This is a genomic window from Halomonas sp. KO116 (assembly GCF_000734975.2).
GTDB classification, from domain to species: domain Bacteria; phylum Pseudomonadota; class Gammaproteobacteria; order Pseudomonadales; family Halomonadaceae; genus Vreelandella; species Vreelandella glaciei.
The window spans coordinates 2,933,603-3,164,288 of record NZ_CP011052.1 but is presented as its reverse complement, the minus strand read 5'-3'; the positions used below and the strand labels follow the sequence as shown (position 1 = coordinate 3,164,288).

The window sequence follows — 230,686 nt, the reverse complement described above, 5'->3', positions numbered from 1 at the left end:
GGTATTTACCACTTGGCACCTGCTGGAGCTACCAGTTGGTATGGTTTTGCAAGCGAAATTTTTCAGCAGGCAATGCAAGCGGGTGTGCCGCTTGTCATAAAACCTGAAAACACCCAGGGTATACTCACTGCGGAATACCCAACGCCTGCAAAACGCCCATTGAATTCACGCATGTCACTCGTTAAGCTAGAAGCTGAATTAGATTTAATATTGCCATCTTGGGAAAGTCAGTTGGCACTAACTTTGCAGGAATATTTGGATTAATGAAAAATTTGGCGGATAGGTATTTGGATAGTTGTGTATTTATATTGACAAACCACTTCATTGGTAATTATTAGCCTGCTAGTAAAATGATTAAACGGTAGCGACGTATATAGGAACTATATTAGGCTTTAAGCGTCAATTCAGTGCTGGTCTATGAGAAAATTAGCAGGCTAAAGGGCAATGAAAAGTACTGTGCAGATAATACGAGAGAAAAGTACGCAGAAAAAGGTACGAAGAAAAACGGACTAAGGAAAAAGTGCGAAGAAAAAAGTACTAAGGGAAAAGTACAGGGGAGATAGTACGTAAAATTATTGAACGGCGACTGTAATATTAAAATTAGAAAATCGATTTTTTCTCATTATGGCGTAGTTCAGTCGTTATCCTATCAAGCTTATTGAAAAACTTATTAAGGGGGTAAATGTGAGTAATATACCTAAACGGAAGGGCATTATTCTCGCAGGCGGTTCAGGTACACGTCTTCACCCGATCACCCGAGGAGTGTCTAAACAACTACTCCCGGTTTACGACAAACCGATGATTTATTACCCGGTTTCAGTGCTGATGCTGGCCGGTATTCGCGAAATACTGATCATTTCAACCCCAGAAGACCTTCCCCAATATAAGCAATTGCTTGGCGACGGCGCATCCTTTGGTATTAGGTTTGAATACGCAGAGCAACCCAGCCCCGACGGCCTCGCACAAGCCTTTGTTATTGGAGAAGAATTTATTGGGGATAGCCCCGTTTGTCTTGTATTAGGCGATAATATTTTCCATGGTCAGCACTTTTCAGAACAGCTAAAGCGGGCGGATACCCAGCCAAGTGGCGCCACTGTGTTTGGCTACCTGGTGAAAGACCCAGAACGGTTTGGGGTCGTTGAATTCAGTGAAGATGGCAAAGCAATTTCCATTGAAGAAAAGCCCAAAGTGCCTAAATCAGCACATGCCGTCACCGGCCTCTATTTCTACGATAATGATGTAGTGGAGATCGCTAAAAACGTTCAACCCTCAGAGCGGGGCGAGCTGGAAATTACCAGTGTTAATAACACTTATCTTGAGCGTGGCGACCTGCGCGTTGAGCGCTTAGGTCGTGGGTTTGCCTGGCTAGATACCGGCACCCACGACAGTCTTCTAGAAGCCAGCCAATACGTGCAAACGATTGAACACCGTCAAGGCTTAAAGGTGGCTTGTCTTGAAGAAGTTGCATGGCAGCAAGGTTGGATCAGCGATGAGCAACTCTCTGAACTCGCCAAACCACTTGCAAAAACACAGTATGGTCAATACCTACAACGCTTAATCAAACAAGCGACTTAATCAAACAAGTGTATTAAATAAGTAGGTGACTTAAATAAAAAGTGTTAGGCACAGGTTCTCAGTGAACGATGCTTTTAGACTTTTTTAAAGGCTGCTTCAGTGAGTGCCTAGTGTAGTAAGCATAACGCTAGCCACTGGCCCTATCACTGGCACTTTTCCATAGATGCCGATGGCAATAAAGGAACTATCCATGCATTACGAAAAGCTTGCTATTCCTGATGTAGTACTGCTTACCCCCAAGGTCTTTGGCGACGAGCGCGGTTTCTTCATGGAAACATTCCGCCAGAACGAATTTGAGCAGCACTGCGGGGATTATCAGTTTGTACAAGACAACCACAGTAGGTCTTCCCAAGGAACACTCCGCGGCTTGCATTATCAGTTGCAAACCCCGCAGGGAAAATTGGTGCGCGTTAGCCGTGGCGAGGTGTTCGATGTGGCGGTAGACCTTCGCCAATCAAGCCCCACCTTTGGTCAGTGGGTGGGTGCGATATTGACCGAAGACAATAAGCGCCTGCTCTGGGTGCCGCCAGGGTTTGCCCACGGTTTTTACGTTATGAGTGAAGACGCGGAATTTCAGTACAAATGCACCGACTACTATGCTCCAGGTGATGAACACTGCATTCGTTGGGATGACAGTTCGTTAGCGATTGACTGGGGAATTATTGACAGCGTTGAGCTGAAGGTTTCTGAAAAGGATGCTCAAGGCATACCCTTTGATGCCGCACCTAAGTTCAATTAATATTGTCGGGAGGATTGGGGGAGGTGATAAAATTATGGCCAGTGTGCTACTGCTTGGGTCAACAGGGTTTATAGGATCAAGTATTGGGAACGAGCTTGATAAGCAAGGTATTGAATGGGTTGGGGTGGCGCGAAATATCCGCGGCGGCGACAAGCCAACCATTGCATTAACTGATGCACCATCAGTGACAAAGGTATTGCGTTCAAAGCCTATTATTATTAATGCGTTAGGGGGGCTGAAGCCCAGAAACTTCAATGAAAATTTCACGGCAGCCATGAACGAATTCTGGGCTAGCCTCGAACGTTTTATACGCTATCTTCAGAACCATCCGCCTGCAGGGCTGTTGCATATTTCTTCAGCGGGGACGGTGTACGGTGAAGCAGCCGAGCGGCCCAGCTGTGAGACCGACCCCGTTCGGCCCCGTTCGTGGTATGGCCGTATGAAGGTGATGGAAGAGTCGATGTATCGCAGCTATGCACAGGATTACAATGTGCCTTTCGCCTGCGCCAGAGTGTCCAACCCTTATGGTAACCCTACCGCTTCGAACCATGGGCTGATTGATGTATTAATAACGCAGCTAAGTAAGAATGAGCCTTTTGTAGCCGCCTTCCCACAAAAAGCGATGCGGGACTTTATCTATGCCCCCTGCATGGCCAAAATACTGGTGCGTATGGCGCTGGAAGGGCATACCGGTATTTACAATGTAGGTAATGGAACGCCAACATCACTGCAGTGGATTATTGATTATGCCCAAGAACTAAAACCCTCCGCGGTGGTTGTAGAGCGAACGGCGAGCCCCTCCGATATCGTCAATAGCTCTATTTCAACTGAAAAGCTTGAGGCCGCATTGGGCAAACCTGAATGGGCCATGACCATAGAGCGCTATATGCAAAAGAGGCTTGGCTAATCAATGAAATCGCTTTTTAGAAAGGCCTTGCGACCTCAACAACGTACGGAGCCAAAGTTCAAACCCTTATTGGAGAGATCCAAGGTAGATTGGCAGCGCTATGCCACTACATTGCCCCCCGGTATTGAAGACCCGATCGCCTTTTTTCTTGAACATTTTTATGAATACCCGGTAGTGGAGCCGGAATGGTTTGATTCCGCTTACTACCTGGAAACAAACCCCGATGTAGAGATGGATGGCGCCAACCCGTTGGTGCACTACCTGCTATACGGCAAAAAAGAAGGACGGCCCGCTTGGCCAAGCCCTACGGTGGAACCGGTAGCGCCTGCCAAAGCTGAGCCATCCCCAAAACCAGAAGCAGCGGTGCCCCCCAAACCGGTGGCTACACCAGCTCAGGTACAACCTGCCAAACCTGCCCAGGCCCAGCAAGAACAACCTCAGCAGGAACCACACAAACCAGAGCCAGAACCACCCAAGCCCGCTGAGCCACCAGCGGAGCCAGCACCAGCACCACCGCCTGTGGATGCCGCAAGCGGCTTTAACAGCGTGTTAAAAAACCGACTACGGGAACTGCTGACCAGCGAAAAGGTACCCGCTGCAGCGGCCAAAGGAGAGAGGTTAGGGCCGTGGCTGGATGAGTTAATCCAGATATCCGAACACGGCAACGCGAAAATTGAAGGTTTTTTTGATCAAAAGTTCTACGAATCAATTTACCCCGATATTCGTAACGCGCCCATTAATGCGTTCCACCACTTTATAATGCACGGCTTTAAAGAGGGCCGAGCAGGCTGTCTGGATATCCCGGAACTATTGACACAAGGTGGAGTAGCAAAACAGGAAGGATTAGAAACGCTTCTGGTCGTAAGCCATGAAGCATCCGCCACCGGGGCACCTATCGTAGCGCTCGAAGTGGCGCGTAGGTTTGCAGGGCGTTTCAATGTTATTACCGCCGTGCTACGGGGGGGCGAATTAAGAGAGCGGTTCATAGAAATAGGAACGCTCCATCTGGACGCACCCGCGCATAACGGTATTGCCGCGTTAGAGCTTTCGCTCAAATACTTGATGGATCACCATGACCTTAAAACGGTACTGCTGAACTCAGTCGAGTCAATCAATATGGCCGATGCGGCGGCCAACTTAGGCTTACCAACGCTGAGTTTGCTGCATGAGTTTGCGGAGTATACCCGCCCCGTGGGTAAAATTGGCCGCATGTTGCTGACCTCTGATGTGATTATTTACCCGGCAGAAAGTCTAGCGCGTTCTGGAATACATGAACTTAACACCAAAGCCGGTATCAAGCATGAACTGAACAATATCCGTATTCAGCCGCAAGGGTATCTTGGCTTTCAAGCCCACGTGGATAAAGACTGGTCATTAAGAAAATTACTGGGGCTGGATGAAAAGGCCATCATTATTGCCGGAGCGGGGCATGTGCAACCGCGCAAAGGCGTCGATTGGTTCCTGGAAACCTGCTACCACCTCTACTGCACCCTGCAAATGAAGGGTGACCACCGGGCCGAGCATCTTCAATTTGTATGGCTGGGTAATGGCTATAGTGAAGATGATGTGTTGGTCAGCGTATGGTTGGATGCCTTTATACAAAGGGTAGGCATCAGTGAGCGTGTCCACTTCCCCGGCGCGGTACATGATGTGGCCGCAGCGTTAAGAGATGTCGACATTTACTTGCTTACGTCTCGGCTTGACCCATTCCCCAACGTGGCGATTGATGCGCTGAATGCGGATTGTGGGCTAGGCGTGTTTGAAGAAGCCAGCGGTGTTGCTGACTTTGTAAAAGAACATGCTGCCCGGGCGGTTATTGGTAAGTACGGCAACCCGCATCATCTTGCGCAGCTGTTGTCTGAAAACCTAGACACACTGATGACCCGCGATGGTAAAAACATCGAGCTCTGCCATCAGCAGCTCGATTTTGACCGCTATATTGATGCATTGCAGGAAGCCTTAGTTGAGGCCAATCAGCGCAGCAGCGAAGTGCGCAAGGTGGCCGAATCAGAACGCTTTAAGCTGAAATTTGACCCCACTTTTTACGGTTTAAACTTCTCAACCGGTGGGGACAAGGCGACGCATTTCCTGAGCCTGCTGCGCAAAGGGGTCGCACTATCCAAGCCGTTCCCCGGCTGTGATATACAGCGTGCGTTAGATGCCTACCATCAGCAGCCTGGTCGCTTTGAAGCGCTGGTAGAAAGCGTAATGGGTAGCGAAGACCCTGCGATGCCCGTTCACCGGGTAACAGGTGCCGGTACTGACGATGCCCCGGATACGATTGCCTTACAGTTTCATGTCTACTTTGCCGATCTAATACCGGACTACTGCGCGTATTTTAAAAATCTGGCAGACCAAAATGTAGATTTGTTTGTGAGCCATATACCCGATCTGACACCTGAGCAGCTTGAGCTATTACAGAGTTCTATTACAGGCACGGTGTATACCCAAAAAGTAGATAACTGCGGTCGAGATGTTTATCCCTTCCACCGGCTGTTCGTGGAAAAAATTTACGGTCATTACGAGGTGGTTGGCCACTTTCATACCAAAAAATCGACTGACAATGCGGACGGCATAGGGGATAGATGGCGGCGCTACCTGCTGACCAATTTAATGGGGTCGCGTTCGGCCGCGAACGAGATAATGGGGCAGTTTGCAGATAAGCGCGTGGGGTTGGTATTTGCAGAAGACAGTCACATGGTCGATGAAGCCGATAACGGCAAGTGGATAGAAGAGCTGTTGGAGCCCTTGGGCTACTCGCGCTGGCCCGCTTACCGGTGCTTTCCTTTGGGCACTATGTTTTGGGCGCGGGCAGAAGCCCTAAGAGACCTAACGCGCTGGGATCCAGAGACCTTTAAACTGCCAGAGCCCGTACCTTACGATGGCTCAGTACTCCACGCCTTTGAACGAGTGATACCGCAGTTGGTTCAGGAAACAGGGTATCGCGCTCAACGTGTTTACACATCTAATACGCATTGGTGATATTTATGAAAAGAAAATTAATTATTCATATTGGAATGGGGAAAACTGGTAGCTCTTCTATTCAAAGTACACTACGAAGAGCTCAAAATACTTTAAATAGTAGGGGAGTCTGTTATCTTGGATTGATGCTTGAACATGCGCCCAGCGAAAATCCATTTTCTTGGCAGGTTGACTCGGGATGGGGGGCTTTTTTAGGGCTTGATACGAAGCAAGCCAATGAACAGTTACTAAGTGTATTCGTAGAAACTGACAAAAAGCTGCCCTCTGAGATACATACCTTAGTTTGGTCCAATGAGGCATTGTTCGATGGTGCTAGCCTAGTACAGTCCGCCGTTGAAGCGGCAAGTGAAATTTTTGATATTGAAATCGTGGGTTATATTCGTCGACCAGACTCATGGGTTACTTCTGCGTATTTGCAGTGGGGGATTAAGCACAAAAGCTATGCTGGACCTTTAAAACCGTTTAGGAATTGGTCGGGCGGAATGGGCTATAGCGTCATACCCAAAATTAAGAGTTGGGAATCAATAGGTAACAGCATAAAATTTTTTAACTTTGATGCCATTGGTGATATTGCCCAGCATTTTAATACGGCTCTATTGCCGGAAGCGACCGACGGTATTAACCCCTTACGGGCTAATGAGACCCCCCCCTCAGTGGCAATGGCCCTTTTTGCATACTATAACTCATTATCAGAGGGGCAGGTATTGCCCTCCGAGCTGGAACCTTTGCTTAGTAAAAGTGGTATTTATGGCAATAAGCAAAAGGCAAAAGCTTATAACAATATGCTACCCAATGAGGTGGATGTTAATGACTATCTTCAGAAAAACAGTGAAGAAATTATCCAGCTAAATAGTTATTTTGAAGCACATGATGAGCCTATTTTTGATCTTACTGAACCGAAGGTAAAAGATTACTCAACCAACCAGCACGAGATTAATCGTGCCCTACTGCAAATGATTAAGTATCTATCGGTAGAAGTGGAGACCCTCAACAAAAAAATAGCTACCCAGGTGACTGGTAATGATTGAAGAAGCCATTGTGCATGTGGGGATGCCTAAAACAGGCTCGTCTTCTATTCAAGACACATTAAGCCGACTCCCAATGCAGGGGGTCGAATATTTGTCGCTTAACTCGCCTAATCATTCTGGCTTCTTGATGACAGTCCTTTCTGATAACCCTCACGATTATCATAGCCATGCGAGCAATGGGCTTAGTTATAAAGAAGTTCAGGAGCTGAAAAAAAACTATACTCAAAAATTACATTATGCTCTTGAAAATGTGGATAAGCCTAAAATATTAATCTCGGCAGAAGATTTGTCTCGGCCCGATGGAAGTATTAGTGAGCTTAAGTACTTTCAACAGATACTTCTAGGTTACTGCAAGCGTGTTCGAGTTATCGGCTATGTGCGCCCGCCTATTGGTTATATGCAATCAGCTTTTCAGCAGCGATTAAAAGGAGGGATAAATTTTAATTTAAATTTGACGTCAGTTTATCCCAATTATTATAAGCGTTTTTCAAAGATAGATACTGTTTTTGGCAGAGAGAATGTTGAACTTGTACCATTTAGGAGTGATTCCCTTTACGAAGGTGATGCTGTACTCGACTTTGCACACCGCATTGACGTTGATTTAGCGCCTGATCAAATTGTTCGTACTAATGAATCTCTCTCGCTAGAGGCGACATCTCTGCTATATGTTTTAAGGCGTTTAAATAAGTCGGCTCCATATAAAAAATTTAACAGAGATAACGGCCAATTTATAGCAATGCTGAATAATTTTGGTAGTCAAAAACTGGTATTTTCGGCATCTGCAGTAGCATCATTTCTTGAAGCTAATCGCCAGGATTTAGATTGGATTTCTGGACGACTGGGGAGTTCGATACTTGATAAACCTGTTGTTGCATCCCAAGTAATTGAAAGCGAAAATGATTTACTAAATGTCGCCTATGCCAATCGATTGGCTATATGGCAATTGTTTGAGCAAACAGTACCCTTAACCCAAGATAGCCAGGGGATAGCACAACTAATAGATCAGTTGCAAATCTTGCGCGCGAAGAATATTTTACCGTTAAAGTCTCCTGAGCATACGCTATTTAATTCCAATCAACTCGAGTCAATTGCATCCTCATATAATGAGCCTGCAGTAATTTTAAATACGCTGGCTTATGCATTAGCGATAAGTGGTCAACATGTAACGTCTCAGTGTGTACGCGACGCTAGTAAGCGTGCAGCTAAACTTGTTAATAAAACTCGTCATAGTAAAACTTCACAACAACTGGTTCAAGGGAGTAACTAAATATGTCAAAACTGATACTGCATATAGGTATGCCCAAGACCGGTACTTCATCAATCCAGGAGACGCTTTTTTCCCAGGAACAATTGGGTGAATTCTCATATGCAAAGTTAGGTGTGGTTAATCATGGTGGGATAATAACTTCTTTTTTTTCAGAAGACCCGTATGCGTGGCGGGGGCACAGAGTAGCTGGGCGCAGTCCAGAAGAAGTAGCTCGTTTCAATCGGCAAATTTCAGTTAAATTAAATGAAATATGCTTAGCACAGGGGCAGCAAATTATATCTGGAGAGGATATTTGGCATATGGTGGAGTCAGCACTTGTCAAATTAAGGGATTATTTTGCTTCTCAGTTTGATTGTATTAAAGTAATTGGTTATGTAAGACCGCCTGCTTCGTTTATTGGTTCTGCGTTCCAACAGTTGGTTAAAAATCACGATTTGGCACGGCTAACGCCAAGTGCTTATTATCCACACTATCGAAACAAGTTTGAAAAGTTTGACCGTGTGTTTGGTCGTGACAATGTTACCTTGCGCGTTTTTGCTCCCGAGCAGTTGGAAGGTGGGGATGCAGTAGTCGATTTTTGCCAACTCCTAGGAGAGCCTATACCGTCAGAGAAAATTCAGCGGGTTAATGAATCACTCTCTCTAGAAGCCACTGCGGTATTGTTTGCCTACCGTCGTGAAGGCCCACAGTATGCAGCCTACCCTGGTAAAGCTCGGGATAACAATGCCTTGGTGGCCAGTTTGGCAGATTTTGGTTCCCGAAAACTTCGCTTTGCTGGCGCATTGATAGATCCAGTGTTAGAAAAGCATCGTGACGATATAGCATGGATGGAACAGCGTCTTGGTTTGCCTATTACCGACCAAGGCTCAATGGATTCTGAGGCGATTACCAGTGAAGCTCAGCTATTGAAGATTGCGGTTGAACAGTTCGATGCACTTAAAAATTATGTTAAACAACAAAAAGAGAAAGCAGATCCAACTCCACAACAGCTTGCCCACTGGATAGAAAAGCTTCGCACTGCCATTGCCGGTCGAAATTCTAATGGGCTCGTTCCTGTTTATGGCAGTCAATGTTTTTTTACGGAGAAGCAGATAGCCTTACTTGAGGATGAAAAGCTTCCACCAGTTGTTGCCCTACGCGAATTGGCGTTAGCGTTTGAACGCCATGGAAGAATAGAAGAAGCAATTAAAGTTATTGAAGCGGCGATAACTTTGAGACCAGATGTCGAGGGGTTGTATAAACTGAAAGACCGGCTAGTCGCACGGCGATAACCAGCTGGGAAGAATACCAAGAGCCGTAGTGCTTTGAGACACCAGCTCGGTTGCTTTATTTTAGTGTTACTTGGATATCTATACAAATGATTGATGAAATTATTATACATATGGGAATGCATAAAACAGGTTCCTCCTCAATCCAAGATACTTTTAGTAAGATTTCTATGGCTAATGTCGAATATCTGTCATTAGGTACTGCTAATCATTCGGGTTTTTTTTCGACTGTTCTCTTAAAAGAACCAGAAAATTACCATACACATCGTAGAAATGGATTAAACAAAAAGCAAGTGCGTGAACTACAGCAGTCATACCTGGAAAAGCTTCATAAAGTGCTCGAGGGGGTGAGGAAAAGTAAAGCATTAATTTCAGCGGAGGATTTGTCCAGTTCTAGTAATCAATACAGTGAAATTGAATATTTAAAGAAATTACTTTCACCTTATTGTAGGCGGATACGGATAATTGGTTATGTCCGTCCACCTGCTAGCTATATGCAGTCTGCTTTCCAGCAGCGAATGAAAGGTGGTGGTCAAAATGTTTTTGATTTAGAAAAAGTTTATCCTTATTATCAACTATCTTTCGAAAAAATGGATGCTATTTTTGGTAAAGAAAACGTTGAGTTAATAGCATTTAATCGCGATTCGTTGCACAACGGAGATGTTGTTCAAGATTTTGCACGCCGCATTGGTGTAACTATAGACGCAAGGCAGATCGTGCGCACTAATGAATCGCTTTCGCTAGAAGCAACCGCACTACTTTTTGCCTTTAGGTGCTTTGGAGGTAAGCCTAAAGGGTATAAGGGGTACAATCGTGATAATAATCTTTTGATTGCAAAGCTGAATGAAGTAGGCAACCAAAAATTACTTTTTTCAGAATTAGCGTTAGCCCCCGTTTTTGAGGCTAACCATCAAGATATTGAATGGATTTCGCAAAGGCTAGGTAGTTCTATTCTTGAAGAGCCAAGCATCACTCACCAGGCCATTGACTGTGAAAAAAGCTTACTCAGCTCAGCTTACGTAAGTCGCTTAGCTATTTGGCATTTGCTTGAGCAAGTAGCGCCTTTGAGAAAAGATATCACAGGCTTGGCTCAGCTTATAGATCAACTGCGCACACTGCATGCTCAAGATATTTCACCTTTAGAACTCGCTGAGAATACTCTCTTTACACCCGAAAAATTAACTAATATTAAAAGTTCAAAAAGTGAGCCAGTAACCTTGTTGAACCTACTAGCTGATGCTCTGGAAAAAAATGGTCATCAATCGGCTGCTCGGGGGGTACGGGGTGCAAGTCAGCGTGCCTTTCATTTAATTAATAGAGGGTCTAATAAATAGAGAATAGTTCTAGGTATTACCTGTTTAAACAGGTTTGTATATTGAATATTATTTATGTGGAGCCCTATAAAATCATTCTAATTTAAAATTACACAGTATTGGTTATCCTATTTTAATAGGACGTGTTCCTGGGTTTCTGAGTTTTTTTTGTGACATCAGTCAGTAAGATGTATGTTTCAAATATTGTGATCTGAACTGATTTTGAGTTTCTTATGCAATATAAGTGCCACATTTAACTTTCTGACTGTTTTTTGTCCAAATTTTGATATTAAATAGTGTTTGACAGTGTTTGTTACGGGCAATATATTGTCAATGAGGTTCCAATAAATAGGTTGTTTAAATGCACTTTAGAGTCCGTCGGCATGTCGTGCAATTGATTCGCATGACTTACGACCCTTCCATCAAGCGTGGTAGGGCGGAAGTGGTGGGTAGCGTCAAGCTAATAAACCCGGTGTTGAGTGATGACTTGCGAGCGCATCTAAGCAGCAACGAGTTGTCTGAGTTCGATGTGTGGTTAACGACTCATCATCGGGCCAACTGGCTTAAGCAAGAATTGGCGGCGCTAACGCTTGCTGAACAAATGGCCCAAGCGCAGCTGTGGTTTGAGCAGCAAGAAGAAGGTCAAGAGTCGGCTCAGCTCGTGGCGGATAGTTTGCTGCGCAGCTGGCACCCCTTGCGCAAAGTGCTTAAACAGCGAGGTTTACTGGAGTGACTCAAATGTTTAACTTCTTAAAAGGGAATAAACAAATGGCAACTGCAACGAAAATTGAAGCTTCTGATATCGTTAAAGTAGATTCGGAAGTGCTTATTGAGCGTATGGTCGCTATAAGTCCGAATATAGTCGGCAAGCTACCTGATAGGCGTATGCAAGCTATTGTAAGAACCGCTATGAGGGCGTTAGCTGAAGAAGTGCACGCACATGATGCTGGCGGCCTACAAGTGGCTGGCTTAGGGCGAATCAATATCCGTCAGGTTGAGACCGAAAAAAATGGCACCCCAAATACAGTGAAACGTATCATTTTGAAGCCAGCTAAGCCAAAAGCGTAAATAATTCGCTAGGTGATCTCTCGATAGTTAGCTATATGGTTTTTTTCTAAATAAGCGAAGTGGTTCAAGGGTCCTTGTCCAGCTTCGCTTTCTTATGAACTGTGAGTTTTTACAATGCTTCTATTTAGCAAGTATTATGGGTTGTGTTTGGCATACTGGTGAATCATTCGTGGAGTTTTGTTTTTTTCGTATTGACAGCATGTTAGCTTTTCTTTTTTTTTAAAACCACTTAGCCACCATGTATTGCTAGAGTATTGTCAAATAATGTGTCATTTCAAGCGTCTGAGATGAGAAAATAAAGATAGTCCAACTGTGTTGTGAAAATGATATTTTCTTAATTAAGTGTTTGAAAATTGACTGGTAGTGATAATTTTATAGGCTGGTTATAATCAGGACGTTTATGCCCCCGATTTTTTTTGTTCATATCCCCAAAACAGCTGGCACCAGTTTTCGAAAGGCTGCGGAAGAGTTTTATAGTGCATCGCACGTTGTCTATGACTATTCCCCTGCCTCTGAAGAGACATCGCCGCTTATCCTTGAGTGGGTCTACGAAAAGGGTGATTGGCTGAGCTGCTACCATGCGTTGGAACAGGCGAATATCGCCTTTTTAAGCGGCCACGTGCACGCCAGGAAATACATTCATCTGTTTGGAATTAGCCAAACAGTGACGTTCCTGCGTGAGCCGGTGCAACGCCTTGTGTCTGAATATAATCACTTTGTACGCCACCATGGCTACCAGGGTGATTTAGCTTCGTTTTACCGTAAGCCGCAATTTATTAACCGCCAAACCAAAATGCTCCAAAGAGTGCCTTTGGAGGGCATCGGCTTCTTAGGGTTAACAGAAGAGTACGAAGCTAGTTTGGCCATGCTTAACCAGCTCTATGGGGTGAACATACCTTCGGTTGCTATGAATATGGGCCGTAAAGATACGCATCAAGGCTATGAACTGCCGGAGGCTCAGCTTGAAGAGATACGTTCACTTAATCAAGATGATATCAATTTCTACCATAAAGCTGTTAAGCTTTTTAGCCAACGGCAAAGCCTGTTTAAAGCAGATAAGCCTTACGTGCACGGTAAAATGCAGCCGCTTTCCGGTAAAGTGTTGAGCGGTTGGGCATGGTATGCCGATAATGACACTGCTGTGAAGGTGAACATCGTTGTTGATAGCCAGCTAATTGATACGGTGGAGGCGAAGGAACTGTTGCCTGCACAATTAAGTTTGGCACCGCCACGGCATGGCTACGTGGGTTTCCAGTACAATTTTGCTAAGCCTCCGGCTAAGGGGACTAAAATTCAAGCCGTCGCGTCGGAAACAGGGCAGGTGCTTGGGCAAAAACGCGTATAATTGTTTATGAAATTTCGTTCCAAATGTAAGTAAATTTAATGCTTTTTGTAAGTCAATGGTACGCAATGTATGGAAGCTTATGCGCCAGTTTAATATGACGAGTACTCTGTGAATTTTTTTGTCTGTACACCCCGTTACAAGCCCAGCAGCCAATTACGGCGGCTAAGTAAGGATGTTAAATATCAGTGGCTATCGACCGGGGTTGATCCGCAATTCAAGTTATTAAATAAACCGCTGTTACCGGGTTGGCACATGCTTGAAATAGCCATGGTGCACGACCAACCCAGTGCTGCCGTAAAACTGTATGTGGACCGTGGTGACGGCTTTCATGAAGACAACTGTGTTTACCTGCCGCTAAAAACCGGAGTGGTCACCAAGCGCCTGTTTTGGATGTCTACCAAAGTGCGCGGCCTGCGACTAGACCCCCTTGAAAGTGAAGGCCGCTTTGCTATTAAACACCTGCGTTTTTCCTGGCTAACACCGTGGTTTGCCCACGACCGTTTAGCCCAGCGGTTAGTCAATATGCACTTCAAGTGGCGCGATATGCCGCCCAAAAAGGTGATTGGGGAGCTTAAGCGCAAAGCGGCTGCTTCCCATCGTCACTGGCGTCATGTTGCTCTTGAGACCTACGAAGCGACTTTTGAGCGTTTTTCTGCGCAACGCAGTTATGCCGATTGGCTAGATCAGCAACCCGCGCTAACCTCGGAAGTAGTGAGTGAACGGTTGGCGCAATTGTCGTTCACGCCCTTAGTGTCCATCCTGGTACCGGTTTATAACCCTTCACTTGAGCACTTACAAAGCTGCTTGGATTCCGTGCTAGCGCAGCACTACCCGCATTGGCAGCTGTGTATTGCGGATGATGCATCGACAAACCCTGGTGTGGCCGCTTTATTAGCGGAGTATGTTGAGAAAGATCGACGCGTTAACGTCGTTAGCCGTAAAACCAACGGGCACATTTGTGCGGCCAGCAACAGTGCCCTGGCGCTGGCAAACGGCGAGTATGTAGCGTTATTAGATCATGATGACTGCCTGACCCAAGACGCGTTACTGGCCATGGTGACGGCCATCAATGAGTATCCCACCGCGCGCTTTTTATATAGTGATGAGGATAAAATCGATGAGGACGGCTATCGTTTTGATCCTCATTTCAAACCAGGCTGGAACCCTGATTTATTATTGGCTCAAAACTATATCTCTCACTTGGGGGTATATGAAACGGCGCTTGTGCGCGAGGTGGGTGGTTTCCGGGAAGGGGTTGAGGGCAGTCAGGACCACGACCTTGTGTTACGCATTAGCGCCGGCTTGCAAGCTGATCAGATCCTCCATGTTCCCCAGGTGCTTTATCACTGGCGTTCGGTGGTGGGCTCTACCGCCAAAGAGAGTTCAGCTAAAAGCTATACCACTGAGGCGGGGCTTAAAGCGGTATCCGACTATGTGGCGGCGCATCATAGCGGCGCCGAGGTAATCCCAGGCGATTATGCCAATACCTATCGGGTTCGCTGGCCGCTTCCTTCGCCACTGCCATTGGTTAGTTTGATGATCCCTACGCGTGACCGGGTTGAGATCCTCAAGCCGTGCGTTGAGGCTATTCTGTCGCGAAGTGATTACCACCATTTTGAGCTGCTGATTCTGGATAACCGCAGCACCTGCCCCCATACCCTTGCTTACATGCAAGAAGTGCAGGCACGAGACCCCCGTGTGCGCGTACTGCGTTGGGAGCACGCGTTTAACTATTCGGCGATTAACAACTTTGGCGCGCAGCACGCCAATGGTGAGATTATCGGCTTGGTCAATAATGATATTGAGCCGATTAATGAGAGCTGGCTTACCGAAATGGTGCGCCAAGTGTCCCGGCCTGAGATCGGCTGTGTGGGGGCCAAACTCTATTACCCGAACGATACTATTCAGCATGCCGGGGTCATCCTGGGGATTGGAGGTGTCGCTGGGCACGCCCATAAGTATTTTACGCGCAGTGCTCACGGTTATTTCACCCGGTTGCATGTTGCTCATAATCTTTCGGCGGTGACGGGGGCCTGTTTGCTGGTTCGCCGCGCTGTGTTTGATGAGGTTGGTGGGTTTAATGCTACGCATCTTAGCGTGGCGTTTAATGATGTGGATTTTTGTCTTAAGGTTAGAGAAGCTGGTTACCGTAATTTATGGACACCTTATGCGGAGCTTTATCATCATGAATCGATATCTCGCGGGGCTGATGACAATGCTAAAAAGCGTGCTCGCGCGGCCGCCGAGGTGGCCTTTATGCGCAAAACCTGGGGAGAACAGTTAGATAACGACCCTGCATATAACCCTAATTTAACGCTTATACATGAAGATTTTTCACTGCGTTAAACGTTTTTTGTGTCACGGTAGTGATATCGACATTATTGAGCGTTTTTATAGGGAATAGGGATGCTCATATTGCTTGAGTGTAAAAAGGATAAATAAAGGGCCAGTGTATTGATTGAATATGATCAAGAACAGCAGGGAACGCAGCAGGGCCGATGGATTATGCTGGTGGACCGTGTTCGTCCAACAGAGGATATTTATTTTTTAGGCTCGGTAGCGCCGGTACTGAGAAATCAGGGGATGTATGTCAAAGAAATTGATACGCGGCGAAACTGGTGCCCTTGGTGGCGCTCAGCTGAGTTGCCCAGCTTGTTTGAAGGCGCCAACGTGCTTATATGCCGTTCTCTGCCCCGCGCTTGGTTACACTGGTTGTTTCAGCATAAGGCTATCATCGGGCGGATTATTTATTTAATCGACGATAATATAGAAGCGGCCAGTAATGATACCACCTTGCCGATCGCTTATCGTCGGCGCATGAGGCGTGTGGCCAAGCTACAGCCTTCGATGATCGCACTCGCCGATGAGGTTGTGACGCCCAGTCAGCAGTTAGCGGAAACGTTAAGACTCAAGCATGCTCATGTCTCTGTTTTACCTCCGCCGTTGCTTGCCCCTCTGCCACCTTTGCTCCATTTTAAGGAGCCGCCTAACGAAACCAGGCCCTGGCAAGTGGGCTTTCATGGTACTCGCTCACACGTGGCTGATTTAGCGCAAATTGCTCCCGCCATTATCCAACTGCATGACCAGCGAGAGGATGTCATGTTCGAGGTGATGTTGGGTGAGCACACGCCCGAAGCGCTCAAACTATTGCACCGCTGTGTTACGCCAGCCCCACTGCCGTGGAAAGCCTTTCATGAATATCAGCGTCAGCGGCGAATACATATAGGCTTGGCACCGCTGCTACCCACTGCGTTTAACCGCGGGAAATCTTATATTAAGTTTTTGGATATTGCGGCGATGGGAGGGGTGGGCATTTTTAGCAATCGTTACCCTTACGATGAAATCATAGAGCACGGCGTAGATGGCCTATTAGCGGATGACGATCCCGCCGACTGGCTACACTGTATGCAGGTGTTGCTTGATGACCCAGAGGCGACCTTAGCCATGGCAAGGGCGGCGGCTAAAAAAGCCGCTGCCATCGGTCACCATCAGCATGCACTCTCCTTCTGGCTAGCACGTAGTACCGCCATTTCTCACTCACCGAGTACGGGTTCCTAAGTATAACCACGTTTCTCTAGAGCTTATCCTCGAAGTTGCCTACAATGATGTGCGCGATCTGCGCACAATTTCGAGGCATTCTTAGTATTTGTTGCGTTTATTAGGGTGCTGGCTGAACAATCTGGGTAACATGTGTTCTCAGTGGTGATAACGCTGCTGTGAATACTGGTTTACAGGTGTGCAATTTGAATACAGTTAGGCCCAGAGGGTTTTATGGTTGAGTTGCAACGTAACAGCTGTTTCGATGCAGCAATTATTATACCGCTGCGCGCTAAAGCGGTTCGGCAGCCTGAAATGGTGCGTTTAATTCAGCTAGTGGAAACGCTGCCTGAGGGCTATGAGGTGATCATCGTCGATGATGGCAGCCCTCAGGCTGTTAAGCAGTGGCTCACCCATTTGGTCGAGGAGTGGCAGCACCATTCGGGTGGCCATACTCGCCGCTTTAAGCTTGTTTCCCTTGCTACCCGCTTTCGCCGCTTTTCGCTTGCCCGCGCACGCAATGCGGGGGCACGGGCAGCGGCAGCGCCCGTCGTGTTGTTTCATGATGTGGATTTTCTGGCGGCACCTTCTGTCTATCAACGTCTTCTGCGGCATATTAAAACGCAGCAGTTGGCCGCTAAGCCTGAAAACTTTTTTTGTGTACCCGTGGCCTTTCTTACGGAAGCTGCAACGGTGCATTTTATGCAGGCATTTAAACGCCATCAGGAAGCGTGGTGTTTCCGTGATCGGCGTCAGTTACCTTTGGAAAGTTTGCAGTTCCTGGTTCAGGGCAGTTCATGCATTGTCATGAACCGCAAAGACTTGCTGAGTATCGGTGGCCACGATGAGGGGTTCAAAGGCCACGGCGCAGAAGATTTCGAGCTACTTCACCGGCTAGCATGCCGCTTTCCCATCGCTGAAAAGCCACCAGAATATGAGCGCAATATGGGCAGCGGTACTGTCACAGAGTACCGTGGTTTTCGTGCCTACTTCGCGTTATATGGCGAGCAGTGCCGCCAAGCAGGATGTACGCTAGTACACCTATGGCACCCCAAGCGTAAAGGGTTTGGTTACTATCGTCATAAGCAAAACTTTAAACGCTTACAGCAGGTGATGACCAATCAATTACCTGTTGAACGCCGGCCTCCTACTATTTCGCCCGCCGTTCTGTTGGATGAAGCGACTCATGGTTGATGTTTCGCTTACCTATTTAGTCCTAGCACACAACAGCACCGAACGGGTGGCGCGCTTGGTTGATCAGCTGTTGGCGCAGGATCTTAGTGGGCGGGTGATTATTCACTTTGATAAAAAATCGGGTGAGGCGCCCTATCAGTGGCTATGTGAACGGTACCATTCGCAAGCGCGCTGCTATGTTTTACCGCAGCGGGCGTACTGTGGTTGGGGGCAATGGAGCCTGGTAGATGCCACGTTGCGAATGCTCCGCCATGCCCAGTCAACCGGTAAAACCGATTATTATTACCTGATGAGTGAGTACTGTTACCCCACGCAGTCGCTCAGTGCCCTGAAAAGCTATTTGGTAGCAAATAAGGGTACGAATTTTATTGAATGCGAAGATAGCCGCTGGATAAAAGGGGGGATCCGAGAGGATCGCTACTTGTATCGCCACTTTCTCAATAAGCGGAATTACCCACGTCTACATCGTTGGACATATAAAGTGCAAAAATGGCTGGGGCTGAAGCGAAAAGTGCCTCAAGACCTAACTATCCGTTTTGGCAGCCAGTGGTGGTGCCTAACACAGGAAGCTGTAGCGTATGTACTGGAGCAAGAGCCCATCTATCGCTCTTTCTTTAAATGGGTATGGATACCTGATGAATGTTTTTTTAACTCGCTTTGTCGGCAGTCTCATCTAAAAATAGCTCATGAGCTAACGTATTATTCTTTTAATTTGCAGGGTACGCCTGACATTATGAGTCATAGGGAAGTTTGCCATCTTGGCAAACAGTACTATTTCGCAAGGAAAGTTACATGACATTAAAGGATGCTTTGCAGTGGCAAGATGGGTTCTTGGAGGGCTATTTTTCGACGAATAAGACATATTGCCGGTATTCTTTTTTTGATATCAATAAACCCGTTGTGATTACTTTTTCTATGATGGGAAAGTATGTAGAGAGTGAAAATATTAACGCATTGCATGATATTTGGGGGCATGGTTTTGTTGCTAAAAAAGAAATAAATGTTATTTCTTTTTGTTGCATCGATAAAGCGTCTTGGTATCTTGATAGCGAGCTTGCTGACCTACTTGGTAAGCTGAAGAAATTGCTTAATTCATTTCCCGAGCGGTTAGGGTACGGCGGCAGTATGGGTGGGTTCGGGATTTTAGCCTATTACGAAATATTGAATTTAGATCGTGTTTTAGTAATGAACCCGATCACTACACTTGATAAAGATTTGGTTGATTTTGAAACTAGATTTAAAGTTCATAGTAGCAGGTTAGACTGGAAGTTTAATTATAGTGATCGCGCAAGTTGCCAGATGAATGGTTACATTGTGTATGATCCTTTATTTGAACTAGATAAACTTCATGCAAAACGGCTTAAGGGTTTGCAAGAGTTAAAGCTTCCAGGTGTGGGCCACTTTATGCCTGTGCATTTGGCTAAGCTAGGCATTCTAAGGTGGCTTTTCGAAAGCTTTTATTTTAATTTATCTTTAAAAGAAGACTTTTATAAAAAAGCGAGAAAAAGAAGGCAGTATCCGCAATATTATTCATGGCTTAAAAGTCAGGAAAATAAGTATTTAACGCCTAGAAGAAATAAAATAATAAACTTACATCAGCAAATTTTGAAATTGAAACTAGGTTCAGTAGAAACTGTCCCAAGGGGAGCCGTGAATAAAGTTAGGGATTATGCGATTTCACTTGAAGATGTTGATATTGATATAAGTTTACAGGTGATGAAATTAGCGAAAGATTTGCGACCCCATGGTCAGTATATTAGTAAAAAAATTAGAGATTATGAAGTTCGCTGTAAAACATAATTATTTGCATAGGGTTTATCTGTATGAGCACGCCTAGTTTTATTTGTATTGGTGCACAAAAAGCTGGCACGACATGGTTGGATCAGCAACTTCGCTATCATCCTGAAATATGGATGCCGCCAATGAAAGAAATTCATTATTTTGATTATGTTCATAGACCTGAGTTTCGACAATGGATTGGATGGCATTTAAAATCCACGATGCGGCGTGAGCTTTTAAAAATTACTAGCGATAAATCTGCTATTGATTGGCAAAGAGTGAGGTATCTCGCCAGCATTATGACCGATAGCAAAAAATTTACCGATGAGTGGTATGCGAATATCTTTTCTGTAGCGCCGCCGGGTACTGTTACAGGTGAAATCACACCGGAATATTCAACGTTAGATGAACAGGCAATCGCTCATATGAGACGATTATGTAATGATCCTGTTTTTATTTACATAATCCGAGATCCTGTGAAGAGAGCTTGGTCGCAGCTGAAAATGAATATGGTGAGAAACGGCGACTTCAACAAAGCGGTGGCTAAAAAAAATAAGATCGTAGATATAGATTTATTTCACCATAATATTAAACATTATTCTATTGTTGATAGGGCAGATTATGAAAGCTATATTCCAAAATGGGATGAACTAAAAGATAAAGTCTTGTATGTGCCTTTTCAGGAAATTAGTACTGATCCAAATGGCCTGCTGAAAAAAGTCGCAAAGTTCATCGGTGTTTCAGATGTTGAATGTTTTACTGAAGCTGATAAGCAAGTACATAAAGGTAGTGGGCTGAAAATGCCAAAGGAAGTTGCCAGTCACTTAAGTGACATAATGATGACACAGTATGATTATCTTGAAAAAAGGTTTGGTAAAGATTTTTCAAGCAATACTTAATTGAGAAAATATATAAGGTTTACGTATGAGTAAAGTTGTTCTTATTGGTGGTGCCGGTGCGCCCAATTACGGTGACGAGTTGATTGTTAAAGGTTGGATAGACTTTTTCAAAGAGCAACTGCCTGGGTCAACGGTTACGTTATATGAAAATATAGCGGATAAAGAAAAGAAACTACACGGTGAAACAAGAAATATTAAATTTAAAGATGACTTGGTTAAAGTGGCCAAAAGCTTCTCTGAAATAGGTTTTTGGGAACAGGTGCTTCGGGGCTACCATTTTATCGATAATGGTGGCGTCGAGAAGTATCACCAATTTGATCTTAAACCGTTTTTTGAAGCTGACATAGTTCACCTTCACGGTGGGGGGTATTTGAATAATTATGATCCTGAGAAGGGCTTTTACATCGGCTTTCTTGCTTCTTTAAAAGAAAAATACGGAAAAAAAATAGTCGCTACAGGGATCGGTTTTGGCCCTGCACCAGAGCCAAAGAAAGAACAGCTAGAGCTGCTAAATAACATCTTTGCACATTATCATGCTTTCGAACTACGCGATGTTGACAATTTTAGATGGCTTAAGAGTAAATTTACTAACGGTCATTTTGTTAATGGTTTGGATGATTGCTATTTGTATGCCATTACCGATATTGTCAAAAAGGATAATTCAAAAAAGAGGCTCTATCTTTCTTTTCTTGCGTATAATTTGAATAAAGTTACTTCAGAGTATTGGGATAATTTGCAGGCATTTTCTGCTACGTTTGATGAGGTTTTGTTTTTCGAAAGCTACCCTTGGCAGGATAATGAGGTTTTTGACATTGTTAAAAAGAAAATTCCAGCCGCCCAAAAGCTAGTAATTAAAGATTCGCTCTATAAAAAAATTAACGTCGGTCCTGATGATTTCGCTATATGTGCTCGCTTCCATGTGCACTTTATACTGGCTAGAGCGGGTGTTAATGGTATCTACTCAAAAGATAGCAAGTATTATAACGTGAAGCATCAGTCGATTGTTGACCGTGGATCTGACATGAAGTTTACTGATTTTGCTCAGTTTTCGCCCCCTGTTGTGACTGAAAAGGAAGCATATATTGCTCAGCAAGACGTATGCTTGCATGAGCAGAAATTAGGTTTCTGCCAATCACTTTATTTGCCATAAATTTTAGTAACTGTCGGGGCGATCATGTTTAAGATTTTTAAAAAGCAATGGAGTTGGTTAAGTGAAATTTACCCCTATGCTCGTGCAGCCTATTCCTGCGGAAAAAGTCTGACACGAGTTAAAAAAGGGAGTGCTAGTTATTCCACAAAAAGTATTCTTCTATTCTCAACAATGAAAAATGAAGGGCACCGGCTTGTCTTCTTTTTAGATTATTACCGTCGTCTTGGCGTTGATCATTTTTTTATTGCCGATAATGGTTCTACTGACAATACCGCTGCGCTATTGGCTGAACAGCCGGATGTTACCCACTATTATACTGAGGGCAGCTATAAAGACTCCAATTTTGGAATGCACTGGCTTAATAATTTGCTTTTCCGTTATGGCCGTGGGCACTGGTGCTTTACTTGTGATCCTGATGAATTTTTTGTTTATCCGCATATGGAAACGCGCGATCTGCGAGATCTTACTCAGTATTTGGAGGCTATAAAACAGGACTCATTTTTTACTATCATGCTTGACATGTACAGCGATAAAGCTGTTGCTGATACTTTCTATGAAGAAGGGACAGACCCACTAAACGCCTGCCCTTATTTCGATGGTTATGGCTATTCAAAACAGTACAATGGAAATTATCGAAATTTGTATGTGCAGGGTGGCGTTAGGCGTCGAGTGTTTTCTAAACAACAACCAGCTAGTTCGCCAGCATTGAATAAAGTACCTCTTGTTAAATGGAAATGGAACTATGTTTATATTTCCTCTATGCACATGATGTTGCCACGTCGCTTAAATCGCTGCATAGATGAACGTATGGTAACGGGGGCGCTGCTGCATTTTAAATTTATTAGTCAGTTAAATGATAAAGTAAAGCAGGAAATGATTGCTAAGCAGCATTATAACGATTCTGCTGAGTATAAGCAGTATGGCGCTGTGATTGATCAGAAAGATATACTCTATGATCAGAATGTATCGGTACCTTTTAAAGGATGGAAAGATCTGGCTAAACGCGGGCTAATAAATTTAGGAGGTTGGTAATAGTGAAAGTGTCATTCGTTTTGCTCGCACACGAGAAGCCAGAACAGCTTAAAGATTTATTAGGGTCGCTACTTAGCGCTGGTAGTAACGTGTTTGTGCACCATGATGCCTCTAGTGGGGGCGATTTATCTGCTGCTGTGGCAGATTGGGGCTACGATCAACTGCCCGGCAATATTTATTTTGCTGAGCGTGTAAAAGTGGTGTGGGGTGAGTGGTCTATTGTGCAGGCTACCCTTAATTGTATGGCTGCCATTCAACAGCACGATGTGGACAGCGATTATTTTATGCTGATTTCTGGCTCGTGTATGCCGGTTAAACCGATACAGTTACTTGAACACTATTTAGCGGAAAGTGGCCAGGATCACATTGAAGCTGTCAATGCGGAAAAAAATAAATGGGTGACCGCAGGGCTTCAGAAACAGCGTTGGTCGAAGTACCATTTTTTTAACTGGCGTTACCAAACATTTTGGTTTGATTGGTCGCTTAAGTTACAGCGCAAGCTGAAAATAAAGCGTGCGATACCGCTGAATCATACGGCTCATATGGGATCGCAGTGGTGGTGCTTACGGCGAAGTACTGTATTTAGCATTCTTGATCTTTATCGCAGTCATCCGGCATTGAAGAAATTTTATCGGCGCACTTGGGTGCCCGATGAGCTTTTTTTTCAAACCATGGTGGCTAATCTCATACCCAATGAGCAAATTAGTGATGAATTAATCACTCGCTATAAGTTTAATAACTGGGGGATTCCAAGGGTTTATTATGATGATGACTATCCCGAGTTATTAGGCGAAAATCGCTTTTTCGTTCGTAAGGTCAGTTATCGCGCTCACCAGCTTCGTGATCGCTTAGCTAGGATTGCGCCACTTGACATTAGTGAGTTCGCTAATTTGCTTGAAGGTGCTGAAGCCGAACGTCTCTACTTGGAAGAGCGCTCTGCAATGTTGAGGGGGATAGAGCAGCATCGTTGGCATAGTCTTGATTCTAGCTATGAAAACCCCTATGACTATGTAAAATCTATTCCTAACCCGATGTTGATATTAATCGGATCTGAGCCCGAAACCAAATACCAAGCTTTGCTAGAATTAAATAAACTCCAGCACACCGTGGTATATGGAGACTTATTTGATAATACGGAGGTCGGTGCTGGTTATAGTCATCGGCATGGTTTGATAGCTGAGCCCGATGCGGTAACGTTAATGCAGCATCAGTGGCACCAGCAGTTAGGGGATATTGCTTTTCAGAATCCTGGTAAAACAATTATTTTTTCCCTTGGCGATAATGCTTTAAGGTATTTGGAAATACTGCGCTGGAACAGTGACTGTCATGTAATAATGATAGACCGAAGTCGTGTTGCACCAATTAATAAAGCGCTTATGGAAGATCTTTATTTAAAAAGTAAAGTTCTTCATCTTTTGCAAAATAGAAACTGTGAATTGAGTCGTTTGTCACTACCATTAGTGGGAGAGCTGGTTGCTTCCCTTGATGGTAAATACACGACTTCTCGTTCCTTCAATAGCTTTCTGCGCTTTTATCAAGCCAAAGTCCGTTGGCCAGCGTTGCTTTCAGCTGAGCATAATCATTGGGATTTTTTAAAGTCTATTTACTCAAAAATAGTGGTGTTTGTCTATGATGAAGAACATGCCTTAGAGGGCGTTCAAGCATTTTTAAAGGATAAGCTTGGTTCAGAGCTTTACCATGACCCATTCTCAGTTGCCTCCCAAGACGATAACTCTTTAGATTGGCACTATTACCTTGCTGATTTATCCCACTTGAATGCTAAAGTGAATCAAGGCGTGTTGGCATTCGCTTTAAATGTTTCTTCCATTGGCTACCTTGATACCTTGCGTTGGAAACGGAATCTAATGGTGGTGGCTTTAGAGGATGAAAAAGTACAGGATAAAAGTGCCAGTCAGCTGACGTTTACCCTCCGTGGTGCCCAGCAGGTTTATCAACGGGCCGCTAGTGGCCATGCGTTCCGGCGCTTGGATGTGTTAATGCGTGATAGGCGCTGCAGTTATGCGGCAGTCCCTCCCTTTGAGCAGCGTTGGATTGAGGAGGAACTGTATAGCTTCTTACAATTTTCACCCTTAAAAGTTAATGCTCCGTTAGCTGGTGAGTCGATTAAGTTCTCTGCTTCTTAATATTTATTAGATGTTTTATTTTTTATACTGAAATTAATAGGTGAATCGTGAATTTATTAATTGTTGGAGGCGCTGGCTATATTGGTTCACATATGGTGAAGCAACTTAGCTTAGAGGGGCATAATGTTGTTGTACTGGATAACTTAACCAGTGGTTTCCGTGAATTGGCGTGTTACGGCGAGTTGGTGGTCGGTGATTTAGCCGATATTGTCTTGCTGGAAAATTTATTTAATCAATATGAGTTTGATGGTGTCATGCATTTTGCTGCCTGCAGTTTGGTGGGAGAGTCTGTGCAGCACCCAAGTAAATATTATCGCAATAATGTGGCTAATACGCTAAATTTGCTTGATGTCATGGTGCGACACGATGTGAAGCAGTTCATTTTTTCGTCGACAGCGGCTACTTTTGGTGAGCCTCATTATCTGCCGATTGATGAAGCTCATCCACAGCAGCCGATTAATCCATATGGTATGTCTAAGCTGATGGTTGAACGCATCTTAAGCGACTATGCCGCTGCCTACGGACTTAATTCCGTGTCGTTACGCTATTTCAATGCTTGTGGTGGGGACCCAGGTGGTGAGATTGGTGAATGTCATGATCCTGAAACACATTTAATTCCTATTATTCTACAAGCGGCTTCAGGTCGGCGTGAGGCTGTTACCGTTTTTGGCCGTGATTATGCGACAGAGGATGGTACCTGTGTCCGCGATTATATCCATATTGAAGATTTATGCTCTGCTCATGCTCTTGCCTTAAAGGCACTGTTGAATAAACAGATTATAGGGGCGAATGCTTATAATTTGGGCAATGGAGCGGGATTTTCTGTGCAGCAGGTAATCGATGCGGTTAGGCGTGTGGTGGCAGACGATGGCCGGGATATCGTGGTGCTTGAGGGGGAGCGGCGCTCAGGAGACCCGGCAACACTGGTCGCAGATTCAGCCCTTGTGCGAAAGGTACTTGGTTGGTATCCCAACTTCTCGGCGTTGGACACTATTATCCAACATGCATGGGCATGGGAGAAAAAATTGGCTAAATTAGACTAGGAAAGCGATAGTTTTGACAATATCTTTAAGCGAAAAGGGCGGGTGTGATGAGCGATATAGTTGAGGCATTTTTTAGTGAGCAGCCGGATGTAAGCGTTATAAAGGAACGCGTCGCGTTCGGTACGTCTGGTCATCGAGGGCGTGCGACAGAGCGAACGTTTAATGCGGGACATATTATCGCCATTACTCAAGCTGTGGTCGACTATCGCCGAGAAGTGGATTATCAGGGGCCCCTTTTTTTGGCCTTTGATACGCATGCGCTTTCCAGACCCGCGTGGCAGTGCGCATTACAGGTGTTAGCTGCGAATAAAGTGCCTGTAATGATTGAAAAAAATCATGGCTATACCGCTACTCCGTTAGTGAGCCGAGCGATTTTGCAGCATAACGCTATGCTAGGCGCCTCCTTGTCAGACGGTTTGATCATCACGCCTTCCCATAACCCGCCAGAAGATGGCGGGATTAAATATAATCCTCACCATGGCGGCCCTGCTGATACAGGCGCGACGGAATGGATTGAACAACGTGCGAATGCCTATCTATTGCGCCGGTTAAGCGATATCTCCCCTGTGCCCGTTGAAAATATGCTCGACTACGCACAGGAGTATGACTTTACCTCACATTATGTCGCTCAATTAGGGTCTGTCGTCGATATAACTGCGATTAAAAAAGCTAACCTGACTCTGGGTGTGGATCCTATGGGGGGGACTGCTTTGCCTGTTTGGCAGGCGATCGCCGAACATTATGGTCTGAACTTAGAAGTGGTTAATACCACTTTGGACGTCAATTTTGCATTTATGCCGCCAGATCATGACGGTAAAATTCGAATGGATTGCTCTAGCGCGGCGGCAATGGCCAACCTGCTCGAAATTAAAGACCGTTTCGATATCGCCTTTGGTAATGATCCTGATGCTGATCGGCATGGCATTGTTGATGCTAATGGTTTGATGAACCCTAACCATTTTTTGGCGGTGTGTGTGGATTACCTGATGGGGCATCGACCTGAATGGGCGGAGTCGCTAAAAGTAGGTAAAACATTAGTCTCTTCTTCAATGATTGACCGAGTGGTCGCCTCTCATGGGCGGGAACTTTATGAGGTACCCGTGGGCTTTAAGTGGTTTGTTGATGGGCTGCACGAAGGGTGGTTAGCGTTTGGTGGGGAGGAGAGCGCAGGGGCTAGCTTGCTTACTCGTGATGGTAAACCTTGGTCGACAGACAAAGATGGTATCGCGTTGTGCTTGTTAGCGGCAGAGATCACTGCGGTAACGGGGAAAACGCCTAGTGAGTATTACCGTTCGCTGACTGAGCGTTTCGGCGAGCCTTTCTATAAGCGAGTAGATACTGCTTGTACGCCTGAGGAAAAAGCAGCGTTCAAGCAGTTAAGTGCTGAAAGTGTCACAGAGACGATGCTAGCGGGTGATCCTATTACGGCGGTGTTGGTAAAAGCGCCTGGCAATGATGCCTCCATTGGTGGTCTTAAAGTAACGACCGATAATGGTTGGTTTGCCGCCCGGCCTAGCGGTACCGAATCGCTTTATAAAATATATGCGGAAAGCTTCAAAGGCCCTCAGCATTTAGATGAGCTGATTGAAAGTGCTGCCCGGCTACTTTCCGGTGTTTTGAGAGGATAAAAGTCTTATTAGTCTTCGATTATGGCAGGAGCTTAAAATTTATTTGGGCTTCTGCCTTTTTTGTCATCACGTTGTAAAACATAAGATTAAATGTTGAGAGGGTGGAAATGGCTCATCGCTTGCTTCATAAAATGAGTAGTTATCTGTTTATTTAGTCTATTAAGGAAGACACCATGGATGCCCCACTATCAGCGGTAAACCAACGTCTTTACACGCCTGCCAATGAACTAGCAGTTCACGCCATGAGGCTGCAGGCTCAGTCTCTACGCGACCTCATTGGCAATGGCCCAACGGCGAAGCAACGTGCTAAAGCACTGGCGTTTACCTTTGGCTCGCTTCATGTTGACTTCAGCAAGCAACGGCTTACCCAAAAAACAATAGCACTATTGATTGAATGGGCGCGCAGTTGCGGTATTGAAGCCAGGCGTCAAGCATTCTTCGCTGGGGAGATGGTTAACCCTTCCGAGCAGCGTGCCGCTTTGCACATGGCCGCAAGGTGGCCTGAAACGGCGACCCCTCCAGCAGGAATGGAGTACGCTGCTGCTTTTTGCCAGCAGCAGCGGGCGCGTATGGCTAAAATGGTTAAGCGTGTTCATGCAGGCGAATGGTTTGGGGCCACCGGTCAAACAATCACCAATATAGTGCATATTGGTGTTGGAGGCTCTGATTTGGGGCCAAAACTGATCAGTGAGTCATTAGCCGATCTTCCTAGTAGTACGAAGGTGGGCGTGCATTATGTTTCAACGATGGATGGGTCGCAGATTCTGCCTTTAATGGAGCGTTTGAATCCAGCGACTACCCTTATCGTGCTTGCTTCAAAGTCGTTCACTACGGCCGATACACACTTTAATGCGCGTACCGTGTTGGCTTGGCTAAGCAGTGCACTTGAGGTAGACGAGGCTACTATCTGTCGCTACCAGTTGATCGGTGTTTCTTCCAAGCCTGAAAAGATGACCACCTTTGGTATTCCTGAGTCTCATCAGTTGGTATTTAAGGAGTGGATAGGAGGGCGCTTTTCACTTTGGTCGCCTATTGGTATTAGTGTCGCTATGCAGCTGGGTACGGAATGTTTTGATGCATTATTAGATGGCGCTCATGCAATGGATCGCCACTTTATAGACACGCCATTGGCCACTAATTTACCTGCTTTGTTGGCATTAGTCGGCGCTTGGAATTGTCAGTTCCTTAATATTCCTACTCATGTGGTCTTACCCTACGATGGTCGTCTAAAAAGCCTGTCTGCTTATTTACAGCAACTAGAAATGGAGTCTAACGGGAAAAAGATTGGCTTAGATGGTCGTTCCGTTAATCATGCTACATGCCCCATTATGTGGGGGGACGTTGGGCCCAATGCGCAGCATGCTTTTTATCAACTGTTGCATCAGGGGGGGCATACGGTGAGCGCAGACTTTGTCGCTGTGGCTACGCGTGAAGTGAATGCGCCTGATAAAGTACAAGAGTCGTTAGCCTCTCAAGAGCAGCTAACACTAGCAAATTGCTTGGCACAAGCACAGCTTTTTGCGTTAGGGGATGAGGCTATTCCCGTCGCGCTCAAGGGACAAATTGCGCAAGGTTATCGTGGTAATCACCCTAATTCCTTCCTACTATTGAAGCAGCTAGATCCTTGGTCAATTGGTGCACTATTAGCGCTCTATGAGCATAAGGTGTTTGTTCAATCAGTTTTATGGAACTTGAATCCTTTTGACCAACCTGGTGTAGAGCTCGGTAAACAGTTAGCGACCAGTCTTTATCAAACGCTTGCTGATAAATCTGTTGAGCAGGAGAATGTAGAAGATCCCAGCACTACTCAACTTTTGTCTAAATTGAATGATTGGAAAAAAGCAGGGTAGCTTAAAATGTATTTTGAAAAGGAAGCCATTCGTGATGCAGGTACGCAAAGCAATTATACCCGTAGCCGGGTTTGGTACTCGTTTGTTGCCGATTAGTAAGGCCATTCCGAAAGAGATGGTACCCGTTGTTGATCGGCCATTGATACAACATGTAGTAGAGGAGGCGTTGGCAGCGGGTATCAATGAAATTATTTTGGTGACTCGAGCAGGAAAATCGGCCATTGAAGATCATTTTGATGCGCATTTTGAGCTTGAGCACTCGCTGGCCAGCAAGGGCAAGGATGCCCAGTTGCAAATCCTTTCGTCTATTTCCCCTAAAAAATTAAAGGTAACCAGTGTTCGCCAGCCGAGCGCAAAAGGCTTAGGTCATGCGATTTTTTGTGCCGCTTACCTGCTGGATAAGGGATGAGCCGTTTGCGGTTATTTTGCCGGACGTACTGGTGAAGCCTCAAATTTCCTGTAGTACATGCGATTTAGGCAGCATGGTTGAACGTTGGAATGCTAAGCAGGTGGCGCAAATTATGGTGGAAGCTGTTCCCCATGAGGAGGTGTATCGTTACGGTATTGTAGACTGTGATGAGCCAGCCCCTGGTGAGAGTGCTGCTATGCGTGGTGTGGTAGAAAAGCCAAAGCCTGAAGATGCTCCCTCGCGTCTTTCGGTGATAGGCCGTTACGTATTGCCTTATCGCATTATGCAGCTGTTGGATGGCTTACCTCCAGGTGCTGGAGGCGAAGTCCAGCTTACTGATGCTATCGATAGCTTAATGCAAGAAGGTGGATCCGTGGAGGCCTTTCGGATGTTGGGTCGTACTTTTGACTGCGGGCACATTGATGGGTGGCTAAAAGCCAATACCATGCTGGCGCGAGAAGCTGGCTATAAGGTTTAAGCGTTTTACTTACTAAAATGGGAACACGAGTGGCGTGATGATCAACACGGCAGCAGAGTAGGTGATACTGACAGGCAGCCCAATTTTGAGGAAGTCAGCCACTTGATAGCGTCCTGGTGAGTACACCATCAGGTGAGTTTGATAGCCAAAGGGAATCAAAAAGCACGCGCTGGCGCCATAGGCTACCGCCATTACAAAGGGGAGTGGGTCCGCTCCAAACGCTTGGGCAGTGCTCCAGGCGATGGGGAAGGCCAGGGCGGCAGCGGCGTTGTTTGTGACTGTTTCTGTCAACAGCAGCGTTAATAAATAGCACCCTATAAAAGCGGCGTAGATACCATAGCCACTGAATAAAGCCTGCATTCCGGTCACTAGCAGGCCTGCGGCGCCGGAATTTTCAAGTGCTTGGGCAATCGCTAATGCTGAGCCAATGATTAGCCATAACTCAAACGGGAAACGGCGGCGTAGTTCCGCGAAACTGATGACTTTCATGACGAGTAGCCCGCCTAAAAGCATCAACAGCCCATGAAATAAGGGCAGTAAATTGGCGGTGGCAAAGATGATAACCGCAGCGAATCCGCCTACCGTGAATAAGCTCTCTTTGTTGCTCAGCCGCGGCCGTGTGAAGCTGCCACTGAGCAAGTGGAAGTTGCGGTCTAGATTGCGGTGCTGCCGAAAATCAGCACTTACGGCCAGTAGTAAGCAGTCACCAACGCGGAGCGGGATTTTCCCTAGTTGCCCTTCCAGGCGTTTTTCCCCTCGTCGTATGCCCACCACGCCTGCACTGAACATGCTGCGGAAATCCACATCCTGCAGTGTTTTTCCGGGAAGCTCTGATTCATGAGAAATAACGACTTCCACGAGGTTTGTCGCGAGTAGGTTGTCAGCTTGATGTCCGAATAGCTGTAACCCTGGAAAGCGCTGTAAGGCCTGTACCTTGCCTGTTTCACCGGTGAAGACCAGCATGTCATTAGCCTGCAGCAGCTCGTCTGGAGCGACGGGGCTTATAAGCCTTCCTTGGCGTTCAATTTCTAGTAAATAGAGTCCCTCTAAACTGCGTAGACCGTTATCTTCAATGCTTTTACCGATCATCGGTGAGCTGGGATCAAGGTCAGCGGCTAAGAAGTAGGCAAGCTTCTCATTGGTATCTTCCAACCGGTGGTGTGGTAATGAATTGGCGCGCCACATCAGCACACATAGAGAAATTAAAGCAACGGGTATGCCGACTAGGCTAAATTGAAACATGCTCAACTCAGTACCGCTGGCACTAACATTGAAAGAGTTAACCACTAAGTTAGTGGAGGTGCCTACTAACGTTGTGATGCCGCCTAATATCGAAGCATAGGAGAGTGGAATTAACAGCCGCGAAGGTGCGATGCGTTGTTGGCGTGAAACCGCGCCTAAAAAAGCAGCCACCACGGCGGTGTTATTCAAAAACGCAGAGAGGATGGCGGTACTTCCCATCAGTCGCGCGGTGGCGAGACGAGGGTGGCCGCTCAATAAGTGCCGAGAAAGCCAGTCCAGTAAAGGTGAGCGCTCTAGTGCAAGCGAAACGAGCAGCAGCAGCAGTAATGTTGCAAGCGCCGGATTGGAAAACTGCATGAGTAGCGTGTTGGTATCTACAAAGCCTAGCACTAGAAAAATACCTGCTAGCGTAACAAAGGCAATGGCCGGTTTTACCTTGCCACTAATGAGTAACGCAAGTAAGGCAATAATCGATACGAGTACAGTCCAGGGGGTCATGGTGGGTCCTTATGAACCAGTAAAGACGTTGTGTACTTGATGGATTTTACGCAGGCTTATATGATGGTGTCTAATGATTGATAAAAATAGTATTTTATTTTGCCTTTAATTTGTTTTAAAACAAAAGGTTATGATAAATTTTGAATGCAAAATATTTATCGCCTGGATCGTTGAATGAGCGCCGAAAACAAGCGGTTCGGTTGCGTTTAGATGGGCATACTGTCTTGAAAGTTACTCAACAAACAGGGCTTTCTGCGCCCACTGTGTCTGCTGCGTGGAAAGCTTTTCGTGAGGGCGGGTGGGCGGCAGTGCCAGTCAAAACACGCGGGAGGTTGAAGGGGCAGGCGAATGTACTCGATGCTTCTTTTCAGAAGGTGCTTTGGCAGGTACTTAACCAAGCACCTCCTGATGACGCGCCTGCCTGGAGCAGTGCCGGGTTGGCTGATTGGTTAAAAGAAAATCACAATCTTGAGCTGACACAGCGTGCGATAGAGCACTGGTGGGAAAGCGAAGGACTAAAACATGAGCCTTGGCCGTTGGTGCGTTTTGCAAAGCAACGTTCACAGCAGGGGCGGTGGTATCGTCAGTCCGTAGAGCCGCTATTTTCTAAGACCAAAGAGGCTACCCAGCGTTGGCAAGTTGGTGTACGGCGAATCGCACATCCCTCTCGGTCAGTATATCAATTTTATTTGCATGGAGTTCGTGGTCGGTTACTGATGCGTTGTTTTGAACGACCGCCGGTAGCAGCCGACTATGTGTCTTTATTTAAAGCGTTGAGCCGGCAGGGTCCCGGGGTGGTGGTGTTTCATGGGGCGTTGCTTGAGGTAAGTCCTGAAGTTAAACAATGGCTAGCAGAGCAGCCTGCGTTTTGGCTAGTACCAGTGCCGAGAAACTTGGCAATAACAGCTTAAACACTCAGCACTTTTACCATGGGTTTTTAAGACAGTGCCGCTATGGCTTCTTGAGAACAAATTTTTAAACAACATTGGGACAGATGATGACATCACTTACCCATCTACAGCGTCTGGAAGCAGAAAGCATTCAGATTATGCGCGAAGTGGTTGCCGAGACTGAAAACCCGGTAATGCTTTATTCCGTTGGGAAAGATTCAGCGGTTATGCTGCACTTAGCGCGTAAAGCGTTCGCTCCTGCTCCGCCACCGTTTCCGCTCCTGCATGTAGATACGCGCTGGAAGTTCCGTGCTATGTACGAATTCCGTGACCAAATGGCGGAAGATATTGGCATGGATCTGCTGGTGCATATCAACCCGGAAGGTATCGAAAAAGATATTAATCCGTTTACCCACGGCTCGGCTATTCACACTGATGTGATGAAAACTGAAGGCTTGAAGCAGGCGTTGGATAAATACGGATTCGACGCGGCCTTTGGTGGTGCTCGTCGCGATGAAGAGAAGTCGCGTGCCAAAGAGCGCATTTTTTCATTTCGCACAGCTCAGCACCGTTGGGATCCGAAGAACCAACGCCCAGAGTTGTGGAAGCTTTACAACACACGTAAACATGCCAAAGAATCGATTCGCGTTTTTCCGATCTCCAACTGGACCGAGCTGGATATTTGGCAGTACATTTACCTCCAGAACATTCCTATTGTGCCGCTTTACTATTCAGCCGAGCGTCCAGTAGTAGAGCGTGATGGTGCGCTCATTATGGTGGATGACGAGCGTATGCCGTTAGAGCCTGGTGAAGTGCCTATGATGCGTAAAGTACGTTTCCGTACCTTGGGTTGCTATCCGCTGACGGGGGCTATCGAATCCGAAGCTGATACCTTGCCGGCAATTATTCAAGAAATGCTGTTGACCAAGACGTCGGAACGTCAGGGCCGGGTAATTGATAACGATAGCGCGGCATCCATGGAGAAGAAAAAGCAAGAGGGGTATTTTTAATGTCTCACTCATCTGACCTAATTGCCGACGATATTGAAGGTTACCTGAAAGCTCATGAGCATAAAGGGCTGCTACGCTTTATTACCTGTGGAAGCGTAGATGATGGTAAAAGCACGCTTATTGGTCGCTTATTGTTTGAGTCAAAGTTGCTATTCGAAGACCAGTTAGCGGCGATTGAAGCAGATTCCAAGAAATACGGCACTCAGGGCGGCGATATGGATTTCGCGCTGCTCGTAGATGGCTTGGCTGCTGAGCGTGAACAGGGTATCACCATTGATGTGGCGTACCGTTTTTTCTCTACTGAGAAGCGGAAGTTCATCGTAGCGGATACCCCAGGGCACGAGCAATACACCCGTAATATGGTGACGGGAGCTTCGACGGCGGACGCGGCTATTTTGATGGTCGATGCGCGCTACGGTATTTTGACGCAAACTCGTCGACATAGCTTTTTGATGTCAGTGATGGGTATGCGTCACGTGGTTGTTGCCATCAATAAGATGGACTTAGTGGACTACTCAAAAGCCCGCTTTGATGAGATCAAAGAGGAGTACATTGCGTTTGCTAAGCAGCTTGGTCTAGAAAATATCACTTTCATACCAATGTCGGCTTTAAAGGGTGATAACGTTATTGAGCAGAGCGCGAAGATGCCTTGGTATCACGGCACCACGCTCATGGGCTATCTGGAAACGGTTGAGCTAGATGCTGAACACCTTCAGCGTTCCCCTTTCCGTATGCCTGTACAGTGGGTTAACCGTCCTAACCTCGACTTCCGCGGTTTTAGTGGCATGGTTGCTAGCGGAGTGATTCGCCCCGGCGATGAGATTCGTGTTCAGCCATCGGGTAAAAGCAGTACCGTAGCAAGTATCTACACGATAGATGGTGATTTGGACGAGGCGGTCGCAGGGCAGTCAGTGACACTGTTATTGGAAGATGAGATTGATATCTCCCGTGGCGATGTTATTTCAGGCGTGGATCACCCCGCTCATACTGCTGACCAGTTTGAAGCGACTCTAGTGTGGATGCATGAGTCACCGCTTTTAGCAGGTCGTCCTTATTTAATGAAGCTGGGGACTCAGACGGTGTCGGCTACCGTTACTGATATTAAGTATCAGATTAACGTCAATACCCTTGAACACATGGCGAGTAAGCAGCTTGATTTAAATGGTATCGGCATATGTACACTGAGCCTGAATCGTGCGGTAGCTTTTGATGCCTATAAAGATAATCAGGATACCGGTGGTTTTATCCTGATTGACCGGATGACCCACAACACTGTGGGTGCTGGTATGCTGCATTTTGCTTTGCGCCGCAGCCAAAATATTCATATGCAGCATGTGGATATTGATAAAGAAGCGCGCGCGTTAGCGAAGGGCCAGAAACCGGCCGTACTATGGTTTACCGGGCTATCAGGGGCAGGTAAATCTACCATTGCTAACCTTGTAGAGAAGAAGCTGTTTGCAAACGGACAGCATACTTATCTACTGGATGGGGATAACGTACGTCATGGTTTAAACCGTGACTTGGGCTTCACCGATGCTGATCGTGTTGAGAACGTGCGCCGCGTTGCTGAAACCACTAAGTTGTTGGTTGATGCTGGGTTAATCGTGATGTCCGCGTTTATTTCACCTTTCCGCAGTGAGCGCCAAATGGCGCGTGACTTGCTGGACGAAGGTGAGTTTATCGAAATTTATGTTGATGCTCCTCTTGGGGTTGTTGAAGCGCGCGATCCTAAAGGCCTTTATAAAAAGGCGCGACGTGGTGAGCTTAAGAACTTCACGGGTATCGACTCTGTATATGAAACGCCTGAAGCCCCCGATGTTCACCTTAAAACATCAGAAATGAGTGCTGAAGAAGCAGCCGACACGGTGATTGATGCGCTGCGTCAACGGGGCTTGATTAGTTAAATAAACGCACGCGATTTGTTGTCATATATTGGCTGCCAAGTGTCGGAGAACCATCCTTCACTTGGTGGCCTTTTTATAAGGGATTGAGGACATGATTGATCAAACTTTGCTAAACGATGTTGAGCAGATTGCCCGTAATGCGGGTAGTGCGATTATGAAGGTCTACGCTCGTGAGTTTAGCGTGGAAGAGAAGGAGGATAAAAGCCCGTTAACTGAAGCCGATAAAGCTGCTCATAAAATTATTATGCGCGGACTTGAATCTCTATCGCTTCAACTTCCTATCCTTTCAGAAGAGGACGCAGAAGCTTTTACTGGCGTGGATAGCGATGGCCGTTATTGGTTGGTTGATCCACTGGATGGCACTAAAGAGTTCATTAAGCGTAACGGTGAATTTACCGTTAATATTGCGCTGATTGAGAACGGGAAGCCAGTGTTAGGTGTTGTTACAGCGCCTGCGCTAGATGTAGCGTATGTAGCGGCAGAAGGAATAGGAGCATTCAAAATCGATGCTGATGGCCAGCGAGAAGCCATTCAAGTAGCAGGTCAGCCTGACCCACAAACTATCTGGCGTGTAGTGGGAAGTCGCTCACATCCAAGCCCAGACTTAGCCGAGTGGTTGGAGCAGCTAGGAGAGCATGAGATGTTGCCGATGGGTAGTTCTCTCAAGCTGTGTTTGATCGCTGAAGGCAAAGCCGACGTCTATCCACGTTTAGGACCTACTTGTCTTTGGGATACAGGTGCTGCACACGCTGTGGTGATTCAGGCGGGTGGGCGTGTAGAAACGTTGGAGAGCGTGCCACTAAGTTATGCGACTCCAAGTGAAAAGCTCAACCCCTATTTTATTGTATGGGGGCACTAAACTAACTTGGCAGCGGGCGCTTGCTCTGAAGGGCCTTTACTTTTTACTTATACTTTTAATTGGTAGAACAAGGTGTTGAGTGCGGTTAAGTAGGTTGAGCAAGACAATGGCTCGCTCTTCACCTTTGCAGCGTGTGAATACCGCCTCTATATCTTTGAAGGGACCTTCATTGATGGTGATTTCCTCACCGGCCCTAAAATAGGTGTGAATGCCTTCTATATGGTGTGGCTGAGAACGCAGTGTTTCGACGAGCTGTGAAGGAATCGTAGCAGGTCTGTCGCCAAAGGTGAGTAGGCGCAGGACTCCTCGGGTGGAACGAATAGGCCGCCAATTGCTGACCACTTGATCTAAACAGATAAATAGGTAGTAGGGAAATAGGGGCTGGGTCACCTCTTTGAGCCTGCCCTGGTGTTTGCGTTGAATAGTTAGAACCGGGTGGAAAACCTCATAACCTTGATTGGTGAGATGTTCGGCGGCGCGAAATGATTCGCCTCCTTTGCATTGTATAACATACCAGCAAGCTATAGCGCCTTGCTGGTTGCTGACAGCGTCCATACATCTCCTTAGGGCTAGCCAAATTTAATATAGTTAAAGAGATTACGGTAACACTGCGGTTAATGCATCTAGCGTTTGGTCAATGTGTGCTTGGGTGTGGCCACATGAAAGGAAGAAGCGCAGCCGCGCGCTTTTTTCAGGCACTGCCGGATGCAGGATCGGTTGCACGTTGATCTGCTGTTCCAATAGCCCGTGGGAGACCCTTGCTGCTGCCGCAGAGCTGCCAATAATCACCGGCACGACGGCAGCCCCGATGCTTTGGCCAGTATCCAAGCCGCGGGCGGTGGCCTGCTCGAGGAAGTAGCGCGAAATAGCGTGCAGATGCTGAACACGCTCGGGCTCTTGCTGCATGAGTTGCAGCGCCGCCAGCGAAGGGGCTGCCACTTGCGCGGGCATGCCTACGCTGTAGAGAAAACCGGGCGCCAGATAGCGCAAGGTCTCCACCAGTGGCTTGCTGCCGGCGATATAGCCGCCGCAACCTGCCAAGGCCTTGCTCATGGTACCCATCCAGATGTCCACATCGCGCGGGTCGATATTGAAATACTCGCGCAGCCCTAGGCCGGTGTCGCCCATGACCCCAAAGGAGTGGGCTTCGTCGACCATTAGCCAGGCTTGATAGCGTTGCTTCAATTCGATAAAGCGCGGCAGCTCCGGGATGTCGCCATCCATGCTGTAAAGCCCTTCGATTACCACCAGCACGCGTTCAAACTGATGCCGATGACGGGCCAGCAGGGCTTCCAGGGCGGCCGGGTCGTTATGGCTAAACGACATGCGCTTGGCGCCAGAAAGCTGTGCGCCGACGAGGGAGCTGTTATGGATATACTCGTCGTGGAGCACTAAATCTTTAGGCCCCAGCAGGTAACCTAGCGTGGAGACGTTAGTGGCGTGACCGCTCACAAACACCACCGCATCTTCAACGCCGTAGGCCGTAGCGAGGGCCTGTTCCAGCTCTTGGTGGATAGGCCGTTCGCCGGATACCACGCGACTGGCGGAGACTGAGGTGCCGTAGCGGGCCACGGCATCGCAGGCGGCCTGATTGATACGCGGGTCGCCTGAGAAGCCGAGGTAGTTATAGCTGGCAAAGTTGATGCAGGTCTGCCCATTAATCACGCTGGTCGCCCCAGCGGTGCCTTCGTGTACCTTGAAGAACGGGTCGACCAAGCCGAGCTGATCGGCGGCCTGACGCATCATGGCAATTTGCTGATAGCCGGGTTGTGCATCAAAGCGCGTAAAGCGCTCAGGCACTGAGCGCTGCTCAGCCCCTTGCCCATTGGATGACACCGTGGTGCTGCTGGCAGCACGCGGCGCGGTGCGTTTGCGTGCTTGTTCCAGAAGCTGCTGTTTCAGTTCAGAGCGCTTGGCGGTCATAGTGTCTCAGTTGCAGATAATGAAGAAGCAGACGCAGTGTTTAATCCTTCGGTGCCGTGCTGGGCTGCCAGTGCGGCTATCGCATTTTGCGGAGGTTCTTCAACATCGTCGTGCTGATGCATTTTCTGAATAAGCACGCCCGCGAGTTTGTCGAGCGTCGATGCTTCGCTGAGCACCATGACTGACACCTGAACGCCCAAGCGGTTCTCGATGGCGGTCATTAGCTCGACGCCCATTAGGGAGTCAAATCCCATGTCGTAGACCGAACGGTGGATATCGAGCTTCTCTTCATCAATTAGTAAAATGCTGGCCAGTTCGGCGCGTAGTAAGTCGGTGATCGTACTGTGTAGCTCCTCTGGCGAGAGGTTGGCCAGCAGGGCGCTGATGTCGTCGTCGGCATCGACGCTGCTAACATCGTCGCTGGCACGGGCAATTTCATTAAAGCGGGGCGCTTCAGCGGTGGGTAGGAAGCGAGCAAGCGCCCCCCACTCCAGCTCCAGAACGCCCAGGCTTGGCCCTGGGGTCAGCAGCATTTGCTCGAGCACATTCAGCGCGTCATCCGAACGTAGTGCCGAGCCGCCCAGACGCTCTTGCAGCGCATCCCGGGTGCGGGTGTTGCGAGCCAGGAAACCGACATCTTCAATGGCGCCCCAGCGTACGCAGGTCGCCGGTAAGCCAGCGGCGCGGCGGTTAGCGGCAAAGGCTTCTAGCCAGTGATTGGCGGCGACGTAGTTAGCCTGACCGGGGTTACCGAACAGCGTGGTGGCCGACGAGTAGAGCACGAAAAAGTCCAGCGCCGTTTCACGGGTTAGCGCATCAAGGTGGCGGGCACCGTCGATTTTGGGCGCCAACACTTTCTGAATACGTGCGGCATCCAGGTTGCGGATTAGACCATCGTCGATCACCGTGGCGGCGTGCACTATGCCGCGTAGCGGTGCGAGTTCAGTCTTGGCACGCTTCAGTACCGCGGTTAGAGCCGCGCGGTCGGTAATATCGCAGGCCGCAGCCACTACCTTGACGCCCTGCTGCTCGAAGGCCGCCATGGCTGCTTGGGCTTCTTCGCTGGCAGGGCCGCTGCGGCTAAGCAGAATCAGCTGCCGCGCACCTTTCTCTACTAACCATTGAGCGGTTCTTAACCCGAAGCCACCCAGGCCGCCGGTCACCAAGTAGCTGGCATCCGCTGAAAGCTGTATCGCTGCCGTGCCCAATACGTCGTTCTGGGGTGGCGCGATGGGCTGTTCATAGGTCACCACGACCTTGCCGATTTGACGCGCTTGCTGCATATAGCGGAAGGCGTCGATCACTTGCGTGTGGCTGAACGAGGTAAACGGCAGCGGGCTCAAGGTGCCGTCGTTAAACAGCGCCATCATTTCGCCAAACAGGCGTTGGGTGAGCGCGGGCTGCACCTTCATTAGCTGATCGGAGTCGATACCGAAGTAGCTGAGGTTATTGCGGAACGGGCGCAGGCCAATATGGGTGTTTTCGTAGAAATCGCGTTTGCCCAGCTCCAGGAAGCGGCCGAACGGGCGCAAGGCGCGCAGGTTCTGGTTGATCGCTTCTCCGGCGAGCGAGTTAAGCACCACATCCACGCCTTCGCCCTGGGTGTCTTCCAGGATCTCTTCGGCAAAGGTGAGCGAGCGCGAGTCATAGAGCCGATCGATGCCCATCAGACGCAGGAAGTCGCGCTTCTCTTCGGAGCCCACCGTGGCGTAAATTTCCGCGCCTAGCCACTGGGCGATTTGCAGCGCGGCGATACCTACGCCACCCGCGGCGCCGTGAATCAAGACTTTTTCGCCGGGTTCTAAGCGCGCCAAGTGCTTAAGCGCGTAGTAGACCGTGAAGAAGGTGGTTGGGATCGTGGCGGCCGCGGCAAAGCTGATGCCTTCCGGCAGCGGGGCAACGGCGTGCTGGCTGGCGATCACCTTATCGCTAAAGCTGGCAGGGCCGAAGCCGACTACCGCCTGGCCAGGCGTCACGTGGGTGACGTTGCTACCCACGGATTCGACCACGCCCGCAAATTCGAGGCCCAGGGTCGGCCCCGCGAAGCCGTTCTCAATCGCTTCATCGGAGAGCAGGCCCAGGGTGTACATCACATCGCGGAAGTTAAGCCCGGTGGCTTTAACGCTGATGGCCACTTCGTCAGCATTGGCTGGCGGTAGCGGGCGAGGGCGCCACGTTAACTGGCGCAGTTGCCCAGGCATGGTAAAGCCTAGCGTCATCGCTTGCTGTGGCTGTTGGGCCCGCTCGTTAGTCGGGGCTACCGCCGCCGGGCGCGGCGCGGGTAGTGTGCGCAGCCGAGTGGCAAAGCGGTGGCCCTGATGATCGATCAGCGCTTCGTTTTCGCTATCCGGCTGAGCCAGCAGCGTGGCCCAGGCGTTTAGCGCTGGCTCGCTGATCGTTGCCGGTACATCCAGCAGATAAACGTTATGCCCCACGGCTTCGTTGGCCAGCGAGCGGCCAAAGCCCCAGAGCGCGGCATCACCGGGCGCTTCGTTCGCGCTAGTGGCGGGCGATGCCTGCCAGAGCGCACTAAGGCCGCGGGTCACCAGCCATAAGGAGGCGGCCAGCGACTGCTGCTCTAACGCCAGCGTCCACTTAAGGGCGTGATCACAGCGGGCGGTTTGCGCTTCAGTGCTGCTAGCCCCCAGGCCACGCAGGTCAATGACATTGAGCGTTTGCTCTGAGTGATTAGCCAGCGCCGGTTGCATTAATGCCTGAGCCAGCAGCTCAGCGGGTTCGCTCTGGCTAATGCTGAGCAGCGCGGAAGCGTCTTGCGATTGCAGTGCCTCGACGAGATTGGCCGCCAGCGCTTCATTGTTTTGATCGGCGACCACTAAGTGACGCCGTTGAGTCACGGTGGACTCATCTTCGTCCGCGGCTAACGGATAGTGGGCGTGGAGCAGATAAGCACCGTTCTCGCTCTCTTCCAGCGCCATGGGCGTGGAAACCACAAAGCCTTGATCGTTTAGCCAGCCGATCAGCGTCGCTTGCTCCAGCGCGGTTTGATCGATGCCGGGTGTGGCCAGCAGGTCATCCAGCCAGCGGCTCGGGGCGATACCAATCAGCATGACCTGGGCGCCTGGCGCTAGCTGCGCGGGCAGTGCTTCTATCAATTGGCGCGTGGCGGCGGGATGGGTGATATCCACGCTGACAAACGCTACTTGGGCTTTTTCAACGCCCGTGGGGGCGGTTAACGCTGCAGTATCGTTTTGGTCAAGGTGCTGCATATCCATCAGCGGGAAGCGTTCTTGCAACTGCTCCACCTGATGACGCGTGCTATCGAGGGTGGTGATCACGCGGTAATGGGTAAGGTCGTGGTAAAGCGCTTGGGCGCTGCGTTCCAGTAAGCGTTCGCCCAACGCAGGCGCACTGGGGCCCGCTTCAAGGAATTGCAAGCGCTGCCCACCGGGGAGCTCTGTTATCAGCGCATCTATTAACTCGCCTAGCTCGCCTGCCAACGCCTGCCAGCCACTTTCGCCCACCAGGACGCGGTTCAAGCGCGCAAGGTGTTCCTGGCTAATGCCCAGCGTTTCAAGATCGCTGCTGCCGCTGCGCAGCGCTTGTTGGTGAAGCCCTAAACGGCCCACCAGATGGATAGGCGCAAAGTAATCGGGGTAGTCCTGCACCAGCAGTTGCCAGATAACGTCAGGCGAGTGCTGTGCGCCTTCTGAATCAGTATCGGTTTCTGCGTCCGGACGCTGCTGAGCAAAGGCTTCACTGAGGCTGTCCAGCAGCGGGGCGACTTCGTTGCCATAGCGATGGCCGGTGCCCTTACCGTAAATAGTGGCAATATCGGCTAGGCGGGCCAGCGCCTCGGCGGGCAGTGCCAGTGGTTCTGAACGCAGTGGTGCCGGGGTCAGTTCCACATCCAAGTAGCTGAAATGCTGATGATGCGCGCGGTTAAGACGAATCGCTTTGAAGCGGGTTTTACTCAATACCGCAACCGCATTGCCGGCGGCGTCATACAGCTCGAAATCGGCGGTAAAGGAGTGCGGTGCGCGCTTACCCATCACCGCGCGGGCGATCACCGGCGCGCCCGCCTGAGTGTTCACCTGAATGCGTCCTACACGCACTGGCACAAAGGCCAACTGGGCGGCAAACTCGCTGTGCTGGGCCAACAGCGGGATAAACATCTGGAAGGCGCTATCCAGAATGCCGGGATGTACGTGCAGCGTGCTGAGTTGCGCCTGTACATCATCCGACAGGGCAATCTCACCAATCACCGCATCGCCTTCGATCCAGCCTTTGGAAATGGCCTGGAAGGCGGGGCCGTAGTGCAGGCCGATACGCTCGGCCATCTGCAGGTGCTCTTCGAGCGTGTAGTCCGGTGCGCGGGAAGGTAGCGCTGGGGCCTTACGGTTAAGCAGGAACCCCCGGCTTTCGCGCATGGTGCGGGCCACGGCGTTCAACTGCCACTCACTGCCGCTGGCGGGCTCGCGGGAGTGGATCTCCAGGCGGCCATCTTCCGGCAGGTAGGTTAACCGCATGGCACGGCCATGGGGGCCGTCCAACAGCAGCGGGGCGCGAATTTCCAGCTCTTCGATATCCAGCAGGGGGCTGTCTTTTAGCTGTAGCGCCGCGGCCAGGGTCAGTTCCACAAAACCGGCACCGGGGAAGACGGCGCCTTCACCCACCACGTGATCCGCCAGCCAGGGCTGGCGCTGGGTATCGAGCTGACTTTCCCAGGTGTGTTCGTGCTGCGCCAGCGGGTAGCCCAGCAGCGGGTGCTGGTAGTAGCGCATAAGCAGCCCTTGACCGTCGTTAGTGCCTTGTACCCAGTGATGACTACGCTGCCAGGCATAGCGTGGTAGTGGCACGCGTTGTCCTACTACTGGCAGGTGGCGGCTAGCCAAATCAAGACCGCTAAGCAGCAGTTGGCCTAAGCAGCGTTGCAAGCCTTCAAAGCCCGGTTTATGGCGTTCAATGGTGCCGAATACCAGACCGGGGCGCTCCAGCTGGCGCAGTGACTCATTGAGGTAGCGGCGCAGAATGGGGTGAGCGCCAATCTCTACAAAGACGTTATGACCTTGCTCCATCAAGGCGCTGGCGGCAGCGTCAAACAGCACCGGCTCACGAATGTTTTTCCACCAGTAGGTGGCGTCCAACTCAAGCCCGTCGCTTAGTTCGCCGGTCACGGTGGAGTAGTAGGGGATCTGCGTCGTGCGTGGCGTGATATCTGCCAGCGCGTTGATCACGCCTGCTTTAATACTGTTCATTGCTGGACTGTGGAAGGCGTAATCCAGCGGTAGGCGCTTGGCAAAAATGTCTTGCCCACTTAGCGCGGCTTCCAAGGCACTCAGTTGCCGGCTATCGCCCGCCAGGGTAATGCCTTTAGGGCTGTTGATGCCGGCCAGGCAAACCTTGCTGTATTCGGGGTTTTCGAGCCACTCGGCGATGTCGTCGGCGCTCATGGCCACGGCGGTCATTTCGCCTTGGCCGCGGGTTTTGCCCTGATAGTCGCTGCGGTAGAAAATCACTTTCACCGCATCTTCCAGGCTTAGCGCACCGCTGGCCCAGGCGGCGGCCACTTCACCTACGCTATGGCCGAACACCGCAATGGGGGCAATGCCTTGCTCACGCAACCACTCGGTCAGCGCTACTTGCAGGGCAAACAGCGCGGGCTGGGCAATTTCGGTCAGCGCAAAGCGATTATCGTCGTCTTGCCCATTACGGCCTTCCAGCTCGGCGCGCAGCGAGAAATCACCGTGCTGCTGAAAGAGGGTGTCGACGTGGTCAATCGCGGCGGCGAAAGTCGGGGACTCGCTGAGCAGGTCGCGGCCCATGGTTTCCCACTGGCAGCCGTTGCCATCGTATACAAATACCGGCCCGACCGCGTTAGGCAGGCGCTCGAGGGTGGCGATGTCGTTATTTTCACCGCCAGCAAATTCGCTGAGCAGCGTGGCCGCTTCGTCCGCGGTTTGGGCAAACAGCAGCGCGCCATGGCGATGGCGTTCGCGGTGGTGGAACAGCGTATAGGCGATGTCGTATAGGCTGATCTCACTACTTTTGTGTGAGGCGTTCTCACGCAAATAGTGGGCGAGCGTTTCGGCACTTTGGGTAAGCGCTTCAGCGCTGCGGGCACTAAGACGAATCGGCAGCGTCGAACCAGGTGCCTGCGGCTCGGGTTTGCTCCGCTCGGGCGGGCTTTCCAGAATCACGTGGGCGTTGGCCCCGCCGAAACCAAAAGAGTTAATGCCGATAACGAGGCGGCCCTCTTTTTTCAGCGGCTGGCCTTTGGTGACGACTGATAAATTCAACTCATCAAACTTGATGCGCGGATTAAGCTTACGAATGCCAATGGTGGCAGGCACTTCGCGGTGCTGAATGCTGTAGAGCGCCTTGGCGAGACCCGCTACGCCGGAAGCCGTTTCCAGGTGGCCCAGGTTACTTTTCACCGAGCCGATCAGCAGCGGTGTTTTACGGTGCTGGCCGAGCGCTTCGCCAATCGCACGGGTCTCTATGGGATCGCCCACGGCGGTGCCGGTACCGTGAGCTTCCAGGTAGTCGATCTCGTCCGGCGAGATGCCCGCCTGCTGGTAGGCGCGTTTCATCAGGTCAATCTGAGCGCTGGGGTTAGGTACCGTCAGGCCGGATTTATGGCCATCCGTATTGACCGCCGAGCCTGCCACGACGGCAATAATGTTGTCGCCGTCGGCGACCGCCTGGTCGTAATCCTTGAGCAGGAAAATGCCAGCCCCTTCCGATCGCACATAGCCGTCACCCGCTTCGTCAAATACCTGGCAGCGGCCGGTGGGCGAGAGCATGCTGGCTTTGGAGAAGATGATAAAACCGTAGGGGTGCAGGTGAAGGCTGATGCCGCCCGCCAGCGCCATGTTGGTTTCCCCACTGCGAATCGATTGGCAGGCTTGGTGAAAGGCCACCATGGAAGACGAGCAGGCGGTATCCAGCGACATGCTGGGGCCATGCAGGTCAAACACGTAAGACAAGCGATTCGAGGCGATGCTGGAGGTATTGCCGGTGGCCGTGGAAGCGTCAATGGCCGACATGTCGTCCGCTAAGCGGTACGAGTAGTCGAGACTGGCGACACCTAAAAATACCCCACACTGGCTGCCGCGCAGGGAGCTGGGCAGAATGCTGGCGTCTTCCATGGCTTCCCAGGCGAGCTCTAATAGCATGCGCTGCTGGGGGTCCATGTTGGCCGCTTCACGGGGTGAAATACCAAAAAACTCAGCGTCGAACCCGCTGATATCGCCCAGGCTACCGGCGGCAAAGGTCACGCTGGTGCCGGGATGGCGTTTATCCGGGTGCAAATAGGCCTCGTGGCTCCAGCGATCGGCGGCCACTTCGGTCACTAAATATTTTTCGGCTTGCAGGTCCTGCCAGAACGTTTCAGGGGTGGTGCCGGGGAAACGATGGGCGGCGCCGATGATGGCAACGCGTTTAGTCATTCTTGCTCCTGAGGTTCTGGTTCTGCCTTGATCACATCGCTATTCATAGCATGTCCAAACACCTGTTTGAACAGTTGGACACCAAGCTCGTTTGCGGCTAGCTCAAATGGCTCTCTCGCTGCTGCCAGACTGGCCGTTGCCATCTGTTCAGTTGACCATATCATGTAGGGGGTGCGGCTATCAGGGGGCGTAAAGTGTGTGTACGCCTCCGGTAGAATCGGCACATGATCCCCATACCATCCTAGCAGCCCCGGTCGCTTTGCCGTATTTAGCGAATTTTTAACGCTGGCCAACATCTTGTCGGATTCACTTAAATGGTGCAAATAGACCGCGAGGTCACGCAGATGACCGGGCAGTGGCCAGGGCGCATTGGGCAGCGTGTTAGCTAACGTCGTCTGGTTGGGTGCTTCCAAATGTAGCGGACCGTGATTTTCCATGGTGATGACAAAGATAAATAGCGGCCTATTATCGTCATCTTCAAGCAGGCGTCCAATCTTTCGTGCAACTGCTAAGTCGCTAATGTAATGGCCGCTTTTATCGCAGCTCTCGAAAGCATTGATATCTATAAAGTGATCAAAGCCTAATAGGGGGATTACCTTGTGACGAAAATAGAAGCTCGCCAGGTATGGGTGCACACACACGGTGCGGTAACCCGCCGCTTTCAGCGCACTCGCCAAGCTGGGACGTGGATGGCGTGAAAGGGTGCGATAGGGATTGAATTGGCGTGCGCCCCACTGGTCGGGGGGGATGCCGGTTAATACCGCGCACTCGGTACGCACGGTATTGGCGCCCCACGCGGGCACATTCAGTGCGCCGTGTTGTAGGGCTTTGGTGCGGGTATTGTCATAATGGCGAAGCAGATTGGCATCGACCTCCTCACACCAAGGGCGCGGGTCGAAAAACGATTCACTCTGTACCAGTACTATGTTTGGCAATGTCTGGTTTGGCAGTGTTTGGTTAGGCAGAATTTGCTCATCTTTAGATGCTTTAGCCACCTCGGTTAAGTGATAAAAAGGCGACTGTTCTGGTGTTGGAATAGGTGAGCGCATCAGCGCCATACCGTATGCCCATAGGCTGGCAAACAGTCCTAGACGCTGCAGGTCTTGAGTGGGTTGCAGGGTAATGGCGGGCAGCTTGGGTGTGCTGAAAGAGAGCACCAGTACGCCGATGGCGATGACCTCAAACGCGCTGATTAAAAAGCGGCTAGCGCCCTCGCTAGTGACTAGCGACGTTTCCCAGTAGAAAAATGCTCCAATGGCAACGGCCGCCGCGCTGCTGGCAGCAATCGCCAAGCCAACTCCGAAAAAAGGCACGTATAAGCGCGGATGCAGAAGGGCGTCCCAGAAGTATTCAAAGTCGTGGCAAATAAACGGTTCGTTGAGGGTGTTCGACTTGGTGTTGCTCGACTGTACGACGACGAGCTGTAGCGAGAGGAATACCATGACCGCGAACCAGGGACGCTGCAGCAGCAACACTAATAGACCGAACAGCAGCACCCATGAGCCCGCATGCACGCCATTAGCCGCCACGCCGCGCTGCCAGAAGGGGCGCGGCCGCGGTTTGAGCAGGGCTTCGAATCCACCGCTTAGTAACAGGCCGATTAGCAGTGGCCACATCAGCGCGCTAATCATGGGGCGTGCCTGCTGAGTGATTAAAGCCCAGGCGTTTAATTAGCCACTGCGAAACGGCGGCGGGCAGCACCGCTAACCACCAGGTGCCGAAATTAAGCGGGAAGGGGAAGCTTACCCGTGCGCGGTTAGCGGTAATGCCGCGCTTGATGACGTTGGCGGCGCGCTCGGGCGGCCACTCCCACGGTTTGGGGCCGGGCATGGCGTCGCACATGGGCGAGGTCACATAGCCGGGCATCACGACAGTCACTCCAATGCCATGGGGGGCGAGCAGCCCGCGCAGCCCTTCGCCGTAGGCTTTAATGCCTGCCTTGCTGGCGCTGTAGCTGGGCGTGGTGGGCAGGCCGTGCCACGCGGCAAGCGAGCTGATCAACACCAGTTGGCCGCTGCCGCGAGCCTGCATGGCGGGCACTAGGTGTTGCACCATGGCGATGGGCGTTTTCAGGTTAATATCCAGCAGCGACTGCACGTCTGCCCAGGGCTCTAAAATAGCGGGGGCTTGGGGGTGGGTGTTTTTGCCCGCATTGGCAATCACGATATCCGGTACCTGCCCGGCGCAAAGGTCGTCTAGCCAGCTTTTTAAAGCGTGGTCATCGGTTAGTGTAATGGTCGAGAGTGTGACTTGGGCACCTTGCTGGCGACAGATCGAAGCCAGCGCTTCAAGCGTTTCTAATTGCCGGCCGTGCAGTACGAGATGGGTGCTGGGGGCGGCATAGGCGCGGGCTAGCGCCCCGCCAATCGCACCCGTAGCGCCAGTGATCAGCACGCAGCGTGAGCGTTGAGATTGGCTCACAGCCTCTTTCACACCAACATTCACAACAACTTCTCCAGCGGCGAGGGGCAGGCTTCGAGTATGCGGGCGGCGTTATCTACCGCTAAATCAATACCGGGTTGGCAGTAGTAACCGCCATTGACCTGCACAGTGTGCATCACCGTTTTTCGAAAATAGCCAAATAGCTCTCTGTCAGGCGGCTGCGGCTGCTGCCAAAAATCCGCTAAGTCACCTTGGTAGGTTAACCCATCCAGATTATAGATGGGATCGCTAAGCGCAAAGGTTGGACAATTCTTTTCCAGCGATACGATGCCCACGGTGCTGTTAACGGTTACATTGCCTCTAGCATGTTTGAGCAGGGCGTTGAGATCCCCAGACTCTAAATAGACGATACGCCCTTGCAGGCCGTGGCATTCAGAAAGCTGTTGAATGATTTTGGGGTAGTTGACCAGCCCCATATCCAGTGGGTGGTTCTTAATACATAGCTGTGAATCGCTGGGCGCGTGTTTAGCAAACGATGCCATCACATCGTCCATCACTTGTTGCATATTGGCGTAGGGTGAGTGATCGCGAATTTGCGCATCGCTATTTAACTGTAGCGGCAGTATAAAATAGGGGCGGCCACTTTCTATCAATACCTTGATGCGTTCGGCATCGCGTTTTTTCCAAACGGCTTTTAACTGGGCGAAGCGCTTCAGGTAGCCCGCGTACTCAACAGGGGCCGTGATCGGCGCGTGATTGCGGTAGCGCGGTGCAATAAGTGGATTGGCCAAACCAGCCAAGTGGTAGCCAACATCATGCACCGCACGGATTTTGAAAGAAGACCGAAAGTGCACGGGTGCCGATGGCTTGGGCAGCGCTTTGCCGGTTTCATAAAACCAGCTTGGGTCACGGGGCAGCAGCGAGTGGCCGTTAACGCCTTCGCGCTCCAGGGTGATCCAGAACGGGCGAAAGTAGCCTTCTTCAAATACATGGGTGCGTACGCCTGCGGCGGCGGCATTATCGACGGCGGGGCGGTGAATGGGGCGGCGGTCACCGAACACGACTTGGTCGGTAATTGCGTACTGCTGCCACAGATGTTGGATATAGCCGGGTAGTTCGGCCAGTGGGCCGCGAAACAAGTGGCTTTCGCCATGGGTGCGCTGCCAGTAGGCGATATCGCCAGCATTGAAGTTGACCTTAACGACACGGTGCCCATCGTTGACCAAACGCTTGGCCAAGCGCTGGTAAAACGGTGAGCAAACGCCCTGCAAAAATAAGAATGCACGCTTCTGATGCTTCAACTCAATGCCTTCCGATCAACAAATTACGATAACAGCGGTAGAGATGCTGTTTCCATGTAAGGGTGTTTTTTTGTGTTCTTGCCTGTTCCAACAGGCTGACGACGGTTTCAGCATTGCATAGCTGGCGGGTCGTTGGGTCTACATAGCCGGGGTAAAGAATCAACGTGCCAGCCACCAGCGCATCCAACGAGAGTGAGCGCATGCGGCGTGGGCAGCTAAGCGCATCCTGGGTTAGCCCCCAGCCCGCATAAAATGGCAGGCCGTAGGTGGTGACTTCCCGCTTGCGTAGCAGTGCTTCAAAGCCGGTTAAAGAGCTCATCGTATGAACCGCATCGACGCGCTCTAGCAGGGTTGCAATGTCAATATCACTGGCGTCTAGATCATACAGGCGTTTTGCGTTGGTATCGAGTGCTCCAATACGTGCACCGCTTACTACATCCGGGTGGGCTTTGTAGACAATAAAGGCATCTGGATGCGCGCTCCGGACGGCACTAAGCAGCCCGCTATTGGTATTGATGTGCGGGGAGCCGGTAGCAATCGAGGCGTCGCTTTCTACTTGGCCGGGCACCAGTATGGTGTGGCGCCCTTTGGGCAGCCTAATAGTAGCCTGACCACCTACGTTGTACTTTGAGAGCTTGAGCGCCACTAGCCGTTTACGCAAATATTGGGCACGCAGCAGCAGGTCGTTGCTAAAGTGAGCATGATTAAGCTGGGTTTCTAAATCACTGGGCTGACTGGGGTCGTAATAGATGCCTTGGGAATCAATCACCAGCGACAATGGCTGGGTGAGGTCGACCCCGAGTCCCACCGAGCGGATGAAGCCATCTTCCATGCGCCATAGTTTGGCCATGTGTTGGGAGTGCTGATGTTTAAAATCAGCATCAATGCGGCTTGACCATACCAGCAGATGCTCTTCGGGCTGTTCGCTGGCGGGTAATTTAGCATGATAATTTACTTGAGCGGCGGGGCCTAAAAAATCGCCGATAAAGCGCCGTTTCCATGAGGAAAACCCGCATGCCCGCCAGTTTCCCCGGTAGCGCTCCTGCTGGCGCCTTTGGTCGGCGATCAAGGCGATGGTCTCTTCTAGCGTGACAGATTGTCGAGTGTAAGGATTAACGTAGCGACAATAGCGTAAATAAGCAGCGGCAAACACTTCAACTAATGGGCGTTTAATGCGGCGACGGTGGCAGGCCACTTGATCATGGGTGAGGCCCCAGCCTGAATAAAACGGAATGCCAAAGCAGTGTACCTGCTTACCAGCAAGCAACGCTTCAAAGCCCAGTTGGCTGGTCACGACGTAAACGTGATCAACTTGGTCAAACAGTGTCCAGGGATTAAGGTCTTCACTGATTACCCGGCAGCGGGGGTGGTCAGCGGCATTAAGCAGATGGCCCTGTTTTTTGCCCGCGATAACATCGGGGTGGATCTTGACCAAAATGTCGCTTTCGGGATGCGCTTCTAACGCGGCTTCCAGCATTTTCTGAAAACTTTCCGCTTGGGCGCCGCCGTAATAAATAGAAGCATCTCCAGCGGTTTGGTCAACCACTAATACGCGGGCTCGGCTCGAGACCTGAAGCGGCTGGTCGGGGGCATGGTTATATTTGGAGAGACGATAGCGGGTGATCAGCGCCATGCAGCGTTCTGCTTGGACTAACTCTTCATCGTTGAAGCTGGCTGTGTTGAGCCAGTTTTCCAAATCAGAAGGGCGTGACGCATCGTAATAAATGCCGGTTTCATCGACGACCAAGCTGTGCGGTTGAAAGCCGTCTACACCCAAACCTAGCGAGCGTATAAAGCCATCCTCTAGCGCGATATAAGGTAACTGATGTCGTTTTGCATACTGTCTGGCACGAAGGCTGGTGGGCTTTAACCCCCAACCAATGACAGCATTCGGCTTCGGCTTCAATGGGTTGAGGTGGACAAAACGATCAAATTCGGGCAGCAGCGTGGTCAGGGCGACCAGTTTGCGAATACCCGAGGATGTATAACCGGCTGTTCGTTTTGCCATCAGTAAGGCCGCAGTAATGTAGCAGGATGAAGGATAGGTGGGCGAACATACGTGAATTGGCTAGGGTTATCAATTCACAACTCCCTGAAAAGCCATGGAAGGAAGTGGCAATAGGGCGGGCTGAGCCGCGAACCTATATTGTATTTATAATATTTTATAGTTTTTCCATGAAAGGCTACTAAATTGTTTACCAGTCAATAAAAAAAGTACCCAGGAGGCGGGCCCATCTCGATAAGCTTGCCTGTGCGCACTCTCCAGCTCGGGCATTAACAAAAGCTATGTATGGTTGATGTACATCAACGATCACATAGGTAATACTTTCTATAAGTTGGTTGTTGAAAGTATTTAGACAATACTTGCCTGCCCATCTCAATAAATGAGTTTTAATGCATATCAAGTTCGCTAGGTGCGTGCAATTGTTTCTATGAAAGTCATACTCCTCCCTCGCTCATTAAGAGGCAGGCTACTGCTGGGGCTAGCGCTTACTTGGGCTTTAGTCGTGACATTGGTATTGGGCATGTCGTGGCAGCTTGGTAAAGCGATGGTGCATCAGACGAATATGACCCATCTGCGTTATGAGGCCTCTCTTCTTGCTAGCGAAGTTACCCAGCAAGTTGAGTTGCGTATTCATGCACTTGAAAGGCTCGATGCCATTCTTGGTGACAATAATGATGCTGAGGCACTACTCAAGGCCTTGCGTGATAATGATGCTTTAATGACATGGTTTGAGACGCTTATAGTCGTCGATTCTAGTGGACACGTGTTAGTTGACTGGCCGGAGGTAGAAGGTCGTGCTGGCCTTGAAACCGCGCATCTTGAGTACTTCGAGGTGCTGCGAGGCACTCGAAAAAATTATGTTAGTGAACCATTTGTAGGGCGGGTGACTGGTATGCCAATGGTGCTCATTGGTGTGCCACGAACTGATGTATACGGTCAGTTTGCCGGGTTTGTGGGTGGCGTGGTGGCCCTAAACTCTAGCGGTTTATTCGAACGTATTGCAAAGATACGCTTGGGGGAGAATGGCTACGCGAGTGTTGCAACGGCGTCTGGCAAAATCTTATATCACCCAGATAGTGCGTTAGTTAACTTAGATGTGCCGAACAAGGCGTTAAATCCTTGGTTAGACTTGGCGTTAGATGGCTGGGAAGGAGATGGCTTCGGTGAGCTTTTAGACGGCCAAACCGCACTACAATCCTATGCACAAGTGTGGCCTGCAGGTTGGATTATTGGGCTGTATTTGCCGGTTGATCAAGCACAGTTGCCACTGGCAGGCTTTATTCAGCAGCTATGGTGGCTTTGGATCGCATTGATTTTGCTGATGTTCCCTTTAATATGGTGGATGTTAGGCCATCTCCTTTCTCCTCTTAAGCATTTAGAAACCCAAATTGGAGAAGTCGGGATAGGGCATCGTGAAAGCGTCAGTCTTGCCACCAACATGCTCGAGTTACAGCAAGTGGCATATACCTTTAACCGGGTCGATAATGAGCGCCAGCTATTGATGAGTAATCTTCAGGAGCGGGAAGCTTTTCTTGATTCTGTTTTAAACACGGTGCCCCAAGGAATGTTTGTTGCTGACATTAATGGCGATATTACCTATATGAATCCAGCACTTTTGAAATTGTTGGGGTTTTCTTCTTATCTACCTTTAGAAGCATGGTTTGAACAGATTCAATTAGAAGATCGCGACGGGGCTAGAGACCTCTGGCGTCATAGTTTACGCACGGGGAGTGATTTTGTGCGTCAGTTACGCTTTTTACGCAGCGATCAAGAGCTGCTGTGGCTGGATATTCATGCTCGTGTGGTCATGCTTTCCCAGGATGGTCATACACTTGGGTTGGTAGGAGTCGTTAAAGACATCACAGAACGCCGGGAGCAGGAGGCTATTCAGCGTTGGGAAGCGGAACATGACCCGCTAACTGGCTTGTTAAATCGTCGAGGTTTTGAGCGCCGCCTTGAAGAAGCCTTTGCCGATTTCCAAAAAACCAGCACGCCTTCGGCTCTTTTGCTGTTCGATTTAGATCACTTTAAGCCCATCAACGATGAAGGTGGGCATGCCTTGGGAGATGAAATGTTGCGTCGTATTGCTCAGGTAGTCGCCCGGGAAGTGCGTCGTAGTGACCATGCCGCTAGGCAGGGCGGTGATGAATTTGGCGTGCTGTTGCCCAGCTGTACTTTACTCCAGGCGCAAAAAATAGCTGAATCATTGCGCAAAGCGGTAGGTGAAATCTCGGTTGAACATGAAGGTAAAGAGTACGTCGTCACTTTAAGCATCGGCGTTACCACTTTTGATGAAGACGACACCAATGTGATGGATATCTTAGCGCGGGCCGATGCCGGCAGCTATGCAGCCAAACGCCAAGGGCGAGATGGGGTAGTGGTCAATCCGCCCCAAAGTCATGATGATGTCATGGAACTTTTCGATCGGTTTTAATAGTTATCGCTATGCACCAAGCCGTTTTGATGCCTGTGGTGTGCTTAACAAGTCGACAAAACTTGCCCAGCAGTAGAATATAAGCAAGTGCTGAATTTGTTATTATAAGCCAGTTTTTTAAAATCAAGGCTGATCGAGATACTGTTGTGAACCTAATTGAACTGTTTGCTCGCACGCTGGATATTACGCTGCCTGTTTTTGCGATGGTGTTTATAGGCCTGGGCCTTAAGCGCTTGAAATGGATCGATAGCGCTTTTGTCTCGACCGCTTCCGCACTGGTATTTAAAGCAACGCTCCCCACGCTGATCTTCCTTAGTTTAATCAAAGCCGATCTAAGCGTTGCGCTAGACGTATCGCTGATGGTGTTTTTTGCCGTGGCTACGTTGGGGCAGTTTTTATTGAGCTGGGTATGGGCGCGATACCGTGTCGTGCATCAGGATCGCGGCATTTACGTTCAAGGAGCGTTTCGCGGCAACTGCGGGATAGTGGGGCTGGCGTTGGCCGCGGGAATGTACGGGAACTACGGGCTTTCTGCGGGTAGCCTGCTGCTGGGTGTGGTGATTGTGACGTATAACGCGCTTTCGGTTGTCGTGTTGGCCTTCTACCAACCGGGCCAGTCCACCGATTGGCGCAGCCTGCTTAAGCATGTCGCCAAAAATCCGCTGATTATTTCTGTGTTTGCGGCGTTACCCTTTACGGCACTGTCGATCCCGCTACCCAGTTGGGTGATTACCTCTGGGGACTATTTTGCCTCGTTAACACTGCCGCTGGCGTTGATTTGTATTGGGGCGACGCTCTCCGTGTCGAGCATGCGCGACAGCAGTCAGGTGGCTCTCGGCGCTAGCTTGATGAAAATGGTGACGCTCCCGATACTTTCTACTGTGGCGGCTTGGCTAATGGGGTTTTCAGGCGAACAGCTGGGCTTGCTGTTCCTGTTCTTCGCCAGCCCCACTGCCGCGGCGAGCTTTGTAATGGTGAAAGCGATAGGCGGCAATGTGGCCCTGGCAGCCAATATCATCGCCATCACCACGCTAATGGCGAGCATTACTGTCACGCTAGGCATCTTCGCGCTGCGTTTGCTGGGCTGGATATAGCCATTCGGTTGGCCCTACCTAAGTCGACGCGTTATACTACGCGCCCGCAAGTTAAGACCACGTTTGTCCCTGTAGCTCAGTAGGATAGAGCAGCCGCCTCCTAAGCGGCAGGTCGCAGGTTCGACTCCTGCCAGGGACGCCAATTAAATCCATGGCTTAATGACGTAATTCTCTAGTGCGTTCCCCACTCAAGCCTTTAGTTCCCCCCCTAGTGGTTCCCCTAGTGTTCACAAGCACTGCATTGAAGCGGCTCTTTTCGCTTGCGCCCCAAGTTACGTGAGGATGGGCTTATGGCCCTGGACACGTGGATGATAGATGCCACTTCAGTGCGAGCCACACGCGCTGCCGCTGAAGGCGGCAAAAAAGGGGCTCGAAAGAACCGCTAGACCTCGCCCTTGGCCGTTGCCGCTTCGGTTTAACTCCCAATTCATTTGGTGTGTGATCGTCATACTTGGTCACTGCCATTAACCCTGCCCGCCAGCCAACAAGTAGCTTTTCGGCACTTCGCTTTCACGTTGAAGAGAATCTCTCTGCCACATAGTGTCAGGCGTCCTCACAGACGTAGTCGCTATAGAGTGGCTGATAAAGAAGGTGACAGCGGTGAGCTGCGCCATGACTGTGATAGGCACGACATGCGGTAGGACGCTGCTTTTGCTGGCTTAAAGAGTGACGCCGCATCGCCACACTCGACCATTAGTCAGCGCCTCACCATGCACTTATTGCTTGAATCCAGGCTTATAGCCGCTCCGAATTTCCGGAAGGATTGCTGATTCATCAATCTACCGCTTGATTCGGAACGAAAAGCTTAAAAAAACCAGTTTGGTCATTTCTCTACGGTGGTCATGTTGTGTGCAAACGAAGCGCGGCAGTAAGCTCCAATCCAAGCTTGCCTTGCAGGCTAAAAAAACAATTACTAAAAACGCTAGGAGAAACGCAATGTTCAAGAAAACCACTCTTGCCGCCTCTGTCATCATGATGTCCATCACAACAGCGCAGGCTGAAGGCCCTTACCGCATCGGCATTACTCAAAACAACGTGGGTGTGGATAGCTATCAAACGACCTATGAAAGTGCGTTTGAAGCTGCTGCTGAAGAGGCAGGCAACGTTGATATTGTGGTGTTAGATGCCGGCGGTGATGTCGCTCGTCAGATTGGTCAAATGCAGGATCTTATCCAGCAGCAAGTCGATGCCATTATCATTTGGCCAACCAATGGGCAGGCCGTAATTCCTGCTATTCGTCAGGCTCATCAGGCGGGCATTCCTGTCGTCGTGACTAATTCCAAAATTGCTGAAGCGGGTCTTGAATTCATCGCTGCCTTTTCAGGCCCAGATAATGTTCAGCAAGGCATTGCCTCTGCGGAAATGATGTGTGATGCCCTCGGGGGCGAAGGGCAGATCGTGCAGATTGCTGGCCAGCCGGGCTACACCACCGCCATGGAGCGAGCGACCGGTTTCGAGGTGCGTCTTGCTGAAGCTTGCCCTGGTGTAGAGCTGCTGGAGACGCAGCCCGGTAACTGGAACCGTGAGCGGGCTCAGCGGGTGATGGAAGATTTCCTGACTAAATATGACCGTATTGACGGCGTTTATTCCGGCGATGACAACATGGGGGTCGGCGCATTGAATGCGGCGAAAGGCGCTGATCGTGCCGATGAGATTATCTTCATTGGTGCCACGAATTTCGCCGTTGGTTACGACGCGATTGAGCGTGGCGAGTATTACGGTTCTATCTATCAGTCTCCCGTAGATGATGCGGAAGCCGCCCTACAAACGGCTTTGGATGTGTTAGCCGGAGAAGAAGTGCCGAAGATGAACTTCTTTGAGACACCCAAGATCACTGCTGAAAACCTGAGCGAGTTCGATCGTCCCGTTTTCTGAAGCGAGGCATGCTGCTGCCCAGAGCGCTGCGTTTAGTGCGTCGTCTCTGGGAGCCAGCATGCACCTGAAAGTAGGGTTTCTGCACTGGATTTCACGGTAAGCGTCTATGGATGATGTCGTTGTCCATTGCGCTAACCGGGTGTTCCGGGGTGTTTTTATACAGGTGATTAGCATGGCTTTCGCAGAACAATCAAAATCCAATCTGCCGGCAGGAAAACTTAGCAAAGCAAGCGTCATGAGTTTTCTATCGGCCCAGGGAATTCTCATCTTTTTCCTGGTTGGCATGTTCGTTTTTTCTTTCTTTTCTGAGCAGTTTCTTTCCCAGTCAAACATCATGACCGTGGTTCGCCAAGCCTCGATTATTGGCATTATCGCCGTAGGTGTCACGGTGGTGATTATTGGCGGTAATCTGGATCTTTCCGTGGGGTCGATGCTGTCGTTTTCGACGGTGTTGGTGGTAGACCTACACGATAAGCTTGGCCCCACCACGGCCATTCTGATGATGTTTGCATTAACGCTGATGCTGGGTGCCGTCAATGGCATTCTGATCGGTTTTTTGCGCCTTAACTCCCTGATTGTCACGCTGGCGATGTTGTCTGCCATCCAAGGCTTCGTGCTGATCTACAGCGGTGGCCAGAACGTTGATATCGCGAATCAGGACGGCACGTGGTTTGCGTTCTTTGGGCGTGGCTATATGGCGGGGATTGCTGTCCCTATCTTGCTGTTTGGTTTGCTGGCCATTCTGGTTCAAGTGGTGATGAGCTACACAGGCTACGGACGTCGCATCTTTGCTGTCGGTGGCAATCCCATGGCTGCCGTTTATTCGGGCATTCGCAAGAACTGGTGCGTGTTCAGCACCTATCTAATCTCAGCGTTCTGTGTGGCGTGTGCGGCACTTGTTCTTGGCTCGCGGGTAATGGGCTCACAGAACAATGTTGGCCAAGGTTATGAGCTGCTGGTGCTGGCCGGGATCATCCTGGGTGGTACTAGCCTGCTGGGGGGCGCTGGCAGCATCTGGAAAACCGTGATTGGCGTGCTGATCCTGGGCTTTATTCAGAATGGCCTGCTGTTGATGGGCTACCCCTATTACATCCAGTGGATCGTGACCTGGGTCATCATCATCCTGGCCGTATGGCTGGACCTCGCCAACAAGCGCAAGCGCTTGCTAACGACCCACTCATAACGCGGAGGAGTAACACATGACAAGTTTAAAAGGGTTCTTCCGTGGTAGAACGGCTATCCAACCGATCTGGGTGTTTGTTATCGCCATCTTTATTTTCTTTAGCTTCATGTCGGAGTACTTCCTGTCGTTTGGCAATCTCGCCAATATTCTGGTGCAAACCTCCACCATTGGCCTGATTGCCCTTGGCATGACGCTTGTCATGATCAACGGCAATATTGATTTGTCGGTCGGTGCGACCTTGGGGCTAGCGGCTTCATTGGCAGTCGGGTTGCAAGAGACGAGCATGACACTGGCGATTCTTGCGGCACTCGGTTCAGGTGTGTTGCTGGGCGCGATTAACGGCCTGATTGTTTGGAAGACGGGCGTTAATGCGTTCATCGTGACGCTAGGTGCCATGTTGGGTGTAAGGGGGTTAATCTTTCTATACACCGGTGAACAGTCGTTTTATGCGATGAATTTCGCCTTCTCTGACTTTGGTGCCAGCACCATCGGACCTTTTCCAGTATTAGCTATTATCTTCCTGATTTGCACATTGATCATGCACCTAGTGCTGACCCGAACCGGCCATGGGCGCAACACCTATGCGGTGGGCGGCAACCCTGAAGCATCGATTGATGCAGGCATTCGGTTAGGGCGCCATATGATGATTAATTTCATTATTGTGGGCTTCTTTGCTGCACTGGCAGGGGTGCTGTTAGCTAGCCAGATGGGGGCTGCGACACCCAATCTGGGTCGTGACTATGAGCTCTGGGTGATTACCGCAGTGGTATTAGGCGGTACCAAGTTAACCGGTGGTTACGGCAGCATCGTCGGCACCCTAGGCGGTGTGCTGGCCATCGGTATTCTGCGCAACGGCATGAACATGATGCAGGTGCCCGCGTTTTATGTGCTGGTCATTCTCGGCGCTATCCTCATCTCGGTGCTGATTATCGACAAGAAGCTTAATGCACCCTCGGCTAAGGAGGTGCGGATATGAGCCCTTCACAACACGACTTTTCATCTAACAAACGACAGCCGATTAACGCTGAACCGATACTGCGGCTTGAAGGTATCACCAAGCGTTTTCCTGGGGTGGTTGCCCTAAATAGTGTGGATTTTGACGTGCGGCCTGGGGAAGTGCATGCCCTGCTTGGCGAAAATGGGGCAGGCAAGTCGACACTAATGAAAGTGCTAGCGGGTAAGCACCAAGCGAATGAAGGAAAGATCATTCTTGCTGGTCAGGAAATGGCCTTTGAAAACCCCAAGCATGCCAAGCGGGCAGGCGTCGTGCTGATTCATCAAGAGCAGTCGCTGGTACCCGAAATGACGGTGGCCGAAAACATCTTTCTCGGCAGCCTGCCAAGAAAGCCGTTCAATCGCGTTGACTGGCGCAAGCTGCGCGAGGATACCAATAAGATTCTTGAGACGCTTAAGTGTGGTTTTCAACACGATGACTTAGTGGGATCGCTGTCGATTGCTAAGAAACAGATGGTCGAAATTGGCCGAGCGTTGGCGTTTACCCCGCGCGTAGTGGTGTTCGATGAACCGACGGCATCGCTCACTGACCATGAAAAACCAGTGCTCTATGACGTGATCAATTCGCTGTGCGAGCAAGGCGTGGGGATTGTTTATATCTCCCACCGCATGGATGAAATTTTTCACTTATCACACCGTATTTCCGTACTGCGGGATGGTGAATACACCGGAACCGTCAATACAGCGGATACCAACGAGGACGAGATCACTCGAATGATGATCGGCCGCAGTTTGGAGCTCGATCATGCCAGCAAACCGAGTAACTTTGGCGACAATTTGTTGGAAGTGCGCAACCTCTCGGTGAAGCGCGTATTCGAGAACGTCAGCTTTAATGTTCGCAAGGGTGAAATTGTGGGCATGTACGGCCTGGTAGGCGCGGGCCGCTCTGAGGTCGCAGAAACCATCTTCGGACTGCGCACGCCTTCCACTGGCGAGGTGGTGTTAGACGGCAAGGTGTTGTCCTTCCGTAACTCCCATGACGCCGTGGTTCATGGCGTTGCTTTGGTGCCTGAAGACCGCAAGGATCAGGGACTGATTCTGGGAATGAACTGCCGAGACAACATGACTCTGGCAAGCCTTTCTAGCGTGTCGTCACTGGGCTTTATGGCGAGTGCCAAAGAGCGTGAGGTGTACGACAAATACCATCAGGCGATGAAAATCAAAACCCCCAGCTGGCGCCAAAAAGTGGGCAACCTGAGCGGTGGTAACCAGCAGAAGATCGTCATCGGCAAATGGCTGCATACCCACCCCAAGCTATTGATTCTTGATGAGCCAACCCGAGGCATTGATGTGGGATCCAAGTCGGAAATCCACACCCTGGTTAAAGACCTGGCCAAATCTGGCTATGCGGTGCTGGTGATCTCTTCCGAGATGCCCGAGGTGCTTGGCCTGAGTAACCGCATTATCGCTATGTACGACGGTCGCGTTACCGCTGAGTTTGATGGTGACAACGTCAGCGAGGACGAGCTGGTTCAGGCAATTACCGGAATGGGCAAGCAGGCGCAGGCGAGCTAGCTCGCCGTTTTGCGACTGATGTGCTCTGCCAAGAGCACATACAGACCACTTCAAACGTATAAGGAATGTTTTATGCAACCCTTTGTTTATGATGGCCTGCCATCCCGCGTGGTGTTTGGCCGAGGAACCTTGTCGCGTCTAAGTGAAGAGCTTGACCATCTAGGCTGTTCACGCGCCCTGGTGTTGGCCACGCCTCAACAGCACGAGCAGGCAAGCCGCGTACTAGCGCAGTTGGGTGAGAAGGGCATAGGCGTTTACGCGGACGCCGCCATGCACACGCCAGTCGACGTGACCGACAATGCCTTGCAGGTAGTGAAAGAGCTGAACGTGGATTGCACTATTGCCATTGGCGGTGGCTCGACGATTGGTTTGGGCAAGGCGATCGCGCTGCGCACCGGCTTGCCGCAGATCGCCATTCCTACCACCTATGCAGGCTCAGAAATGACCCCGATCCTGGGGGAGACCCGCGACGGTATCAAGACGACGCAGCGCACTTTAGATGTACTGCCGGAAACCGTCATCTATGACGTGGATCTCACCTTGACGCTACCCGCTGAGATGTCCGGAACCAGCGGCATTAACGCGATAGCTCATGCGGTAGAGGCGCTATATGCCCGTGACTGCAACCCAGTAATCGCGCTAATGGCAGAGGAGGGGATCGCGGCGCTGGCGAGAAGCCTGCCCGTGATTGCTAACGACCCCAGCAATGTAGAAGCGCGCTCTGATGCGCTGTATGGCGCTTGGTTGTGCGGAACGTGCCTTGGCTCGGTGGGGATGTCGTTGCACCATAAGCTGTGCCATACCTTGGGCGGCTCTTTTAACTTACCCCATGCGGAGACGCACACCATTGTGCTGCCCCATGCACTGGCTTATAACGCCCCTGCCGTGCCTGACGCAATGGCTCGCATTGGCCGTGCGCTGGGCTGTTCGGACGCCGCCGCTGGGCTTTATGACTTAGGCCGTGCAGTTGGCGCACCCAGTGGGCTTGCTGAACTTGGCTTTACCCCCGCCGATGTTGAGCGCGCCACAGAGATCGCTACTCAGAACCCCTATTGGAATCCGCGCGAAATAGAAGCCACGGGCATTCAGCAGTTACTCAGCGATGCCCAGGCGGGCCGTCGCCCTCACGCTCAACCTGGGGGTGCGCAATGAAAGTGCTCTTCATTAACGCTACCGTGATTACCATGGACTCGCAGTTGGGCGAGTTAAGCAACGGCCAGGTGCTGGTTGAAGATGATCGCCTTGCCGCCGTGGGCCATGGCCTGGTCGATGACCCCAAGGCGCAGGGCGCAGAGGTTATTGACTGTGCTGGCGGTATTCTCATCCCTGGGTTGGTGAATGCGCATATGCATACCTGGCAGACCGGGCTGCGTGGCGTTGCCGCCAACTGGACGCTGCTTGAGTATTTTCGCCACGTCCACCGCGGTCTGGCGGCGCTATTCACGCCCAATGACATTTATATTGCGACCCGTATGGGCGCGATTAATCAGCTTAACTGTGGCACCACCACATTAGGTGACTGGTGTCATAACAACCCTAGCCCAGACCACACAGACGCTGCCGTGAGTGGGCTAAAAGAGTCCGGAATACGGGCGCTGTTTATGCACGGCTCACCGAAACCGGACCCACAGCCTGGCCAGCCGCATTTTAGTGAGATCCCCCACCCACGCCATGAAATAAAACGGCTGTTAAAGGGTGAGCTGGCGAATCCAAAGGGGCTTGTCACTTTAGGCATGGCCATCCTTGGCCCTCACTATTCAACCCTTGACGTTACCTTGAAAGACTTTGCCCTGGCGAAAGAGTTTGGCCTTGTGGCTTCGATGCATCAGGGCGGGGGCGCGGCGGTAGCGCCGGGCGCCTGGGATGAAGTTGAAAGCCGTGGTTTGCTGGGGCCCGATATCAACATTGTGCATGGCCAAAGCCTGGATGACGGCCAGATGTCACGGTTCTGCGCCAGTGGTGTGACGTTCTCGATTGCACCGGAAAACGAGATGACCCAAGGCCACGGCTTTCCAGTCACTGGGCTGGTACGCCAGCACGGCGGGGTGGTGTCTCTGGGGGTTGATCTTGAGTCTGTACTTTCGGGTGACATGTTCAGTGTTGCCCGTGCCGCACTGGGGATGCAGCGTTCCCTGGATAACGATGCTTCACGTCGGGAGCAAGGCAAGATACCGGACACCTCGACTATTACTACCCGAGAAGCGCTTGGCTGGATCACGCTGGATGGGGCGAAAGCTCTTGGACTCGATGCCCGCATTGGCAGCCTTACGCCAGGCAAGCAGGCCGACTTGGTGCTGATCGACAGCAACAAGCTCAATATGCAGCCGGTCAATGACCCAGTTTCTACGGTGGTGATGCAGACAAGCCTAGCTAACATCGACAGCGTCATGGTGGCCGGGCAGTTCAAAAAGCGCAGCGGCCGCCTGTTGATTAATACCGAGCAAGGTATCGCTGAGCTTGCTAAGTCTGGCCACCGTATTCACGCCGAACTGCTGGCGCGTGAAGCCCACTCGACACAGGAGGCAAACCAATGACAACCGTTTCCACCACGCGCCCTTCGCCACCTAAGGTGGCTTGGGTGGGCTTGGGTAAGCTGGGCTTGCCCATGGCCGCCAGAATTATCCAGGCAGGAACCGCGGTACAAGGATTTGACCTTTCCAGCGAGCGCCTCGCGTTGGCCGCAGCGTTAGGAGTCACGCCCCATCAGCAGCTTGCCAGTGCGGTGGCTGATTGTGATCTGGTGTTTGTCTCGATTCCCGACGACCGCGCTTTAATCGCGCTTTGCCTTGAAGCGGGCGAGCTGGTTCGTCATATGATGCCCGGGAGTATCTTGGTCGAGACCAGTACGGTGAGTGTTGAAGCGTCTGCCCGCGTGGCCGAAGCGGCCAAGGCTCATGGCATCTCGTATTTGCGTAGCCCCGTGTCGGGGAACCCCGTGGCGGCTGAGGCAGGCACGCTGTCGGCGATGGTATCTGGCCCCCGCGATGCACTGGCATCCGCCAAACCCGTGTTTGAAGCCTTTACCAAAGCACAATATTGGCTGGGCGATGAAGAGCAGGCTCGGGTCGCCAAGCTGGCGATTAACCTGATGATTGCCGTCAGTGCCGGAATGATGAGTGAAGCGCTGACCCTGGCGCGCAAAGGCAACATTGAATGGGACGCCATGTTGACGCTTATTTCCGACAGCGCGGTGGGTTCACCGATGGTGAAGTACAAGGTGCCGCCACTTTCCCAGCGCGATTTCACCTCGACATTTTCCGCTGCCCAAATGGCCAAAGATCTCGATCTGATACTTGATTGCGCCCACACCTCCGGGGTCACAACGCCACTGGCCGCCCAAATGCGCGAAGCCTATACCGCGCTTATCGCCACCGGCCATGGCGATGATGACTATATCGCTACCGTACACCACACCGAGCGACTTTCGGGGCTCGGTGAGCCGACACCCGCACCGCATAGGGGGCAATAAGATGCGCAACCTGACGACCGACAATATCACCGCGGCGGTAATTGAAGAGTTCTCTAGCTGTGAAGACGCACGGCTAAAGACGCTGCTTAATGGTTTGGTCAAACACCTGCACGCTTATCTGCGTGAAGTACAACCCACAGAGCAAGAGTGGACCCAGGCGATTGAGTTTCTGACCCGCACGGGGCAAATGTGCGATGACGAACGCCAAGAGTTCATTCTGCTTTCTGACACCCTTGGTGTGACCATGTTGGTGGACGCCATCAACCACTCAAACAGTGACCCGAACATTACCGAAAGTACCGTATTGGGGCCTTTTTATGTGGCGGACCCTCCCCAAGCGAATCAGGGTGATGCCATTAATTGGGGGGTTGAAGGCGAGCCGCTATTCGTTGAAGGCCGCGTGCACGATGCCCAGGGTAAGCCATTGGCAAATGTCACTATTGATGTATGGCAGTCGGACAGTGAAGGTTTTTACGACGTGCAAAAGCCTGAGCTTGAAAGCGCTTCATTGCGTGCTCGCTTCCATACCGATAGCCAAGGCGGTTACGCCTTCTGGACCGTCACCCCTTCGCCTTATCCGATCCCAACAGACGGGCCAGTCGGCAAAATGCTCGACATTACCGGGCGGCATCCTTATCGCCCGGCGCATGTGCATTTCATGCTGATGGCGCCGGGGTACGAAACCTTGGTCACCCAAATCTTCGCCGAAGACGACCCCTACCTTGATTCGGATGCGGTATTTGGTGTGAAGGATTCACTGGTGAAGACGTTTGCTCAGCAGCCAGCAGGGCAAGCGCCCGATGGTCGGCAGATAGAAACGCCTTACCGCTATTTTCATTACGACTTCGGCTTAAAGACGGCCTGAGCGTCTCAACCTGAACGTCCGGCTCGAACTGAGCTGGTTAAACCTAAAGAGGAAACGACATGACAACGATCGATCAAACCGCTATCGCAACGCTATTTACTGAAGCACGTACCCACAACGTTTGGCAGGATCGTGACGTTAGCGAGGAAACGCTGCGCGAGCTGTATAATCTAATGCATTTCGGCCCCACCTCGATGAATTGCCAGCCAGCGCGGATTCTGTTCCTGACCACAGATGAGGCCAAAGAGCGCCTGAAACCCGCTCTGATGCCAGGCAATCAGGAAAAAACCATGAAGGCACCGGTGGTCGCCGTGCTTGGTTTCGACACAGAGTTCTATGAGCATCTGCCGCGCATGTTCGCCCATAACAAAGACGCAAAATCGCTGTTCGAAGGCAAACCGGACTTTATTCATTCCACGGCATTCCGTAATAGCTCCATTCAAGGCGGCTATCTCATTTTAGCGGCTCGCGCGCTAGGGTTGGACGCTGGCCCTATGTCTGGCTTCAACAACGCGGCCGTGGATGAAGAGTTCTTCCCAGATGGCAAAGTGAAGAGCAATTTTCTGTGTAACTTAGGCTATGGCGATACGAGCGCGTTGTTCCCTCGTGGCGACCGCTTCTCCTTTGATGAAGTGTGCAAAGTGATGTAACAAACTTTATGGCTAACGCTTGCTGGTATGCCTAAACGTAAGGGGGCCGTGACTGTCATGGCCCCCTTTTTCGCTTGCATCGCAGCAAGGGGAGCCTCGGCGCAAAACTAGTGAGGCGTTGAGATGGTTGTTGACTGGGTGTTCGTGGCGTTAATGGTAGTGGCTGTGCTGCTGACTGGTATTTCCAAGTCAGGATTTGCCGGTGGGGTAGGGGTGGTGGCCGTGCCGTTAATCTCGTTAAAGGCAAGCCCGACGTTTGCTGTCGCGGTGATGCTGCCGCTACTGATTGTAATGGATGTGTTTAGTCTCAAGGCGTGGTGGCACCAGCGGGTTGGCCGTCTATTGTGGCTTATGTTTCCGCCCGCGGTGCTAGGGGTGGTGGTGGGTTACTTCACCTATGGCTGGTTTGATGAGGCGCTGCTGACATTGCTGTTGGGGGTGTTTTCGGTACTGTTTGGCCTGTGGGGGTTATTCAAACCGCTACGTGGCAAATTAATGCCTGGCTGGGTAGGGCGCCTATGTGGTGGCATTGCAGGATTTACCAGTTTTATTGCCCATGCGGGCGGGCCACCGCTGAATTTTTACCTGCTGCAATGCCAGCTGAGCAAACAGCAATTCCTGGGGACGGCAGTGGTTTTTCTGGCCATTACTAACCTGGTGAAGCTGGTTCCCTACACCCTGCTGGGCTTGGTTAACCTTGATAACCTGACCATAGCGCTGTTGCTGATGCCTGTTGCATGGCTGGGGGTTCGGTTGGGGCTGGTTATTCAAAAACGCATCAATGGCGAGCTGTTTTTCCGGGTGATTCTTTGCCTGCTTATTCTGCTGGGTATCCGCTTAATCATGGACGGTATAGGCTGACACTTAATGGTAAACTTTTTTTATAGCTGTTCTTTAATAGCAAGCAGCCCCATCGCGAAAAGTGTTTACCATCACGTTGGCGGCCTGGTGGTTTGGTGATGTGTTGGAGTTGTCATGAGAGAAGGTCGTGTTGAGATAAACGAAACAAACCCAGAAGGGCCTTACGATAAGTTATCGCAAATGCCCTCCTCCAAAATCTCGAATACAGAGCTCGCACGATTTATCGACTTCATTGAAAAATTTGAAGATGAAACTGAAAGTTCGCTCTCTATGGCGCTTGGCTATCGTGAGATGCGTATGCTGCTGCACGTCATGCGTAACCACCTTGCGGGTAGGTTAACTACCCCCACGTCTCTTGCCGATGCGTCTGGCCTCACCTACGGTACGGCAAAACGCGGCATCGAGAGTATCATGCAGCGCGGTTTGCTTATCTCACGGCCACGAACTAAGTCGGGTAAGACGGTTTCGTTGCATCCTTCCCCTCAAATGATCCAGGAGTGGGAAAGCTACGCCGAGCGTATTAAAGGGCTCCTTGGGCCGTTGTTCGGTATAGACCCAACATCAGATTCAGCCAGCAAGATCTTTCTGGGTATGTCGTCCTCTGAGCGGGTGATATCGACCCCGGCAGTGCTCTCTGCGCGGCTTGAACTTAAGGGGGGATTACGCGTGTTAGCGCATGCTGACCCAACGTTCATGGCGATGCACAATCTTAAACGTCAGTTGGAGTCGATCTTTGGGTTGGAAATACGTAACAAGGCAAGGTCAATCGATAATCTGTTAGATGAGATTCTAGACAATGCTCGTTTAGCCAAGTCGCGCTATGACGTAGTGGCCTGTGACTTACCCTGGTTTGGTGAGTTAGCGGCGGATGGTGTTCTGATGCCACTTGATGCATTAATTAAACGCGATGATTATGATCTCTCTGATTTTCATCCAATGGCTATACAGAGCTCAGGGTATGCGGGCAGTCAGTACGGTATACCCGTTCAAACAACACCAGAATTGCTCTGCTATCGTCAGGATGTTTTCGAGGCGTTGCAGTTGACGCCTCCAACCACAACAGAAGCGCTTGTCAAAGTCGCTAGACAGCTACATGAGCCTGCCAAAGGACGTTACGGCATCGCTTGGAATGCAGCGAGAGGCACGCCACTCGGGCATACCTTTAGTTTTCTTATGGCGAAGTTCGGTCAGCCGCTCCTTAATCTATCGAGTTGTCAAGGAGGTTATGACTTTCAGCAAGCCAGAGGCGAGCAGCTACGTCCTATGTTTCAATCAGATGCCGCTTATAGGGCCTGCGAATATATGCTGGATATACTGAAATATTCACCGCCTAATATCCTCAGTATGTCTTGGTACGAGCGTGCGCAGTCGTATGCATCGGGTGAAACCAGTATGGCCTACTGCTACACGCTACTCGCCCCGTTGTTTGAGTTGAATCGGCACTCACCTGCTTATGGCAATACTCGCTATCTTCCCCATCCTGTTGGAAATCATGGCCGTGCCATAACCCCAATAGGAGGTTATGCCCTCGCCATTCCGGCTAACTTAGCACCAGAGCGGGTTGAGGCAGTGTGGACGGCTTTACGGCATCTGACATCTGCAAACATGTCCAAACTCTACATTATGAATGGCAGCCTAGTGACGCCCCGTTTCAGTGTTAGCCAAGATCCTGAAGTCTCTGCATTGTCACCCCTCATAAAAATTGTCGACGATATGGCACAAAAGGATATTTTACAGGCTTGGCCACGCCCACCCGTGCCGGGAATTACCGACCTTATTAGTATTGCAGGCAATGAGATATTCGAGGTGCTAGATGGTAGGCGTTCGATTAAGAAAGCCTTGTCGATCGCCCAGGAACGGGCGGACAAAGTGATGCGAGCCAAGGGGCATTATTGAGTGAGGCGCGAATAGTAAGGAGTGTGGCATAACCCCATGCCTGAGAGGCAGGCATGGGGACGGGGAGTGCCGGTTACTGCATGATCATGCCGCCATCGATCATCAGCAGCTGGCCCGTCATATAATCGGATTCTGCGCTGGCCAAGAAAGACGCGGTGCCGACCACATCTTCAGGGTAGGAGTAACGCTTCATAAGTATCATCTTCTCCGCCAGCTCATCCATCGACTGCCCCTGCTTATCGAACTTGCCGATGCTGACCAAGTCTTTGTCGAGCTGCTCCCAAAGCTCTGTGCGTACGACGCCAGGACCATAGCCATTAACGGTAATGTTGTGATCCACCAAGGCCTTAGCGCCACCATTAATCATGGCGAGCACAGCGTGCTTGCTACACGAATAAGGCACCACATCATCAAAAGCCTGACGCGATAGAATTGAGCCCACGTTAATGATTTTGTAAGGCCCGTTATCTTTGCCTTGATTGATCATCTGCTTAGCGGCTTCCTGCATGCCGAGTAGGCACCCTAACGCGTTAACATCCATGATCTGATGCCAGTTTTCCTCGGTAATATCCAGGAACATTAATGGCTTGTTAATACCCGCATTATTGACCATCACGTTCAAGCTACCAAAGGCATCAACCGTTGCTTTAACCGCGGCCTGCACTTCGGCACGGTCGGTAACGTTGAGTTTGACCGCAATGGCGTCGCCGCCGTTTGCTTTGATGCGCGCAGCGACTTCCTCGCACCCTTCAATATTGATATCTGCTACGCACACCTTGGCGCCTTGAGCCGCATAGTGTTCGGCAACGGCGGCGCCCATGCCACGTGCGGCGCCTGTAATTAAGCAGTTTTTACCTTTGAGTCGAGTGTTGTCCATGAGGTCACCTTAGAAATCTTATTGTGGGTCTCTCTCCGCCACCAAGATAAATAGTCTTTGTTGTTGGACGTAGGGAGTCTGCGTTAACAAGGGCATCCGTCGTTTATCCTGCTTTGCTAATGACAGATTTATAACCTTGTGATGGCATATTCTCGGTATGTCACACAGGCAATGACAGGTTGGTCAGTCGTTAATATGACCAGATTGGACGTTTCTACGGGCACTGCGTTATGAGAGGGGATATAGCTAGTGTTTAATATCAGCTTTATCGCTTTAGTTTAAATAACAGCGTTTTATTATTTTCAGGTTCTCGCCCAGTGAAAGTTCCTGAAAGTGGGTTTGATGCTAAAAACTTCAAGCCTATTTATTCGCAATAAGAACAAAGAGAGTGTTTATGTCTCAGCCCTGTATTATTTGTGTCGCTATCACCGGCAGCCTGCCGCGCAAAGAGAACAATCCTGCCGTGCCGATTACGAATGATGCAACCTGCCGGTAACATGGCAGGGCATTGTCGTCAATATTGACTCATCTTTGTAACATTACAAGGACGTTCTGGTACTATTTTATAGACTGCTCTTAGAGGTTATCTGAAGACATAAATTTGGTCCGACGTCTCCCCCCTGATTGAGTAATGATGCTCTCTTCGATTGACCCCACGCGGCTGACTATTGCCAAGGAAGTTATCCATGTTTTTCCCAAAACGCGTTGCCTTCACGTCGCTCATTGCTATGTTTGCGCTGCTGCCGCCCGCGCTGCTGGCTCAGGATGCCCATATTGGCAGCGTGCGTACCGAGTTCAAGCTGCTGGGCCCGAACAACACCATTGAAGTGGAGCGCTTCGATGACCCGGACGTTCAGGGTATCTCCTGTTATCTCTCCTACTCACAGATTGGCGGGATCTCTGGGGCGGTGGGGCTTGCTGAGGAGGCCAGTGAGGCGAGCGTGGCCTGTCGGCAGACAGGCGAGATCATCTTCGACCTTGCTGAAGTAGAGGAGCAAGAAGTGATTTTTACTCAGCGTCGCTCTGCGCTTTTCAAAAATATGCGCGTCGTTCGCATGCATGATGCTGAAACCCAGACCTTTGTGTATCTGACTTACAGTACCAAGCTGGTAGATGGCTCGCCTAAAAATGCGATTACCGCCGTCAACTATGGTGCGATAGGAGGCAACCAGTAAGTGATTCGTGGGCGCCTAGCGAGGATTGCCGAGCGTTTGTGTCCAGTAGGTTGAGTAGCGCGCCTCTGAATCCTCGGCTTTTGCCATGCCCATCTCGGTAAAGGCGTCATTCATGATGTTGCGGCAGTGGCCGGGGCTGTCTAGCCAGCCTTCCACCACGGCGGAAACAGAGGTGTGGCCAGCGGCGATATTCTCACCCACGGCTTGCCACACGTAATCCTGATTACCCACACGCTGCTCAATACCTGCACCATTAGGGCCAGTGTGGCTAAAGTAGTCGTTCTCGGCCATGTCTTCAGAGTGGCTCTTGGCTGCTGCTTCCAGCTTGCAGCTCCATGCTAACGACTCTGCGGCCTCAAACCGTTGGTCGCCGCATTGTCGAGCCTGACTACGCGCTTCGTTAACCAGCGACAGCATTGCCTGCTGCTGATCGCTGAGTTCGCATTTGCCCTGAAGAGTAGCATTATCACTTTGGGACTCGTCACTGGCCCAAGAGCTGCCTGAACCCATGAGTATGACGACCATGAGGCTGGAAAGCGCCCCGAGAGCGGGGCGCTTGGGAAGGAAGTTACCCACCAAACTTTTCATTCTCGCCTAGGTTCGGAGTGGCGTCCTTTTTGAGGTTTGCTTTGGCGATTTCATAAAGCTGGAAAGTCTTACTCTCTTTGGCTTTCCAGTGCTCACCCATCTGCACTTTAATTTCTAGCAGCGCGACGTCTGGATCGTCTTTACCTTCCGGGAACCAGGCGGCGATGAAAGGGTTCCAGTATTTTTCGATCAGTTCGCGGTTGTCGGTCAGGTTGGCTTTGCCCGATAGCGATACGTAGAGACCCTCTTCCTGGTCGGAGAAGCTCAGGCACACGTCGTGATCGCTTTCGGTCTCAAACACCTTTTCGGCACTGCGGCGGGTAAAGAACCACAGGGTGCCATCGTATTCGTCTTGCACTAAGTGCATTGGCCGGGCGCGGGGAGTGCCGTGATCTAACGTCACGAGCATACCGACTTTGATATCTTTGATCATCTTCCAGATCTTCTGCTTATGTTCCGGGCTGGACATAGCGTCACTCTCCTTATGAATTGGCCTTATGAATTGGGTACCAAAAATAGCCATAGACAATGCTTGTACAGCGTTAATGGCTAGCTACAGCTTAGCTACCATTTTCGTCATCAGCAAATGCACTTTTGAATAAACCTGTATCTTGCCAGGTAACGTCCAACTTGATGTGTCCTCGGTTACTGGGCAGGATCAAAATGACGCAATACGCTGCTGAATACTGTCGAAACGCCTTTTTGAAATTACTTTAATAAGCTTAGGTATTGTGATGCGTCTTAGTTACCAGGGCCCGCTGCCTGAAATGGTGGGATTTTTACTACTGCCGCAATATTCGATGATGGCTTTCTTTGCGGCGGTAGAGCCGCTGAGAATTGCCAATCGCATTGCCCATCGCCCGCTGTTCGACTGGACGTTGATAAGCGCTGATGGCGGGCCGGTGACGGCGTCTAACGGCATGACCCTGATGGCGGATCAAGCAACGGCGGATGTGCATCACTTGCCTTCGCTGGCGGTATGCAGTGGGTTTACGCCGGAAGCCCACCTCACTCGGCCATTAATGGCCTGGCTTCATCAGTTGGATCAGGCGGGCTGCTGCTTGGGCGGTATTGATACCGGGGCATTTTTGCTCGCGGCCACTGGGTTGCTAAAACACGAGCGGGTGGCGCTGCACTGGGAGAGTCTGCCCGCCTTTCGTGAGCGCTTTCCGGGCATTGAGACCACGGATGAGCTGTATGAGCTGGGGGAGCGGCGCTTCTCCTGCGCGGGCGGGGCGGCAGCCATGGATATGGCGTTGGAGGTGATTGCGCGGCGGCATGGCGCGAAGCTGGCCATCGATGTGTCTGAGCAGCTCATCCATGACCGAATCCGTACTCGCAGCGATCAGCAGCGCATGGCGCTGGTGAAACGCCTAGGCACCCATAATCGGCGAGTGGTCGAAGCGGTGGCCCTGATGGAGCAGAACCTTGAAGAGCCGCTTGCCCTTGAAGAGGTCGCGAGCCGGGTAGAGGTATCGGTTCGCCAACTTCAGCGCTTATTCGAGCAGGAGCTTAACGAGACCCCGCGGCAGTGGTACTTGCAGCTTCGCATCAAGCGCGCCCGGCGGCTGTTAGCGGAGACCGATTTAGCAGTGTTGGCGGTGGGGTTGGCCTGCGGCTTTAGCTCGTCTTCCAGCTTTGCGCGTGCTTTTCGTGCGCATTACGGCTATTCGCCGCGACAGGTGCGGGAGAAAAGTGTTTAAGGTTCGGTAGTGTCGTGAAGTGTCGTGTAGTGGCTGGTAAGCGTCGCTTATCGCCTAGTAGTGGGGAGGCAGCCGCGCATACTAACTAAACCCAACTAATAAGAGGTTTAGCCATATGATGTCTATCACTCCTAGCGCTACCACCACCAAGTCACTATCGCTAAAAGCGGGCTTTTTATTCGCTGCCTTTGCTGCCACGCCCGCCATGGCAGAGCTTGATGAGCTACGTTTTGGCGTGCCGCCATGGCCTGGGGTCACGGTAAAATCAGAAATCGCTGCCCAATTGCTGGAGACCATGGGCTACGAAACCCGCCAGCAAGATTTAGCAGTCAGCGTTATTTTGGAAGGCTTGTCGCGTAATGACCTGGAAATCTATCTAGGTGGCTGGTACCCGGTACAGACTGATATGGTCGAGCCGCTGGTAGCGGATGGCAAAGTCGAGAAGGTGGTTTCCAATATCAGCGGGGCCAATTCTGGGCTGGTGGTTCCCCAGTATGTTTACGATGCCGGCGTGACCACGGTCGCTGAATTGGCTGAGCACCATGATCGCTTTGATGGCGAAATCCAGGGCATTGAAGCGGGTACTGGCATTAACGATGCGATTCTCAATGCCATCGATAACGACCTTGCAGGTCTAGGCGATTGGGAACTGCGCGAAAGCTCGACCTCAGCAATGCTGGCCCAGGCTGAGCAAAAAATGGCCGACGAAGAGTGGGTGACATTCGTCGGCTGGGAGCCTCACTGGATGAACGTGAGCTTCGATTTAGCCTATTTAGCCGACAGCGATGATGCGGGCGTGGCGACCATTGAAAGCACGGTGTGGACCATTACCCCCGCCAGTCTCGCCGAAGAGGCCCCGCAGGTTCACCGCTTCCTATCGCAATACGTGATCGATATCGAAGACCAGAACGAGTGGGTGCACGAGTACAGCTACGAAGAGCGCCCGGCAGATGAAGTGGCGAACGAGTGGATTGGCAACAACCTGGATACCGTTGCCGAATGGTTAGACGGCGTTGAAACCCGCGATGGCGAATCCGCTATTGAGCAAGTGCGGGCCCAGTTTGATTCTTAATAGCTCGACTCTTAATAGCTTGATTCTTAATAGCTCGACTCTTAAAGCATGACCCTTACGAACTGAACTGCTTAACAGCGCCTTATTGATTAAGGCGCTGTTTTAATGTGTGGCAAAAGTCTTGCCAGGCGGCACTCATGTCGGGTAGCTGGGCGTGGGCGTGAAGCGCGCCATGGACCATCTGCGGCGCGCAGCGATAGCCAATGGATGCCCCCGTTTTTTGCCATTGCGCCACCGTCGTTTCGACAGGCCTTGTTAACGAGTCGTGCTCCACGGTAAGCACTTCGATGCTGCTAGCAGGAGCGCTTTGATCCCTCTGGGTGGCGATAATCTCAGGGCACTGTTCACGAATACTGAGCACGTCGCTGCGTGACAGCAGTGGTGCATCCTCCCCAAGGCATTCAGGCGATAGCTCGCCGACCGGTGGGTAGATCAAGCCAAGCGGCGGTGCGTCACTATGCTGATGGGCAAGGTCGATAGCCAATCGCCCGCCCGCGCTATCACCCACCAGCGCGACCGGATGAACCGCTGCTAGTACTGCTTGGCAGTCTGCCAACATGGTGGGGTAATCTACCTCTGGTGCCAGCCGATAGTTAACGCTTACCACTTCACGCTCGAGCAGTTGGGCCAAGCTGGCGGCGGGGCCGTGGTGGCTCTCCACTGAGCCGATCGTAAAACCGCCGCCATGGATAAACAGCACGCAGCCTGGCATTCGCCGCTGGGGGATAAAGCGGCGCAGGCTAATACCATCATAAACGCTATTGTCGATCCGCATTCCCGCCGGGTCGGGTGGGGTGAAGGTGCGGCAAAGCTTATCGTAGGCGCGCCGCGCTTGAGGCAGGGGAAGCTCCTCCATCACGGCCAGCCCTGCGCTAAAGCGCTGAATAAAGGCGTCTACGTTCATCTTTGAAGTCACCCTTAGCGTCGAATACCGATGGTGCGGCCAGCAAGCTCCGGCCAGGCATCGCCATTTGCCTTTGGCAGCGCAGCTACGCGATTCGCGACCGCTTCGGGAAACGGGCTTGGTCGTCCTGACGCTTGTTTCATGCCCATCAACATCTGTTCGCTGGTCGCCAGCAGGTTGCCTTCGTCATCGAACATGGCGAAAAACACGTGCAGACGTTTGACATCGCTATCGAGCAGCGTGAGATCAATAGTGAGCGGCTGGCCTTGGTGCGCCTCGCGGCGATAGCAGAGGTGGGTTTCCAGCGTGTAGATCGTGAAGCCATAGTGCTCACGGCCCGCTTCGTCTAAGCCTATCTGGTCAATCAGCGCTTCGCAGGCCTGAGAAAAGACGCGGGCGTACTCCGCGTCGTTCATGTGGCCGTTGTAGTCGACCCACTCGGGGGCGACGTGGGTTTCATGGATGATCATCAAATGCGTCCCTTTAAACCTTCGGCTTCCGGCCAGTATTTCTGCACTACTTCCAGCAGCTCGACTAAAAAGTCATCCCGGCGCCGGTCCAGCGTGGCCACTGAACGCCCCGCGGCCTGATGCTCACAGCCTTCGACCACTTTGTCGATGAGCTCGTCGGTGAGTTCTGGCGCTTCCAGCTTGGTCCAGGGTAGTTTTAACGCGGGGCCAAACTGCTCCAGCATATGGCGCATGCCAGGCTCGCCGCCCGCCAAGTGGAAGGTTAAAAAGGTGCCCATCAAAGGCCAGCGTAGCCCACAGCCGTAAACCACCGCCGCGTCGATCTCTTCGGTGGTGGCCACGCCATCGTTGACCAAGTGCAAGGCTTCCCGCCACAGCGCTTCCATCAAGCGGTCGGCGATATGGCCCTCTATTTCACGGCGCACCACTAGCGGCCGCATGGCGAGCGACTGATATAAACCTTGAGCGCTGGCAATCTGTGCGGGCTGGGTGGCCTCACCGCCAACAAGCTCCACCAGTGGCAGTAAATACACCGGGTTGAAGGGGTGAGCGACGATCACGCGCCCAGGTGCTTGTTGGCACTGCTGTTGAAGATCGGTGGGCTTAAAGCCGGAAGTCGACGAGCCAATAATGACGTCCGGTGCGGCAGCGGCATCGATAGCGGCTAAAATTTCTTGCTTTAGCGGTAGACGCTCGGGGACATTCTCCTGAATCAGGTCAGCGCCGTTCACGGCCTCTTCAATCGTGGTCGCAAAGGTTAACCAATCAGGGCTAGCATCGGGCGCTAAACCGAGTTGGGTTAACGAGGGCCAGGCATTGTCGATAAACGATTGCGTGCGCGCTGGCGCGTTGGGATCCGGGTCGAAGGCGACGACGTCCCACCCCTGGGCGAGGGCGCGGGCAATCCAACCGTTGCCAATCACGCCAGTACCAATCACGGCTAAGCGGCTCATACAACATCTCCTGACGGGTTGCGTAACTTCAAATGGGCGCGGGTTTCTGCCGGTGTCATTACTCGGGCGCCTAGGTTTTCAATAATGGTTGACGCTTTCTCGACCAGTTGGCCGTTGTTAGCCAGCACGCCTTTCTCTAAAAACAGGTTATCTTCCAACCCGACCCGAGCGTGGCCACCCAGCAGCACGGCTTGGGCAACCATGGGCATTTGATGGCGACCAATACCAAACGCGGCCCAGTTAGCGTTGGTGGGTAATTTGTTGCGCATGGCCAGCATGGTTTCGGTGTCCGCTTCGGCGCCCCAGGGAATACCCAGGCAGAGCTGATAAAGCGGGTCGCCGTCGATCAGCCCCTCTTGCTGAAGCTGGCGGGCAAACCAGACGTGGCCCAGATCAAAGCACTCCAGTTCCGGCTTAACGCCTGCGGCTTGAACGAGGCGGGCATGTTCGCGCAGCCAGTCCGCAGGGTTGACGTAGACCATGTCGCCAAAATTGAGGCTGCCGCAGTCCAGCGTGCACAGCTCGGGGAGTAGTTCGCCGACTGGGGCGTGACGCTCGACGGGCGTTTGAATATCGGTGCCGGGGCCGCCTCGAGTTGGGTCTGTGGCATCGGGTATCCAATCGCCGCCGCCGCCAGCAGTGATGTTCATCACGATATCCACATCCGCTTCACGAACGCGCTCCATTACTTCGCGGAACTGCTCAGAAGAGTGGCTGATGCCACCGGTCTCCGGATCGCGAACGTGAATGTGCGCGATGCTGGCTCCGGCGCGAGCAGCTTCAATGCAGGAGGCCGCGATGGCCTTGGGTGTCACGGGGACGTTGGGGTTTTTGGCTGTGGTATCCCCTGCGCCGGTAACGGCACAGGTGAGAATGACATTGCGGTTCATGGCGTGCTCTCTAATCAGCAGTTTATTCGCTGACTAGTGTGTCGCGCTGAGCCATAAAGAGTTGTCGAAAAGCGACATTCAATATACGTGACAGGCATTTTTCGCCGTGCGCTTATTACTTGTCGTTACCTGCCGTGATGCTGCGTGTAGGAAAATTTTAGACAAGAAATTGTTGACAAAGAGTATTGACCGCCCTGATTGGCGACCTAAACTCAATAAGCGCGTGCAATGTAAATAAAAATTACAAACAACGTCTGGAAGGAGTGCCTGCCATGTCCCATAAACTCGTTATGCGGCCGCTATGTGCGGCCATCGCTTCTGCGGTGATCATAGGCTTACCCGCCGTTGCTACTGCCAATGAGCCTGAACTCAGCCAGTCTGAGGTGTTATCCGGTCTTGAGAACCCTTGGGATATGGCCTTTCTGCCTGATGGAACGATGTTTTACACCGAACGCTGTCTTGGGCTTTCGGTACGGCTTCCCGATGGTGAAGTAGAGCACCTACTGGGGATGGAAGGTACGGATGACTATGCCACCACCGCCGATGATCTTGTCTGTGAAGGACAGGCGGGGATGAATGGTGTGGCGATCGATCCTGATTTTGAAGAAAATCGCACGGTCTACGTCTACTCAGCCTCCAACATGTCCGAGCCACGCACTAACCGTGTACTGCGCATGACGGTAAATAGCGATTTTAATGACGTGTCGGATCGCACTGATATTGTCGAGGACATTCCCTACAAGCCCGCTGCCACCGACCATCCGTTCGGCGACGCGGGGGCTCATAACGGTGGCCGTATTCGCTTCAGCCCAGAGGATGGCTACCTCTATGTAACCACGGGCGACAACCATAATAGTGAGATTCCGCAGTCACCAGAGCTGCTTGGTGGCAAGGTGCTGCGTATTGACCGGGATGGCGAGGCTGCCGAGGGTAACAAACCGCCTGAGGGCTTTGATCCTCGCATCTATACCTACGGTCACCGCAACGTACAGGGCATCACTTTCCACCCTACGACTGGCCAACCCATCGTGACGGAGCACGGCCCCTGGCATTCGGATGAGATCAATGCACTGGTCAATGGTGGCAACAGTGGCTGGGATCCGAAACCCAACATGGCGGGCCGTGGTGATTGCCCGGACGATTACTGTGGTTATGAGCCCAATCAGACCGAGGGGATGGATCCAAAAGAGCGGGCGGCCTATATGCCGGTGACCGACACCGAAACCTACCCGGACGCTATGCAGCCTGCCTGGAAAAACGATGGGCTTTCTCAGGGAATCTCGTCTGCCGAGTTTCTAGTCGGCGAGCAGTGGGGCGATTGGGACGGCCGTCTGGTTGTTGGTTTTATGGGCATCGGTTTCGGCGGTACGCCGGTGGGGCAGCGCATTAACCTGATTGATATCGTCGAAGATGGTCTTTCGGTCAATGACGTTGCCGAAATGCCGGTACCCATGGGAGCTGCTCGCTTCCGTTCATTGGTACTGGGCCCGGAGGGTGATTTTTATACGGCGGTTGATGAAGGCAGCATTTACCGCATCACTCCAGAATAAGCTATTGGCAGCCGCGCTGGCGTATGTCAGTGCGGCTGCGCGCTCACCCAAACCAACTCATGCTTTTTGATCAAGACCACTCTACTGGGAAAAGGTCACTATGAAGGTATCGCTGTTTTTCATTATTACGATGGCGCTGGCGATGGGGTCGACAACGGGTCAGGCGGCAGATAAGTCCGCTGGAGAAGCGCTATTTGCTGACGCATGTGCCCAATGTCACGGCCCAAAAGGGAAGGGAATGGCGAGCTTTCCGTCACTTAGCGGACGGGACGCGGAGTACATTACCTCCCGCCTTGAAACATACCGGGCTGGTGAGAAGGTGGGTTCAAACTCCTTTCTGATGATCCCCAACGCCACCGGTTTATCGGATGATGATATTGCTAATCTAGCTGCTTTTATCACAGAGAGTGCCGAGTGACATGGCTGTTTAAAAGAGCTCCATAAATTACGCCACTTGCTTATTAATACCCCGTCATTTCCAGATATCCCTCGCCAAGCGGCTCGCCGCTGGCGCGGTCGCTGATCTGCACTTCGCCCTCCCAGTACGGCACGCTGGTGGTCATCCAGCGGTTGGCGTAGGGCGCTTCGATGTTGATATCGACACCTGCTGATGGCACTTCCAGCCGCCAGCGGGTGGGGATTTCGCGCCCGGCGACAGCCGACGTTGCCAGCGGGGTCATAATGATGTCGGTGTTTGCCAAAGGAGTGGGTTCACCTTGCGGGGTAATCCAGGTGCCCGAGCGATAATCAGCGCCTTGCTCTTGATCAGTGTCGTCACCACCGCCACGTAGCTGAAACGCCATTAGCTTGTGACCGTCGTTAAAATGCAACGATAGCCAATCCCAGCCTGACTGACGGGCATCGAGTAGCTGGCTGCTCCATTCGCGATCGAGCCAGCCCCGCCCGCTGACGGCTGTGGTCTCGCCGTTAAGGGTAACGTTGCCGTCTATCTGCCAGAAGGGCTGGCTGTAGTACATAGAGCCCTGGCCATTGGCGGCTTTCTGGCTGAACCCTTTTTTTCCATGCAAAACCAGCGGCCCTTGGGCGGTAAGCGTTAACGAATAGCCAAAGCGCGACTCGCCTTCGCCGCTATAGGCGGTGAGCGTTAGAGAGCTAAAAGCGCCGCTGGCGGCTTCTTCGCTCGCTTTAAGCTGCCAATCATCTAACCAGGCATGAAAGGGGCTGGAGATGACGCCTGCTTGACTATCCTGGGGGACGCTCAGGTCGGCCTGAGAATGGCTGCGCCCGAAACGCTCGGCAACTTCGTGCTGTTCGCCTTGGGAGATCGCCATATGGGCCATCCAGAGTTGGTCAGCCGCCCAGGGTGTGGGAGCAGGACGCTCGCTGGGCGGCATTAACGCCTGACGAAAAAGTGTCCACTGCAGGCCGAGTGGCTCTCCGGTAGTGTCTTCAAGATTGGCGGTTAAGTACCACCACTCGATACGGTAATCCGGGTGGGCGGCGTGATCCGTTGGGAACGTAAGTAACTGGTTTTGATCGGCATTTTGAAAGCCATCAGCCTCCTGGCCCAGCCCGGCAAAGCCGGTGTTAGCAGACGACGTTGGTTCTTCTGAACTGCAGCCGTAAAGCATCAGCGTCGCGGTGAACGCCAGTAGAAGACGGAAGTTTTGCAGTCGACTTAAGCTCATTGATTTAGGCTCACTGATTGGCCTCTTCTGCTAGTAACGTGCGCGGTGAGGCTCGCCAAAAGCGCAGCGCAGGCAGTGCTGCAGATAACAGCGCCACGGCAACCGCGGTCGCCAGGGTGACAGCCATTTCCCAAGGGAATAAATAGAGCGGTAGGCGCCAACCAAAGGCGGCCACATTAATGATCGCCACCAAGCCCCAGGTGATCGCGATACCCAGTGGCAGTGCCAGCAGGCCGGTGACTAATGCCGCCCCCCCCAGCTGTACCAAGCTGAGCTGGGCCAGCTGTGCTCTGGGAACTCCTATTGCCCAGAGCGGTGCTAGCTGTTGGCGTCGGCTGCGGGCCTGGGCAAGCAGGCTGGCTAGCAGCGCCAGGGCTGCTACCGCTAAGGTCAGTACATTTAGGGCACGGGTAATGGTAAAGGTGCGCTCGAAAATGTCAGTGGCAACACGCTTGATCTCGCGTTGATCGCTGAGTGCATCACTGCCCAGGCCAAAGCGTTCGTTAAGTGCTTCACGCAGGGCATCCACATCGGCGTTGGGATGCAGCACCACGCCCATCGAGCTAGGCGGAGCATCAAAGCGCGCGGCAAGCTGGGGCGATGCCATAAGAATCTGTCCGCTGGGATTGCCGTAATCAGGGTAAGTCGCGGCAATGGTCAGCGTTTCAGAGACGCCCGGCGCGCGAAGGTTTAGCTGGTCGCCGGGGGAAAGGTTCTCTGCGGTGGCGAGTTGTTCGTTAACAAAAGCCGCGCCATGGTCAAAGGCTGCCCAGGCAGCTTCGCGATCTTGTTGGGTAGCCAAGAGCGGCCAGTGAGGTGTCAAAGATGCGCCTGGCGTAATGCCATAAAGCTCGATAGGGGTGCCTAAAGCGCGACTGCCGTCGGACGTAATGATGGACTCAAGAACGGCCTCGCTCCGCCGAGTGAGCAGGCGTTCTGATACGTCAGGGCGGTCAGCCAGCCAAGCATCAATGTCCGCATATTGCTCGGCAGGAGCATTCAAATAGAGGGGGGCGACCAAGCGCTGATCCAGCCACTCTAAAAAGGTGAGGCGAAAACCACCGACCATACTGCCGACCCCTAGATTGGTCGCCAGGGCGATGAGTAGGGCCATCATGGCAAGCGAGATCTTGGGTAGCTGGAGCTGCATATCCGCCAGTGCCCAATGAATTAACGGGCGTCGTCGGGCGAAATGTGCCAGCACTTTCAAAGTAAGCGCTAACAGGGGCGGTAGCCACAGTGCGCTGGCCAGTAGTAACGCGGCAACCAGCGCAAAGCCTGCCACTAAGCCATCACCTGGGGGCTGAAAGCGAAGCCAACCATACAGTGCTAGCGCAACGCCCACCGCGAAAGCGCCGCCGGTACTCATCAACATTAACTGCCGACGGTAACCACTGCGCCAAGCCTGCAGCTGGCCTAATTCCAGCGTGTTTAAGCGGGCAGCGCGCCACAGCACGCCGCCGCCGGCCAGCAGTAGCCCACCAAGGCTAACCGCTAGCCCGCCGACCCAGTAATGCCAGGGTAAGTTGAGCTCTCTGCCAACACCTGCGCCATACAGTGAGCCTAGGGTGGCCGCGACATCGGGCAGTAATAGGCGAGCCAGCCATACACCGCTGGCGATACCAGCAGCGGCACCTATCAGGCCGAGCAGGAGTAGTTCTAGGCTGAGCGCTAGAACCAAACTACGCCCTGAGACCCCGAGTACGCGTAGGGTGCGCAGCATACCCAGGCGTTGCTCTAAGGCCAGGCCTAGCGCTGCCTGCACGATAAATAGCCCTACGACCCAAGCGAGTAGCCCCAACGCCGTAAGATTTAAGTGAAAACTTTCGGTAAGTTGACCGGGGGTGGCGATGCGTGTGGCACGGGTGAGCGTTAATCCGGTGGGAGCTTCGTTTAGCGTTCCCCGTGCAGCCACGAGGCGTGTTATTTCTTCACCGCTTTCAAGCAGTTGCGCTGCGGCGGCGATATCCATGACTAGCGTGTCCGGGGGTAGCGCTGGCGCTAATGCAAGGGGCGGGAGTGATTTGCCGTTCGCAAGGGTCGTGGTGGTCGTTAAGACATCGGGGGCTGCACGTGTTTGCCACGGCGGGGTCAGGAAGTCCGTTAACGATCTTGAGGTGTCTGCTTGGGCCAGCGGGTTATCACTGGCAAGGGTCAGCGGATCAATGCCGATCAATGTTAGCCGGGTGCCATCTTGAGTGACAATTTCACCCTCCAGCATGGGCGAAACGGGCAAGCCAGCTTGGCGTAGGGCATGATACTCCGCGCGGGTGATGGGAGCGCCATCGCGTCGCTCAAGCTGATCTAACTGAATATCAAACATGGCATCGGCGCGGGCGTAGCTATCGCGAGCCGTGGCGTTGATGGCTTGAATGCCACTCCACAGAGCGCTAGCTACCCACAGGCCGAGCAACAGCATGGCTAATTGACCAGGATGACGTCGATAGTGGGCAAGTAGCGTTGCCACCACCGTGGGCAGCGATTTGATCATATCGCGGTGTTAATTAGTTGGCCGTGGCGCAAGCGCAGGCAGCGATCTAGCGGCGCGGCAACCTTGGGGCTATGGGTGACAACGAGTAGGGCGCACTGGGTTTCATGCACTAGGCTCAGCAGCAGTTCCAGCACTTCACCCGCGGTGGTTTCATCCAAATTGCCCGTGGGCTCATCGGCGAGTAACAGCGCAGGGCGCGGGGCTAGCGCGCGGCCAATGGCTAAACGTTGCTGCTGCCCGCCAGAAAGCTGCTCCGGGTAACGCTTTTCAAGTCCCTCAAGCCCTAGTCGCGCGATTAAGTAGGCTGTCCATTCGGTATCGTCACGGCTAGCCAAGCGCGCCTGTAGGCGGAGGTTATCGATGACCCTTAGACTGGGGACTAAGTGAAATTGTTGAAATACTAAACCCAATTGCTCGCGGCGTAGCTTGGCACGGGCGGGTTCAGCTAACGTCGCTACGTTTTGTCCTGAGAGATTGATACTGCCCTGATCGGGCAGGTCGAGCCCAGCGGCGAGATGAAGTAACGTTGATTTACCGCTTCCCGATTCGCCCATTAATGCAAGACTTTGTCCCGGTGCTAAGCGAAGAGAGACATCATTGAGTACTTTTAGCGCGCCTTGAGGCGTCGTATAGGTTTTATGGACCTGATGAAGTTCCAGCATGGGCTGCTCTTTTTGCTGAGGTAGGTCACTAATCGCAAACGGGCACTAATCGCAAACGCAGCAGACTAGTCATCAATAGGCGTAATCGGTGCGCCGCGCTAGCGATACATTGCTATGTCGCCGCGCCTTGCTCGCTTGATGAAAGACATGCATAGCAGTCTTTTGACTATAAAAAGGTGCCACACAAAGCTTGTTACCTAGGCAGTCGCGAGCTAAAGCTACCTCCTCCCGTTGCAGTTAGCAGGTCTAAGCGACACGGGTTTGCTCTGCTGCTTTCGATTCCGCCTTGGGGAAGCGTCGCCAGTGGCGGGGGTGAGCGAATAAGCGTTGCCCGCGGCGTAGCGCCAAGTGCTCAAAGTCAGTGTGGCGCACGGTAGCAAGCCAAGGCTGGGCGAGCCAATCAGCCTCTAGCTCCACGCGCACTTCGGCGCCCACCGGCGAGATCGCCGTGATGGTGACCGGTAGATGGCTCTCTGAGGTAGGTTGCTCGGTTAACCGCACTTCATGGGGGCGGAGCAGCAGCTCTTCATGGCCATCGGGTAGATCAATGTGCCAATAGGCGTCGCCGCAGGTGAGTACGCCGTTGGTCACTTTGCCTTCCAAATGGTTCACATCACCTAAAAACTCAAACACAAAGCGATTTTTCGGCGTGCGGTAGAGCTCATCGGGCGTATCAACCTGTTCGATGCGGCCATTGCTCATCACCACTACGCGGTCAGATAACTCCAGCGCTTCTTCCTGATCGTGGGTGACAAAAACGCTGGTGAAATTGAGTTCATCGTGAAGATGACGCAGCCAGCGACGTAGCTCCTGGCGCACTTTGGCATCCAGTGCGCCAAACGGCTCATCCAGCAGCAATACTTCAGGCTCCACGGCCAGGGCGCGGGCTAGCGATACCCGCTGCTGCTGGCCGCCCGAAAGTTGGGCAGGGTAGCGATTGGCAAGGTGCTCCAGCTTGACCATTTCAAGCAGTCTAAACACCCGGGCACGAATTTCTCCACTGCTCGGGCGGCGTTTACGCGACAGTACGGTCAGGCCAAAGGCCACATTGTCGTAGACGCTCATATGGCGAAACAGCGCGTAGTGCTGGAAAACAAAACCAATCCGCCGGTCGCGTACATGCACGTTGCTCACGTCGCGGTCGCCAAACAGAATCTTACTTGGCTGGGCGGTGCGGTCGGCATTTTCCAAGCCGGCGATAATCCGCAGCAGCGTGGTCTTGCCCGAGCCCGAAGGGCCAAGTAAGCCTACCAATTCCCCTTCGTGAATATCCAGGTTGATCGGCTCTAACGCTTGGGTATTGCCGAAGTGCTTAGCGATGTTGTGTAGGTGAATGCTCATGCAAATGCCTCCCGGCGCGCAGCGCGCCATTCCAGCCCGGCCTTGGCGGCGAGCGTCAGTAGGGCAATAAAGGCGAGTAGGGCCGCGCAGGCAAACGCCCCCACGGCGTTATAATCCTGATACAGCTGCTCAAGATGCAGGGGTAGCGTATTGGTTTTACCGCGAATAGCGCCGGAGACCACCGAGACAGCCCCAAACTCCCCCACTGCGCGGGCGTTAGTCAGAATAACGCCATAAAGCAGCGCCCAGCGGATGTTAGGCAGCGTAACGCGACGGAAGGTCGTCCAGCCGGAAGCACCCAGCGTCACGGCCGCCTCCTCTTCACGGGAGCCTTGGGCCTGCATCAACGGGATCAGTTCCCGGGCCACAAAAGGACAGGTAACAAAAATGGTCACCATGAGGATGCCCGGCCAAGAAAACATCAGCTGAATATCATAGCCGTCCAGCCAAGTACCGATCCAGCCGTTGCGGCCATACAGCAACAAGTAAATCAGACCCGCCACCACAGGCGATACCGCAAAGGGAATATCGATCAGGGTTTGCAGAATGCGCCGCCCAGGAAAGCTGAAACGCGTGACCAGCCACGCCAGCGCTACACCAAACACCAAGCACACCGGGATAGTGAGTAGCGCAATCATCAGTGTTAAGCCAATCGCATGCAGCGTGAAGGTATTACTAACATTGGCCCAGAAGACCATGACACCCTCAGAAAACGCCTGAGCAAAAATGGCCACCAACGGCAACAGCAAAAACAGCGCTGACAGTACCAGGGCGGCTCCTATCAGCAGGCGCCGGATTAGCGGCGCATCACCAATTCGACGCATTACCCCTTACCTCCATGCAGGCGGCGCACAAAGCGGCCCTGCCAAACATTAATCGCCAGTAGCAGCGTCAGTGATACGAACAGTACGACCGAAGCGATCGCCGATGCGCCCGCATAGTCGTACTCTTGCAGCTTGACGAAGATCATCAGCGCGGTGATCTCTGTTTCATAAGGCATATTGCCAGCAATAAAAATGATCGCCCCGAACTCGCCTAACGAGCGCACAAACGCCAGCCCGGTTCCAGTCACCAAGGCAGGCCAGATATGCGGCAAGATCACGCGGCGAAAGGCGACCCCGTCAGTGGCACCCAATGACATAGCGGCTTCATCGACCTCAGCGGGCAAGTCTTCCAGTACCGGCTGCACCGTGCGCACTACAAAAGGAATGCTGGTAAACGCCATGGCCAGGGCTATACCCACCCAGGTGTAAGCGACTTGAAACCCTAGCGGCTCCAATAAACCACCCATCCAGCCACTGCTGGCGTACAGCGTTGCGAGCGTAATGCCCGCCACCGCGGTGGGCAGCGCGAAGGGGAGGTCCATTAAAGCATCGAGTAAGCGCTTGCCAGGGAAGTCATAGCGAACTAGCACCCACGCCAGTAATAAACCAAATATGGCGTTGATAATCGCTGCAACGGCTGCCGCGCCAATGGTGACCATATAGCTGGCGACCACGCGCCCTTCGGTAATGATCGCCCAGTATTCGGCGAGGCTAAGCCCTGCTAACTGGCCAAACAGGCCGGTAATCGGCAGCAGCAGTACCAGCGAGATAAACAGTACGCTGATACCCATAGAAAGGCCAAAACCCGGCAGCACGCGTGTGCTGCCGGTTCGCCAGGTGGCAAGTTGACTCATAGTTCAGGCTGGCTCATGAGTGAATATTAGCGGCGCTGTAGCTGATCAAGAAGGGCGCCACCCTCAAAGTGGGTTTCCATCGCCTCGTCCCAGCTACCAAATACTTCATCTACCTCAAGTAGTTCGGTTTCCGGGAACTGGTCGGCGAACTCTTCAACCACGGTCTCGTTATGCACCCGGTAGTTGAAGCCTGCCAGCAGGCGCTGAGTCTCTTCCGTGTAGAGGTACTCAAGATAGCTTTGGGCCAGATCGCTGTTACCGTTGCGCTCAGCGTTTTCGCCGACCACTGCAACAGGGAACTCGGCCAGGATGCTAACGGGTGGCACGATGACTTCATAGTCGTCGCTGCCGTACTCCTTGCGAATGTTGTTGACTTCAGACTCGAAACTAATCAGCACATCGCCAATTTCACGCTCGATAAAGCTGGTGGTGGCACCACGACCGCCGGTATCAAACACCGCTACATTGGCTAAGAAGGTACGCATGAACTCTTCGATTTGCTCTTCATCGCCATCGAACTCGTTCTCGGCAAAGCCCCAGGCGGCTAAGTAAGTATAGCGACCGTTACCCGAGGTTTTCGGGTTGGGGAAGACCATCTGCACATCTTCTTTGACTAAATCGTCCCAGCTCTCAATACCTTTAGGGTTGCCCTTACGCACTAGGAAAGCGGTGGTGGAGTAGTAGGGCGACGCATTATTTTCAAAGGCATCTTGCCAATCTTCGGCTACCAGCCCTGCATCGGCGAGTACCTGTACGTCGGTTACCTGGTTAAAGGTCACCACATCGGCACGTAGGCCCTGAAGGATGGCTCGCGCTTGGGCTGAAGAACCGCCGTGAGACTGGCTAATGGCAATCTCCTCACCATGCTCTTCCTGCCACCAGGCTTGAAACTCTGGGTTGATCGCGGCAAACAGCTCACGAGCGATATCGTAAGACGAGTTCAGTAGCTCCCGCTCTTGGGCGGCGGCGGTTCCACTTACCGTAACGCCTAATGCAATGGCAATCAGGCTGCGGCGGAAAATTGTTGGCAGTGCCATAGAGAAACTCCTTAAAAACAGTCGGCGCTTAATGTCGCAATATTGGCAAGATTAAATCTATCAATGTGGAATTACAATCATGTTTTATATTCTATTTAAGAATATATGTGTGATGAGTTGCGGAGACGCTGATACGTGGTTCTGCTAAGCGGCTCTGATAAGATAGCGGCCTGACTTTGCTCTCTTGCCTGCATACTCGCGGGTATATCGAGTGACTCCCCTTCGTCTACTGATTGATAAGCAGGAATGGAATATGACCGCTGCGCAGGATTTCTTGATTGCCCCCTCTATTTTATCGGCTGACTTTGCCAAGCTGGGTGAGGAGGTGGATAACGTGCTGGCTGCAGGCGCGGATGTGGTGCACTTCGACGTCATGGATAATCACTATGTGCCCAATCTGACCATTGGCCCCATGGTGTGCAAAGCACTGCGTAAGCACGGGGTGACGGCGCCGATTGATGTGCATTTGATGGTTAAACCGGTAGACCGCATGATCAGCGAGTTTATTGAAGCGGGCGCCAGCTATATCACCTTTCATCCCGAAGCGTCTGAGCACGTTGACCGCTCGCTGCAGCTAATTCGTGATGGCGGCTGTAAAGCAGGTCTGGTATTTAATCCAGCAACCCCGCTCTCCTATCTCGACTATGTGATGGATAAGATCGATATGGTGCTGCTGATGAGCGTTAACCCAGGTTTTGGTGGGCAATCCTTTATCCCCGGTACGCTCGATAAGCTGCGCGAAGCGCGGGCGCGTATTGATGCGTCAGAATTTGATATGCGCCTGGAAATCGACGGTGGGGTGAAAGTGGATAATATCGCTGAGATCGCCGCAGCGGGCGCCGATACTTTTGTGGCGGGTTCCGCCATATTCAGCGCCCACCAAGCCAGCGACCCGCACGGCTATGACACGGTGATCAAGCAGCTGCGGGCGGCGCTGGCTAGGTAATAAGCAAGTGTCGTTTAGTGCAGTTTCATGCGCGGCTTTAAATAGCGATTAAGCTTATCGACCAGCCACGCTAACCCCGTCTTCGGCGCCCCATGAATAGAGAGTTGGTGCATGCGGTAGAGCGACGCATAGGCTTGGCGAGCCAGCCAGCCCTCTAAAAACAGGCCGCGGGAGGCGGAGCTGCGCATTAAATTGCCAACTGCATCGTAGCGGGCCAGCGATACTAGCGAGCCGTGGTCACGGTAGCGAAAATCGGCGAGCGGTTTGCCTTCCAGTTGATTGACCAGGTTTTTGGCGAGCAGCTTAGCCTGCTGGTGAGCCGCCTGGGCGCGAGGCGGAACGGCGCTATCTTCCCCCATCGGGCAGCTGGCGCAGTCGCCTAGGGCAAAAATCTTCTCATCATCGACGCTCTGCAGAGTGCGTTTTACTTCGATTTGGTTTTTCTTATTCGTCGTTAGGCCTAGCTCAGTCAAAAACGGTGGCGCCTTGATACCCGCTGCCCACACGTTGATATCGGTCTTGATCACTTCATCATCACCAGTGATTAACTGATGTGCCTGTGCTTCTTTAATCGCGGTGTCGGTGTGGATGGTTACGCCCATGCTCTCAAGCTCTGTTTTAACCGTTTGGCTAACCCGCTCGGAAAGCCCCGGTAGCAAGCGCGGTGCCGCTTCCAGTAGGTGCACGCTGATTTGCTGGTTATCTAATGCCGTCACTCCATAAGCATTGAGCATGCGCGAAGCGTCAAACAGTTCGGCCGCAAGCTCTACCCCCGTCGCGCCGCCGCCCACAATCCCAATGGTCAACTGAGTATGCTGGCGTAGATTGGGATCGGTATAGCGCAGAAAGGTGTTGATCATATCGCGCTGGAACGCCTTAGCCTGCTGGGGCGAATCAATAAAGTGGCAGTGCTCAGCCACGCCGGGCGTGCCGAAATCGTTGGAAATGCTGCCTATTGCCATGACCAGATAGTCATAGGCAAGCTCGCGGGCGGGCAGCACTTCTTGCCCATCTTCGTCATAGATCGGCGATAGTTGCAGCGTCTGCTGCTCGCGATTTATGCCGGTTAGCGAGCCGCGCTGATAACGGTAGAAGTGAGCCGAGGAGTGCCCGCGGAGATCCACCTCGTCCATGCTGGAGTTCAGTACGCCGGTAGCCAGTTCGTGGAGCAACGGTTTCCACACGTGGGTGGTATTGCGATCCAGCAGCACAATTTCTGCACGTTTTCGCTTGCCTAAGGTGCGGCCTAGTCGTGTAGCGAGGGCTAAACCCCCTGCGCCGGCACCGACAATCACGATTCTGGGAGTGGGCATATCACTACCTCTTTAACTAAATTAGCCCCAGCATAGAAGGTTCTTACGCTTCTGACTAATGCGAACGTTTGCTCTAAACAGGTAAGATGGTTGTCTAATCAAGATGAGGCAGAGAGCATTGAAGGTGCATCCAACACAATATTCAGAGTTACACACAATACTACAGGGTAAACGGCTAGTTGCGTTTGACTTGGATGGCACGCTGATTGATTCAGTGCCCGACCTTTCCGCCGCAGTGGGGAAGATGTTAAACGACCTTGACCTGCCAGAGCCGGGCGAAGCAAAAGTCCGAGACTGGGTTGGCAATGGGGCGCCGGTATTAGTGGAAAGGGCGCTGGCCTGGGCGTTGCAGGAAACCCCTGAGCCAACGCCCTGTTCCGAACGACAACAGCGCGCCTATGATGCGTTTATGGCCCACTACGGCGCTGCACCCAATACCCTGACAACGCTCTACCCTGGGGTAAAGCAAGCACTACGGGCGCTGCATCAGCAGGGTATGACGCTGGTGCTGATCACCAATAAGCCAGAGCGCTTTATTGAGCCGCTGCTAAAGCACTTTGAGCTGCGGGACTTTTTTACCCTATGGGTCGGCGGAGATTCGCTAGCCGAAAAGAAGCCCCACCCTTTGCCGCTGCTGCACGCTGCGCAACACTGCCAAATACCGCCAGCGGAGTGTGTGATGGTCGGCGATTCACGTCACGATATTGCTGCCGGTAAGGCGGCGGGCTTTACCACCCTGGCGCTACCTTACGGTTATAATCACGGTGAGCCGATTGAAAACAGTCACCCCGATTTAGTGCTCGGCTCGTTAACCGAATTGTTAATAACCACTCCCAGATAAGCCAGGCGATGGTTGAATCGGCAAGGGCCTGGTTACTCAGCTGTAGCGCCCCCTAGAGCGGTGTGCATGACCTCTGCATTATGGTGCAGCATATCTGCGTAGTTGGCCGCCGGGCCGTCTGCACCGCTCAGCGAGTCGACATATAGCGGGCCTGCCAGGGGAAGCGATGCTTCCCGTGACAGGGCGTCCATATGAATGCTGGGCGTGGTGCTTTCAAAAAACAGCGCTGGAGGGCGAGGGCGATTATTAGCAAGATATTCGCTCATCTTGGCCATGGCCTCGGCGCTGCCTTGGGTTTCGTGATTAACGCCCCACACCCCCTGGGCTTCAAAGGCGTAGGCTCGGGCGAAATAGCCAAAACCTGCTTCGCTGGTCAGTAACGTGCGGTTAGTTTGTGGAATCCCCTCGAGGCGCTCTTTCACCGCTAGATTAAGATTATCCAGCGCCTGGCGTGCCTCTTCAGCCCGGCTATAAAACTCGTCGGCCTGGTCGGGAAGATGCTTGGCCAGGGTCTCGGCAATGACATCAATGTAGGCCGCAGCTCCCTCTGGATCCATCCACATGTGTGGGTCTGGCTCGCCCTGATGCGCGCCAGTCGAGATCATCAGCGGTGTGTAGTCGGCCTTTCTGGCCACTTCCACGAGCGTTAGCTCATCGTCAGACATCGCTTCAATATGGCGTATCCACGGTTCTAGCCCAAGTCCGTTATAAAACACGATATGGGTCTCTTCGAGTGCCAGGACGTTGGGCGGGGTTAGCTCCCAGCGGTGAACATCTTCTCCTCGTGGAACGATGACGTTGACGCTTACCGTATCGCCTGCCACGCGTTTGACCAATTCCTCCATGACTGAAAAAGAGGCAATAACGCGTAATGTTGTGTTGGCATAGGCTGGCGCAGTGCTTATCAGCGCGACGAATAAGAGCGTACACACCCAGGTAACCCACTTTGACATCCCACGCTCCTAACTGGCTAAAAAAACTATCGAAAAAAGACGGCAGATAATAAAGACTGCGGTGGCCCGTTGCCAGTTCCAATGCAACGACAGGCCGCAGAAGGTATTACCCAAGGGAGGATTACCTACAGGGAAAAGTGCCACTATGCTTAACAGTTTTACACTCCTAAGCATAGCGTGCCTAATGACTGAGCGAACGGTTTCTTCTGTCGCTGTTGGTGAGCCCCTTTTATGGGGCGGTGCGCAAGCTCGCTGGGAGAACTTCTTACCATTCCTACCCGGCGCGGCACTTAACCCCTGCAACGCAGCGCCCGGTTGCGGTATCATCAAGTCATTAGCGGTTTCATCTGTGATCTGAATGACGCAACGGAGTAAGTGGGGCAATGGCGCAAGCTCAGTGGGTGCAGAAGCTGTCAGCGCAGAATCAGCCAGCACGTAAAGTGGTCATGATCGATAATTATGACAGTTTCACGTTCAACATCGTCCAGTACCTGGGTGAGCTGGGCGCGGAAGTGATCACTCACCTCAATGACGACATCACCATTGAGCAAATCGAAGCGCTGGTGCCGACGCATTTGGTGGTATCACCAGGGCCATGCACGCCCAACGAGGCGGGAATCTCCATGGCCGCCATCAAACACTTTGCAGGCAAGCTACCTATTTTAGGTGTCTGCCTGGGCCATCAGGCCATTGGGCAGGTATTTGGTGGCAAAGTCGTGCGCGCCCCACAGGTCATGCACGGCAAAACCTCTGCTGTGCTGCACGCTAACCACGGCGTATTTGAAGGGCTGGATAACCCGGTTGAGGTTACCCGCTATCACTCTCTGGTCGTCGATAAAGCGAGCCTGCCTGACTGTTTGGAAGTCACTGCCTGGACAGGTGATGACGACGTGACCCCCGGTTTAGTCATGGGGTTTCGTCACCGCGAGCTGGATATTGAAGGGGTGCAGTTTCACCCTGAGTCGATTCTTACCCGCCAAGGCCATGAGCTGTTGGCCAACTTTTTAAAACGCGGCTAATGGCCGGTTTCACACGCTTTTAGGGGCCCCTCTGCTCATGCAAATGCGAGATGCGATTAATGCGGTGATGCGCCGCGAAGACCTCTCTTTCGATGCCATGCACGCCTTGATGCGCCAGATCATGACCGGCGATGCTTCTGACGCGCAAATTGGCGGCCTGCTGGTCGGTTTAGCCATGAAGGGCGAAAGTGCCGTTGAAATTAGCGCCGCCGCGCAGGTAATGCGCGAGCTAATGAAGCGCGTTGAACTGAATGCCGAAAACATCGTGGATATCGTCGGCACCGGTGGTGATGGCGCCAACCTGTTTAACGTTTCCACCGCTGCCAGTTTTGTCGCCGCGGCCGCTGGTGCCCATGTCGCTAAACACGGTAATCGTAGCGTTTCGTCGTCGTCGGGCAGCGCGGATCTGTTCGATGTGGCGGGTATCTACCTGGATCTCAAACCTGACCAGGTAGCGCGCTGTATTGAGCAGGTGGGCGTAGGCTTTATGTTTGCACCCAACCACCATCCGGCCATGCGCTATGCCATTGGCCCGCGCCGGGAAATGGGCGTACGCACGCTGTTTAATATTTTGGGCCCGCTGACCAATCCTGCTGGCGCCCCCAATCAAGTACTGGGTGTTTACGCTGCTGAATTAGTGCCGCTGATGGCAGAAGTGCTTAAAACCTTGGGCAGCCGCCACGTGATGGTGGTGCATTCAGATGACGGACTGGATGAAATCTCCCTCGCCAGCCCCACCTTAGTGGCCGAGCTAAAAGACGGTGAAATCACCCAGTACACCATTACGCCTGAGGAGCTGGGTATCGAGCGCCAGAGCCTGGCAACGCTGAAGGCCAATAGTGCGGAAGATAGCCTGCGCTTGGTCAAAGCCGCGCTTTCTGGTGAAGGCGCCGCTGCGGATATGGTTGCGCTAAACGCCGGGGCCGCGCTCTACTGTTCAGGCGTCGCGGATACCTTAAAAGAGGGGGTGATGGTGGCTCAGGATGCGCAAGCCTCCAAACTGCCGCTTGAGAAGCTTAAAGAGCTTTCGCACTTCACCAGCGTTTTTAAGCAGTAGGTTCTTAAACAAGATAAGTTTTAAAAAAAGAGATCACCATGACTCAACAGGCAACGCCGACTATTTTAACGCGCATTCTGGCTCGCAAAGATCAAGAAGTGGCTGAGCGTCGCCAAGCGGTCTCGGAATCCGATCTGCTCGCCCTCGGGGAGCAGCAGAGTGCCCCGCGCGGCTTTATTGAGGCGCTTAATACACGCATCGCGGCGGGTGATCCGGCGATTATCGCCGAGGTCAAAAAAGCCTCGCCCTCAAAAGGGGTGATTCGTGAAGAGTTTCACCCCTCGGATATTGCTAAAAGCTATGCGCAAGGGGGCGCTGCCTGTCTCTCCGTGCTTACCGACGCCGACTTTTTCCAAGGCCACGAAGACTATCTCATTGCCGCTCGGGATGTCTGCACGCTGCCGGTGATTCGCAAAGACTTTATCACCCATGGCTATCAGGTCTCGGAAGCCCGCTCGATAGGGGCGGATTGTATTTTATTGATAGTGGCCGCCCTGGACGACGCACAGCTGCGTGACCTGAATCAGCAAGCCATTGCACTTGGCATGGACGTGCTGGTCGAAGTCCACGATGCCGATGAGCTTGAGCGTGCCCTGGCGCTGGATCTAAAGCTGGTGGGCATCAACAACCGCAACCTGCATACCTTTGAAACCAGCCTGAATACGACCCTGGATCTACTGCCGCGCATTCCTGAAGGCGTCACGGTGATTACCGAATCGGGTATTCATACCCGCGATGACGTTGAGCTGATGCGTGACCACAACGTTAACGGGTTCCTGGTTGGCGAAGCCTTTATGCGCGAAAGTGATCCGGGTTTGGCACTTAAGCGTTTGTTTTTCTAAATCACCCGCCTTTAGCTCGCCGCCCGTTTGGTTTTCCAACTGAGCACGGCAACGGTAAGGGCTGGCAAGAAGGTAACGGTGACCATTGCCGTACCGAGCAGCCCAAATAGCACAATGGCACCGACGCCGCGGTAAAGCTCGGTGCCTTCCCCGGGTAGAAACACCAGCGGCGAAAGCCCGCACAGGGTGGTGAGCGTCGTCATGGCAATCGGCCGTAAGCGACTCTCTACCGCCTGCTGAACGGCTTCCCTCACCCCCATGCTTGCCGTGCGCAGATTCTCCCTCGCCTGATGAACCACCAGTATCGGGTTGTTGACCACCGTCCCCATCAGAATCAAAAAGCCCAGCATGGTGATCATATCAAACGGCTGACTAATGGCATTCAAGCCAATTTTCGGCAGTTGAGCGCCCACCGTATTCATCAGCCATAGCCCCACGATCCCTCCTGCTGCGCCTAACGGAATAGTGGCGAGGATCAGCAGCGGGTAACCCCAGTGGGCAAAAATCGCCACCAGCAGCAGATACACAATCGCCAACGCGATTAACGCATTGCCGGTAAGTGCCCGGCGGGTGGCGTCCAACTGATCGCCCGCGCCGGTCACGCTGACATTAATGTTGGTGGGTATGACGCCCTCATCGCGCAGTGGGTCAATCACCTCATCCTGCATTTGCTCGATACCGGCTTCCAGTGCCACGCTGCGGGATGGAATAACGTCCAGCGTGACGCTGCGGCGACCATCCACCCGCCGCAGCGTAGCCGTTCCCACGGTTTCGCGAATTTCGGCAAGGGTGTTGAGCGGAACGCTCACCCCAGAAGGGGTATAAATAGGCAGGGTGGCAAGGGCATCCAGGTCGATATCGCCGGCCTCGGGGCCATAGCCGTAAAGGTCAATTTTCTCGTCGTCGAGATAAAAGTCATCCAGGTAGGCGCCGTTGGTGAGCACCGCGACGGTAGTGCCCAGGGCGTTGGTATCAAGGCCGACTTCTGCGGCGCGCTCCCAATTGGGGTACACCTCAATCAGCGGCTGGCCAAGATCCAGAGCGGAGGGGCGCGACTGAATGCGCGGGTTGTCGAACACTGTCTGGGCGCGCTGATAAATCGCATTGGCGGTGGTGTAGAGTTCGTTTAGATCGTTGCCGGCAATATCCAGCGTGATACTGCGGGTTCCGCCGTCATTGCTGGAGATAATCGAGCCGCGGGCGGCAAAGGCGCGCATGTCTGGGTATTTCTCGAAGCGCTGAGTGAGGGCGTCCATCAAAGCTTCAATATGGGTGGGGTCGATGGTTTCCGCAATGATCCGCAGGCTCTGCGCTTCGGCTTGAATACCCATGGTGCGAATCGGCGGGATGTCGGTATCGCCGCGCACGAAGCGCTCAGGCTCAGCGCCCACATGGGGCTCCAGCTCCTGTTGCAGGGTTTGGGCAATGGCATCCATGGTGGCCAGGTTGTAACTCGCCGGGGCGTTCATGCTGGCAAAGGTTTTGGCTTCTTCGCCTTCGGGCAGGTACTCCGCCGGGGGTGTCAGCCAGACAAAAATGCCGATACCTCCCACGATGCCCAGCACGATAGCGAGAAAGCGCCGGGAAGACGTACGGATCATGCCATCAACCACCCACAGGCAGCCGCGTACCCAGCGTGGTGATGTGGTTGAGGCACTCTCCTTGCCACGAAAATCGATATGCGCGCCCAGGGTGGGAATGACGGTAATGGCGACCACCATGGAGACAATAATCGACGTCGAGATGGCCACTGCAATATCGGAGTAGAGCTGCCCGGCTTCCTGCTGAATAAAGAAGATCGGCACAAAGACTAAAATAGTGGTCAGCGTCGAAGCGAGCACCGCAGGCCATACTTGCTTAACCCCCTCAAGCGCCGCTTCAAAGCGCGCCAGACCACGGCGGCGCTGGGTCTCAATGCTCTCCAGCACCACGATGGTGTTATCGATGGTCATGCCGATGGCGAAAGCAACGCCTGCCAGCGAAATAACGTTGAGCGTGCGGCCCGCCAGCAGCAGGCCTAGAAAGGCAGCAATGGTGCAAATGGGAATGCCGATGACCCCGGCCAGGGTAGCGCGGGCAGAGCGCAGGAAAGCGTACATCACCAGGGTGGCAAACAGCGCCCCCAGGCCCAGGTTGACCCAAACATTGGCAATCGATGACTCCACGTAGCGCACGTCGTCGCTGGAGAGCGTCATGCGCATGCCCTGCTCGGCTAGTAGACCTTCATTAAGCGCCGCGACTTCGTCGAGCATGGCGCGCTTGATATCAATCACATTGGCGCCCGGTTCCCGTCGCACCTGCACGCTCAGTACCGGCTGACCATCCGAGCTGTAAGCGCGAGAGGTGAGTTCGGCATAGGATTGGCGCACTTCGGCCACATCGCTCAACCGGGTAACCGCGTCACCGTCGCGGATGAGGATCAGCGCTTCAAGGCTCTCCACATCCTCAAAACGGCCCACGGTACGCAGCAGGTAGCGGCGTTTACCGCTCTCGAGGTTACCGCCGGAGACATCCTGGTTGCGGGCCTGAAGGGCGGCCTGAATATCAGCGATACTCAGTTCACGGGCGACCAGCGCTTCGGGGTCGATCAGTAGCTGCATTTGCCGCTCTGCACCACCGGAAACCGTGACTTCCGATACGCCGGCAACGCTCTCCAGGCGCGGGCGGACATTATCTTCCAGGTAGTCGCGCATGGCAGGCATGTCGAGCTGGCGGGGGTTACCCTCACGGGGGCCAACGTTAAAGTACATAAAGGCGTTGGCGGAGAAGGAGTTGGCGACGATGCGCGGCTGGTCGACGTTGTTGGGGTAGGAGGGCACCTGACTTAGCGCGTTGTTAACCCGAATCAAGGTTTCGGTGAGATCGACGCCAAACGGGAACTCCAGCTCGATTTCGGCGCTGCCGCTGCTGGCGGTGGACTCCATGCGCTGCAGGTTGGGCACATTACGCAGGAACTCCTCCTGCTCAATCAAGATATCCTTTTCGATATCCTGCGGCGTCGCTCCAGGCCACTGAGTCTCGATGCCCACCACGCGGGTTTCCAGGTCGGGAATCATCTGTACCGGAATACGCCAGATGGCGGCGATACCCAGAATCAACAGGATCAGCGTAATAACGCTAACCAAGATGCCGTGACGAATAATGGCGGCAAACATACGCGGGTATCGCTCCTTTAGTCGTCGCTCAGGGACACTTCTTGCCCCTCTTCAAGCCGCTCATTACCGACGACGATCACGCGGTCTCCCGCTGATAGGCCATCATTGACGGCGACCTCTCCCTGGTAGCTACTGCCGATCTCAACCCGCTGTTCGAAAGCCTGCCAAGTATCATCGCTCTGGCGGGCTAGCCAAACGCTGACGCTGCCATCCGGGCGGCGAATGAGGGCATCCCGCGGCACGCTGGGTCCGCTTTCGCCGTTAAGCTGCAAACGGCCTTCCACCGCCATGCCCGGTAGCATTTCAAGGGGTGTTTCAGGTGCCGCTCGCAGCAGAAACTGCCTTGAGCTGGCATCGAGGGGAATACGCGCGAGGGTACGCGCCGGGTGCCATTGATCGCTGCCTTCTAAGCGTACCTCTAATTGAGAGCCCTCAAAGCGCTGGTAGGCAGAGAGCGGCACCGAGAAATCCAAGCGTAGAGACGCTAAATCGACCAAGGTAAGCAGGTTGTCACCGGGGTTGACCCACTCACCGATATTGCTCTCCCGGTGAGTGACCATGCCGTCAAAAGGGGCGCGTATTTGATGACGCTCCAACTGCAACTGGGCCAGCTCGTAGTCGGCTCGGCGCGCTTCAAGGGTGGCCTGGGCCGCCGCCAAAGCGCCTTCACGCTGACGGCGCTGGCTGGCGGCAAAGTTTTGCGCCGAAAGCTGGTTGGCTTCGCTCACTAAGCGTTGCGCTTCGTCGCGTTCGGCTTCGGCCTGGGCCAGATCCGCGCGGGCACGCTGGCTTTCCAGGCTAATATCGCGGGTATCCAGTGAGAGCAGCGGCTGGCCTTGAGTGACTGTGTCGCCCATCTCAACCGTTAGCTCACTGACCTGACCCGTTTCAGCGCTTGATAGCTGTGAGGTGCGTGGGGCGCTAACGCTGCCGGTCAACGGCAACATCTCTATCCGAGGAGAGTCCGCCACTACCTGCGTCTCAACACGGTTTTCCTGAGCGACCGCCATGGCCGCCAGGCTCAGTGTTAAAACAGCGCCTGCGCCTAGGCGAGTCAGGGAAGAAAATAGAGACAACAAGGCAGCTCCTGAAAAATAGGAAACCTCTGATTAACTATTGCGCTTGCCCATACGGCGTTAAAAATCACCTCAAAATGCTCATTTACAATTCGTAAACTCCGCTTTTTCGTTGATTTTTGCCTTGTCTGGCCTGCGCTCATTACGTTAATAAGAGGCTCCCTGCAGTCAATGAACAGCGTGACAGCTTTTTACACTGCACGCCGTTAGCTCCCTCAACGTTATACAAGGTTTAGTGTTTGTACAAATTTCAGCTGCGCTTTAGGGCAATGAGTAGCGCTTGCAAAGGGTGTTGCAGTACTTGATTCGAGTAGCGCTTCACCTGGCTGCGGCAGGAGTATCCAGTAGCCAGTAGCTTGCCTGCGTTTTCTTTGGCCTCCACCTGGGGCTGCCACGACTGGGCGTAGATAATTTTGGACGTAGCGGCATTGCGGGTTTCGTGGCCGTAGGTGCCCGACATGCCGCAGCAGCCGGTGGCCATCAACTCTAGCTCTAACCCAAAGGCCGCAAATACCTGGTGCCATGCTTTGGGGCTGCCTGGCGCGTTGGTTTTCTCGGTGCAGTGGGAGAGCAGCTTAAAGCCTGGGTCGGTTAGCTTAAGCGGGGTGGGCACCAGCGTATTGATGCGGGTTGCCAGCCACTCTTGCAGCATCAGCACCTCTGGCACGGCTTCATTACCTAGCGCTTTGACGTACTCCTGGCGATAGGTGAGAGTCATCGCCGGGTCGATGCCCACCAGGGGGATATCAAAGCGGGCCAGGGTGCGTAGCCGTTCGGCCTGCTTGGCGGCGGTGCGCTCGAAGGCGCCCAGAAAGCCCTGCACCTGGAGCGGTTTTCCGTTCGCCGAATAGGGCATCACGAACACGCGTAGATTGAGGCGCGAGAGTAGCTCTACCACGTCCATGACCAGCTTGGCTTCAAAGTGGGTGGTGAAGGCGTCTTGCACAATAATCACGCTGTTGGCGCGCTGCTGCTCGGTTAACAGGGCCAGCGAGAGCGGCGTTGCCTCGGCAACGCCCCAGGCCTTCAACTGCTTTTTTACACTGGCCCGTGAAAGCGCCGGAGAATCGCTCATGCCCAGCGTGCGGCGCATCAGTTGCTCTACCCAACGTTGGCCAATCACGGCGTTATACAGCGGCGCGGCTTTGGCCAGGGTGGGCAGCATAAACTCGGTGCCGCCAATCACGTAGTCACGAATCGGGCGCAGGTAGCGGCCGTGGTAGACCTCTAAAAACTGTGAACGAAACTGGGGGACGTTGACCTTAACCGGGCACTGCCCCGCGCAAGACTTACACGCCAGACACCCCGCCATGGCGTCATAAACTTCGTGGGAGTAGTCGTGGTGCTGCTTGCGGCTGAGCGTGTTCGCCACCCGCAGCGGAAAGCGTTTAATAAAGCCCCAGCCGCCTTCGGCTTTCTTCTTGCGCGACTCCTCAACGACATCAATCCCTGCCTGGGTCTGCAGGCGCAGCCATTCGCGGATCAGGCTGGCGCGGCCTTTGGGCGAGTGGCGACGATCCCGCGTTGCCTTCCACGAAGGGCACATGGGGTCGTCAAGGTCGTAGTTGTAGCAGGCGCCGTTACCGTTGCAGTACACTGCGGCGTCGTAGGCCTGCCAGGCACGCTCATCGATGGTGCGATCAAACTGGCCGCGCATGGGCACGCCATCGACCGTCAACAGATCGGGGTCGCTATCCTTGGCGATTAGCTCGCCGCTTTCGGCGGGCGAAGCGATCTTGCCAGGGTTGAGCTGGTTATAGGGGTCGAAGGCGGCTTTTACCCGCTGTAGGCTGGGATAGAGTTCACCAAAGAACTTAGGCGAATATTCGGAGCGCACGCCCTTACCGTGTTCGCCCCACAACAGGCCGTCATATTTCTGGGTCAGCGCCGCCACTTCATCGGACACCGCGCGAATCAGTTTTTCCTGTTCGGGATCCTTCATATCGATGGCGGGGCGCACGTGCAGTACACCAGCGTCTACATGGCCAAACATCCCGTAGGAGAGTCCTCGGGCGTCCAGCGCGGCGCGGAATTCGGCGATAAAATCGGCCAGATGCTCCGGCGGTACGGCGGTATCTTCCACAAACGGAATCGGCCGCTTCTCGCCCTGCACATTGCCGAGCAAACCCACCGAGCGTTTGCGCATGGCGTAAACTTTCTGGATCTGCCCACGCCCCTCGGCCAAGGTGTAGCCTAGGCGCTCTACGGTGGCGTCTTGGCTTAGGTGGTTGGTAAAGGCGCGCACCCGCTCGGCGAGGGCGCTCTCATCGTCGTCATTAAATTCGATCAGGTTAATGCCGCGAATCGGCGTCCTACCGGTTGCCGGGAAGAACTCTGCCACGCTGTCCCAGACGAAATCTTCCATCGCCAGTTGCAGCACGGTGTCGTCGATGGTCTCAATCGAGGTAGGCTGCGCGCTGGCAGTCATTAATGCTTTGGCATCCCGCAACGCATCCATAAAACTGGTATAGCGAACGTTGACCAGGGTGGAGTGTTTGGGGATCGGCAATACATTGAGGACGGCTTCGTTTAAAAAGCCCAGCGAGCCTTCCGAGCCGCACAGCAGGCTGTTGAGGTTGAGCTGCCCCTCGTCGTCGCGCAGGTGGGCCAAGTCGTAGCCGGTCAAGCAGCGGTTGAGCGGCGGGAATTTGGCTGCAATCAAGTCGCGCTGTTGGTCGATAATGTCGGCGGCGGTGGTATGCACGCGGCCCAGAATACCTTCCTGCTGGCGCTCAGCCTGCTCTTCGTCCGATGATAAAGCGCGGCTGTGCAGGTGCTTTCCACCGATCAGAATAGTATCGAGTTCCAACACATGGTCGCGGGTTTTACCGTATTCGCAGCTGCCCTGGCCGCTGGCGTCGGTGGAGATCATGCCGCCGATGGTGGCGCGGTTGGAGGTCGAAAGCTCCGGGGCGAAAAACAGTCCATGCGGTTTGAGCGCCGTGTTTAATTGATCCTTCACCACGCCCGCCTGAACGCGCACCCGCCGTGCTTCCACATCGATCTCTAGGATCTGATTCATATGCCGGGAGACATCCACCACGATGCCGTCGGTGAGCGACTGACCGTTGGTGCCGGTGCCGCCGCCTCTGGGTGTTAATACAATGCTGCGGTGAGTGGTTTGCGCGGCCAACCGGGTGAGGCGCTCTAGGTCTTCGGCATGCTTGGGGTAGACCGCCGCCTGGGGCAGGCGCTGGTAAATCGAGTTATCCGTCGCCAGCACCGTGCGGTTGGCATAGTCGGGGGCAATTTCGCCTTCAAAGCCACGTGTTTTAAGGGCTTGAAGAAAACGTACATACGAATTTCCCAAGCGTTCGAACGGGGCGGTACGGGTATCCAAGGATGCAATCATAGTTGAGCAAGCCGTCAGTGCCGGGGGCGCAAAAAAAGAAGACGGCTACTTTACCGCAGCGGCTGCCCGGCTGCATCTTACGGTAGCGCATTGCTCTGTAGCTTACCCCACACCTTACTCCACACCCAGGGCCTCTTTTACCAGCGCTAATGAGGCGTCCGACATGGGTAACGTTAGGGCCAGATCGTGGGCGCGGGGCGACATTTTGCGCCAGGTCATTTGCACAATACGCACCATATGGTCGTGCTCGATCTTGCGCGAAAAGTCGGCAAAGTAGTTCTCTAGAAATACCAGGCAGGCGCAATCTTCCAGCGCTTGCACATCGGGGTCTCGGCCCAGGCCTTTCTTGCCAATAATCGCTGCGGCGCGCTCGGCTTCTTTGTCACTGTAGCCTGCGTCGCGCATTAGCTGGGCGGTGGTATCGCCTGCGCGCTTGCCCTGGTCGCGCCGCCAGGTTAAGTAGCCTACGCGCCCTTCGGGGTACTCCTCACGCGGCACTAACCAGCGCTGTAAGTGCTGTGCGCGTACGGCTAAGCGCAGCACCTCATCGGGCGCGTCATGCACGCGGTCTAGCCAGTCGCTCATGCGCTGGGCATAGGCCAGTTCCTGAGGCATGGATGTGCCATCGGCAAGCGTCGTGGAGCGCGGGTCCTCGGCATGCAGGGCATTGATGGCGATGAGCGTTTGATCAAAGGCAGTAGTCATAGTGGCATTGCTCGGCTTCGAGTGATTAAGGACTAGGTTGCCGAGAAACTGCGTGAATCACAACTTTAGTATGGAAGGGGGAGCATGTGGCGCCTGTAGGCAATACAAATCTGGAAATTACATAACTAGAGACCTATTTCGGCAGGTCGTTTGAGCGATGGACTGGCATGTCGTCACTGCGTAGTGCTTTTACCTCTGCAAGAGTTAGGCCTGACGCAGTGGCAATTTGGTCATCAGTTAGCACATTCATCTCAATTAGTTTTTGGGCGACGTTCTCGCGGCCTTTTTCGATTCCGCGCAGCTCTGCGTCGTTGATAAACGAGACCTCATCACGTAGAGCGCGTTCACGGACAAAAGCGAGGCGGCGGGTTTCTTCATCGGCACTGAGCTGTTTGATACGGTTCATTGCCTTTTTAACAGGTTCGTGGGCAATATTAGCCATGGTCAATTCCTCCTGCCAGTGTTTGAAAAATGTTATCCATGCGGTGAGTGGGTCGGATGGAAGCCCTAGGCGATCGGCCTTACTAAGTTCGATCAAGTTCATCTGAAGAATGTTCCCGAGTGAAACATTGGGTTGGTATTCATCGCGCATTTCAAATCGCCATATGGCCTGTTGGAGTTGTTCCTCGGTGTCTGTGAACAGGTCAAAATCTAATAAATGCAGGCCTACCGAAGCCCGTAGTTCTCGATAATCCTCACCCATGTGGAGTTGAGAGCCAAGCATGCGGGTAAGATAAAACAATCCACGTTTGTGCCATGCGCCATAACGACGTACCTGTATCTCCACATTATAGCAGTGCCCCTCACCATCACGCGCTAGCACATCAAGAATGATATATTTGCCTGTTAGCTCGCTCGGCTCAATATTCGGGTTTAGAATCTCTACTGAGGCTATATCGGGCAGGTCTGGACGGAGATCGTTAATCAAATTGACAAGTAGCTCAGGTGCCTCGGCGAAAAGTCGTTTAAACACATAGTCGTTAGTGGGATCGAGTAGTTCAGCCATAAATTCACCTTAGTTGTTTGATAAAATTTGATTAGCACGCGTTATGCGATGCCACGAGAGTCTTTAGCCTAGCTAAAGTAGACCATTTTTCTATCCGCACGCCCCGAGCGGGGCGCGACTATAGCTCCTCAACGTTTTTGAAGCCGACTGTGAAGCTGCGGGCTGCATCATTAGTTTCAAGCAGGGCGGGTTGGGTCGCGGTACAGAGCACAATGCTGGCGTGATAATTCAGCGCGAGTTCATCCAGTGCGGCAACGCTTGGGCGCAGCAAGGGTAGTGGCATTGTCTGTGCTTCATCGAGAATCACCACGCTACGGGCAATATTATGTAATTTGCGGCAGCGTGATGTTTTAGCGGCAAATAGGCTTTCCAGGAACTGCACGGATGTTGTAACGACAATCGGTGCGTCCCAGTTCTCACTGTCGCGTCTGAATTTATCAAGACTATCCTTGTCGCCTTTTGACGCTTTTTCAGCATCGAAGGTGCTGTGGTGTTCGAGCACTGCTTCAGCGCCATATTGGCTCAGCGCCTTCCGAAACACGGCAGCGTTCTGTTCTACGATACTGGTGAAGGGGATAACATAAATAACGCGATCCATGCCATGGGTGATGGCGTGATCCAGGGCGAAGGCGAGGGAAGCGAGGGTTTTGCCACCGCCAGTGGGTACCGTGAGGCTGAAACAGCCGGGTCTCAGTCCCGCTTTGTTACGTACCTCACGCAGGATATGCTTACGTAATTGGTTAATGCCTTTTTCGGTGTCGAAGGTTTCCAAGTGTTGATTGAGCACATCTCGAAGCAGCGTTAGCGAAGCGCCGCCACCGCGTTGCCGTGCTAAGCCGTTTTCATGTTGGGCGTAGAAGGTTTCGGTATCGATATAGTCTGCATCAACTAAACATGAAAAAAGCATTCTGGTGAGAAACGCGAGTTGAAAGAAACCCCGTTCTGAACGTTGGGTAAACGTGCCAGGAGGACGTAGCTCCTGTGGAAGCGTAAGCGCATCTTGCCAAGCGTTATCTATTGCAGGAATATCCGCTTTAAGGCGTTCACTAAGCGGGGAGCGTTCGCCTGAATCACGGCCATTGGCAAGCCCTGCATGATGGCCCGCAACACACTAGGCCAGCAAGTCGCCGATTCCTCCTTTGAAGCGTTGTTTAGCGACAATAGCGCCTGCAGTGGAATGATCAACACGTTCTGGAGAGCCTTCCAGTCGCCGCTGAAAAGGCGCGCTGTATTTGCCTAAATCATGCAAAAGACCCGCTGTATATCCTGCATCTGCCATACCAAAGCGTTCAGCGCGTGTTGCCGCCATTTCGGCGACACACTGTAAGTGATCATCTAGGGTTTGCCAGGCTTGCTTGTCTGTTTCTGGGAGTGAGTGAGCGTAAAAGTGCGACGATTTAGGTGGCATTTGCATGGCTCAACATGATTAATTATTTAGTCACCTTAGCCTTAAAGTATCCCCTTTTTCTATAGCTAAATGTTTACACTGTATAAGCTATTGCTTAGCCCCTGAGGCCACCCATAGCCCCCCGCCACGCTTTTGCCTACAATAGCTCTTTTTATGCACGCGCATCAGCGCGTTGCTCTTATTGTTTTCAGGCCAAGGGACAGGATTCATGCTCGATCCGAAACTGCTGCGCGGTGATCTTGACACGGTTGCTCAACAACTGGCCCGCCGGGGCTTTGTGCTTGATAAAGCGGGACTACAGGCGCTGGAGTCGCGTCGTCGCGAGCTGCAAACGCAAACCGAGCAGCTGCAAAACGAGCGCAATATGCGCTCCAAGGCGATTGGTAAAGCCAAGGCCAACGGTGAAGATATTCAACCGCTGCTGGATGAAGTCAGCGATTTAGGCGATCACCTGGATAAAGCCAAGCGCGAGCTGGCCGACGTCCAGGAAGAGTGGGACGACGCTATCAGCGGTATTCCCAACTTACCCCACGAAAGCGTGCCGGAAGGTAAAAGCGAAGCTGATAACGTTGAGCTGCACCGCTGGGGCACGCCGCGGGCGTTTGATTTCGAGGTGCTGGATCACGTTGATCTAGGTAAAAAGTCGGGTTATCTCGATTTTGAGCTGGCGGCTAAAATCACCGGTGCCCGCTTTGCGGTCATGCGCGGGCCGATTGCGCGCCTGCACCGGGCATTGGCGCAGTTTATGCTGGATACCCAAACCGAACAGCACGGCTACGAAGAGTGCTACGTGCCGTATATGGTCAACCGTGATTCGCTGATGGGCACCGGCCAGCTGCCGAAGTTTGGCGAAGATCTGTTCAAGCTGGACGATGAGCGAGAATACCACCTGATACCCACTTCGGAAGTGCCGCTGACCAACTTTGTGCGCGATGAAATCGTTGAGTTGTCGGCATTGCCAATGAAGCTTACCGCGCATACGCCGTGTTTCCGCTCTGAAGCGGGCTCACACGGGCGCGATACTCGCGGCATGATCCGCCAGCATCAGTTCGATAAAGTCGAGATGGTGCAGATTGTGGAGCCGGAGAAAAGCTACGCAGCATTGGAAGAGATGCGCGGTCACGCCGAGGCGATTCTGCAGGCGTTGGAGTTGCCTTATCGCGTGGTAACGCTGTGTACCGGGGATATGGGCTTTGGGGCGACTAAAACCTACGATTTAGAAGTGTGGTTACCCAGCCAGGAGACGTACCGGGAGATCTCGTCGGTTTCTAACTGCGAGGATTTCCAGGCCCGGCGTATGCAGGCGCGGTATCGCCATCCAGATGCCAAAAAGCCGCAGTTGCTGCATACGCTGAATGGTTCAGGGCTGGCGGTAGGTCGTTGCCTGCTGGCGGTACTTGAAAACCACCAGCAGGCGGATGGCTCGGTAACTATTCCTGAGCCGCTACGTCGCTATCTGGGCGGCGTGGAGCGTCTGGCCCTTTAAGCGCCCACTCAACGCTAACCCCGGCATCAATACGAATGGTGCCGGGGCTGTAATCATTGGCGGCACCCGATTGGTTGGCAGCAGAATCGCTTTCTGCCCGCATTGTCATCATGCGTGGTTGGAAAATAGGCGATTGGGTCTCTTCAATGCGCTGCACATGGCCAAGTTCGGCATCTAAGCTGTCGGCCATCAAATTGGCCTTGTGCTGCGCTTTCTCTAGCGCTTTTACCAATGCTTCATCGGTGGCGGCATCACGGTCCTGTAGATCGAATTGCACGCCGTCCAGCGAGTTAACACCTGCGGCAATCAGTGCGTCTAACACTTCGCTTAACTGCTTAAGATCGGTAAGTTCGACGGTGATTGGGCGCTCCAGTCGCGTGCGCTGGAGTGTTTCATGCTCGCCGTCTTCGTTGCGCGGTCCTTGAATATGCTCAGGATAAACATTGAGCGAGCCAGCGTTAATGGCGGTGCGCTCAAGGCCCGTAGCTTCCATTTTTTCGATTAATTCGCTGGCGCGGATCTCTAAACGCTCGCGCGCATCACTAAGTGCGCTACTATCGCTCTCTTCCAAGGTGGAAAGGGCGGGAGTGTTTTCCCATAGCCGCGCATTTAGGGTGGCTTTGTCGGGTTCTACCTCAACCCACGACTGCGCTTGAACATGCAGGCTGGGTTGGGGCGGGGTTGATGGTGAAGCGTGAGCAAAAGGAACGCTAAGGAGTGTCAATAGAGCACCACCTAGTAGGCCATTACGTAAACGTTTAGAGCCTGGTGTTTGAAGGTTTGCCGGTATTGCTTTCATAAATGTTTTCCTTAGAGAACAGGCAGTCGCGCCGCCAAGTTAAACCCTGATTTTAAAAGCTGTTTTAATAAGTTAGGGCAGACTCAGCTTGGAAGCAAAGTGAGAGAGAAAGTTCAGTGCGGAAGAGTGGACGCAAAACAGTTACTTATTAATTGCATGGTTTGTGCAATATACCGAATGCAGCCATTATATATGGATAACAAGCTAGGGATGGACTATGTCGAACTTGTCGGACGAGGATTACCGCAGTATTCCACTCAATGCCACCTTGGCGCTCGCTGCGTTGGTAGTGATTATCGCTGGAATGAAAGCAGGCGCTGATTTATTAGTGCCACTTCTGCTGGCGATATTTATCGCTGTCGTGTGCACCTCACCGGTACAGTGGCTGCATCGCTGTGGTTTAAGCATGCGGATGTCGGCATTTCTGACCTTGATGGTATTACTGGCGTTTATATCGCTGATTGGCCTGCTGGTCGTTAATAGCTTTAGTACCTTTGTAACAGCGTTGCCGGAGATAGAGTCGCGGCTTTATGAGCAGTATTGGAACTTGCTTAATGCGCTCTCGTCACGGGGACTAGCCATCAATCCCGACCAGATCAACTCGCTGTTCGAAGGGGAAGATGAAGGCTCCTGGATGCCGGCGTTATTGGGTCAGCTCGGCAACCTCTTCATGCAAAGCATTATTGTTGGGCTGCTGGTCATCTTTATGCTGTTTGAAACGCTTAATGTACGCGACAAAGTCTCGCGTGCATTGGAGAATCCGGCCCCCAGCCTGAAACGCTTTAGTGAGTTCAGCTTAACGCTGAAGCGCTATCTAGCTGTAAAAACCATGATTAGCCTAGCTACCGGGGCGCTGGTATGGCTCTCTTGCATGATCGTAGGCGTGGATTTTCCGCTATTGTGGGGCGTGTTGGCCTTCGCACTCAACTTCATCCCTAATATTGGCTCCGCGTTGGCCGCGATACCTCCCGTGCTGTTACTGCTGGTCGCTCAAGATGGCGGTGCTTTTCAGGCGCTGCTACTTGCCTCCGCTTATTTAGTCATCAACTTTGTGCTCGGCAACCTGATTGAGCCGCGGGTAATGGGGCAGGCGCTGGGACTTTCCACTTTCGTAGCGTTTTTATCGCTGGTGGTTTGGGGGTGGATATTTGGTGCGGCGGGGATGCTGCTTTCTGTGGTGCTGACGATGACGCTGAAGATTGCCCTCGATAGTCATCCACAAACACGTTGGATCGCACGACTGTTAGGGCCTGGGAAGCGTCGCGTTAAAGATGGCCGGGCGAGTGATGCAAGTTTGCCGCCGTGGAAGCGCAGAAGCTAGGGTAGGGAGTACTGGCTAATGCTACCGCCGACAGAGTCGGCGGCTGTTAGAAGTGCTACACATTCATCAGGCGTTTTGTTCGATGAACTGCGTCAGTTGCGACTTAGATTGCGCGCCGACCAGTGAGGCGACTTTGGTGCCAGCTTTAAACAGCATCACGGTAGGTACACCGCGTACGCCTTGCTCGGCAGCAATTTCAGGTGCATCGTCAACATTGACACTAACGACTTTCAGGCTGTCCTGACGCTCTGCAGCTACTTCATCAACGACCGGGGCCATGACTTTGCATGGGCCACACCAGGGCGCCCAGAATTTCATTAGCACAGGCTGTTCAGCGTTGAGGACTTCTTGCTCAAAATTGGCGTTGGTGACATCAACATTATTAGCCATTTGCTTCTCCCGTTTGCGTTGCTCTTACTGTTTCGTTGCCTCAAATGGAGCAACGGTCATTACGCGATCAATTGGCGCTCGTTCACCGCGCCTCATCTCTATCACGATAAGCGTGGGCAGATGTTAGCGGGCGCGGAGGTTGCTGGCAAATTTCCCGTGTGGTGATTTATCTGAATAGCAGAAATTAATGGATGCTGGTAGGAAGATTTTTTTATAATATAAAAGTATTATTCATTTGTTTTTTATTCTATCTGGTGCTGTAAAGTGCGGCACCAGCGCCGCTTTCCATCAAACGCATCGTAGTAGCTGCGCAAGGATGTGTTTCAGGCGCGTCCTACATTGATCTGTTTAGAGAATAAATAAGGTGAGGATATGAAGCTACAACAGCTACGCTATATCTGGGAAGTCAATCGACATAACCTAAACGTCTCAGCCACAGCGCAAAGTCTATTTACCTCACAGCCAGGGATCTCCAAACAGATACGGTTGTTGGAAGATGAGCTTGGCGTCGAAATTTTTGCCCGCAGCGGGAAGCACCTGACGCGGGTTACGCCGGCCGGGCAGTCGATTATTGACCTGGCCGGGCAGGTTCTGCGCCTCACCGAAAACATCAAGCAGGTGGCCCAGGAGCATAGCGACGAGCGCCGCGGTAGCCTAGCCATTGCGACGACTCATACTCAAGCTCGCTACGCGCTGCCGCCCATTATCAGCGAATTTACTCTGAAATACCCTGATGTGGCGCTGCATATGCAGCAGGGTACGCCTAAGCAGATCGCGCAGATGGTCAGTGAAGGTCAGGCAGATTTCGCTATTGCGACCGAATCGCTAGAACTATTTACCGATTTAGTGCTGTTGCCGTGCTATCGCTGGAACCGCTGCGTATTGGTGCCTAAGGGGCATCCTTTGGCAACCCATAACGGCCCGCTGACCCTAGAGGCGCTCGCTGAACATCCGTTGGTGACCTATGTGTTTGGATTTACCGGCCGCTCGCAGTTAGACGATGCCTTTAAAGCCAAGGGCCTAACGCCCAATGTAGTGCTAACCGCCGCTGATGCTGACGTGATCAAAACCTACGTGCGGTTGGGCATGGGGGTTGGCATTGTGGCGCATATGGCCGTGGATGAAGCGCTTGATGATGATTTGGTAGCGCTCGATGCTAGCCACTTATTTGCTAGCTCCACGACCAAGATTGGTATTCGTCGTGGCACTTTTATGCGCGGCTATATGTATGATTTTTTAGAGCGTTTTGCGCCTCATTTAACCCGCGACCGGGTAGAGGAAGCGCTAATGGCAGGCCCGCGTCATGAACAGTCTCTATTCGATGATTTAGACCTGCCTGAGTATTAATCTGCTGTGTGAATCAGTGCTGTAAATGCAGCCCGCATTCGCGCTTCTCTTCCACTTTGGTGGGGTCAAAGTAGTCGAAGTTGTTGGGTAGGTTATGCGCCTGTAGGTACTGATACATATCTTTAGCGCTCCACTGTAGCAGCGGGGCCACTTTTAACAGGCCGTTGCTGTTGCGGCTAACCGCCTGCATTTTGGCGCGTTCGGGGGTGTCTTCAGCGCGTAGTGCGGTGAACCATACGTCGGGCTGCATTTCACGCAACGCACGCTCGAAGGGTTCGAGTTTAACTTCCTGAGTAAAGGCTGCATGGCGCGGGTCGTCAATGCCCGGCATGGGGCCGTCCAGCGCTTCGCGGTGGGCGCGGGTACGACGGGGCACAAAGCTGACGATATTGAGGTTGAGCTGTTTTATCACCTCGTCGGCGAATTGATAGGTCGCCTCGGTGTTGTAACCGCTGTCCATCCATACAATGGGTATATCCGGGCGTACCTGGCTTACCATGTGCAGAAGCACCGCCTCAAAAGGGCGAAAGTTGGTGGTGCAAATAGGCCGTGCGCCTTGCGCCAGCGCCCACTCAATCAAGCCTTGAGGGTTTTTGTTACCGTTGTTTGCAAATTCTTTATTGATCGCTTCAAGCTCTGAGGACATGCTGCCACCTGTTCGAGTGTAGATATGGTGACTAGGTTATCAAACCCGACCCCTGACTCCCCAATACCGTTTAGTTAGGCTTTTATATTCCTTTTTGATATAGAAATTTAAATTCTTATTCCAGCGCGCCAATCAGATGGCGAATCTTATCCAGTGTTTCGGTGTGCTCTTCGTCCGCTTGAGAGTCTGCCACTAAGCCTCCGCCTCCCCATACGTGCAATCTTCCCGCCTCGGCAACCACTGTCCGAATAGCGATGGAGGTATCCATACTGCCGCGTACATCGACATAGCCTAAGCTGCCGCAATAGACGCTGCGCTGGCAGGGCTCTAATTCATCAATGATCTGCATGGCGCGAATCTTGGGTGCGCCGGTAATTGAGCCGCCGGGAAAAGCTGCCTTAAGCAGTGCCAGCGGGGTGTCGTTATCGGCCAGTTCCCCCTGTACGACGCTAACTAAATGGTGAACGTTAGGATAGCTCTCTAAGTGGCACAACTGCGGCACGCGAATGGAGCCGGGCTGACACACACGACCCAGGTCGTTGCGCATCAGGTCAACGATCATCACATTTTCAGCGCGATCTTTAGTGCTGCTCATTAGCTCTTCAGCCAGCGACTGATCCTCTTCAGGCGTCGCGCCTCGCGGGCGGGTACCTTTAATCGGCCGTGTTTCGACCTCGCCATTGCGGCACTGAATAAACCGCTCGGGCGAAAGTGACAGTACGGCCTTATCGCCCCAGGCCATAAAACCTGAATAGGGCGTGGGGGTCGCTTTGCGTAACTGCAGGTAGGCCTGCCACTCATCCCCCTGGTAATCGGCATAAAAACGCTGAGCCAGATTGATTTGATAGCAGTCACCCGCTCGAATATAGCTCTGCACGGCGTTAAAGCGTGCGACGTATTGGGCGTGGCTAAGTTCTGCTTTAAAGCTATTGGTTAATGTAAACGCACTAGTTGGCCCTGGCGACTGGGTAAGCCAGCTCTCCACCTGCTCCCGGCGCTGCGGGGTGGCGATTAACCACGCCTGTTGGGCCATGTGATCCAGTGTGATACACCAATCGTAAAGCCCTAAGCGGGCTTGCGGTAACGTTACTGGGCTTGCCTGAGCGCTCGGTATCGATAAGGTTTTTCGCCCTAAATCGTAGCCCCAGTAGCCTATTAACCCACCTAAAAAAGGGAGTTCACTGGTTTCATTAGGAATATCCAGTTGATCCAGTAGCCACTGCTGCAGGGCAAACGCATCACTAGCTATGTGCGCCGGTAGGCTAAGCTGATCTGACGCAATACTCGCTTCGCCATGGTGAGCAACTTCCAGCGTAGCAAGCGGGTCGCTGCTGATAATATCAAAGCGACCGGTGGCGATAGGGCGGCCACTATCGAGCAGCACCGCGCCGGGCCTGGCACGTAGGCAGGCGAATATTCCCAATGGATCGGGTGAATAGGGCAGGGCAGTTATCGTCAACGCCTGGTTCATTAAGCAAACGCCTGGCCGGTAAAAGGGCTGCATATGTTAGAGGTCGTTGAAGATCGGCACCAGTGGCACGATTGACGCATTTCTCACGCTCGAAGCGGGATTGTTGACACTTTTTTTGCAGCTAGACTTTTTGTCTACAACGAAAGATGCATAGAGTCGCTTTATAAGCAAGTTGACGGCTGTGGCTCGCGAGGCTAAAGTTTCGCTATGTTCCTAATTGTCGACAATTCGCTATGAGCTTACCCGTTTCTTCTTCTTATTCCGACACCTCGCTGCATGAAATGGCTGTACCCGAAGTACGCACGCTCGCCGAGCGGGTATTTCATCAGTTGCAGGATGCCATCGTACGCGGAGAGCTTGCTCCCGGCAGTAAGATCACCGAGCCGGGACTGTCTAAAACCTACGGTATTTCACGCGGGCCGCTGCGCGAGGCGATGCGCCGCCTGGAAGCACACCGCTTAATCGAGCGGGTTCCCCATGTGGGCGCTCGGGTGGTTAAGCTCTCGATGAAAGAGCTTTTAGAGCTGTTTGACCTGCGTGAAGCCCTGGAAAGTATGGCGGCGCGCTTAGCGGCGGAGCATATGTCGCCGGAAGAGGTCCAGGGCTTGCGGGATGTTCTGGCGCTACATGAAGGCCAGGCCGACCTGAAACGCGGCGAAGCTTACTACCAGCGCGAAGGTGATCTCGATTTTCACTACTGCATCGTTCAGGGCAGTCATAACAAAATGCTAATGAACCTGCTCTGCGACGATCTCTATTACCTTGTGCGTCTTTATCGCACCCAGTTCAGTGCCAGTGGCACGCGACCACAGCGCGCCTTTGTGGAGCACCATCGCATTGTCGATGCCATTGAGGCCGGCGATGCCGAGCTGGCCGAGCTGCTCATGCGCCGCCACGTCAGCGCCTCCCGCGCCAATGTGGCGGATCGCTATGCAGCTACTCTCGAACAGTCAGCATCTAAATCGTAACGCTCTCAATCACACAGCTAAAACATAACTAAAAATTAACAACAGGAGAAGCTCCTCATGTCCCAGATGACTCCCGGCGCCCGCTTTCGGGCCGCGCTAGAAGCGAATCGTCCGCTGCCGATACTCGGCACCATCAATGCCTATACAGCGCTGATGGCAGAAAAAGTCGGTCACCAGGCTATTTACCTTTCCGGTGGCGGTGTCGCCAATGCATCGTTCGGCTTGCCGGATCTGGGCATGACGACCATGAATGATGTGGTGGAAGATGCCCACCGCATTTGCGGCGCCACCGAGCTGCCGCTGCTGGTGGATATCGATACCGGTTGGGGTGGTGCCTTTAATATCGCCCGCACCGTGAAAGAGATGCAGCGGGCTGGCGTCGCCGCGGTGCATATGGAAGACCAAGTCGCGCAAAAACGCTGCGGCCATCGCCCCAATAAGGCAATTGTCTCCCAGCAGGAGATGGTCGACCGTATCAAAGCCGCCGCCGATGCCAAGATTGACCCCGACTTCTATTTGATTGCCCGCACCGATGCATTTCAAAAAGAGGGCCTTGATGCGGCCATTGAGCGGGCCAACGCCTGCGTGGAAGCCGGGGCAGATGCCATCTTCGCCGAAGCCGTTCACACGCTGGATGATTACAAAGCCTTTTGCGAAAGGGTCAACGCGCCCATTTTGGCCAATATTACCGAGTTCGGCGCTACACCGCTATTTACTCAAACGGAGCTTGGCGACGTTGGCTGCCGCATGGTGCTTTACCCGCTCTCGGCCTTCCGCGCTATGAACGCCGCGGCACTGCAGGTCTATCAAAGCATCCTCGACAACGGCCACCAAAAAGACGTTGTACCGCTGATGCAAACCCGCGACGAGCTCTACGACTTCCTGAACTACCACGACTTTGAGCAGAAGCTGGACGCGCTGTTTGCCGAGAAAGGCGATGACCAGTAAACCAAGCGCCAGCTTAATGAACGACCATATTTGAAAAACACAATTTAAAATAAAGCAGAGTTAGGAGACACACCATGGCTGATAAACCCGTAACAGGTGCAGGACTACGTGGCCAGAGCGCCGGATCCACCGCGCTGTGTACGGTAGGCAAAACAGGTTCAGGCCTGACCTACCGTGGCTTCGATATCAAAGAGCTCGCCGAAAAAGCCAAATTCGAAGAGGTCGCTTACCTGCTGTTAAAAGGCAAGCTGCCCAACCAGGGCGAATTAGATCACTACATCAGCAAGCTCAAAAGCCTGCGCGGTTTGCCCGATGCGCTGAAAACGGTGCTTGAGCAGATTCCCAAAGATGCCCATCCGATGGATGTCATGCGCACCGGCACCTCAATGTTGGGCAATCTGGAAACCGAGGAAAATTTTGATCAACAACAAGACGTTGCGGATCGGCTGCTGGCGGTGCTGCCGTCGATTATTTGCTACTGGTACCGCTTTTCCCACGACGGCGTACGCATCGACACCGAAACGGATGATGACTCAGTAGGCGGGCATTTCCTTAATATGCTGCGCGGCGAGCCCGCCTCTGAACTGCATGCGCGGGTTATGAACGTATCGCTGATTCTTTACGCCGAGCATGAGTTCAACGCCTCTACCTTTACCGCAAGGGTGTGTGCCTCCACGCTTTCCGATATGCACTCCTGCGTGACCGGTGCGATTGGGTCGCTGCGCGGCCCACTGCATGGCGGTGCCAACGAAGCGGCCATGGCGATGATCGAGGATTGGCAGTCGCCGGAAGAAGCAGAAAGCAAAATCCTGGGCATGCTGGAGCGTAAGGATAAAATCATGGGCTTTGGGCATGCGATTTATCGCGAGTCCGACCCGCGCAACGCGATTATCAAGCATTGGTCTAAGAAGCTCTCTGACGATGTGGGCGATAAGGTGCTTTACCCGGTTTCTGAACGGGTCGAAGCGGTTATGTGGCGTGAGAAGAAGCTGTTCTGTAACGCAGACTTTTTCCACGCCAGCGCTTATCACTTTATGGATATACCTACCAAGCTGTTTACGCCGATTTTTGTTATGTCACGGCTGACCGGCTGGGCGGCGCACGTATTTGAGCAGCGCGCCAATAACCGCATTATTCGCCCTAGCGCCGATTACACTGGCCCTGAGAAGAGCGAGTGGGTGCCGATAGAAGCGCGAGACTGAACCGCTTGCTGCCCGGTGACTTGGACACCGGGCTTTTTTCAGCCCCTTCTTGTGAGTCTGTCTGCTATGAATACCCAATACCGTAAACCCCTGCCTGGCACAGCGCTTGAGTTTTTTGATGCTCGCGAGGCGGTGGAAGATATCCAGCCCGGTGCCTATGCGAAGCTGCCCTATACCTCGCGTGTGCTGGCTGAGCAGTTGGTGCGCCGCTGCGATCCTGACCTGCTCACTGATGCGCTGAAACAGCTGATCGAGCGCAGGAGCGACCTGGATTTTCCTTGGTACCCGGCACGTGTCGTCTGTCACGATATCCTCGGCCAGACCGCACTGGTTGATTTGGCCGGACTGCGCGACGCTATTGCCGAGAAGGGCGGCGACCCCGCCAAGGTTAATCCTGTCGTGCCCACCCAGCTAATCGTCGATCACTCATTGGCGGTAGAGCACGCAGGATCGGAAGAGGGTGCCTTCGAAAAAAACCGTGCCATTGAAGATCGTCGTAACGATGACCGCTTCCATTTTATCAACTGGACTAAAACGGCCTTTGAGAACGTCGATGTAATCCCCCCCGGCAACGGCATCATGCACCAGATCAATCTGGAGAAGATGTCGCCGGTGGTACAGAACCGCGACGGCATTGCCTACCCGGATACCTGTGTAGGCACCGATAGCCATACGCCCATGGTGGATGCACTCGGCGTGATTTCAGTAGGCGTGGGGGGCCTGGAGGCCGAAAGCGTCATGCTAGGCCGCGCTTCCATGATGCGCCTGCCGGATATCGTCGGCGTGGAGCTGACCGGCAAGCTACAGCCAGGGATTACCGGTACCGATATGGTGCTGGCGATTACCGAGTTCCTGCGTAAAGAGCGGGTAGTGGGCGCTTACCTGGAGTTTTATGGCGAAGGTGCCGACGCGCTCACCGTGGGTGATCGCGCCACTATCTCCAATATGACGCCCGAGTACGGCGCGACTGCGGCGATGTTCTACATCGATGGCCAAACCATCGATTACCTGAAAATTACCGGCCGTGAAGATGAGCAGGTGGCGCTGGTGGAAACCTACGCCAAGCACACCGGCCTGTGGGCAGATAGCTTGACCGAGGTTGAGTATGAGCGAGTACTGACCTTTGACCTCTCATCGGTGACGCGCACCTTGGCCGGGCCTTCCAATCCCCATGCCCATTTGCCTACTTCAGAGCTCGCCCAACGTGGTATTGCTGTTGGGCTTGAGGCGGCACAGGCGGAAGAGAAAGCGGGCAAAATGCCCGACGGCGCGGTTATCATCGCCGCCATTACCAGCTGCACCAATACCTCTAACCCACGAAATATGGTCGCCGCCGGGCTTATCGCCCGTAACGCCAACCGGTTGGGTTTGCTGCGTAAGCCCTGGGTGAAGTCGTCGCTGGCGCCGGGCTCGAAAACCGTCAAGATGTACCTGGAAGAAGCTGGGTTGATGAGCGAGCTGGAAAACCTCGGCTTTGGGGTTGTGGCCTACGCCTGTACCACCTGTAACGGTATGTCCGGGGCGCTGGATCCAAAAATCCAGCAGGAGATTATTGAGCGTGATCTCTATGCGACCGCCGTGCTTTCCGGCAACCGTAACTTCGACGGCCGTATCCACCCCCATGCCCAACAGGCCTTTTTGGCGTCTCCGCCCCTGGTGGTCGCCTACGCCATTGCGGGTACGATTCGCTTTGATATCGAAAAAGACGTCCTGGGCGTGGATCAGGCGGGAAATCCCGTCACTTTGAAGGATATCTGGCCAGCGGATGAAGAGATCGATGCGATTGTTAAATCGTCGGTGAAGCCGGAGCAGTTCCGCCAGACCTATATTCCCATGTTCGATCTGGACAAGAGTGCCCGCGCTCAGGTCAGCCCGCTATATGACTGGCGGCCCCAGAGCACCTATATTCGTCGCCCGCCTTACTGGGAGGGCAATATGGCTAAAGTGCGCACTCTGAAAGGTATGCGGCCGCTGGCGATACTGCCGGACAATATCACCACCGATCACTTGTCGCCCTCCAACGCGATTCAGTTGAACAGCGCGGCAGGGGAGTACTTGGCCAAAATGGGCCTGCCGGAGGAAGACTTCAACTCCTACGCCACCCACCGCGGTGACCACCTGACTGCCCAGCGTGCTACCTTCGCCAACCCGAAGTTGTTCAACGAGATGGTGCGCGATGCCGACGGCAACGTTAAACAGGGCTCGCTCGCGCGGGTAGAGCCGGAAGGCCAAGTCACCCGCATGTGGGAGGCGATTGAAACCTACATGGCCCGCAAGCAGCCGCTGATCATTATTGCCGGGGCGGATTACGGTCAGGGCTCCTCACGGGACTGGGCGGCTAAAGGCGTGGCGCTGGCGGGCGTGGAAGCGATCGCCGCCGAAGGCTTTGAGCGTATTCACCGCACCAACCTGATCGGGATGGGGGTGATGCCGCTGGAGTTTGAGCCCGGGACTACGCGTATGACACTGGGCCTGGACGGCACTGAAACCTTTGATGTCGAAGGCGCCGTTTCGCCAGGGGCGATGCTCACCCTGGTGATCCACCGCCAAAACGGTGAAAGTGAGCGGGTTGCGGTGAAGTGTCGCCTGGATACCGCCGAGGAGGTGTCGATTTACACTGCTGGTGGTGTACTGCAGCGTTTTGCCCAGGACTTTCTTGAGTCCACGGCGGCTTAATTGAAACGGCCTAGCTGACCAAGTGAACCCGGTGCCTTTAGCTTTTCAGATAAAGCTTGGAGCACCGGGTTATTTTTAGGAGTGGTAATGATGAGCGAGTCAGTTCAAAACAACCGTGTGCCGCAGATAAAAATTCCAGCCACCTATATGCGCGGCGGCACCAGTAAGGGCGTGTTTTTTAAACTAAGCGACCTACCCGAAGCGGCCCAGCAGCCAGGCGTGGCGCGGGATCAGTTGCTACTGCGTGTCATCGGTAGCCCTGACCCTTACGAAAAGCAGATTGATGGTATGGGGGGCGCCACTTCAAGTACCAGCAAGACGGTGATTCTGTCTGAAAGTGAATCGGCAGAACACGATGTGGATTACCTGTTCGGTCAGGTCTCCATCGACAAGCCCTATGTGGATTGGAGCGGTAACTGCGGCAACCTCTCCGCGGCGGTCGGCCCTTTTGCGATTAGCAATGGTCTTGTTGACCCTGCACGTATTCCTGAAAACGGGGTGGCCGAGGTACGCATTTGGCAGGTGAATATACAGAAAACCATCGTCTCACGGGTGCCTATCGTCAATGGCGAAGTGCAGGAAACTGGCGATTTTGAGCTGGATGGCGTGACCTTTCCTGCTGCCGAGATTCCGGTGGCCTTTATGGATCCGGCCGATGGCGAGGGAGCCATTTTTCCCACCGGTAATCTCATTGATCAGCTTGATGTGCCAGGCGTGGGGATATTGAAAGCAACCTTGATTAATGCCGGTATTCCCACCGTGTTTATTAACGCTACCGACATTGGCTATACCGGCGCCGAGCTGCAGGACGCCATCAATGGCGACAGCCGGGCGCTTGAGATGTTTGAAACCATTCGTGCCCATGGCGCGGTGCTTATGGGGCTGATCAGTGATGTCAGCGAGGCGGGTAAACGACAGCACACTCCCAAAGTCGCTTTCGTAGCGCCGCCAGCGGATTACGTATCATCGAGCGGTAAAAACGTACAGGCGTCTGATATCGATCTGCTGGTGCGAGCGCTCTCTATGGGCAAATTGCACCACGCCATGATGGGCACCGCCGCCGTCGCCATTGCTGCCGCAGCAGCCATTGAGGGCACAGTAGTGAATCTGGCCGCCGGTGGTAGTAAGCGAAACGAGGTCACCTTCGGGCACCCCTCCGGCAGCCTGCGGGTGGGCGCTGAAGCAAGCTTGGTAGACGGGCGGTGGCATATCGAGCAGGCGGTGATGAGTCGCAGCGCCCGGGTGTTGATGGAAGGATTGGTGAGAATTCCTGGTGACAGCTTTTAGGAAGCCTTCCTTGGGCCATACTAAGTGGGTGATCCAACAGTAGGAGAGAGGGCTATGTCTACCAGACCATCTGACACATCCGAGGCCAACGAGCGGCCCGATTACGATCCCGAGCTGCAGGCTATTGCCGATTATGTCCTGAACTATCAGGTGGAATCTCAAGAGGCACTGGAAACTGCGCGTTATTGCCTGATGGATACACTTGGCTGTGGGCTGCTAGCACTACGCTTTCCGGAGTGTACCAAGCACCTTGGGCCGATAGTAGAAGGCACGGTGGTGCCGTTTGGAGCGCGGGTGCCGGGTACCTCGCTGCGTCTTGATCCAGTCAAAGCGGCGTGGGATATAGGCTGTGTCATCCGCTGGCTGGATTATAACGACACCTGGCTTGCCGCCGAGTGGGGCCACCCCTCCGATAATCTTGGTGGGATACTCGCCGTTGCCGACCATCTTTCCCAGCAACGGGTCGCTCAAGGCGAAGCGCCCCTGGTGATGCGGGATGTGCTCAACGCCATGATTATGGCCCATGAGATTCAGGGCGTGCTGGCGCTGGAGAATAGCTTCAATCGCGTTGGCCTCGATCACGTGGTGCTGGTGAAAGTTGCCTCTACCGCCGTGGCCGCTAAGCTGTTGGGCGCCAATCGCGAGCAGTTGCTTTCGGCGCTCTCCCACGCCTGGGTGGATGGCCAGAGCCTGCGCACCTATCGTCATGCGCCCAATGCGGGTTCCCGGAAAAGCTGGGCCGCGGGGGACGCCACCTCTCGGGGCGTGCGCTTAGCGGATATCGCCCTGCGCGGTGAAATGGGTATTCCCAGCGCGCTGTCGGCGCCCCAATGGGGCTTCTACGATGTGCTGTTTAGCCACGCCAATAAAGATTTGAGCCTGAAGCCAGAAGCAGAGCGCCGCTTGCGCTTTCAGCGTGAGTTTGGCAGCTACGTGATGGAGAACATACTGTTTAAGATCTCCTTCCCGGCTGAATTTCACGCCCAGACCGCCTGCGAAGCCGCCGTGACCCTCCACCCACAGGTGAAGGATCGCTTAGCCGAGATCGATAAGATCGTACTCACCACCCACGATTCGGCTATTCGGATTATTTCCAAAACCGGCGCACTCGCTAATCCTGCCGATCGCGACCACTGCCTGCAATACATGACCGCGGTGCCGCTTATCTTTGGTGCGCTTACCGCTGAGCACTATGAAGATAGCTTTCACGTGGAGCATCCGCTGATAGATGAACTGCGTAATAAGATGGTGGTAGAAGAAAACGCCGAGTATTCGGCGGCGTACCATGATCCTGAGCAGCGCTCCATTGCAAATGCAGTGCAGGTGTTTTTTAGCGATGGAAGTGCGACCGATAAAGTCGTCGTGGAGTATCCGGTAGGCCATCGACGTCGTCGGGAAGAGGGGATGCCACTATTGGTTGAAAAGTTTGAGCGCAATCTGGCAACCCGCTTTCCGACAACTCGTTGCCAAACAATTGCCGAACTATGCAGCCAGCAGTCAACGCTTGAAGCGTTGCCAGTACACAAATTTATGGATATGTGGATGATTTAAAGCCCACTTTCCACAATGCCTGGTGCTTATACACACCGGGCATTGTGGCGGTTACCGAAAGAACTGTTTTCCAATGAGGCTATTCAAAGATCACTTGATCGCGCATGCGGTCAACGGTGGCAGGCCCAATGCCATTGACGCGCTCAAGTTCTTCAGCGCTTTCAAAGGCGCCATTGGTTTCGCGCTCTTCAATGATCGCGTCGGCTCGGCTGGGGCCAATCCCCGGTAGTTCGGCTAGCAGTTCAGCGTCGGCAGTATTGACGTTAATCGGGGCTACTTCTTGGGCCAGTACGCCACCGGAAAATCCTAAGCTAATGCTGAACAGTAGTGCGGCCAATATCCCTTTAAATGTCATGTTCATCTGCAATGATCCTTTTAATAACGTTAGGTTGCTTGGATTGCATAGGCGGTGTTGCGTAGCGGTTTTTACATGTGCCCAAGTTAATAATGAGCAAGATAAACGCCAATGCCTTACTAACTTAGCTTTATTGAAAACGTGTTTCTGTAAGAGATCTATGACAGCAGTTGTAAGTTTTTAACGACGGAGATATGGCAAATGGCTTACATGCAGCTTGCATGCGGGGGGCGCGAGGAGTAGGGAGAGGCTGATATAATGACCAAAACGTATTTGGAGCAACGTTGTGGCCACCGATTCCCCGATTATTATTGCCCTTGATTACCCGTCGTTAGACGCCGCGCTGTGCATGGCTGATCAGTTGGATCCCGCCCGATGCCGTGTGAAAGTAGGTAAAGAGCTGTTTACCCGCAGCGGCCCGGCGGTACTTGAGGCACTGCATGGGCGTGGGTTTGAAGTATTTCTGGATCTTAAATTTCACGATATTCCCAATACCGTAGCCAGCGCAGTGCAGGCGGCGGCGGAGCAGGGTGTGTGGATGGTCAACGTACATGCCAGCGGCGGGCGCCGGATGATGGAGGCAGCTGTGCAACGTTTGGATCAACACGCGCTAACGACTCACTTAATCGCCGTTACCGTATTGACCAGTATGCAGGCCGAGGACTTGGCAGAGTTAGGTATCAGGGCCCCACTGGCCGAGCACGTAGAGCACTTAGCGCTGCTGGCGAAGCAGAGTGGTTTGCAAGGGGTGGTCTGCTCGGCCCAGGAGTCTGCGCGGATCAAAATGCTTTGCGGTGAGTCGTTCTTAAAAGTGACCCCCGGTATTCGGCCAAGCTTTGCAGTCGCTAATGACCAGCAGCGTACGATGAGCCCCAGCGAGGCGATTGCGGCGGGAAGTAGCCACCTGGTCATCGGTCGCCCTGTTACTCAGGCTGTCGACCCCATGGTAGCGCTTGAGGCGATTGAGGCGGAATTAGAGGCTCGCTGATACCTGTGCTTGGCGAGCACTATTCGCCCTCAACGCCAATGACCGGCTTAATTGTGCCCCAGAAGCGACAACTGGGGCACTGCCACTGTAACGCGTCGCTGGCAAAGCCGCAGCGCTGGCAGCGATGACGCGTGCGGTTAAGCAGCAGCGCATCGGTATGATGTTTTAGTAGCAGTAGGCGCGTATCCGGGGAAGGTTTTCCACTCAGGCGCTGGCTTTCAATATACAGATCAATCAAATAATCCAGCCCGCCTAAACTCGGCACGGCGCGCAATCGCTCGCCAATCAACTCAATTGCTTTGTCGACCCCTTCACGCTGATGCACGAGCTGCCCTAGCGCAATAATCGTACTGGTGTAAGGCGCTTGCTCAAGTAGCCGGTAAAGATGAGCCTCAAAGCCAGCTTCGTCATTATTGCGCAGATAGGCGTGCTTGAGGGCGGGCAGCATGGTGGGGATATGCGCTATCTCTTGCCCTGGGATGTTATCTAATCGCTCAATCGCGCGGTCATAGTGCCCGTTGTCCATCTCTAATTCGGCCAGTAGCAGGGTGGCGCGAACGCAGTTTTCATCCAGTTGCAGGGCTTTTTTGAGGTGCTTTTTCGCCAGTGGTCGACTGGCTTGGCTAATTTCCTCTAACGCCAGCTCGCATAGCCAGTGGGCCGCAGGACGACGCATCTTAGGATACTGTTTAAGCAGCGGCTGAATGACGTCGAGGGCTTGCTGCCACGCTTTTTCGCGCTCTAATAAATCAATGAGCAGCTGTTTCGCCGCATAGCGGTGATCATCATCACCGCTGTGCTCCAGCAGCGTATTGAGTAGCCGCTGTGCGCGGTCATGAACACCAAGCGCCATAAAATCCCGGGCAAGCTCAAGCTGGATTTGTTCGTTGGTGTGCTGGGAAAGGGCGGGGCGTGCTAGCAGGTTTTGGTGAATGCTCACCGCTTTATCAGCCTCGCCGCGGGCGCGAAACAGTTTGCCGAGGGCGATATGGGTGTGAACCGTCTCGCTGTTGACCGCAAGCACGTTAATAAAGGTATTGATCGCTTCGTCGGGCTGCTCGTTAAGCAGGTAGTTAAGCCCGACAAAGTAATCCCGGGAGAGCGCCTGCGACGAGGTCGCGGGCGGTTGGGAACGATGTCGGCGGCGTCCAGCTTGGTGATAACCTAACCCGTAACCAATGGCAATGGCTACCAATAGTACGCTTAGCAGCGCGACATCCAGCATTTATGCCAGTTCCTTAAACTCCCGGGTGCGCAGGTTATCGAGCTCTTTACGCTGTTGCTTATTGTGTCGCTCACTGCGGGCCAGGATTGCCTTTAATCGTACGTAGACGCCTAGCATGGCGAGCATGCCCAGCAGGACACCAAACACCAGTGTTGCCAATAACCAAACAGAGAGTGATACGGCTGGCAGCTCCAGCCAAATAAGGTTCAAGGCAATCGTTTGCTGATTGTTAACGGCAAACAAAATACCTACCAGCACTACAATCAGCAAAATAACGGCCAGAATAAGCCCTTTGATCCAACGCATGTGAGTTTCCTAGTCTGTGACGTTCACGGTAGCGCTATTGTGTACGACTCGAGCGGCGACGTCATCCTGCAGAAGGTCGGATAACGCAATAGCCGCCCTTAATAGCCGAGTGCGCGACTAGCGTCTACCTGCTCGCGTAGCTCCTTGCCAGGCTTGAAGTGCGGCACATACTTGCCTTCCAGATCAACTGCATCGCCTGTTTTTGGATTGCGCCCTACCCGCGGCTCCCGGTAGTGCAGTGAAAAACTGCCGAATCCACGGATCTCAACGCGACCACCGCTAGAAAGAGAATCCGTCATATCGTCCAGGATAATACGCACCGCCGTTTCAACATCTTTGGCGGACAACTCCGGCTGACGCATCGCAATTTGTTCGATTAATTCAGATTTAGTCATCGGTTAGCTCCCTGCGAACATTGAAGGCCGTAACGCGCTTTCGACCTCACTAATATCGAATTCAGCATACTGCTCAATTCAACATAAAACAATTCAGATAAAACAAGGTTCTAGACTCATTAACAGCATAGGCGAAGGTGCGCGCTGGCGCGACCCTGTAGCTTAGGTATACTGGCCTTTCATTTTTGTAATTGGAGCGGCTGACGTTGAACGATGACAATTCCCCTGCAGCCATTTTGCGTAAGCGGCTTTACTGGCACTCCCGGCGCGGTATGTGGGAGCTTGATCTACTGCTAATTCCGTTTCTTGAGCAGCGTTTTGATCAAATTAGTGAAGCAGATCAACTGGCTTACCAGCAGTTAATCGAAGGTGAAGACCAGGATCTGTTTGTCTGGCTGATGCATCGTGAGTGGCCTGAAGAGCCCAGCCAACGGCGTATCGTACAAATGATTGTTGAGCATGCTGAAACCACCGATAATTCTGCCTATCGTACCCTCTAGATTTTGGCTGCTAGCCCAATGTGGGTTGTTTGTCGGGGTAGTGGCGCTAAGCTATTGGGTCGTGGGGACACCCGCAACTGTTGCGATAGTTGTGTTAGGCGGTGGCGTTGTTTGGCGCGGCTATCTTCATCAACCCAAAGGCGTGCTCTCGCTGACCTCGACGGCGTCACAAGTTCAAGGCCGTTGGTTGCGCGAACCACAGTCAACAGAGGCCGCACTCATGCAAGGCGAAGTGCTTGGCGAAGCACATCAGGTGCGCTGTGATTATTTAGGGCCCTGGTTAGTAGGGCTTTATGTGGGTAAGCAGCGGGTTTGGCTCTGCCCTGATAGTGCGCCCCAAGAAAGTCTGCGTGAAGTAAGGCAGTTGTTCCATCGTCCGGGCCACTAACGGTTTTTTTCTAACGCGTCTGTTAAATCGTTTATCGATAGCGCAGAGGCAATGGCTTGAGGTCGTTGGTGGGGCCAGTCGGTGGAGTAATGTAGCCCGCGTGACTCATGGCGCTGCTGAGCGGCGATAACTGTCAATAGTGCTAACTGTAAGGTCTGGTGTAAGCGCTTCCCTTCCGGGGCTTTTAGAGCGCCCTGAATCTCTTCCACGCTATTTAGCAGTGTCTTCAAGTGCTCCAGAGCAGTGCTTAGCCCGGTGGTGCTGCGCACAATGGAGACATGCTGACTCATAGTGGTGCGCATCTGTTGGCGTATATCGCTAAGTACTGCTTTAGGGAAGGTGGCGGCTGCAGCTGGGGTCGGAGGCTGAAATTCGCTACTGCTGGTCGTTAGGCCGTTTTGTTCCGCATCGGCTAACAGCGCCTGTGCACAGCTGCGGGCAAATACCAAACACTCTAATAGCGAGTTGCTGGCCATACGGTTGGCGCCATGCAGGCCCGTGCAGGCCGTTTCGCCAATGGCATATAGGTTGGCAACGTTGGTGGCGCCTTGCAGGTTGGTGGCGACACCGCCGCAGCTATAGTGGGCGGCAGGCACTACGGGAATAGCCTGCTGAGTGATATCAATACCCCGGGAGGCGCAGTGCGCCTGAATAGTGGGGAAGTGATGGTGAATTGCCTTTTCACCTAAATGACGAATATCCAACCATACGTGGCCCAGAGAGCTGCGCTGTATTTCAGCATCAATGGCGCGGGCGACGACATCTCTCGGGGCTAGCTCGGCGCGCTTATCTAGCGCCAGCATAAAACGCTCTCCCGCCTCATTGAGCAAATGTCCGCCTTCACCACGAACCGCCTCACTGATCAAAAACGCCGGGCCTTCAGGGTCAAATAGGCAGGTGGGGTGAAACTGTTGAAACTCTAGATTCATTAACCGAGCACCCAGCTCTGCGGCCATCATCATGCCTTCGCCGCTGCTAGGGGCAGGCGTGGTGGTGTGACGGTAAAGGCCGCTTGCGCCGCCAGTGGCCAATACGGTATGGCGCGCAGTAAGGGAGTGCCACTGTTGGTTAGTATCGTTGCCATAGGCGCCGTGGCAGGTACCGTGGACATCCTGTAGCAAGCCAACCACGGTTAGATCGTTGCGCTGGGTGATGTTGGGGTGCTGGGCAACGCTGTCTAATAGTGTGTCCACTACAGCACGACCGGTGGCGTCATCCGCGTGGATAATTCGCCGTGCGTTATGGCCGCCTTCACGGGTGAGGTGATACGGATAGCGTGCGGCAGGGTCGGTTTCTGGCGTAAAGGGGACGCCCTGATCAATTAACCACTGAATAGCCGCTGGACCGTGGGTGACAGTAAAGCGTACTGCCTCGACATCACAGAGACCGTCGCCAGCTATCAGGGTATCGTTAATATGGGCTTCTAGGTCGTCGTCGGGCGAAAGAACGGCGGCAATGCCCCCTTGCGCCCATCGGCTGGCGCCTTGGTCGTCTTGCGCAGGACGAACCAGCGTCACTGACCGCTGATCAGCCACTTCCAAGGCAAGGGTTAGCCCAGCGACGCCGCCGCCAATGATAAGTACATCGGATGTTGGCGTGCTCATAGCGCCCGCTCCCCCTTGATACTGACCGAAATATTACCAACCCTAAACGTCGCTAGCTTCGCCGAGCGCAAAAAAGTTAGAAGGCAGGCATCATAGCGTGGCACTTGGCGTTTAGCGATGTTTTGAGGTAAGAAATGAGTGGTGTGCGGGCTGTCAATGCGCAATGTTCGGGCACGCAAAAGAGCACAGCAAAGGGCAGCGTAAAGATAACTAATCTAGGAAGTTAAGCGTTTAAAGGGGATGAGGCTGGAGAGGTAGAGAAGCAATAGGTAATGGTGCCCGGAGCCGGACTTGAACCGGCACGGGGTTGCCCCCGAGAGATTTTAAGTCTCTTGCGTCTACCGATTTCGCCATCCGGGCAAAACATCGTAATGCTGTTTTAAGAAGAGATCTTTAAAACATCACTACTACACAAAGATGGAGGCTGGAGTCGGAATCGAACCGGCGTACACGGAGTTGCAGTCCGCTGCATAACCACTCTGCCATCCAGCCTCAAGAGTCGTTGGAGCGGGAAAGGAGATCCGACCGGGCTGACGTTCCAGCTCACGACCTTTTCATGCTTTACCACGCTATCCAAGTTGGAGCGGGAAAGGAGATTTGAACTCCCGACCCTCGCCTTGGCAAGGCGATGCTCTACCACTGAGCTATTCCCGCTCGACTCGAGGGCGAATTATACGGATCACCGTCAGCTTGTCAATCAATGAATTGGCGCGTGTTCCTTATTTACTTATCAGCAGCTTACATTGAGCGGCTAAGATGTGGCCAGGCGGCTTTCAAGTACTGGATCATAGACCATAACGTGAGAATAGCAGCGGCATAGAGCACCATAATCCCTAACAGCGCAAATTCGTGCGCTGGTGGAAGCGCCAGCAAGATTAGCAGTGACACCATTTGTAGTGTTGTTTTCAATTTGCCTACCCAAGACACGGCCACCATGCCACGCTTACCCATTTCGGCCATCCATTCACGCAGCGCCGAAATGACAATTTCACGACCAATAATCACCAGTGCAGGGAGCGTGAGTACCAGAGTGTCATAGCGCTCTATTAATAGCGCCAGGGCCACGACGACCATAAGTTTGTCGGCCACCGGATCTAGAAAAGCGCCAAATGGCGTTGACTGATTCCAGCGCCGCGCTAAATAGCCGTCCAGCCAGTCGGTGACGGAGGCTAACGCAAATAGGCCAGCCGCTATAGGCATGCTCCAACTGAAGGGCAGATAAAACAGCACCACTAGCAGCGGAATAAAGGCGATTCTCGCCAGTGTCAGTATGTTGGGTATATTCATCGCAGGGTGCGATCCTTGCCGGAAAATCAGAGGATTCGAAGTGTCTGGCGCTTATTCTATCCCCCTTGGCCGATAGCATCTATGCCAAGAGGCGGTTTATCCATTGAGCGCGCGGTAAATGCACTCAGCTAGCGAGGCATTAATACCTGGAACGCGGGCGAGTTCATCGCGGCTAGCCTTTTGTACACCCTGCAGACCGCCAAAGAAGCGCAGCAGCTCACGCCTGCGCTTGGGGCCGATGCCAGGAATATCCTGAAGTGTCGAGGTGCGTCTCGCTTTATCGCGTTGGGCGCGGTGGCCAGCAATGGCAAAACGGTGTGACTCATCGCGAATGTGTTGGATTAAATGCAGGGCTGGTGAGGCCGGATCCAAATCAAGCGGATTGTCTGCTGTTTCCAAAAACAGGCTTTCAAGCCCCGCTTTACGCGTGGTGCCTTTGGCGACGCCCAAGAGAATAATATTGGTGATCTCAAGCGCTTTAAACACCTCACGTGCCATGTTGAGCTGCCCTTTGCCACCGTCAACGATCAATATGTCGGGGGCCACCGCTTCGCCACTTTTCACCCGCTTAAGGCGCCGTGTGAGCGCTTGCTGCATGGCGGCGTAGTCATCACCTGCGGCCACCCCTTCAATGCGGAAATGGCGGTAGTCGCTTTTACGTGGGCCTTGATGATCAAACACCACGCAAGAAGCAACCGTCGCTTCCCCATGACTGTGACTAATATCAAAACACTCTAGGCGTTGAGGCGTTTCTTCCAAGCCAAGTGCTTTCTGTAGTGCGGTAAAGCGCTGAGTCAGCTGCGTTTGATTGGCAAGCTGCGACGCCAATTGCTGTTCCGCGTTGGTAATCGCAAGCTGTTGCCACTGGGCGCGGTGGCCGCGGACTTGGCTGGTGACGCGGATGCGCTTACCCGCCTGCTGCGTCAACGCTTCGGCAATCAGCTCACTATCGTCGAGTGGGTGGCTGGTAATGACTTCGCTAGGAACGTTATGCGGTTGACCAAAATAATATTGGCTGACGACTTCAGTGAGCAGCGTTTCTAGTGGCAGATCCAGATCGTTTTTTGGCGTATGATGTCGTGCCCCCAGGAGGCGTCCGTCGCGAACGCTGAGAACAGAAACGCCAAGCGCGCCGGGTCGCTGTGCCAGGGCGAAAATATCGGCATCACCACCGCCTGTATCGACAAACTGACGCTGTTGAAGCTGGCGTAGCTGCTGAACTTGATCGCGAAGACGAGCGGCTTCCTCAAAGTTAAGCGCTTGGCTGGCCCTCTCCATTGCCTCCATCAATTCTTGGGTGACATTTTCACTTTTGCCTTCCAAGCACATCACCGCATGTTCAACATCGCGCTGGTAATCCTCGGCGGAAATATAGTCGACGCAAGGAGCACTACAGCGCTGAATTTGATACTGCAAGCAGGGGCGCGAACGGTGCGCAAACACGCTGTCTTCGCAGTTTCGGATATGAAATATTTTTTGCATCAGCGCTAGGCTTTCTCGTACAGCACCACTGCTGGGGTAAGGGCCTAAATAGCGACCGTCGTCGCTACGTTGACGAGCGCGTTTATACTCAAGTGCCGGGTAAGGGTGGCGGTCGGTGACAAAGACAAAGGGGTAGGACTTATCATCGCGCAACAAAATGTTGTAGGGCGGACGCAATTGCTTGATTAGCGTCTGTTCGAGCAACAGGGCTTCAGTTTCAGTTCGCGTCACGGTGACCTGGACGTCGGCGATACGTCCGACCATGGCCTGGGTTTTAGTATTCAGCTGGCCACGAAAATAGCTGGCAAGGCGCGCTTTTAAGCGCTTGGCTTTGCCCACATAGAGCGTGTTGCTTTGTTCATCAAGCATGCGATAAACACCAGGAGAGGTACTTACCGAGCTTAAGAACTGTTTTGCATCAAAGGTCATATCAGCCTGTCGGTACCCGATAACAGCAGAGGAAATTGAGTTATATCTGGGCGACGTCAAACCCCTCGACTAACCCGTGGCGGAGCGCTAAATGAGTGAGCTCAACGTCAGTAGCAATCTTTAGTTTATCAAACAGTCGATAGCGATAGGTATTTACTGTTTTAGGGCTTAAGTGCAGGCGATCTGAGATGTCTTGCACGCGTTGGCAGTTAACAATCATTAGGGCAATCTGTAGCTCACGGTGGGAGAGGTGGCTAAACGGATTATCCTCATTGGTAAAGTGTGAAAGGGCTAAGCGTTGCGCAATTTCCTGGCTGACATAACGCCTACCATGAAATACTTGGCGTATGGCGTCGGTCATCTCTATTGTGTCCGCGCCTTTGCTTAAAAATCCTGAGGCACCGGCTTCCAGCATGCGACGCAGTACGCTGTCTTCCATGTGCGCGGTCAGGATCAATACCTTGACGTCCTTCATCGAGCGGTGAATGCGGCGCGTGGCTTCCAGCCCGCCGATGCCCGGCATGCGGATATCCATTAGCACAATGTCGGGCTTCAAATGGCGACACTGTGTCACTGCACTTTCACCGTCGTCGACCTCGCCCACAATTTTCATGTCACACTCTTCGTTTAGCAGGTGCGCAATGCTGGTTCTTACTAAATGATGATCATCGGCGATAAGTACACTGATCAATGGACAGGCTCCTGCATGGAAACATCGTGGGCTCAGGCGTTGGTCTTGTACACTATTTTATATTGCTGACTGCATATCTTGCTAACTACATGTAGAGTGCCACAGCTGGCGACAAAGGAGAATTAGACAACGCTGATGGTTCAAAACTTGACCGAGGTAAATGTTCATCGTAGTATCCGCCTCGCTGTCGAAAAGAGCAGCATGTGGGGCCTTAGCTCAGCTGGGAGAGCGCAACACTGGCAGTGTTGAGGTCAGCGGTTCGATCCCGCTAGGCTCCACCAAGATTATAGAAAAAGCCTCGTTGATTAAACGAGGCTTTTTTCGTCTTCCGTAAAGATTACTCAGCAACCTTGCCCAGTAGCAAAAATTCGATCAGCGCTTTTTGTGCATGTAGACGGTTACCGGCTTCCTGCCAAACAACGGCGCGGCGGTCATCAAGCAGCGTCTGGCTGATTTCTTCGCCGCGATGTGCTGGTAGGCAGTGCAGGAACAGTACCTCTTGATTCGCCTGATCAAGCATCGCTTCGGTTACCTGGAAACCAGCGAAATCCGCCTCTCGTTTGGCCTGTTCTTCTTCCTGGCCCATGGAGGCCCAGACATCGGTGGTGATCAGGTCGGCATCTTTGACCGCTGCCTGCGGGTCATGCAGCAATGTTATCTGGTCACCAGCGGCCGCCATGATGTCGGCGCGTGGCTCGTAGCCTTTCGGGCAGCATATGCGCAAATGAAAACCGAACTGACGGGCCGCATTGATCCAGGAGTGGCACATGTTATTGCCATCACCAATCCATACTGCCGTGTGGCCCTTTACGCTGCCGCGTAGCTCGGTCCAGGTCATTATGTCGGCGAGCAACTGGCAGGGGTGATAGTCATCACTCAGGGCGTTAATAACCGGCACGCTGCTGGCGTTGGCGTAGGTCTCCAGGCCTGCGTGGGAAAAGGTGCGGATCATTACCGCATCGACCATTTCCGACAGTACGCGAGCGGTATCTTCAATCGGCTCGCCGCGGCCTAGTTGGGTGTCGCGAGGGGAGAGAAATAGCGCGTGACCACCAAACTGTGCCATACCCGTTTCGAATGAAACTCGCGTACGTGTTGACGATTTTTCAAAGATCATCGCCAGGGTGCGGTTGGGTAAGGGTGTATAAACAGGGCCTTGGGCTTTAAGGTTGGTCTTGATGGTAATGGCGCGCTGGATCAAATAATCCAGCTCATCCGGGGTCAAATCCAACAACGTCAGGAAATGGCGTGTCGCCATAAGAGCTTCTCTCCGCGCAAAAACACTATCCTAGCTATGCAGCAGGGGATGCGCAACGCGAACGGCATGCGTAGAATGCCAATGACATGTTAAAGCTGAGCGCTCTACTCAGGTACTATTCTTAAGCACTAGTCTCAAGTACTAATTACCAGGGCTGGTACAAGGGCTAGGTTCAAGAACTAGGTTCTAGGGTCTGGTTCGAGGGTTAAGCCAAGTAGATGAGTGAGAGGGCATCGGTCATCAATAAGCGAGGAAATAGTATGAGCACCACTGCCGAAAACATTCAGCGTCAAATTAGCGAAAACCCGATTCTGATTTACATGAAAGGATCGCCCCAGTTGCCCCAGTGCGGCTTTTCCGCCCAGACCGTTCAAGCGTTGATGAGCTGCGGTGAGCGCTTTGCGTTCGTTAATATCCTGGATAATCCGGATATTCGCGCTGAACTGCCCAAAATTGCTAACTGGCCGACATTCCCTCAAGTATGGGTGGAAGGCGAACTAGTGGGTGGCTGTGACATCGTGATTGAGATGCATCAGAACGGCGAACTGGAAAAACTAGTAAAAGCAGCTGCCGAGCGCGCTGGCGCTGCTGAGGGTGGTGACAACGCTTAAGTGTTGTTGAGCACTCCGCCCTAAGCGGTTGGCGGGCTATGGTGCAACCGCTAGAATGACACATTGTTATGCACCGTGGCACTTACCTTGCGCTGTCTTCAGCGCGAGGTAAGTTAGCCCGCTGAAGGAAGTACAGCTTCATGAGCTATCAGGTTCTGGCCCGCAAGTGGCGACCCCGCACATTCCACGAACTCGTTGGTCAGACCCATGTTCAACGCGCCTTGGTAAATGCCCTTGACCAGGGGCGTTTGCATCATGCGTATCTCTTTACAGGTACCCGTGGGGTGGGTAAAACCACCTTGGCGCGCATACTCGCTAAATGTTTGAATTGCACGGCCAACGGGCGCGGCGATGAGGGCATTACCTCTACCCCCTGTGGGCAGTGCGATAGCTGCCAAGCCATTGATGAAGGACGCTTTGTTGATCTGATTGAGGTCGATGCAGCTTCTAGAACCAAGGTGGAAGATACCCGCGAGCTACTCGATAACGTTCAGTACGCGCCGACCCAAGGGCGCTACAAGGTGTACCTGATTGATGAGGTGCACATGCTCTCCACCAGCAGCTTTAATGCGCTGCTGAAAACGCTGGAAGAGCCGCCTCCTCACGTTAAATTCCTACTAGCGACCACCGATCCGCAAAAGTTGCCGCCGACGGTGCTTTCGCGCTGCCTGCAATTTACCCTCAAGCATATGCCGCCTGAGCGCGTCGTAGAGCATCTCACTTACGTACTAGGGGAAGAGGGTGTTGCATTTGATGAGAGCGCGTTGTGGCTGCTGGGTAAAGCGGCCGAAGGTTCAATGCGCGATGCCATGAGCCTGACCGACCAAGCTATCGCGTTTGGTCAGGGGGCGGTTCGCCATGCGGATGTGGCTGCCATGCTGGGCACCTTGGATCATCGTCATATTCTTGGCCTGGCAGAAGCCCTGGCCGATGTGGATGTGCAGCGCTTACTGGCCGAAGTGGCTGAGTTGGCAGAACAAGGCCCCGACTTTGCTGCGGTGCTGGATGAACTTTCCAGCCTTCTGCACCGCTTAGCGGTGGCGCAAATGGTGCCGGACGCTGTCGATAACAGCCACGGTGACCGCGATGTTATCCTGCAGCTAGCGAGCCGCTTTACCGCTGAGGACATTCAGCTCTATTACCAAATCGGTATTCAGGGCCGTGGGGATATGGTGCACGCGCCGGATCTGCGCAGCGCCTTGGAGATGACGCTGCTGCGCATGCTGGCGTTTCGTCCTCAAGGCGTGCCTAAACCGCCACGTACGCCGCTGCCCCTGCGCCGCGAGCCTACAGGTAAGGCAGCGTCAGAAATGAATGCTCACGTTCCCGCGCCGGCCACGGTTTCATCAGCGCCGGCGCCCACCCCAGAAACGACAACAACGCCTGACGTTCAGTCCATTTCAGAAGAGCAGCCCACGCCAGAAGCGCAGTCAGAACCCCAAGCCGAGCCCCAGACCCCACCTGCCGCTAAAGAGGGGGCGCCGTTGCAAGAGCTCCCTCCTTGGGTTGTCGAGAATGAAACACCATCGTTAGAGGTTAGCGCGCCTCAGCAAGGCCCAGAGCCAGCGGCTATGGTTGAGCCAGTGCCTGTCGCGGAATCAACAGCAGCGCCGGAACCGGTTTCGTCGCCAGCGCCTGAGTTGGCAACTGATCCTGCTCCTGCGCAGGAGGAACCTGCTTCGGTAGCCCCGACTGGTAGGCTGGACAACGCAAAATGGTTGCAATGCTTTGATGCACTCGGGCTGGGTGGTTTGACGCGTAACCTGGCAGGCAACTGTCTAGTGGAGAGTGATGATGGCACGCTGCTGACCCTTCGCCTGGACCCCAGCCAGGAGGCCATGCAGGCGGAGGTGCACCAAACACGTATTGAGCGGGCGCTGAAAGAGCAGGGCATGTCGCGGCGAATAGCGTTTTACGTGGCTGAGTTGTCTAATAGCCTGGAAACACCCCGGCAGCGCGAAGAGCGGCTTAATCAAGAGCGCCATGCCCAGGCGGTTGATCTACTCAATCACGACCCCCATGTACAGAAATTACAGCAGGCGTTTGGGGCAAAGCTGATAGAATCCAGCGTTAAGCCAGCCGATGAAATGCGCTAAGCTGTCTCACATATCATCGCAATACCGACCTATCTTTTAACCACGTTGGAGACTAGACCATGCTTAAAGGTGGAATGGGCAACTTGATGAAACAAGCCCAAGAGATGCAAGAAAAAATGCAGCAAGCCCAGGAAGAAGTCGCCAAAGCCGAAGTGCAGGGCGAGGCGGGTGCCGGTATGGTCAAGGTCACGATGAATGGTCGGCACGACGTGTCAAACGTGACCATTGACCCCAGCGTTATGGAAGAAGACAAAGAGCTTTTGGAAGATTTGTTAGCCGCGGCAGTCAACGATGCGGTGCGTAAATTGGAAGTTAGCTCTAAACAGAAAATGGAAGAAGCGACCGCTGGCTTGAGCCTTCCGCCCGGCTTTAAGATGCCGTTCTAAGCAATGCGTTTTTCTCCTCTCGTTGAGCAGTTGATGGATGCTTTTCGCGTACTGCCAGGCGTTGGGCCTAAAACGGCTCAACGCATGGCGATGCACCTGCTTGAGCGTGAACGCCCAGGGGGGCAGCGGCTCGCTGCAGTTATTCAACAAGCCATTGAAGAAGTGGGCTATTGTCAACGTTGCCGCACGCTCACTGAAGCCGACATCTGCATGCTGTGCGAAAGCCTACGCCGCGATGATGCGTTGCTGTGTGTGGTGGAGTCACCTGCCGATCAATTAGCGATTGAAGAGGCCGGAGGCTTTAAAGGCCGCTACTTTGTACTGCACGGTCACCTTTCGCCGTTAGATGGCATTGGCCCAGAATCGATTGGTTTGGATTTGTTAGAAGCACGTGTCGCCGAAGGGCTCGTCGAAGAAGTGGTGTTGGCGACGAACCCTACTATCGAGGGGGAGGCGACAGCTCACTATATTGCCTCACAGTTAGCAGAATATGGCGTCAAACTCTCGCGGCTTGCCTATGGCGTCCCGATGGGCGGTGAGCTGGAGTATGTTGATGGCGGCACCTTGAGTCGCGCGTTTAATGGTCGCCTGCCTTTTGCCAGCGAATAAGCCTATCTAAACGCAAGCGCTTCAGCGCTTGCGCCAACTTGGAAGAATGCTTTTGTCCTCTCTTACTCCCTCTTTTCAATGGCTTGATACTCCAGAGGCGCTTGATGCTGCGTGCGATCAAGTAGCCGATGCTTCTGTGATTGCTCTGGATACCGAGTTTTTCCGAGAGAATACGTTCTTTCCAGTGCCTGCGTTGATTCAGTTCACCGCGGGTGAAGAGGCTTATCTGATTGATCCGGTGGCTGTCCCGTGTACTGATAAATTCCGTGCTCTACTGCAAAACAAGGCGATTAAGTTACTCCACTCCTGTAGCGAGGACCTGGAAGTTTTTCAGCACTGGGCAGGGGTGTTACCGGTACCTTTAATTGATACTCAGGTAGTACAAGGTTTTTTGGGTGAAAATCCAGGAATGGGGTATCAAAAACTGGTCGAATTTTGGGTCGGTGAAACGCTGCCTAAAGAGGAAACACGCTCAAACTGGTTAGTGCGCCCGCTTTCGCCTGCGCAGTGCCATTACGCCGCGCTGGATGTTATCTATTTATTAAAAGTCTGGACGCTACAGGCTGAAAAGCTCACTACGCTAGGTCGTCGCGACTGGGTGGATGCTGAGTGCGCTAGCTTGATTGAGCAGGCCGGCCGTAGCGTTGATAACGATCAACAGTGGTATACCCGTCAACGCCAATTATGGCGCTTACTGCCCCGTCAAATGGAAGCGTATCGGCTGATGACTACGTGGCGCGAAGGCGAAACACGCCGCCGCGATTTGCCGCGCAATTGGCTCATTAGCGATAAGTTACTGTTCGCCATCGCTGAAAAGATGCCCAGCAACCGCTTCGAGCTGGCTGAAGTGGAAGGTGTTAAGCCGGTGCTAATTAAAAAAGTGGGCGACGCACTGCTGGCAATGGTCAAACAGGCCCAGCACTGTGATGAAGAGGCGCTGCCCAAGCGTTGGCCAGACCCCATGCACCCGACGTTCAAATCACGCTTTAAAGCACTCAAGAGAGCGGTAACCGCTAAAGCTAATGACTTGGGTGTGGCACCGGAAATGCTCATGCGCCGCCGCGATATTGAAACACTGGTGATGCAGGACTTGGCAGGAGAACCTCTCACTTGGCCGACCGGTTGGCGTGGCGAGTGTTTGAATGGCGCGTTGGCCCAGGCCCTTGAGGAGCGAGCATAATGAGCGACAAGCTGATTTGCGAGGTTTTTAAAAGCTCGCGTAAAGATGAAATGTATTTGTATGTTGATAAACGTCAAGGGTTTGCAGACATCCCTACGCAATTACTTGAAACCTTCGGCAAGCCTGTACCGGTATTTACCATGCTGTTGACCGCTGATAAAAAATTGTCACGGGTTAATGCGGCAGACGTGGTGGAAGGGATTAAAGACAAAGGGTTCTACCTGCAAATGCCGCCGCCGAAAGAGGCCTATTTGCTCGACGTGCATCGTGCCCATGTGGCCTCGCATTCTAATGCGCGTTCTGAAGATGAGTAGCGTCAGTTTTACATGAACTTTCTTGCCCATGCTTGGCTCGTCAGGGCGGGTAGCGATGATTTTCTCTACGGCAATTTAATTGCCGATGGGGTTAAGGGGCGCAACTTAAGTGATTGGCCCGCGGCCACGGCGCTAGGCATTCGTCATCACCGCCGTGTGGATGCCTGGGTGGATAGTCATCCGAACGTGGTGAATGCGCGGCGACGCGCCCCGCCTGCTCACCGCCGCTATGCGGGCATTGCACTCGACATGGTATGGGACCATTTTCTAGCCCGGGATACGGCGGGACAGGCTGACCAGGAAATAATTGTAAAACGCTGCTATCGACTGCTCTTAGCGCGCTCTGCGCCGAACCGGCTGGCGGATATGGTGCCATCACTTGTCGCGCACGACTGGTTAAGAGGCTACGCTGATTTCGCGTTTACCTGCCGCGCTGTTGCGGGAATCGGCCAGCGATTGTCTGGCCCGAATCAGCTTGCCGCTCTGGTGCCCTGGCTGCACGACGATTACCAAGCGCTAGAGGACGACTTTCAAGCTTTATGGCCAGCGCTGTTGGCAGAATTAAGCCACACTGATACACCACCATAGGACGTGTTTCTGTGTGGTAGTGAAGGAGGAAACGATGGAAACCGCGATGCGCGAGCGTTTTTGGGAGCGCTACACCCTAGAAGAGTTGACGCCCCAGGAGTGGGAAGCGCTATGCGACGGCTGTGGGCAGTGCTGCCTGCTAAAGTTGCACGACGAGGATACCCAGGAACTCGCAGTGCTGAACGTGGCTTGCCGCCTGCTGGATATCCATAGCTGCCAGTGCAGCGATTATGCGAACCGTTTTAAAACGGTTCCCGACTGCACCCAGCTTACTCCTGCCTTAGTAAAAGAATTCACCTGGTTACCACAAAGCTGTGGTTACCGGCGAGTGGCAGAGGGGCGTAAGCTGGCGGGCTGGCATCCGCTGTTAAGCAATGACGCCGAACGGGTACACCGTAAAGGGATCAGTGTGCGTAGTTTTGCTGTTTCTCAAGATGAGGTACCTGAGCAGCAGCTGGAGTCACACATCATTGCCGTGTTACCGATGTAATTCCTGACGCTTTAAGCGCTGGGCTGGCGTTTTGGAGTATCCCAAATAGATAAAAACGCTTCTTTAACCGGTGAAAGTACTTTTTTAGCTGGTGCTTGGTTAGCGGGTTTAACGCTAGTTTTATGAGGAGCGTCCCAAATTGTCGGGAAGTGATCTTGGTATTTCATGGCTTCTATTGCCTCTTAAAGAGCTGTCATAAGCATTGGGCTTATAAAACGAGCTTATAGATCGAGATTAGACGTTAGTGTATGCGACTAAGGTGTAGTATGACGCAGAAGCGTGGACGAGTGAATAGTTTGTGGAAAATATTTTCATAAATAGTCGACCTACGTTCGATACGCTTGGGTACCGCATTGAGGTGTATCAATCGCTGCGCCGGTATTATTGATTCATATACCTTCAGTCAATTTTAGCTCAGGCGAGGTTGCACTAAGGCTGGTGGCGTTCAAAGCAGAATCATGCTCAACGGCCTGTGCATGATTTTTAACCGAATGGCTCTCTGTGCGTACTATATTCAAGTTATTAATAACGACAGAAGGCAGAGTGGGAAGGTTAGGACACTTGAGAAGATCAGCAACCAAAAAACAGCCAACGTTTACGCCCACCACGAATGGCCGGATAGCGTACTCTGCTCCAGTGGGGCAGCTCATCGTCCAGGAGCCGGGTCAGGCGTAACCTCTGGTTGTCCAGAAAGTGTAAGGTTTTACCTAGCGCGCCTGTGGACTGCACTTTCTGGGCCTCGACGCACTTACCGCTAGGTATGGACCCCGCAGATCAACGGGCCCCGTCCGGCGCGGCTGGCTGCATAGCCGAACAAATATGACTTGTTAACCGGCGCTGCTGTAACTACGTGTACGAGGTCGCACTGGCATAGTGGTCGGCTTCTTGGTTGACTTGGATCGTCGTCTCATTAGGTTTTAGAAACTATTGTTTTTTATAATTTTGGAAACCTGGGAGTCGACTGAAGGGGCTAAGGGCTGTTGACATTTTATAGCAGGGATATTGGTATGATAAAAGAGCAAGCCCACAGAGTAGAAGTTCCGAAGCCATCATCCTGCTAGTCTGTAATGCCCCGAGAGATACTCATACTGGTAAATTAGGGGCAACCAGCTGGACGGAAAGAATTTCACCGTTATGCGGATGCCAGTATTGTTTCTCTTCTTCGGGGAGTTGCTCAAAGAGTTTTTCAGAGATGATGTATTCAATACCGTTTAGCTTCGCATCATCAGTATTGCCGTCGTAAAGAGCGCACTGCAAGAAGTCTTCGTTGACCTGATCACAGAAGTGATGGGCCTCAAACTGATGCAGTGGCTCTTTTTTGAGCGGATGAAAACCGACGAGGTAAACATTAAGACGCGATGGGGGAGCGTCTGTTTGCATCATGCTTGCTCCTGCTTCTAATAGCTGAGATTTTGCACTCTCCGCTCTACCAGAAACCTCGGTGGTCGAGTGCGTTTCACCCATGCCGGTGCAACCAGCCAGAGTAAAGATCGATGCGACAAACGTACCGTAATGAAAACCATTAATGTTGAGCATAAAAATACCTACTATTTGGCTATAAGCATATTTCTTTTTTATGTTAGCCCGTTATCGGTGGTTTTCAATTTAGTGTTCCATGTTTGACCTTTGATAAATGGCGCCAACCGCCGCGTGTCTGCTGCATTGCAGGGGAGGGGCCACGGGATATCATTATTTTTTATGAATTGGAAGAGCAGGGGGCGACTAAAGGCTAATAATTTTAGTCTTTTTTTATTTTAATTTAACTACCATACTAGTCATATCAGCTTTGGCCGCTATGCTTCATAGGCTTTCATATTCGGATTTAGGTGTTATGCACACGACCCTACAAACGCTATGGCAGGAAACGCACGAGGGAGAATCGGTTCGCCAACGGCTATTTCACGTACTGAGGCAATCAATTATCCAGATGGTATTGGCGCCGGGGCAGGCGTTATCAGAAAAAGAGATGGCTGACACTTTTTCGGTTAGTCGCCAGCCGGTGCGAGAAGCTTTCATCAGGCTCTCCGAGGCGGGGTTGGTAGAAGTGAAGCCTCAACGCGGCACTTATGTGGTCAAAATATCCCAACAGGCGGTGCTCGAGGCGCGTTTTGTACGTGAAGCGGTTGAGGTCGCCATTGTAAGGCTGGCAGCCGAACAAGGCCTTGAGCCTACAGTGTTAACAGATTTACACGATCTGTTGGCGCGGCAGCATCGCTGTATTGAACCTAATGATAACGATCGGTTTTATCGTCTTGATGAAGCGTTCCATCGCACGCTTTCACTGGGGGTAAAACAGCACGCTGCCTGGAAAGTCATCGAAGAAGTCCGTGCTCAGCTTGACCGGGTACGCTACCTCAGTGTGCCCCATAGCACTCCGCTGGAACGGCTTGTGCAACAGCATGCCAGCATCGTTGCTGCCATTGAGGCACGAGATATTCAGCAAGCTGAAGAAGCGATGTCACTGCATTTGCGTGAAATTTTAGTCTCAATGCCCGATCTGGTTCGTCGTTTCCCCGCCATGTTTGAAGGGCAACTAGCATTTGAAGAACAAGAAAATTCAGCGCTGAAGCAGGAGGCGACTCAATGAAAATCGAGCAGGCATATACCATCGTGACCTCGCCGGGCCGAAATTTTGTGACGTTAAAGATTGTCACCGATCAGGGCGAGTACGGTATTGGTGATGCAACGCTCAATGGCCGAGAAATGGCCGTTGTGGCTTACCTGGAGGAGCACGTTATCCCGATGTTAATCGGCCGTGACCCACAGCGCATCGAAGATATTTGGCACTACCTTTACCGTGGCGCCTACTGGCGGCGCGGTCCCGTTACGATGAGTGCGATTGCTGCTGTCGATATGGCCCTTTGGGACATTAAAGCGAAGCTTGCGGGCATGCCACTTTATCAACTGTTAGGTGGTAAGAGCCGTGACCGAGTGATGGTGTATGGCCATGCAACGGGGCGTGATATTGATGCGTGCTTAGAAGAGGTCGCACGACATGTAGATGAGGGCTATAAAGCGGTGCGCGTTCAGGCGGGTGTGCCAGGCATTGCCACTATTTATGGCGTTGCCAAAAAAGATGGCGAACCTTATGAGCCTGCCGATGCTGATTTGCCTGCCGAGCACGTATGGAGTACCAGTAAATACTTAAACCATGTGCCTAAACTATTTGCTGCCGTGCGTGAGCGCTTTGGTGATGATTTGCACGTGCTACACGATGTGCATCATCGCCTGACGCCCATTGAGGCTGCTCGCTTAGGTAAAGAAGTGGAGCCCTACCATCTCTTTTGGCTTGAAGACTGCGTCCCGGCAGAAAACCAGGAAGCGTTTGGTCTTATCCGCCAGCACACCACAACGCCCCTTGCCGTAGGTGAAGTTTTTAACAGTCTGTATGACGCCAAAGCGCTGATTGAAAATCAGTGGATCGACTATATTCGCGCCACTCTGACGCATGCTGGCGGCATTACCCATATGCGCCGCATTGCTGATTTAGCGGGCCTTTATCATGTGCGCACTGGCTTCCATGGTCCGACAGACCTTTCGCCGGTTTGCCTGGGCGCGGCAATTCACTTTGATACCTGGGTGCCCAACTTCGGTATCCAGGAGTATATGCCGCATACCAGCGCCACTGATGAGGTCTTCCCCCACGACTATCGCTTTGAGGATGGGCATTTCATCGTTGGTGAAAAGCCCGGGCATGGTGTGGATATCGATGAGCAGTTAGCCAAGCAGTACCCCTATAAGCGCGCCAGCCTGCCGGTGAACCGGTTAGAAGACGGCACCTTGTGGCACTGGTAAGGAGTTCATCTAAATGAAAGCATTTCAGGTAAAGGCGCCCCATGACTACCAGGTCGTGGAAGTTGAGCCGCCCAAAGCGGCCGCAGGTGAAGCGCTGGTACGCGTAGCATTTGCCGGTATCTGCGGCTCGGATATGCACATTATCCATGGCGACAACGCCTTTGTGCGTTTTCCGCGCATCACCGGCCATGAGTTCGCCGGGGTAGTGGAAGCGGTAGGAGAGGGCGTGACGGACGTAGCCGTCGGAGCTCGTGTGTGTATTGATCCGGTTATTAGCTGCGGCAACTGCTATCCCTGCCGCATTGGCCGCCCCAATGTGTGTAGTTCACTTGAAGTGATCGGCGTGCATCGCAATGGCGGTTTTGAAGAGTTTGTGGTCGTTCCCGCGGATAACGTACACCACCTTCCCGAGCATATCGGACTAGATGCTGCTGCCTTAGTTGAGCCTTACACCATTGCTGCCAATGTACTTGATCGCATGCAGCCTCACCCGGGTGATCGACTAATGATTCTGGGCGCCGGTGTTATTGGTCTTACGATCCTGCAGATGGCCCTGGCCAAGGGTATCGAAGAGGTTATCGTCACTGACGTTATTAATGAGCGATTAGCGGCTGCAAAACAGCTTGGGGCAACGCAGGTATTGAATAGTCGCGAGCAGGATGTGGAAAAAGAGGTGCTTACCTTCACCCAGGGCGAAGGTGTGCCACTGATTGCCGATGCGGCCTGCGTACCCGCGCTGCTACCGCAAATGCTGCGTTTAGCGTCGCCAGCAGGGCGCATTGGTCTACTGGGTTTTAGCGCCCAGCCCAGCGAGCTAGTGCAGTTAGAGGTGATTAAGAAAGAACTGACCTTGGTAGGTTCACGACTTAACAACCGTCAGTTTCCGGAGGTGCTAAAGCTAATGGCAAGTGGGCAGTTGGATCCGTTGGCCTTAGTCAGCCATCGGTTGCCGCTAAACGACATGCCCAGCGCCATCGACATGCTTGATCACCGACCAGAAGAGGCCCGCAAGGTGCTGATTAAAATCAGTACTTGAGGGAGGCTACTCCAACCCACGCCAACCCCCACGCAATTAACAGCTATTAATTAGCAACTGCAGTCCACAATTAACAACACTCTTATGCAGGAGAAATACAATGATTAAGCAACTTATCACCAGCGCTGTTCTTGGCGCTGCCTTAGTCGGCAGCCACTCCCTGATGGCGGCCGACTTTACCCTGCGTTTTGGCCATTTAGCCAATGAGCAAAATATTTGGCACCAGGCCGCCGAAAAATTTAAAGAAGAGGTCGAAGCAAACTCCGACGGGCAGATTGAGGTACGCCTCTACCCCAGTGAGCAGCTGGGTAACGAGATGGATGTGATCAACAGTATCCAGCTAGGCACGGCGGATATGACCATTACCGGTGAAAGCCTACAGAATTGGGCGCCTAAAGCCGCGATGATGGCCGTACCTTACGCTTTTCGTGATTCCGAACATCTCCACGCGGCGGTAAATGGTGACATTGGCGATGAGATCGAGGCGCAAATCACCGAGCGAACTAACTTGGTTCCCTTGGCGTGGTTTGAGCGCGGCCCTCGCGAACTTACTTCCAATCGTCCCATCCGTACGCCTGATGAGCTGGATGGTCTACGACTTCGCGTCCCGAACGTGCCGTTATTCGTCGATACATGGCAGGCAATGGGGGCGCGTCCAACCCCAATGGCATTTAGTGAAGTGTTCACTGCGCTCCAGCAAAACACCCTGGAAGGGCAAGAAAACCCGCTTAGTCTGATCGAAAGCGCCAGCTTTAATGAGGTACAGGACTACGTCAACATGACTGGACATGTGCGCAGCTGGATCTATGTCGTGATTGGGCGTAACCAGCTGGAAAATATGCCTGCAGAGCTTCAGCAGGTGGTTCGTGATGCTGCGCAAACGATGCAAGCGTATCAGGCCGAGCTTTTCGTTGATGACCAGGAGCGTCTTGAGCAGGCATTACAGGAGCGTGGCATGGAATTTGTGGAAGTTGATGTCGATGCGTTCGCAGACAAAGCTCGCCCCGCCGTGCTTGAGGCTTTAACAGATGAGCAGCGTGAGCTCTTTGATGCTATCCAAGACTTGTAAGTTCTTGGAAGCGAATTTTGAGTGAATGGCGGATGAGATTGGGCTGGCGAAATGCTAGCCCAATCTCAGCTGCAATAGCGGCTTGCTCATGAGGATACGGTTATGAACTCGGATCATAAAGCGCTCGAGCAGGAAGCGCTAGAGAGTCTGGATCCAATGGCAGCGGTACCTAAGCTAGCAGGCCCGATAGGCCGCGTGATTGGCTGGGTAGATACGTGCTTTCTGACCTTGGCCGTCGTGGCGCTGGTTGCGATTGCTGTCACGGTGCTGCTGCAAATTTGTTCGCGGTTATTTTTGCCGTTTTCGATAGCCTGGACTGAAGAGCTCTCGCGCTATCTGTTTATTTATATGGTGGCGCTATCTGTTGGTGTTGTTCTACGCCAGCACCGAAACATCAGCGTTGAGCTTTTTCATCACCTGTTGGGCGCGCGCATGCAGGCGGCTTTTCAAGTGCTCATTTGCGCACTGATTGGCCTGTTTGCCTTTCTGGTGCTGCCTTACGCTTGGCAGTATGCGCAAAACGGCGCTTGGCAAACCTCGCCAACGCTGCATGTTCCCATGCTGTATATCTTTTTCTCTACAGTAGTCACCTTTGCGCTCCTTCTGGTCTACAGCTTACTAGGGTGTCTTGAGGGAATTATCGCAATGTGTCGCTCCTCTGCCTCCCTCCAGGAGTTGTAAGCATGGAAGTCATTATCCTGTTTAGCGTTTTTTTAATACTGCTCACGGTGGGTATGCCCATTGCGTTTGCATTGGGGTTAGCCTCGCTCTCTTATCTTCTGCTTGAAGGCATTTCATTAACCATCGTGCCGCAACGGATGTACGCCGGTATCGACACTTTTGTACTGCTGTGTATTCCCGGCTTTGTGCTGGCCGGCAATTTAATGAACGTCGGCAATATCACTGAGCATATTGTACGTTTCGCCAATGCTTTGTTAGGCCACATCCGAGGCGGACTTGGCTTGGCTAACGTGGCGGGTTCGATGATCTTTGGTGGTATCTCCGGCACGGCCGTTGCTGATTCAGCCAGCATCGGTTCGGTGATGATTCCCGGTATGGCGCGCTCGGGTTATGACAAACCGTTTGCCGCGGCCGTTACCGCTGCCTCGTCAACCGTTGGGCCGATTATACCGCCTAGTGTGCCGATGATTATTGCCGGCTCACTTAGCGGTATTTCGGTCGGGCGTATGTTTCTGGCAGGTGCGATTCCTGGCCTGTTGATGGGGCTCGCCATGATGGTCACGGTGTATATCCTGGCCGTTCGGCGTGGTTATCCCAAAGAGAAGCGGGTCCCTTTTTTGCAGTTGCTGCGTGAAGCGAAAACGGCCTTCTGGGCACTGCTGATGACCGTGATTATCCTTTACGGCATTATTGGCGGCTTCTTTACCCCCACCGAAGCCTCTATTGTGGCTTGCCTCTATGCCTTGGTGGTTGGCATGTATGTCTATAAAGGGCTGTCTTGGAAAAAGCTCCCAGCGATTTTGTCAGACACCGTTTTAACCTCCTCGGCTCTGCTGCTGATGGTGGGGTTAGCCAACCTGTTCGGCTGGATCCTTACCAGCGAACAGATCCCCCAGATGATCGCCGCGCTTATTCTCTCGATTAGCGATAACCCGCTCATTGTTCTGCTTATACTTAATCTAATCCTGCTATTTGTCGGCGCGTTTATGGAGACCATTGCCGCGCTGATTATTCTTTTCCCAGCCTTGGTGGGCGTAGCCACTGGCGTGGGTGTCGATCCGGTTCACTTTGCGGTGATCGCCGTGTTGAACCTGATGATTGGGCTGACAACGCCGCCGGTAGGTGTATGTCTATTTGTGGTAGCAGGGATTGGCAAGCTGCCGATGTTGACAGTAGCGAGAGCCATCGTGCCATTTTTATTGTGCAACTTGGCGGTGCTGCTGTTGGTGACTTATGTCCCCGCGATTTCGCTTTGGTTACCTAACTTGCTGATGGGAGAGTAACTAATGAGGGCTCCTCAGCGTATTGAAACAACGCCAACAAGCGGCCATATCGGGATTGTTCATCTTGGTTTAGGCGCTTTCCATCGTGCCCACCAGGCGGTCTATTTAGAGCGTTATCGCCAACGCAGTGGCGATGGTGAGTGGGGCGTCTGCAGCGCGAATTTACGCTCTAGTGTTGGTTTAGTCGACGGCTTACGGGCGGCAGGGCAGCGCTATCATGTAGCGGAGTACGCTGATAGTGACAGCATCACGCTGCGTGAAATAGGTGTGATTGAAGAGACGCTATTCTCTGGTTGTGACAGTGCCGGAAGCTGGGCTCGCGATCGGGAGACGCTGCTGGCCCGGATGGCTTCTGCAGACACCCGTATCGTTACCTTAACGGTGACCGAGAAGGGCTATTTTCTGAATCCCGCCAGCGGTGAGTTGAGAGTCGACGACCCGATGATCATCGGTGATATTGCCTCGCCCCAACAGCCGCGCACTGCGCCTGGCTTACTGGTGGAAGCGTTAGCTAGGCGGCATGAGGCTGGCATCGCCCCCTTTACCGTGCTCTCTTGCGACAACATGCCGGATAACGGAAAGCGAACACGCCAAGCGGTGGTGCAATTGGCCGAGCATCGAGACCCAGTATTGGCCAATTGGATTGCCAATGAAGTGTCGTTTCCCTGCAGCATGGTGGATCGCATCGTCCCTGCGATGACCGACGACGACTTTGAGCGTTTAGCGGCACTGGACATTACCGATCCAAACGCCGTGGTATGTGAAGCGTTCACGCAGTGGGTGGTCGAAGATAATTTCCCCCAGGGGCGGCCCGACTGGGAAGCCGAGGGTGTTGAGATGGTGGCGGATGTGGCGCCGTTTGAAACCATGAAACTGCGCATGCTCAACGGTAGTCACTCCTTGCTTGCCTATCTTGGCGCGCTTGCAGGTATCGAAACGGTTTTTGAAGGCGTCAATCATACAAAGCTTCGCGCTTTATTACGCCGCTATATGCTTGAAGAGGCGGCTCCGACATTAGATATGCCCGAAGGAATCGATTTAGACGCATATGCTGATTCGCTGCTGGCACGCTTCGCCAATGACAGCTTGCGCCATCGCCTGCAGCAAATCGCAATGGATGGCAGCCAAAAACTCCCTCAGCGCTGGCTCTCTGGCGCGCTGAAGCGCAGCGCTACGAGGCAAGCATCGCCTTGTGTGGCGCTGGGGATGGCGGCCTGGATTCGCTACACCGCAGGCGATGATTTATTGGGGAATCGCTACACCGTCGATGACCCGCTAGCCAAGCGCTTTGCAGAACTACACCAGGCGCATGGTAGCGATACCAGCGCTCTGGTAGCGGCCTATTTAGCCATGGACGATGTGGTGCCTAACGCATTGGCAGCGTATAAGGCGTTTGCACAGGCCGTACTAACGGCGTATCAAACGCTTACCCAAGATGGATTGAATGGGGCGCTCGCGGCGCTTGAGCGCAACTAATAAAAGGAGATGACCATGGAGCATACTTGGCGCTGGTTTGGCCCTAATGATGCTATTCGGCTGGAAGAGATTCGCCAGACAGGCGCCACCGGTATCGTCACGGCACTGCACGAGGTGCCTAATGATCAGGTTTGGTCGGTTGAGGCGATCCGTGAGCGTCGGCAGATGATCGAAGCGGCAGGCCTCACATGGTCGGTGGTGGAGAGCGTACCGGTACATGAGTCGATCAAAAAAGGCTTTCCCGAACGGGATGCGTTGATTGGCACCTACTGTCAGACGCTGCGCAATCTGGCGGCCTGCGGTATCGACACCGTTTGCTATAACTTTATGCCAGTGCTTGATTGGACGCGTACGGACCTGATATACGCGCTGCCCGACGGCGCCTTGGCGCTGCGCTTTGATCAGGTGGCGTTTGCCGCCTTTGATCTTTATCTGCTTCAGCGACCAGAGGCTGAGCAAGAGTACAGCGATGAAGAGAAGGCTCAAGCGCGCCGCCACCTAGAGGGGTTAGATAGCGCTGGCCGTGACAAACTAGTCAATACGCTGATTGCGGGGCTGCCGGGGGCCGAAGAGCACTACACCCTTGAGCAGTTTCGCACGGTGTTGGAAGAGTACGCGGACATTGACGCCGCTAAATTGCAGGAAAATCTAGGCTACTTTCTGCAGGCCGTTATTCCGGTAGCAGAAGAGGTAGGTATTCGTATGGCGATCCACCCGGATGATCCGCCTCGGCCGCTACTGGGCCTGCCTCGAGTGGTGTCGACTCGCGAGGATGCCCAGTGGATTATTGATCGCGTGCCCAGCCCCGCCAATGGTTTGACGCTTTGCACTGGCTCTTACGGCGTTCGACAAGACAATGATTTGGTGGCCATGGCCCGCCATTTTGCCCCGCATATTCACTTTATCCATCTTCGCGCTACCCAGCGCGAAGCGGATACGCTCTCTTTCCATGAGGCGCCGCACCTAGTCGGTGATGTGGATATGGTAGGGGTGATACATGCCTTGGTGGAGGAAGAGCGCCGCCGAGAAAGAGAGGGTGGGGCGCGGTTGCCGCTACGGCCTGATCACGGCCACCAGCTTCTTGATGATCAACAGCGCAATACGGCACCGGGTTATCCCCTTTACGGGCGCATGCGCGGTCTAGCTGAGCTACGGGGTGTAGAGCTGGCGGTGCGGCAGTTAACACTCAGATAAGCGGCTACGTTCTAAAGGAGACGTATGCGTTCACATGAATTAGCGATAGATAAAGGCAGAGTGGAACTCGGCCCTAATTTATTGTCCGGTGTCAGCCTGCCCGCAGCGGTGGTGCATGAGGCTCCTCTCGCGCACAACCTGATGTGGATGCAGCGATTTGCAGAAGCCCACGGGGCCCAATTGGCGCCCCACGGCAAGACCACCATGACGCCTGCGCTTTTCCATCGACAGCTCCAGGCAGGTGCGTGGGGTATCACACTTGCCACTGCACCCCAGTGTCGTGCTGCCTTCGCCAATGGCATCACCCGAATATTGATGGCGAACCAATTGGTGGGCCAGGCCAATATGGCCATCATCGCGAGTCTGATTGAGCAGGGGCTACGTTTTACTGTGTGGTCGATAGCTATGAGAACGTACGCCAGCTTGAAAATTCTTCACTGAACGGGGCTTGACGTTATCGGTTCTTATTGAGGTAGGCGTAGCAGGTGGTCGCTGTGGCTGCCGCAATCAGCAGCAAATTCTCTCGCTTGCCGAAGCCATCGATAATGAGCCCGCGCTCTACTTGGCAGGTTTAGAAGGCTATGAAGGCGTTGTCCATGGGGATGATCCCTCGCAGCCATTATCGGTGACTGGTTGGGAAGTGACGAAAATTATGGATGAGCACACGTTCGTGCAGCTACCTGACGATGCCCAGGATGTTCAGATCGGTGACTCGTTGCGTGTTTGGTGCCTCCCATCCATGCCTGACGTTTGATAAATGGCGCCAACTGCTGCTTGTTGATGACGCCTTGAACGTGAAAGAACACCTGGCGACCTGCTTTTAAAAGCCTCCTCGCTCCTGCCGCTAAGCGATAGCGGCGGTCGATAAGCGTGAAATTGCCGCTGGCAGTTCGCTTGCGTGATGAATCCCCAGGGCGCCTTCGGGAGTGCTTTCCTCGTTCGGGAAATGGTTGAGATGAATAACGTGCATATCTGCCGCTAGACCGGCTTCCACTCCCACGGCCGCATCGTCAATTACAATACAGCGTTGGGGGGCAAAGCCCATGGCGGCCGCCGCTTTAAGGTAAAGCTCAGGGTCGGGTTTCCAGACATTGAGGGTATAAGCGCTAAATAAATTACCTGCAAAGTGATGACCCAGCTGGGTGCTTTCCAGGGCGCAGCGAATTTTGCGTTCTGGGCCATTAGAGACCACGGCTTTAGGGTGGCTGCTTAACTGTTCTAACGCGGCGGGCATACCAGATATCGCGATAAGTTCAGCGCGCATGCGCGCTTCCATACGTGTTCGCATACCCGCCTCAAGCTGGGAAAATGTGTCTTCTTCTAACACCTGAAAACGGTTTTCCAGCGTTTGGACAATCGTCTGGAAACGTACCCCTCTAAATTCGTCCATATATTGCTGTGCTGAGAAGGGTAAACCGAATTCGGGAAGGAGCGCGCCCATCACCTCGGCAAGCAGTATTTCGCTATCCACCAGGGTACCGTCGCAGTCGAAGAGTAAGCAGAAAGGCGAGGAGGGGGACTTATCAGTACTCATCGGCAGGCTTCCTCATTAACTAGGCTAATTGGGCGTTCGCCCTGCAGCGCTAGGCGAATATTGTCCACCGCGCGCTGGGCCATGGCGTCGCGGGTTTCATGGGTGGCTGAGCCTATATGAGGCAGAGCGACCACATTCGACATCTTCAGCAGTGGCGAAGAGGCGGAGAGCGGCTCCTTTTCAAATACATCCAATCCAGCGGCTTGGATAACGCCGTTTTCAAGGGCGTGAATCAAAGCGCTCTCATCGACCACTTTACCGCGGGCAATATTGATGAATATGCCTGAAGGCTTCATCTGTGCGAACTCCTGGGCACCGACCAATCGTTCGGTTTCAGCCGTGAGAGGCACTGTCACACAGACAAAATCGGCCTCGGCTAGCAGCTCGTTGAGTTCGCGACGCTGCGCGCCTAATTCGCTTTCTAATTCAGGCTTGGGAGAGGCGTTGGAGTAAATCACTTTCATACCAAACCCTAGGGCACCACGCCGGGCGACCGCCTGACCAATGCGCCCAAACCCGACCATGCCCAAGGTTTTACCATGTACATCACTGCCAAACAGTGCCGGGCCAATACTCGCTTGCCACTTGTCGGCTTTGACCCACTCGGCTAATTCAACTACCCGGCGAGCCGTGGCCATGATCAGGGTAAAGCCGGTATCGGCGGTGGTTTCAGTGAGCACATCCGGTGTGTTGCATAGCATGATGCCGCGCTTGGTCAGTTCATCAACAGGGATGTTGTCGTAGCCAACAGAGATAGTCGCGATGACTTCCAATTTAGGCGCTGTGTCTAACAGCTGAGGGGTAATCGCTAAGCCGGAACCGATAATGCCATGAACGTTAGCCAGTAGAGCGTGATTAGCAGGATCATTCAGTGCGGTCGTTTTCGGCAGCACCTCCACCTCAAACAAGTCGCTAAGCTCGGCTAACTGAGCATCACTGAGTCGTCCTTGAACCACTAGTTGTTTTTTCATTGTTGTCTCCTGATTATAAAGCGCTTAATAAAGCATAACGGGGCGAATTAAGCAGTGGGTTGATCGGTTTCAAGCGCTTGAAGTTGCTGGCGGTTAGGTAGGCCTTCCATATCGCCAACCACCTGAATGGCTTGAGCACCAATGAGGTTGCCCCGTTGGGCTGCTTGACGTGCCGAGCAGCCGTCAAGCAGGCCGCTGATCACGCCGACAGCGAAACCATCGCCAGCACCTACGGTATCCACAACGTCTGCTACGTGGCAACCGTCTACCGTAAAGCTCTCTTCCTGCCCACCTAGGTTGCCGCGATAATAACTACCTTCCGGCCCCAGCTTGATGATCACCGCCGAGGCGCCTTGATCCAGATAGTAGCCTGCTACGTCGTAAGGCGTCTTCTGCCCAGTGAGAAGTTGGCCCTCTGAAAGCCCAGGTAATACCCAGTCGGAGAACATGGCAAGGGCATTGAGCGTCTTGCGCATGTCGGCTTCACTGGCCCATAGGCTGGGACGTAAATTGGGGTCAAAAGAAATACTCGCACCATTAGCTCGGGCTTCTTTAAGCGTATGGTAAGCGAGTTCACGTGCAGAGGCGGAGAGGGCGGGGGGAATGCCCGTTGCATGTACATGGCGCAGAGCGCCGAAGTCAATATCGCTAGCGTCTTGTGGGGATAGGTGGCTGGCCGCGCTGCCGCGACGAAAATACTCTACTTTTGGGTCTGCGCCGCCAAGTGCGCGCTCTTTAAACAGTAACCCAGTAGGGTGCTGGGTATCTGTATGAAGGTGACGGCAATCCAGCCCTTCGTTTTCTAACGTATTGCGAATAAAGTCGCCAAAGCTGTCACTGCCCACACGGCTTAACCAGCCGACATGAAACCCTAAACGCGACAGACCAATCGCCACATTGGTATCTGCGCCTGCAATGCGGCGCTGAAAATGCTCAACGTCGGAAAGCTTGCCGGGGGAGTCTGCCACGAACATGGTCATGGCTTCGCCAAAAGTGAGGACTTCTGGAGGGTTAGTAAAGGAGTGGGACATGGTTAGTCATCTCTTGATGTTGTTGGTCGTCGGTTAATGGGAACGATACCATTTATGTTGCTTTTATAAAGCTTGGGCGATCATAAAATGCTAACGCCGGGTGGAGCCTCTTGCGATTAGGGTAGGTGCAAAACTCAATGTTGTCGGCGGCGGCGTTGTTTGAGGTGTAATTCTATGCCTCAAGCAGTGAAGCGCCGTTTTCCCGATAGCATCGGTTGGCTGGGCAAGCGTGGTAATACCAGGAGGCACGAGATCGCACCAGTCGAGTTCATCAATGCCCATTAAGCCGAATTGACCAAGCGGTAGGCCTAGCTGCTGGAAAAGGCGCGTTATCGTCAAGGTCACATTGCCGTTGCCACACAGTACGGCGCAGGCGTGTTGAGGATGGGCGGCTAAAAAATGGCTTAGCGCCTGGCGCGTGTTGGTGTCACTTGATAACAGTAGCGTTGCATGGCTTAACGCACGCTGTTGGGCGCCCTCGTTAAAGCAGGCCAGCCGTCGTTGCCGTGTGCTTGACTGCTCAGGGGCTTCGCTGACATACAACACGGCTTGGTAACCCTGGGCAGAAAGGTGATCAAGTGCGCTATCAATCGCTAGCTGGTTATCAAGCCCTACTACTTCTGCATCCACATTGCTGATTTCGCGGTCTAGCAGCACGACTGGCGTTCCATGGCTGATGAAAGTCTGTAGTTGGGCTTCGGGGCTGCCGGTGGCATTAACCACCAAGCCTGCCACCTGATACGCACCCAGAAGGTCTAAATGCTGGCGCTCCTGCTCAGAATCGTTGTCGGTATTGCATACCAATAATGAGTAGCCGTACTGGCGGCATGCTTGTTCGACACCGTGGGTAATTGCCACGGAAAAAGGGTTGCGGATATCCGCTACCAGCATCCCGATGAGCTTGGAGCGCCCACCCTTGAGTCCACGCGCCATTTGGTTGGGCTGGTAATCTAGAGTGCTTGCTGCCTGGGCAATGCGGTCCTGAAGAGTGGGCGATAGACGTTCCCGTTCATCGCCAAAATAACGCGAAACGCTAGTTTTTGAAATACCGGCTAAACGGGCGACTTCAAGAATGGTAGAACGTCGTACTGCAGATGACATAATGGTCTTCGCGGAATGGGAACGGTTCCATTTTGTATATGCTTGACATCAAAAGCAACGGTACACAGTTAATTAGATGTGGTTAACCATATAAATATTGTAATCGGAGGGGGTTACCGCCCGGCTATTTGTAAATCTATTCATGTTTTTTTGTTATACGGGGTGGTTTTTTGATAGCTTTTTGCTATGAGTGGCGTTGAGGAGTATGCCATTCGGCTGAGCAGGATGAATCAGGTAAACTGCGCGTTTCCTCGCAAAAGCGATGCCCGCGGTATGCACCCAAACGATTTACCAAAAAGCTATGACTTAACAGAGGCTGGAGATCGCTATTTCGATGGCTTGGCCGATAAGTTCTCCCGTTCACTCTATCAGGCACCCCGTGGCGAGTTGCGCTTAGTGATGCTCGACTATTTATTACCGCAAATGTTGCTTTTAAACGAGCAGAACGTCCTTGACGTGGGCGGCGGTCTGGGCCAACAAACGGCGTGGTTTGCCAAGCGTGGGCATAAGGTGACCATGGTGGAGCCTTCGAAAGACATGCTCAGTTATGCCCAACAGTGGCATCACGATGATCCGACGCTACCTCACTCCTCCATTACTTACCGGCAAGCGTCCTTGCAGGACCTGCCCCCGCAGGCACCGGGGCCATGGTCGCTGATTACTTGCCACGCAGTGTTGGAGTGGCTGGGTGACCCGCAAGCAGCCCTGACTAACCTAAGTGATCTGCTGGCGCCTGGTGGCCAGCTTAGCTTGATGGTGTTTAATCGCGATGCGCTGCGTTTCTCTAATGTGGTTAAAGGCAATCTTGAGAAGGCGTTGAGTGGCCGATTGGAGGGGAAGGGAAAACGGCAACGTTTAACGCCCATTTCGCCGATAACGCACGCCGACATTGCCCAGTGGAGCGCAGCAAACGGACTGAAAATAGATGCCGTAGCTGGCATCCGAGTATTTCAAGATTACTTACGCCATCCCCCCGCAACGCCTGCAGAAAAAGAAACGCTACTGGCGCTGGAAAAACAGTACTGTCGCCAAGACCCGCACTGGCGATTGGGTCGTTACCTACTGTACACATTAACGAAACCGGAGAGCTCTGAATGAGTGCCCAAGCCCCTGCGTGTCAGTTATTAGAGCGCCAAAGAGATAAGTACGCAGCGCTATGGGTCGTAGGCCCGCCTGTGGATAGCTGGCTTATTGACCAGTCAGCGGGAGTGTTGAGCGGTGATTTTGCGGTGCTAAACGAATGGAAGGCAAAGGGCAAGCAAGCCCGGACACCTTTTGACTTGGCCGCGGGTGAGCCATTAGGAAAAGAAGTGGTGCTGTTTTGGCCAAAAGCCCATCAGTTAGGTATTTGGTGGCTGAAGTGGTTATGTGAACAGCTACCTAGCGGCACGCCGTTAGAGATTGTTGGCGAGCATCAAGGGGGGATCAAGCGTGTTCCCAAGATGCTGGATGAGCTGGGAATGAGGTGGGACAAGCGCGATAACGCGCGTCGCTGTTCACTCTTTGCCACCTATACCATTGCGTTAGATTCAGCTAGTGATAGCGCTTGGCAAAACATTGAAGCGCTGGGTTTAACGCTAGCCAGCCATCCTGGTGTCTTTGGCCATGGCAAAGTCGATGAAGGCACGCTATTAATGCTGGAAAGCATTGAGGATAGCTTGCCGAAAAAACCGCTCAAAGTACTGGATATGGGCTGTGGCGACGGTATTGTCAGCGCTTGGTTGGCCCAGCGTGGTCACCTTGTGACCGCCGTGGATATTAGTGCCTTTGCGATAGAAGCCTGTAAACGCACGTTAGCCGAGAATGGGCTCGAAGGGCGAGTACTCTGTAGCGATGTCTTTAGCGCGCTTGAGGAGGAGCAGTTTGACTGGATTATCAGCAATCCACCCTTCCATAAAGAGCGCGATATCAGCTATGGCCCAAGCCAGCGCTTGATTAGCCAAGCACCTGAACACTTAACCACTGGTGGACGCTTGGTGATTGTTGCTAACGGCTTTCTGCCTTATCCCGATCACTTGCAGCGTGCGTTCCAAGATTTTTATACGCTGGCCGACAATCGTCGTTTTAAGGTGTACGGTGCGATTAAACCAAGTCGTTAAACGCTAGCGGTGAGGGGCGGTTTATTCAGCAAAGAAAACATTTAAAACATGGTCTAAATGGACTTCCATGGCATGTCGAGCAGCGATAGGGTCACGCGATTCGATTGCGTTGACAATGCGTTCGTGGTCGTCTTGGGAGCGCTGAGGCATATCTGTTTCCGTGAATAGCTCTTGGAGTCGGCGGAACATGGCACCGTATTGATGACCAAGCAGATGCTTGATGACCAGCGCATAGGCGGCATTGCCGGAGGCCTCGGCAATGCGGATATGCAGCAACCGGTCTCCGGCGCAGTTGCGTCCGCCATTAGCGTTGTCAGATACATTGCGTTCGAAGGCCAGGCGAATTGCTTTCAGGTCGTCATCGGTGGCATTCATGGCAGCCAAGGCGGTAATTTCTGGCTCCAAATAACGCCGCGTTTGGAGCAGTGAGAAGGGGGGGATTTCTTCATCCAGGTTGAGCTCGATCTCGCTCTCGAACTCTGGGTCAAGTGCCCAAGCTTCGGTGCGTGCTGCGGCACGCATCACAGGCTCAAGGGGCGTCGCTCTAGACTCAAGTACCATCACGCCGTGCCCAACACGAACGGCTACTTGCCCAACCACTTCAAGTGCAATTAAGGCTTCTCTAACAGAGGCGCGGCTTACACCAAGCGATTGGGCCAGTTCCCGCTCAGGTGGCAGCAGCGCCCCTGGGGGGAACTCGCCATCGTTGATCAGTTGCTGCAATTGATCTGCAATCTGGCGATAAAGGCGCTGCGAGCGGATGGTTTGAATCGGCATTCGTGGTGTTTCCTATCCGTTTCATCGAAGGCATTCGACTAAGGTTTGCAAGACTAAGGTTTATAGCGACTAAAGTTGATCCTCTAAAGCTAATATTTAGCTTTTTGAGGCTTGCCAGGGTCAAAGTTGTTCTAGCATACTCGACTCATTGGTCAGGCCATTAGATATCTGGATATTTTGGCCTGATGTATGTTCCCACTCTTTGCTAGGACGTGCCACCGCTTTTAGGGACGTCCTATAGCCGTTAGGGATAGCCATACCATGAGACTCAAAAACAAGACTGCTCTCATCACTGCCGCCGCGAATGGTATTGGTCGCGCCAGCGCCGAACGCTTTGTTGCCGAGGGCGCGCGGGTATTTGCCACAGATATTAATATTGCCACGCTAGAAGGGGTAAAAGGCGTTGAAGCGTATCGCCTGGATGTCACGGATAGCAAAGCGATTCACGAGCTAGCCAGTTCTCTACCCAATATCGACATACTCTTCAACTGTGCGGGAATGGTGGCGGGGGGATCTGTACTGGAGTGTGATGAAGCCACTTGGCAGCGTTCCCTGGATATTAATGTCACCTCTATGTTTCATACCTTGCAGGCTTTTTTACCGGGCATGCTAGTAAATGGGGGCGGCAGTATTATCAATATGGCTTCCCTGGCATCCAGCGTTAAAGGGGTGGCGAATCGCTGTGCTTATGGCGCTTCCAAAGCGGCGGTGATCGGTCTCACCAAATCAGTGGCTGCCGACTTTATGACACAAGGCATTCGTTGCAATGCTATCTGCCCAGGCACTGTTGAGTCGCCTTCATTAAAGCAGCGCATCGCTGAGCAGGCCCAGAAAGAGGGACGCAGTGAAGCGGATGTACTGGCGTCTTTTATTGCCCGCCAGCCAATGGGCCGGCTGGGAAGAGTTGAAGAGGTCGCGGCGTTGGCAACATTTCTAGCCAGTGATGAGTCTGAGTTTATTACGGGTACTACACAGTTGATTGATGGCGGCTGGGCAAACTGATTACTTTAGAAGGAATAACAATATGAAGCTTGTACGTTTTGGCTCTCCGGGCCAGGAAAAACCGGGTATCTTAGACAGTCAGGGGAAGGTGCGTGATCTTTCTTCTATCGTGGGTGATATTGCTGGCGATGTTTTAAGCGATGAAGCATTAACAAAATTGCGCGATATCGAGGTAACAGCACTGCCTGAAGTCTCGGCTGATACTCGTTTGGGGCCATGTGTAGGGCGTGTGGGTAAATTTATCTGTATTGGCCTCAACTATTCAGACCATGCGGCTGAAACCGGCGCCGAGGTTCCCGCTGAACCTGTCATTTTCAATAAGTGGACCAGCGCCATTTGCGGCCCTAATGACGATGTTGAAATCCCCCGCGGTTCTAAGAAGACCGACTGGGAAGTGGAGCTTGGGGTCATTATCGGCAAAGGTGGCCGTTATATTGATGAAACTGATGCGATGTCCCATGTGGCTGGCTTCTGTGTCGTCAACGACGTATCCGAACGCGAGTTTCAGCTAGAGCGCAGTGGTACCTGGGATAAAGGCAAAGGCTGCGATACGTTCGGCCCATTAGGCCCCTGGCTGGTAACTCGAGATGAAGTCGCGGACCCCCACCAGCTGAGTATGTGGCTGGAGGTTGACGGCCACCGCTATCAGGATGGCAATACCCGCACCATGGTCTATCAAGTGCCTTTTTTGATTAGCTACTTGAGTCGCTTTATGAGTCTGCAGCCCGGTGATGTGATTTCAACCGGAACGCCGCCAGGAGTTGGCATGGGGCAGAAGCCTCCTGTTTACCTTCGCAATGGACAGCAAATGCGCTTAGGGATTGAAGGCCTTGGTGAGCAGCTACAGCGCGTCATACAGGCGTAGTAAATAAAGTCTCTGGAATTATAACTATCAGCGGGTGATGCCCGTTGATAGTAGCAACACGATAAGTGTCAGGCCCAAGGCTAAAATATGGTTTTTTTTTACCCAGAAAGGCCTGACCACTGGATCAATGTACCCATCGCTCTGCTTGGTTAGCCTTAGTGGCTTGGTGAGTTATTGGCGTGGTGAAAAGGAGCGCACTCATGCAAGTGCTTGTTTGTACAAAACCGCACCATCTGGAGCTAGCTAACGCCGATCGACCCGAGTGTTCGCCTGGGCAAGCGTTATTGCGTATTCGCCGTATCGGTATCTGTGGAACGGATATTCATGCTTATGGCGGCAACCAGCCCTATTTTGCATACCCTCGCGTGCTGGGCCACGAGCTAGCTGGTGAGGTAGTCGAGGTCGCTGACAACCAAGCCCAGCATTTACTAGGGAAGCAGGTTTACGTTATCCCTTACCTGCATTGTGGTGAGTGCCGCGCCTGTCTGCAGCATAAAACCAACTGCTGCCAGAACATGCAGGTGATTGGCGTCCATCAAGATGGCGGTATGGCGGAGTATTTGTCCGTTCCTACTACCCATTTGGTGGTATCGGAAACACTGAGTATCGATCAGCTCGCCCTGGTGGAGTGCATGGCGATTGGCGCTCACGCGGTTAGGCGCAGCGCGCTACAAGCGGATGAGCTTGCCATCATCGTTGGCGCTGGCCCGATTGGTATGGGCGTGCTGCAGGTGGCTAAAAGCCAAGGTGCACGCACACTGATGGTCGATACCAACGCTTCCCGGTTGGCTTTTTGCCGCGATGTATTGGGCGCTGATGCGGTGGCGAATCCTCAGGACGCCGATGTGGCTGAGCTAATAAGTCAATTGAATGGCGGCGCATTAGCGGATGTGGTGTTCGATGCCACCGGCAGCCCGCGTGCCATGCAGGCGGGGTTCGATCTGGCAGGCCACGGTGGGCGCTATGTGCTGGTCAGCGTGGTCAAAGCCGATATTACCTTTAACGACCCTGATTTCCACAAGAAAGAGCTGACCCTCATGGGGAGCCGAAACGCCACCCGAGAAGACTTCGATAACGTGGTGGCCCTGATGGAGAGCGGTGACATTAACGCCGAAGCCATGATTACTCATCGGGCACCGCTCGCCGACGTACCCACCCAAATGTCCCAGTGGTGTGACCCTGCCAATCAGGTTATCAAAGCCATGATTTCCATTGACGCTGAGGAAGTACGCCCGTGAGTGACCTGATCGCGAGCCAAACGCCCCATCTCACGCTGCGTGTCCATGCGGTGGATAATGTTCGCGTCGCGTTGACCGATCTACCCGCCGGCACGGTGATCGAGGATCAAGGCGTCAGTATTACGCTGCCTGGGCCTGTTCGTCATAAGCACAAGTTCGCCCTCAGAGATATGGCCGTGGGCGATATGGTCATTATGTACGGCGTTCGGGTTGGTAAAGTGACTCAGTCAATTGCTGCTGGTGGGGCGATTACCACTGAGAACTTGGTGCACTCAACGGAGGATTTAACCGGCAATATGCACCAGCAGGCGTGGCAGCCCCCGTCTGTGACCGCGTTTGAACAGACAACGTTTGATGGTTATCACCGCCCGGATGGGCGAGTTGGAACGGCGAATGTGTGGTTAGTAGTGCCTTTGGTGTTTTGTGAGAACCGCAATATTGAGGTGCTGCGCCAGTGCGTTGCCGATGCATTGGGGGACGACCCCTTTTATGACTACAAGCGTATGGCGAGGCAGTTGTTACATGGCGAAAATGCCGCTGAGTCGGTACTGCCTGCGGGTGAGCGGCTATTCCCCAATGTGGATGGCGTGCGTTTTCTGGTACACCAACAAGGGTGCGGCGGCACGGATGGCGATGCTGGAGCACTCTGCGAGTTACTCGCAGGCTATATTTGCCACCCTAACGTGGCTGGGGCCACGGTGCTTAGTCTGGGTTGTCAGAAAGCGCAGATCAGTATGCTACAGCAGGCGATCACGGCGCGTGATCCGAAAGGTCATAAGTCCGTAAGTTACTTCGAGCAGCAGGCATCCAACAGTGAAGAAGAGCTTATCCGCGATGCGCTGACAGCCATTTTTGATGGGCTGAAGAAAGCTAATCAATTGACACGACAACCGGCAGCGCTCTCTGAGCTCACCCTGGGCGTCGAGTGCGGTGGCTCGGATGGCTTTTCTGGGCTTTCTGCCAATCCTGTTGTCGGGGCTGTGGTAGATAGGATTGTGGCGCTGGGAGGGAGTGGTATTTTAAGTGAGTTCCCTGAGTTGTGCGGCGTTGAGCATGAGTTGCTCGCCCGCTGTGGTGATCCCCAAGTGGCCGAGCGGTTTACGTCGTTAATGACAGCTTATCAACGTCACGCCCACGCAGTGGGAGCTGATTTTTCCATGAATCCTTCACCGGGCAACGTTCGTGACGGCTTGATCACCGATGCGATGAAATCGGCGGGGGCTGCTAAAAAAGGCGGGGATAGTCCAGTGGTGGATGTGCTCGACTATACCGAGCCCATGACCCGCAAGGGCCTTAATCTGCTATGTACGCCTGGCAATGACGTTGAGTCTACAACAGGACTAGTGGGATCTGGTGCCAACTTGGTGCTGTTTACTACTGGTTTGGGTACCCCCACTGGTAATCCTGTGGCACCAGTGATCAAAATTTCCAGTAACAGCGAGATGGCAAGACGGATGAGCGATGTCATCGATTTCGACGCTGGTCCGGTTATTCGTGGTGAAGCTGGCATTGCAGAGCTCGCGGATGAGTTGCTGCAACTGTGTATCGATACCGCGTCGGGTCGTTATACCACCAAGGCAGAGCGCCTTTCACAGTTGGATTTTATTCCTTGGAAACGAGGAGTGTCATTGTGAAACTGCCGCTCTCTCAGGCGAGTATTGTTCAGTTTGGTACCAGCCGTTTTTTGCTGGGTCATGTGGCTGCTTTTGCTGCACAGGCGATTGAAAACGGTAACAGCCAGGAAGCCATTCTTGTCGTACAAACTTCTTCACGGCCCGAGGGGAAAGCCAAGGCAGTCGCGCTGGCACAACAAGCAAGCTACCCGCTACATATTAGGGGATTGCGCAATGGCCAGCCCGTCGATGAGCAGCTCTCAATTGGTAGCGTTGCAGGCTGCCTGGTGGCTCAAGAGCAGTGGCAGGCGTTAGAGCACCACTTTATCTACATGGCACGCTGGGTGATCTCCAACACAGGGGACAGTGGCTACCAAGTGGCAGATGACACTAGTCTCGCTGATGTGCCCTCAAGCTTTCCCGGTAAGCTCACCAAGCTACTCTATGCACGTTTTAGTGCAGGGCAGCCAGGCTTGACACTGCTGCCTTGTGAATTGATCGGCAGCAATGGTCACGTATTGAAGGAAATAGTGCTTCAACTGGCGCGTCGGGATTATCACGATACACCCTTTGAAGAGTGGTTAGCGGCCCATTGTTGCTGGGTCAATACGCTTGTGGATCGCATCGTTTCGGCCCCTTTGGAGCCCGTCGGCGCAGTTGCCGAGCCTTATGCGCTTTGGGCAATACAACAAACACCAGGTCTGGTAATGCCCTTTGAGCACCCTGCCGTTGAGATGGCAAGTTCACTTCAGCCGTTTGAATTACGCAAACTGCACATTCTCAATTTAGCGCATACCTATCTTGTCGATCAGTGGCGCCAGAATGGGTTAACAGAGTCCGTTACCTACGTAAGAGAGGCTATGCAGGAGCCATGGCTACGTAATGGCCTCAGCGAAGTCATGATGCAAGAGGTATTGCCCGTGTTGGCCCGTGAACTGCCGGATATGGATTTAAACGCCTATTGGCATAACACCTTGGAGCGGTTCGACAACCCCTACCTGGATCATCGGCTTGAGGATATTGCAAATTATCATGGCGATAAGCTGACACGGCGATTGGAACCTGTGGTGGAACTAGGAATTAAATATGAGATCGCCACTCCACGGCTTTGTGCAGCGCTTGGCAGGAAGTAGAAGGCAGTAAGCCCCTTATAAGGAGGTGCTATGTAAATCACATGGCAGAGATAATAGCGCTCTATTACTGCAGTATTATCTTATGTAGATAAATTGTATATAAAACAACACTGCCTTCAGGGTAGGAACAATAACCGTCGTTACACACAAAAAAAATGGAGTACATCATGCGTCTAAATAAACTCTCTATCGCGATTACGCTTGCTACGGTCACCAGCATTGGCTTTGTCAGTGCTGCCCAAGCAAACACTGTGATTCGTGTGGCTTATGGCAACCAGCCCGGTGAACCGGTAGATGTCGCTGTAAATCAATGGGCCGAATGGGTCAATGAAGCAAGTAATGGTGAAATAGAGCTTAAAGTTTTTCCAGCAAGCCAATTAGGCTCTGAAACCGAGGTGATGGAACAGGCTCGTTTCGGTTCCGCCATCATTTCGATTACGGCTTACAGCAACTTTCTAGACTCGGTTCCCGACCTCGCCGTACTGGATGCCCCCTATTTGAGCGAAGACTTTGAGACCAAACTCAAGGTATTTGACTCTGAATGGTTTGCTGACCAAATGGCGCAGGTAGCATCCTCCGGGTATCACATTGTAATTCCTAACGCCGTATACGGTGTTCGCCATTTGTTAACACGTGAGCCGGTGAATAGCCCTGATGACCTCGACGGTGTGGGCGTACGTGTCCAGAACTCGCAGATGTATGTCGAAGCCATTCGTGCCATGGGCGCGACACCAACACCTATGTCACTGGGGGATGTCTATCCCGCTTTGGCTCAGGGAATGGTAGATGGTGTCGAGAACCCTGCTGCCGTGCTCTTTGGCGGAAAGTTTCACGAGGTGGTCAAGCATCTTAGCCTGACGGCGCATATGCATACCGTGGCACCTTTCGTTACGGGACAGGCATTTTGGGATCAGCTGGATGAAGAGCAGCAGCAGATTCTGACTGATACCGGCCAGCAAATGGCTGAATATCTTGCTGAGCTTGTCGCAGAAGATAGTGAACAGGCGCTGGAGAAACTGCGCAGCGAAGGCGTAGAGATTCACGAGGTTGATACCACCCCCTTCCGTGAGCGAGCTGCAGAACAGATTCCCACCGCGTTCCCTCAGTGGAGTGATGGTCTCTATGACGATGTCTACGAGATCATCAACGGCTGATTAGCGTGTGATTTTATGGTACCCCAGCGCCTGCTGGGGTATCTGGTCAAGGAGTCTGGTATGAAGCGTATTTTTACGTGGCTAGATCGAGTGATGCGGCTGGATGAGGTTATCGCGACGGCAGCTGTTTTCGCGCTCTTTTTAGTAGCTATCAGTAATGTTTTTATGCGTTATCTGTTTAATTTCCCTTTGGCTTGGACAGAAGAGGTACTTCAGTTACTGCTGGTCTGGGCCACTTTTCTGGGGGCTAGTGCGTTGGTGCGCCGCCGCGAGCATGTATTCATCAGCTTCGTTACCGATAAGCTTCCACCCCGCTTAGCGCATTGGAATGAGCAGCTATTCAGCGTGGGCATCATTTTAATGAGTGCTCTGGCCATGCTGTATTGGGGCACCCAATTACTCAGTATTTCAGCATTTCGCAGTACGCCGATGCTGCAAATTCCCTATTACTGGATTCATGTGGCGATTCCCGTTAGCGCAGTGGTAATGATATATCACTGCGTGGTGCGGTTGTTTCAGCGACATAAACCATAGGAGACAACCACATGGCTGTCACGACTGCTCTTGGCGCACTGTTTGTGTTGTTTTTATTAGGTACGCCTGTCGCCTTTGCACTGTTTTTCTCGACGTTTCTATACTTCATCGTGGGTGCCGATCAACCGATGATGCTGCTGATCCAACGCCTGGCCGGAGGACTGGAGTCGGTTTCGCTGTTGGCGATCCCGTTTTTCATTATGGCTGGCGTCTTCATGAACTATTCGGGTATCACTGACCGTTTACTCAGGCTGGCTGAGCTGCTGACGCGACGCATGCATGGCGGATTGGCGCAGGCCAACGTGCTGTTGAGTACTTTTATGGGAGGGCTTTCCGGTTCCAACATTGCCGATGCCGCCATGAACGCAAAACTGCTAGTGCCCAGCATGACTGAGAAGGGCTATCCCAAGTCTTTTTCCAGTGCGGTTACGGCGGCGTCGTCATTGATTACCTCGACAATTCCACCTGGTATTGCTTTGATCGTGTATGGCTACGTCAATAACGTTTCAATTGGGCGGCTATTTCTAGCGGGAGTAGTACCGGGTGTGTTGATGGCCATCAGTTTGATGGTGCTGGTTTCATATTTATGTCGTCGGCATCATTATCAGCCACCCGAGCGCAAGAAGGTGACACGTCATGAGTGGGTGAGTGTTACCCGTGCAGGTGTTATCGCCTTGATGCTGCCATTGGTGGTGATTGGCGGTATTCGGATTGGTGTCTTCACGCCGACAGAAGCCGGTGCTATTGCGGTGCTTTATGCGCTAATTGTTGGCGTTTTTGTCTATAAGCAGATGACGCCAAAAAGCATCGCCATGGCAACCAATGAGTCACTTCTTGCCTCTGTCAATGTGCTCTTTATTATTGCCGTGGCATCAGGGTTTGCTCGCTTCCTTACTTGGGAACAGATACCGCAAGAGATCGCTATGCTGCTCTCATCCCAAGTAGGTAGCGCGATTGTCTTCCTGCTATTAGCTAATTTGCTACTGTTGGTGTTAGGGATGTTTCTGGAAGGCAATGCCATCCTGATTGTGCTTTCCCCCCTCCTGGCTCCAGTCGCGGCTCAGTTCGGTATTGATCCGGTTCATTTCGGCATTATTTTCATCATTAATGCTACCATTGGCACGATTACCCCGCCGCTGGGAACGGTGATGTTCACGACCTGCAGTATTACGGGGGTTAGCGTTGCTTCTTTTATTCGCGCCGTCATGCCGTTCTGGCTAGTTATGGTATGCATCCTGCTACTGACCACCTTCGTTCCCGCAATCTCTCTCGCGTTGCCCGCGCTCGTTTTCTAAATAAATCGTTTTAATGCCGGCCCTCTGCTTAAATGCAGGGGGGCATTTCCTCAAACTTGCCACAATCAGCCGCCCACGAATTGACCTTTAAGGTCTATGATGCAAATAAGTAGTCGTTAATTTAACGGCAGTTTGTGGGAGTGGCTGAAATGGCAGGCAGTATTCGAAATACGGCGGTACTGGCAAGTGCCGTTTTGCTTGGTGGGTTGTTAGCGATAGGGCTGGTTGTCGGCGGCAGCTATATCAAGGGGGCTGCCGAAGTGTGGCAGCAGTCGTCCCGTAGCGTGACAGTGCGCGGCTTGTCAGAGCGGGAAGTGCCAGCAGATTTAGTGCTTTGGCCGTTCAACTACAGTGTCAGCGCCAATAGCTTGGGCGACCTTGAGCAGCAGTTGTCCAGGGATGAGCAGGCGATTCGCGATTTTCTTAAGGCCCAGGGCTTTGCCCCAGAGCATGTTAGTTCGACACCGCCACGAATTACCGATCAATTTAGCAACCAATACGGCGGTCAGCGCCCGGATGAACGCTACCGTGCCGAAGCGACGCTGCTACTGCGCTCCCCCAATGTTGAGGGCGTGATTGAGGCGATCCCTAGCGCTACTTCGCTGGTGCGTGAAGGCGTGCTGCTTTCACCCAGCTATGAATACCGCACGGAATTTTTATTCACCGGGCTTGATGACATCAAGCCCGAAATGATTGCAGCGGCAACGGCGGATGCGCGCAACGCCGCACAGCAGTTTGCTGAAGATTCCGGTAGCCAAGTGGGGCAGATTCGTCAGGCCACGCAAGGCTACTTTTCCATTGAAGATCTGGATAGCTACACGCCACAAACCAAACGCGTCCGCGTCGTCACCACGGTGGACTATTCTTTACAGGACTAGGCTTAATAGGAACGCGCCAAGGGAAGGGCGCTCAGCCCGTGTAGTCTAGGGCGGTGATGGTATAAAACATCTCACCATTGGGGGTGAGCACCTTCGCCTCATCGCCTATCTGCTTGCTCAGCAGGGCCTTGGCCATGGGGGCATCGATACTGATCCAGCGTTTTTTAGTGTCGATTTCATCGTGGCCAACAATCCTGAGATGTACCTGCTCGCCGTTTTCATCTTCCAGGCTCACATAGGCGCCGAAAAACACCTTGCTAGTATCGGCAGGCAGCCGATCGACAATTTGCAGTTCGTCTAAACGTTTTGTCAGGTAGGTAATCCGGGCAATAACCCGATTTAGCTCTTTCTTATTATAAGTGTAATCTGCGTTTTCACTGCGATCGCCCTGAGCGGCGGCTTCGCCGACTTTCTCTGAAAGGGCCGGGCGTTTAACCCGTGAAAGATGATCCAGTATAGCGCGCAGACGTGACGCCCCTTCCGGGGTGATCAGATTGCTCTTAGGGGCTTGACGCGGATCTTTGGCTGGATCGCGCCAGCGGGTCATGTTGCGGCCTTTCATTACCTGTTCCCCTTCGTGTTTCGAGCTACCTACTTTACGTTAATTGCGCGAAGCATACCAAGCAACATGCCACTGGCGAATCATTCAAACGTTCGTTACATTATGTGAGAGGCCCGCCATTGGTGAGTCTACGCTGGACAATAATAATTCAGGAGCATGTATGCGAACTCTCTATTTTTTACCCATGTCTTTACCACGTTCCCTGATCGCCGCCGCGATGAGTACCGCGCTGGTGCTGTCACCGTTGACCGCGACCGCCTTCGAAGGCGAGCTGTTTTCGTTGAAAAACCGCTGGGAGCACACCGTGACGGAGATGCCTGCCAATGAGCGAGAAAGTACGTTGAAAGCGTTGGCCGGCGAAGTGGAACAATTGGCTGAACAGCACGAAGATGAAGCTGACATACTTGTCTGGCAGGGCATTATTTTGGCCTCCTATGCCCGGGAAAGGGGTGGCTTGGGCGCCTTGGGAACCGCAGGTGATGCGCGCGATGCGCTGGAGCAAGCGATTGAAATCGATCCGCAAGGGCTGAATGGTTCGGCCTACGTCACGCTAGGCGCGCTTTACGACCGCGCGCCGGGTCGACCACTCGGCTTCGGCAATAGCGAGACGGCTGAACGCATGTTCCAGCGTGCTCTGGAGATCCGCCCGGACGGTATCGATGTTAACTACTACTATGCCGCTTTCTTGAAAGAAGAGGGCAATGAGCAGGCAGCGCGTGAGCATGCCGAGCGGGCGGTTAACGGCACCGCTCGCGAGAACCGGCAAGTCTCAGATGAAGCGCTGCGTCGCGATGCCGAGACGCTGCTCAATCAGCTTTAATCCGCTCACTGGATTGGCATTCCCGGTGGCAAGCATTGATAATAGATCGATTATCACCACCGGGAGTGCTCCATGGCGTCTAGCCCTAAAAACGCTGAGTTTGGAAATTCTCCATCTCAAGAGGCCCCTTTTCGAAGCTCAGCGCTTAGCGTTCCGCAGTTAAAGCGCGGTGACGTTGAGCTGCTCAAGCGTGAGGCGTTGCATCAAGGGTTTTTCCGCCTGGAAGGCCTGGAACTTCGTCACCGCCTATTCGAAGGTGGCTGGAGCGAACCTATAAGCCGAGAAGTACACAGCCGTTTTGACGCGGTAGGTGTGCTGCTTTACGACCCTGCCCGCGATTTAGTGGTATTGATTGAGCAGTTTCGCGCAGGCGCCATTGATGATGCCGTGTCTCCCTGGAAGCTCGAGCTGGTGGCGGGTCTGGTGGAAGATGGCGAGTCACTGGAAGACGTGGCCCGCCGTGAAGCGTGGGAAGAAGCGGGTTGTAAAGTGGCCGCACTGACCAAATTACACACTTATTATCCAAGCCCCGGCGCCTGCAACGAGGAAGTGACCCTATTTTGTGGTTTGGTGGATTGCCAAGGGCTAGGTGGGATTCATGGCTTAGACGAAGAGCATGAGGACATTCGGGTACATGTCATGCCGTTTGCCAATGCCTGGGAGCTCTTGACGCAGGGACGACTCGACAACGCCATGTGTCTGATTGGACTACATTGGCTTAATAGCCAACGAGCCTCACTTCGCGCCGCTTCACAGCAGGCGCTGACACAAAGCGAAACCGACGAGGAGTGAACATGGCGAGAACGGCCTATGTCACCGATTTAAAATCGCTCCAAGGGGAGTGCAGCGCCAACTATTTACGTTTGGTGCGACTGGTGGGCGATATGGAGGCCGGACAGCGTCGTGATATTGCCCTGCGCGGCGATAAACAGCATTTCGGCGATCTGCATCTGTATATTCAAGAGCAGGCGCCTTACACCACCATGGTGAATGTTTCTCAAACTGGCCCGTTAGATACCGTCATGGAAGGGCCGCGTATGCGCGTACACCTCTATCACGATGTGCGCATGGCGGAAGTGACCGACTTTCAGCGCGAGCGTCATTTTAGTGGCCGCTACCGTTATCCTAACGCCCGTATGCATCAGCCGGATGAAAAGCTTCAACTCAACCGCTTCCTGGGCGAGTGGCTGGCTCACGGCCTTGCCCACGGCCACAGTGTTGACGTGCCGGAGACTCCCTAATGCGTGTGGTTCAGATTACCGACGCCCATCTCTATGCGGATACCGCAGCGCGTTCCCGCGCGGGAATACCCTGGCGACAGTTTCAGCAGGTGTTGAGTGCCGTTGTCACTGAAAAGCCCGATATCGTGCTGTTTACCGGTGACGTGAGCCAGGACGAGTCAGCTGCTTCCTACGCTTTGGCGGTGGAGGCGCTGGAGCAGTTGCCTTGCCCCTGGTACTGGCTGCCGGGTAATCACGATCAGCCCGAGTTCATGGCTGCCGAGCGTCCGATGGTCGATCAAGTGGACTTGGATTCGTGGCGCATACTGATGCTCAATACCCAGGTGGAGGGCAAGCCCCACGGCGAACTGGGAAGCGAGCGCCAAGATCAGCTCGCTGAACAGTTAAAGAGCGACGATCGCCCCACGCTGATTGCTATGCACCATCCGCCGGTTAACGTGGGTGCGATGTGGATGGATGCCATTGGCCTACAAGATCGCGACGCGTTTTGGGAACTGCTAAGCCAGCACCCTCACGTCAAGATCATCTTGTTTGGACACGTGCACCAAGCTTACGCCGAGCATCGCCGAATAGGCGAAGCGACGATTGATGTTTATGGCTGTCCTGCGATGGCCGATCAGTTTATGCCTGGTGCAGAGCAGTTCGCCATCGATGAAGCTTCCCGCCCTGGCTATCGCATTATCGATTTGGCGAGGAGCGATACCCAGGAAAGCGAGTGGCAGAGCTGGATTGAGCGCATTGATTAGACGGTTTATTGCTCCCTTATTTTTAGATAGGTTTTTTAGGAATAAAAAGATAGTTATTAATTCTTTTGGGTTATTACTGGCTCGGCGTTACCCTACCCACATTCGAACGTACATTTATTTATAACGTACGCTGATTTTAGCTTGTGTGACGAGCTTGTTCTTGTGAGGTAAGGGGCCATGACCCAATTGTCTACTATTTCTTCGAAGGAGCGGTCGTCAAAAGATCGGTCTTCAGAGACGCGTTCTTCATCTTCAGCTACGCAGGAGGAGGCTTTTAATGCCCCTGATGCCGCGCGCTTGACCCACCTCAAGCAATTAGAAGCCGAGTCTATCCATATTATCCGTGAAGTCGCCGCCGAGTTCGCCAACCCGGTGATGATGTACTCCATTGGCAAAGACTCGTCGGTCATGCTGCACCTGGCGCGTAAAGCATTTTACCCCGGTACACCGCCATTCCCGCTGATGCACGTGGATACCACGTGGAAGTTCCGCGAAATGATCGAGTTCCGCAACCGCATGGCAGAAGAAGCGGGTATGGAGCTGATCGTGCATACCAACGAAGAGGGGCGGGCGGCCAATATCAACCCGTTCGATCATGGCAGTGCCAAATACACCGATATCATGAAAACCCAGGCGCTCAAGCAGGCGTTGGATAAATACGGTTTTGATGCAGCCTTCGGTGGTGCCCGCCGCGATGAAGAAGCCTCGCGTGCTAAAGAGCGCGTCTACTCGTTCCGCGATAAGTATCACCGCTGGGATCCTAAAAACCAGCGCCCTGAGCTTTGGAACGTATATAACGCCAAGGTTAATAAAGGCGAATCGATCCGCGTCTTTCCGCTCTCTAACTGGACTGAGCTGGATATCTGGCAGTACATCTACCTAGAGTCGATACCCATCGTGCCGCTCTACTACTCGGCCAAACGGCCCATAGTCGAGCGCGACGGTATGCAAGTGATGGTGGATGACGACCGCATGCCATTAGCGCCCGACGAAGTGCCGGAAATGAAGTCGGTACGGTTTAGAACGCTTGGCTGCTACCCGCTAACCGGCGCGGTAGAGTCCGAAGCCGCGACGCTGCCGGAAATTATTCAAGAGATGCTGCTGACCCGAACCAGTGAACGCAGTGGCCGCGCCATCGACCGCGACCAGGTGGGTTCCATGGAGAAGAAAAAGCGCGAGGGGTACTTCTGATGTCTCACCAGTCTAATTTAATCGCCGATAATATCGAGCAGTACCTGCACGAGCACGAAAACAAAGACCTGCTGCGTTTTATTACCTGCGGTAGCGTCGACGACGGTAAATCGACGCTGATTGGCCGTCTGCTTCACGACTCGAAAATGATCTTTGAAGATCAACTGGCAGCGATCACCCAGGCTTCTAAAACCAGTGGTACGACCGGTGATACCGTTGATCTGGCGTTGTTGGTGGATGGCCTGCAGTCAGAGCGTGAGCAGGGCATTACCATTGATGTCGCGTACCGCTTTTTCTCTACCGATAAGCGCAAGTTTATTATCGCCGATACGCCTGGGCATGAGCAGTACACCCGCAACATGGCCACAGGTGCTTCAACCGCCAGCCTGGCGATTATCCTGATCGATGCCCGCTACGGCGTGCAGACCCAGACTCGCCGCCATAGCTTTATTGCCGACCTGCTGGGTATCCAACACCTGGTGATTGCAGTCAATAAGATGGATCTGGTGGACTTCTCCGAGCAGCGCTTTAACGAGATAGTCGATGAGTACCGCGCCTTTGCCACTAATCTGCAGGCGCCGGACATTCGCTTTGTGCCGATGTCGGCGCTGAATGGCGACAACGTGGTCAATCGCAGCGAACACACGCCCTGGTATTTTAACGACAGTTACCAGGGGCAAACGCTGATTGAACTGTTGGAAAGTGTCGAGATTACACGCGATCAGAACCTCAGCGATCTGCGCTTGCCGGTGCAGTACGTCAACCGCCCGAACCTTGATTTTCGCGGTTATTGCGGCACCTTAGCCGCGGGTGTGTTGCGCCCAGGGCAAGCCGTTAAGGCACTCCCCTCGGGTAAAACGTCGCGGGTTGCACGGGTTGTTACTTATGATGGTGACCTTGACGCGGCCTATCCAGGCCAGGCGATCACGGTGACCCTGGAAGATGAGATTGATATCTCCCGTGGCGACTGGCTGGTGGCAGCAGATAGCGAACTACCGCTCGCCAACACCTTTAAAGCCGATATTGTCTGGATGCAGGAAGAGGCGTTAACGCCGGGTAAGCTCTACGATTTCAAACTGGCAACCCGCGATCTTTCCGGTCAGGTCAGTGCGATTGATTACCAGATAGACGTCAATACCCTCGAGAAACATGCCACTCACTCGCTGGGTTTAAATGCGATTGCCCGCTGCGACGTAGAGCTGACCGCCGCTATTCCGGTGGATGATTATCGCACCAGCCCGGGCACCGGCAGCTTTATCATCATTGATCGGTTGACCAACGTGACCGTAGGCGCCGGTATGATTCGCGGCACGGCAAGCGCTCCAGGCAGTGTTTCAAGTACCACCGATTGGGCGGCCTTTGAGCGCGATCTGAATGCACTGGTGCGGAAGCATTTCCCCCACTGGGAAGCTAAAGATATCAGCGGATTATTTAACCGCTAACCGGCATAAGCTCCGGTCATGAGCCTCCTCACATCAGAGTGAGGAGTTCTCCTTATGTCATTGCGTATAGGGACTCCTCCCCGGTTGCAAGCGACGATGATGAACAACATAAGCCGATGCGTGCGTATAGTCGGTCTCTCAATGGGGACGCTATCCCCTGACCCTGATGAACGTCGCGCACCTTCTCTCCTCAACGAGGCGTAGGCTTTTTCAGCCATCGCAATGAGCAGGTTTTGAGAAGGTCGGTCTGACCTGTTTTTCATCGATCGTTGCCCGGCAACAAGGTAGCCGCCTGTCGGCGCTTAGCCGCTGATGGTGCTACCGCTTAGCTCACCATCAGCGCGGAACCGTCGTTAAACTCTCTACAATAGGACTGTCCGCTGTGCAGAACCGCCCAGGCGGTTCGCACTGTCTTGTTCGCTAACGCGACAGCCGCTTTGTTCTTGCCAACGCGAGCGACCAGGGATCGTAGCCAACGACTTTTAGCATCCTGTTTGTCACCCATGGTGTTGATGACCGAGTGTGCGCCACGTATCAGGGCGGCTTTCAGCGAGATTTGCCCCGTTCGGCCAATGCCCTTGATCTTCGCGATGCCACCACTGCTGTGTTGTGTCGGCGTTAACCCCAGATAGGCTGACGCTTGGCGACCTTTCTTGAACGCGTCGCCGTTACCGAGGGCGCTATAGAGCTGGGTGGCGACCACCGGCCCCACTCCCTCAATCGCCAACAGTTGGCGACAAGGCATCACCGCACGGCTCATCTGCTCCACGCGCTTATCCAGTGACTGAATGCGCTCGTTGAGTCGATCCAGCTCCGCCATTTGCTCGGCAATCAAGTCACGCATCAGCATCGAAAGCTCGTTATCGGCATCTTCCAGGGCGAGCCAGACACGTTGCTTTAACGCTTTCTGTCCCCGACCGCTGATCACTCCATATTCCTGCAATAACCCATGAACCTGATTGATCAACTGGGTGCGTTGATGAATATACCTTTCCCGAATGCGGTGCAGGCTCTGAATATCCTGCTGCTCGACGCTTTTGAGCGGCACGAAGCGCATATCAGGGCGCAACCCGGCCTCTACAATGGCGAGCGCGTCATTGGCATCTGTCTTATGCCCCTTGCGAAAGGGCGTTACAAACTGGGGCGATATGAGGGCAACGGTGTGGCCGAGGGCCTGCAGTTGTCGCGCCCAATAATGCGATCCACCGCACGCTTCCATAAATACCCGACAGGCCGGTTGGCGGCGCATAAAATCCAAGACCTGATGCCGTTTAAGCTCTTTGTTGACCTGAACACGCGGGCGGTGAGTGTCGACAACACACACTTGAAAAACACGCTTTGCCAGATCAATACCGATTATCTTATGCTTGTTCATGACTCTTCCCCTCCGCATTGATGTGGTTCAACTATCAATGTAGCTCGCTGAAGCTTCGAGAGGGGAGGAGTCCCTTTCATTGAGCGCAGCGCGGCAATCTCGCTTTTGTCATTGCGAGCGCAGCGCGGCAATCTCAGAGTTAGTGCCACCGCCGGTATGAGATTGCTTCGCTTCGCTCGCAATGACCAGGGGGTGGAGTTTATTCGGCGTTAGGGAAAAACAGCTGCTGGCCATCTACCTCAAAATCCGCAATCGCTTGCTGGCCTTTATCGGAAACCAGCCACTCGTGCCACTGGGCGGCGAGGTCGTGCTTCAAGTGCGGGTGACGCTCTGCCGAGAGCAATAGGCTGCCATACTGATTAAACAGTGCTTCATCGCCTTCAAACAGCAGGGTTAAGTCTTGCGGATTGTCAAAGGCGACCCAGGTGGCGCGATCGGTAAACGTATAGGCGTCCATGCCCGCGGCGGTATTCAACGTAGGGCCCATGCCGCTGCCCAGCTCGCGGTACCACTCACCCTGTGGCGTGACCCCAGCATCTTCCCACAAACGGAGTTCAGCGCGGTTGGTGCCACTGTCATCGCCGCGCGAAGCAAAGGGGGACTCGCTTTCCGCTATACGCTGCATGGCGTCGATTACGTTTTCGCTGTCACTGATACCCGCCGGGTCATCACTCGGCCCAACAATAACGAAATCGTTATACATCACATTGAGGCGTTCAGTAGCATAGCCCTCCGCTACAAACTTCTCTTCACCGGCAGTGTCATGCACTAAAAGGCTATCGGCATCACCACGGCGACCTATTTCAAACGCTTGGCCGGTACCGACAGCCACCACGCGAACCTCAATGCCCGTCTCTTCGGTGAAGGTGGGGATGATCGTGTCGAACAAGCCTGAATTTTCAGTCGAGGTGGTGGACGCCAGGGTAATGTAATCATCGGCCGCCATCAGTATGCCGCTAAAGGTCACACCCAGGGCGCCTGCCGTTATCAATGCGGTGGCTTTCTTCATTTTATTGCTCCTTGCTCATTTTTTGATTAGTCACAGAGTTCACGCCTTTCGGAGTTACCAAACCAGCTCGCCCCGAATAAATGCCCCTGCCTCAGATGAAGAGGGGGCAGTAAAAAAATCATTGGCTGGGGTATGTTCGAGTAATTCGCCGTTATGCAAAAACAGCACGTCGTTGGCTAAGCGACGCGCTTGATGAAGATCATGGGTAGTCATCACGATACGGGTGCCGCTGTGATGGAACTCAAGAACCGCATCTTCAACTGCTTTGATAGCCGCCGGGTCGAGTGCCGAGGTGGGTTCGTCTAAAAAAAGCACTTGCGGATTGAGCAGCCATGCTCGCGCCAGCGCTAAGCGCTGCTGCTCACCGCCGGAAAGCACTCGCGCAGGCCGTTTGGCGAGGTGCGCTAAACCAAACTTTTCAAGGGCACTCATCGCCTGAGCTTTTCGAGGTAATGCTTTCAGTTCTGGTCGTGCCGCTTTGTTGATCGCTAACACATAGGTCAGGTTATCCAGCGCTGAGCGACGCAGTAACACGGGACGCTGGAAAACCATGGCTTGTGCAGGCTGTGCGCCTTGCCAGCGAACGGTGCCGCTAGTAGGCGTTAACAGGCCGTGGGCTAAGCGCATGAGCAGACTTTTGCCCGCACCGTTAGGGCCCATAATTAGCGTACGCTGGCAGCCTACTAGGCGCAGCGACGTCGGCTTAAGCAGCGTATGGCCACGATGGATAAAGCCCACGCTGTCGAGCTCGAGAGTGGCGACGGGGGGCATATGATGTGCGTTCATCCCAACCGCCTTTTCGCCGTTTCGCCGATCATATGGGCAATCGCGTTAATCATGGTGACCAGGGCGAGCAAAATGATCCCTAAACCTAGCGCCATGGGGAGGTTGCCCTTGCTGGTTTCCAGCACAATGCTGGTGGTCATCACGCGGGTCACACCATCGATATTGCCACCCACAATCATTACCGCGCCCACCTCGGCGCTGGCGCGGCCAAAGCCCGCCAGTATCACTGTTAACAGTCCAAAACGCGCATCCCACAGCAGAGTGGGGATCATACGGAGGCGCGTTAGCCCTAGTGAGTTCAACTGCTCTGCATACTCGCCGTGAAGCGCTTCCACCTGCTGGCGGGTAAGGGCGGCGATGATCGGTAGTACCAAAATCACTTGAGCGATCACCATGGCCGTAGGGGTGAACAGCAGCCCCCATTCACCTAGGGGGCCTGCGCGTGAAAGCAGTAGGTAAACGCAAAGCCCTGCGACCACTGGCGGCAAGCCCATGAGCGCATTAAGGGCGACAATGACGACGTTACGTCCGGGAAAACGCCATAGCGCCAGCGCAGCGCCTAATGGTAGGGCTATCAGGCTGGCAATCATCACCGCCATAAGCGACACCTGCAGCGAAAGCATCACGATGTCGATTAATGCGCTATCCATGCTCAGGATCAGGGTAAGGGCGGTACTAAAGGCGTTGTCACTGGTCAGCATTGAGCGTTGGTATCATTTTGTATGTGAACTGTGGTGAGAAAACGACTGTACGAGAATTGGCATGATGTATCTAAAAGTGACTTAATGCACTCTGTGCTGGAATAGATGCAGTTCTATGCAGTTAAACTACGAAAATTGCCGTTTGTATTTGTGCAGTGAGGTTTCCTTTCTATGTCTGAACGACATGCTTACCTGACCACGGCAGAGGTCGCCGACTACTTGCGCCTAAAAGAGCGCAAGGTGTATGACTTGGTGCGCCAAGGCCAGATCCCGTGTAGTCGGGTCACGGGAAAGCTGCTGTTTCCCCGCCAGCAAATTGACCTATGGGTGTTGAACCATTTGGAAGGGGATCAGGCGCAGCGTTTATCAGTACCGCTAGTGGTCGCGGGTAGTCAGGATCCACTGCTTGAGTGGGCTATTCGAGAAAGCGGCTCTGATTTGGCAATGCTCTGCCAAGGCAGTGGCGACGGTGTGCGGCGGTTGCTCGATGGCAAGGCGATGCTGGCGGGTATTCATCTGCTGGATGCGACCACTCAGCGCTACAACGAACCCGGCGCACTCGGTTTAAGCGGTATGCGTGATCTGTTGATAGTGCACTGGGCTAAGCGCCGCCAGGGGCTGCTATTGCCAGCCGACAACCCGCTGAAGATTGCCGGGCTGGGTGATTTAAAACGAACCGATGTCCGCGTAGCGCATCGCCAACCCGACGCGGGAGCAGCAAGACTGCTGAGCTGTTTGCTACAGCAAGCGGGAGTAGAGAGCTCGACGCTTAACTGGGCGCCACACGCTTCCTTAAGTGAAGATGACTTGGCACTCAGCATTGGTCAGGGCGAAGCGGATGTAGGCTTGGGCGTGGAAGCCGCCGCCCATCGCCAGCAACTGGGCTTTATTCCACTTTGCGAGGAGCCGTTTGATTTAATTATGCAGCGGCGCAGCTATTTCGAACCTGCCGTACAGCAGCTGATGGCGTTTGCTCAACAAGCCCGTTTCGCAGAGCGTTCAATACAGTTGGGTGGTTATACTATTGCTGAGACAGGCAAGATTGTACATAACGCCTAGCGTCCCCGATAGCCTTGATTGATTAGCAGGGTAGCTTGACGCTGTTACTATATGCGCCACAATAGTGAGGCGTTACTGACGCAAATCATCACGAAAAGGAGAGCATGATGAAACAAGCACTGAATGGTAAACGAGTAGCTATTTTAGCCGCCGCTGGTTTTGAAGAGTCTGAGTTGAGCGTGCCGCGTGCCGCCTTACAGAAAGAGGGCGTAGAGGTTCACATTGTAACGCCTGATGGTAAGGGCATTCGTGCTTGGGCGGAAACCGAGTGGGGCGATACCTACGAGGCAGATAAAGCCCTTGCCGATGTCAATGAATCTGACTACCACGCGTTGGTTCTGCCCGGTGGCTTATTCAATCCCGACGAACTGCGCACTAACGATGAAGCGTTGAGCTTCGTAAAAGCGTTTTTCCAGGCAGGCAAGCCTGTCGCCGCTATTTGCCATGCTCCATGGATTTTAATTAACGCAGGCGTAGTTGAAGGGCGTCGTATGGCTTCTGTTCCTAGCGTTGCACAAGACCTTCTTAATGCTGGCGCTGAATGGGTGGATGAGCCCGTCGTTGTCGACAGTGGCCTTGTAACCAGCCGTACGCCAAAAGACTTGGATGCCTTTAATGCCAAGTTACTCGAAGAATTGCAGGAAGGTCGTCACTCCGGTCAGCACGCTTGATGGGGCTATTGCGTCAGTGGGCAAGCTTTGCCAAAAGGCTTGTCCACGTTATTTCCAAACCCATTAAAGGAGACAGTAGCCGTGGGGGGATGGTAGTCCATCCTTATCGCGGCTATGGTTCCCAGAATGAAATATTTGTCATGGGCAGGGTTTTTCGTCAAGCCGCGCTGGGTCGCGCGATTCCCCGCCATGGCATGTTGCGCGATACGGCTGACGTCGCGCGGCGCATTTTTCGCCGCGGGCTTGCCGATGCGCAGGTAGAGGTTCGAATTGGTGATAATCAGCTCTGTGTCAGCACCGATCGCGATGGCTATTTCGATGTCCATTTGCCGATCAGTCATACCTTGCCGATAGATGTCTCCTGGCACCGCGCTGATATTTTGGTACACCGTGCGGACCAAACGACGGTGCGTACTCATGTAGAAGTCTACGTGCCACCACCAGAAGCGGATTTGCTGGTGATTAGCGATATCGATGACACCGTTATGTTTACCGGTGTGGCAGAGAAGCTCAAAATGCTTTATCGCCTATTTGTCAAAAAACCCCACCGCCGCACCGCTTTCCCTGGCGTCGCATCGCTTTATCAAGCGTTGCACCGAGGCGTTAGTGAGCGTGCAGAACGGCCTATTTTATATGTCTCGCGTGGGCCGTGGGCGATTTACGAAATGCTTGAAACGTTTTTTCAGATCAATCGTATTCCTGTTGGACCAATACTCTTCTTGCGCGAATGGGGGATCTCCTGGCGTCGCCCCTGGCCACGGCGTGCTGAAGAGCATAAGCGTGATTTGATCGACCGTATGCTCACCCTCTACCACGATATGCCGTGTATACTCATCGGCGATAGCGGCCAGCACGATCCAGAAGTGTATATCGAAATCGTCAAAGCCTACCCAAATCGCATTAAAGCTATCTATATTCGGCGAGTGGATAAAAATTCTAAAAGGGAAGCGGCTATTCAACGACTGCGCGATGAGTTGGTCGGCACTCAATGTGATTTGGTGCTTGCGGTAGATAGCATTCTGATTGCTGAACATGCTCACGCCCAGGGCGATATTTCCATTCATGGTTTGCAGGCAGTCAAGCGCGATGTGGAAGAACACCGCAATAATCCCGCCTAAAAACCATCCAGCCTAACAACCTGTCCGCCTAACGCTGTTGCCAAGCCAGCCACCATGGTAAAAGCTACCCTTCGAAGAAGTGTGTTTAACGACGGCTTTTTTAGACGGTTGTTCGTACAAAGCTTTTTGTAGACAGGAACTGCCATGGTTATTCTACTGATCATTTTTGCGCTGGCTGTTTTTGTGCTCCCTAATATCTGGGCCAAGTGGGTGCTTAAGCGCTACACAAAGGGCCGTGACGATTATCCCGGCACAGGAGCCGAACTTGCCGATCATTTGCTACGCCGCCTGGGTGTGGAGGGCGCTAGCGTGGAGCGCACGGAGTTTGGTGACCATTACGATCCTGAAACACGCTGCGTGCGGCTTTCCCCGGATAACTACGATGGACGTTCGCTCACCGCCGTCACCGTGGCTGCCCATGAAGTGGGGCATGCCATTCAGCATTTTCAGGGGTATGCGCCACTAATAGCGCGCAGCCGGTTAGTCGGCGTGGCTCAAAAAGCCGAAAAACTTGGTGCTCTACTGATGATGGCCGCGCCGTTTCTATTTTTATTAACACGCCTGCCGGGAGGCATGGCAATCGTGATTGCCATGGCGGTGATCAGCTTTGGTACCGCCGCCGTGGTGCACTTAGTAACGTTACCGGTGGAGTTCGATGCCAGTTTCAATCGAGCGCTACCGCTGTTGAAAGAGTACGTGCCACCTGCCGACATGGCAGGCGCAAGACACGTACTCACCGCCTGCGCGTTTACCTATGTGGCCGCCTCACTCGCTAGCGTGATGAACCTGGGCCGTTGGCTGGTGATTTTGCGAAGGTAGGTAACGATACTCCTCATTACTCCTGTAACGCTGATTCAAACTCCTGACCCAGGACCGCGTCCGGCGGCACTGTCGGTGATGGCCGTCAGTAGCGTATCGGCGCGCTGCGCGAGGCCATCGCGGGAAAGCCTGGCCCGGTCGCGGGCGGCATCACTGCCGAGCTGTCCGGCATTAGCATCCACGTTGAGCAGCACGCTGTGCAGTGCGGCATGAATCAATCGCGCCCCGGCGTGCGCATCACTAACAAACTGCTGCTCGATATGTTCCCCCGCCTGCTGCGTCAGTGCCAGCGCCGCCTCACACAGCTGCGCTGTTTTCAGCGGCACTTCGACGGCAGTTTGGGCCGCCGCATGAATAGCGTCATGACGTCCTTCATCCTCCTTATCGCGGCCGACGGCTGCCATAAACGCCTCAAAGGCAGCCACATCTTCCTGTGCCAGCGGCGCCAGTTGCTGCTTAAGCGACGCCCCTTCATCGATCAACGCTTGGCGCGGCGCCGTGGCATCAGGATGCTGGCTCAGATGCAGCCCCTTGAGCACGAGTGCCAAGCCCAGGTCGGCACTGACCACGACCACGGCTCCGCAGCCGGGCATCGGCTCGCGGGCGACGGTGTCACGAAAATCGCTCAGGCTTAGCTCCCAGAGTGGCGCTGCGTTATCCGACATGGCGTCCTTTCCTCTTGGATGGTGGTGGCGTGTGCTGCACGCCCGTTCCTACACAGCATAGTGAACGGCGCACTCACACGCATCAGCAATACATGGCGTCTCTCGCAACGTACGGCGAAGCGCCCGGAGAATCAGCCCACCGAGCACCAGCCCCACCAGCATGTTAATCAGCCCGGCTTATTGGCCAAAATCACCGCGCGACGTGGTGCGGGGTAGCCTTCAATGGTGCGCGTACGGTTGTTAGGATCAAGAAAATCCGCCAGTGATTGGTAGGCCATCCACGCTGTTGAACGCTGTTCTTCCAGGGTGGTGACCGCTTCATCGACCACGCGGACGTTGATAAAGCCGCAGCGTTCCAGCCAGTGGCAGAGCGCTTTGGAAGAGGGCAGGAAGTAGACATTGGGCATGGCGGCGTAACGCTCGCCGGGCACGAATACCGTCTGCTCGTCTCCCTCGACCACCAGGGTCTCCAGCACCAGCTCGCCGCCCGGCGCCAGCGCCGCTTTTAACTGTTGAAGATGCTCCAGGGGCGCAGGGCGATGATAGAGTACGCCCATGGAAAACACTGTATCGAAAAAACCGAGGTTCTCCGGTACATCCTCAATGCCCACCGGCAAAAACTGCGTTCTGCCGCCATCGGCATCGCCGACGAAGTGGCGTACCGCCTGAAACTGCCAGTAGAAGCGCGGTGAGGGGTCGATCACCAACACAAAAGCAGCCTCAGCCCCCGTCATCCGCCAGGCGTGGTAACCGCTGCCACCACCGACATCGAGCACCTTACGATATTTTAGCGGTGCCAAGTGCGGGGCCACTCTTTGCCATTTCCAGTCCGAGCGCCATTCGGTATCAATATGAATGCCGCCTAGTTGAAAAGGGCCTTTCCGCCAGGGGGCGAGCTTTCGAAGCAGGTTAAAGCACTGCCGCTGCTGGCTATCGCTAAGGTCGAGATCAACGGTAATAGTGTCGCTGTTTAAGTCCACTTTTCGCTCAGCGGGTAGCTTGGGCAGTTTAGCGACGGCTTTTTCCCAGGCGGACAGATCGCCGTGGCGATTGCGGTCAAGCCCATGGGCTAACTGCTCGGGAAGTCTGGCGAGCCAAACGGTGAGCGATGGGTTAAGAACGGCTTGATCCAGAAACGCTTGATAGAGGGCGCGTTGGTCGTCGGGTAGCGGCACCTCACCCCTCCTTAAAGGCAATGACGGAAGCGAAATTCAAGTATTGGAACCACGTCATCGAGCGGGGAAACCCCGCCTGTTTCAAACGAACGTGGAGTGCGTCCAAGGTGTCTGGCACTAGCACATTCTCAAGAGCGGTGCGCTTCTGGCTGATTTCCAGGTCGCTGTAGCCATTGGCGCGTTTGAAATCGTGGTAGCGCTCAACCCGCCAAGCGTTGTCGCGCTCATCCGCATCCACGGTTTTTTCAGAGAGAATCAGTACGCCTCCGGGCTCCAGCGCTGCATAGAGCCGCGACAATAGGGCGTCGCGGTCCGAGGCGGGTAGAAACTGCAGCGTAAAATTGAGAATGATCATGCCCGAAGGTGCATACTCCAGAGTACGGATATCGGCTTCTTCTACCTGCATAGCGTACGCTGGGCATTCGTCAGTAAAGGTCTGTCGTGCCTGGGTGACCATGGCCGGGGAGAGATCAACGCCCGTATAGCGAAAGGCATCCGATGCTAACGCCCCTGCAAGCGCAAGGCCTGAAGCGCCCAGCGAGCAGCCCAAATCATACACATGGGCGCCGTGGCGCAAATGGCGCTGGGCAATGAGACTCAGCATGCCCAGAATTTGTCCGTAACCAGGCACCGAGCGGCGAATCATATCAGGGAAGCACGCAACCACTTTTTCATCGAAAGAGAAGCGCGCTACCCGGTCAAGGGGTGTCGAAAAGATAGCGTCACGGTAAGATGCATCACTCATGGGCAAGCCGGAATCATGGGAAAGGCGTATTAGTTTACGCGCCCTGAATTAACGAGAACAGGCCTGGTTAGAATAGTCTTGGTTAGGATAGGCCTGGTTAGAATAGATTCCTGCTGCAAGGATCGACGCCACTGGAGATGCCATATGGCCTCAGCATCAAGCGCTACCCCCGATACATTACCCGCATGGCAGACGTTGAAGCATCACGCTGAAACGCTGCAGCACGTTCACTTGAAAACGCTGTTTGGCACCGAGCCTTCCCGTTGGGAAAGCTTTACTCGCCAGGTGGCAGGCTTAACGTTAGATCTCTCCAAGCAGCGCTGGGATGACGACACGCTCGAGCATCTGTTTACCCTGGCCAGCGAAGCGGGCGTACCCTCTGCCATTGAGGCGCTGCTAAGTGGCAAGCGGGTGAACGTCAGCGAAAATCGCCCGGCGTTGCACACGGCGTTGCGTTTACCCGCCGATGCGACGCTTGAGGTTGAGGGTGAAGATATCGTCGCCGCCGTGCACGAAAGTCTTGCCCAAATGGAGCGCCTGGTGAGCCGTTTGCACGCCGGGCAGTGGCGCGGGGCCACCGGCAAGCCAATTCGTCATGTGGTTAACCTAGGTGTCGGCGGCTCTGACCTTGGGCCGTTAATGGTTACCCATGCGTTAACCGATTTTCGACCCAAAGATATCCATCCAGTCGAAGTGCACTTTGCCTCAACCATGGATGGCTCGCAGTTAGCGGATTATTTGAGCCGGTTAAACCCTGAAACGACCATCTTTGTGCTGTCGTCTAAATCGTTTACGACTATCGATACGCTCTCCAACGCCAACACGGCTCGCGAATGGCTGGTGAGCCGTTTAACCCAACATGGCGCGACGCCGATTAGCGCTGAATTAGTGGTTCGTCAGCATTTCATTGGTGTTTCGGCTAGTCCTGACAAAATGACGGAGTGGGGCATCACTCCCGATCACCAGTTAACCTTCTGGGAGTGGGTGGGTGGTCGCTATTCGCTTTGGGGCACGATTGGTTTACCGATTGCGTTAGTGGTGGGGATGAAAAATTTCCGCGAATTCCTGGCGGGCGCCCACACCATGGATCGGCACTTTTCTGAAGCGCCCATGGAAGATAATTTGCCTGTCCTGCTTGGGTTGGCAGGTATCTGGAACGTCAATTTTCTGGATATCCGCGCGCACTCTATTCTGCCCTACGATGGGCGTTTGGAGTATTTTGCCGCTTACCTTGAACAACTGGAGATGGAGTCCAACGGCAAGTCAGTGACTCGCCAAGGTCAGCCCGTTAACTACTCTACCTGCCCGGTGCTTTGGGGGCAGCTGGGGCCCAATGCGCAGCATGCGTTTTATCAATTACTGCATCAGGGCACTCAATCGGTCGTGTGCGATTTTATAGCGCCGCTGAAGCGCTATGACGAAGTAGAAGATGCGGATACCCGTCACCACCTTAAAGCCCAGCACCGCTTGTCGCTGGCGAACTGCTTTGCCCAGTCCCGCGTTCTTATGCTTGGCGACGATGCCTTGGAAGATGACGGCCCGCGGCCCGAGCATAAGCGCTACCGTGGCAACCAGCCTTCAACCACGGTGCTGCTTGACCAATTGACGCCCGCTACCCTGGGTTCGCTTATCGCCCTTTATGAGCACAAAGTGTTTGTTCAGGCGGTGATTTGGGATATCAACCCGTTTGACCAGTGGGGCGTTGAGCTAGGTAAGCAGATCGCCACGGACACCCAAAAGATTATCGACCATCAGGGCGATCTATCGCGGATGGATGCCTCCAGCCGTGGATTGATAGAAGCATTTTGGGCCGCTGAGCAAGAGTGATAAAGAGTCGTCATTAGAGGGGGCCATACCCAGGCCCCTGATAATAAGCATGGCTAGATATACAGCTTTTTGCTTTTCCGCTATCCTGTGGCTCTTTGTAAACTGCTGAACTCTATTTTTAACGTCTGCTTTTAACCACTGACTTAACGCCCAGCGAGGCTGCCAGCACTATTTTTTCAGGAATCGACGTTACATGACCCAGTTTGATGCCTCTCAGTACGGCGCGAGTTCCATCGAAGTCCTGTCCGGGCTTGAGCCGGTACGTAAGCGTCCCGGTATGTATACCGACACCACACGCCCCAATCACTTAGCCCAGGAAGTCATCGATAACAGCGTCGATGAAGCGCTGGCGGGGCACGCCACCGAGATCCACGTCGTGCTGCATAGCGATGGCGGGATCGAAGTGCAGGACAACGGCCGGGGGATGCCGATCGACCTGCACCCAGAACACGGCGTCTCAGGCGTTGAACTGATATTTACCAAGCTACACTCGGGTGGCAAGTTCTCCTCCACGAGCTACCGCTTCTCGGGCGGCCTGCATGGGGTAGGTGTGTCGGTGGTTAACGCGCTGTCGCGTCGGTTAGATGTCGAAGTCACCCGCGATGGCGCACGCCATGCCATGGCCTTCGAATTCGGCGAGAAAGTCGAAGAGCTGCATGAGATTGGCAAAGCCCCCAAGCGAGCGAGCGGTACTCTGGTGCGCTTCTGGCCAGATGAGAGCTACTTCGATAGTCCCAAGCTCGCGCTAACCCGGCTCAAACACCTGCTACGTGCGAAAGCGGTACTCTGCCCCGGCTTGAAAGTCACGCTGGTAGAACCTGACGGTACCTCGACCGAATGGGAGTTCGCCGATGGTTTGCGCGACTATCTGGTCGAAGCTACCGACGGCTACGAAGTGCTGCCGGCGGAGCCGTTTGTCGGCCACTTCAATGACGACGAGCACGGCGTAGACTGGGCGATTCAGTGGCTACCCGAAGGCGGAGAAGCGCTGCTGGAGAGCTACGTTAACCTGATTCCCACGCCGCAGGGCGGCACTCACGTGAACGGCTTTCGTTCCGGATTGCTGGACGCGCTGCGCGAGTTCTGCGAATACCGCAACCTGTTGCCCCGGGGCATTAAACTCACCGCCGATGACCTCTGGGAGCGTACCTCCTTTGTGCTCTCGGTCAAAATGCTCGACCCACAGTTTGCCGGGCAAACCAAAGAGCGGCTCTCGTCTCGAACCATTGCCGGTTTTGTTTCCGGCGTTGTTAAGGACGCTTTCTCGCTGTGGCTGAACCACCACGTGGATCAGGCCGAAGCGATTGCCGAGCTGGTGATTAGCGCGGCGCAAAACCGCCAGAAAAAAGCCAAAAAAGTCGCCCGTAAAAAGGTGACTTCCGGCCCGGCACTGCCTGGTAAGCTGGCGGACTGCTCCGGCCAAGACCCTGCCCAGAGCGAGCTGTTTTTGGTCGAGGGGGACTCGGCAGGCGGCAGTGCCAAGCAGGCGCGTAACCGCGAGACCCAGGCGATATTGCCGCTGCGCGGTAAGATTCTAAATACCTGGGAAGTGGAAACCCACGATATCTACGGCTCCCAGGAGGTGCACGATATCGCCGTTGCCATTGGCGCCGATCCTGGCAGCGCCGATTTAGAAAAACTGCGTTACCACAAGATATGTATTCTCGCCGATGCCGACTCCGACGGTCTGCACATCGCTACGCTGCTGTGCGCGCTGTTTGTACGCCATTTTCCGAGCTTGGTCGACGCAGGGCATGTCTATGTCGCGATGCCACCGCTTTACCGCATCGATCTTGGTAAAGAAGTGCACTACGCCCTGGATGAGAGCGAAAAAGCCGCCATTCTCAAGCAATTGGCCAACAAGCGCGGCACGCCTAACGTTCAGCGCTTTAAAGGCCTGGGTGAAATGAGCCCGCTACAGCTGCGTGAAACCACCATGTCGACGGAAACCCGGCGCCTGGTGCAGCTCACCCTGACGGAGGGTGACGGCACCATGGAAATGATGGATATGCTGCTGGCCAAAAAACGCGCCGGTGACCGCAAAAAGTGGCTGGAAGATTACGGCAACCTCGCAGACATTGAGGTATAACCCCCGATGACCATGGATATTCAAGTAGCGGAGGGTGACGTCGAACGTCTCTCTCTGCGCGACTACACCGAAAAAGCGTACCTCGACTACTCGATGTACGTGATTCTCGACCGCGCCTTGCCCAATATCGGCGACGGCATGAAACCCGTGCAGCGGCGCATCATCTACGCCATGCGCGAGCTGGCGCTGCACGCCAACGCCAAGTATAAAAAGTCGGCGCGTACCGTCGGCGACGTACTGGGTAAATTTCACCCCCATGGCGACAGCGCCTGCTACGAAGCCATGGTGCTGATGGCGCAGCCGTTTAGCTACCGCTATCCGCTGGTGGATGGCCAAGGCAACTGGGGTAGCCCCGACGATCCCAAATCCTTCGCCGCCATGCGCTACACCGAGGCCAAGCTTTCCAAGTTTGCCGAAGTGCTGCTGGGTGAACTGGGCCAAGGCACCGTCGATTGGGCGCCCAACTTCGATGGCACCATGCAGGAACCGCTGGTACTACCTGCAAAGTTACCCCATGTGCTGCTCAATGGCGGTACCGGGATTGCCGTCGGCATGGCGACCGATATTCCGCCGCATAATGTGTCGGAAGTCGTCGAAGCAACATGCCATTTGCTGCGCAACCCCAAGGCGACTACCGCGGATTTAATGGAATTCGTGCCTGCACCGGATTTCCCTACCGATGCGGAAATTATTACCCCGCCTGCGGACCTGCGTAAGCTCTACGAATCTGGCCGCGGCTCGGTAAAGCTACGCGCGCGCTACATCCGTGAAGAAGCCAATATCGTTATTACCTCGGTGCCTTATCAGGTTAGTGGCGCCAAGGTGCTGGAGCAGATCGCCGCGCAAATGCAGGCCAAAAAGCTGCCCATGGTGGCCGACCTGCGCGATGAGTCGACTCATGAAGAGCCGACCCGGCTGGTGATTGAACCGCGCTCCAACCGCATTGACGTTGAGTCGCTGATGGCGCACCTGTTCGCCACCACCGATTTGGAAAAGAACGTGCGAGTGAACATGAACGTGATCGGCCTGGACGGTCGCCCACGGGTCATGCCGCTGACGGAAATGCTGGGCGAATGGCTACAGTTCCGCCGTAGCACGGTGCGCCGTCGTTTAGAGCACCGCCTAGGTAAAGTCGAGGATCGCCTGCATATCTTGGAAGGCCTTCTGATCGCCTACCTCGACCTGGATGAAGTGATCCGTATTATCCGTGAGGAAGATGATCCAAAAGCCTCGCTGATGGCGACTTTCAGCCTCTCCGAACGTCAAGCGGAAGCCATTTTAGAGCTGCGTCTGCGTCATCTTGCCAAACTCGAAGAGATGAAAATTCGCGGTGAGCAGGATGAGCTGGAAAAAGAGCGCAAATATTTAGAAGGGCTACTGGGCAGCGAAGCTAAGCTCACTACCCTGATCGAAAAAGAGATTCGCGCGGCGGGTAAAGAGCATGGTGACGAGCGCCGCTCACCGTTGGTCGAGCGCGAAGAGTCCAAGGCGCTGACAGAAGTCGAGCTGCTGGGCGCTGACCCGATTACCGTGGTGCTTTCCGATAAAGGCTGGATTCGTGCGGCCAAGGGGCACGATATCGACCCCGAGGGGCTCTCCTATAAAGCTGGGGATAGCTTCCAACTGGCGGCGAAAGGTAAAACCAATCAACCGCTGGTGCTGCTGGATGACACCGGTCGCGCCTATACGCTGTCTGCACATAACCTACCCAGTGCGCGTGGCCAGGGTGAGCCGGTTACCGGGCGTGCTAACGTGGCCGCCGGAGCAAAAATGGCGGGGCTAATGTTTGCGCCACCGGAGCGGCGCTTCGTGCTTGCCACTGATGGTGGCTATGGCTTTGTGGCGCGTCTCGACACACTTACCGGTAAAAACAAAGCCGGTAAAGCGGTACTTAGCCTGCCCAAAGGCTGCAATGTGATGGCGCCGATTGACGTGCCAGAGGGCGATGAGCTGTGGGTGGCTTCTGTTTCAAACGAAGGTCGGCTGTTGCTGTTCCCCTTGGATCAGTTGCCCGAGATGTCTAAAGGCAAGGGCAATAAAATGCTCGATATCCCAGGCCCACGAGCCGCCCGCCGGGAGGAGTTTGTTACCGGCATTGTGGTGCTAGCCGCCAGTGATGCGCTGTTGATCCATGCAGGCAAGCGCAAGCTGACGCTAAAAGCCGACGACTTGGCATACTATCGCGGTGAGCGCGGTCGTCGTGGTAGCAAGCTGCCCCGCGGCTTCCAGAAAGTAGATCGACTAGAGGCAGGGGAGTAAGTAATGGCACGCGGTGATTTGATCCTAACTGTACTGGCGTCGGATTTAACCGCCGACATTCAAGCTCAGGTAGATGCTCTCATTATGCAGTTTAATCTGAACGTGAAGAGTACCCAGCGGCTTGCCGATGTCTCATTTCAGCCAGGTGACGGCATCGACTGTATTGAGTACTGTTTGTCCGGCGACGCAGATAGCAAAGCAGTGCGCGACGCCGCGCTTTTGCTGAGTGAAACGCTGGGTATTGATATCGTTGCCCAACCAGATACTCGCGATCACGTTCAGCCCCGTTTGGTCTGTTTCGATATGGACTCCACGTTGATTAAAGCTGAGGTGATTGATGAGCTGGCTCGCCGCCATGGCGTGGGCGAAGAGGTCGCCGAAGTCACCGAGCGTGCCATGCGCGGGGAGCTGGATTTCAAGGCGAGCTTTCGCGAGCGGATGAGCAAACTGGTCGGTTTGGATGAGTCGGTGTTGGCGGAAATTGCGGAGGAACTACCGTTGATGGAGGGCGTTGAGCGTCTGATGGTCAATTTAAAGCGGTTAGGCTATCGCACCGCCATACTCTCCGGCGGCTTTACCTACTTTGCCCTCCACTTACAGAAGAAGCTTGGCTTTGACGAGATCCATGCCAATGAGCTGATCATCGAAAATGGCAAAGTGACCGGCGAAGTAAGCGAGCCAATCGTGGATGCTGAGCGCAAAGCCGAACTGCTCGAAGTCATCGCACTGCGGCAGGGCTTTACACTCGATCAGACGATAGCCGTGGGTGACGGTGCCAACGATCTTAAGATGCTTGCCAAAGCGGGGATGGGCATTGCGTTTCGGGCCAAGCCGTTGGTGCGTGCCCAAGCGTGTCAGGCGATCTCGACATCGGGTCTTGACGGTGTGCTCTACCTGCTCGGCTACCAGCAGCAGGATTTAACACCTTAGAGCAGTATCAGAGTGGGCAGTATAAGTGTAGGCAGTAAAAAAGCGGGTGGTGCTTTCCAGCACCACCCGCTTTTTATTTTATGCCGATTCAGCCATGGCCCTTATCGGGGTGCGGTACCGGTTTGTCGCCGACTTCCTCGGCCCTTAGCTCGACCGGATGCCCCTGGGTTTTGACCGTATGCTTCAAGCGCAGGTGTAAGCCAGATTTGGCCAGCAGGTGGGCGCTGACGGGGGCGGTGATAAACAGGAAAAGCGTAATCAGCAGTTCTTGGATATCCGGTTTGCCGTCCACGCTCCAGAAATACAGCATCGAAGCAATGAGCATACAGCCGATGCCCAAGGTGGTGGCCTTGGTCGGGCCATGCAGGCGCATATAGAAATCGCGCAGGTGCGCCATTCCCAGCGAACCAATAAAAACAAAGATCCCGCCAGCGATCAGCAGCAGTGAAATAAGCGCTTCAACGATTACTGACATAGATCCCCCTGGCTTTTGTTCATCGTTCGATAGCTCATGTTAATCATTCGATAATGTCTCCGCGCAAAATATATTTGCACACCGCCACGGTGCTGATAAAACCTAGCATTGCGATCAACAGCGCTGACTCGAAATAGGTTTTGCTGTTCAGCCACAGTCCCAGCAGTACGATAAGCGCAATGGAGTTAACGTACATGGTGTCTAACGCGAGCACGCGATCAGGCAAGCTGGGCCCAATAGTCAGACGGTAGAGGTTCATCAGCAGCGCCATCACGACCAGAGCTAAGGTGATATAGAGTGCAATGCTTAACATTCGTAGATCTCCTTGAGTGGGCGTTCATAGCGCTCGCGAATCTGGTTAATCAGCGCTTCCTCATTGTCCACGTTCAAGGCGTGAATCAACAGTGATTTACCATCCATGCGCAGATTGGCCGACACGGTGCCCGGTGTCAGGCTGATCGTGCTGGCGAGTAGCGTGATGGTGAACCGCTCCTCTAACATTAACGGGTATTCAATAAAGTGTGGTTTAAGCTTGCGCCAGGGATTGGCGATTAAATAAGCCACTTCAAAGTTGGCAGTGATGATGTCGCCCAGCACACGGAAGAAAAAACGCAGCAGGGCGATTGGCTTAGCAATGCGAGGCCGTGCATCCCAAAAACGATGGGTCAGTAGGGGAATCAAAATAGCTAACGAGCCGCCTAACACGAAATGACCAAACGCGTAGCTGCGTACTAACAACAGCCACACGACGAGTAGAAGTATTGATAGCACAGGCGTGGGTAGCCAGGAACGCGGGGCGATCATTGGGCATCTCCAGCAGCATTGGGTATTAGCGTGCGAATCAGCACCTGAGGGTTGGCTAATTGGTCAGCCGTCGCTTGAGTGTAGCTGCTCACGGGCCCTGCCAGTGCAACCAACAGCGGCGCTGCGCTAAGCAGCCAGATAACGCCAAACCACTGGCGACGGGGTAACGGTGTACCGCTAATGTTGCCACGATGGCTACGCCAAAACAGCGTAGAACCTGCACGGGAAAGTGCAATCAGCGAGGCTAGGCTGGTCAGCAGCAGTAACGGCCAAAGCCATAGGCGCTGCGTACCTTCGGCGGCATTAAGCATTAATGCCTTGCCGATAGCGCCTGAAAATGGCGGAACGCCAGCAACGGCGATGGCGCCAACAAAAAATAGCATGGCGAGCCCTGCGCCCTGTGCCATCGGGCGACCCTTCACCAGGCGCGTACCTGCTTTACCACGCTGCAGGCCGATCATTTCCGCTAGCAGGAATAAACCACCGGTAACCAGCGTGGTGTGGATCAGGTAATAGAGCAGGGCTGAGACAGCCTGAGGTGAGCGCATTCCGATACCCGCCAGCAGCGTGCCTACGGATACCAACACCAAATAAGCCACCAGCAAGCGCAAATCGCGTGCGGCCATTACGCCGACACCCGCGGCCGCCAAAGTAGCAAGCGATAGCCACCAAACCCAAGGTTGTTCCAGTGCTTCCAGCCCACCAGCGCTATCGCCAAACAGTAGGGAATAGACACGCAAAATAGCGTAGATACCTACCTTGGTCATGATGGCAAACAGCGCTGCTACCGGCGCAGGCGCGGATGCGTAGGCTTTGGGTAGCCAGAAGTAGAGTGGCAGGATGGCGGCTTTTAACCCAAACACCACCAGTAGCATTAATGCGCCAGCGGTGACTAGGCCTTCACGCTCTGCGGGCAGTTCAGCCACGCGGATCGCCATATCGGCCATATTGAGCGTGCCCGTGGCGCCATACAGAATCCCCACCGCTATCAGAAACAGCGACGAGCCTGCCAGGTTGAGAACCACGTAGTGGACGCTGGCTTGAATGCGCGCTTTGCCTCCACCGTGCAAAAGCAGAGCGTAAGAGGCCAATAGCAGTACTTCAAAAAAGACGAACAGGTTAAACAAATCACCGGTTAAAAAGGCGCCGTTGATGCCCAGTAGTTGCCACTGAAAAAGGCCATGGAAGTTACTGCCTTTTTCATCATCCCCCGCGCAGGCAAATACCACGGCGCCAACCGCCAAAACAGCAGTGACCAGCAGCATCAGTGCCGATAGGCGATCCAGTACTAGCACAATGCCGAACGGTGCTTGCCAATCGCCCAGGGCATAATAAGTGACCTGATCACTCGCGGCTTGGCGCAAAAGGCCGATTGCTACCAGCAGTAATAGCACGGTGGCGGCAACGCTGACTGCACGCTTATAGCGCACTAAGCCTTGCCGTTGGTAGAGCAGTAATATACCCGCCACTAGCGGTAAAACGACAGGAAAAACAATCAGGTGCTGCATCATTCTCGGTCTTCCTTTTTACCGTCGACATGGTCGTTACCCACTTCACTGCGCGCCCGCATGGCTAGAATCACCACGAATGCGGTCATCGCAAACCCGATGACAATGGCCGTGAGTACTAGCGCCTGGGGGAGTGGGTCGGCATAGTTCGTTCCTTCGGACACGATGGCGGGCCCATCAGTGGTGAGACCTCCCATTGAAAACAGAAACAAATTCACTGCATAAGAGAGCAGGGTTAGGCCTACTACCACGGGAAAGGTACGGCCTCGCAAGGTTAAGTAGAGACCACAGGCGGTTAAGACGCCGGTGGTCATTGCATAGAGCAGTTCCATTAACGAGGCTCCTTAGCAGAAGAGGTTGCAGCAGCGGCATCGGTGTCTTTTTCTGAGGCTTCAGTAACCGGGCGATGGGCGGTGGTGACCTTACCAAGGTTGGCAAGAATCATCAGTGTGGCGCCCACCACCGCTAAGTAGACACCCAGATCAAAGAGCAGCGCGGTGGCCAATTCAAAGGTGCCGATCAGCGGTAGGCTGAAGTAGTCAAAGGCAGAGGTGAGGAACGGATGACCAAACAGCCAGCTACCCAGCCCCGTGAGCGTAGCAACGGCGACCCCGATAACGGCTACCGGTTGGAAGGGGAAATCCAGACGCTCTTGCGCCCACTCCACGCCACGCGCCATATACAACAGAATGAGGGCGACTGCGGTAATCAGGCCGGCAATAAATCCACCGCCCGGCTGATTGTGGCCACGCAGGAAGATAAACGCAGAGACCAGGAGCGCCAGCGGCAGCAGTGTCATTGAAATCGACGTTAGCACCGCCGGGTAGCGGTCGGGTGACCATACCCGTCCCTCACCGTCACTGTGTGGCATAAACAGGCGTAATCGGTTGAGCAGCTTAAAGATCGCCAGACCCGCGATGGCCAATACGGTGATTTCCCCTAAGGTATCGAAACCACGGAAGTCGACCAGAATGACGTTGACGACGTTGTAGCCGCCACCACCGGGTTTGCTGTTTTCCACAAAGAAGCTGGAAATCGACAGCGTATCGCGCGTCATGACGGCGTAGTTAAGGCTGGCGATCACCAGGCCAAGCGAACCTGCTAGTAACATATCGCGAACGTTGCGTAGTGGGCTGGATTCGCGCGGCGTTTTTTGTGGTAAGAAAAATAGTGCCAGCATCAGCAGAATCATGGTCACAACTTCCACTGAAAGCTGTGTCAGCGCTAGATCGGGTGCCGAGAAACGGGCAAAGGTCAGTGCAACGAACAGCCCAACTACCGACAGCATTAACAAAGAGATCAACCGGTAGCGATGGGTGGCGGCGGTCGCCACACCACCAAACATCAGCATCACAGCACCTAGAATAAGGATGCCGTCCAGCGGCTGATTTCCTGCCGCGCCGGTCAAGTTGGTGATTTGAACAAGGCCAATACCCCCCATTATCAGCGCTGCTAGCCATAGCCAGCCCACATAGCGTTGAAGCGAATTGCCTTCCAGAGCCGCAATCAGTTGCTCAGCACGGTAGCCGATTGAGATAAGAATGCGTTCAAAAACGCGTCGGGCGTCAATGCCTACAAATTGTTGCGTAAATCGGCGCACATCACCATGGCGCCAATACAGCGCAATACCGACGACAAAGGCCAGCAAGCTCATGATTAGCGGTAGATTAACGCCGTGCCAGATAGCCAGATGAAAATCGAGCGGGCTTCCAATCACCGCTTCGCTGGCAAGTTCTAATAACCCTGTGGCCATAAAAGCTGGGAAAAGTCCGACCACCACACAAAGCACCACTAATATTTCTACCGGCAGGCGCATCAAATGCGGCGGTTCATGGGGCGTTTTGGGCGGTTCTTCACGGGCAGGTTTGAAAAAGACGGCGTGTACTAAACGCAGCGAATAAGCGACCGAGAGAATGCCGCCGAGGGCCGCTAGCGCGGGTAATAGCCAGCTCACCCCACCCAAAACGGGGGTTGCTAACGACTCGGTAAAGAACATCTCTTTGGATAAAAAGCCATTAAATAGCGGCACGCCCGCCATGGCGGCAGCCGCCAGCGTGGTCAAGAGCGCCGTGACAGGCATGGCTTTTTTCAGGCCACCCAGCTGCTTTAGCTCCCGGGTGCCGGTCTCATGATCGATAATGCCTGCACTCATAAACAGAGCGGCTTTGAAAGTAGCGTGATTGAGGATATGGAAAAGCGCAGCCAGGATCGCCATGGGACTGCCAATGCCTAACAGTACCGTGATTAAACCTAAATGACTGACCGTGGAGAACGCTAAAATGCCCTTCAGATCGGTTTTCATCAGAGCAAACCAAGCGCCGTACAGCATGGTGACGATGCCGACGAGTGAAACGACCACGCTCCACAGCTCACTGCCAGCGATGGCAGGGTGCAACCGCGCCATCAGGAAAATGCCCGCTTTCACCATCGTCGCCGAGTGGAGATATGCCGATACTGGCGTGGGCGCCGCCATCGCATGAGGTAACCAAAAATGGAAAGGAAACTGTGCGGATTTGGTAAAGGCCCCCAGCAGTACCAAACCGAGCATGAGGGGGTAGCGCGGGTCGGCAAGAATGACGTCTCCGCTGGCTAACACATCGCCCATATTGAAGCTGCCCGCCATATCGCCTAGCAGCAGCAAACCTGCCAGTAGCGCAAGGCCACCCGCGCCGGTGACCGTTAACGCCATACGGGCGCCTTTGCGCGCATCACTGCGGTAGGACCAGTAACCGATCAGTAAAAACGAGGAAAGGCTGGTTAACTCCCAGAATAGCCATAGCAGAATCAGGTTATCCGACATTGAAATACCGACCATTGACGCCATAAAAAGCATCAGGAAGGCGTAGAATCGGCCAAAGGGTTCATCTTTTGCTAAGTAGTAGTGGGCATACAGAATAATCAGTAAGCCAATGCCCAGTATCAACAGATTAAACAGCAGCGATAGCCCATCGAGGCGGAATGCTAAGTCCAGCGCTAGCTCAGGCATCCAGGTGGCCGAAAAACGTAGTTGCTCACCGTCTAGCAGGGCTGGCACGTTGAGTAGCGTCATTACTAAGGCGGTCGCTGGCAGCACTGCCGTCGCAAGTGAACAGAAACTGCGACCACGCTGTGCGGTAAGTGCTGGCACCAGTACGCCTAGCAGAGGCAATAAGGCTATCCAAAGCAGTGTCATGGGGGATCATCCAGCGGCTAAAGTTAAAAAATTCAAAAGAGTACCAACAGGGCGCTTTGAGGGCGTTCTGATGGCGTAGGATACATCAAGTGAAACAACAGGATATCACTTGTGTAGAAGGTGTGTAGTTTTAGTATGAAGTGTGCCGGTCAACCGTTGAGAGATTTTACGTTCCATGAGTGAACCCTTTAATACCTGGCAAGCCCGTTTTGAAAGGCTGCGTAGTAATAAGATTTTTGAAGCGGTCGTGATTGCCATTATCGTCATTTCTGCCCTGGTGATAGGGGCAAAAACCTATGAAGAAACCACTCAAGTGGAGCAGTGGCTGCTCTATCTTGATATGGCGGTCACCATATTTTTCCTGATTGAGATTTTAATCAGGATAGCCGCTGAACGCACGCTACTGAGTTTCTTCAAGAAAGGGTGGAACGTCTTTGACTTCCTCATCGTGACCGCCAGCCTGATTCCCATGGATGACTCTGAAATGGTGCTGCTGGCTAGGCTACTGCGTATTTTCCGGGTGCTGCGCTTGGTCTCGATGATTCCCGAGCTACAAATGCTGTTAAGCGCCTTGGTCAAGTCGGTGCCACGGATGGGGTATGTCGTCCTGTTGATGTTTATCATCTTCTACATATACGCCGCCATTGGGAGCTTCCTTTTCCACAATGTGGACGAGGGACTATGGGGCAATATTTCCCTGGCCATGTTGACGCTATTTCAAGTGGCGACCTTCGAGAGCTGGGCCACAGCGGTGCTTTATCCGACCATGGAGGTTTATCCTTACGCCTGGATCTATTTTTTAACCTTCATCTTTTTGAATGCCTTTATTTTTCTCAATATGATGATCGGTATTGTGCTGGATGTGATGCAGAAAGAGAGCGCGCAAATGGCGCTGGACAACGGCGAAGGTGAAGAAGCCGAGCTGCAGTCGCTGCGCAATGATGTTCGCGGGCTGAAAGCGCAGCTTGACCGTATGGAGTCAGCACTCTCTCAAGCATACTCGCCAGCCCCAACACACCAGAATGATGCGGGCGGTAAGCACAGCGACAAGCCCACCACTGACTGATTTTAGGAGAGCCGCCATGATGTTGTCTGACCCCGCCAAAAAGTACCGCCCCTTTGTAGCCGTTGATCTACCTGACCGCCAGTGGCCGAGCCAGCGCATTGAAGCAGCGCCTGTCTGGTGCAGTGTGGATCTGCGCGACGGTAATCAATCGCTGATTGATCCGATGGACCAGGAGCGTAAGCAGCGCTTGTTCGACATGCTGTTGAATGTTGGCTTTAAGCAGATTGAAGTCGGCTTTCCTTCGGCCTCGCAAACCGATTTTGATTTCGTACGCTCGCTGATCGAGCACGATAAGATCCCTGAGGATGTGACCATTCAAGTGCTGACCCAGGCGCGCCCGCACTTGATTGAACGCACCTTTGAGGCACTTCAGGGTGCTAAAAACGCTATCGTCCACGTCTATAACGCCACTGACCCAATGTTCCGCCGGGTAGTGTTTAACGTTGATAAAGCGGAGTGTGTGCAGATTGCTGTAGAGGCTACTCAACAGATTCGCGCGCAGATGGAAGCTGTGCCAGAAACTAACTGGACCTTTCAGTACTCGCCGGAGCTGTTCACCACCACCGAGATGGATTTTGCCGTTGAGATCGTCGAAGCGGTCATGGAAGCCTATGGCGCGAGCACTGATAAACCGATGATCGTAAACCTGCCCGCAACGGTAGAAGTCGCCACGCCCAATAACTATGCCGACCAAATTGAGTGGTTCTGTCGCAACGTCAAAAATCGGGATTATCTGATTGTTAGCGTTCACCCGCATAACGACCGCGGTACCGGCGTGGCGGCAGCAGAATTGACGCTAATGGCGGGAGCTGACCGCGTTGAGGGCACGCTGTTTGGTAATGGCGAGCGTACCGGTAACGTCGATATTGTTACATTGGCGATGAACATGTACACCCAGGGCGTTCACCCGCAGCTCGATTTCTCCAATATCACTCCGATCATGCGCGAGGTGGAGTACTGCAATCAGCTGCCAGTGCATCCTCGCCACCCCTACGTGGGCGATTTGGTATTCACCGCGTTCTCTGGCTCTCATCAGGATGCGATCAAAAAAGGCATGGCGGATCGCCGTGCGAATCCAGAGGCTGTGTGGGATGTGCCCTATCTTCCTATTGACCCGCTGGACGTGGGGCGCAGCTACGAAGCTGTTATCCGGGTTAATAGCCAATCGGGTAAAGGCGGCGTTTCTTACCTGCTCGAGCAGGAGCACGGCATTGAGTTGCCGCGTCGCCTTTCGATTGAGTTCAGCCAGGTGGTGCAGGAAGTCGCTGAGCGGACCGGGCGCGAGATCACGTCGCAGATGATCTACCAAGCATTCTCTGATGAGTATCTGGAGCAGCGAGCACCCTTTGGGTTGGTGAGTCACCGGCTCTCTTCTGAACCTGGCAGCCCCAAAGTGACGCTGGACGCCGTGATTGAGGAGAACGGCACACGGCAAACGTTAAAGGGCGAGGGCAACGGCCCGTTAGCCGCCTTTATTAAAGCATTGGCAGCGGCTGGGCACGATGTAGAGATTATCGACTACCACGAGCACTCCCGTGGCCAAGGCGCTGATGCTGAAGCGATTGCCTATGTAGAAGTGCGTATCGACGGTAAAGCGGTGTTCGGTGTAGGTAACGATGAAAGTATTACCAGCGCGTCGATGAAGGGGGTGCTGAGCGCCATCAACCGCCACCATTCGCCCCAGCCTGCGGCGGCCAACGTGACGGCGGAGACGTTGGGATAATCCTGCAGTTACCGACCGAGTGAGGTGGATTACGATGCGCCCCTGGCAAATAATAGTAGTAACCGCAATAGTAGTTGCCGGGCTAGCATCAACATTGGCCTCTCATGAGCCGTTTGAGTCCAAACTGGTTCGGTTGGAAGCTCAGCGGGCATTGCCCTCGCTAGAGGCGTCGCTTCAGCAGGAAACACCGGAGCTCAATGCGCTGTTTCTCAGCTATGCTGACGATCAGGCGCTGTGGATGAGCGCCTCTTTGGCGATTTTGCGCCACGGTGATAGGGCCCGCGATGTATTAGTGGAGTACGGCTTACTGCCCGATTTTCAGCGAGTACTGGTGCGCTATGGGGCCGACGCCATAATGCCCATCAGCTACTTTCGTAGCCACGATGTGGCTACGCTAAGGGCGCAACACTGGGTCGGCGAGCGCTATCAGCAGGTTAGTCGTTGGTGGAGCGACGAAGAGGGAGAAGCGGATTCAGCGTTTACTCCTTATCGTCGCGGGCAGATGGGCATTGCGCTGCTGGATGCCAATGGCCACGCGCTGCTTAACCAGTTTGTGGTCAGTGAACAAGGCGAAGTGGAGTGGCTACAAGGTGAGCGTCTGGTGGCGGGCCTGGGCGATTTCTTCACCAGTGGGCTACGCGATTTGGAAAGCCAGTGGCGGCGGGGTGACGACATCGGCGCTGCCGATCTAGGCTGGGCCGGTGTCGATCTACTCGTGATGGCCAGCACCGTGAAGGTGCTGCGAGCAGGCAGGGCGGCTCGTGCTGCTCGAGTGGGCAGCGTGGAAGCGCAGGGTGCTCGGACGGGATTGCGCCAAGGCGCGTTAATGAGTGGCAGCGGGCGTTTTGCGGCGTTGCCACGTATGGCCAAAGTTGCCGCTGTGGCGGGTACTGCCTATGTAGTGGTTCGCCATCCAAGCCTTGTGAGCGCACTTGGCGCTAACCTCTCTGGCTGGCTTGGCTGGCCAGTTTGGTTTGGCCAGTTTCTTATCTGGCTCGTCGTGCTACTGCCAGTACTCTTCATTGCTCGCTTTATCTACCGTTGGTTACTCACGCCGATACTGTGGCTGCTGGTGCCACTGATGCGGGTATGCTTTAGGACGGCAAATAATCAGTTGGCCAGGCGTACCAAGCCTCAGCCCCGTGACCTTGGTTGACGCGTGGAGAGAAAGTAGCTGTTAACGTAAACGGGGCGGCCTCAGAGGCCGCCCCGTTTATCATTTTATCTACATTTACCTACGCTAAGGGTTATTCTGGCAGCGCGTAAACCGCGACCTGATCCCCTACCTGATCTTTGAGGATAGTATTGCCGCCGCCAATAAAGGCGACGTATTGGCGTCCCTCATACTCATAAACCGCAGGGTTGGAGACAGAAGGTGCTTCGACCTGATCCGTCCAGAGTTCCTCACCGGTTTCAAGCGAGTAGGCACGGACCTTGGCATCCATGGATGCGCCGATAAAGACGATATTGCCCGCCGTTACCGCCGGACCACCAATGGTGGGTGAGCCCCAGCTATCGGGCATAAAGAACCCATGCTGCTGTGATGCACCCATTGGACGGCGCCATTTTACATCGCCAGTGGTCATATCCAGGGCCACCAGCTCGCCAAAGGGAGGCTCCCAGCAGGGCATTCCAAGCCAGTTCTGAGCGATTTCAAGCAGGATCCCGTAGGGAGCCCCTTCTTGAGAGGCAAAGCCACTCTCATTCCCTGACGCTCTGTTGGCTGATTCATAGGCTTCGCGATCATAGAGCTTCAGGGTTTGTACAATGTGCGAGGTATTAACGATGGCGGTTTGGCTTGCGGGATCAAACGCCACGCCACCCCACTGCACACCACCGGCTGTGATGGGGTAACCCATAGTCCCTGCGCCTTCAGTGGTGGGCGGGGTGTATAGGCCCTCATACCAGAGATCGTCCCACAGGGCGGAGCACTCCCCGAAACTTACGGCATCAGCCAACGCCCAGACCTCGGGCTTCTCGGACTGATCCAGCAGCGGCACTGGTTTCGTCGGGAAGGGCTGGGTAGGCGCATAAACTTCACCTTCTACATTACCGTCGCCGCCGGGTACTGGGCGCTCTTCAATCGGCCATACGTCTTCGCCGGTTTCACGATTGACGACAAACAAAAAACCCATTTTAGTCGCCTGGATGAGCGCCGGTATCTCCTCGCCATCCACGGTAATGTCCATGAGTGTTGGGGCGGCGTTAATATCGTAATCCCAGATATCGTGATGCACCCACTGACGTGACCAGGCTACTTCACCGGTCTCGATATCCAAGGCGGTGGTCGAAGTCGCTAATGGTACGTCGTCGGTACGATTGCCACCCCAGAAGTTGGGCGACGGAGAAGACACGGGTAAATAGACTAAACCGAGCTCCTCGTCGGCGGACATGTGCGTCCACACATTGGCGGTACCGCTCTGCTCGCGTACCTCATCTGACAATGCCTGGAACGTCCATTCTCGTTCGCCGGTACGCGCATTGATCGCAAATACAGTGCCGGGCGGCGCTTGTTCATAGGCCCAGTCCATCCCCGCCCAACCAAGGATTAGGCGATCACCAACCACGGTGGGTGGCTGCAACAGCGACAGCGGCCACTTGTCGTTGGTGTCGTTCCACTGGTTGACGTCGAGCACGCCATTATTGGCAAAGCTTTCACACAGTTCGCCGCTATCAGCATCCAGAGCGAAAAGCTGGGCGTCCATGGTGCCCATATAAATAATTTTTTGGCAGGACTCGCCCTCCACAGGATCGTCGGCTTGCCAATAGGCAACGCCCCGATTCTTCAAAACAGGCTGGGTCAACGCTTCTAGAGAGGATTGTGTATCAAAACTCCACTTCTCTTCACCCGTGGCCGGATTGAGCGCCAGCACCCGATAAAAAGGGGTGCCGATATAGAGTGTGTCATTGGCAAATACCGGTGTGGCAGACCAAACGGTGGCTGGTAGTTCGCCCGAGCCATCGGCAACATCGCCCGTATGGATTTCCCACACTTTCTCCAGCTCACCTACATTGTCGGCATTGATTTGATTCAGAGGACTATATTTTTGCGCATTGAGCTGGCCATGGAAGCTATCCCAAGTGGGTTCATCGGGCACCAGCGGAATGGGCGTAGCGCTAATTTCTTCCTGTTGGGCACTGCTTTCCTGCTCCTCAGGCTGCTCTTGAGCCAAAAGGGGCAAAGGGCTAAGGCAAATTCCCAGTGCAGTAGCCGTACAGCGTTGTTTAGTGGTGATCAAAGTCAGCATGGTAGGCTCCTTAGGCATGGGTGGCTCGGGCGTGATGCGACGGGCGAACCATATCGAGGATCAGCCCGATTAGGCCGATCACCATAGCTACGCAGACCCACCACTGGTGTAGCAGCATTGCAGCGAAAAAAGTGCCAGCAAGGCCTATCAGGGTAAGTACCCTTAGCGCGATGGATGCACCACGCCCTTTGACTACGGCAAGGAGAAGTGCCAACACCGCAAGAACGAGGCAGGCGACAATAGCGATTAACGCGCCAAGTGTTCCTGTCACCCCGGTTAACGGTGTGAAATAGGCATAAAGCGCAATAGCAAGCCCAGCAAGTGAGACTATCAAAACAATGATAGCGCCTACCCTGGAAGAGTTGGATGGCAACATAACGGTAAGGCCTCTGTGTGAGTGAGGTGCCTGACATTAAAGCTAAGTTAACGTCAGAAATCGTTAGCCCTATAAATTTAGCAGAGAACTAATATTTTTGGCTCTGTAAAGAGTTTTGAGTGCTCACAGGAAATAAGTAGCGCTACTTTTTTAACCAATGTTTATTTCTAATCGTTGGCACGCGCTGAGATGAGCGTGACGTTTGCCGGAAGTGGCTGGGTGTAGTGCTGAATTCGCGCTTGAAGGCAGTCGCAAAATTGGCGGCGCTCGCGTAGCCAGCAAGCGAGGCTGCTGTTTCTATGCTTACCCCTTGCGCTATAGCGTGCCGGGCCAGCGAAAGATGATAATGGCGTAAAAAACTGCCTAACGATTCCCCATACTGGCGATAAAAACGACGCTGAAGATTGCTTAAGCTCATGCCTAAATAGCTAGCCAAATCTGCTTGAGTCATTCGTTTCGCCTCACCGTTATCGATGAGGCTCATAAGAGTGGCTAAACGACGGTCTGACTTCTCCTGATGGGGAGGGGTAGGCGAATGGCTATTTTCAGTTGAGGACAGTTGCGCGCTGGCTAGTGCCTCGCCGGCCAAGGTCATTGCAAAGCCCAGGAGTTGAAGTCGGTGAGCAACGTTCTCTTTTGCTAACTGCTGCGGCGTGAAAAGCTGAGATGCTAAAGCGATCAAACCAGGCGAGGGCGCCCAGTAGTGAAGGTGGGGCAAACCATTGGGCGCTGCCATTAAATCGCTATGGCCATAGCGTGCTAACCAGTGTGGCGTAAGGCTAAGGGTCAGCGTGCGCTCAAACGCACCTGCTTGGCCAAGGCGCATAAAACTGGTCGCTGAAGGCAGGGCCACTAAAAGACCGGTATGAGGCGTTTGTGTGCCTAGTGTTTGAGGCCCTAATTGTACCTCAAAAGCGCCATAGCGCACCTGTACGGTTCCCTCAATTACCAAGGCGATCTTTATCCCTGCAGGCAATATTGCTTGGCTTTTCAAGCCAAATCGATCTTGGATGTCGGCCAGGCGTAGTTGCAACCCCGGCTCAAGTTCGCTGACCCACATACGTCCCGCTAAGGGTGCTGAGCGTTGGTCCCAGCAAGGTGCTTCCAGCCGCTGACGTTTGACCAGTGTTGCCGAGAGCTGCTGCAAATCGGCGGCGCTAATTTCTTGCTCGGTTGTCAGTTCGCCCACGCATGTCCTTTATGAAAGTGGTTCGCTTAAATCCTCGCTAGCTATCTGTTATAGCATTTTGCTGTGTTTGCAAAGCAAACCGCTATTTTCGCAAAGGCGAGGCGGGTTAAGTGATGCCATAATGCGCTGCCATAAGCTCTATTGCAATGAATTCTCATTCGCAAGTTGGTCAATGGTATCAGGGCACATAAGGGGACGCAGCATGGCATCTAAAGAAAAACTCATCCGACGTTCAGCGGTGATGATGGGCGGTTCGGCCGTTTTGTTAAGTTTCGCTCCCAGCGTTTTGGCTCAAGCGATTGAAGACGTGACACGGCTGGAACCTGTGACGGTGGAGGGTAACCGGCTTTATGAAATGTTGTCCTCTGAAGCCACCGGCGGTTATAGCGTCGACGCCGCCACTGTCGGCACTAAAACGCCTGCGTCGCTGCGAGATATACCGCAATCGGTTAGCGTCGTCACGCACGAGGCCATTGAAGATCAAAACTTTACCACGTTAGATGAGCTGGGGCGCCGGACGCCTGGGATGCGTGTGCTCACAAATGACAATGGCCGTTCATCCATTTACGCGCGTGGCTACGAGTACGATGAGTACAGCATTGACGGCCTGCCTGCTCCAATGACCAGTATTACCGGCTCCGTCCCCACGCTGGCAGCTTTTGATCGTGTAGAAATCATGCGTGGTCCTTCGGGCCTTTTTGATAGCACCAGTGAGATGGGTGGCATTGTAAATCTGGTGCGTAAACGCCCTACTGAAGATTTTCAGGGCCATGTAAACGGTAGCCTGGGCAGCGATCATCAGCGCTCTGCTCAAGTAGATTTATCTGGCCCCATTGCTACGAAAGGTCGGGTTCGTGGGCGATTAGTGATTGACCATACTGAACACAACCAGTTTGTCGACCACAATGAAAATGACCAAAATGATATTTATGCAGCGCTCGATATCGATTTGGATGAAGCAACAACGTTAGGTCTTGGCTATATCCATAATACTAAAGATATAGCGGTGAACAACGGCCATCCGGTCGGTAGTGATGGTGAACTGCTTTATGGGTCGCGCGCTGATTTCTACGGCGCTGATTGGAACGATTTTAATAGCCAATCCAATGATTGGATTGCTGAATTAACCCATCGGTTTGATACCGGCGGCTATGGCCGCTTGGCGGCGCGTTATTCGGATCGTAATGCTGACTATAATTACGCCTTCGGTGGAAGTGCACTGGATGCCGACGATACCCTCACGGTGGCGGGTACCGCTAGCGTTATTGATCAGCAGGCGCTGGCGGTGGATGCAAGCTACAGCCAGCCGTTTTCAGCGTTTGGTAACGTTAGCGAATTCGTCGTGGGTAGTGATTACAAACGCTTTGATACCGAAACGGAGTCAGGCAGCTCGCGTAGCGTGGCGGGTGGGCGTGTGACCCTAGAGGAACTGAACAATTTAGCATACGTCAACATTCTTGATGCAGCGCGTACCAGTGGGTCAGGCTACACCGATACAGCGACTAATCTTGAAGAGACGGGCCTTTACGCAAAACTGACGCTGCGCCCAGTGCAGCCGTTAGCGTTAATCGCCGGTGGGCGGGTAAGCCATTACGAGCTTGAATACCAGAACCGCGATGCCGTTACGGAACAGAACCGTAGTGACACGGAAATCACCCCCTATGCGGGGCTGGTGTTCGATATTGATAACGACCACTCCGTGTATGCCAGCTACTCACAGGTATTTAAGCCCCAAACGGAAAGCGATGTGAATGGGGACTTGTTAGCGCCGCGGGAAGGGGAACAGTATGAACTAGGCGTTAAGGGCAGTTACATGGGCGGCGATTTAAACGCCCGCGTCAGCGCCTTCCGCTTGTATGACGAAAACCGTGCCGCTGCGCCTGCAGATACGTCTGCCAGCTATTCAGAGTCAGTGGGTAAAATGCGGATTCAGGGAGCAGAGTTTGAAGTTACCGGAAGCCTAACCGACCAATGGGAGGTTATTGCCGGCTATACCTATCTGGATACCGAAGTAAAACGCAGTTCTTCAGCACGTGCAGACGGTATTTTTCTACTGATGCCTCATAACATCGTGAACGTATGGACGCAGTACGACTTCGCTGGCGATACCCTGGGCGGCTTGCGTATCGGCGGCGGCGTGACCGCCATGAGTGGTTTTGAGTCCAGCAGCGGGATCGAGGCGCCAGGCTATGCAGTGGTCGACGCCATGATCGCCTATGACTTCACCTCGCAGCTCAGTGGTCAGCTCAACATCAACAACCTGCTGGATCGCGATTACTATAACCGGGTAGGCGGCGTGAACACCTTCAACATGCCGGGGGCCCCGGCCAACATGGTGGCATCGCTACGCTATGACTTTTAATGGTGTGATCAAGCGCCACGGGAAACCGTGGCGCGCTTTTCGTTTTCAAACGGCTTATCGGCAACTGCGCCATTGGGCTTTTTTACTACTGTGCTGGATTCCGGCCATGGCTTATTGTTCGCTACCCGGTGAAGTAATACTGCCGGGCACCTCGGAATTTACGCTGGTATCACCCGAAACAGGACATGCTTACTTAATTCAGTTATCAGTGCCCGATGCACCACCCCCAGAAACCGGCTATTCCGTACTGTACTTACTGGACGGTAACGCTCGCCTTCCGCTGTTACAAGCCGCACGCGATACGCTAACGCGCAGAGGGCCGGAAGGCGCGGGCAGCCCGCTACTGATTGTGGCGATTGGCTACCCTGAAACAAGCCGTTTTAATATGGACCGACGCAGTGAAGACTTTACGCCTTCCGTACCCCATGGCCACGATACCGTTAGCCAAAACCAGCAGAGACCACAGGCCGGTGCGGAACGCTTTCTTGCGTTTATCGAAGAACACCTAAAGCCTGAAATCAATCGGCGCTTTGCTTTAGATAGCGATCAAGAAGCGATATTGGGTCATTCATTAGGTGGACTCTTTGTACTTCATGTGCTTCTCAACCAACCAGCAAGTTTTGATAATTACATAGCGATTAGCCCATCGCTTTGGTGGTATGGCGAAAAGCCGCTTGATAGGCTATTTAATCAAGACTCAGCGTTAGCGGGTATACCTAATGGCACTCGTCTTATGATTGGCGTGGGCGAACAGGAGCAGCCTGCCTTTGATCACCATAACGAATCCGAGCGCGCCAGACGGCAGCGCGCTCGGGGAATGGTCGATAATGCTCAAGGCTTTGCCAAGTGGCTCTCTAACCAGCGAAGCATGGAAGTACGCTTTACGCTCTATCCGGGAGAGAACCATGGCAGCGTCATGTGGCCCGCCACACGACAAGCGCTTGAGTTTTTGGATAAATAAACGTTATTCAGCAGCGAGTTTTTTGAGCCACCCCCGCCAGCCACCAAACTCGGTAATATCTTCTGCCTCGCCCCCTTCATTAAGCGCGCCTGCGGTGCAGATAAAGCCACACTTCCAACTGCCGTCGGCGAGCTCCACCTGGCCTAAACCGAGCGGTGCGGGTATGCCAGCTAAAAAACTGCCGATGGTTTCAATAGGCAGGCGCCATACTTCCACTTCAATCGCTTGGCCGTTGTCGTCGCGTAGCATTGCTGGGCGCTTGGGTGGCCCACCTGCCAGGGCAAACAGCTTATAGCGCGGCGTGCTTTGGGTGGTGCTCACTAATACGCCGCCGCGTTCGGTCAATTGGTGGTTAAGCGGCAGTCCTTGCAGGTGTGCACCGCACACTACCAGCTCCATGGTGCCGTCTTGGGCATTGGTTAAGGGCTCAGATAACGCCGGATGGGCAACGCCTGTGGCACCTAACGGCAGCATTAAGCGGGCTTCTATGGCACGGGCGAGGGAGAGCAGCGTTAAGTCAGCAAACACCGGCCCAAACAGTGTCACGCCCACTGGCAAATCGCGCTCGCTAAAGCCTACAGGCACGGCCAGAGCACTGTAGTCGAGCAGGTTCATAAAGTTAGTCCAGGTGCCCAGGCGGGAGTTGACGCCGATGGGGTCCGCCGCCACTTCGGCCTTGCTTGGGTGCGTGACTGTGGTGGGCGAGAGCATGATATCGACGTTAGCGATTAACGCGTCGGCTTGGCGCTTAAATTCGGCGAGCTTATAGCGCGCATCGAAGGCGTCCACGGCCAGTGGTGTAGCGCCGCCTTGGGTAATTTCAAACGTTACCGGGTGGATAGCGTCAGGATGTGATTGCATCAACTCGCGAATAACATGGTAGCGTTCCGCCACCCAAGGGCCTTCGTAGAGCAGACGCGCTGCTGCGAGTAGCGGCGAACAATCCAGTTCAATCTTTTCGCCGCCAATGGCCTCGAACTCGGCAATCGCTTGGTGCATGCCCTTGGTGTAAGCCGCGTCGGTTTGCCACTGGGATTCCAGCGGCACGCCGAAGCGGAACGCCGCAGGGGCTTTGCCATAGCGTTTACCGTGCACAGCAAAGTCATGCTTCCGCGACCAAGCGCACTGATCATCATAGGCAGCGGTAATGCCGAGCACTTTAGCGGCATCGTCGGCAGTGAAGGTAAACAGGCTAATGGTGTCTAGCGTCGCGCAGGCGGGTACTACGCCTCGGGTGCTAAGCAGCCCCAGGCTTGGCTTGACCCCGTAAAGGTTATGGAAGCAGGCGGGCACGCGCCCAGAACCAGCGGTATCGGTGCCCAGCGAAAAGCTGACCATCCCCGCCGCGGTGACCACCGCCGAACCGCTGCTGGAGCCGCCGGGCACCAGCTTAGGATCGAAGGCATTAGCAGGCGTACCATATACCTCCAGCGCCCGTTCACCCACCAGACCAGTAGCAAATTGATCCAGGTTGGTTTTACCCATCGGGATCGCGCCCGCATCGATCAACTGCTGCACCACAAAAGCATTTTCGGTTGGCGTATAGGCATACGCCGGGCTACCTGCCGTGGTGGGAATCCCCGCCAAGTCGATATTGTCTTTCATCGCAAAGGGAATGCCGTACAGCGGCAGTGTGTCTGGTGATTCGCCTTCCAAGCGCTGTAGGTAAGGCTCCAGTTGCTCTCGCGTTAAACGAGTAATCCAGGCGGGCTCTTTGCCGTGACTTTCAGCTTGGGCCAGCAGCTCGTCGATTAACGCAGCAGGGGTAAGCTCACCCTGCTGGTAGGCGGCGTGTAGTGATTCGATGGTAAGTGAGTAGCGCATCGTGTCTTCCTTGCTTAGTGTCTGTTTTCATCAATTCTGTTTTGTTAAATTCAGTGCTTTCAATGTCAGTGATTTTAAAAACAGGGTTTTCAAAGTCTGTGCTCGTCAATGTAGTGCTGGGTGCTAATACTGACCTGCATAACATGGGAGCGTGTGGCGCGGGCAGCAGCCTCGCCATCGCCTTCCAGAATGGCGACGACGATAGCGTCGTGTTCTTGCCAGGAGAGGCTGGGGCGTTGCGGCATACGAAACTGGGCTTTGCGGAAGGGTTTTAACCGGCTTCGCGTGGCCAGCGCTAAATCGCGCAGGTAGGGGCTATGACTGCCTTCATAGAGGTGAGTATGAAATTCATGGTTAAAGGCTTCGTAGTCGCTGGTGGTGCCGTCGCGCACTATGCGTAAGGCATCTTTATGTAGGCGCTGAAGGGCTTGGCGCTCCTCAAGTGTCATTCGCAGTGCGCAGAGACGGGCGCAGGCGGCCTCCAGTTCCGACATGGCTTCGTACATCGCCAGTAGCAATTCATCGGTGATGTTGGCGACCGTTACGCCACGATTGGGACGCTTTTCAACCAGCCCCATGGCCGCGAGATGGCCAAACATCTCGCGTACCGGTGTGCGTGATACGGCAAAGCGCTCTGCAATTACCCGGGCATCCAACTTGGTACCTGGCGCAATGTCACCGCTGATAATCTCATCGGCGAGAATGCTGAGCATGTCATCGACCGTAGTGCCTTCGCGTAACTTGGCTGGGCTCAAAGCAGGCAGATTTTTCATAAAGCGGTCACTGGTGGGTGGGCAGAACTGGAGGGGGCAGAGCCGAATTGAGCCGGTGGGTGAGGAATCGCATTAAGTAGCGCACGCGTATAGGCGTGGCTAGGCTCGCTCAGCAGTTTCTCTGTAGGGCCTTCCTCAACGATTTTACCTGCCTGCATCACCATCACGCGGTCACAAAGCAATCGAACGACATTGAGATCGTGACTGATAAAGAGATAGCTCATATTGAGCTGCTCGCGCAGGCTCGCCAATAAGTTCAGCACGACTGCCTGAACAGAGACATCCAGCGCAGCGGTGGGCTCATCAAGAATCAGCAGCTTGGGTTCCAAGGCGATGGCTCGGGCAATACCAACTCGCGCCTTTTGCCCTCCGGAAAGTTGATGGGGAAAGCGGTCTAAAAGATGGGCAGGCAAACCAACACGCTCAGCAAGCACTGATACCCGAGTGTTAAGCTCCTGACGGTTGACCTTGTCAAGCCTACGTAAAGGATCCTCTATTGAACGTCGGGCGCTCCAGCGGGGGTTAAGGCTATCCGTCGGGTCTTGAAACACCATTTGCAGTTTGCTGCGCAGCGGGTGGTGAGCAAACTGCTCCGCGCTGATAGCGGCAATATCGCTACCGGCGAACTTTAGCGCACCGCTAGTCGGATCCAGCAGGCGCATAATCATCGCTGAGGTGGTTGATTTTCCGCAGCCGCTCTCACCGACGAGTCCAAGACTTTCGCCCTCATGCAGGGTAAAGCTAAGGTTATCCACCGCCCGCACTTGGTTAGCGGCCGAGCCAAAGGCTTTAACCAGGGCATCGACTTCAAGCAGCGGTGGGCCAATGGGCTGGCGCTCGGTGCTGGCACGGCGCTCATCATCGGCGGGCAGAAGATCGGCTACCTGAGAGTCGAGTCTGGGCGTGGCGCGCATTAAGCGCTGGGTATAAGGGTGCTGTGGGGCTGCAAAGAGCGTTTCGACCGCAGCGGACTCTACGATTTCGCCTTTCTCCATCACCACAATCCTATCGCAATAGCAGGCGGCTAAGCCCAAATCATGGGTAATCAGCAGCGTGGCCATCTGCCGCTCGGCGGCCAACTCGACGATCAAATCCATCACGGCTTTTTGCGTCGTCACATCAAGCCCCGTGGTGGGCTCGTCAGCGATAAGTAATTGGGGACGGCAGGCCAGCGCAATGGCAATCACAATACGCTGGCACATGCCGCCAGAGAGCTCAAATGGGTAGGCGTGGTAGCGCTGTTCAGGTTCACGAATGCGCACTGCTTGCAGCATCTTGATGGCTTTGCCGCGGGCATTCCCCCGTGTGGCCAGGCCGTGTTGAATCATTACATCTTCAATCTGTCGGCCAACGGCACGAATTGGGTTAAGGGCCGCACGAGGGTTCTGAAAGATCATCGACATTTCGCGCCCGCGCAGCTCACTCATAGTGCATTCGTCTGCGCCACCCACATCAACGCCACCAAATACAATGCTGCCGTCGGCAATGCGCCCTGCACGATCAAGAATGCGCAGCAGAGCATAGGAGGTCACGGACTTTCCAGAGCCCGATTCGCCAACGATGCCTAACGTCTCGCCTTTATTAATACTGATATCGACTTTTTTAACCGCCGTGACGGTGCCATTACGGGTAGCGAACTCAACCGTTAAATCACGAATATCGAGCAGCGGGATAGCCATAGTAAGCTCCTCAGGTACGCCGCAGCGGATCAACCAGATCGCGCAGCCCGTCGCCTAGCAAGTTAAAGGTAAACACAGCCAGCATAAGAGCCAGCCCTGGGAATACGGCAAGCCACCACTGGCCTGAGACAATATAGTTCGCACCTTCAGCGACCATGATGCCCCACTCAGGGGTGGGTGGGCTGACGCCTAGACCAATAAACGAAAGCCCGGCAGCGTTAAGAATAGCCCACCCCATGTTGAGCGAAATTTGCACCATCATGGGGGGAAGTGAGTTGGGGAATATTTGAAATGCCAAAATACGCCAGTCCCGATTGCCGGATAATCGGGCGGCCTGTACGTAACCGGCCTGACGACGCACAGCGACTTCGGTACGCGCCATGCGGGCATAAAAAGGCAGGTTAATAATCGCCGTGGCATAGATGATGTTTTCAATGGTGTTGCCCGCTGCAGCGACAATCCCCATGGCCAGCACAAACAGCGGGAAGGCCATTATAGTGTCCATTAAGCGACCGGTAATTCGATCCGTCCAGCCACCATAAAAACCGGCAATAGCGCCTAAGGTTGATCCGACCACAAAGGCGATCGCTACGGCGGTCACCGCGATCATTAGATCGAGGCGAGTAGCGACCACCACACGTGAGAACACATCACGCCCCAGGTGGTCAGTACCAAACCAGTGCTGCCAAGAGGGCGCTTGTAGCGTACTACTCGAATCAGTGGCTAACGGGTTATAGGGCACCAGCCAGGGGCCGAATAGCGCCGCGATCACTATCAGCACAAACAGCGCAAAAGCGACTGCTGTGACAGGGTTATCGGTCATCACATAGAGCAGGTGGCGCACGAAACGGCGTATTGAGCCCTCTTTGGCGCTGCTTGCGGAGGTTAATGTGGTCATGATGCTACTCCTCCGTATTTAGACGCGGATCCACCAGGGTGTAGATCACATCTATCAACAAGTTAAGGGCGACAAACAGCAGCGCCATGGTGAGTACAAACCCCTGCACCGAGGCGTAGTCCGAGACCACCAAGGCTTCAACGGCATAGGAGCCAATGCCCGGCCATGAGAAGACTTGTTCCACTAATACGTTGGCCCCCAGTGCAAAGGAGAACACCATGCCTAGCGTGGTAATCACCGGCAGAATGGCGTTGCGCAGGGCGTAGGTGAAAAGCACTTTTCGACGCGGCAAACCGGCGGCTCGGGCAGTACGGATAAATTCGCTCTCCAGGGTTTGTAGCATGGCGGCGCGGGTCATACGTGCGATAGGCGCAAGGGTGAATAGCCCTAGCGTGATGGCGGGGAGCAGTAGCTGCGATAGCGCTCCCCAAGCGGTTTCCAGGTCTCGATCAATCAGTGCGTCGATGACATAAAAGCCGGTCACATTGGGCGGTGAAAGATACAAAAAATCCAACCGACCCATCGGGGAAGGAGCCCAGCCGAGCAAATAATAAAAGATGTAAATAAGTGCCAAGCCAGTGAAAAACGTGGGCAGCGATACGCCGGCGGTCACCACGGCACGGCATAGGTGATCTACCCAAGTGTTAGGGCGCGTGGCGGCCAGAATACCCAGCGGTAAGGCAATGATCATTGAAAAGAGCAGCGCAACGCCGGTGAGTTCCAATGAGGCAGGCAAGCGCGTGGTTAGCTCGTGTATCACCGGCTGCCCCGTAGAGATTGCGGTACCCAAGTCGCCTCGCAATAGGTCTTGGACATAGCTGATAAACTGCAGCGGTAGAGGGCGATCTAGCCCCATGCTGACACGTATTTGTTGGATCGACTCGGCATTAGCCGCAGGCCCGGCAAAGTACGCGGCGGGATCCCCGGGCAGCGCCCGGGTAAGTAAGAACGAAACAATCACAATACCCATCAACACCGGTACCGCTTGAACGACTCGCCAGGCAATTAGGCGCGTTCGGGACATAGTGGCCATGCTGCCTCCTTAACTGACACGCAGCGGGCGGTTATCGAGCTGGCGGTGATACCAGAACTCATAGCCCGAAATGTTGGGCTGCATCGCCACGTTGAGCGTCGGTTGGTAAAGCGGAATACGCGGCACATCTGCAAAGGCGATCTCAATCATGCGGCGAATTTTGGGCGCGTATTCAGGGTCATCCATGGACATAAAGAGGGTTTCATCGACCAGTTGGGCGATCTCGTCGTTGTGGTAATTGGACGAGTTAAATAAATTGCCTTCGATATAGGCCCAGAAGAAGTAGTAGCAAGGCGTGTTGAGCCAGCCACCAAAGTTCTCCAAGTGCAAGGGCAGCTGCTTATCTACCAGCGCGCGGGTGCGCCAGTTGGCACCGGGGATACGATCCAAGTTGACGGTAATGCCAATCTGGCCCAGGGCCTCTTGAATCAGCAGCGCGGTGGGTTCTGCCCAATCGGCTTGGCCTAAATCAAAAGAGAGAGGGACTTCAAAGCCCTCGGAGTAATCCGATTCCGCCATTAACTCGCGCGCACGTTCAAGATTGTTGCTGTAAGGAAAGGGTTGCGGCCAGGCGATATCAGCGGGGGACTCGCTATCCCCTCCCCACATGGGAACGCCGCGGCCATAGGCGGCATTTTGCATAATGGCTTCGTAGGGAATTGCCCAAGCAATGGCTTGGCGCACGCGTACATCCTGGAAAGGTTCGAATGTTAGGTTTGGGCAAAGCACATGCAGGCAGTTCTCAATCGGCGTGCTGACCACTTTCACGTTGGATTGAGCGTCAAGCTCCATGGCATCACGGGGAGGCACGTCTTGTGACAAATGGGCATCGCCGCGTTCAAGCAATGCACGTCGGGTTGACGTAGAGGGTACTTCCCGCAAAATGACGCGTTCTGCCCCTGGCAGCTCACCGCTGGCCCAGTCCGGGTTGCGGCGGTAAACCAGCTGTTGACCTGGTTCCCAGCGCTCGACTTGGAAAGCGCCCGAGCCTGCCGGGGTGCGGTGCAGATATTCGGTTGCCCAAGGATCTTCGTCAGTGGCGTGCTCTAACGCCAGCTGTGAGTTAATCACGATGGCGATCGGCGTCGTGAGGTTTGGCAGGGTAAGCTTGGAGGCATGAGGCAAATGAATGCGGAAGGTGCGCTCGTCGACGGCTTCGAACTGCTCAGGGCTTGTCATTGAGCCTGCTGCCATCTGAGTGGTAGGGAAGCCGCCCAGGGTGACAGAGCGGTCAAACGACCACTTAACGTCTTGAGCGGTGACGGCACGGCCATCCCAGAAAGTGGCTTCACGCAAATAGAACGTTAATGTCCGTCCGTCTTCAGAGACTTCCCAGCTCTCCGCCAACTCACCTTTTAAATTGTCGTAGTCATAGCTTAACGAGCCATCTTCCAGTGTCTTGGTGCCAAACGTCATCAGGCGGTCATAGCAGTTCACCGCGACTTGATAGCTGGGGCGATTGGTTCCGCTACGGTGGATGTCGAGGCTATTAATCGTGCTGCCCATCACCACCACTAGCGTTTCATTAGCGCTGGCCATGGCGGGAAGAACTTTTAAAAAGGGGAGAGCAGCAGCGCCCAGGGTTAAGGCGGAAGTGCTTTTAAGGAAGTCGCGACGGTTCATGGTTGATCCTCACAAGGGTATCGATAGTTACCAATGTGTATGCACTTTGAGGGCCATGATATTGCGGATATGGGTATTTATATTGATAAAACAAAGGTTTGTTAATTTTGGAAAAGTGTTCGAAAGTAATTTTTAAGCTATTGATGCGATAAAACAGCGCAAGGTGTATGCACTTTGCGCTGTTTTGGATCGTCCTTATTTTACGTGTTGCCCCTTCCGCCAGGGCTGGGTAGATAGCACTGCTTGCCAAACGTCTTGGCTACGCTCTAAGTAGTCAAAGCATAGGCTGGCGCGCCAGCGAAGAGCGCTGTCAGTTAAGCTGCTGATTGGGGCAAATAGTGCGTCTGCGCTATCTGCCCAAGGGCGAGGGGTAATTGCCATAGCGCGGTCGCCGATTTGCAGCCAACGCAGTTGGCCTTGCTGATCTGTTTGAATCACTTCTTCAACGACATCATTGGCAAGCCGTTGCCAGTGCTCAACGTACTGACCGTGTGGGTGTTGCTCTTCCAGGGTGGTGTCGTTAATCCATTGCAGTAGCCCTACATCCTTTTCCAGACTAGGGCATAGATCCTGATAGCGATGCCAGGTGCATACCCCTAGCTCACTATCGATTTGGGTAATACCTGCAAAAGCAGTGAGCCCCGCCAGCCATTCAAGCTGGCGGCGATTGCAGTCGTCTAAACAGGTGATACCTGCAAAGTCAGGTGAGTCTGCAGGCAGGCGCAGATCGGCGTGCCAGTGCTTGCCCTGTAGCCAATAAACTTGAGTAGCGGTGTCGGCCTGTTGATAGGGCTCTTTAGCGGGTTCGGCGTAGAGCGTGCGCTGCCATACGCCGCGAAATGCATGAGGTGTGGCAGGCACGTCGACGTTCATAAGGGGGGGGCCTTATGTTTGCCGTGCTGGCCCAGGCTGCCTACTTCACGGGCACCTTCGGGAAGTGCAATCTGACCCTTTGCTAAACGCTCGCGCAGGTAGCGAAAGGTTTGGATAGTTTGGGCGTAAAGGTGATCACCCGCTTTGAGCGGTGCGTAATGGGCTTTACCGTGTCTTTCGACTAATTCGGGCAGTGGCGCGACTTCGGTATGGTAATCGCAGGCGAAAAACAGCGGGAAAGAGTGGCGTTCTTCCTTTACTTTACGCACCCGATGAGAGGTGGCGACAAACTCGCCGTTGCTCCATATCTCCAGCATATCGCCGATATTGACCACCAAGGCGTCGTCTCGAAACGGCACATCAATCCATTCACCCGCGCCGTTCATCACCTCAAGACCCGGTGCGGTGGGGAGCAATAGGGTGAAACACTCATAATCTGTATGGGCACCAATGCCCTGAGCATCTTCGGCATCGGGGTTATAGGGGTAGTGAATCAGGCGCAGCTGGCTGGGCGGTTTAGTTACATGGTGAAGTAGATGGTTCTCTTTAAGCCCTAACGCTAGGGCAAAGCCGCCCATCAGTGTGCGGCCAACCTGGTAGGCCGCGTCATAATAGGCTGCGACCGGCTCGCGAAAGTGCTCAAGGTCGGGCCAGGGATTGGGGCCGAGCAGGGGAGTGCCTGCCAAGACCTCAGGATCATCGCTGGGGAGTTCAAAGGCAAGATCGAAGGCCTCTTTCATATCCGGCTTTTTGGGATCCGGCGACTCTTCACCGGGCGGCACATAGCCCCGGTGGTGGTGGTAAAGACCAATATAGCGCTCCATTTTGGTCTCGGTTGGCTGGGCAAAGAAGCGCTTGGCTTGGCTGATTAGCCCTTCGCGAAGGGAGCGATCAATGCCGTGCCCCACCATTTGAAAGAAACCCACCTCGCGGGCGGCGCGGCCAAGTTGCTCGGCAACGGCTTGGCGCGCACTTACATCCCCATGTAGCAGGTCATGAATATCGATCACTGGGATCGCCTGAAAATCGGCGAGGCGCTGATCGTTCGTTGATTGGCTCATGGGGTTGCCTCCGCTTCACTGCTAAGCACCACGATGGGCTGCCCAGGGGCAATCGATGCTCCCTCTGCAAGCGGCAGGCGAACGACGCGGCCACCACAGTGGGCGGTGATCTCAACTTCCATTTTCATCGATTCCACCAGTGCCACCGGTTGGCCAGCGGTTACCTGCTCACCTTCTGCAACCAGTAACTTCCAAAGGCTGCCGGTGACGGGGCTTTCGATGCCTAGCTCGTTGTCATCCAGCGCTGTTACTTCGGCGCTTTCCGGTGCCTGATCTTCGAATGTGAACTGGCCATTGGCCCGCCAAGCGGCCATTTCTGCCTGGAAAGCGGCTTCGCGCTTGGTGCGGAAGGTCTCAATCGCTTCAGCATTTTTATCGATCTCGGCTTGGTAGTCCGCTAGGCGAAAACGTGCGGTTTCAATGGATAGGTCATATCGACCATGGGGAAAGTCGCGGCGAATTTGCTCAAGCTCTTCGTGGCTGGCTTCATGAAAACGCAGTTGATCAAAAAAGCGCAGCAGCCAAGGGTTCTCGAAGTGTGCCGTGGTGCGGTAGCGGCTCCACATTTGCAGCGTACGGCCAACAAACTGGTAGCCGCCGGGGCCTTCCATACCGTAAACGCACAGGTAAGCGCCGCCAATGCCCACGGAGTTTTCCGCTGTCCAGGTGCGAGCGGGGTTGTACTTGGTGGTCACCAGCCGTTGGCACGGGTCAAGAGGAGTCGCCACAGGCGCACCCAGGTAGACATCCCCCAGCCCCATTACCAGGTAGCGGGCATCGAAGACGATATCGCGCACTTGCTGTTCGCTTTCCAGGGCGTTTATACGGCGAATAAAGTCGAGGTTGCTGGGGCACCAGGGCGCATCTGGGCGCACGCTGCGCTGGTATTTATCGATGGCTTCCTGACAGGCGGGGTCGTCCCAGGAGAGCGGTAGATGCACCACCCGCGACTCCACTTCCAGCGATTCCACATCTATTAGCGCCTGCTCGGCTTTTTGCAGATGGGCGAGCAGCTTATCCAAGGACAGTGCTAATGGCTCATAGTGAATCTGCAGCGAGCGAATACCGGGGGTTAATTCCCGCAGACCGGGCAGCGAGTGTTCCCGTAGCCACAGCATCCAGGCGTGAACCCGAAAGCGCAGCGCGATATCCAGCTCCATGGCGCCGAACTCGATCAGCAGGAAATCATCCCCGGCGCGGCGGTAGACAATTCGCTCACCGGCTTGCTCGGCGGGTACGTCGCGCACAACAGGGGTGTCACGCTCTGGCTGAATCTCTTCGACGGGCGCTGCTGTGAGAGACGCCAGTTGGTCTAGCTGGCGCTCTTCCAGGGTGCGAGCGGTGTTAAGACTAACCGGGACAAAGCGTACTTTATCGCCCGCGGCGAGCTGCCCCAGCTTCCAGCGTTCGGCGCGGATTACGGTGGCGGGGCAGACAAAGCCGCCAAGTGAAGGCCCATCGGGGCCCAGAATAACCGGCATATCGCCGGTAAAGTCGATAGTGCCAAAGGCATAGGCGTTATCGTGAATATTGGAGGGGTGTAGTCCCGCCTCGCCGCCGTCGGCTCGCGCCCACTCGGGGCGTGGACCAATCAGCCGGACCCCTGTGCGGCTGGAGTTGTAGTGCACCTCCCATTCGTGATCGAAAAAGCGCTCGATATCGTCATCGGTGAAAAAGTCCGGCGCGCCGTGGGGGCCGTAAAGTACCGCCACTCGCCAGGTTTTACCGCTGCCTTGATTGCCAAAGGTCGGGATGAGCGTCTTATCAAGCTGAGCCGCCGAGGTAGGCGAGAGCAGAGGTAAATCTAGCATATCGCCGCTTCTTAGCGCGCGGCCGCCGTGGCCGCCAAACTGGCCCAGGGTAAAGGTACTGCGGGAGCCCAGGTAACGAGGGCAGGCAATGCCGCCGCGTACCAATAGATAGGCGCGAGCGCCCGCCGCGGCCTTGCCCAACGTCAGCGTGGAACCGGCAGGAATATCCACTACCTGCCAAAAGGCTACTTCTTCTCCATCTAGCGTAGCGGGGAGCCTGGCACCTGCCAGCACGATCTGGGTCGCACGGTGAAAGCGTAGCGTTGGACCGGTGAGGGTGATTTCAAGCCCGGCGGCATCGGTGGGGTTATCCAGCAGGCGGTTGCCCAGGCGAAATGACCAGTCATCAAATGGCCCGGAAGGCGGCACACCCACATCCCAGTGGCCCTGGCGGCCTGGGAAGTCCTGAATCGTCGTCATTGTGCCAGGAGCGATCACCTCTACGACGGGGGGCGCCCACTCAAGGGTAGCAAGCCAGTGCGTATCCAGGTCGGCATGTTGAAAACGCTCGGCACGCAGCACATGGGCCAGCCAGATGCGGTTAGTAGTGATGCCATAAACACTGGCGGTATCAAGCGTTGCAGCTAACTGCTCAATAGCAGCGTCGCGGCTGTCGGCGTGAGCGATTACTTTGGCTAGCATGGGGTCGAAGAGCGCTGAGATCTCCAGCCCGGCTTCTATGGCGTGGTCGATACGCAGGCCGTCAGCCTGTGGGAAATCAACTTCAGTCAGCAAACCTGCGCTGGGGCGAAAATCGTGGGCGGGGTCTTCGGCGTAGAGGCGTGCTTGCACTGCGTGACCGCTGGGGGCGAGATCTTTTGTCAGTGTTTCAAGCGTGGGCAGTTGGTTTGCGCCCAGTTTTACCATCCACTCAACGATATCAATGCCATACACCATCTCGGTGACGCCGTGCTCAACCTGGAGCCGGGTATTCACTTCAAGAAAATAAAATGCCTCGCGCTGGGTATCGTAAATAAACTCAACGGTACCGGCGCTGCGGTAGTTGACCGCTTTGCCCAACTGAACAGCGGTGGCGTGCAGCGCCTGGCGAACATGTTCCGGTAGATTAGGGGCCGGGCACTCTTCGAGCACTTTTTGGTGGCGGCGCTGGGTCGAGCAATCACGCTCGCCCAGGGCAACGACATTGCCCTGGCCATCGCCAAAGAGCTGCACTTCGATATGGCGGGCGCAGGCGATATAGGCCTCGAGAAACACGCCGCCGTCACCGAAGTTGCGCTCGCCCAGACCTTTGACCGAGTCAAAGGCGCGCTTAAGTTCGGCGGCGTTTTGACATACCTGCATGCCGATGCCGCCACCACCGGCGGTGGATTTGAGCATCACCGGGTAGCCAATCTGCTCGGCATTTTTGAGTGCTTCATCAACGTTTGTAAGCAGCTCGGAGCCGGGTACTAGCGGTACACCGGCTTTTTCGGCCAGCGCACGCGCTTGGTGTTTAAGACCAAACTGCTCAATCTGTTCGACGGTTGGGCCTAAAAAGGTCAGCCCTGCGGCATCGCAGGCAGCGATAAAGCGGGTGTTCTCTGACAAGAAGCCGTAGCCGGGGTGCACTGCCTGGGCGCCGCTCTGTTGGGCAATGGCGATCAACTTATCGATATTAAGATAGGTATCGCTGGCGCCGCCTTCGCCGAGAGAGTAAGCCTCATCGGCCTGGTGGACGTAGGGGGCGTCGCGATCCGCATCGGCGTAAACCACCACGCTGCCCACACCGAGGGCTTTCAGCGTGCGTAAAATGCGTGCGGCAATGGCGCCGCGATTGGCAATCAGAACTTTGCTAAACGTTGTATTGATGGACATGGCACTGCCTGCAAACAAAGGCGGGTCGTCCCGCAGGTTGCTTGGCCTTCTAGGGTCGTCCCTAGGGCGAAGTACTTATTCCCAAACCAATAGCTCGATGGGCGTTGGGTTGTATCCGTTGCAGGGGTTGTTGAGCTGAGGGCAGTTGGAGACCAGCACGATCACATCCATCTCAGCGATCATCTCCACATACTTGCCCGGCGCGGAGATGCCGTCTTCAAAGGTCAGCCCGCCGTCGGCAGTGACCGGCACGTTCATAAAGAAGTTGATGTTGTGGGTGATATCGCGCTTGGTCAGGCCGAACTCTGGAAAGTTGGCGATGGCCTGCATCCAGTTATCTCGGCAGGAGTGCATATGACGCTTTTCCAGGTCGTAACGCACGGTGTTGCTTTCGCTGGCGCAGGCGCCGCCCAGGGTGTCGTGACGGCCGCAGGTATCGGCGCTGATCGTCAGCATGGCGCGGCCTTCACTGGACATTAGCGTCGTGCCTGCGGTGAGATAAACCGCGCCCTGTTCGCGTACCGTATCCATAGCGCTGTAGCGTTCGCTGGTATCGTCAGCGCTAAAGAACAGCGTGTCGGCGGCCTGGTTACCCTCTAAATCGAGAATGCGCAGGGTTTGGCCGCGCTTGACCGTGCCAATGTAGTGATCGCCTGCGTTCACCGTTGTGCGGCTCAAGGCGTTTTCGGGGCGTAGAGTGCTTTCAATAATCATGCGGCGTCTCCCTTATAAGCCGAGGTGGTAAAGGCGGTTATTTGCAAAACCACGCGCGTTTTCAGGCCGCGAGCGGTAGCAGGGATCGTCTTCTGTCACCGGCTCGGCGGTGCCGAGGGCAATGTCCACGCCACGGCGGGGGTAGTCAGCACTGGGATCGAGGGGGTGAGGGCAAGTATGCAACAGGACAAGCGTGTCCATCTCAAAGCGCAGCGTGACGCTTTTGCCCGGCTGGCAGTGGCGGGGCACATAGCGCAGCTTGCCTTCGTCGTCGCTTTCTACCCGAGAAAACAGGTTGAGGTTGGCCGTCATATCCCGACGGCCCAGGCCGTACTTGGCAAGCTCAACCAAAAAGGCGTCGAAGCCAGTAAGCGTCCAGTCGTTGTGAGCCTGCTGATAGCTGACCGGCTGCCAGCCTTTCTTTAGCAAGTGATGGGGCATCAGGTTGCCGCCAACGCTATCGTGCCAGCCCAGGTCGTCATGAGTGATAGAGGCGAAAATGCGCCCCATATCTGAGTAAAGGCAGTGGCCCTGGGTAAGCTTAAAGGTGTGCTGGCCCTTCAAGGTATCGGGCAGGTTTAAGCGTTCCAGCAGGTTTTCCGGGTTGTAGCACAAAAGCCCCACGTTGCTGTCGGCCTCTTTGGCCGTCAGCGTGAGGGTGGTGCCGCGGCGCAGGCGCAGCGACCAGTGATGCCCGCCGGGTAAGTGGGTGGTGTAAGCGGGTTGGCTATTCATAACAGCGTCTGTCATAGCAGCGTCTCCTGGGTGTGAGTTTGCAGGCCGCCCTGGTGAAGCGCTTCTTTAAGTTCGTTCGAAGGACGATCGCGTGAAATAGGTAAGTCGTAAGTAATCGTGGCGCCATAGGCTTCCGGCGCCTGGGGATCGTGGCGGGTTTTATCAAATACCCACAGCCGTGTGCCCAGCTCAAAGGCTTCTTTAAGGTCGTGGGTGATCATAAAGATGGTCAGCTGCTGCTCTTGCCACAGGCGGTTGATCAGCACGTGCATATCCTGGCGAATGCCGGGATCTAACGCACCGAAAGGCTCATCGAGTAATAAAATGCGTGGCCGCATCATCAGCGCCTGGGCAATGGCCAGGCGCTGTTGCATACCGCCGGAAAGCTCATGAGGGTATTTATTAAGCGCGTGGCCCAGGCCGACTTCTTCAATCCGAGCGCGCGCTTTTTCTATTGCGCGGCGCTTGGCGGCACCGAAGCTTTTGCCCAGCAGTTTTGAGCTGTGTAACTCATCGGCAATCATTACGTTGCCGAGCACGGTTAAGTGGGGGAACACCGAGTACTTCTGAAACACCACGCCGCGATCTGGTCCTGGCTCATTGGGAATGGGCTGATCATCCAGGGTTAAGCTGCCGCGCGAAATGGCTTCGGTACCTAACAGCATTTTCAGAAAAGTCGTTTTACCGCAGCCTGAAGCACCCACTAAGGTGACAAATTCTCCAGGCTCAACGCTGAAATTAAGATTTTCGAGCACCACATGATTGCCGTAGTGCTTTTCTAGCCGTTTGGCCGCTAGCAGGCTCATGAGTTATCTCCTTCGCCAGCGTGGTACCAAGGGAATGCCAGCCGCGACACCCAGGCCAACAGCTGGTCAAGCAAAAACGCCAGCAGGGTGATCCAGGCCACGTAGGGCAGAATCACGTCCATGGAGAGGTAGCGGCGCACCAAAAAGATGCGGTAGCCAAGCCCTTCCTGGGCGGCAATGGCTTCGGCGGCGATCAAAAACAGCCAAGCGGTGCCCAGTGCCAAACGGGTGGCGTTTAATAGCCGTGGGGTAAGTTGTGGCAGCAGAACTCTTAACAACACCTGCCAGGAGCTGGCGCCTAAGGTTTGCGCTTTGATCAACTGCTCGTCGGGTAGCCGCAAGGCGTGGCCTTGTAGGTCACGAATAAGGAAGGGCGTTACCCCAATCACAATCAGTGCAATCTTGGCGGCTTCGCCGGTACCAAAGGCGATAAATAGAATCGGCAGTATCGCCATGGGGGGAATCAGTGAGGCGACGGTGACCAGCGGCGAGAACTTGGCACGAAGGATGGGAATGCCGCCGTTTAAGATGCCCACGACCAAGCCAATCAACGCGCTGATACCCACACCAATGACGATGCGCTCCAGGCTTGCGAAGGTGTCTGTCCACAGCACCACCTCCCCTGTACGCACGTTCTCAGCGGTAGCTAAATGGTAAAAAGTGCTGGCCATGGTCGAGGGAGTAGGCAGCAGGCGGTCATCAGGGTTTTCCGCCAACCTTGCATTGGAGAGGCTCATATACAGCATCGCCAGTAGCAAAAAAGGCAGTAGGCCTAAAAGCCAGCGGCTGCCCCGGGAGGGCGCTAGGTTAATCAATCGCTTCATGGCGGTTGTCCACAGAAGATGAGTGCAGAGGGAGCGGCAGGCGCCGCTCCCATCGCGCTAATGCAGGAGGACCCCGTTACTGAGTGTCGAGGTAAGCTTGGGTAAAGCTAGGGTCGAAGCGCAGTTGCACATTGCTCTCATCGCCGAATACGCCACTGGGGGTTTCGATGCCGACCACGCCTGCATTGGGTGCCATATCGCCGAGTAGACCGTGCTCAAAACTGAATTCGGCGACGCGCTCCATGGTGTCAAGCAGTTCGGGGTTCTCCATCAACTCGATAGCTTCGGCAGGGTCGGTGTAGAGGTAGGTGGCGTCTAACTGATTACGATAGCCCTCCACATCAGTGCCTGCAGCGTCAGCCATAATGCTCAGCGCGTTCTCGTCGTCTGCTTCGATCAAGTCCATCACTTCGTACCAAGCGCCTACCAGGGCATGACCAAGTTCTGGGTTGTCCGCCAGGGTTTGGGTGTTGACGACCATCATGTCGAGGATTTCACCGGGAATTTCCGCTGAGGTGTACACCACGTTACTGTCGGGCATCTCAGCAATAGCGCTTAGCTGTGGGTTCCAGGCGGCCACGGCTTCGGTGGTGTCGCTAGAGAACAGGCCAACAATATCCGCATCGGAGGTGTTGACTGTTTCGATGTCGCGTTCGGTTAAGCCGACGCTCTGAAGGGCGCGAGCGAGAAAGTAATGGGAGACGCTGAACTGAACGAGATTGACCTCGCGGCCTTCGATATCGGCTAGATCGTCGCTGCCTTTGAGCACTATGCCGTCGTTACCGTTGGAGTAGTCGTTAATAATCAGTGCGGTGGAGTCAACCCCACTGGCGGCGGGGATTGTCAGCGCATCCATATTGGTCATGGCGCAGCCGTCAACATTGCCCGAGGTAAACTGGTTAATTGACTCAACGTAGTCGTTGACCTGCACCACATCGATGCTGATGCCGTACTCGTCGGCCCATTTGTCGACGACGCCTTCAACATCGGCGTAGGCCCAGGGCATCCAGCCGGCATAAATCGACCAGCAAACGCTAAACTCTTCCCGCTCTTGTGCCTGGGCAGGCGCAGCGGCGACAAGGGTTGTTGCCAGCAGAGTGGTAGAGAGCGCGGCTGAAAGTGTAGCGAGGGGGAAGTGCTTTGGGGAAGTATGATTGCAACGGGTCATGGCAGCCTCCAACGGCTAAGGGAAAACTCGGGGGCATCGGCGCATCACTGCGCCTTATCCTCCCGGGCTTTTGTCCCGCCGTGTAACCTCACGCCTTGGCGTCAGGTCGATTGCTCTCGGACCAGCCACATCCATCAGGGGTTATACGTTGATGGAGTCGGAACCCTAGCGATCTATTGGAAACTAAATTGTCTGGCAGCTTTAGCTACCGATACCCCGTTTGTTACGCTTAGATACAAGGCAAAATCGTGGCCGATTCAATCTAAATCCTTCCGTTTCAGATAATTACAGTGAAAAATCCTGCAGAGCGGCAGGGGCATGGGCCCGCTGCATGCATCTTAATGGTGCGAAAAAGTGAGCTTCTGCACTGGTTTGTGTCGCTTGGTCAGCGTCAAAGAGGTGTTTTACTGCCCTTACCAGGAATTTCCCGCACCAGGCGTGGCATCAAGAACCCCGGTAAATGATCGCGCAGTTGAGCAACGAGCTCACGGGCTTCACTATCCGGCACATCAAAATGCGCAGCGCCCTGCACGGGGTCTAATACATGTAGGTAATAGGGCAAAATGCCCGCTTCAAATAGCCGTTCAGATAGCGCTGCAAGCGCACTGACGCTATCGTTCACTCGGCGCAGCAGCACGCTTTGATTGAGTAGCGTCGCCCCGGCTTGTTTAAGCCTCGCGCAGGCATCAACGACTGTCTGGTCAATCTCGTTGGCGTGGTTAATATGCAGCACTACGACTTTTTGTAGTCGGGTGGTGGATAACCAATTGAGCAAGGCGTCATCAATGCGGTCAGGAATCACTACCGGTAGGCGGGTATGAATGCGTAGCCGCTTAAGGTGCGGGATGCTTTCTAGCTGTTCCACCAGCCATGCCAATTGGCGGTCATTGGCGGCCAGCGGGTCGCCGCCGGAGAGAATCGCCTCGTGAATAGTGGTTTCGCTTCGTAAGTAGTCGAGTGCTTCCTGCCACTGCGCTCTGGAGGGGGAGTTGTCGCTATAGGGAAAATGGCGGCGAAAGCAGTAGCGGCAGTTGATGGCACAGTTGGGGCTGGCGATAAGCAGCACCCGGCCAGCATACTTATGAATCAGCCCTTTAGCGGGCCGGTGGTCGGCTTCTGCGAGCGGATCGACGACGTATCCATGCGGCGTGAGCGCTTCTTCGCCCAGCGGCAGCACCTGGCGCAGCAGTGGGTCGTCTATGTCGGCATAGGCTATTCTGTTGAGATAAGCCTCTGGCACACATACGTCAAACAGGTCGTGACCTGCTTGGGCGCCCGCCAACCAGTCGTGGCTTAGGCCCAGCCGGTCACAAAGTATTTGCGGGTCTCGAATGGCGTGGGAGAGCTGCTGCTGCCAAGTGGATTGCACCATTGAATAGCAATGGCTTTGCGTTTCAGACGCGGCAATAATGATGTTCTCCTGCAAAAAAGCCCTCCTTCGGGTTATCATGCGCGCACTTATTTAACGACGCCATTTGCAACGCTGCTGGCATATAGCTGCTGGTATATAAACCTGCTGACGGCGGTAAAGTATGGCTTCGCGCACCACCTGTTGAAACAAATAACTGAAATGGATGATTGAGAGACATTATGGCGAACTATTCTACCAACGAATTCAAGGCCGGTCTGAAAGTAATGCTCGACGGCGATCCTTGTTCGATCGTTGAGAACGAGCTGGTCAAGCCCGGTAAGGGGCAGGCGTTTAACCGCGTTAAGCTGCGGAATCTGATGACTGGCCGCGTAGGTGAGAAGACTTTCAAATCCGGTGACTCGCTGGAAGGTGCCGATGTCATGGATTTAGAGATGGAGTATCTCTACACCGACGGTGACATGTGGCATTTCATGAAGACCGATGGCTCCTTCGAGCAGTACGCGGTGGAGAAGAAAGCCTTGGGTGATACTGAGAAATGGCTTAAGGAGCAGGTGCCTTATGTCATTACGCTCTGGAACGATAAAGCGATCTCCGTCACGCCGCCCAACTTCATTGAGCTGGAAGTCGTTGAAACAGACCCCGGTTTGAAAGGCGATACCGCCCAGGGTGGTTCCAAGCCAGCTACCTTGTCATCAGGTGCTGTTGTTCGTGTACCTTTGTTTATTAACCAGGGCGAAGTGCTGAAAGTGGACACGCGCAGCGGTGACTACGTCTCCCGCGCTTGATCGTTTTTCAAAAGAGTAATGATAATGGCCACGCATTTTGCGTGGCCATTTTTTGCTCGGCACTAATGTTAGAAAACTAATTTTAGAAAACAGTGCTTATAAGGAGTAATGATGGCCATTGATTGGCAACCCTCTGCGTCTATTGAGACGCTCCGCGAGCGAGCGCGGTTAATGGCCAAAGTGCGCGCTTTTTTTGCCCAGCGTGACGTGCTAGAAGTGGAAACGCCAGTGTTGGGGCAGGGGGGCAGCACGGATGTGCACTTGGTCTCGCTATACACCTTGGCGCGCACGGACAAGGGGCAGCGCCGTCTATGGCTGCAAACCTCCCCTGAATTCCATATGAAACGCTTGCTCGCAGCGGGCAGTGGGCCGATCTTTCAGCTTGCGCGCAGTTTTCGCGATGGTGAGATCGGCGCCCGACATAATATCGAGTTCACTATGCTGGAGTGGTATCGGCCACAGTTTACGCTGGATCAACTGATTGATGAGACCGCGACGCTCATTATGTCACTGCTGCCCAGTTTTCCCGGCCCGCTTGTGCATTACCGCTACCGGGAGCTGTTTCATACTTACGTAGAGGTTGATCCGTTCACCACCTCGCTGGATAGACTGCGGGCGATAGCTGCCGAGCGTGCGCAAATGCCTGTCCAATCTTTAGCCGATGAAAGCCGCGAGACATGCCTTGACCTGTTAATGAGCGTTGTAATCGAGCCACAGTTAGGCCAGCAGGAGCTAAGTGTGGTGATTGATTATCCTGCTAGCCAAGCAGCCCTGGCGCGACGCCATCAAGACGTAGACGGTGAGTGGGTGGCTTCCCGATTTGAGGTTTATCTAAACGGTATTGAGTTGGCTAACGGCTACGATGAGCTGACCGATGCACAGGAACAGCGCACACGCTTTGCTGAAGACAACGCTGAACGCCGCCGCTTAGGCTTGCCTGAGGTAGACGTTGATGAGTACCTGTTGGCCGCACTTGAGCATGGGATGCCTGAAGGTGCTGGTGTCGCCCTGGGGGTTGATCGTCTTATTCAACTGGCACTGGGTAAAGCACGCCTGGAAGACGTGCTTACATTCTCAACGCCTAATTGCTAGTGATTACCTAACGACTCTCCCATGCTGACCATTGTCGCCAGAGGACGCTCTTCAAAGTTGACGGGGTTAGCAAAGCACATCACGACCGTGGAGCCAAGCTTGAAACGGCCCATCTCAGCGCCTTTTTCCAGCACTATGGGCTGCCCAAACTGCATGCGCTGTGGGTAACCAGAAAGCGGCGTCACCTGCCCTGACCAGACGGTTTCGATAGCGGCGACGATCACCGCACCAACCAGTACCATCGCCATGGGGCCGTGCTCGGTATCAAAGATACATACTAAGCGCTCGTTGCGGGCGAAGAGGCCGGGCACGTAGTTGGCGGTGGCTTGGTTGACCGAGAAGAGCCGCCCGGGCACGTAGATCATTTCGCGTAGAGTGCCGGTTACCGGCATATGCACCCGGTGGTAGTCCCGTGGGGAGAGATACACGGTGGCAAAACTGCCGCCTAAGAACTCCTCTGCTAGTGCCGTATCGCCGCCCAGTAGGATCTGCGCGGAGTAGGTGTGGCCTTTGGCCTGCACCAGTTGTCCGGCCTGTAGGCGTCCGTATTGGGAAAGCGTGCCATCGGCGGGGCTGAGGATGCCTTCTCCCACGGGCCGCGCATCGGCTTTAAGTGCACGGGTGAAAAAGTCGTTAAACGTGGCGTAAGCAGTGGGGTCTGGTTCCAGCGCCTGGCTCATATCAACGTTAAAGCGTTTGATAAACGCTTTAATCAGCGTGTTTTTTACCCAGGGGTTATCGCACTGGGCAAACTTGCCGGTCAGGCGCGATAGCGCGTGCTGGGGCAGCGGATACTGGAGTAGCGAAAAGGCTTTTTGGGAAAGAGTCACAGTAATATTTTCACTTCTCGATCGGTGTGTCGTCGCGGTTGCCCCATTCACCCCAGGAGCCCGCATAGCCGCGCATATTAAAGCCTAGCGCCTTGCCCACCAGCCAGGTAAAGCTGCTGCGGTGATGGCTTTGGCAGTGGGTAGCAATTTCCATGTCGGGCGTGAGGCCCAAGGCACCTAGCTCGGTGATGAGCTCGGCGTAATCGCGTATACGTAGCGCACGGGTGCGGTCCATGGCGAGGAGCCAATCCATATTGACCGCTCCTGGGATATGGCCCAGGTGTTTGTTGTTGCCACGTACGCCATCGTACTCATCTTTGGAGCGCGCATCCCATACCGCAAACTGCTTATCGTCAAGCTTCTCTTTGATTTCGTCGCCGGTAATCAGGGCTTGGGGGTTGAGAAACTCAGCGTGGTATTCGCTGGGGGTCGGGGCGGTCGGTTCTGTGCTCTCTTCCAGGCCCGCATCGCGCCAAGCGTGAATGCCACCGTTCAAATAGGAGTAGCGAGTGTGGCCGATAAGATCAAGCGTCCACAGTAATCGTGCCGCCCAGCCGCCGCCTTCGTCGTCGTAAGCGATCACATGAGTATCGCGGGTTAAGCCCAGGGCACTGAACAGCCTTGATAGCGCCTCGACGCTGGGAACGTCGCTGGGTACCGGTCCTTCACCGCGCATCAAGTAGCGAAAATCGAGGAAAATAGCCCCAGGCACATGGCCCTGGCGATAGCTATCGCCATTAACCGGTACATCGATAATCAGCAGCTGTGGATCATCCAAATATTCCTGCAGCTGTTCGGGCTCAACGATTAGCGGCAGCAGGTTGGATTCCGACGATTGGTTTTCGGTGCTCATGGGTAACTCCTCTAAATCCTAGCTATCCAAGCTATCAAGTATGCGTCGGTAGCTGGTAAAGCGTGCTGGATGAATCTTGCCTGCCTCGACCGCTGCGAGTAAAGCGCAGCCTGGCTCATTACGGTGGCGGCAGTCGCGGAAGCGGCAATGACCAATATAGTCGTGAAACTCAATAAAGCCGTCGGTAACTTCCTGCTCGTTGAGGTGCACCAGACCAAACTCGCGAATACCCGGTGAGTCGATGACATCGCCGTCGGCCACTTCAGCGCGACTCATGGTATAGAGGCGTGCCGTGGTGGTGGTGTGAGTGCCTTTGCGGGAGTCTTCCGAGAGCGCGCCAATGCGCAGGGTTTCATCAGGTAGCAGCAGGTCGATAAGCGAAGACTTGCCCACGCCGCTTTGACCGACAAAAACCGAGGTGCGCCCTTCGAGCTGGCTGCGCAGATCATCCAGTCCGGTTTCGGTGGCGGTGGTGGTGCGCACGACGGGGTAGCCCAAATCGCGATAGCGTTCTAATAGTTTGCCTAACTCGCCGCCATCTTCTGGCAGTAGATCGGTTTTGTTGAGCACTAGCACTGGCGCTATACCGGTAGCTTCGGCTGCAACCAGGTAACGGTCGATAAGGTTGGCGTGAGGCGCGGGTTCAACCGCAAATACGATCAATAGCTGATCAATATTGGCGGCCACCGGTTTGAGCAGGCCGCGAGCATCGGGGCGCTTTAGCACGCTGTCCCGCTCTTCCCGTGCCACCACCACGCCGGAGCCTTCTTGCCCTGCGCGCCATATCACTCTGTCGCCGGTAACGAGGCCATCTAAGTTGGCGCGTAAGTGACAGCGCACAGGTTCATTATCGCTATTGCGTACCTCTAGGGTACGTCCAAAGTGAGCAACGACACGGCCCGGCTGTTCGGCACCGTATTCGCCGGCGGCAAGTTTTTCAGCGTCTTGTACGTCGCGCTTTTCAGCGCGCTGGGCACGTTCCGCCTGGACTTTATCGACTCGCCACTGCTGCTGACGACTTAATTTACGTTTGCTCATGTCTACCCGATGCTAGGTACAATAGGCTCCATTGTACCTAGCAAAGGTGTCATTGTATTTATCTAGACGCCAAGTAGGCCTGTCTAGCTGCTTGATGGGCCAAATTAAGGCACACTTGCGCGATGTTATACGCATTTAGGCAAAGGAATAATGGTAATGAGCAACGAAACGACGGGTGCAACGGAAGGAAAAACGGTGCCACGAGATGATCTACTGGTGTGGATTGATCTCGAGATGACCGGTCTCGACCCAAATAAAGAGCGCATTATTGAAGTAGCCACACTCATTACGGATGCGGATTTGAA

203 protein-coding genes, 5 tRNA genes and 1 riboswitch (2 of these 209 cut by a window edge) are annotated in these 230,686 nt (G+C 53.6%); of the genes, 119 read left to right on the top strand and 89 right to left on the bottom strand.

Features of this window, described 5'->3' with window-relative positions:
* The 26 genes from rfbD to KO116_RS26085 all read left to right on the top strand — a co-directional run.
* Nucleotides 1-264 carry the 3' portion of a dTDP-4-dehydrorhamnose reductase gene (gene rfbD, locus KO116_RS14590; RefSeq protein ID WP_035566815.1) on the top strand. 627 nt of this gene lie to the left of the window's left edge, so 264 of the gene's 891 nt are visible here — the last part of the coding sequence; its start codon lies off the left edge, out of view; its stop codon occupies nt 262-264.
* A 420-nt stretch (nt 265-684) separates the two neighbouring features.
* Nucleotides 685-1,575, top strand: coding sequence for a glucose-1-phosphate thymidylyltransferase RfbA (rfbA, locus tag KO116_RS14585; RefSeq protein ID WP_035566814.1), 891 nt, complete (start codon nt 685-687; stop codon nt 1,573-1,575).
* Nucleotides 1,576-1,765: 190 nt separating this feature from the next.
* The gene (rfbC, locus tag KO116_RS14580) at nt 1,766-2,314 is read left to right on the top strand and encodes a dTDP-4-dehydrorhamnose 3,5-epimerase (RefSeq protein ID WP_035566812.1); all 549 of its coding nucleotides are present in this window, start codon (nt 1,766-1,768) and stop codon (nt 2,312-2,314) included.
* 34 nt (nt 2,315-2,348) lie between these two features.
* Entirely contained in the window at nt 2,349-3,221 is an 873-nt protein-coding gene (locus KO116_RS14575; RefSeq protein ID WP_035566810.1) for an NAD-dependent epimerase/dehydratase family protein, read from the top strand.
* A gap of 69 nt (nt 3,222-3,290) precedes the next feature.
* Nucleotides 3,291-6,203, top strand: a complete 2,913-nt coding sequence (locus KO116_RS26095; protein ID WP_144408597.1) for a rhamnan synthesis F family protein — start codon at nt 3,291-3,293, stop codon at nt 6,201-6,203.
* A 5-nt stretch (nt 6,204-6,208) separates the two neighbouring features.
* Nucleotides 6,209-7,231: a hypothetical protein gene (locus tag KO116_RS14565; protein WP_144408596.1), complete on the top strand. Its 1,023-nt coding sequence runs from the start codon at nt 6,209-6,211 to the stop codon at nt 7,229-7,231.
* Entirely contained in the window at nt 7,224-8,498 is a 1,275-nt protein-coding gene (locus KO116_RS14560; RefSeq protein WP_035566805.1) for a hypothetical protein, read from the top strand. Before KO116_RS14565 ends, KO116_RS14560 begins: the two co-directional genes overlap by 8 nt.
* A gap of 2 nt (nt 8,499-8,500) precedes the next feature.
* Nucleotides 8,501-9,769, top strand: a complete 1,269-nt coding sequence (locus KO116_RS14555; RefSeq protein ID WP_144408595.1) for a hypothetical protein — start codon at nt 8,501-8,503, stop codon at nt 9,767-9,769.
* An 86-nt stretch (nt 9,770-9,855) separates the two neighbouring features.
* Nucleotides 9,856-11,100, top strand: a complete 1,245-nt coding sequence (locus KO116_RS14550) for a hypothetical protein (protein WP_144408594.1) — start codon at nt 9,856-9,858, stop codon at nt 11,098-11,100.
* Between the two features lie 340 nt (nt 11,101-11,440).
* Complete coding sequence (locus KO116_RS14545; protein WP_144408593.1) at nt 11,441-11,812, top strand: hypothetical protein; 372 nt, start codon at nt 11,441-11,443, stop codon at nt 11,810-11,812.
* Between the two features lie 5 nt (nt 11,813-11,817).
* On the top strand, nt 11,818-12,147 hold the full coding sequence (locus KO116_RS14540; protein WP_035566793.1) for a hypothetical protein: 330 nt from the start codon (nt 11,818-11,820) through the stop codon (nt 12,145-12,147).
* Between the two features lie 400 nt (nt 12,148-12,547).
* The gene (locus KO116_RS14535; RefSeq protein WP_035566790.1) at nt 12,548-13,492 is read left to right on the top strand and encodes a sulfotransferase family 2 domain-containing protein; all 945 of its coding nucleotides are present in this window, start codon (nt 12,548-12,550) and stop codon (nt 13,490-13,492) included.
* A 252-nt stretch (nt 13,493-13,744) separates the two neighbouring features.
* Entirely contained in the window at nt 13,745-15,838 is a 2,094-nt protein-coding gene (locus tag KO116_RS14530; RefSeq protein ID WP_200897101.1) for a glycosyltransferase family 2 protein, read from the top strand.
* A 108-nt stretch (nt 15,839-15,946) separates the two neighbouring features.
* Nucleotides 15,947-17,050 (top strand): glycosyltransferase family protein, encoded by a 1,104-nt coding sequence (locus KO116_RS14525; protein WP_235272398.1) that lies wholly within the window; start codon nt 15,947-15,949, stop codon nt 17,048-17,050.
* Between the two features lie 213 nt (nt 17,051-17,263).
* Nucleotides 17,264-18,223, top strand: coding sequence for a glycosyltransferase (locus KO116_RS24155; RefSeq protein ID WP_052703773.1), 960 nt, complete (start codon nt 17,264-17,266; stop codon nt 18,221-18,223).
* Nucleotides 18,216-19,019, top strand: coding sequence for a beta-1,6-N-acetylglucosaminyltransferase (locus tag KO116_RS14515; RefSeq protein WP_052703772.1), 804 nt, complete (start codon nt 18,216-18,218; stop codon nt 19,017-19,019). Before KO116_RS24155 ends, KO116_RS14515 begins: the two co-directional genes overlap by 8 nt.
* The gene (locus KO116_RS24150; RefSeq protein ID WP_052703771.1) at nt 19,016-20,023 is read left to right on the top strand and encodes a hypothetical protein; all 1,008 of its coding nucleotides are present in this window, start codon (nt 19,016-19,018) and stop codon (nt 20,021-20,023) included. Before KO116_RS14515 ends, KO116_RS24150 begins: the two co-directional genes overlap by 4 nt.
* A gap of 23 nt (nt 20,024-20,046) precedes the next feature.
* Nucleotides 20,047-20,901: a sulfotransferase gene (locus KO116_RS14505; protein WP_082072600.1), complete on the top strand. Its 855-nt coding sequence runs from the start codon at nt 20,047-20,049 to the stop codon at nt 20,899-20,901.
* Nucleotides 20,902-20,926: 25 nt separating this feature from the next.
* Entirely contained in the window at nt 20,927-22,051 is a 1,125-nt protein-coding gene (locus tag KO116_RS14500) for a polysaccharide pyruvyl transferase family protein (protein ID WP_035566781.1), read from the top strand.
* A 24-nt stretch (nt 22,052-22,075) separates the two neighbouring features.
* A complete protein-coding gene (locus tag KO116_RS14495) occupies nt 22,076-23,083 on the top strand; it encodes a glycosyltransferase family 2 protein (RefSeq protein ID WP_082072599.1) in 1,008 nt (335 codons plus the stop codon).
* Nucleotides 23,084-23,085: 2 nt separating this feature from the next.
* Nucleotides 23,086-25,227, top strand: a complete 2,142-nt coding sequence (locus tag KO116_RS14490; RefSeq protein WP_035566779.1) for a beta-1,6-N-acetylglucosaminyltransferase — start codon at nt 23,086-23,088, stop codon at nt 25,225-25,227.
* Nucleotides 25,228-25,274: 47 nt separating this feature from the next.
* The gene (galE, locus tag KO116_RS14485; protein WP_035566775.1) at nt 25,275-26,270 is read left to right on the top strand and encodes a UDP-glucose 4-epimerase GalE; all 996 of its coding nucleotides are present in this window, start codon (nt 25,275-25,277) and stop codon (nt 26,268-26,270) included.
* 47 nt (nt 26,271-26,317) lie between these two features.
* Nucleotides 26,318-27,898: a phosphoglucomutase (alpha-D-glucose-1,6-bisphosphate-dependent) gene (gene pgm, locus KO116_RS14480; RefSeq protein WP_035566772.1), complete on the top strand. Its 1,581-nt coding sequence runs from the start codon at nt 26,318-26,320 to the stop codon at nt 27,896-27,898.
* A 173-nt stretch (nt 27,899-28,071) separates the two neighbouring features.
* Nucleotides 28,072-29,748: a glucose-6-phosphate isomerase gene (gene pgi / locus KO116_RS14475; RefSeq protein ID WP_035566771.1), complete on the top strand. Its 1,677-nt coding sequence runs from the start codon at nt 28,072-28,074 to the stop codon at nt 29,746-29,748.
* 34 nt (nt 29,749-29,782) lie between these two features.
* A complete protein-coding gene (locus tag KO116_RS26090) occupies nt 29,783-30,157 on the top strand; it encodes a sugar phosphate nucleotidyltransferase (RefSeq protein ID WP_268762337.1) in 375 nt (124 codons plus the stop codon).
* Nucleotides 30,117-30,635, top strand: coding sequence for a sugar phosphate nucleotidyltransferase (locus tag KO116_RS26085; protein WP_268762326.1), 519 nt, complete (start codon nt 30,117-30,119; stop codon nt 30,633-30,635). The genes KO116_RS26090 and KO116_RS26085 overlap by 41 nt, the downstream gene beginning before the upstream one ends.
* A gap of 12 nt (nt 30,636-30,647) precedes the next feature.
* Here KO116_RS26085 and KO116_RS14465 read toward each other — a convergent pair whose 3' ends face one another.
* Nucleotides 30,648-32,375: an SLC13 family permease gene (locus tag KO116_RS14465; RefSeq protein ID WP_035566768.1), complete on the bottom strand. Its 1,728-nt coding sequence runs from the start codon at nt 32,373-32,375 to the stop codon at nt 30,648-30,650.
* Between the two features lie 140 nt (nt 32,376-32,515).
* Here KO116_RS14465 and KO116_RS14460 point away from each other — a divergent pair, with 140 nt between their 5' ends.
* The 4 genes from KO116_RS14460 (at nt 32,516) to cysQ (ending at nt 37,038) form a co-directional block, all read left to right on the top strand.
* On the top strand, nt 32,516-33,286 hold the full coding sequence (locus KO116_RS14460) for a helix-turn-helix domain-containing protein (protein ID WP_144408592.1): 771 nt from the start codon (nt 32,516-32,518) through the stop codon (nt 33,284-33,286).
* Between the two features lie 86 nt (nt 33,287-33,372).
* Nucleotides 33,373-34,275, top strand: coding sequence for a sulfate adenylyltransferase subunit CysD (cysD, locus tag KO116_RS14455; RefSeq protein ID WP_035566763.1), 903 nt, complete (start codon nt 33,373-33,375; stop codon nt 34,273-34,275).
* A complete protein-coding gene (gene cysN, locus KO116_RS14450; RefSeq protein WP_035566760.1) occupies nt 34,275-36,179 on the top strand; it encodes a sulfate adenylyltransferase subunit CysN in 1,905 nt (634 codons plus the stop codon). Before cysD (KO116_RS14455) ends, cysN (KO116_RS14450) begins: the two co-directional genes overlap by 1 nt.
* Before the next feature lie 91 nt (nt 36,180-36,270).
* A complete protein-coding gene (cysQ, locus tag KO116_RS14445) occupies nt 36,271-37,038 on the top strand; it encodes a 3'(2'),5'-bisphosphate nucleotidase CysQ (protein ID WP_035566757.1) in 768 nt (255 codons plus the stop codon).
* A 36-nt stretch (nt 37,039-37,074) separates the two neighbouring features.
* Here cysQ and rfaH read toward each other — a convergent pair whose 3' ends face one another.
* From rfaH to KO116_RS14410, 7 genes are read right to left on the bottom strand one after another with little or no spacing between them, the layout of a single operon-like run.
* Nucleotides 37,075-37,593, bottom strand: coding sequence for a transcription/translation regulatory transformer protein RfaH (rfaH, locus tag KO116_RS14440; protein WP_035566755.1), 519 nt, complete (start codon nt 37,591-37,593; stop codon nt 37,075-37,077).
* A gap of 42 nt (nt 37,594-37,635) precedes the next feature.
* Nucleotides 37,636-38,961, bottom strand: a complete 1,326-nt coding sequence (locus KO116_RS14435) for an aminotransferase class I/II-fold pyridoxal phosphate-dependent enzyme (protein WP_035566752.1) — start codon at nt 38,959-38,961, stop codon at nt 37,636-37,638.
* On the bottom strand, nt 38,958-46,370 hold the full coding sequence (locus KO116_RS14430) for a type I polyketide synthase (RefSeq protein WP_035566751.1): 7,413 nt from the start codon (nt 46,368-46,370) through the stop codon (nt 38,958-38,960). The genes KO116_RS14435 and KO116_RS14430 overlap by 4 nt, the downstream gene beginning before the upstream one ends.
* Nucleotides 46,367-48,001, bottom strand: coding sequence for an LTA synthase family protein (locus KO116_RS14425; protein ID WP_035566749.1), 1,635 nt, complete (start codon nt 47,999-48,001; stop codon nt 46,367-46,369). Before KO116_RS14425 ends, KO116_RS14430 begins: the two co-directional genes overlap by 4 nt.
* Nucleotides 47,994-48,791 carry an SDR family NAD(P)-dependent oxidoreductase gene (locus tag KO116_RS14420; RefSeq protein ID WP_035566901.1) on the bottom strand — a complete coding sequence of 266 codons (798 nt, stop codon included), beginning with the start codon at nt 48,789-48,791 and terminating at the stop codon, nt 47,994-47,996. The genes KO116_RS14425 and KO116_RS14420 overlap by 8 nt, the downstream gene beginning before the upstream one ends.
* 20 nt (nt 48,792-48,811) lie before the next feature.
* Complete coding sequence (locus tag KO116_RS14415; protein ID WP_035566746.1) at nt 48,812-50,053, bottom strand: capsule biosynthesis protein; 1,242 nt, start codon at nt 50,051-50,053, stop codon at nt 48,812-48,814.
* Nucleotide 50,054: 1 nt separating this feature from the next.
* Nucleotides 50,055-52,061 (bottom strand): capsular polysaccharide biosynthesis protein, encoded by a 2,007-nt coding sequence (locus KO116_RS14410; RefSeq protein ID WP_035566745.1) that lies wholly within the window; start codon nt 52,059-52,061, stop codon nt 50,055-50,057.
* A 517-nt stretch (nt 52,062-52,578) separates the two neighbouring features.
* Here KO116_RS14410 and KO116_RS14405 point away from each other — a divergent pair.
* From KO116_RS14405 to KO116_RS14335, 14 genes are all read left to right on the top strand, one after another.
* Nucleotides 52,579-54,492, top strand: coding sequence for a sensor domain-containing diguanylate cyclase (locus KO116_RS14405; protein ID WP_082072597.1), 1,914 nt, complete (start codon nt 52,579-52,581; stop codon nt 54,490-54,492).
* A 146-nt stretch (nt 54,493-54,638) separates the two neighbouring features.
* Entirely contained in the window at nt 54,639-55,586 is a 948-nt protein-coding gene (locus tag KO116_RS14400) for an AEC family transporter (protein ID WP_035566740.1), read from the top strand.
* A gap of 65 nt (nt 55,587-55,651) precedes the next feature.
* A tRNA-Arg gene (locus KO116_RS14395) sits at nt 55,652-55,728 on the top strand.
* Nucleotides 55,729-56,522: 794 nt separating this feature from the next.
* Nucleotides 56,523-57,461: a sugar ABC transporter substrate-binding protein gene (locus KO116_RS14385; protein WP_035566738.1), complete on the top strand. Its 939-nt coding sequence runs from the start codon at nt 56,523-56,525 to the stop codon at nt 57,459-57,461.
* Nucleotides 57,462-57,696: 235 nt separating this feature from the next.
* Nucleotides 57,697-58,644 (top strand): ABC transporter permease, encoded by a 948-nt coding sequence (locus KO116_RS14380; RefSeq protein WP_035566896.1) that lies wholly within the window; start codon nt 57,697-57,699, stop codon nt 58,642-58,644.
* A 16-nt stretch (nt 58,645-58,660) separates the two neighbouring features.
* The gene (locus KO116_RS14375; protein ID WP_035566735.1) at nt 58,661-59,620 is read left to right on the top strand and encodes an ABC transporter permease; all 960 of its coding nucleotides are present in this window, start codon (nt 58,661-58,663) and stop codon (nt 59,618-59,620) included.
* Nucleotides 59,617-61,173 (top strand): sugar ABC transporter ATP-binding protein, encoded by a 1,557-nt coding sequence (locus KO116_RS14370; protein ID WP_045812142.1) that lies wholly within the window; start codon nt 59,617-59,619, stop codon nt 61,171-61,173. Before KO116_RS14375 ends, KO116_RS14370 begins: the two co-directional genes overlap by 4 nt.
* A 72-nt stretch (nt 61,174-61,245) precedes the next feature.
* Entirely contained in the window at nt 61,246-62,325 is a 1,080-nt protein-coding gene (locus tag KO116_RS14365) for a maleylacetate reductase (protein ID WP_035566731.1), read from the top strand.
* Nucleotides 62,322-63,707, top strand: coding sequence for an amidohydrolase family protein (locus tag KO116_RS14360; RefSeq protein WP_035566728.1), 1,386 nt, complete (start codon nt 62,322-62,324; stop codon nt 63,705-63,707). Before KO116_RS14365 ends, KO116_RS14360 begins: the two co-directional genes overlap by 4 nt.
* Nucleotides 63,704-64,642, top strand: a complete 939-nt coding sequence (locus KO116_RS14355; RefSeq protein WP_045812141.1) for an NAD(P)-dependent oxidoreductase — start codon at nt 63,704-63,706, stop codon at nt 64,640-64,642. Before KO116_RS14360 ends, KO116_RS14355 begins: the two co-directional genes overlap by 4 nt.
* A 1-nt stretch (nt 64,643) precedes the next feature.
* Nucleotides 64,644-65,507 (top strand): intradiol ring-cleavage dioxygenase, encoded by an 864-nt coding sequence (locus tag KO116_RS14350; protein ID WP_035566727.1) that lies wholly within the window; start codon nt 64,644-64,646, stop codon nt 65,505-65,507.
* A 59-nt stretch (nt 65,508-65,566) separates the two neighbouring features.
* Nucleotides 65,567-66,157 carry a malonic semialdehyde reductase gene (locus KO116_RS14345; protein WP_008960026.1) on the top strand — a complete coding sequence of 197 codons (591 nt, stop codon included), beginning with the start codon at nt 65,567-65,569 and terminating at the stop codon, nt 66,155-66,157.
* 123 nt (nt 66,158-66,280) lie between these two features.
* The gene (locus tag KO116_RS14340; protein ID WP_035566724.1) at nt 66,281-67,018 is read left to right on the top strand and encodes a sulfite exporter TauE/SafE family protein; all 738 of its coding nucleotides are present in this window, start codon (nt 66,281-66,283) and stop codon (nt 67,016-67,018) included.
* 114 nt (nt 67,019-67,132) lie between these two features.
* Complete coding sequence (locus KO116_RS14335) at nt 67,133-68,914, top strand: ABC transporter substrate-binding protein (protein ID WP_035566722.1); 1,782 nt, start codon at nt 67,133-67,135, stop codon at nt 68,912-68,914.
* Nucleotides 68,915-68,987: 73 nt separating this feature from the next.
* Here the strand turns inward: KO116_RS14335 and KO116_RS14330 are convergent, their stop codons facing one another.
* Nucleotides 68,988-69,791: an SDR family NAD(P)-dependent oxidoreductase gene (locus tag KO116_RS14330; RefSeq protein WP_035566719.1), complete on the bottom strand. Its 804-nt coding sequence runs from the start codon at nt 69,789-69,791 to the stop codon at nt 68,988-68,990.
* 394 nt (nt 69,792-70,185) lie between these two features.
* Here KO116_RS14330 and KO116_RS25400 point away from each other — a divergent pair, with 394 nt between their 5' ends.
* A complete protein-coding gene (locus tag KO116_RS25400; protein WP_235272397.1) occupies nt 70,186-70,287 on the top strand; it encodes a 3-keto-5-aminohexanoate cleavage protein in 102 nt (33 codons plus the stop codon).
* Nucleotides 70,288-70,477: 190 nt separating this feature from the next.
* Complete coding sequence (locus KO116_RS14325) at nt 70,478-70,966, top strand: CreA family protein (RefSeq protein WP_035566716.1); 489 nt, start codon at nt 70,478-70,480, stop codon at nt 70,964-70,966.
* A 15-nt stretch (nt 70,967-70,981) separates the two neighbouring features.
* Here KO116_RS14325 and KO116_RS14320 read toward each other — a convergent pair whose 3' ends face one another.
* On the bottom strand, nt 70,982-71,554 hold the full coding sequence (locus tag KO116_RS14320) for a CAP domain-containing protein (RefSeq protein ID WP_035566713.1): 573 nt from the start codon (nt 71,552-71,554) through the stop codon (nt 70,982-70,984).
* Nucleotides 71,535-72,023: a pyridoxamine 5'-phosphate oxidase family protein gene (locus tag KO116_RS14315; protein WP_035566711.1), complete on the bottom strand. Its 489-nt coding sequence runs from the start codon at nt 72,021-72,023 to the stop codon at nt 71,535-71,537. The genes KO116_RS14320 and KO116_RS14315 overlap by 20 nt, the downstream gene beginning before the upstream one ends.
* A gap of 265 nt (nt 72,024-72,288) precedes the next feature.
* On the opposite strand from KO116_RS14315, the gene KO116_RS14310 reads away from it, so the two are divergent.
* Both KO116_RS14310 and KO116_RS14305 read left to right on the top strand, forming a co-directional pair.
* Complete coding sequence (locus KO116_RS14310) at nt 72,289-73,257, top strand: GlxA family transcriptional regulator (RefSeq protein WP_035566709.1); 969 nt, start codon at nt 72,289-72,291, stop codon at nt 73,255-73,257.
* A 115-nt stretch (nt 73,258-73,372) separates the two neighbouring features.
* Entirely contained in the window at nt 73,373-74,329 is a 957-nt protein-coding gene (locus tag KO116_RS14305) for an ABC transporter substrate-binding protein (RefSeq protein ID WP_045812140.1), read from the top strand.
* Nucleotides 74,330-74,411: 82 nt separating this feature from the next.
* Here KO116_RS14305 and KO116_RS14300 read toward each other — a convergent pair whose 3' ends face one another.
* The 4 genes from KO116_RS14300 to KO116_RS14285 are packed head-to-tail and all read right to left on the bottom strand — an operon-like array spanning nt 74,412 to nt 77,546.
* Complete coding sequence (locus KO116_RS14300) at nt 74,412-75,233, bottom strand: alpha/beta hydrolase (protein ID WP_035566707.1); 822 nt, start codon at nt 75,231-75,233, stop codon at nt 74,412-74,414.
* A 14-nt stretch (nt 75,234-75,247) separates the two neighbouring features.
* Nucleotides 75,248-75,703 (bottom strand): thioesterase family protein, encoded by a 456-nt coding sequence (locus KO116_RS14295; RefSeq protein WP_035566705.1) that lies wholly within the window; start codon nt 75,701-75,703, stop codon nt 75,248-75,250.
* Nucleotides 75,703-76,656: an L-carnitine dehydrogenase gene (locus KO116_RS14290; RefSeq protein WP_035566702.1), complete on the bottom strand. Its 954-nt coding sequence runs from the start codon at nt 76,654-76,656 to the stop codon at nt 75,703-75,705. Before KO116_RS14290 ends, KO116_RS14295 begins: the two co-directional genes overlap by 1 nt.
* Nucleotides 76,653-77,546 carry a 3-keto-5-aminohexanoate cleavage protein gene (locus KO116_RS14285; protein ID WP_035566700.1) on the bottom strand — a complete coding sequence of 298 codons (894 nt, stop codon included), beginning with the start codon at nt 77,544-77,546 and terminating at the stop codon, nt 76,653-76,655. Before KO116_RS14285 ends, KO116_RS14290 begins: the two co-directional genes overlap by 4 nt.
* 272 nt (nt 77,547-77,818) lie before the next feature.
* Between KO116_RS14285 and KO116_RS14280 the strand changes: the two genes are divergently transcribed.
* Both KO116_RS14280 and KO116_RS14275 read left to right on the top strand, forming a co-directional pair.
* On the top strand, nt 77,819-79,096 hold the full coding sequence (locus KO116_RS14280; protein ID WP_035566697.1) for a PQQ-dependent sugar dehydrogenase: 1,278 nt from the start codon (nt 77,819-77,821) through the stop codon (nt 79,094-79,096).
* A gap of 100 nt (nt 79,097-79,196) precedes the next feature.
* A complete protein-coding gene (locus tag KO116_RS14275; RefSeq protein WP_035566695.1) occupies nt 79,197-79,514 on the top strand; it encodes a c-type cytochrome in 318 nt (105 codons plus the stop codon).
* A 43-nt stretch (nt 79,515-79,557) separates the two neighbouring features.
* On the opposite strand, the gene KO116_RS14270 is transcribed toward KO116_RS14275, so the two are convergent.
* From KO116_RS14270 to cysP, 7 genes are all read right to left on the bottom strand, one after another.
* Nucleotides 79,558-80,745: a lipocalin-like domain-containing protein gene (locus KO116_RS14270; protein ID WP_035566693.1), complete on the bottom strand. Its 1,188-nt coding sequence runs from the start codon at nt 80,743-80,745 to the stop codon at nt 79,558-79,560.
* Nucleotides 80,746-80,755: 10 nt separating this feature from the next.
* Complete coding sequence (locus KO116_RS14265) at nt 80,756-83,236, bottom strand: ABC transporter permease (protein ID WP_035566691.1); 2,481 nt, start codon at nt 83,234-83,236, stop codon at nt 80,756-80,758.
* Entirely contained in the window at nt 83,233-83,898 is a 666-nt protein-coding gene (locus KO116_RS14260) for an ABC transporter ATP-binding protein (protein WP_035566689.1), read from the bottom strand. The genes KO116_RS14265 and KO116_RS14260 overlap by 4 nt, the downstream gene beginning before the upstream one ends.
* Before the next feature lie 246 nt (nt 83,899-84,144).
* Nucleotides 84,145-85,239: a sulfate/molybdate ABC transporter ATP-binding protein gene (locus tag KO116_RS14255; RefSeq protein ID WP_035566686.1), complete on the bottom strand. Its 1,095-nt coding sequence runs from the start codon at nt 85,237-85,239 to the stop codon at nt 84,145-84,147.
* Nucleotides 85,236-86,063, bottom strand: a complete 828-nt coding sequence (gene cysW / locus KO116_RS14250) for a sulfate ABC transporter permease subunit CysW (protein WP_035566683.1) — start codon at nt 86,061-86,063, stop codon at nt 85,236-85,238. Before cysW ends, KO116_RS14255 begins: the two co-directional genes overlap by 4 nt.
* Nucleotides 86,063-86,917 carry a sulfate ABC transporter permease subunit CysT gene (cysT, locus tag KO116_RS14245; protein WP_035566681.1) on the bottom strand — a complete coding sequence of 285 codons (855 nt, stop codon included), beginning with the start codon at nt 86,915-86,917 and terminating at the stop codon, nt 86,063-86,065. Before cysT ends, cysW begins: the two co-directional genes overlap by 1 nt.
* A gap of 26 nt (nt 86,918-86,943) precedes the next feature.
* Complete coding sequence (cysP, locus tag KO116_RS14240; protein ID WP_035566678.1) at nt 86,944-87,954, bottom strand: thiosulfate ABC transporter substrate-binding protein CysP; 1,011 nt, start codon at nt 87,952-87,954, stop codon at nt 86,944-86,946.
* A gap of 253 nt (nt 87,955-88,207) precedes the next feature.
* Here cysP and rpe point away from each other — a divergent pair, with 253 nt between their 5' ends.
* Nucleotides 88,208-88,900, top strand: a complete 693-nt coding sequence (gene rpe, locus KO116_RS14235; RefSeq protein WP_035566677.1) for a ribulose-phosphate 3-epimerase — start codon at nt 88,208-88,210, stop codon at nt 88,898-88,900.
* Between the two features lie 14 nt (nt 88,901-88,914).
* Here the strand turns inward: rpe and KO116_RS14230 are convergent, their stop codons facing one another.
* Complete coding sequence (locus KO116_RS14230) at nt 88,915-90,213, bottom strand: NAD(P)/FAD-dependent oxidoreductase (RefSeq protein WP_035566674.1); 1,299 nt, start codon at nt 90,211-90,213, stop codon at nt 88,915-88,917.
* Nucleotides 90,214-90,316: 103 nt separating this feature from the next.
* Between KO116_RS14230 and KO116_RS14225 the strand changes: the two genes are divergently transcribed.
* Nucleotides 90,317-91,054, top strand: coding sequence for a phosphoglycolate phosphatase (locus KO116_RS14225; protein WP_045812139.1), 738 nt, complete (start codon nt 90,317-90,319; stop codon nt 91,052-91,054).
* A gap of 32 nt (nt 91,055-91,086) precedes the next feature.
* Here KO116_RS14225 and KO116_RS14220 read toward each other — a convergent pair whose 3' ends face one another.
* Nucleotides 91,087-92,007 carry a metal ABC transporter substrate-binding protein gene (locus KO116_RS14220; protein ID WP_035566669.1) on the bottom strand — a complete coding sequence of 307 codons (921 nt, stop codon included), beginning with the start codon at nt 92,005-92,007 and terminating at the stop codon, nt 91,087-91,089.
* 383 nt (nt 92,008-92,390) lie between these two features.
* Here KO116_RS14220 and KO116_RS14215 point away from each other — a divergent pair, with 383 nt between their 5' ends.
* Genes KO116_RS14215 through trpC form a run of 3 tightly spaced genes read left to right on the top strand, consistent with a single transcriptional unit; the run spans nt 92,391 to nt 94,925 of the window.
* Complete coding sequence (locus tag KO116_RS14215; protein WP_045812138.1) at nt 92,391-93,026, top strand: anthranilate synthase component II; 636 nt, start codon at nt 92,391-92,393, stop codon at nt 93,024-93,026.
* Nucleotides 93,027-93,063: 37 nt separating this feature from the next.
* Nucleotides 93,064-94,083 carry an anthranilate phosphoribosyltransferase gene (gene trpD, locus KO116_RS14210; RefSeq protein WP_035566667.1) on the top strand — a complete coding sequence of 340 codons (1,020 nt, stop codon included), beginning with the start codon at nt 93,064-93,066 and terminating at the stop codon, nt 94,081-94,083.
* Nucleotides 94,084-94,121: 38 nt separating this feature from the next.
* Nucleotides 94,122-94,925 (top strand): indole-3-glycerol phosphate synthase TrpC, encoded by an 804-nt coding sequence (gene trpC / locus KO116_RS14205; RefSeq protein WP_035566664.1) that lies wholly within the window; start codon nt 94,122-94,124, stop codon nt 94,923-94,925.
* 11 nt (nt 94,926-94,936) lie between these two features.
* Here trpC and KO116_RS14200 read toward each other — a convergent pair whose 3' ends face one another.
* The 7 genes from KO116_RS14200 to KO116_RS25830 all read right to left on the bottom strand — a co-directional run bounded on the left by KO116_RS14200 (nt 94,937) and on the right by KO116_RS25830 (nt 105,627).
* Entirely contained in the window at nt 94,937-98,080 is a 3,144-nt protein-coding gene (locus KO116_RS14200) for an efflux RND transporter permease subunit (RefSeq protein ID WP_035566663.1), read from the bottom strand.
* Nucleotides 98,081-98,097: 17 nt separating this feature from the next.
* Nucleotides 98,098-99,156: an efflux RND transporter periplasmic adaptor subunit gene (locus tag KO116_RS14195; protein WP_035566662.1), complete on the bottom strand. Its 1,059-nt coding sequence runs from the start codon at nt 99,154-99,156 to the stop codon at nt 98,098-98,100.
* 250 nt (nt 99,157-99,406) lie between these two features.
* Nucleotides 99,407-102,508: a D-2-hydroxyglutarate dehydrogenase YdiJ gene (gene ydiJ / locus KO116_RS14190; protein ID WP_035566661.1), complete on the bottom strand. Its 3,102-nt coding sequence runs from the start codon at nt 102,506-102,508 to the stop codon at nt 99,407-99,409.
* A gap of 114 nt (nt 102,509-102,622) precedes the next feature.
* The gene (locus KO116_RS14185; protein ID WP_035566659.1) at nt 102,623-103,213 is read right to left on the bottom strand and encodes a DUF4202 domain-containing protein; all 591 of its coding nucleotides are present in this window, start codon (nt 103,211-103,213) and stop codon (nt 102,623-102,625) included.
* Nucleotides 103,214-103,346: 133 nt separating this feature from the next.
* A complete protein-coding gene (locus tag KO116_RS14180) occupies nt 103,347-104,219 on the bottom strand; it encodes an Rpn family recombination-promoting nuclease/putative transposase (protein ID WP_035566657.1) in 873 nt (290 codons plus the stop codon).
* A 118-nt stretch (nt 104,220-104,337) separates the two neighbouring features.
* Complete coding sequence (locus tag KO116_RS25835; protein WP_235272396.1) at nt 104,338-105,126, bottom strand: CRISPR-associated helicase/endonuclease Cas3; 789 nt, start codon at nt 105,124-105,126, stop codon at nt 104,338-104,340.
* A 204-nt stretch (nt 105,127-105,330) separates the two neighbouring features.
* On the bottom strand, nt 105,331-105,627 hold the full coding sequence (locus tag KO116_RS25830) for a CRISPR-associated endonuclease Cas3'' (RefSeq protein WP_235272395.1): 297 nt from the start codon (nt 105,625-105,627) through the stop codon (nt 105,331-105,333).
* Nucleotides 105,628-105,835: 208 nt separating this feature from the next.
* Between KO116_RS25830 and serS the strand changes: the two genes are divergently transcribed.
* Nucleotides 105,836-107,113: a serine--tRNA ligase gene (gene serS, locus KO116_RS14170; RefSeq protein ID WP_035566655.1), complete on the top strand. Its 1,278-nt coding sequence runs from the start codon at nt 105,836-105,838 to the stop codon at nt 107,111-107,113.
* On the opposite strand, the gene KO116_RS14165 is transcribed toward serS, so the two are convergent.
* Nucleotides 107,058-107,912, bottom strand: coding sequence for an SIMPL domain-containing protein (locus KO116_RS14165; RefSeq protein WP_035566653.1), 855 nt, complete (start codon nt 107,910-107,912; stop codon nt 107,058-107,060). The genes serS and KO116_RS14165 overlap by 56 nt on opposite strands.
* Before the next feature lie 217 nt (nt 107,913-108,129).
* Here KO116_RS14165 and KO116_RS14160 point away from each other — a divergent pair, with 217 nt between their 5' ends.
* Nucleotides 108,130-109,233 (top strand): AI-2E family transporter, encoded by a 1,104-nt coding sequence (locus tag KO116_RS14160; protein WP_035566651.1) that lies wholly within the window; start codon nt 108,130-108,132, stop codon nt 109,231-109,233.
* Between the two features lie 66 nt (nt 109,234-109,299).
* Here the strand turns inward: KO116_RS14160 and trxA are convergent, their stop codons facing one another.
* A complete protein-coding gene (gene trxA, locus KO116_RS14155; RefSeq protein ID WP_008959554.1) occupies nt 109,300-109,623 on the bottom strand; it encodes a thioredoxin in 324 nt (107 codons plus the stop codon).
* Between the two features lie 372 nt (nt 109,624-109,995).
* Here trxA and cysB point away from each other — a divergent pair, with 372 nt between their 5' ends.
* Entirely contained in the window at nt 109,996-110,970 is a 975-nt protein-coding gene (cysB, locus tag KO116_RS14150) for an HTH-type transcriptional regulator CysB (RefSeq protein ID WP_035566650.1), read from the top strand.
* A 13-nt stretch (nt 110,971-110,983) separates the two neighbouring features.
* On the opposite strand, the gene KO116_RS14145 is transcribed toward cysB, so the two are convergent.
* Together KO116_RS14145 and pabB are read right to left on the bottom strand one after the other, a co-directional pair.
* Nucleotides 110,984-111,616 carry a phosphoadenosine phosphosulfate reductase domain-containing protein gene (locus tag KO116_RS14145; RefSeq protein ID WP_035566648.1) on the bottom strand — a complete coding sequence of 211 codons (633 nt, stop codon included), beginning with the start codon at nt 111,614-111,616 and terminating at the stop codon, nt 110,984-110,986.
* Between the two features lie 115 nt (nt 111,617-111,731).
* Nucleotides 111,732-113,087 carry an aminodeoxychorismate synthase component I gene (pabB, locus tag KO116_RS14140; protein WP_035566647.1) on the bottom strand — a complete coding sequence of 452 codons (1,356 nt, stop codon included), beginning with the start codon at nt 113,085-113,087 and terminating at the stop codon, nt 111,732-111,734.
* 233 nt (nt 113,088-113,320) lie between these two features.
* Here pabB and KO116_RS14135 point away from each other — a divergent pair, with 233 nt between their 5' ends.
* From KO116_RS14135 to prpD, 6 genes are all read left to right on the top strand, one after another.
* Nucleotides 113,321-114,055 carry a GntR family transcriptional regulator gene (locus tag KO116_RS14135; RefSeq protein WP_035566646.1) on the top strand — a complete coding sequence of 245 codons (735 nt, stop codon included), beginning with the start codon at nt 113,321-113,323 and terminating at the stop codon, nt 114,053-114,055.
* Between the two features lie 57 nt (nt 114,056-114,112).
* Nucleotides 114,113-115,003, top strand: coding sequence for a methylisocitrate lyase (gene prpB / locus KO116_RS14130; protein WP_035566644.1), 891 nt, complete (start codon nt 114,113-114,115; stop codon nt 115,001-115,003).
* A 74-nt stretch (nt 115,004-115,077) separates the two neighbouring features.
* On the top strand, nt 115,078-116,205 hold the full coding sequence (prpC, locus tag KO116_RS14125) for a bifunctional 2-methylcitrate synthase/citrate synthase (protein WP_035566642.1): 1,128 nt from the start codon (nt 115,078-115,080) through the stop codon (nt 116,203-116,205).
* A 66-nt stretch (nt 116,206-116,271) separates the two neighbouring features.
* A complete protein-coding gene (gene acnD, locus KO116_RS14120; protein WP_035566641.1) occupies nt 116,272-118,881 on the top strand; it encodes a Fe/S-dependent 2-methylisocitrate dehydratase AcnD in 2,610 nt (869 codons plus the stop codon).
* An 87-nt stretch (nt 118,882-118,968) separates the two neighbouring features.
* Nucleotides 118,969-120,168: a 2-methylaconitate cis-trans isomerase PrpF gene (prpF, locus tag KO116_RS14115; RefSeq protein ID WP_045812137.1), complete on the top strand. Its 1,200-nt coding sequence runs from the start codon at nt 118,969-118,971 to the stop codon at nt 120,166-120,168.
* Between the two features lie 54 nt (nt 120,169-120,222).
* Nucleotides 120,223-121,719 carry a 2-methylcitrate dehydratase gene (gene prpD, locus KO116_RS14110; protein ID WP_035566639.1) on the top strand — a complete coding sequence of 499 codons (1,497 nt, stop codon included), beginning with the start codon at nt 120,223-120,225 and terminating at the stop codon, nt 121,717-121,719.
* A gap of 79 nt (nt 121,720-121,798) precedes the next feature.
* Here prpD and KO116_RS14105 read toward each other — a convergent pair whose 3' ends face one another.
* A complete protein-coding gene (locus KO116_RS14105; RefSeq protein WP_035566636.1) occupies nt 121,799-122,080 on the bottom strand; it encodes a ComEA family DNA-binding protein in 282 nt (93 codons plus the stop codon).
* Nucleotides 122,081-122,360: 280 nt separating this feature from the next.
* Here KO116_RS14105 and pyrF point away from each other — a divergent pair, with 280 nt between their 5' ends.
* Nucleotides 122,361-123,062: an orotidine-5'-phosphate decarboxylase gene (pyrF, locus tag KO116_RS14100; protein WP_035566634.1), complete on the top strand. Its 702-nt coding sequence runs from the start codon at nt 122,361-122,363 to the stop codon at nt 123,060-123,062.
* Nucleotides 123,063-123,081: 19 nt separating this feature from the next.
* Here the strand turns inward: pyrF and lapB are convergent, their stop codons facing one another.
* The 3 genes from lapB to KO116_RS14085 all read right to left on the bottom strand — a co-directional run bounded on the left by lapB (nt 123,082) and on the right by KO116_RS14085 (nt 124,988).
* A complete protein-coding gene (gene lapB, locus KO116_RS14095) occupies nt 123,082-124,287 on the bottom strand; it encodes a lipopolysaccharide assembly protein LapB (protein WP_035566633.1) in 1,206 nt (401 codons plus the stop codon).
* The gene (locus KO116_RS14090; RefSeq protein WP_035566630.1) at nt 124,288-124,593 is read right to left on the bottom strand and encodes a lipopolysaccharide assembly protein LapA domain-containing protein; all 306 of its coding nucleotides are present in this window, start codon (nt 124,591-124,593) and stop codon (nt 124,288-124,290) included.
* Between the two features lie 98 nt (nt 124,594-124,691).
* Nucleotides 124,692-124,988 carry an integration host factor subunit beta gene (locus tag KO116_RS14085; RefSeq protein WP_007113226.1) on the bottom strand — a complete coding sequence of 99 codons (297 nt, stop codon included), beginning with the start codon at nt 124,986-124,988 and terminating at the stop codon, nt 124,692-124,694.
* Between the two features lie 206 nt (nt 124,989-125,194).
* On the opposite strand from KO116_RS14085, the gene KO116_RS14080 reads away from it, so the two are divergent.
* Nucleotides 125,195-125,488 (top strand): FAD assembly factor SdhE, encoded by a 294-nt coding sequence (locus tag KO116_RS14080; RefSeq protein WP_035566626.1) that lies wholly within the window; start codon nt 125,195-125,197, stop codon nt 125,486-125,488.
* Nucleotides 125,448-125,876: a hypothetical protein gene (locus KO116_RS25825; protein WP_235272394.1), complete on the top strand. Its 429-nt coding sequence runs from the start codon at nt 125,448-125,450 to the stop codon at nt 125,874-125,876. Before KO116_RS14080 ends, KO116_RS25825 begins: the two co-directional genes overlap by 41 nt.
* Here the strand turns inward: KO116_RS25825 and nadB are convergent.
* The 7 genes from nadB to uvrY all read right to left on the bottom strand — a co-directional run bounded on the left by nadB (nt 125,873) and on the right by uvrY (nt 131,369).
* Entirely contained in the window at nt 125,873-127,480 is a 1,608-nt protein-coding gene (nadB, locus tag KO116_RS14070; protein WP_035566623.1) for an L-aspartate oxidase, read from the bottom strand. The two genes, KO116_RS25825 and nadB, sit on opposite strands and share 4 nt — an antisense overlap.
* A 273-nt stretch (nt 127,481-127,753) precedes the next feature.
* Nucleotides 127,754-127,840: transfer RNA gene (locus KO116_RS14065), tRNA-Leu, on the bottom strand.
* 58 nt (nt 127,841-127,898) lie between these two features.
* Nucleotides 127,899-127,972, bottom strand: a tRNA-Cys gene (locus KO116_RS14060).
* Between the two features lie 87 nt (nt 127,973-128,059).
* Nucleotides 128,060-128,134: transfer RNA gene (locus KO116_RS14055), tRNA-Gly, on the bottom strand.
* Nucleotides 128,135-128,218: 84 nt separating this feature from the next.
* Nucleotides 128,219-128,767, bottom strand: coding sequence for a CDP-diacylglycerol--glycerol-3-phosphate 3-phosphatidyltransferase (pgsA, locus tag KO116_RS14050; protein ID WP_035566621.1), 549 nt, complete (start codon nt 128,765-128,767; stop codon nt 128,219-128,221).
* 96 nt (nt 128,768-128,863) lie between these two features.
* The gene (gene uvrC / locus KO116_RS14045) at nt 128,864-130,678 is read right to left on the bottom strand and encodes an excinuclease ABC subunit UvrC (protein ID WP_035566619.1); all 1,815 of its coding nucleotides are present in this window, start codon (nt 130,676-130,678) and stop codon (nt 128,864-128,866) included.
* Nucleotides 130,679-130,718: 40 nt separating this feature from the next.
* A complete protein-coding gene (gene uvrY / locus KO116_RS14040; RefSeq protein ID WP_035566617.1) occupies nt 130,719-131,369 on the bottom strand; it encodes a UvrY/SirA/GacA family response regulator transcription factor in 651 nt (216 codons plus the stop codon).
* A 205-nt stretch (nt 131,370-131,574) separates the two neighbouring features.
* On the opposite strand from uvrY, the gene KO116_RS14035 reads away from it, so the two are divergent.
* Nucleotides 131,575-131,650 (top strand) — tRNA-Ala (locus KO116_RS14035).
* Nucleotides 131,651-131,706: 56 nt separating this feature from the next.
* Here the strand turns inward: KO116_RS14035 and argF are convergent.
* The gene (gene argF, locus KO116_RS14030) at nt 131,707-132,627 is read right to left on the bottom strand and encodes an ornithine carbamoyltransferase (protein WP_035566615.1); all 921 of its coding nucleotides are present in this window, start codon (nt 132,625-132,627) and stop codon (nt 131,707-131,709) included.
* Between the two features lie 260 nt (nt 132,628-132,887).
* On the opposite strand from argF, the gene grxD reads away from it, so the two are divergent.
* From grxD to KO116_RS13990, 8 genes are all read left to right on the top strand, one after another.
* Nucleotides 132,888-133,238 carry a Grx4 family monothiol glutaredoxin gene (grxD, locus tag KO116_RS14025; RefSeq protein WP_035566613.1) on the top strand — a complete coding sequence of 117 codons (351 nt, stop codon included), beginning with the start codon at nt 132,888-132,890 and terminating at the stop codon, nt 133,236-133,238.
* 140 nt (nt 133,239-133,378) lie between these two features.
* Nucleotides 133,379-135,334, top strand: a complete 1,956-nt coding sequence (dnaX, locus tag KO116_RS14020; protein ID WP_035566610.1) for a DNA polymerase III subunit gamma/tau — start codon at nt 133,379-133,381, stop codon at nt 135,332-135,334.
* Between the two features lie 59 nt (nt 135,335-135,393).
* Entirely contained in the window at nt 135,394-135,720 is a 327-nt protein-coding gene (locus KO116_RS14015; RefSeq protein ID WP_035566609.1) for a YbaB/EbfC family nucleoid-associated protein, read from the top strand.
* Between the two features lie 3 nt (nt 135,721-135,723).
* Nucleotides 135,724-136,329, top strand: a complete 606-nt coding sequence (gene recR, locus KO116_RS14010) for a recombination mediator RecR (RefSeq protein ID WP_008959529.1) — start codon at nt 135,724-135,726, stop codon at nt 136,327-136,329.
* Nucleotides 136,330-136,375: 46 nt separating this feature from the next.
* Nucleotides 136,376-137,509 (top strand): ribonuclease D, encoded by a 1,134-nt coding sequence (gene rnd, locus KO116_RS14005; RefSeq protein ID WP_035566607.1) that lies wholly within the window; start codon nt 136,376-136,378, stop codon nt 137,507-137,509.
* Nucleotides 137,509-137,823: a YcgL domain-containing protein gene (locus KO116_RS14000; RefSeq protein ID WP_035566605.1), complete on the top strand. Its 315-nt coding sequence runs from the start codon at nt 137,509-137,511 to the stop codon at nt 137,821-137,823. Before rnd ends, KO116_RS14000 begins: the two co-directional genes overlap by 1 nt.
* Nucleotides 137,824-137,835: 12 nt before the next feature.
* Nucleotides 137,836-138,411, top strand: a complete 576-nt coding sequence (locus tag KO116_RS13995) for an acyl carrier protein phosphodiesterase (RefSeq protein WP_035566602.1) — start codon at nt 137,836-137,838, stop codon at nt 138,409-138,411.
* A 34-nt stretch (nt 138,412-138,445) separates the two neighbouring features.
* A complete protein-coding gene (locus KO116_RS13990; RefSeq protein WP_035566600.1) occupies nt 138,446-138,901 on the top strand; it encodes a YcgN family cysteine cluster protein in 456 nt (151 codons plus the stop codon).
* Between the two features lie 11 nt (nt 138,902-138,912).
* Here the strand turns inward: KO116_RS13990 and KO116_RS25485 are convergent, their stop codons facing one another.
* Both KO116_RS25485 and KO116_RS25820 read right to left on the bottom strand, forming a co-directional pair.
* Nucleotides 138,913-139,068 (bottom strand): hypothetical protein, encoded by a 156-nt coding sequence (locus KO116_RS25485; RefSeq protein WP_179915420.1) that lies wholly within the window; start codon nt 139,066-139,068, stop codon nt 138,913-138,915.
* Nucleotides 139,069-139,984: 916 nt separating this feature from the next.
* Nucleotides 139,985-140,437: a DUF1264 domain-containing protein gene (locus KO116_RS25820; RefSeq protein WP_235272392.1), complete on the bottom strand. Its 453-nt coding sequence runs from the start codon at nt 140,435-140,437 to the stop codon at nt 139,985-139,987.
* A gap of 295 nt (nt 140,438-140,732) precedes the next feature.
* On the opposite strand from KO116_RS25820, the gene KO116_RS13980 reads away from it, so the two are divergent.
* The 10 genes from KO116_RS13980 (at nt 140,733) to KO116_RS26320 (ending at nt 150,189) form a co-directional block, all read left to right on the top strand.
* Nucleotides 140,733-141,488 (top strand): GntR family transcriptional regulator, encoded by a 756-nt coding sequence (locus KO116_RS13980; RefSeq protein WP_035566598.1) that lies wholly within the window; start codon nt 140,733-140,735, stop codon nt 141,486-141,488.
* Complete coding sequence (manD, locus tag KO116_RS13975) at nt 141,485-142,696, top strand: D-mannonate dehydratase ManD (protein WP_035566596.1); 1,212 nt, start codon at nt 141,485-141,487, stop codon at nt 142,694-142,696. Before KO116_RS13980 ends, manD begins: the two co-directional genes overlap by 4 nt.
* A gap of 13 nt (nt 142,697-142,709) precedes the next feature.
* A complete protein-coding gene (locus KO116_RS13970) occupies nt 142,710-143,732 on the top strand; it encodes a Zn-dependent oxidoreductase (protein ID WP_035566594.1) in 1,023 nt (340 codons plus the stop codon).
* A gap of 100 nt (nt 143,733-143,832) precedes the next feature.
* Nucleotides 143,833-144,801 (top strand): TRAP transporter substrate-binding protein, encoded by a 969-nt coding sequence (locus KO116_RS13965; protein ID WP_035566592.1) that lies wholly within the window; start codon nt 143,833-143,835, stop codon nt 144,799-144,801.
* A 102-nt stretch (nt 144,802-144,903) separates the two neighbouring features.
* Entirely contained in the window at nt 144,904-145,482 is a 579-nt protein-coding gene (locus tag KO116_RS13960) for a TRAP transporter small permease (RefSeq protein WP_035566590.1), read from the top strand.
* A gap of 2 nt (nt 145,483-145,484) precedes the next feature.
* Complete coding sequence (locus KO116_RS13955) at nt 145,485-146,765, top strand: TRAP transporter large permease (RefSeq protein WP_035566589.1); 1,281 nt, start codon at nt 145,485-145,487, stop codon at nt 146,763-146,765.
* 3 nt (nt 146,766-146,768) lie between these two features.
* The gene (locus tag KO116_RS13950; RefSeq protein ID WP_035566587.1) at nt 146,769-148,241 is read left to right on the top strand and encodes a mannitol dehydrogenase family protein; all 1,473 of its coding nucleotides are present in this window, start codon (nt 146,769-146,771) and stop codon (nt 148,239-148,241) included.
* Nucleotides 148,242-148,256: 15 nt separating this feature from the next.
* Nucleotides 148,257-149,435 (top strand): mannonate dehydratase, encoded by a 1,179-nt coding sequence (gene uxuA, locus KO116_RS13945; RefSeq protein WP_035566585.1) that lies wholly within the window; start codon nt 148,257-148,259, stop codon nt 149,433-149,435.
* 24 nt (nt 149,436-149,459) lie between these two features.
* Nucleotides 149,460-149,876, top strand: coding sequence for a hypothetical protein (locus tag KO116_RS26325; protein WP_442905759.1), 417 nt, complete (start codon nt 149,460-149,462; stop codon nt 149,874-149,876).
* 7 nt (nt 149,877-149,883) lie between these two features.
* Nucleotides 149,884-150,189, top strand: coding sequence for a hypothetical protein (locus KO116_RS26320; RefSeq protein ID WP_442905758.1), 306 nt, complete (start codon nt 149,884-149,886; stop codon nt 150,187-150,189).
* Nucleotides 150,190-150,279: 90 nt separating this feature from the next.
* Here the strand turns inward: KO116_RS26320 and KO116_RS13935 are convergent, their stop codons facing one another.
* From KO116_RS13935 to KO116_RS13920, 4 genes are all read right to left on the bottom strand, one after another.
* Nucleotides 150,280-150,969, bottom strand: a complete 690-nt coding sequence (locus KO116_RS13935) for an HAD family hydrolase (protein ID WP_035566583.1) — start codon at nt 150,967-150,969, stop codon at nt 150,280-150,282.
* Complete coding sequence (locus KO116_RS13930) at nt 150,966-151,940, bottom strand: 2-hydroxyacid dehydrogenase (protein WP_035566580.1); 975 nt, start codon at nt 151,938-151,940, stop codon at nt 150,966-150,968. The genes KO116_RS13935 and KO116_RS13930 overlap by 4 nt, the downstream gene beginning before the upstream one ends.
* Before the next feature lie 47 nt (nt 151,941-151,987).
* Entirely contained in the window at nt 151,988-152,971 is a 984-nt protein-coding gene (locus tag KO116_RS13925) for a sugar kinase (RefSeq protein WP_035566577.1), read from the bottom strand.
* Nucleotides 152,972-153,061: 90 nt separating this feature from the next.
* Nucleotides 153,062-154,072: a LacI family DNA-binding transcriptional regulator gene (locus KO116_RS13920; RefSeq protein ID WP_035566575.1), complete on the bottom strand. Its 1,011-nt coding sequence runs from the start codon at nt 154,070-154,072 to the stop codon at nt 153,062-153,064.
* A gap of 273 nt (nt 154,073-154,345) precedes the next feature.
* Here KO116_RS13920 and KO116_RS13915 point away from each other — a divergent pair, with 273 nt between their 5' ends.
* Together KO116_RS13915 and KO116_RS13910 are read left to right on the top strand one after the other, a co-directional pair.
* The gene (locus tag KO116_RS13915; protein ID WP_035566880.1) at nt 154,346-155,170 is read left to right on the top strand and encodes a methyltransferase domain-containing protein; all 825 of its coding nucleotides are present in this window, start codon (nt 154,346-154,348) and stop codon (nt 155,168-155,170) included.
* Nucleotides 155,167-156,171 carry a methyltransferase gene (locus tag KO116_RS13910; RefSeq protein WP_035566572.1) on the top strand — a complete coding sequence of 335 codons (1,005 nt, stop codon included), beginning with the start codon at nt 155,167-155,169 and terminating at the stop codon, nt 156,169-156,171. The genes KO116_RS13915 and KO116_RS13910 overlap by 4 nt, the downstream gene beginning before the upstream one ends.
* Nucleotides 156,172-156,192: 21 nt before the next feature.
* Here the strand turns inward: KO116_RS13910 and KO116_RS13905 are convergent, their stop codons facing one another.
* Complete coding sequence (locus KO116_RS13905; protein ID WP_035566569.1) at nt 156,193-156,948, bottom strand: FadR/GntR family transcriptional regulator; 756 nt, start codon at nt 156,946-156,948, stop codon at nt 156,193-156,195.
* Nucleotides 156,949-157,209: 261 nt separating this feature from the next.
* Here KO116_RS13905 and KO116_RS13900 point away from each other — a divergent pair, with 261 nt between their 5' ends.
* From KO116_RS13900 to KO116_RS13860, 9 genes are all read left to right on the top strand, one after another.
* A complete protein-coding gene (locus KO116_RS13900; RefSeq protein ID WP_035566566.1) occupies nt 157,210-157,950 on the top strand; it encodes an SDR family oxidoreductase in 741 nt (246 codons plus the stop codon).
* A 22-nt stretch (nt 157,951-157,972) separates the two neighbouring features.
* Entirely contained in the window at nt 157,973-158,815 is an 843-nt protein-coding gene (locus KO116_RS13895) for a fumarylacetoacetate hydrolase family protein (protein WP_035566564.1), read from the top strand.
* A gap of 200 nt (nt 158,816-159,015) precedes the next feature.
* Nucleotides 159,016-160,053: a zinc-binding alcohol dehydrogenase family protein gene (locus KO116_RS13890; RefSeq protein WP_035566562.1), complete on the top strand. Its 1,038-nt coding sequence runs from the start codon at nt 159,016-159,018 to the stop codon at nt 160,051-160,053.
* Nucleotides 160,050-161,687 (top strand): UxaA family hydrolase, encoded by a 1,638-nt coding sequence (locus KO116_RS13885; protein ID WP_035566560.1) that lies wholly within the window; start codon nt 160,050-160,052, stop codon nt 161,685-161,687. The genes KO116_RS13890 and KO116_RS13885 overlap by 4 nt, the downstream gene beginning before the upstream one ends.
* Nucleotides 161,684-162,799: a mannitol dehydrogenase gene (locus KO116_RS13880; RefSeq protein WP_035566557.1), complete on the top strand. Its 1,116-nt coding sequence runs from the start codon at nt 161,684-161,686 to the stop codon at nt 162,797-162,799. Before KO116_RS13885 ends, KO116_RS13880 begins: the two co-directional genes overlap by 4 nt.
* A gap of 167 nt (nt 162,800-162,966) precedes the next feature.
* Nucleotides 162,967-163,953, top strand: a complete 987-nt coding sequence (locus KO116_RS13875) for a C4-dicarboxylate TRAP transporter substrate-binding protein (protein ID WP_035566554.1) — start codon at nt 162,967-162,969, stop codon at nt 163,951-163,953.
* Between the two features lie 60 nt (nt 163,954-164,013).
* Nucleotides 164,014-164,487, top strand: coding sequence for a TRAP transporter small permease (locus KO116_RS13870; protein ID WP_035566552.1), 474 nt, complete (start codon nt 164,014-164,016; stop codon nt 164,485-164,487).
* 11 nt (nt 164,488-164,498) lie between these two features.
* A complete protein-coding gene (locus KO116_RS13865) occupies nt 164,499-165,782 on the top strand; it encodes a TRAP transporter large permease (RefSeq protein ID WP_035566551.1) in 1,284 nt (427 codons plus the stop codon).
* Nucleotides 165,783-165,931: 149 nt separating this feature from the next.
* Nucleotides 165,932-166,660 carry an SIMPL domain-containing protein gene (locus KO116_RS13860; protein WP_035566549.1) on the top strand — a complete coding sequence of 243 codons (729 nt, stop codon included), beginning with the start codon at nt 165,932-165,934 and terminating at the stop codon, nt 166,658-166,660.
* A gap of 31 nt (nt 166,661-166,691) precedes the next feature.
* On the opposite strand, the gene greB is transcribed toward KO116_RS13860, so the two are convergent.
* On the bottom strand, nt 166,692-167,222 hold the full coding sequence (gene greB / locus KO116_RS13855; RefSeq protein WP_008957606.1) for a transcription elongation factor GreB: 531 nt from the start codon (nt 167,220-167,222) through the stop codon (nt 166,692-166,694).
* Nucleotides 167,223-167,382: 160 nt separating this feature from the next.
* Here greB and KO116_RS13850 point away from each other — a divergent pair, with 160 nt between their 5' ends.
* The 6 genes from KO116_RS13850 (at nt 167,383) to cysN (KO116_RS13825) (ending at nt 172,662) form a co-directional block, all read left to right on the top strand.
* Nucleotides 167,383-168,042 carry a tetratricopeptide-like helical gene (locus KO116_RS13850; protein WP_035566547.1) on the top strand — a complete coding sequence of 220 codons (660 nt, stop codon included), beginning with the start codon at nt 167,383-167,385 and terminating at the stop codon, nt 168,040-168,042.
* A 72-nt stretch (nt 168,043-168,114) separates the two neighbouring features.
* Nucleotides 168,115-168,834, top strand: a complete 720-nt coding sequence (locus KO116_RS13845) for an NUDIX domain-containing protein (protein WP_035566545.1) — start codon at nt 168,115-168,117, stop codon at nt 168,832-168,834.
* Between the two features lie 2 nt (nt 168,835-168,836).
* Nucleotides 168,837-169,283 (top strand): DUF1249 domain-containing protein, encoded by a 447-nt coding sequence (locus KO116_RS13840; protein ID WP_035566543.1) that lies wholly within the window; start codon nt 168,837-168,839, stop codon nt 169,281-169,283.
* Nucleotides 169,283-170,029 (top strand): phosphodiesterase, encoded by a 747-nt coding sequence (locus tag KO116_RS13835; protein WP_035566540.1) that lies wholly within the window; start codon nt 169,283-169,285, stop codon nt 170,027-170,029. The genes KO116_RS13840 and KO116_RS13835 overlap by 1 nt, the downstream gene beginning before the upstream one ends.
* A 297-nt stretch (nt 170,030-170,326) precedes the next feature.
* Nucleotides 170,327-171,220, top strand: a complete 894-nt coding sequence (gene cysD / locus KO116_RS13830; RefSeq protein ID WP_035566537.1) for a sulfate adenylyltransferase subunit CysD — start codon at nt 170,327-170,329, stop codon at nt 171,218-171,220.
* Entirely contained in the window at nt 171,220-172,662 is a 1,443-nt protein-coding gene (gene cysN, locus KO116_RS13825) for a sulfate adenylyltransferase subunit CysN (RefSeq protein ID WP_035566536.1), read from the top strand. Before cysD (KO116_RS13830) ends, cysN (KO116_RS13825) begins: the two co-directional genes overlap by 1 nt.
* A gap of 325 nt (nt 172,663-172,987) precedes the next feature.
* Here cysN (KO116_RS13825) and KO116_RS13820 read toward each other — a convergent pair whose 3' ends face one another.
* The 4 genes from KO116_RS13820 to KO116_RS13805 form a co-directional block, all read right to left on the bottom strand.
* Nucleotides 172,988-174,037: an IS110 family transposase gene (locus KO116_RS13820; protein ID WP_045812135.1), complete on the bottom strand. Its 1,050-nt coding sequence runs from the start codon at nt 174,035-174,037 to the stop codon at nt 172,988-172,990.
* Nucleotides 174,038-174,236: 199 nt separating this feature from the next.
* Nucleotides 174,237-175,046 carry a substrate-binding domain-containing protein gene (locus tag KO116_RS13815; protein WP_035566534.1) on the bottom strand — a complete coding sequence of 270 codons (810 nt, stop codon included), beginning with the start codon at nt 175,044-175,046 and terminating at the stop codon, nt 174,237-174,239.
* 54 nt (nt 175,047-175,100) lie between these two features.
* Nucleotides 175,101-175,832, bottom strand: coding sequence for an ATP-binding cassette domain-containing protein (locus KO116_RS13810; protein WP_035566532.1), 732 nt, complete (start codon nt 175,830-175,832; stop codon nt 175,101-175,103).
* A complete protein-coding gene (locus KO116_RS13805) occupies nt 175,829-176,533 on the bottom strand; it encodes an ABC transporter permease (RefSeq protein ID WP_035566530.1) in 705 nt (234 codons plus the stop codon). The genes KO116_RS13810 and KO116_RS13805 overlap by 4 nt, the downstream gene beginning before the upstream one ends.
* 171 nt (nt 176,534-176,704) lie before the next feature.
* Here KO116_RS13805 and KO116_RS13800 point away from each other — a divergent pair, with 171 nt between their 5' ends.
* The 4 genes from KO116_RS13800 to KO116_RS13785 all read left to right on the top strand — a co-directional run bounded on the left by KO116_RS13800 (nt 176,705) and on the right by KO116_RS13785 (nt 180,200).
* A complete protein-coding gene (locus KO116_RS13800; RefSeq protein WP_035566528.1) occupies nt 176,705-177,592 on the top strand; it encodes a helix-turn-helix transcriptional regulator in 888 nt (295 codons plus the stop codon).
* Nucleotides 177,593-177,699: 107 nt separating this feature from the next.
* Nucleotides 177,700-178,263, top strand: coding sequence for a type 1 glutamine amidotransferase domain-containing protein (locus tag KO116_RS13795; protein ID WP_035566519.1), 564 nt, complete (start codon nt 177,700-177,702; stop codon nt 178,261-178,263).
* A complete protein-coding gene (locus KO116_RS13790; RefSeq protein WP_035566517.1) occupies nt 178,263-179,381 on the top strand; it encodes an App1 family protein in 1,119 nt (372 codons plus the stop codon). The genes KO116_RS13795 and KO116_RS13790 overlap by 1 nt, the downstream gene beginning before the upstream one ends.
* 144 nt (nt 179,382-179,525) lie before the next feature.
* Nucleotides 179,526-180,200: a zinc metallopeptidase gene (locus KO116_RS13785; RefSeq protein ID WP_035566513.1), complete on the top strand. Its 675-nt coding sequence runs from the start codon at nt 179,526-179,528 to the stop codon at nt 180,198-180,200.
* 35 nt (nt 180,201-180,235) lie between these two features.
* On the opposite strand, the gene KO116_RS13780 is transcribed toward KO116_RS13785, so the two are convergent.
* The 3 genes from KO116_RS13780 to cmoA all read right to left on the bottom strand — a co-directional run bounded on the left by KO116_RS13780 (nt 180,236) and on the right by cmoA (nt 182,785).
* On the bottom strand, nt 180,236-180,865 hold the full coding sequence (locus KO116_RS13780) for a cyclodeaminase/cyclohydrolase family protein (protein WP_035566510.1): 630 nt from the start codon (nt 180,863-180,865) through the stop codon (nt 180,236-180,238).
* A gap of 167 nt (nt 180,866-181,032) precedes the next feature.
* Nucleotides 181,033-182,040 carry a tRNA 5-methoxyuridine(34)/uridine 5-oxyacetic acid(34) synthase CmoB gene (gene cmoB, locus KO116_RS13775; protein ID WP_035566507.1) on the bottom strand — a complete coding sequence of 336 codons (1,008 nt, stop codon included), beginning with the start codon at nt 182,038-182,040 and terminating at the stop codon, nt 181,033-181,035.
* Nucleotide 182,041: 1 nt separating this feature from the next.
* Entirely contained in the window at nt 182,042-182,785 is a 744-nt protein-coding gene (cmoA, locus tag KO116_RS13770) for a carboxy-S-adenosyl-L-methionine synthase CmoA (RefSeq protein ID WP_008958588.1), read from the bottom strand.
* Nucleotides 182,786-182,929: 144 nt separating this feature from the next.
* On the opposite strand from cmoA, the gene pgi (KO116_RS13765) reads away from it, so the two are divergent.
* From pgi (KO116_RS13765) to serB, 4 genes are all read left to right on the top strand, one after another.
* The gene (gene pgi / locus KO116_RS13765) at nt 182,930-184,612 is read left to right on the top strand and encodes a glucose-6-phosphate isomerase (RefSeq protein ID WP_035566503.1); all 1,683 of its coding nucleotides are present in this window, start codon (nt 182,930-182,932) and stop codon (nt 184,610-184,612) included.
* A gap of 193 nt (nt 184,613-184,805) precedes the next feature.
* Nucleotides 184,806-186,701 carry a DNA topoisomerase IV subunit B gene (gene parE, locus KO116_RS13760; RefSeq protein WP_035566500.1) on the top strand — a complete coding sequence of 632 codons (1,896 nt, stop codon included), beginning with the start codon at nt 184,806-184,808 and terminating at the stop codon, nt 186,699-186,701.
* Nucleotides 186,702-186,707: 6 nt separating this feature from the next.
* Entirely contained in the window at nt 186,708-188,960 is a 2,253-nt protein-coding gene (parC, locus tag KO116_RS13755; RefSeq protein ID WP_035566497.1) for a DNA topoisomerase IV subunit A, read from the top strand.
* Nucleotides 188,961-188,963: 3 nt separating this feature from the next.
* The gene (gene serB, locus KO116_RS13750; protein ID WP_035566494.1) at nt 188,964-189,890 is read left to right on the top strand and encodes a phosphoserine phosphatase SerB; all 927 of its coding nucleotides are present in this window, start codon (nt 188,964-188,966) and stop codon (nt 189,888-189,890) included.
* A gap of 88 nt (nt 189,891-189,978) precedes the next feature.
* On the opposite strand, the gene KO116_RS13745 is transcribed toward serB, so the two are convergent.
* From KO116_RS13745 to KO116_RS13720, 6 genes are read right to left on the bottom strand one after another with little or no spacing between them, the layout of a single operon-like run.
* Complete coding sequence (locus tag KO116_RS13745; protein WP_035566491.1) at nt 189,979-190,365, bottom strand: Na+/H+ antiporter subunit G; 387 nt, start codon at nt 190,363-190,365, stop codon at nt 189,979-189,981.
* A gap of 43 nt (nt 190,366-190,408) precedes the next feature.
* A complete protein-coding gene (locus KO116_RS13740) occupies nt 190,409-190,678 on the bottom strand; it encodes a K+/H+ antiporter subunit F (protein WP_008958594.1) in 270 nt (89 codons plus the stop codon).
* Complete coding sequence (locus tag KO116_RS13735) at nt 190,672-191,169, bottom strand: Na+/H+ antiporter subunit E (protein WP_035566489.1); 498 nt, start codon at nt 191,167-191,169, stop codon at nt 190,672-190,674. Before KO116_RS13735 ends, KO116_RS13740 begins: the two co-directional genes overlap by 7 nt.
* Nucleotides 191,166-192,680: a monovalent cation/H+ antiporter subunit D gene (locus KO116_RS13730; RefSeq protein ID WP_035566488.1), complete on the bottom strand. Its 1,515-nt coding sequence runs from the start codon at nt 192,678-192,680 to the stop codon at nt 191,166-191,168. Before KO116_RS13730 ends, KO116_RS13735 begins: the two co-directional genes overlap by 4 nt.
* Nucleotides 192,677-193,009: a Na+/H+ antiporter subunit C gene (locus KO116_RS13725; RefSeq protein ID WP_008958597.1), complete on the bottom strand. Its 333-nt coding sequence runs from the start codon at nt 193,007-193,009 to the stop codon at nt 192,677-192,679. Before KO116_RS13725 ends, KO116_RS13730 begins: the two co-directional genes overlap by 4 nt.
* A complete protein-coding gene (locus tag KO116_RS13720; RefSeq protein WP_035566486.1) occupies nt 193,009-195,849 on the bottom strand; it encodes a monovalent cation/H+ antiporter subunit A in 2,841 nt (946 codons plus the stop codon). The genes KO116_RS13725 and KO116_RS13720 overlap by 1 nt, the downstream gene beginning before the upstream one ends.
* A gap of 175 nt (nt 195,850-196,024) precedes the next feature.
* Here KO116_RS13720 and KO116_RS13715 point away from each other — a divergent pair, with 175 nt between their 5' ends.
* The 3 genes from KO116_RS13715 to KO116_RS13705 are packed head-to-tail and all read left to right on the top strand — an operon-like array spanning nt 196,025 to nt 199,794.
* On the top strand, nt 196,025-196,915 hold the full coding sequence (locus KO116_RS13715; protein WP_035566484.1) for an ion transporter: 891 nt from the start codon (nt 196,025-196,027) through the stop codon (nt 196,913-196,915).
* Nucleotides 196,916-196,931: 16 nt separating this feature from the next.
* A complete protein-coding gene (gene leuA / locus KO116_RS13710) occupies nt 196,932-198,638 on the top strand; it encodes a 2-isopropylmalate synthase (protein ID WP_035566482.1) in 1,707 nt (568 codons plus the stop codon).
* Between the two features lie 34 nt (nt 198,639-198,672).
* Entirely contained in the window at nt 198,673-199,794 is a 1,122-nt protein-coding gene (locus tag KO116_RS13705; RefSeq protein ID WP_035566480.1) for a hypothetical protein, read from the top strand.
* Nucleotides 199,795-199,885: 91 nt separating this feature from the next.
* On the opposite strand, the gene KO116_RS13700 is transcribed toward KO116_RS13705, so the two are convergent.
* The 3 genes from KO116_RS13700 to KO116_RS13690 form a co-directional block, all read right to left on the bottom strand.
* Nucleotides 199,886-201,886, bottom strand: a complete 2,001-nt coding sequence (locus KO116_RS13700; RefSeq protein WP_035566478.1) for a pyrroloquinoline quinone-dependent dehydrogenase — start codon at nt 201,884-201,886, stop codon at nt 199,886-199,888.
* A gap of 10 nt (nt 201,887-201,896) precedes the next feature.
* Nucleotides 201,897-202,262, bottom strand: a complete 366-nt coding sequence (locus KO116_RS13695) for a hypothetical protein (RefSeq protein WP_035566476.1) — start codon at nt 202,260-202,262, stop codon at nt 201,897-201,899.
* Nucleotides 202,263-202,404: 142 nt separating this feature from the next.
* On the bottom strand, nt 202,405-203,451 hold the full coding sequence (locus KO116_RS13690; protein WP_035566474.1) for a helix-turn-helix domain-containing protein: 1,047 nt from the start codon (nt 203,449-203,451) through the stop codon (nt 202,405-202,407).
* 202 nt (nt 203,452-203,653) lie between these two features.
* Here KO116_RS13690 and KO116_RS13685 point away from each other — a divergent pair, with 202 nt between their 5' ends.
* Entirely contained in the window at nt 203,654-205,813 is a 2,160-nt protein-coding gene (locus KO116_RS13685) for a TonB-dependent siderophore receptor (RefSeq protein WP_035566471.1), read from the top strand.
* A gap of 106 nt (nt 205,814-205,919) precedes the next feature.
* Nucleotides 205,920-206,774, top strand: coding sequence for an alpha/beta hydrolase (locus KO116_RS13680; protein WP_045812266.1), 855 nt, complete (start codon nt 205,920-205,922; stop codon nt 206,772-206,774).
* Nucleotides 206,775-206,777: 3 nt separating this feature from the next.
* Here KO116_RS13680 and atzF read toward each other — a convergent pair whose 3' ends face one another.
* The 15 genes from atzF to epmB form a co-directional block, all read right to left on the bottom strand.
* Nucleotides 206,778-208,598 (bottom strand): allophanate hydrolase, encoded by a 1,821-nt coding sequence (gene atzF, locus KO116_RS13675; RefSeq protein ID WP_035566469.1) that lies wholly within the window; start codon nt 208,596-208,598, stop codon nt 206,778-206,780.
* Between the two features lie 89 nt (nt 208,599-208,687).
* On the bottom strand, nt 208,688-209,371 hold the full coding sequence (locus KO116_RS13670) for a GntR family transcriptional regulator (protein WP_035566468.1): 684 nt from the start codon (nt 209,369-209,371) through the stop codon (nt 208,688-208,690).
* Entirely contained in the window at nt 209,368-211,050 is a 1,683-nt protein-coding gene (locus KO116_RS13665; protein WP_045812134.1) for a dipeptide ABC transporter ATP-binding protein, read from the bottom strand. Before KO116_RS13665 ends, KO116_RS13670 begins: the two co-directional genes overlap by 4 nt.
* Before the next feature lie 10 nt (nt 211,051-211,060).
* Nucleotides 211,061-211,948: an ABC transporter permease gene (locus tag KO116_RS13660; protein ID WP_035566465.1), complete on the bottom strand. Its 888-nt coding sequence runs from the start codon at nt 211,946-211,948 to the stop codon at nt 211,061-211,063.
* A gap of 4 nt (nt 211,949-211,952) precedes the next feature.
* A complete protein-coding gene (locus KO116_RS13655; protein ID WP_045812133.1) occupies nt 211,953-212,981 on the bottom strand; it encodes an ABC transporter permease in 1,029 nt (342 codons plus the stop codon).
* A gap of 9 nt (nt 212,982-212,990) precedes the next feature.
* Complete coding sequence (locus tag KO116_RS13650; RefSeq protein WP_035566463.1) at nt 212,991-214,604, bottom strand: ABC transporter substrate-binding protein; 1,614 nt, start codon at nt 214,602-214,604, stop codon at nt 212,991-212,993.
* A gap of 195 nt (nt 214,605-214,799) precedes the next feature.
* Nucleotides 214,800-215,477: a hypothetical protein gene (locus tag KO116_RS13645; RefSeq protein ID WP_045812132.1), complete on the bottom strand. Its 678-nt coding sequence runs from the start codon at nt 215,475-215,477 to the stop codon at nt 214,800-214,802.
* Entirely contained in the window at nt 215,474-216,538 is a 1,065-nt protein-coding gene (locus tag KO116_RS13640; protein WP_035566461.1) for an isopenicillin N synthase family dioxygenase, read from the bottom strand. Before KO116_RS13640 ends, KO116_RS13645 begins: the two co-directional genes overlap by 4 nt.
* On the bottom strand, nt 216,535-220,164 hold the full coding sequence (gene uca, locus KO116_RS13635; RefSeq protein WP_035566459.1) for an urea carboxylase: 3,630 nt from the start codon (nt 220,162-220,164) through the stop codon (nt 216,535-216,537). Before uca ends, KO116_RS13640 begins: the two co-directional genes overlap by 4 nt.
* A 75-nt stretch (nt 220,165-220,239) precedes the next feature.
* Nucleotides 220,240-220,878 (bottom strand): urea amidolyase associated protein UAAP2, encoded by a 639-nt coding sequence (locus KO116_RS13630; protein WP_035566457.1) that lies wholly within the window; start codon nt 220,876-220,878, stop codon nt 220,240-220,242.
* Between the two features lie 12 nt (nt 220,879-220,890).
* Nucleotides 220,891-221,628 (bottom strand): urea amidolyase associated protein UAAP1, encoded by a 738-nt coding sequence (locus tag KO116_RS13625; protein ID WP_035566455.1) that lies wholly within the window; start codon nt 221,626-221,628, stop codon nt 220,891-220,893.
* Nucleotides 221,625-222,419: an ABC transporter ATP-binding protein gene (locus KO116_RS13620; RefSeq protein WP_035566453.1), complete on the bottom strand. Its 795-nt coding sequence runs from the start codon at nt 222,417-222,419 to the stop codon at nt 221,625-221,627. The genes KO116_RS13625 and KO116_RS13620 overlap by 4 nt, the downstream gene beginning before the upstream one ends.
* Nucleotides 222,416-223,243 (bottom strand): ABC transporter permease, encoded by an 828-nt coding sequence (locus KO116_RS13615; protein WP_035566451.1) that lies wholly within the window; start codon nt 223,241-223,243, stop codon nt 222,416-222,418. Before KO116_RS13615 ends, KO116_RS13620 begins: the two co-directional genes overlap by 4 nt.
* Before the next feature lie 76 nt (nt 223,244-223,319).
* The gene (locus KO116_RS13610) at nt 223,320-224,411 is read right to left on the bottom strand and encodes a putative urea ABC transporter substrate-binding protein (RefSeq protein ID WP_035566449.1); all 1,092 of its coding nucleotides are present in this window, start codon (nt 224,409-224,411) and stop codon (nt 223,320-223,322) included.
* A 57-nt stretch (nt 224,412-224,468) separates the two neighbouring features.
* Nucleotides 224,469-224,591: riboswitch (guanidine-I (ykkC/yxkD leader) on the bottom strand.
* 211 nt (nt 224,592-224,802) lie between these two features.
* The gene (epmB, locus tag KO116_RS13605) at nt 224,803-225,837 is read right to left on the bottom strand and encodes an EF-P beta-lysylation protein EpmB (protein ID WP_035566447.1); all 1,035 of its coding nucleotides are present in this window, start codon (nt 225,835-225,837) and stop codon (nt 224,803-224,805) included.
* Nucleotides 225,838-226,001: 164 nt separating this feature from the next.
* Here epmB and efp point away from each other — a divergent pair, with 164 nt between their 5' ends.
* Both efp and epmA read left to right on the top strand, forming a co-directional pair.
* Complete coding sequence (efp, locus tag KO116_RS13600; RefSeq protein ID WP_035566444.1) at nt 226,002-226,568, top strand: elongation factor P; 567 nt, start codon at nt 226,002-226,004, stop codon at nt 226,566-226,568.
* A 111-nt stretch (nt 226,569-226,679) separates the two neighbouring features.
* Nucleotides 226,680-227,660: an EF-P lysine aminoacylase EpmA gene (epmA, locus tag KO116_RS13595; RefSeq protein ID WP_035566441.1), complete on the top strand. Its 981-nt coding sequence runs from the start codon at nt 226,680-226,682 to the stop codon at nt 227,658-227,660.
* Here the strand turns inward: epmA and asd are convergent.
* From asd to rsgA, 3 genes are read right to left on the bottom strand one after another with little or no spacing between them, the layout of a single operon-like run.
* A complete protein-coding gene (gene asd, locus KO116_RS13590) occupies nt 227,657-228,490 on the bottom strand; it encodes an archaetidylserine decarboxylase (RefSeq protein WP_035566438.1) in 834 nt (277 codons plus the stop codon). The genes epmA and asd overlap by 4 nt on opposite strands.
* Before the next feature lie 10 nt (nt 228,491-228,500).
* Nucleotides 228,501-229,343 (bottom strand): sulfurtransferase, encoded by an 843-nt coding sequence (locus tag KO116_RS13585; protein WP_035566435.1) that lies wholly within the window; start codon nt 229,341-229,343, stop codon nt 228,501-228,503.
* 18 nt (nt 229,344-229,361) lie between these two features.
* Nucleotides 229,362-230,381 carry a small ribosomal subunit biogenesis GTPase RsgA gene (gene rsgA, locus KO116_RS13580; RefSeq protein WP_035566432.1) on the bottom strand — a complete coding sequence of 340 codons (1,020 nt, stop codon included), beginning with the start codon at nt 230,379-230,381 and terminating at the stop codon, nt 229,362-229,364.
* Nucleotides 230,382-230,537: 156 nt separating this feature from the next.
* On the opposite strand from rsgA, the gene orn reads away from it, so the two are divergent.
* Nucleotides 230,538-230,686: the start of an oligoribonuclease gene (orn, locus tag KO116_RS13575; protein ID WP_144408589.1), read on the top strand. It continues 457 nt past the right edge of the window; only the first 149 of its 606 coding nucleotides appear in the window; the start codon lies at nt 230,538-230,540; its stop codon lies off the right edge, out of view.

Bases quoted from the DNA above. Each gene is read 5' to 3' on its own strand.
- KO116_RS13875 (WP_035566554.1), top strand. From the start codon at position 162,967: ATGCGTCTAAATAAACTCTCTATCGCGATTACGCTTGCTACGGTCACC.
- KO116_RS13630 (WP_035566457.1), bottom strand. From the start codon at position 220,878: ATGATTATTGAAAGCACTCTACGCCCCGAAAACGCCTTGAGCCGCACA.
- KO116_RS14015 (WP_035566609.1), top strand. From the start codon at position 135,394: ATGCTTAAAGGTGGAATGGGCAACTTGATGAAACAAGCCCAAGAGATG.
- KO116_RS25830 (WP_235272395.1), bottom strand. From the start codon at position 105,627: ATGCCACCTAAATCGTCGCACTTTTACGCTCACTCACTCCCAGAAACA.
- recR (WP_008959529.1), top strand. From the start codon at position 135,724: ATGCGTTTTTCTCCTCTCGTTGAGCAGTTGATGGATGCTTTTCGCGTA.
- KO116_RS13650 (WP_035566463.1), bottom strand. From the start codon at position 214,604: ATGAACCGTCGCGACTTCCTTAAAAGCACTTCCGCCTTAACCCTGGGC.
- KO116_RS13685 (WP_035566471.1), top strand. From the start codon at position 203,654: ATGGCATCTAAAGAAAAACTCATCCGACGTTCAGCGGTGATGATGGGC.
- KO116_RS13845 (WP_035566545.1), top strand. From the start codon at position 168,115: ATGGCGTCTAGCCCTAAAAACGCTGAGTTTGGAAATTCTCCATCTCAA.
- KO116_RS14265 (WP_035566691.1), bottom strand. From the start codon at position 83,236: ATGATCAAATCGCTGCCCACGGTGGTGGCAACGCTACTTGCCCACTAT.
- KO116_RS14365 (WP_035566731.1), top strand. From the start codon at position 61,246: ATGCAACCCTTTGTTTATGATGGCCTGCCATCCCGCGTGGTGTTTGGC.
- KO116_RS14160 (WP_035566651.1), top strand. From the start codon at position 108,130: ATGTCGAACTTGTCGGACGAGGATTACCGCAGTATTCCACTCAATGCC.
- KO116_RS13820 (WP_045812135.1), bottom strand. From the start codon at position 174,037: ATGAACAAGCATAAGATAATCGGTATTGATCTGGCAAAGCGTGTTTTT.
- KO116_RS14220 (WP_035566669.1), bottom strand. From the start codon at position 92,007: ATGTCAAAGTGGGTTACCTGGGTGTGTACGCTCTTATTCGTCGCGCTG.
- KO116_RS14165 (WP_035566653.1), bottom strand. From the start codon at position 107,912: ATGAAAGCAATACCGGCAAACCTTCAAACACCAGGCTCTAAACGTTTA.
- cysN (WP_035566760.1), top strand. From the start codon at position 34,275: ATGTCTCACTCATCTGACCTAATTGCCGACGATATTGAAGGTTACCTG.
- KO116_RS13610 (WP_035566449.1), bottom strand. From the start codon at position 224,411: ATGACCCGTTGCAATCATACTTCCCCAAAGCACTTCCCCCTCGCTACA.
- cysD (WP_035566763.1), top strand. From the start codon at position 33,373: ATGACATCACTTACCCATCTACAGCGTCTGGAAGCAGAAAGCATTCAG.
- KO116_RS13815 (WP_035566534.1), bottom strand. From the start codon at position 175,046: ATGAAGAAAGCCACCGCATTGATAACGGCAGGCGCCCTGGGTGTGACC.
- KO116_RS14370 (WP_045812142.1), top strand. From the start codon at position 59,617: ATGAGCCCTTCACAACACGACTTTTCATCTAACAAACGACAGCCGATT.
- rfaH (WP_035566755.1), bottom strand. From the start codon at position 37,593: ATGGACGCTGTCAGCAACCAGCAAGGCGCTATAGCTTGCTGGTATGTT.
- trpC (WP_035566664.1), top strand. From the start codon at position 94,122: ATGACTCAACAGGCAACGCCGACTATTTTAACGCGCATTCTGGCTCGC.
- KO116_RS25820 (WP_235272392.1), bottom strand. From the start codon at position 140,437: ATGCTCAACATTAATGGTTTTCATTACGGTACGTTTGTCGCATCGATC.
- cysB (WP_035566650.1), top strand. From the start codon at position 109,996: ATGAAGCTACAACAGCTACGCTATATCTGGGAAGTCAATCGACATAAC.
- trxA (WP_008959554.1), bottom strand. From the start codon at position 109,623: ATGGCTAATAATGTTGATGTCACCAACGCCAATTTTGAGCAAGAAGTC.
- KO116_RS14500 (WP_035566781.1), top strand. From the start codon at position 20,927: ATGAGTAAAGTTGTTCTTATTGGTGGTGCCGGTGCGCCCAATTACGGT.
- KO116_RS13585 (WP_035566435.1), bottom strand. From the start codon at position 229,343: ATGAGCACCGAAAACCAATCGTCGGAATCCAACCTGCTGCCGCTAATC.
- KO116_RS14315 (WP_035566711.1), bottom strand. From the start codon at position 72,023: ATGTCCAGCCCGGAACATAAGCAGAAGATCTGGAAGATGATCAAAGAT.
- KO116_RS14105 (WP_035566636.1), bottom strand. From the start codon at position 122,080: ATGAACATGACATTTAAAGGGATATTGGCCGCACTACTGTTCAGCATT.
- KO116_RS25835 (WP_235272396.1), bottom strand. From the start codon at position 105,126: ATGCTTTTTTCATGTTTAGTTGATGCAGACTATATCGATACCGAAACC.
- KO116_RS14530 (WP_200897101.1), top strand. From the start codon at position 13,745: ATGCTTGAAATAGCCATGGTGCACGACCAACCCAGTGCTGCCGTAAAA.
- KO116_RS14425 (WP_035566749.1), bottom strand. From the start codon at position 48,001: ATGATTAGCGCGCTGATGTGGCCACTGCTAATCGGCCTGTTACTAAGC.
- KO116_RS14230 (WP_035566674.1), bottom strand. From the start codon at position 90,213: ATGCCCACTCCCAGAATCGTGATTGTCGGTGCCGGCGCAGGGGGTTTA.
- KO116_RS14495 (WP_082072599.1), top strand. From the start codon at position 22,076: ATGTTTAAGATTTTTAAAAAGCAATGGAGTTGGTTAAGTGAAATTTAC.
- KO116_RS14375 (WP_035566735.1), top strand. From the start codon at position 58,661: ATGACAAGTTTAAAAGGGTTCTTCCGTGGTAGAACGGCTATCCAACCG.
- dnaX (WP_035566610.1), top strand. From the start codon at position 133,379: ATGAGCTATCAGGTTCTGGCCCGCAAGTGGCGACCCCGCACATTCCAC.
- greB (WP_008957606.1), bottom strand. From the start codon at position 167,222: ATGAAAGGCCGCAACATGACCCGCTGGCGCGATCCAGCCAAAGATCCG.
- nadB (WP_035566623.1), bottom strand. From the start codon at position 127,480: ATGAGCACGCCAACATCCGATGTACTTATCATTGGCGGCGGCGTCGCT.
- KO116_RS13965 (WP_035566592.1), top strand. From the start codon at position 143,833: ATGATTAAGCAACTTATCACCAGCGCTGTTCTTGGCGCTGCCTTAGTC.
- grxD (WP_035566613.1), top strand. From the start codon at position 132,888: ATGAGCACCACTGCCGAAAACATTCAGCGTCAAATTAGCGAAAACCCG.
- KO116_RS14555 (WP_144408595.1), top strand. From the start codon at position 8,501: ATGTCAAAACTGATACTGCATATAGGTATGCCCAAGACCGGTACTTCA.
- uca (WP_035566459.1), bottom strand. From the start codon at position 220,164: ATGTCCATCAATACAACGTTTAGCAAAGTTCTGATTGCCAATCGCGGC.
- KO116_RS14300 (WP_035566707.1), bottom strand. From the start codon at position 75,233: ATGAACGTAGACGCCTTTATTCAGCGCTTTAGCGCAGGGCTGGCCGTG.
- KO116_RS13850 (WP_035566547.1), top strand. From the start codon at position 167,383: ATGCGAACTCTCTATTTTTTACCCATGTCTTTACCACGTTCCCTGATC.
- KO116_RS14325 (WP_035566716.1), top strand. From the start codon at position 70,478: ATGTTTTTCCCAAAACGCGTTGCCTTCACGTCGCTCATTGCTATGTTT.
- ydiJ (WP_035566661.1), bottom strand. From the start codon at position 102,508: ATGATTGCATCCTTGGATACCCGTACCGCCCCGTTCGAACGCTTGGGA.
- KO116_RS13970 (WP_035566594.1), top strand. From the start codon at position 142,710: ATGAAAGCATTTCAGGTAAAGGCGCCCCATGACTACCAGGTCGTGGAA.
- KO116_RS13665 (WP_045812134.1), bottom strand. From the start codon at position 211,050: ATGGCTATCCCGCTGCTCGATATTCGTGATTTAACGGTTGAGTTCGCT.
- cysT (WP_035566681.1), bottom strand. From the start codon at position 86,917: ATGAGTCAACTTGCCACCTGGCGAACCGGCAGCACACGCGTGCTGCCG.
- KO116_RS13670 (WP_035566468.1), bottom strand. From the start codon at position 209,371: ATGAAAAATCTGCCTGCTTTGAGCCCAGCCAAGTTACGCGAAGGCACT.
- KO116_RS14410 (WP_035566745.1), bottom strand. From the start codon at position 52,061: ATGGCAAAACGAACAGCCGGTTATACATCCTCGGGTATTCGCAAACTG.
- KO116_RS14200 (WP_035566663.1), bottom strand. From the start codon at position 98,080: ATGTTTGCCGCCATTATTCGTCACGGCATCTTGGTTAGCGTTATTACG.
- KO116_RS14185 (WP_035566659.1), bottom strand. From the start codon at position 103,213: ATGACTACTGCCTTTGATCAAACGCTCATCGCCATCAATGCCCTGCAT.
- parE (WP_035566500.1), top strand. From the start codon at position 184,806: ATGACCCAGTTTGATGCCTCTCAGTACGGCGCGAGTTCCATCGAAGTC.
- serB (WP_035566494.1), top strand. From the start codon at position 188,964: ATGGCACGCGGTGATTTGATCCTAACTGTACTGGCGTCGGATTTAACC.
- KO116_RS13655 (WP_045812133.1), bottom strand. From the start codon at position 212,981: ATGGCCACTATGTCCCGAACGCGCCTAATTGCCTGGCGAGTCGTTCAA.
- serS (WP_035566655.1), top strand. From the start codon at position 105,836: ATGCTCGATCCGAAACTGCTGCGCGGTGATCTTGACACGGTTGCTCAA.
- KO116_RS13980 (WP_035566598.1), top strand. From the start codon at position 140,733: ATGCACACGACCCTACAAACGCTATGGCAGGAAACGCACGAGGGAGAA.
- KO116_RS14465 (WP_035566768.1), bottom strand. From the start codon at position 32,375: ATGACCCCCTGGACTGTACTCGTATCGATTATTGCCTTACTTGCGTTA.
- uvrC (WP_035566619.1), bottom strand. From the start codon at position 130,678: ATGACCTTTGATGCAAAACAGTTCTTAAGCTCGGTAAGTACCTCTCCT.
- KO116_RS13705 (WP_035566480.1), top strand. From the start codon at position 198,673: ATGCGCCCCTGGCAAATAATAGTAGTAACCGCAATAGTAGTTGCCGGG.
- pabB (WP_035566647.1), bottom strand. From the start codon at position 113,087: ATGAACCAGGCGTTGACGATAACTGCCCTGCCCTATTCACCCGATCCA.
- KO116_RS24155 (WP_052703773.1), top strand. From the start codon at position 17,264: ATGGTTGAGTTGCAACGTAACAGCTGTTTCGATGCAGCAATTATTATA.
- prpF (WP_045812137.1), top strand. From the start codon at position 118,969: ATGATGAGCGAGTCAGTTCAAAACAACCGTGTGCCGCAGATAAAAATT.
- pgsA (WP_035566621.1), bottom strand. From the start codon at position 128,767: ATGAATATACCCAACATACTGACACTGGCGAGAATCGCCTTTATTCCG.
- KO116_RS13695 (WP_035566476.1), bottom strand. From the start codon at position 202,262: ATGTTGCCATCCAACTCTTCCAGGGTAGGCGCTATCATTGTTTTGATA.
- KO116_RS13860 (WP_035566549.1), top strand. From the start codon at position 165,932: ATGGCAGGCAGTATTCGAAATACGGCGGTACTGGCAAGTGCCGTTTTG.
- cysW (WP_035566683.1), bottom strand. From the start codon at position 86,063: ATGCGTCGAATTGGTGATGCGCCGCTAATCCGGCGCCTGCTGATAGGA.
- KO116_RS13810 (WP_035566532.1), bottom strand. From the start codon at position 175,832: ATGAACGCACATCATATGCCCCCCGTCGCCACTCTCGAGCTCGACAGC.
- cysP (WP_035566678.1), bottom strand. From the start codon at position 87,954: ATGGCACTGCCAACAATTTTCCGCCGCAGCCTGATTGCCATTGCATTA.
- KO116_RS13865 (WP_035566551.1), top strand. From the start codon at position 164,499: ATGGCTGTCACGACTGCTCTTGGCGCACTGTTTGTGTTGTTTTTATTA.
- uxuA (WP_035566585.1), top strand. From the start codon at position 148,257: ATGGAGCATACTTGGCGCTGGTTTGGCCCTAATGATGCTATTCGGCTG.
- atzF (WP_035566469.1), bottom strand. From the start codon at position 208,598: ATGCGCTACTCACTTACCATCGAATCACTACACGCCGCCTACCAGCAG.
- rpe (WP_035566677.1), top strand. From the start codon at position 88,208: ATGACCGCTGCGCAGGATTTCTTGATTGCCCCCTCTATTTTATCGGCT.
- KO116_RS14255 (WP_035566686.1), bottom strand. From the start codon at position 85,239: ATGAGCATTCACCTACACAACATCGCTAAGCACTTCGGCAATACCCAA.
- KO116_RS13740 (WP_008958594.1), bottom strand. From the start codon at position 190,678: ATGTTAAGCATTGCACTCTATATCACCTTAGCTCTGGTCGTGATGGCG.
- KO116_RS26090 (WP_268762337.1), top strand. From the start codon at position 29,783: ATGCAGGTACGCAAAGCAATTATACCCGTAGCCGGGTTTGGTACTCGT.
- KO116_RS14000 (WP_035566605.1), top strand. From the start codon at position 137,509: ATGAGCGACAAGCTGATTTGCGAGGTTTTTAAAAGCTCGCGTAAAGAT.
- KO116_RS14355 (WP_045812141.1), top strand. From the start codon at position 63,704: ATGACAACCGTTTCCACCACGCGCCCTTCGCCACCTAAGGTGGCTTGG.
- KO116_RS14085 (WP_007113226.1), bottom strand. From the start codon at position 124,988: ATGACTAAATCTGAATTAATCGAACAAATTGCGATGCGTCAGCCGGAG.
- KO116_RS14505 (WP_082072600.1), top strand. From the start codon at position 20,047: ATGAGCACGCCTAGTTTTATTTGTATTGGTGCACAAAAAGCTGGCACG.
- KO116_RS13780 (WP_035566510.1), bottom strand. From the start codon at position 180,865: ATGTCGGATAACGCAGCGCCACTCTGGGAGCTAAGCCTGAGCGATTTT.
- KO116_RS13910 (WP_035566572.1), top strand. From the start codon at position 155,167: ATGAGTGCCCAAGCCCCTGCGTGTCAGTTATTAGAGCGCCAAAGAGAT.
- KO116_RS14285 (WP_035566700.1), bottom strand. From the start codon at position 77,546: ATGAACCGCAATGTCATTCTCACCTGTGCCGTTACCGGCGCAGGGGAT.
- KO116_RS14550 (WP_144408594.1), top strand. From the start codon at position 9,856: ATGATTGATGAAATTATTATACATATGGGAATGCATAAAACAGGTTCC.
- KO116_RS14575 (WP_035566810.1), top strand. From the start codon at position 2,349: ATGGCCAGTGTGCTACTGCTTGGGTCAACAGGGTTTATAGGATCAAGT.
- KO116_RS13660 (WP_035566465.1), bottom strand. From the start codon at position 211,948: ATGACCACATTAACCTCCGCAAGCAGCGCCAAAGAGGGCTCAATACGC.
- cysN (WP_035566536.1), top strand. From the start codon at position 171,220: ATGTCTCACCAGTCTAATTTAATCGCCGATAATATCGAGCAGTACCTG.
- KO116_RS14145 (WP_035566648.1), bottom strand. From the start codon at position 111,616: ATGTCCTCAGAGCTTGAAGCGATCAATAAAGAATTTGCAAACAACGGT.
- KO116_RS13730 (WP_035566488.1), bottom strand. From the start codon at position 192,680: ATGATGCAGCACCTGATTGTTTTTCCTGTCGTTTTACCGCTAGTGGCG.
- prpD (WP_035566639.1), top strand. From the start codon at position 120,223: ATGTCTACCAGACCATCTGACACATCCGAGGCCAACGAGCGGCCCGAT.
- KO116_RS14275 (WP_035566695.1), top strand. From the start codon at position 79,197: ATGAAGGTATCGCTGTTTTTCATTATTACGATGGCGCTGGCGATGGGG.
- KO116_RS14180 (WP_035566657.1), bottom strand. From the start codon at position 104,219: ATGGCTGAACTACTCGATCCCACTAACGACTATGTGTTTAAACGACTT.
- KO116_RS13950 (WP_035566587.1), top strand. From the start codon at position 146,769: ATGAGGGCTCCTCAGCGTATTGAAACAACGCCAACAAGCGGCCATATC.
- KO116_RS13625 (WP_035566455.1), bottom strand. From the start codon at position 221,628: ATGACAGACGCTGTTATGAATAGCCAACCCGCTTACACCACCCACTTA.
- KO116_RS13805 (WP_035566530.1), bottom strand. From the start codon at position 176,533: ATGCTGACCAGTGACAACGCCTTTAGTACCGCCCTTACCCTGATCCTG.
- KO116_RS13960 (WP_035566590.1), top strand. From the start codon at position 144,904: ATGAACTCGGATCATAAAGCGCTCGAGCAGGAAGCGCTAGAGAGTCTG.
- KO116_RS14090 (WP_035566630.1), bottom strand. From the start codon at position 124,593: ATGCGTTGGATCAAAGGGCTTATTCTGGCCGTTATTTTGCTGATTGTA.
- KO116_RS14260 (WP_035566689.1), bottom strand. From the start codon at position 83,898: ATGCTGGAACTTCATCAGGTCCATAAAACCTATACGACGCCTCAAGGC.
- KO116_RS13905 (WP_035566569.1), bottom strand. From the start codon at position 156,948: ATGCCGATTCAAACCATCCGCTCGCAGCGCCTTTATCGCCAGATTGCA.
- KO116_RS13620 (WP_035566453.1), bottom strand. From the start codon at position 222,419: ATGAGCCTGCTAGCGGCCAAACGGCTAGAAAAGCACTACGGCAATCAT.
- manD (WP_035566596.1), top strand. From the start codon at position 141,485: ATGAAAATCGAGCAGGCATATACCATCGTGACCTCGCCGGGCCGAAAT.
- KO116_RS13870 (WP_035566552.1), top strand. From the start codon at position 164,014: ATGAAGCGTATTTTTACGTGGCTAGATCGAGTGATGCGGCTGGATGAG.
- KO116_RS13990 (WP_035566600.1), top strand. From the start codon at position 138,446: ATGGAAACCGCGATGCGCGAGCGTTTTTGGGAGCGCTACACCCTAGAA.
- KO116_RS25485 (WP_179915420.1), bottom strand. From the start codon at position 139,068: ATGAAATACCAAGATCACTTCCCGACAATTTGGGACGCTCCTCATAAA.
- KO116_RS14540 (WP_035566793.1), top strand. From the start codon at position 11,818: ATGTTTAACTTCTTAAAAGGGAATAAACAAATGGCAACTGCAACGAAA.
- KO116_RS14340 (WP_035566724.1), top strand. From the start codon at position 66,281: ATGGTTGTTGACTGGGTGTTCGTGGCGTTAATGGTAGTGGCTGTGCTG.
- KO116_RS13840 (WP_035566543.1), top strand. From the start codon at position 168,837: ATGGCGAGAACGGCCTATGTCACCGATTTAAAATCGCTCCAAGGGGAG.
- KO116_RS13995 (WP_035566602.1), top strand. From the start codon at position 137,836: ATGAACTTTCTTGCCCATGCTTGGCTCGTCAGGGCGGGTAGCGATGAT.
- KO116_RS13725 (WP_008958597.1), bottom strand. From the start codon at position 193,009: ATGGAACTGCTCTATGCAATGACCACCGGCGTCTTAACCGCCTGTGGT.
- KO116_RS13700 (WP_035566478.1), bottom strand. From the start codon at position 201,886: ATGCTGACTTTGATCACCACTAAACAACGCTGTACGGCTACTGCACTG.
- KO116_RS14535 (WP_035566790.1), top strand. From the start codon at position 12,548: ATGCCCCCGATTTTTTTTGTTCATATCCCCAAAACAGCTGGCACCAGT.
- KO116_RS25400 (WP_235272397.1), top strand. From the start codon at position 70,186: ATGTCTCAGCCCTGTATTATTTGTGTCGCTATCACCGGCAGCCTGCCG.
- KO116_RS14385 (WP_035566738.1), top strand. From the start codon at position 56,523: ATGTTCAAGAAAACCACTCTTGCCGCCTCTGTCATCATGATGTCCATC.
- argF (WP_035566615.1), bottom strand. From the start codon at position 132,627: ATGGCGACACGCCATTTCCTGACGTTGTTGGATTTGACCCCGGATGAG.
- epmA (WP_035566441.1), top strand. From the start codon at position 226,680: ATGGCCATTGATTGGCAACCCTCTGCGTCTATTGAGACGCTCCGCGAG.
- KO116_RS14295 (WP_035566705.1), bottom strand. From the start codon at position 75,703: ATGATCATCCATGAAACCCACGTCGCCCCCGAGTGGGTCGACTACAAC.
- KO116_RS14335 (WP_035566722.1), top strand. From the start codon at position 67,133: ATGAGAGAAGGTCGTGTTGAGATAAACGAAACAAACCCAGAAGGGCCT.
- KO116_RS14380 (WP_035566896.1), top strand. From the start codon at position 57,697: ATGAGTTTTCTATCGGCCCAGGGAATTCTCATCTTTTTCCTGGTTGGC.
- KO116_RS14280 (WP_035566697.1), top strand. From the start codon at position 77,819: ATGTCCCATAAACTCGTTATGCGGCCGCTATGTGCGGCCATCGCTTCT.
- KO116_RS13895 (WP_035566564.1), top strand. From the start codon at position 157,973: ATGAAGCTTGTACGTTTTGGCTCTCCGGGCCAGGAAAAACCGGGTATC.
- KO116_RS13920 (WP_035566575.1), bottom strand. From the start codon at position 154,072: ATGTCATCTGCAGTACGACGTTCTACCATTCTTGAAGTCGCCCGTTTA.
- KO116_RS13935 (WP_035566583.1), bottom strand. From the start codon at position 150,969: ATGAGTACTGATAAGTCCCCCTCCTCGCCTTTCTGCTTACTCTTCGAC.
- KO116_RS13930 (WP_035566580.1), bottom strand. From the start codon at position 151,940: ATGAAAAAACAACTAGTGGTTCAAGGACGACTCAGTGATGCTCAGTTA.
- prpC (WP_035566642.1), top strand. From the start codon at position 115,078: ATGGCTGATAAACCCGTAACAGGTGCAGGACTACGTGGCCAGAGCGCC.
- KO116_RS14135 (WP_035566646.1), top strand. From the start codon at position 113,321: ATGAGCTTACCCGTTTCTTCTTCTTATTCCGACACCTCGCTGCATGAA.
- KO116_RS14310 (WP_035566709.1), top strand. From the start codon at position 72,289: ATGCGTCTTAGTTACCAGGGCCCGCTGCCTGAAATGGTGGGATTTTTA.
- rnd (WP_035566607.1), top strand. From the start codon at position 136,376: ATGCTTTTGTCCTCTCTTACTCCCTCTTTTCAATGGCTTGATACTCCA.
- KO116_RS14225 (WP_045812139.1), top strand. From the start codon at position 90,317: ATGAGGCAGAGAGCATTGAAGGTGCATCCAACACAATATTCAGAGTTA.
- KO116_RS14305 (WP_045812140.1), top strand. From the start codon at position 73,373: ATGATGTCTATCACTCCTAGCGCTACCACCACCAAGTCACTATCGCTA.
- lapB (WP_035566633.1), bottom strand. From the start codon at position 124,287: ATGCTGGATGTCGCGCTGCTAAGCGTACTATTGGTAGCCATTGCCATT.
- parC (WP_035566497.1), top strand. From the start codon at position 186,708: ATGACCATGGATATTCAAGTAGCGGAGGGTGACGTCGAACGTCTCTCT.
- KO116_RS13785 (WP_035566513.1), top strand. From the start codon at position 179,526: ATGGTTATTCTACTGATCATTTTTGCGCTGGCTGTTTTTGTGCTCCCT.
- KO116_RS14545 (WP_144408593.1), top strand. From the start codon at position 11,441: ATGCACTTTAGAGTCCGTCGGCATGTCGTGCAATTGATTCGCATGACT.
- KO116_RS14430 (WP_035566751.1), bottom strand. From the start codon at position 46,370: ATGACTAAACGCGTTGCCATCATCGGCGCCGCCCATCGTTTCCCCGGC.
- KO116_RS14215 (WP_045812138.1), top strand. From the start codon at position 92,391: ATGGCGCAAGCTCAGTGGGTGCAGAAGCTGTCAGCGCAGAATCAGCCA.
- KO116_RS14350 (WP_035566727.1), top strand. From the start codon at position 64,644: ATGCGCAACCTGACGACCGACAATATCACCGCGGCGGTAATTGAAGAG.
- KO116_RS24150 (WP_052703771.1), top strand. From the start codon at position 19,016: ATGACATTAAAGGATGCTTTGCAGTGGCAAGATGGGTTCTTGGAGGGC.
- rfbC (WP_035566812.1), top strand. From the start codon at position 1,766: ATGCATTACGAAAAGCTTGCTATTCCTGATGTAGTACTGCTTACCCCC.
- KO116_RS13735 (WP_035566489.1), bottom strand. From the start codon at position 191,169: ATGATCGCCCCGCGTTCCTGGCTACCCACGCCTGTGCTATCAATACTT.
- KO116_RS14290 (WP_035566702.1), bottom strand. From the start codon at position 76,656: ATGAGCCGCTTAGCCGTGATTGGTACTGGCGTGATTGGCAACGGTTGG.
- KO116_RS26325 (WP_442905759.1), top strand. From the start codon at position 149,460: ATGCGTTCACATGAATTAGCGATAGATAAAGGCAGAGTGGAACTCGGC.
- KO116_RS13915 (WP_035566880.1), top strand. From the start codon at position 154,346: ATGCACCCAAACGATTTACCAAAAAGCTATGACTTAACAGAGGCTGGA.
- KO116_RS13645 (WP_045812132.1), bottom strand. From the start codon at position 215,477: ATGAACGTCGACGTGCCTGCCACACCTCATGCATTTCGCGGCGTATGG.
- KO116_RS13790 (WP_035566517.1), top strand. From the start codon at position 178,263: ATGGGGCTATTGCGTCAGTGGGCAAGCTTTGCCAAAAGGCTTGTCCAC.
- prpB (WP_035566644.1), top strand. From the start codon at position 114,113: ATGTCCCAGATGACTCCCGGCGCCCGCTTTCGGGCCGCGCTAGAAGCG.
- KO116_RS14320 (WP_035566713.1), bottom strand. From the start codon at position 71,554: ATGAAAAGTTTGGTGGGTAACTTCCTTCCCAAGCGCCCCGCTCTCGGG.
- acnD (WP_035566641.1), top strand. From the start codon at position 116,272: ATGAATACCCAATACCGTAAACCCCTGCCTGGCACAGCGCTTGAGTTT.
- rsgA (WP_035566432.1), bottom strand. From the start codon at position 230,381: ATGAGCAAACGTAAATTAAGTCGTCAGCAGCAGTGGCGAGTCGATAAA.
- KO116_RS13955 (WP_035566589.1), top strand. From the start codon at position 145,485: ATGGAAGTCATTATCCTGTTTAGCGTTTTTTTAATACTGCTCACGGTG.
- KO116_RS13640 (WP_035566461.1), bottom strand. From the start codon at position 216,538: ATGAGCCAATCAACGAACGATCAGCGCCTCGCCGATTTTCAGGCGATC.
- cmoA (WP_008958588.1), bottom strand. From the start codon at position 182,785: ATGAGTGATGCATCTTACCGTGACGCTATCTTTTCGACACCCCTTGAC.
- KO116_RS13835 (WP_035566540.1), top strand. From the start codon at position 169,283: ATGCGTGTGGTTCAGATTACCGACGCCCATCTCTATGCGGATACCGCA.
- KO116_RS13925 (WP_035566577.1), bottom strand. From the start codon at position 152,971: ATGTCCCACTCCTTTACTAACCCTCCAGAAGTCCTCACTTTTGGCGAA.
- KO116_RS14515 (WP_052703772.1), top strand. From the start codon at position 18,216: ATGGTTGATGTTTCGCTTACCTATTTAGTCCTAGCACACAACAGCACC.
- KO116_RS25825 (WP_235272394.1), top strand. From the start codon at position 125,448: ATGCTGAAACCACCGATAATTCTGCCTATCGTACCCTCTAGATTTTGG.
- KO116_RS14330 (WP_035566719.1), bottom strand. From the start codon at position 69,791: ATGGACAACACTCGACTCAAAGGTAAAAACTGCTTAATTACAGGCGCC.
- KO116_RS13720 (WP_035566486.1), bottom strand. From the start codon at position 195,849: ATGACACTGCTTTGGATAGCCTTATTGCCTCTGCTAGGCGTACTGGTG.
- KO116_RS13680 (WP_045812266.1), top strand. From the start codon at position 205,920: ATGGCTTATTGTTCGCTACCCGGTGAAGTAATACTGCCGGGCACCTCG.
- leuA (WP_035566482.1), top strand. From the start codon at position 196,932: ATGATGTTGTCTGACCCCGCCAAAAAGTACCGCCCCTTTGTAGCCGTT.
- KO116_RS14565 (WP_144408596.1), top strand. From the start codon at position 6,209: ATGAAAAGAAAATTAATTATTCATATTGGAATGGGGAAAACTGGTAGC.
- pgi (WP_035566503.1), top strand. From the start codon at position 182,930: ATGGCCTCAGCATCAAGCGCTACCCCCGATACATTACCCGCATGGCAG.
- KO116_RS14405 (WP_082072597.1), top strand. From the start codon at position 52,579: ATGTCGTGGCAGCTTGGTAAAGCGATGGTGCATCAGACGAATATGACC.
- KO116_RS14360 (WP_035566728.1), top strand. From the start codon at position 62,322: ATGAAAGTGCTCTTCATTAACGCTACCGTGATTACCATGGACTCGCAG.
- efp (WP_035566444.1), top strand. From the start codon at position 226,002: ATGGCGAACTATTCTACCAACGAATTCAAGGCCGGTCTGAAAGTAATG.
- pgm (WP_035566772.1), top strand. From the start codon at position 26,318: ATGAGCGATATAGTTGAGGCATTTTTTAGTGAGCAGCCGGATGTAAGC.
- KO116_RS13890 (WP_035566562.1), top strand. From the start codon at position 159,016: ATGCAAGTGCTTGTTTGTACAAAACCGCACCATCTGGAGCTAGCTAAC.
- KO116_RS14435 (WP_035566752.1), bottom strand. From the start codon at position 38,961: ATGACCGCCAAGCGCTCTGAACTGAAACAGCAGCTTCTGGAACAAGCA.
- KO116_RS13795 (WP_035566519.1), top strand. From the start codon at position 177,700: ATGAAACAAGCACTGAATGGTAAACGAGTAGCTATTTTAGCCGCCGCT.
- cysQ (WP_035566757.1), top strand. From the start codon at position 36,271: ATGATTGATCAAACTTTGCTAAACGATGTTGAGCAGATTGCCCGTAAT.
- pgi (WP_035566771.1), top strand. From the start codon at position 28,072: ATGGATGCCCCACTATCAGCGGTAAACCAACGTCTTTACACGCCTGCC.
- KO116_RS14560 (WP_035566805.1), top strand. From the start codon at position 7,224: ATGATTGAAGAAGCCATTGTGCATGTGGGGATGCCTAAAACAGGCTCG.
- KO116_RS13615 (WP_035566451.1), bottom strand. From the start codon at position 223,243: ATGAAGCGATTGATTAACCTAGCGCCCTCCCGGGGCAGCCGCTGGCTT.
- KO116_RS14270 (WP_035566693.1), bottom strand. From the start codon at position 80,745: ATGAGCTTAAGTCGACTGCAAAACTTCCGTCTTCTACTGGCGTTCACC.
- KO116_RS14345 (WP_008960026.1), top strand. From the start codon at position 65,567: ATGACAACGATCGATCAAACCGCTATCGCAACGCTATTTACTGAAGCA.
- KO116_RS26085 (WP_268762326.1), top strand. From the start codon at position 30,117: ATGCGATTTTTTGTGCCGCTTACCTGCTGGATAAGGGATGAGCCGTTT.
- trpD (WP_035566667.1), top strand. From the start codon at position 93,064: ATGCAAATGCGAGATGCGATTAATGCGGTGATGCGCCGCGAAGACCTC.
- KO116_RS13800 (WP_035566528.1), top strand. From the start codon at position 176,705: ATGTCTGAACGACATGCTTACCTGACCACGGCAGAGGTCGCCGACTAC.
- KO116_RS13715 (WP_035566484.1), top strand. From the start codon at position 196,025: ATGAGTGAACCCTTTAATACCTGGCAAGCCCGTTTTGAAAGGCTGCGT.
- KO116_RS13745 (WP_035566491.1), bottom strand. From the start codon at position 190,365: ATGTCAGTAATCGTTGAAGCGCTTATTTCACTGCTGCTGATCGCTGGC.
- KO116_RS13900 (WP_035566566.1), top strand. From the start codon at position 157,210: ATGAGACTCAAAAACAAGACTGCTCTCATCACTGCCGCCGCGAATGGT.